Source organism: Glaciecola punicea ACAM 611 (assembly GCF_000252165.1).
Lineage (GTDB): Bacteria > Pseudomonadota > Gammaproteobacteria > Enterobacterales > Alteromonadaceae > Glaciecola > Glaciecola punicea.
Genome location: NZ_BAET01000007.1, coordinates 230,687 through 461,372 on the forward strand (window position 1 = coordinate 230,687; position 230,686 = coordinate 461,372).

Genomic DNA, 230,686 nt, shown 5'->3' on the forward strand with positions numbered 1-230,686 from the left:
AGAAAGGATTTCACTGAGATACCTGCGCAAGAACGCATTGCCTATTGGACACGCGTTATAAAGGAGTCAGACAGACTTGCTGAACATTTTTTAAACGTTGTTGAACACAGTGAGCCTGGCCAGTTCATTAAACCTATAAACTTACAACGCTAATGTAAAAAAGCACTTGCCTATCACGGCCTTGGTAGCTATTATACGCGCCGTTGGCTTGGTTCAGTCAGCGAAGGTGTAAAATCCTCTTTTACACCGCATATAAGCATAAATGTGCGCCTATAGCTCAGTTGGTTAGAGCGCTACCTTGACATGGTAGAGGTCCCCAGTTCGAGTCTGGGTAGACGCACCAATATTTATTAGGCTTGTAGAGATATCTTAAAATTGTTAAACACTAAATTTTTTGCTCTGCAAACGGTATGCAAACAATTAATAGCTAATTTGAAGAAAATTTTGTATGTAGCGTGCAGTCAGCATCCCAACATTGTTTGTTGATGTTATGCCTGTTATTAAATAAAGATTGTAAATCTTTCTAACCGTTAACTTCATTTTGCTTAAGGTGTTGTGCTTGCATTCGTCGAACAGCGATCAAATACCGCTGTTATTTGAAAATTCCTTTAGAAAAATGGCCGCTTGGACTTAAGCAAAACACGCTTCCATGACTATCTGCGCACCCAGTGGCTCTTTTTTTCAGATAGCTGCTAACCACGTAAGCCCTTATTACTAAGTATTTTTTACACAGCTACTGCGCTATTCCTACTCATTATGATTACCAAATGCTTAAATGTTCGCTTATTTATCAGTTGTTCTGTTTTACTGCACTTGGCATTTGATCAAGTAAGTCGCGTTACCTGTGCGCCTAGATAAACAAGGCAAAGCGAAGCTTATTTTGGTTCGTTTTTTGCATTAGTGAAGATACTTTATGACACTTGCAAATTATTTGAGCATTCACCTACAAGAGCTGTCTTATGTCAATTAAAATAAAAGATTCAAAGCAGGAGCCTAGCGAAAATGATCTATCGGTCTTAAATCAGGAATTTCACAAGGGATATAAGTTAGCCAAACAAGCGTCGATTCAACGAATAAAAGACGGCAACGTAATGCTTATAGTGAGAATGGACAGCCGCCTGTTTATTATGAATGGCGAAAAAGTGGATGAACACTTAATTAATAAAGAGCGCTATCATTCCTTAAAGGCGGCGGTACACACAACATTAGCTGCCTTTTACAACCTTACTCAAAACAAGCTGTGTGACGCAATCTCTGATATAAAAAAGTGGACTAAAACACTTAGGCAAGAACTAGCTGACGACACATTTGCGTTAATAGCAGATGCAACAGATGAACTAATAGTAGATACACAGCAGCACGGGGCGGTAAGATACCAAGCGCTTGCAATCTATAGCAAGCAGCTGGAGTCGGTGTTCTCTATCATTATGATGAAAGCAGCAGATGACGAAATTGCCAATATTGTTGAAGCGCTAGACGCAGCGTACGAAAAGTATGATAAGTCCAGCGCGGATATTTTCATGGTGGTGTTTGGCGGTCATCAACCAAGGTATAGGGAATTGGCTAAGTTAGTATTTACGAAATGGTTTAATGAGTTAGATGGACATCTCGTGAATGCAGATCACCACGTCAGATATCTTGAAGGCGGTGAAAGTCTTGATAATGCCGTAAATTTGATTACAACAGCAATGACTGACAGTGAGCTAGCGCTTATTTTTATGGGTTCTAGTGAGACACTCAATCAAGATGCGCTTGGTGTAGTGGCGCAAAAGTCATTAGTGCGTTATTGGTCTAATCGAAACGCGTCGCAAGAAACCCAGCGCAAATAAACGCATGACTATAGAATTGCAGGAGCGCATCAAAGTGAATTGGTAATTTTTATCTTACTGTAAGTTCACCATTTGAGGTGGCGCGTTGGAAGTTCAATATCCATCGGTTTATCAAAGACATCCATTAATCCAAGGCATCGTGACCAATCGGTTTGCAATTTGACATATCGGTTCCGCCTGCGCTATCAATATTTTTAGCAAGGTCGCGCAGTGCGCTACGAACGCCTTCTTCAAGCACGGGGTGATAGAATGGCGCGGCTAGCATGTCAGCGACAGTCATTTCTCCCTCAATAGCAAGAGCCAATTGATGCGCTATATGTTCACCGCTTGGAATACACATTTCGGCGGCGACAAGGCGGCCCGTTTTACTGTCGGCGTGAATGCGCAATATACCAGCAGCAGTTTGCGCCATACTTGCCCTAGCTTGCTGAGAAAAATCAGCGCTGCCAGATGAAATAGATGTTTCGTCAAGCTGTGATAATGGCGGCCCAACTAATGCAAGTTGAGGAGAGCAGAATACAATTGATAGGCCGGTGCGTCGGCATAACCCTGAATCTGAGTGATCAGGCGCAGCAATGCGTCCTGCGATAGAACCTTCGTCAGAGGCTTCGTGTAATAGCGGGCGATGGCCGTTTGCATCACCTACTAAAAAAACAGACAGCTGGTCTATACGTAATGTATGCGGGTTAATCTCGGGCATGCCCTTATCGTTAAGTTTCACACCCAAATTTTCTAAACCTAAATTACTTATATTAGGCTGTCGACCAATGGCAACTAAAACGGCATCGGCCTCGAAACTCCCCCCTGCACCAGTTACCCGTATTGCACCATTTGCTTCTTCCAACTCAGCTTTAGCACCAAGGTGCAGTGGCACTTCTTTTTCAATTAAAGGACGAAATTTTGCTAAAACTTGGCTGTCGTCAATGCCTGCTAGACTTTCACCGGAGCCAAAACCCGCCACATCGATACCAAGTCGTGCAAGTGCTTGCATAATCTCGATGCCTACAGCTCCCAGTCCGACGACGGCAATACGCTTTGGTAAGTCGGTTTGCTCAAAGATGGTGTCAGAGGTCAATATGCGATCTTCAAACTTACGCCACTGCTGAGGGATTATGGGGCTGCTACCTGGCGCGAGAATAATTGTGCGAGCTTCAAACTTTTTACCGTTAACTTCTAAATGCTTAGGTCCCAGTAGTTTCGCGCGGCCTGATATTGCGCGCTTACCCATTTTGTAGGGTGTAGCTTCTAGGTCTTCTACAAAATTATCGCGCATTTTCCTGACTCTTGCGAATACGGCAGGGATGTTTGCATAGACCGACTCCGCTCCCTCAATACCAAATTCGTCAAATGTATGTCGAGTGTGGAATGCGTTTGCAGCCTCAATTAAGGCTTTTGAGGGCATACATCCTACAGCAGCACATGTAGTGCCCCAGTGACCATCATTAATGAGTAAAAAGTCTTCGGTATATTGACGAACTTCCCTTAATGCTGAGCGGCCAGCCGTTCCTGCTCCTATAATGATAGTGTCTACTTTCATAAACTTATTTGCCCTATTGTATTTTAAAACAGCTTGTTTCGATATATGTATTGAAGCGCGTGCACAAATCAAACCAATTCTTAAGTTTATGTTTTTATTGCTTAAACTAAATTTTTTAGCTTAAAAATTTATAATAGGGGGTCAGAATTACAGAGCTAGAGTAGTTTTTTCAGGATTATCAAAGAATACTATGAACAATTTATTTAATGAGGCTGAAAATACTGCGCTTTCTTTTCTACATTATTCAAAGTCGACCTCAATCTGGGCATAAACAAGTTCTATAAGTGCTCAATCTTAGTGGTGTGCGTTACTAGTTCCAGCGTTATTTAAAGTAAATTTGAACCAATGTGTAATGCTAAGTATTTATTTAAATCACTCTGGCACTTATTTTGCTCATTCATAAAATGTTGCACTCGCAGTTCGATAAAAATGTTTATCCTTTTACGATTTACGGACAACGCCTGGCACTATGCTCAATATATGATTCTGGCTAGGTTTATTACATAGCGCTACTGCGAGAAACGCTAAACAGCAAAATAATATTGCAGGATAAGAGAGACAGGTAATTAATAGGAGATTAATATGGCTGGTGGTTGGGCGAAAGATGGCGCAGTACAAGATCAGATTGACGCAAGTGTTATCGATGCAGTGGCCTTTGCTAAAAGCAAAATGCCGCGAGGCGAGAGCGCAAAATACTGTGAGGAGTGCGGTAAATCTATTCCTGAGCTAAGGAGAGTCGCGATACCGGGCGTGCAGTTGTGCATCAGCTGTCAGCGGGAAATGGAAAAGAAGCAAGTTAGTCAGTCGGGTATTAATCGCAGGGGCAGTAAAGATAGTCAACTAAGATAAGCATGGGTCTTCTTTGAATTAGCTATGTCATTTGATATGCTTAGTGCTAATTAAACGACTACAAACGATTGGCTGGCGATATTTGAATGAATCAAACTCAGTCTGCTGCTATTGTTTACTGGACGTGTTTTCACAAAAACTATAATGTTTTAGTTTACACACCTTAGTCAACCCTTTAAAAGAAATCTATGAAAAAAACGCTTATCATTACAGGTGCGTCATCTGGCATTGGTTTAGCTATTGCTAAACGCTTTCATTCGGCTAATTATGCTATACATAACTTAGATATTACCTACGGCGACGTTGGGCATTACCACCGGTGCGACGTCACTAAACATGAACAAGTCAGAGCCTGTGTTGAATCTATCGCCGCTGATTATTCAATAGACGTGGCAATATCAAACGCGGGTATGCACTTTTCTGGCAACATAGAAAAGACCTCTGAATCTGACTTTACTAAGGTAATAAACCTCAATGTAAAGGGCGCATATTTGCTGACACAAGCGGTTTTACCGCATATGAAACAGCGGCAAAATGGTGTAATTTTATATATTGGGTCAGACCAATCGACGATTGGCAAGTCTAATTCTTTTATTTACAATCTTAGCAAGCATGCTTTGGCGTCTATGGCGAAAACCACCGCGTTAGACTATGCATCTTACAATATTAGGGCTAATACCCTGTGCCCGGGCACAATAGAAACGCCGCTTTACCACAATGCCATTGCAGCGTACTGCAAAAAGTCGGGTGCTGACTTAGCCGCGGTTCACGCTCAAGAAGCCGCATTGCAGCCCTTAGGTAGAATAGGGCAGCCAGAAGATGTTGCGGCAATGGCGCTATTTTTAGCATCGGATGACGCCGCGTTTATCACCGGTAGTTTGCAGGCGATAGACGGCGGCTACACTACAGGCTAATTTAACGCACAACTATAGGCTTATGCCATGCACAAAATAATTGATCCACACGTTCATTTTTTTGATTTAGCACAAGGTGAATATGCTTGGCTTTTGCCGCAAAACCAGCCGCATTGGCCTGACAAAGCACTCATTAACAAAAATACAATGCCAGACAGCTTGCAGGTATCAGATCATTGTTTGCTTTTGGGCGCCGTTCATGTTGAAGCGGGTTTTGACAACCTAAATCCAAAAAATGAGCTTGACTGGTTAGAGTCGCAGGTTTATCCACAAGCGCCTCTAACGCAGTTCAGTACGATTGGGTTTATCGATATATGCGCTGATTCAAACATTTTTCAACTGCAGCTTGACGGCATGAAAAGCTATCCAACGCTTTGTGGCTTTCGATATATATTCGATGCCCACACTCCCATGTTTGAACAAAAAGCGCAAATCATGCAAAACTTGTCTCTTATTAGCCAAGCAGGCTTGTTACTCGAGTTTCAGGCAGACTTTACCAACACCGCTCTTATACGAGCAGTAATCAGTCTTTTATATTCACTGCCTGAGCTGAAAATAGTGATTAATCATGCGGGATTACCCCCACAAAATGATTCTGGCAGTTTTGGGTTATGGAAAGAAAATATGCGTTTGTTTGCACATTTGCCTAAATGCTACGTGAAATGCTCAGGCTTTGAAATGACGAGCAGGCAGTATACGGTAGAACATGTTTGTAGTGTGCTAAGTGCAACTGTGGATTTGTTTGGAGAAGATCGAATGATGATAGCCAGTAACTTTCCGCTGACCTCATTAACAATGAGTTACTTTGCCTACTGGGAGCTTATGATTGCGTGCGCACAGCAGATTGGCTTGGAGCTTGATAAGGTCTTAAACACAAATGCAAAAGACCTATATGGGTTTGCCTAAGAAAGACGTCACTTTACCCTTTATCTTATCGAGTAAAGTGAAACGTAAAAAGTTATCTGACCGTGACCATAGGCGAACGTTTCACTATTTTATCATTTAATTCAATACCAATACCGGGCAAATCAGGTACCTTGAACTTCCCGTTTACAGGTTGATAGTCCTGTAAACACAGCTCGCGGTTCCAATGTTTTATGGCGTAGGTATGGTGTTCATGTATAAGGAAGTTAGGAATAGCGGCTTCTAACTGTAGAGCTGCCGCAGTGGCGACAGGACCACCGCACACATGGGCTTGAATGCGAATGTCGTATACGTCGGCGTAGTCACACACTTTCTTTGATTCGGTAAAACCACCGCACAGGCCCACATCGGGCTGGAGTACGTCAATTGACTGGTCTTCAAAATAAGGGCGCACATCCCAGCGGTGATATAAACGTTCACCGCCCGCGATTGGCACCTTAACATTCTCGGCTACTTTTTTATGCACCGCTGAATTTAGGTAACTTACGGGTTCTTCAAACATCATGCAGCCGACTTCTTCTACTATTTTTCCCATTTGAATGGCCGATGCACAGCCCATTAAGGAGTGCGCCTCAAAAATAATATCTACGTTGTCGCCTACCTCTTCTCGGATAGCGCGTAGTCTGTCGCCAAATAGTTTCATTTGCGCGGGGGTAAATAAATTAGTCCTATTGAAGCTTGAGTCGCCGTTTGCGTCATACACAATAGGGTCGACTTTTACCGCGTCGTAACCTTCAGCCATTGCCTTAGCGGCAGCTCTTTTATAGTCATCAGGTGTGAGCATTTTTATACAGTCTTGGCTCCAGTCAAATTGCAACTGGCTGGCATAGGTGCGCAGGTTATCGTTTGTTTTGCCGCCTAGCAGTTGGTATACAGGCACATTTAGGGCTTTGCCTTTTATGTCCCAAAGCGCGATGTCTATTGCGCTCATGGCGGAATATAAAACAGGTCCGCCGCCTAAACCCCAAAAGCTCTCGCGTAACATGCGTGACCATAATAGTTCGGTTTTGAAAGGGTCAAACCCTATTAACACCGCTTCTGCAATTTCTTTAATCATCGCGGCTGCGGCGCTGTGTCCCCAATCATATGCCAAACCAGCCTCACCTACGCCGTGAATGCCTTCGTCGGTAAATATTCGCACAAATATTGGATTCCATGGCGGACGTTCAGGACAGTGAATATCGAAGATTTCTACATGGGTTATTTTCATAAATGCTTCTTATCGTAAAGGGTTAAGCTGAATCGCTGTATTTGTTTGTTGCTATATGAGGTGCCTACTTGTCAAAGTCGGGGTAGGCCCGTTTCACGCGGCGCATCATAGCGGGCCATGCTTTTTGGCCGCCAGTTAGGCCCGTGTGAACAATATTAGCTTGGGCTTTTATGCCTTGAATAACCTTATGGTTTACATTTATAACATCGCCAGCACCATGCTGTAATTTAACTTGAATTTCGCACGCACGCAGTAAATCGTACATGTGCATAAAGGCGTCACCGATGGTTTTCCCCATTGTTAAGGCCCCATGATTTCTGAGTAGCATAAAGTTTGCGCTACCTAAATCTTGCTGCAGACTTATTATTTCGTTGTGATCAACGGCTAAACCTTCGTAGTGATGATAGCTCATGCTAGCTAGCGCAAATGCGGCGTATTGGCTATATGGCAATAAACCTTCTTTTGAGCTGGCCACAGCAGTCGCGTCGCTATGATGCAGGTGCAAAGCGCATTGATCCTCTGGGCGGGCATGGTGAACGGCGCTGTGAATGGTGAAGCCTGCTGGGTTTATTTCAAACGGTGAATCAGGGTCGATTATATTGCCGTCTATGTCAATTTTAACGAGGTTTGAGGCCGTTACCTCTTCAAAACTTAAACCAAATGCGTTTATGAGTAGATCTTCAGTTCCAGGAATACGCGCCGATACGTGGGTGTAAATTAAATCGTCCCAGCCATGCATGACTAATAGTCGATAGCAGGCAGCTAGCTCAACTCTGGTCTGCCATTCAACCTTGGATACTTTTGTGCTTAGGTCTACGTGGGGTATGTCGTACATCATTAGATCATTTATCCTTGTTTGCATCAAAAGCATACCATGCAAGACTAGCTTTGGGCACCAGGCAAAGGCAGCATTTTCCACCAGTTAATCAACTATATTATAGATAATTGGCTTATTGACTGCCTTTTAAGTCACAAACTTGCCTCGAACGCAGCAATATTGTCACAGCGTTCAAATATTTGCTGCCATATTTGAATATGAGACTGCATTGCTTCGGTGTATGCCTCAAAATTTAATGTATTGTGCAACAGCAAGTATTCATTAAATGCGGTCGGCATCTGTGGTGCTTGTGCAAGTTGCTCCACCAAAGGAGACAGCTGGTAATAATAATTGTTTAGCTGCCCCGCAACAGTTTGAATACGCTCTGCAAAGAATATTCTAAAGATATTTCGCATTACCTCAATGCTCTCCTCTTCTTTGCGTGTACTGCAGGTGTTGTTGATTAAATAAGTATTCAGCAGTCGAGAAATGTTATTTAACTCCTGTGCAAGCAACAGCTGTGTGCGCCACTTTTTTGCCATTAATGGCGTGTTATTTAGCTGTTGTAAATGAAGCTCTAAAGCAGATGCATTAACGGGATGTTCGTTTTGACTTTTCAGCAAAAAGTTTAATGCCAGTTTGGTGGCTTGAAAATTATCGTTGCTGGTACCGCTTATATAACCTGTACCCCCAGTGAAATGAGTATCGGTTTCAATAGACTGAGTAATCAAATTCGCCCATACCTGAGGGAGTTGCTGCTGCTTTAATGCAGACCAGTCGGCCAATTTAGCGACAAGTTCAGTCTTACCTTCATTCTCTTGTAAGCTGCGCTGACAGGCTGCAAGTTCATGTACAAGCTCGCTTTCATAGGCATATCGGCTTGAGGGAAGCTGCATCTTACCCAAGGCGGTATTTCGCTGCGCTACAAGCTGATTCAAAGAACAGTCGTTAAAGGCAAAAAGTTCGCGTAAATTGATGCTCGTTCGCTCAATGTCAATTTTTAGGGCTTGCTTGTTGGGCGCATAAAGATTATTTACTTCAGGCAGGGATTCAATCGCTATGCCGGTGTAGCTTTGAAGTCTTTCGCTGTAATCTTCTAAATCGACTGCGATTTTTTTAGTATCGCTGCAGCCGCTTATTATCAGTAGTGCAACTAAGGTCATTGCGGGGTAAGTAAAGTGCTTGGTGACCATGTTTGTAGTCTCGTTATAAACAAAATTTATGTGTAATGTTACCTGTTTAGCCTATGGTTTGGGTCACTATTATGCGCATATTTGTATTAAATAAGCGTAATGTACGTAAATATGCAATAAAGCCCTTAATTTGTAGGTTTGCGTAATTGCATGTTGTGGGTGCATGTCGGTATAATCTGCCTAGTTGTTAAGTATCGTAAACCCCTAGGAATTTGTTTGTCGGTTGTTAACTGACTTGATTGAAATACGAATCGTTCAATTAAACATGTCCTCATCATACAAAATGCAAGTGGCGCTTGGTAGGTGTCACCACTGCTAAAGGAATTCTATGCCCGTAATTACACTCCCCGACGCAAGTCAACGTTCATTTGAAAATGCTGTTTCTGTGTTAGACGTCGCTAACGACATAGGGCCAGGCCTAGCAAAAGCTACTATAGCGGGGCGTGTCGACGGCAAGCTGGTTGACGCCACCGACTTAATCAAAAACGATGCTAGATTACAAATAATTACCGCTAGAGACGACGACGGGCTCGAAATCCTCAGGCATTCTTGCGCACATTTACTCGGACACGCTATTAAACAGCTTTACCCCGACGTGAAAATGGCCATAGGGCCCACTATCGATAACGGTTTTTACTATGATGTAGATTTAGAAGAGCCTCTTAACGAGCAGGCGCTTGTGCAGCTTGAAAAACGCATGCTACAGCTGGCTAAAACTAACTACGATGTGGTTAAAGAAGTGGTTTCATGGCAGCACGCTAAAGAAACTTTTGAAGCTAAGGGTGAGTCCTACAAAATTGAAATTCTGGATAATAATATTGCGCAAACTGATACGCCTGCGCTCTATTATCACCAAGAATATGTTGATATGTGCCGTGGTCCTCACGTGCCGAACATGCGCTTTTGCCAGCATTTCAAATTAATGAAGGTAGCGGGTGCGTATTGGCGAGGAAACAGCGACAATAAAATGCTTCAGCGTGTATATGGCACGGCTTGGCCAGACAAAAAGCAGCTAAAAGCGTATTTAAATCGCTTAGAAGAAGCTGAAAAACGCGATCACCGCAAGCTGGGCAAAGCGCTAAACCTATGGCACTGGCAAGAAGAAGCACCCGGCATGGTGTTTTGGCACAACGATGGTTGGACAATATACACCGAAATAGAAGCTTTTATTCGCAAAAAGCTGCGCCAGTATGGCTATGACGAAGTAAAAGCCCCTTTAATGATGGATCGCACCCTGTGGGAAAAGTCAGGTCATTGGGATAAATACGGTGAAAATATGTTTACCACTATATCTGAAAAACGTGAGTACGCTATTAAACCGATGAACTGTCCAGGGCATGTGCAAATATTCAATCAAGGCTTAAAATCGTATCGTGATTTACCCTTAAAAATGGCTGAGTTTGGCTGCTGCCATCGAAACGAACCCTCTGGCGCACTGCATGGTTTAATGAGAGTACGCGGCTTTACACAAGACGATGCACACATTTTTTGTACCGAAGAACAGGTGCTTGATGAAGTTACGCAGTGCATCAAAATGGTCTACGACACCTATGCCACTTTCGGTTTTGAAAAAATAGTGGTTAAATTATCCACTCGACCTGAAAAGCGCGTGGGTAGCGATGAAGCCTGGGATAAATCTGAAATAGCCTTGGCGGATGCGCTATCTAGAAACGACATTGAGTTTGACTACCTGCCCGGTGAAGGCGCTTTTTATGGGCCCAAAATTGAATTTACACTATATGATTGTTTAGATAGAGCATGGCAGTGCGGTACTATACAGCTAGACTTTTCAATGCCAGGGCGCCTAGGCTCAACCTATGTAGACGAAGACGGGGAACGTAAAACACCCGTTATGATCCATCGCGCTATATTGGGTTCGCTGGAACGCTTCATTGGTATTTTAACCGAAGAGTACACCGGCGCATTTCCAACTTGGTTAGCGCCAACTCAGGTAGTAGTATCTAACATTACTGATTCCCAGTCAGACTACGTCACGCAGGTAGCAGCGCAATTATTTGAACTTGGCTGTAGAGTAAAAGCCGATGTGAGAAACGAAAAGATTGGTTTTAAAATAAGAGAGCACACAATGAAAAAAGTGCCCTACTTGTTAGTTGCAGGCGACAAAGAAAAAGAGTCGGGTCAAGTGTCCGTTAGAACGCGCAAGGGAATAGATCTTGGCGTAATGTCGGTAGCTGAATTTGCTGCATTGTTATCAGATGACGTGAAAACTAAAAAATTAAATAGCACTACAGCATAGAATAGGTATAATGTTAAGCGCGTATGGTACACGAGGGCTAGATCTGTCGGTACACAAAACTTAAAAACAAGTTTTGCCATACATTCGCTACCTATAAAAATTCTTGGAGGAATAACAAATTAAAGGCGTTAGTAATAAATCTCAGGGTGATAAATCCCGCATTAACGAAGACATAACAGTAAATGAAGTTCGCTTAGTACAAGCAGATGGTGAGCCCGCAGGCGTCGTCACGATTGAAGAGGCCATAGCCCAAGCTGCTGCAGCAAATTTGGATTTAGTAGAAGTTAGCCCTAATGCTGCACCTCCGGTCTGTAAAATTATGGACTACGGCAAGTTCTTGTTTGAAAAGAGTAAAGCCCAAAAAGAGCAAAAAAAGAAGCAAAAGCAAATTCAGGTCAAGGAGATTAAATTTCGCCCTGGCACTGATGAAGGCGATTACCAGGTAAAACTGCGCAACCTGCGTCGCTTTTTAGAAGGTGGAGACAAAGCCAAAGTAACAATACGTTTTCGTGGACGTGAAATGGCTCACCAAGAAATTGGCATCGACTTATTGAAACGAGTTAAAGTCGATCTGGAAGATATTGCTATTGTAGAGTCTTTTCCGCATCGGGTAGAAGGTCGTCAAATGATCATGGTACTTGCACCAATCAAGAAGTAGTATAGGTTTACAAGTTTTTTAGTCTGCACAACTAACGACACCTTGCTGCAAATATTAACAGCTCATGTTTAAGGCATCACGTTAACGTATTAACATTGCCGGTGAGTACAACAATGCGGAGTTTTAGCAATGCCTAAAATGAAATCAAACAGCGGTGCTGCAAAACGTTTTAAGAAAACGGGTTCAGGTCGCTTTAAAAGCAAGCAGTCTCATTTACGTCACATTCTGACCAAGAAGAGTACTAAGCGTAAACGTCATCTACGTAGCAAGAAACTCGTTCATAAGAGTGACCACGCTCTTATTCAACGTATGTTACCGTACGTATAAACTTAGCACTTCAGGAGACTTAAAAAATGGCTAGAGTAAAACGCGGCGTAGTAGCTCGCGCACGTCACAAGAAAGTATTAAAACAAGCTAAAGGTTATTACGGTGCACGTTCACGTGTATATCGCGTAGCGTACCAAGCAGTAACTAAAGCTGGGCAGTATGCATACCGCGACCGTCGTAACAAAAAACGTCAATTCCGTCAGCTTTGGATTGCGCGTATAAATGCAGCATCACGTCAAAATGGTCTTTCTTATTCTCGTTTCATCAACGGTTTGAAAAAAGCGTCTGTTGAAATAGATCGTAAGATACTTGCAGACATCGCAGTACACGACAAGTCAGCATTTACTGCTCTTGTTGATGCAGCAAAAGGCGCATTAGCGTAATCTATTAAACCAAGCTATTAAATTAGTAGTTTAAGTTCTTTTTTAAAAAAGCGAGCAGGAAGCTCGCTTTTTTAATTTTCAACCATTCAAAACTTCCCCTGTGCGCTTCTTCTTTCGATAACATCAGCCACAAAATTTTGCGTTAAATCTATTAATTACCTGTTTTAATAACATTTTATGAATAAATGCGATCAAACTTGTGTAAAATACACTACTGAACAATATAATAATCAGCGCTTATATTACAAGCGTAGATAATGCTCGATAAAGAGGTCGTAATGGAGCTAGAAGTAATCATCGAAGAAGCACGCCAGGCCGTTGAAGGGGCAAATACGCCGCCTGAACTTGATGCAGTGCGCGTTGCCTTTATGGGTAAAAAGGGCAAAGTAACCGACTTAATGAAAGGTCTTGGCGCGCTAAGCGCAGAGCAAAGGCCAGTCGCTGGACAAAGGATAAACCTAGCAAAACAAGAAGTTCAAGGCTTAATTAACGCTAAAGTACAAGGCTTAAAAGAAGCTGAATTAAATGCTAAATTAGCTGCTGAGTCTATAGACGTTAGTTTACCGGGCAGAAGTATACGAATGGGTAACTTACACCCGGTGAGTCGCACCATCGCCAGAATCGAACACTTTTTTGGCGAACTAGGCTTTGTGGTAAAAGAAGGCCCTGAAGTTGAAGATGGTTTTCACAATTTTGATGCGCTTAATATTCCCAAAAATCATCCTGCGCGGGCCGATCACGATACGTTCTATTTCAATCCCGACTTAATGCTGCGTACGCAAACCTCAGGCGTGCAAATTCGCACCATGGAGCATGAAAAACCACCGCTTAGAATTATTTCCCCTGGGCGCGTTTACCGTAACGACTACGATCAAACCCACACGCCTATGTTTCATCAGGTGGAAGGTCTAATGGTCGATAAAAACGTCAGCTTTGCTGAGCTTAAAGGGATTATTCATGACTTTCTGCATCACTTTTTTGAAGAAGATTTACAAATTCGCTTTCGTCCGTCGTATTTTCCTTTCACTGAACCATCAGCTGAGGTTGATGTAATGGGAAAAGACGGCAAATGGCTAGAAGTATTAGGCTGCGGCATGGTGCACCCAAACGTATTAAAAGCGGTAAATATTGATCCTCAAGAGTATACCGGTTTTGCATTTGGTATGGGCGTTGAACGCCTCACCATGCTGCGCTACGGCGTAACCGATTTACGTTCATTTTTTGAAAATGACGTACGTTTCTTGAAACAGTTTGCATAGTAAGAGTATTACATGAAATTCAGTGAATCTTGGTTAAGAGAGTGGGTAAATCCCAAAATAGACACCGCAGCACTATGCGAACAACTTAGTATGGCTGGCCTTGAAGTAGATGGTATTGCGCCTGTAGCCGGTGAGTTTACCGGCGTGCTTGTAGGTGAAGTAGTGCAATGCGCCAGACATCCGGATGCCGATAAGCTGCAGGTAACAAAGGTAGATGTAGGTAGCGGTGATCTGCTTGACATCGTGTGCGGAGCACCAAACTGCAGAGCAGGTATAAAAGTAGCCGTTGCGATTGTAGGCGCGGTTTTACCGGGTCCGTTTAAAATTAAAAAGACAAAATTACGGGGTGAACCGTCACACGGTATGTTGTGCAGTTTTTCTGAGTTAGGCATGGGCGATGATCATTCAGGCATAGCCGAGCTGCCCCACGATGCCACTATTGGCCAAGATTTTCGCGAGTACTTAGACTTAAACGACAATATTATTGAAATTGATTTAACGCCTAATAGAGCCGACTGTTTAGGCCTTAAAGGCATTGCTCGAGAAGTAGGCGTTCTCAATCAGCTGGACGTCAAAAATTTAGCTATAAGCCCCAGTGAAATAAGCACACATGTTGTACGCGGCATTAAACTGGCGAGTCCCCAAGAGTGTCCACGTTATTTGGGCCGTATAATTGAAAATGTTGATTTAACGGTAGACTCTCCACTTTGGCTAAAAGAAAAACTGAGACGCAGCGGCGTGCGTTCTATTGACCCTGTTGTAGACGTTACAAACTATATATTGCTAGAGTTAGGTCATCCAATGCATGCTTTTGATAATGCAAAGTTAAGCGGCGATATAATTATTCGTCACGCGGTAAAAGATGAGAAGCTGACATTGCTTGATGGCAACGAAATAACCTTGCTTGAAAATACCCTCGTCATTGCCGATGAACAAAAAGCGTTAGCTATGGCCGGCATATTCGGTGGGGCAGATTCAGGTGTGCAAACGCACACCAAAGATATTTTCTTAGAGTCAGCTTTTTTTAGTCCTGACGCCATACTTGGCAAGGGCAGACAATATGGTTTACATACTGACGCATCGCATCGCTATGAGCGCGGGGTAGATCCACAACTACAAACAGATGCTATGGAAAGAGCCACACAGCTTTTACTTGAGATAGTAGGCGGCAAAGCGGGCCCCATCACAGTAGCGCAGAGTGAGTCGTATTTGCCTGTACGTAATCAAGTAGTGCTAAGAAAAGCGCGTCTAGCACATGTGTTAGGTGCAAATATTGAAAATGACAGAGTAAGCGACATCTTAAATAGGTTGGGTATGAAGGTGGTATTCAACAGTGGCCATTGGGAAGTGCAAGCGCCATCATACCGCTTTGATATTGCCATTGAAGAGGACTTAATAGAAGAAGTTGCTCGTGTTTATGGGTATAACAATATTGCAAACACAGCGCCTTTAGCCCGCTTAAATATGTCGTATCAGCAAGAAAAAGTCATTAATCTTAATAGCTTTAAGCAAATGCTATGTGCCAAAGGCTGCCAAGAAGCGATTACGTATTCCTTTGTTGACCCGAAAAAACAAAGCTTGCTGTTTCCCGAGGCGAAAACGCTTAGTTTGGAACATCCTATTAGTGCCGACATGTCGGTGATGAGAGTGAGTTTACTGCCAGGCTTATTGCAGGCGCTGTCTTATAATCAAAAGCGTCAGCAGCAAAATTTGGCTCTGTTTGAATCGGGCCTTGTCTTTAGCGCTGATGAAAACGCGGAGAACGGCGTATATCAGTGTGTTAAGCTGACAGCGGTTTTATCTGGCAATACTGCGGGAGAACACTGGTCGATCGCGAACAAAGCACGCGACTTTTATGATGCTAAAGCCTTAGTGGAAGAAATATTAAGTATGTCAGCAGGGCACATTGAGGCAGAGTTTGTGCCCAGTCAGCATACTATTTTTCACCCAGGCCAGTGCGCTTCGATTGTGGTAAATAAAAAAGTAATTGGCCTTATTGGCGCAATACACCCGCAGTTTGAGAAGCCATTAGGCTTAAATGGACGCACCTTTGCGTTTGAATTAAATGTGGCTGATATTGAACAAAGAAACCTGCCGTCAGCTCAAGCTATTTCTAAGTTTCCGGCTATTCGACGAGACCTGGCAATTACTGTTTTGGAAAATGTAGACACGGGTAAATTACTAAAAAGTATCGAAAAAATTGGAATATCTGGACTGCTTGGCATAAACTTGTTTGATATGTATACTGGTGAAAGTATAAACAAAGGTGAAAAAAGTCTCGCCTTATCAATATGGTTTCAAAGCGTTGATAAAACATTAGAAGATCAAGAAATTCAAGACACTGTCGATAAAGTAGTTAGACACTTGCGAGACAATTTTAGTGCAGCATTAAGAGATTAATATTTATGGCATTAACCAAAGCAGACATGGCCGAACATTTGTTCGAAAAGCTAGATTTAAACAAGAAAGATGCAAAAGATCTTGTTGAGTTATTCTTTGAAGAAATCAAAAAGTGTTTAGAATCTGGAGAGCAAGTAAAGTTGTCTGGCTTTGGTAACTTTGATTTGCGGACTAAAAATGAGCGGCCGGGTCGAAACCCTAAAACCGGTGAAGATATTCCGATTAAGGCTCGCCGGGTGGTAACATTTAGGCCTGGTCAAAAATTAAAAAGTAGGGTAGAGAATATTCCGCTTAAGTAACAGGGTAAAAATGGGTAAAGGTAACTTCTTTTTTAAGCGCATAGTAGTTGTGTGTGCTTTTTTGATGTCTGGCTGTACAGAAAATAGTGATCCTGATGACCCTAGGACCAGTGAAGAACAAGTAAGCGTATATAACGAGCAGCTTGTTTCACCTCCTGAAACCTCAAACACGCCTTTATTGACCTTAGAAGAGATGCTTGGCGCAATAGACGTGCAGCAAGCCCTTGCTCAAGCAGCAGCAGACGATGACGCTGAGGCTTTAGCACTTTGGCAAGAAGCTTTATTAAGCGCCGCAGACCAAGTTAATTTAGCCCCAAATGAACGTTCCCTAATTACCGGAAGACAAGGTCTAAAGTATTTAGAGTTTCAAGGCATGAAGACTAACTATCAAGCCGCATTTGAACGCGTTTTCTTAGAGTTTGAAGACGTAAGTAAAGTCTATGAAAATTATCCTGCCTTTAAAAATTTGCACGAACGCTCAATGGCATTAGTAAAGCAGCGCGATGAACTGGTAGCCAAAGTAGCTTCCCAACTCAAAGAAGACGGCTATGATGGAGATGAAGTGGCGGAAGCTAGACGACAGTGGCAAAACTTCTTTTTGAGCGAATCATCTACAAACTAACGCCAGACGAAAGCCAAGACAATAGTGTGGGTTGGCACATAACTGCAGGGTTTCGCAATAGCCTTATTTGCCGGCATTATAGTAGGTACGTTTTCATCTATATGTATTGCCGCGACATTGCCTGAGCTAATAGGCTTGAATGCTAAAAATTACGAAGTGACAGTAGATGAAGAAACTCAGGCCTTAATGGATAGGCCATAAGCATAGATTGTGAGGCGTTTGTTTTTCCTAACAACACCTCACTTAATGACATCTTTGAGCTTATCGCGACGGTGTAAAGTTGATTTCATGCTGTATCTTTTGGGGTAAAAGTGGTGTATTTCCTTGCGCAGCATATTCGTTGAATCCTGTTTTGTAATACGGCGACATAAAATGGCCAGACTGACCACCGGGCACGGTTAGTATGGCTTTATCTTCATTTCCTGGGCGTACGATAAGGCGCTGTGACGCCCCAAAAGAACCTGATTGCACCGCGGGTAGAAAACTATCACCATAGCCTGCTACTTCAGGCATATCTACCAGCGTACTTAAAGGCCCTAATGTAGAAGAAAACGGATGTTTCACCTCAAGTGCGTTTACATTGCCCCAGTTCAACTGGCTTAAATCATCGCTTTTTGCGTCATGCTGCTCAATAAGACGCGTTTTTGTATCATCATAAACGCTGAGCATGAGTGCAGGAAAATCATCGCTGTTCTGGGGTAACCAATCTTTCGCGTCTTGTTCTATTATGGCCCATATTGCAGGCTCTATGCTGCGTAAAAGATAAGACGTGGATAAGTCATGTTCTTTTAATATTTCATTTATGGGCACTAAAAGCTGATTAATAACACCACTGCGAAACATACGTACCAAGGTATAGCCCACAGAGTCTGCACACGCACATGCACCCCAATTATTCAGGGCATCAATATCATGTGAATACTGCTGTGGTTTGCGGTTTAGAGTGTTCAGCAGAAGCTCATGCCAAGGTTTTAGGAATAGAGCGTCGTTGTTTAATTGAATATCGTAAAAATCTTGTTCATTAAAACGTGCTTGCTGCATCAATAAATCTTTAATTTGCTGCTGGCGTGCTCCTAGTGCATAGCCACCGTCGCCAAACTGCGCTAAATCTTTTACGCCAATAACTCTGGCGTTGGCGGTCCATAATCTGCCATTTTCCGGGTTAATGTTGTTAGCTGGCATTAATTGCGGTTCATCCCATAGTGGGCTGTACTGTGCTTCGGCAATGGCATAACGAGGGAGTGGCTTTCGCATCGTCATAGCGCCCGTTAATTGCCACGCTATACTGCCCGCGCTGTCGGCAATTAGCATGTTTTGCGCAGGGATGCGTACTTCTTTAGCCAGTTTGAGCCCGCTTTCAATATTGATCACTTTTGCCATATCGGCAATGCGAATGTTTACCGCGTAGTCTTGATGTGCTATCCATTTTAGGGCGTATCTCTGGTCTTTGAATTTACGCACCGGCCCGTATTTGCTCATTTCAAACTCAAGTGTTTCACTGCCGCTTTGCGTTAATATGGTTTCGGTTATTGTTTGGGTAGATGTGGCGTCATCCAATTTTATCCAGTCAACGTTATCAATATTTGAATTGGTAAATCCCCATGCAATATGACCGTTTGAGCCAACTATAATTGCGGGTGTACCTGGCAAAGATACCCCAGTAACGCTTACATTTTGCTCTCCGCTTTTGTAGTTAAGCTGTGCTCTGTACCATATAGCGGGCACGCGTAATCCTAAATGCATGTCGTTACTAAGCATCGCGCTTTGGCTATGGCTCAACTCACCAATAACGGCCCAACTATTGCTGCCGTAGTCGGGTTGCTCTTGCACCGAATCATAGTAATTAAAAGCCACAGGAGGCTTGTCTTTAGTTTGCTTCATTTTTGAGAGTTGTGGCGCTGGCGGCACCTCAACAGGCGGTATATCGATAATACTGAAGTCGATAGCAGCTTGATAATTGCTTGGTAATGTGAAAAAACGATACATCGAGTCGCCAAACAGGTCTTTTATGACGTTAAGCCGAAAGTCTCTTTCGGTTTGCGCTAGCTGTAAGTCAATATACATACTGTAGCTGGCTAGCAAACTGTCAACAGGCACCCAAGGGGCAAATTTGCTGCCGGTTAATAAATACTCAAATGGCTTCATTGAAAGGGATTGTGCGGCTTCGTTTACCCCATTGGTATAGGCCGATAGAATTTGTTGTTCTTGGCTTGAAAGGCCGTCAAAAGCTATTTGTGCACGTTGACGAAATTGATGAACACGATGTTTTTTATCAACGCTTAGCGCTCGTTGCCCTACAATTTCAGTAAGCTCGCCAGCCGCTTGTCTGCGTAGCAAGTCCATTTGAAATAAGCGGTCTTGCGCGTGTGCGTAACCTAGAGCATAGGCAGCGTCGCTTTGCGATTGTGCGCTAATGACCGCGGTGCCAATGCTGTCTCGGCGTAAACTAGCAGGTTCAGCAATAGTAGATGTTGTTATGTTGCCATCTAAACTTGGCAGGCTGGCGGTTAAGCCTATATAAGCAATGAGAATGAGCATTACAGCAGCAGCGCCAAGACCTAAAAAGCCCCATTTAATCGCCTTCATATATGCGTACCTTAGTTCATATCGTGAAATTTAACATAAGACTTATACGTTAATGTCTACAACGCCCGCAGCGTGGTTGCAGTGCCTTGCCAATACAAATAAATAATCAGACAAACGATTAACGTAGGCTAACGATATGTCATTTACCGCATAGTGTTTGGACACGCTAACGAGTCTTCTTTCCGCACGCCGCGCGATTGTTCTTGCCACCTGCAAATGCGAAGCCACCATGCTACCACCTGGTAAAATGAAGCTGGTTTGTGCAGGTAGGTTTGTTTGCAACTCATCAATACTGCTTTCTAAGTGTTCAACGCTGGTAAGTTCTAGTTTGTCGCTGTCTGACAGAGCAAAGCCGATGGCAAAAAGTTGCTGTTGACACAACAGCAACTTTTCTTTTTGCACTTGCATAGATTCTTCATCTAGGTGGCTTGCGCATAAGCCTAAGTACGAGTTTAACTCGTCAAGGGTGCCATAGCAGTCTAGCAATATATCGTCTTTGTCCATTCTAACCACCGTACTGGTGTAAACAGCGGTTGTGCCTTTATCACCTTGTTTGGTATAGATCTTCAAGTATGTATCCTTGGTTTGTTTGGGGTTAATTGTCAACGTTGTCAAGCGTGCGCGTATCGCTTATTGGCGGCGTAAATCTTTCTAAGTGCACAATGACACCAAAAGCTGGATGGTCAAAGTAATGGATTTGCCGACTAATAATGCGCCTTCTTTGCTTTGATGGAAAGGCCGTTAGTTCACTATTACCATTTTCGTCGATGGCGAGTGAAAAATGATTAAACTCACTGTCTATATGCAGGTAGGGCACTTGGCTTACATAGTCTAAGTAGACTTTTATTTTGCCTTCTATCTCATATTGCTGTGCAAGTGAAAACGGTATCTCTTTTTCATCGTCAAGCGCTGGTTCCTCTTCTAGCCACTCGATGGATTTAAGGTTTTGTAGATCATCTTTTAAATTTTTAAAGAAACGTGCGTCGTCGTTTTGAGCTAGTGCAAGATTAGCTTCTTCGTATGCTTGTTGCCACTGCTTAAAGCTTTGGGTGTTTTTGGCTGCGAGCAGTTTCCCAGCGCGAACGCGAATAAACTCTGCGTTTTCAATGCCAAACTCAATCTCTTGTCGCCATGCTGTATGTAAAAGTGGCGTAATATCACGTTGCCTAAATATATTTTTAGCAAAATCTTCCAAAACTAAGTCAGTTTGTGCTAATAATTGTTTACTGCCCCAAAAATAGCTGTCAGTACTGAATAAACGTGGGCCTATTTGAGGCAAAATAAAATAGCTTAACGGGGCTTGCAAAAAGCTGCTCACACAAGACATGGAAAATGACGAGTTTGCAATATTATCCAATTGATTATTTATAAATAGAATATCGTTTGTTAATGCAGACAGTCTTTCTTTTTGATGCTGGCCTACTGGCTGATCATTACCCAAATCACGCTTGCTTGCATCAGCGGAACTGCTTAAATCAAAGGGTGTAAGTAAACTAGCTAATAGGCTTTCATCAAGAATAACAATGTCAGATGTTTGCTGTGGGTTAACATCACATAAGGGCAACGCGGTGCGATATTTATCTTCACTAAACGCTTTTTGTAAGGCTTTTAAGTACAGAAAATTACTGCTGTAAGCTGTTTTTTGCGTACCGTTACTATTATGCGTATCGATGGCCAATGCAGGCCCAAAGTTCTCATTATTATTGGGCAACAGATCGCGCTTAAACACAATGAGTTCAACATTAAACCACCATTGCGTCTCATTATTATTTTGTGCCAGTACTACAACGCTACCTAACATCAATGTTAAAGATATTGTTGCACAGATTATAAGTCGCTTAGTCATTATATTCCATAGTTATCGTTACGCGTAACAGGTTTCAGCGAGTAATTCTATAAGGTTAAGGGTATAGTCTAGTCTTTCCTTATTGGCCGGTGTTTTACACATAAAGCGTATTTTAGTAGGCCCTTCAAACTTAAACTGAGACGATTTCTTTTGCACTAACTGTATTAATGCACCAGGGTTAACTTTTGCGTCTTGCTCAAACTCAATAGTACCACCTTGATCGTTAGCTTCAATTTTATTTATGCCTAAACTAGCCGCCGCTAGTTTTATCGCCGTTTGCTGAACTAAGTTTTGAGCGGCGGGAGGTAGCAAACCGAAACGATCAATCATCTCTATTTGCAAGCTATCAATCTCGTCTAAATCTTCACAATTAGCAAGTTTTTTATACATGGCTAAGCGCATATTTACATCGCCAATATAATCCTCTGGTAGTAGTGCCGCTACGCGTAAATCGACCTCAGTTTGTTTGCCTAAAGTATCTGCTAAGCTAGGTTCTCTGCCGTCTTTGAGTGCTTCTACGGCTTTTTCTAGCATTTCCATGTACAAGTTGAAGCCTATTGCATTTATTTGCCCAGATTGGCCGTCGCCTAATAATTCTCCCGCGCCTCTTATTTCAAGATCGTGCGTCGCAAGAGCAAAGCCCGCGCCTAGTGTTTCAAGTGAAGCAATAGCTTCTAAACGTTTGCTGGCGTCTTTGGTCATTCTTCTTGGGTGTGGCGTTAGTAAATAAGCATAGGCTTGATGGTGCGAGCGGCCCACTCGCCCGCGCAGTTGGTGGAGTTGCGCTAAACCTAAATGGTCGGCTCTGTCGATAATAATCGTGTTAGCACTTGCCACGTCTATGCCGGTTTCGATAATAGTAGAGCATACCAGGACGTTGTAGCGCTGGTGATAAAAGTCGTTCATGACGTTTTCCAACTCTCGCTCGCGCATTTGTCCATGGCCTATCGCAATACGTGCTTCAGGCACTATTTCGGCAATATCAGCGGCTGTTTTTTCAATTGTCTTTACTTCATTATGTAAGAAATATACTTGCCCGCCGCGCAATATTTCTCGCATTATGGCTTCACGAATAATGTCAGTATGGCGTTGTTGAACAAACGTTTTAACGGCGAGACGCCTAGCAGGCGGCGTTGCAATAATGGACAAATCGCGCATACCGCTTAGCGCCATGTTTAAAGTACGGGGAATCGGAGTAGCGGTAAGGGTGAGTATGTCTACGTCAGCACGTAGGGCTTTAAATTTCTCTTTTTGCCTGACGCCAAATCGATGTTCTTCATCTATTATTACCAAGCCTAAATCATTAAATTTAACATCGTTTTGTAAGAGTTTATGCGTGCCAACCACAATATCAACTTGACCATTGGCTAGTTTTTGCATAATTACTTTTTGGTCTTTTTGACTAACAAATCGCGACATCACTCCTATTTCGAAGGGAAATTGAGAAAATCTGTTTTTAAAGTTTTCGTAGTGCTGCTGTGCCAGTAAAGTGGTGGGCACCAGTATTGCCACTTGTTTTCCGTGAATAGCGCTTATGAAGGCGGCCCGCATGGCCACTTCGGTTTTACCAAAGCCCACGTCGCCGCATACTAAGCGGTCCATTGCGTTATTACTGCCCATGTCTTGCAGAACTGCGTTGATAGCCGTTTCTTGATCGGGCGTTTCATCAAATGGGAAGCTGTCAGTAAAACGTCGATATTCTAGCCAATCAATGGGGTAGGCGAAGCCCGGTTTGGCTGCGCGTTTTGCATAAATATCAAGCAACTGTGCCGCGACATCACGTACTTTTTCGGCCGCTTTTTGTCGTGCTTTTGACCATGTGTCGTTGCCCAATAAATGCAGCGGCGCATTTTCAGCTTCGCCACCGCTGTAGCGACTTATTAGATGCAGCGAAGCTACCGGCACATACAGCTTTGCTTTTTTTGCATATTCAATCGTCAAGTATTCGGTAGTAAGGCCACCTACATCAAGCGTCTGCAGGCCTAGAAAACGGCCCACACCATGGTCAATATGTACTACTGGATAACCTTGCGACAGTTCGGCAAGGTTTCGTATAATAGCGCTTTCATCGACCGATGTGGCTCTACTGCGCTGCTTACGCCGACTGACTTTATGACCGAGTAGCTGTTTTTCAGTAATAAGCAGCAAAGGATAGGTTTTGTCGCTGCAGTCAAAACTTTCTTCTACTTGGCCTATTACAATGCTTATGGGGCTTTTATGCGCTAATGCTTGGGTAAATGAATCAGCAGACACGACTTTTATCGCTGCTTTTTTAAGAATGTTGATTAAGCTTTCTTTGTGTCCCGTAGATTCGGCCACGAATATGACTTTTTTGCGTGTTTCAGCGGCGCGTTTAACTTCTGCTTGAATAGCAGAATAAGGATTCGTGGCTAGTGTATCAATGCCAATGTTTGACACCGCTTGGGTTGAAAATGGTGTGTTCGTCGCTGATTTTTTCACTATCTCACTGGTGATTTTGGCGCTGGGCCACTGTTTCAGGTAGCCATTTAGCTCTTGTTCAGTCAAAAATAGTTTTTCGGGTGGCAACAGCGGGCGCGCTAAATTGTATTGATACTGCTCATACCTGTTTTGCAAATCTGTCCAAAAGCGTTCGCTGGCAGCAGGAATATCATGCGCAAAAACAAGTAGTGAATCTTCATGTAAGTAATCAAACAAGCTAGCGGTGTTTTCGAAGAACAAGGGCAGGTAATATTCAATGCCGCCGGGCATGGTGCCCTTACTTACTTGGTACAAAACAGATTCATGATCATTGTTTGCCGACTGGCTAAACTGGTCTAAATAGCGGGTGCGAAAGCCTGAAATGGCCTCTTTGTCTGTGGGAAACTCGCGTGCTGGAAGCAAACGAATGTTGTTTACTTCTTCTAAACTACGTTGTGTAGACGGATCAAAATAGCGAATAGAGTCTATTTCGTCGTCAAACAAATCGATTCTAAAGGGCTTGTCACTGCCCATCGGGAATAAGTCGATAATAGAGCCGCGCACACTAAATTCGCTGTGTGACATCACTTGCCCCACATGCAAATAACCTGATTTCTCAAGGTTGCGTCTAAACTCGGTGGGATCTAAGGTTTGATTTCTCTCTAAATATAATAAGTGCTGTCCAACATAGGTAACAGGAGAGAGTCTTTGTAGCAATGTGCTCACCGGGACTAAATACACGCCGGCTTTTTTCTTGCTTAATAAATAGAGTGATTCAAGTCGTTTTGACACAATGTCTTGATGCGGCGAAAAATGATCGTACGGCAAGGTTTCCCAGTGCGGGAATAAGTTGACACTCAAGTTCTCGTCATTGCTAAAAAATGCTATCTCTTTTTCAAGTTGATAGGCCTGTGCGGTGTCGGTGGTAATAACAATTAAAGGGCCGTTGTGAGCTTGGGCGGCTTTGGCAATCGCAAGTGATTGTGCGCTACCGCTTAAGCCTGTCCACTTAATACGATCGGTAATGTTGCGCTCTTTTTTGGTTTTTGGTAATCGCGGTTCGATAATTGACGACATATTTTTAAAGCATACTCTTAGTGTAAATTGTTTGAAATGAATCTTTAGCAGTGAATTATGCTGCCTGCATTATTATAAGGGTGTTCGACGCGCTGCAATGATTGTTAGCCTATGGCTGTAAAACGCGAAGAATATTATCATAAAGCAGGCTCATAACCTCTATTAAGGCTATTTTTGTTTTTATAAGGGCTTATTGGCAAGTGAGCATAGGCTGAGTTTTACCGACTCAACTGCCTCGCCATAAGCATAGACAACGGCTGGTTCTGTGCTGATGTAAACGTATATACGCTTGAAGGGATCATATACACCCAAGGGTAAATAATAGTAAACTTGCATGCAAACAACACCCATTTTTCGCTAGGTTACTAATTTTAAATGTCAATTTCTGCTTTTGTCGCGTTGAGATATTCCCAATCAGGCACCAAACAAAGTTTTGTTGCGTTTATTAATCGCTTTTCGATTGTCGGAATAAGCCTAGGTATTGCTGCTTTAATCGTGGTTTTATCCGTCATGAACGGCCTAGAAGGACAATTGAAAAAACGTATATTAGGGATATTGCCGCATATAGTCGTGGCAAGTGAAAACCCTGTGCAGCTGCCGCCTAATTTAGAGATTCAAGTATTAGCGCAGGTACCTTACGCTGAACGTGAGGTAATTGTGCAGTCGCGCTCTACAGTGGCCCCTTTATTTTTACAAGGTACGCAAACGCAAGCGGCAAAACCATTTTCTATTGTGGCTAACAACATTATTGATGGTAATTGGGACAGTCTACTATCTGGAAGTTTTAATGTGGGTATTAGCCGAATTTTAGCCGCTAGTTTGGATGTGAGTTTAGGCCAGCAGCTTAGGCTAATTAGCACCGACACTAGTATTTATTCACCGCTTGGTCGCATACCAAGCCAGCGCTTAGTAACGGTTTCGTTTATATTTGATATAAACTCCGAAATGGACGATAAGGTGATGTTTATTCATCTTGATGATCTGGCACGACTTTCACGTAAAAAAACAACGCAAATACAGCAGCAGCGATTATTTTTGCGTGATGCCTTTGAGTATCTTCCCGTGGTTGAGTATTTAACGGCAAATGATTTTTCGCTTAGAAATTGGCGCGAGCGTCAGGGTCCTTTATTCGACGCCGTTAAAATGGAAAAAAACATGATGTCGCTTATGCTGTTACTGGTCATTGCGGTGGCGGCGTTTAACGTGGTGTCGGCCTTGGTTATGGTGGTATCAGAAAAAAAATCAGACATTGCGATTTTACAAACCCAAGGTATGTTGCCTAAGGATATTATGAAAATATTCTTATTCAACGGCATATTTAATGGCTTAAAAGGTATCATTACGGGTATTTCGCTTGGCCTTTTAGGCTGCTGGGGCTTAAACGATATTCTGCAATTATTGGGATCTAATTTAGCCTTTGGCGAAAATGGGCAAGGCTTGCCTATTGATATTCAAGCGAATCAACTGGTGTTTATTGCACTGGGATCAATCATATTATGTGTGTTGGCAAGCTGGTACCCCGCTTACAAAGCGCAGTCAATTACGCCTGCAAATAGCTTGCGTAGCGAATAATTGCTATTATTTATCATCATATAATTTTTAGCTGCTGGCGGATGCTAGCAGCACAACATCTAGGGAATAACAGTGAGTAAAGTATTCATAAGTTCATCGTCGCTACTGCAGGATTCGTTCAAAGTTGCTTCACAAGTGTTTGAAGATGGCTTTAGGCCAGACTTTATAGTGGGAATTTGGCGTGGTGGTGCGCCCATAGGCATCGCGGTACAAGAATTCTTTGAATACAAGGAGGCGCCCACCGACCATATTGCGGTACGCACATCGTCTTACTATGGCATCAATAAGCAGTCTAAAGAGATAAAAGTGCATGGCTTGCACTATCTGGTTGAAAACGCAAATGCCACCGATAAGTTACTCATTGTTGATGACGTATTCGATTCGGGCCGCAGTATTGAAGCCTTAATTAATCAAATAAACAGCTTGATGCGCTTAAATGCACCTAAAGAAATACGTATTGCAACACCTTACTACAAGCCTAAAAATAACAAAACTAAAAGCAATTTAGTGCCTGATTATTATGTGCATGAAAGTACTGATTGGCTAGTATTTCCGCATGAATTATCAGGACTGACAAAAGAAGAGATTATAGCGGGCAAATCTGAACTCAACGATTTACACGACATCCTTTTTAAGTAGCGCTTAGTGCGACTACTTTCCATCAATGTAAAATTTGTCGTGGAAGGTATGCACTAAGTCTGGTTTGTAGATGATTAAGCAGGTAATACTGAAGCCATTAAAAAAGGCTTCAGGAAACATCATCAATATTGTCATGGTAGTATAGTTATCTTTAATAATGTCCCACGAGTAGATGCCTTCGGCCAAATAATATCCGCTGAATGAGAGCATTTTGGCTGCCATGGTAATTGCACCGGGGAAAAACGCACACACAAAAATATAGACAAATAACTGGCGGGGTACACGATGAAACGAAAATGCGAAAATACCGTAAGTGATTAGAATGGGCAAAAGCACCCCAAATAGCCCATTTACCCCTAGCATGCTCCATTGCTCAGTGCCTATAGCTGTCATTATAAGCAGTGCGGTTGTGGCAACTAAGACCGCCCAGCGAAAACCTAGCACGAGTGTAAGCGTGGTTAACCACAAAAAGTGCATAGTTAAGCCATCATAAATGCTGACTCTAAATGACCATAAAAACAAAATGCCCACAATTGAACCGAAAATTATATGCTGCCACTTACGTTCTTTTATAATACGGGTGTAGTCAACTTTGCTCGCTACGTATACAAAGCCAAAGGCGTAAATAAGTATGCTGATTGTTTGAATAGTGGTCACTAGGTACTACCGAATAGGGCCCAAAAAACACATAGGGCATTGAAAGATATGCTTTATGAAAAGCTCAAAGTCTTTTCATATGCTTACTATAGCAGATATGCTTCTTATTAATTTAGGATAAGTGTTTCTAAAAGCACACAGCCTTGAATATAATTAGTAAGCGCCGCTATTACGTTTACACTAGCGACTAATGTATACTACAAAACAATTAGTGCAAACCCTTGCACCGTTTAACAGTATAAGGCCTCTCGTATTTATGTCATTGTTTAAGGCGTTATTCCCATTTTTTGATGCGTCCAATGAAGTTTACTTAGACAGCGCTGCTACCAGTCAGCGTGTCAATGCAAGCCTGCTTGCAATGCAAGAATACTACTGCCAATACAATGCTAATGTGCATCGCGGTGGGTATGTCAGCGCTAGGCTTGCCTCCAATAAATACGAAGATGCTAGAACAGTAGTCGCTGAATTTTTAGGCGCAGCGGATGCCTCGCAAATTATATTTACCAGTGGTACCACCGATGCAATTAACTTAATTGCAAATGGTCTTAATATCGCCGATTTGCAAGGCAGTGAAATACTCTTGTTTGAAAGTGAGCATCATGCCAATTTATTGCCTTGGCAGCATTTTGCCGCAAAGTATAGCCTAAGCTTAACAAGAATAAAATTAGGTGATAACGGTACCTTTAACCAGCAAGAACGCAAAGCCGCTTTAGCCAGTATAACCCGCAATGTTGCTATAGTGGCAATGGCCCATGTTTCTAACGCTTTAGGTAATATTTATCCAGTTACTGAATTGTGTAAAAGAGCTGCTGAAGTAGGCGCATTGAGCGTAATTGATGGCACTCAAGCACCAGCGCACATTACAGTAGATGTATCGGCTATACACTGCGATTTTTATGCGATTAGCGGGCATAAAATGTATGCGGGAACAGGTATTGGTGCGCTGTATGGTAAAAAGCATTGCTTAGAAAAGCTCACTCCCAGCAAACTTGGCGGTGAAATGATATCTCACGTTACTTGGGATGCTTATGTGTTGCAACCTGTGCCTGGTAGATTTGAAGCAGGCACACCCAATATTGCCGGCGCAATAGGCTTGGCCGCAGCAGCAACGTTCATACAAGCTAACCTTCAACGTATCCAAGAAACTGAACTGGCATTAGCCCTATATTTATTGGATAAAATAAATCCCTTAGCGAGGTCTCAAAAACTAGTTATTTTGGGTAATATTGGCACTCCCGAGTACTTTACTAAAGAAAGTTCGGCTATTGCGTTACTTTCATTTTATATTCCAAAGATACATGCAAACGACATAGCCGCTCATTTTGCCAGTCACGGCGTTGCCATTAGGGCAGGCCATCACTGCGCCATGCCGTTAATGCAAAGTCTGTCTATAGAGGGTTGCGCGCGAATATCGGTAGCTTGCTATACCACATATCAAGACATTGACGCTTTTGTGGTGAGCCTTTATCAACTTTTCCAAGAAAGTGCTAACGATGACCGAAAAGCTATCACAAAGCCCAAACAGTTTGCAAAAAGCTTGAGCGCACTGCCAACAAACATTGGAGACGCCGTTTCACAAGCGCCAGATTGGAATGCCAAACATCGCTTGTTACTAATACACAGTAAAAGCCTAGCAACATTGCCAACACACCAGCGCACCGTTGCTACAGAAATAACAGGCTGTGAAGCGAGGGTGTGGATGTCACTTATTCATAGCGACGAAAAGCAAGCTATAAATGCTAGTAAGCGAAAGCTTTATGCATATTCAGAAAGCAAAGTTATTCGCGGCATCCTTGCGTTAATTATTGAAAAAGTAAACCAGCTACCTTATGAAGAAGTGTCTCGCCTTGATATTCATCAATACCTCAACCAAGTAGGTCTGTCACATTATTTTAGCCAAGGCAGACGCGATGGCATTAGCCAAGTTATTCAAGCTATTTGTAAAAAATATACACAGGCTAGTTAGAGGTCATGGACGCTTCACTTACTTTTAGCTTCAATCCACTGGCTCATGTACTTACTCGTTTGAAACTGATGATGACTTAGCATCTTGTGCAAAAAATTGCTTTGTCTGTCGCTTTTTATAGTACTTATTTTGGCATCTATAATATTTATAAAGGAAGCGCGATTGGTTTGCGTGTTGTAATCACTTAGTAATATATCTTGTCCATTTTGATGAGCCTGCTGCCATTTTTGTTGGTCCGTGTACAGTCTTATTGCTGCAACAACAAATTCATCTATACTAGAGGCTATTTCACCTGCCCAAGGTTTATTAGTAATCCCTTCACACCCTATGGGGGTGGTGACCGACGGGGTGTTGCACTGCATTGCATCGAGTAACTTTCCTTTTACACCTGCACCAAATGAAATAGGGGCAAGCATTATTCTTGCTTGTTGTATAACGGTAAACTGATGCTGTGCAAAGCCATGCACAAAAAAGCCGAGTTTTTTATTTTCAAGCTGCTTAGCTTTAGGCGACATATAAGCGCCGTATACATTACAGCTAATATTTGGATAGTCCTTATGCAAGGCTTTATAAATTTTTGGCCAGCACTGCTCTGCGAGTATCTTAACCGCATGATAGTTAGGCGCATGCCTAAAATTTCCAATAAAGACAAAATTCTGCTTATGTTCAGCGCTCATTGATGTGTTTGATAATGCCTCGCATGATCCAGGTAATATGAAAGGAACATGCGCAACCTGATTACTAGGAACGTTGAAATGTTCAATTAATAGGGCTTTTTCAAAGCCTGACAGCACAATCGTAAGATCGGCTTGCAGCACACAGGCAATTTCACGTAGCGCAATATCATTGTGTAACAAAGGTAGGTTGGCGCATTGGGTAATATCGGTTTGCTGCATAAATGTGAGCGGGGCATTTTGCTGTTTTAATAACGCTTGGCGAGCAGCTCTGAGGCAATGTAAGTCTTCAATGTCGAGTATTAACATAGCCTTTGGACATGTTTTTTTTACGCGCCAAGCAAATTGTTCAAAGCTAAGGTAGCGGTCAAAAATAACAATGTCAGGCTGTAACTCTTCTATTTTAACGTTGAAACTATCGCAATTAAGCTGTATTGGAAACATCTTCACATTCATTGATGATAAGTCAAAGGTTTGTGGTGTAGTTTGCGCCGCACTGCAAAAGCTTACCTGCCAGTGATTATGCTGGGCAGCTTTAATATAGCTGATGATATTTTGGCCTGCAGCAGACGATGTTGGTTCAGGCCATACAAAACCTACGAATAACACATGCATTGTATTTTACACCTAGGTATTTAAAGATGTGAGCATTAAAAAATAATCGCGTTACATTATTCATGCAACATTAACACTATGGGCTTGTTAGTTCCCTAAGTATAAGCTAAACAAAGCTTAAGTCGCCATATAGCGCTTAATTAAATAGTTAATCGAAAATAGCAACCGTTTGTCTGCTCAACGCAATAACATCACCTTGGGCATCCCAAATTGTGGCTTCGGTATGTCCGTAACCGTCAGCCGCCTGGCGGGTAATCGCTTTATAAGCAAGCCAGTCGTTTGGCAAAATTTCTTTATGCGGATATACAAATTCTACATTCCAACTGACCGTGCTTGCGGGTGCCGGTAACTTTATCATTTGTAATAATGTGGGCGGCCAAACGTCAATAATACTGACAATGTGAGCATCGCTTATTTCTTTTGGAGGATTCTTATAACGCATCCAGCCATAATAGTGGCTTTTTTTACCGCCCAGAAAAGGAATGCCGCCTTCTTGTATGCAAAGATCAAAATGCCGCAAAAATGAAGGCGTAATTTTTGGTATTTGTGGAATATACTTTGATTTGGTGGGTGTGACCAAATTATGCTTTTCAGTATTGTTTACTACTACCTTAGATTTACGCCCTTGGGCAAAACAAAATTGACTTAATACGCACACCTTCCCGTTTTGAAAGGCACGCGCCTGGATCTGAGACACATTTTTACCACTGCGAACAATTTCGACCGTAATAATGAAGGCTTCTTCTGAAAGTAATGGACCGACAAAATTTGTCGACATAGAGCGTAAAACTCTGTTTGCATCTACATACGATTTTGCGGCGCTAAACAGCATACCTGCTGAAAGTCCACCGTATACGGTGCGTCCTTGTGACCATTGCTTCGAAATAATATAACTTTGTTCTGGAAAGTCACTGTGGTTTTGCGTGGCGTTCAGGTAATAGTCAATATGCATAGTAATGTAAAGCTTGCTTCTCTGGTCGGATTAGTTGCATTGTTTATTAATCTGCTCTGTTAATCAAGCGCTGTGATCATTAAGCTTTATCAGAATATTTTATGTTGCAAATAAGTGTGGTCAGCATGAAGCTTTAGTAAAGAGAATAATAAAGTGATGCCCAATCTATCTAAGTAGATTGGACATGCTTAATATTAGTAAAAATAGGCAATAAGAGGGCGTTGACGTCGCTTGATGTTTTGCTGCTCAATAATGTCTAGTTCTTCTTTATTCGCGAAATGTGAGTCCCAATGCGCAAGTTTTGGTTTCATAAGCGCAAACCAAAGCGGTGGTATAAGAGCAATACCAATGGTCGACACATAGCCGCTTATCATCATGGGCGCTTCTGGCATAGGCTGTAATTTTTCAAAGGGCATAGCGCCATGCTCGTGATGATGAGAATGACGAGGCAGGTTAAACATAGCCCAAGTGCTAATTTTTCTGTTTGAATTCCATGAATGCTTGGGTTTTACCGGCTGACGAGGATCACGCACTAAGCCGTAGTGCTCCATGTAATTCACTATTTCCAATATACATTTGCCAGTAGCTCCAATTAAGCCTAAGAATAAGGCACCTTGCCAACCGGCGATCATACCTGCAGCGAATAAATAAAGGGCCGACATTAACCAGCCACGGATTACTTTATTATGCTGACTAAGCAGTGCTTGTTTTTTGCGTGCTAAGCGCTTTTTCTCAATGTTCCAAGCAGATTTATTCGTCCCAATAATGGCATACACAGTGTGCACGTATACATTTCTGCCTCGCGGCGCGGTGACCGGGTCAGCCTCGGTGGCTACTTTGGCGTGATGATGATAAACATGCTCTATTGAAAAGTTAGCGTCTAAGGTTAAACTCATTAACCATCGGCCAAAACAAACATCGATAGGCTTGGCAATACGATGCACTAATTCGTGACCTACCACGGTGGCGATACCGCTCAACATGAGCCCACAAAATACCACGGCTATCGTTAATTCAAACCCGCTAGTATTTAGCTTTGCCTGCACGAAATCATAGCCAATGAATTCTGAAAACGTCACCATAAAAGCCCAATTGTGCGGTGTTACTAACCACAATGAGCTTATGAGTAACACTACAAGCAATGGCGCAGAGCCATACAACATAGTATTTATCACCACCCTGTTTGCCAAGGTAGGCGTACTGGTATCATCGCCAAATAGAGCGTCGCCAAGCACATATATACTCGCAAACATGGCAAAGCCAATAAGGATGAAGTAGTCAGCAAACAATAAAAATGCGCATCCTAACAGCACGATAGCGTAATAGTGAAAAAACTTTAAATAGTGAAACATATGGCAACTCCTCTTTTAACTATGGTGATAGTGTGGACCAATAATAGTGATTGGGTGAGGATTAGGATTGTCAAAAAGGAGTCTTTAATTGCCAATTGGCGGGAAAAGACGTATATTTGCTTATTTAAGTGAAATAACGGAAGGTGAATTTATGCAATATGTGCCGGTATATTACTTAGGACACCTAATTGATGTGTTGCAAGAGCATGCATTTCCTATACACGAATGGCTTCAGCAGCAGGGTATTAGCAAAGATAAGCTGTACTCGTATGATACTAAATTAGACCCCGCTCAATTTGATCAGCTTTTAAAAAAAGCCTTGGCTCACCCAAGCAGAGAGCATTTAGGCTTAACCGTTGGCAGAAAATTACAAATTGCGCACCACGGCACATTTGGCCTTGCGTTATTAAATTGCGAAACCATCGAAGACATGATTAAGTTCGTACAGCGCTATTTGGTCATCCGTATTCCCTTTATTGAAATTAGCATTGTGTCGTACGACACAGAGGTAGTGGTCTTAGCCAAAGACACACATTGGCAAGGAGAGCTGCATCGTTTTGTAATAGAAGCGGTAACCGGCGCTGTGTTAAATGTATTTGCAGCCCTGCTACAAAGTGTGCCTAGTTTGTCTATATCGCGTTTATTTTTTGACTATGAAAAACCCGCTTACGCTGAGAAATATAATAGTTTGGCAGTGAAAAAAATAGAATTTAATTACGGCTACTGCGGTATTGCGATTGATAAGCGTAGTTTACAAGCTAAAATTCCTAACGTAGATAAATTGAGCTTTATACAGGCACAAAGAGCCTGTGAGCAGGAGCTTGCACGATGGTTGCGATTTGCTAGTTATACAGGTAAAGTTCAACAGTGTTTAATGCAGTATCAGTCTTCAAGGCCTTGTTTAGGTGATGTAGCGACGCAGCTCAATGTGAGCGCGCGTAGTTTACATCGCTACTTAAAAAGCGAAGGGACTAGCTTTAAAACAATTTTAGATATTCATCAGGCTGCAATCTCAAAAGAATGCCTACTCATTTACGGCTACTCTGTTGCGCAAACCGCCGCTACACTTGGATTTGTCGACATGGCGAATTTTCGACGCGCGTTTAAACGCTGGTATAAGGTAACCCCTTCTGCATTTATTGCGGATAATAAAAAATAAGACGCTTATGACAACGAATGAACAGCATACTATAGTGCACTTTGCGCACGCCAATGGTTTCCCGTCGGGGAGCTATCAGAAACTCTTTGACCATTTACCTAAGCAGTATGCCGTAATAGCTTTGGAAAAATTCGCCCACAACCCTTGTTATCCTTTAAACGATAATTGGGAAAATCAAGTAGCAGAAATGATTGACTATATTGAAAAGAACAAGGGAAAACACGAAAAAGTAGTCGCCATAGGTCATTCGTTTGGTGCGGTGGTCAGCTATATGAGCGCATGCCTGCGGCCTGATTTATTTTCTGCCCTAATAATGCTAGATCCACCCTTAATGACGGGCTTAGCCCGATACGTGTTTAGATTTGCCAAGCGCAACAATCTCATAAACAGACTGACGCCTGCGGGCATTACGGTGCTCAGAAGACAAAAGTGGCACATAGAACAAGACTTACACGCATACTTTGCGGCAAAGTCCTTATTCAAAGACTTTGACCCAGATTGTATCAAAGATTATGTATCGTGCGTGGTGCAAGAGAAAGACGACCACCATCATCTTAATTTTGATGTAGAAATAGAGGCCAATATTTTTCGGACTATTCCGCATAACTTGCCGTCTTATTCGGGTAAATTGAAAATACCAGGACGCTTGATTACAGGCAAAAATACGGATGTTTGTGTGCCAGTGTTAAGAAAACCGTTTTTGAAAGCAAACCCAAGTATTACCCACCTTGAATTTAAGAAAGGGAAACATATGTTTCCCTTAGAATATCCGATAGAAGTTGCTGCGCTGATTGAAATAGCGATTGCCGATATGGGCTTAACGGCTCCTAAAGGCAAGCAAATTTGTTGCGCTTAAACGTTATTTGAGCGCCGCTAACATTTCGCGGGTCACCAGCACAACGCCGTTTTCAGACACTCTGAACCCTCTTGCACGGTCGTCATCGTGGTTCACGCCTATATGGGTGTTCTCAGGTATAATGGCACGGCGATCAATAATGGCTTTTTTGATAATGCAGTTTTGCGCAACCTCAACCCCTGGTAATAAAACAGATTCGTGTACGTCTGAATAAGACATGACTTTTACGTTTGAAAAGCAAATGCTGCGCCTTATTGTGGCCCCCGATACTATGCAGCCGCCAGACACTAATGAATTTAAGGCTTCGCCTCGACGATCGTCTTGCTCCCACACGAATTTCGCGGGAGGTAGCTGCTCTTGATAAGTCCAAATAGGCCAGAGTTTGTCGTATAAATTAAGCTCGGGAATAGGGGCTACTAGCTCCATGTTAGCTTCCCAGAAACTGTCAAGTGTTCCCACGTCGCGCCAGTATGAATCGTTTTTAGCGCTCTTTTTAAAGTCAAATGCGCATACTCGATGATTGTCTATAATACTGGGAATAATATCTTTCCCAAAATCATGCGCTGAGTTTTCATTTTGCGCATCTAATTCAAGCTGTTCAAACAAGAAGTCAGTATCAAACACATAGTTTCCCATTGAGGCCAGACAAGAGCCTGGGTCGTCAATTAACGGGGCTGGGTTACTTGGTTTTTCAATAAATCCGGTGACTCGGTTTTGTTCATTAACCGATATTACGCCGAAAGCATCGCGTGCTTGCGCAATGGGCACTGACATGCAGCTAACGGTCATTTTTGCACCAGACTCGACGTGTTGAGCAAGCATGGGGCCGTAATCCATTCTGTATATATGATCCCCCGACAAGATCATGACATATTTGGGCAACTCATCTCTTATAATGTCGATGTTTTGGTACACTGCATCGGCGGTGCCTTGATACCAGTCTTCCGAAAATCGCTGCGAGGCAGGCAATACTTCTACCGACTCGCCTAATTCTTTTTTGAAGTGGCCCCAACCTCTGACCAAGTGGCGAATTAAAGAATGTGATTTGTATTGTGTTAATACGCCTATATTACGAATGCCGGAGTTAATGCAGTTTGACAGAGGGAAATCGATTATTCTGAATTTACCGCCAAAATACAAGGCCGGTTTTGCGCGCCAATTTGTTAGTTCGTAAAGCCTTGAACCTCTGCCACCAGCGAGAATTAAAGCGTATGTGTCGCGAGTAAGATTACTAATATAACGATTGTTGGGCTTTTCCATATTTTTTATTCATTAATTTCATATTAACGTAAATCTATACTAATTTACTTTATTGTACAGAGCAATGCCTGTTTTAGACTGATTTTTTCGCCCTAAGACATCGCTGATCTCTTGGCCAATATGCACCATCTTTTGTAAGTCTACACCGGTTTCAATGCCCATATTATTGAGCATATACACAAGGTCTTCACTGGCTAAATTACCAGACGCACCGGCCGCATAAGGACAGCCGCCCAGTCCACCCACTGACGAGTCGAAGGTATTAATGCCTTGCTGCAAACCAATAAGAACATTGGTAAGGGCTTGTCCATAGGTATCGTGACAGTGCAAAGCAAGTTTGTTTATAGATATCTGCGATATTAATAAATCAGTTAGCTTTTTTGTTTTAAGCGCTGTGCCTACACCAATGGTATCGCCTAAAGACACTTCGTAGCAGCCCAGATCCAGTAGTGCTTTGGTCACATCTAATACTGCTTGAGGTGACACATCACCCTCGTAAGGGCAGCCTAATACGCACGAAACATAGCCTCTTACCGGCCTATTGTCTTTTTTTGCTTGTTCTATAACGGCGGTAAAACGCTCAATACTGGTGGGAATATCACAGTTAATATTTTTCATTGAAAACGAGCTTGATGCACTTGCAAAAACAGCCACCGTATCGGCGTTTGCTGCTGACGCGCCCTCATAGCCTTTAAGATTGGGTGTAAGGGCGCTGTAAATAACGCCTGCTTTTCGCGTAATATTGGCAAATACCTGATCAGAATTAGCCATTTGTGGCACCCACTTAGGCGACACAAAACTGCCTGATTCAATATGCTGAAGGCCAGCTTGGCTTAAAGCATTTATCAAATTAACCTTGTCTGCTATGTGTAACAGGCTTGCTTCGTTTTGTAAGCCATCTCTTGGCCCTACTTCAACAATGTTTGCATGGCTTGGGTAATTCACTTGCATTTTACACGCTCATTTCTTGTTCGTCGGCAGCAGAGCTGTCAGCTAGATCGGCTTTAAGCGATACTAACACTTGGCCGCCGTCGACTAAGTCGCCTTTGTTGCCAAAACATTCGCTTACGGTGCCTGCAAATGGCGCGCGCATGCTGTGCTCCATTTTCATGGCCTCAACCACGGCCAGTAAGTCGTCTTTTTCAACCCGCTGACCCTGTTTTACGTTCATGGCCACCAGCGTGCCGTTCATGGGCGCAAGAACATCACCAGCGTGCAATTTCTCGCCTTCAGTGCCCATATTGATTTTAGGCTTAATAACTTTCAGCTCGCCGGTGTTGTCTAACAACCATGCCACATCGTCATTTTCATAAATAGGGTAGCTTGCGATATGCTCGCGAGCATCCACATTGAGCACATTTTGTGTTTTTGAAGCGCTGTAAACGTGATCTATGTCGTTAATAGTGATAGACCATGTGTTTTTATCGATGTGCTTTTGTGAATAACGGTGATAATTGTCACCATGCGCAAATTCAAGCTCTTGCGCTAGTGTGTGGTTAAGTCTAAATCCTGGATAACTTACGCTGCCTGTATAAGCGTTATGGTTAACATCATTTGTATTGCTAAGGCTCAGCATGGCACTCACTGCTATTATTTGCACTGGGCTTAGGCCTTGCACGCTATCAGGAATCTTCTTATTATTCGTGGCAATTACGTTACCATGTCGTTCAATAAAGTCAGTGGTGAGGATTGCTTTTCGAAACGGCTCGCTGCTAGCAACTTGAATCAGATAAGGAATATTGGTGGTTACCCCACAAATCATATATTGCTGTAAAGATGTAATGAGAAGCGCCAATGCTTGATCACGATTTTCCGCCCATACCACCAGTTTTGCAATCATGGGGTCGTAATAAATAGAAACTTCGTCGCCCGATACCACACCAGAGTCTATTCGTACGTGTTCGTTTTTAGGCGGTTCAAGGAGATATTCGATTAAGCCGGTAGAGGGCAAAAACTCGTTATGTGGGTCTTCCGCATAAATTCGCGCTTCAAAAGCATGGCCTTTGATTGACAATGCGTCTTGTGATTTTGGTAAGGGCAGGTTGTTGGCCACGGCTATTTGCCACTCAACCAGATCTTCGCCTGTGATAAATTCAGTTACGGGGTGCTCTACCTGCAAACGAGTGTTCATTTCCATAAAATAAAATGCGCCGTCGCTGTCGAGTAAAAACTCAACGGTACCTGCATTTGTATAGCCAATAGCATGGGCGGCTTTAAGTGCGGCTTCGCCCATTTGCTGGCGAATGTCGCCTGTCATCCCCGGCGCGGGAGCTTCTTCTATTATCTTTTGGTGACGGCGCTGCACGGAGCAATCTCTTTCAAACAAATATACGCCCTTGCCAAAATTGTCGCAAAATACCTGTATTTCGACATGTCTTGGTTCGGTTAGGTACTTTTCAACCAGCATAATGTCGTCGCCAAAGCCGTTCATTGCTTCACGTTTGGCGGCGTCTAGTGCCTCAAAAAAATCTTTTTCTTGCCATACTTGGCGCATGCCTTTGCCACCGCCACCGGCGGCTGCTTTTAACAAAACGGGGTAGCCCATCGCATTGGCCTGATCACGTAAGAAACTGGGATCTTGATTGTCGCCATGATAGCCGGGAACCAAGGGCACATTCGCGGCTTCCATAATAGTTTTTGCCGCCGACTTTGACCCCATTGCACGTATGGCGGAAGAATTTGGCCCTATGAAAATAATGCCATTTTGCTCACATTTATCGGCAAAATTAGCGTTTTCTGATAAGAATCCGTAGCCGGGGTGAATTGCATCAACACCTAAGGACTTAGCTTTTTGTATAATCAAATCGCCGTTAAGATAACTTTTCGTGGCCGGCGCTTCACCTAAGTAAACCGCTTCATTTGCCATTTTAACATGCTGAGCATTAGTGTCGGCCTGCGAATACACGGCAACCGTTGCGATACCAAGCTTATGTGCACTTTTCATGACTCGGCAGGCTATTTCACCGCGATTAGCAATGAGAATTTTTTTAATCATGAGTGTCTACCCAGTTCGCAGGACGCTTTTCTAAAAAGGCAGCAAGGCCTTCTTGGCCTTCATTTGATACGCGTACTGCGGCAATTTGTTTGCTAGTATATCGCATCATATCAGCATCAATTGGCTTAAAGGCGACGTGATCCACCAAAGCTTTTGCCAGTGATACCGCAACAGGGCCATTTTTGAGCAGTTGGGACGCAATATTAGCGACTTCACTGTCTAATTCATCTTCACTAACCGCTTCACTGATGAGACCTATTCTTCTGGCACGCCTAGATGATATAACCTCCGCGGTCATAAATAAGCGTTTTGCCAGCCTAGGTCCTACCGCCTGAATAACGTAGGGCGAAATGGTTGCCGGTATTAAGCCTAGTTTTACTTCACTTAAGCAAAATTTACTCATACGACTAGCAATGGCAATATCGCAGCATGCTACTAAGCCAACTGCGCCACCAAATGCGCTGCCTTGAACTTTTGCAATAGTGGGTTTTGATAAATGAAACAATTTTGACAGCATCAGTGCTAATTGCTGAGCGTCGGCTAGGTTTTGTTCTTCGCTGTAGGATGCCATCTTTTTCATCCAGTTAAGATCAGCGCCAGCGCTAAATGATTTCCCCGTCGACTGTAAAATCATAACGCGTATATTGTCATCATTTTCTACGCGTTCAAAGCAGTCAATCAAATTGCTTATAACGTGCTCATTAAAGGCGTTATGAACCTCGGGACGGTTTAGCGTAACCGTGGCAACTGCGTTTTCTATATTTAATTCGACATGACTCATTACAATAATCTCACCTTAGATGTTTGATGTTTATTTCACGGTAGCGACATTTTCCATTAGTTTTATCGCGTCAGCTATTGCATTTTACAGCCAATTTGAGCACTTGTTTTCCGCCAATACGGTTCACAGGCGCGAAATATGCCAACACTTACATTCTAAAAATACCATGTTTGGTTTCTGTAATAGCTTTGTTATTAGCCGCACAAAGCGCCAGCGCTAGTACTTTGCGGGTATCGGCTGGGTCGATTACGCCATCATCCCACAAACGCGCCGATGCGTAATAAGGGTGGCCTTGGCGTTCGTAAGTATCAATGACAGGTTGTTTAATCGCGTCTATCACTTCTTTACTTAAACTCAAGCCTTCGCGCTGCGCTTGACCTTCTTTTACCTGTGCTAATACCCCTGCAGCCTGAGCTCCGCCCATAACTGAAATTCTGGCATTAGGCCACATAAATAAGAAACGAGGGTCGTAGGCTCGGCCGCACATACCGTAGTTACCCGCACCAAAGCTACCGCCAATCAGTACCGTGAGTTTAGGTACCTGAGCACAGGCCACTGCGGTGACCATTTTCGCGCCATGTTTGGCAATGCCGTTGGCTTCATACTGCTTGCCTACCATAAAACCAGTAATGTTCTGTAAAAACACGAGCGGAATATTGCGTTGGCAGCATAGTTGGACAAAATGAGCGCCTTTTAATGCACTTTCACCAAACAAAATTCCATTATTGCCTAATATGCCTACTTCAAAGCCTTCTATGCGGGCAAAACCACACACTAGTGTAGTGCCGTAAAGAGCTTTAAATTCATGAAAATCACTGTCATCTACTACGCGCGCAATAATTTCTTTTACGTCATAGGTTTGTTTGCTGTCTTTTGGAATAATGCCGTATATCTCATCCATGGGGTAGCGTGGCGCTATGCTAGAATGTTTTTGCAATGCATTTGGTGTCGGTCTGTTTAGTCTAGCAACTGCATCGCGCGCAATGCTCAATGCGTGATGGTCATTATTGGCAAGATGGTCAACTACGCCTGAAGTTCGACAATGCACGTCGCCTCCGCCTAAGTCTTCAGCCGTGACAATTTCACCTGTAGCGGCCTTTACTAAAGGCGGTCCGCCCAAAAATATAGTGCCTTGTTCTCGCACTATAATAGATTCGTCGGCCATAGCAGGAACATAGGCACCACCTGCGGTGCACGAGCCCATTACTACGGCTATTTGCGGGATATTCTGAGCAGACATGTTGGCTTGATTAAAAAATATTCGCCCAAAATGCTCTTTGTCTGGGAAAACATCGTCTTGTCTGGGTAAATTAGCGCCACCCGAATCGACTAAATAAATACACGGTAGATTATTTTCTTGGGCTATGGTTTGGGCACGCAAATGCTTTTTAACCGTAAGAGGATAGTAACTGCCGCCTTTCACCGTCGCATCGTTAGCCACAATCATGCACTCTATACCATTAACCTTGCCAATGCCCGCAACAACACCTGCGCAGGGCACATAGTCGTCATATACTTCCCATGCAGCGAACTGAGCAATTTCCAGAAAGCTCGCGTTTTTGTCTATTAAAGCCTCAATACGATCTCTTGGCAGTAATTTACCGCGTGAGAGGTGGCGTTCTCGTGAAGATTTTCCGCCTCCCAGCATAATTTGAGCGACTTTCTGCTGCAAATCGTTTACTTGGGCCTGCATATGCAAACGGTTTTCTGCAAAGGCGTCATTTTTTGTATTTATTTTTGATTGAATAATGGGCACTGATGAACCTCGTTATTTTGATTCGTTAAAAAGTTCTCTGCCTATCAGCATGCGTCTTATTTCGGAGGTGCCAGCGCCAATCTCATATAACTTCGCATCTCGCAGTAAACGGCCAGTAGGGTAGTCATTTATGTAGCCGTTGCCGCCTAGTAGTTGAATTGAATCAAGCGCCATCTTGGTGGCTAGCTCTGCCGAATATAAAATAGCCCCAGCGGCATCTTTACGCGTAGTTTCCCCGCGGTCACACGATTTGGCGACCGTGTAAACATATGCTCGCGCAGCGTTCATTTGGGTGTACATATCGGCTACTTTGCCTTGTACTAATTGAAACTCTCCAATGGATTGACCAAATTGCTGGCGGTCGTGAATGTAGGGAATTACCGCGTCCATTGTGGCCTGCATAATACCTAGTGGGCCGCCCGATAGCACTAAGCGCTCATAGTCTAATCCGCTCATTAGCACTCGCACTCCGCCGCCAACTTCGCCCAAAATATTTTCTTGTGGCACTTCTGCATCTACAAACACAAGTTCGCAGGTGTTTGAAGAGCGCATGCCCAGTTTGTCTAGTTTTTGCGCTTGACTGAACCCAGGTGTGTCTTTTTCAACGATAAACGCGGTAATCCCTTTAGAGCCGGCCGCGGTATCAGTTTTAGCGTAAATAATGAAGGTGTGCGCGTCGGGGCCATTGGTTATCCACATTTTATTGCCGTTTAAAATGTATTTGTCGCCTTTTTTATCGGCTCTAAGCTTCATACTCACCACGTCTGAACCAGCATTAGGCTCACTCATTGCCAGTGCACCAATGTGTTCACCAGTCACAAGTTTACCTAAATATTTTTCTTTTTGTGCTTGAGTACCATTTTTGGCGAGCTGGTTTACACACAAGTTTGAATGCGCGCCATAGCTCAAGCCGATGCCGGCAGACGCGCGGCTAATTTCTTCCATGGCAACGGTGTGCGCTAAATAGCCCATGTCGGAACCACCAAATTCTTCACTTACTGTGACGCCTAACAGGCCCATGTCGCCTAATTTTGCCCATAATTCGTTAGGAAATTGGTTATTCTCGTCGGCTTTAGCGGCCAGTGGTGCAATTTCATTTTGGGCGAAGTTATAGACATGTTCTCGTAGCATATCGATGTCTTCACCAAGACCAAAGTTTAGAGTAGGATAGGGCCCAGTTATCATGCAACACCTCGTTTAATATCGTTAAGTTCTTCTTCGCAGCGTGATTCAACATCGTCAAGTTCATTCATTAACATTTGAATGTCATTAAATTGCTGCTCTAAAACTGCACGTTTTGTTTTGGTAAGCTGCAGCATTGTTTCAAGCTGAGCCGCTGAATTAGGATTGGTATCGTAGAGTTCAAAAAGAGTGCTAATTTCGGCCAAAGAAAATCCCAAGCGTTTGCCTCTTAGAATTAATTTTAAGCGGACTTTATCTTTGCCATAGTAAACTCTTGTCTGGCCTTTTCGTTCGGGCACCAACAAATGCTGTTCTTCATAAAATCGGATTGAACGTGGAGTAATGCCGAAAGATTTAGCTAATTCACCAATACTGAAGGTCTGCAATGACATGTGTATGACAACTCGTTAACTATAGTCTCTCAATACTACTTTACGTTTACGTAAAGTCAAGTTAACGTAAACGTAAGCTTGGCTTTTCGCTTGTTAGGGGCATTCGCGGCAACGCAAATTATTTCTGTTTTCGAGTATCATCTGGCATTTGTCATAGTCTTTTTTTTTGCCAAAAAGTGTTTCTTGTTCAATTTTATTGAAACTCCAACGTGCAACAATTTGTCTGGCCTAAGTGTTAATTTTATTCCCTTCATTCCCTTCATAAATACCTTTTTTCAATGCTCTTTTGGTAAAGCCAAGGACTTACATACCGGTTAGTTGTTGAGCATAGCGCTGTAAAGACTGCAATATTTTCATCTTTTCAGGATATTGTTGATATTCTTGACTTAGTTCGTCAATCGATTCAAAGAACTCTTGTAAAGACAGACAGCTCTTTTTGTTACCTTGCGTAAGTCGCTCTTGTACGTGTTGCTGCCAGCGTGTTATTTCATTTTCATCTAAAAGGTTAGGGTAGTTGCGAGCGCGGTATCTGAACAATAGTTTGTTTAATAAGGCGCTTTCAAACTTACCACTAAAGGCTGCAAGCTGTTCTGGAAGCTGTTGCCTTACAAAGTCCTTGAGCCTTGTATCGGCTGGTGATGGAAAATCACTAGTGTATAGTTGTTCATCAATATTATCGGGCACAGGCTTAACGTCAGCTTGTGCATAAACACCTGTGCATAAGTCTTTTAAGTGGGGCAAATTTGCTAAACGTTTATAGTGTTTTATGGCAAGATCTACATCAATTCCTAATTGGGCTGCTCGTTCGCCAGACAGAGTTTTGATAGGCGCAACAAACGGGCATTTATTTATGGCGATATTGTATAGTCTGGGAGTATCTGCAACAGCATCAACCAAGGCGGCAGACGATGACGAGTCTGAAACCGAGGTCTGTGTAAATAAGGCTTGTTTTAACTGCTGTGGTTCATTTTCTTCAAATAAATTGATTGGTTTTAGTAAATCAATGCAGATAACCGCATTTTTATTATGAGGGTGTGAACATACAGGCATGATAATACTGCAACATCCCTGCACACTTGAGATAAAGCCACTTACATGCACAAAAATATTTTTTTGAAACTGCTGCAGCATGTCGTTTACGGTATGTTTATTGCGCAATTGCCAATAGTAGTCATACAGCTTAGGCTGCTTGGTCTTAATAAGTTTTGCAATATTAATGGTGGCATGTACATCAGACAGCGCATTGTGAGCCGCTGTATGTTCTATGCTATTGGCTTGCGTTAACGCTTCTAGTTTAAAGCAGGGCTTACCATCTTCATACAAAGGCCAGGCAATTTGCTGTGGCCGAAGTGCATAGCAAGCTCGCACCAAATCAATAACATCCCATCTGGAATTATTGTGCTTGAACTCGCGTTCGTAAACGGGGAATAAATTTCTAAACAGTAAATGCCGCGTTACTTCCTCGTCAAACTTCATGCTGTTATATCCTGCTACGCAGGTATTTTCTTGGCTAATTTGCTGATAAATTTTTTCAGCAAAGACGGGTTCTGGTAGACCCTTGTGTAAGCTGTAAAAAGGTGTGATACCAGTTACTAAACATGCTTTTGGATGAGGCAGATAGTCAAACGGCATTTTACATAACCAGTCGATACTGGCTTTATCATCAATTATATCTAAATTTAGATCGGTGCGAATAGCGGCAAATTGCACAGGAAAATCTACCTTTGGATTTATGCCGAAAGTTTCATAGTCGTGCCACAAAATGGTTTCTTGTATCTCATTAGTCATTTATGTCTTCTCAATCTCCATTGGCGATGTGTAAGCTTGATTAGTAAGCGCTTGAATTTATTAGCTACTTTACACAACCGTTTTTAAATAGCGCTGCGTGCACCTACTGCTTTATGTATGCAGTTTTCAAAGACAGCTTGTGTGTCCATGATTATAACCTAAAGAAAAGACGAGATAGACTCAATCCTTATTTTTAAAAAAGTTATAAAGGATTATTTTTTATTTATTTTAGGAACAAACATAGAGTGTTTTTTTACTTTATTATGTACATAACGGTCAAAGGAATTTGCAACATGAATGAGTCAATCCTGCCCAATAACGAATACATAGAACAGCACAGCACAAGTGGCAACGATTTTGCGTTGAATAATCGCACCGCGCCTTTCTTTTCGATGCGAAAGTTAAGAGTAATATACAATGAATTAGTGGATAGTACCGGTTTTGAGTATTCTTATTTCGACTCATTTAAGTATCAAGTATTAAACTCGACCGCGCCGCGGTTAGAGCTAAACAGATGGCAGTCAATCGCGGCTCGAAGGTAATCGAAAGCAGATAATGAGATAAATAGATACTTGAGTACGACATTTACACTCTATTCTTAAACTCATTACCTAAAAGCATGTAAGACATTGGACATTTTTAAATAATCCTCTTATTCTGCACTTCTGATTAGAATAAGAGGGATTATCATGCTATTAGCTATTTTGCACCGCTCACCCCAAAAAAATAAGGCGTCGTTAGGCACAAATATTGGTCCTGATAAACATTCAAGCAAAGCTATGAAAAAACCGTCATGGTTAAATTCCTACAAGCCTGCTAATCTTGTTATGTCGCTGTATTTGCTTCAATTTGCCGCAAGCGCGGTAAGTGCTGATTTGATAAAAGATACTCTAGATGCCCCAAAAGTTGCGATTGCCATTCATGGTGGTGCGGGCACTATTTTAAAAACAAACATGACAGCCCAACAGGAAGCCGAATATATAGACATCTTGACCAAAGCGATTAAAAGCGGTCATGAGCAGCTAATGCTAGGCAAAGACGGCACAGAGGCTGTTACTGCTGCAATTATGATCATGGAAGACTCACCGTTATTCAATGCGGGTAAGGGAGCGGTTTACACCTATGAAGGCATACATGAATTAGACGCTTCCATTATGCATGGCGAACAAAAACAAGCGGGCGCCGTAGCCGGTATTAAGACAATCAAAAACCCGATTTTAGCTGCTTTATTAGTCATGCAAAAGTCTGAGCATGTTATGCTTACAGGCACCGGCGCCGAGGCATTTTCAAAGCTGCATAATTTGGAAACGGTGCCAAATAGCTACTTCAATACGCAGCGCCGCTTTGAGTCTTTGCAAAAAGCTAAAAAACGTATTGACACAGCCGCGGCTAACGCGCAAAAGCCTATCCGTAACCAAGATCTAATTGAATATCAAGATCATAAATATGGCACAGTAGGGGCGGTGGTTTTAGACGCCAACGGCAACTTGGTGGCAGGCACCTCAACCGGTGGCATGACCGCTAAACGCTATGGGCGAGTAGGCGATTCTCCCATTATAGGCGCGGGTACCTATGCCAACAATCAATCTTGTGCAGTGTCGGCTACCGGCCACGGCGAGTATTTTATTCGCCACAACGTAGCATCCGATATTTGTGCTCGTGTGCAGTACCAAGGAGTCAGCCTTGATGAGGCCGCCAATACTGTTATGTTTGATGTGCTTAACGAGCAAGCCGGCAGTGGCGGCGTTATAGCGATTGATAACAAAGGCAATATTGCGATGCCTTTTAACACTCCAGGTATGTATCGTGCCAGTATAGACACCAACGGCACGCTAACCGTAAAAATATATAAAGACTAAATGACCATTTCTACAAGCCTTTCAACGCAGCTCGACAAATGTAAACTTCAAGACCAGCTGGCACTTAAGCGCCGCTGGTCAAAATTAAACACTATTAAGGACAGCGAGAAGAAAGAACTCGCTGTTCTAGCATGGCAAGAAAGCCTTGAAGCCGCGCAGCAAAAGTTGAGCGTACGCACCAATGTGAAGGTATTTATTGAATACCCATCACTGCCGGTGTCTGATAAAAAAGAAGATATTAAAGCACTGATTGCCAAACATCAGGTGGTGATAATTGCGGGCGAGACCGGCTCAGGTAAAACCACCCAGCTACCCAAAATGTGTTTAGAACTCGGCCTCGGCCGTAAAGGCATGATTGGGCATACTCAACCACGGCGACTAGCGGCGCGCAGTGTGGCAGCAAGAATTGCTGAAGAGCTTAAGACCAGTGTGGGTCAGGTAGTAGGCTGTAAGGTGCGGTTTTCAGAACAAGTGTCTGACATTAGCCTGATTAAGCTATTAACCGACGGTATGCTGTTAGCCGAAATGCAGCAAGACAAACTTTTGAGTCAGTACGACACCATCATTATTGATGAAGCGCATGAACGCAGCCTTAATATTGACTTTTTGCTGGGATATTTGAAGCGAATTTTGCCTGAAAGACCTGACTTAAAAATTATTATTACCTCGGCCACCATAGATCCTCAGCGCTTTTCTGAGCACTTTAACCACGCGCCAATTGTGGAGGTGAGCGGCCGCAGCTTCGCCGTTGATATTCAATATCGCAATTATGTTGAGCAGCAGCAGGCTGAGGATCAGATTGAGGCGATTAGCCTTGCGGTAGAAGAGCTTTTTGCCCACGGCCGCGGCGATATCTTGGTTTTTTTAAGCAGCGAACGAGAAATTAGAGAAACCCAGCAGGCCCTGCAAAAGAAACAGTATACGCACACTGAGGTTATTCCGCTTTACGCAAGACTCAGCGCCAGTGATCAGCAAAAGATTTTTCACCCACAGGGGCGAAGACGTATTGTCCTATCTACCAACGTGGCGGAAACCTCTTTAACCGTGCCGGGCATAAAATATGTCATAGACACTGGCTTGGTAAGAATGTCACGCTATAGCCATCGTCTTAAAGTACAGCGTTTGCCCATAGAGGCTATTTCACAGGCGTCAGCTAAACAAAGAGCAGGGCGCTGCGGCAGAACCTCTAAAGGTATTTGCATTCGTTTATACAGCGAACAAGACTTTTTATCGCGCCCTGAGTTCACGGATCCTGAAATTACCCGAACCCATTTAAGCAGTGTTATTCTACAAATGCTTAATTTAGGCTTAGGTGAAATTCAACAGTTTGAATTTATTCAGCCGCCACAAGAAAAGTTTATTACTGACGGCGTGCGCTTATTACAAGAACTCCAAGCCGTTGATATTAAAAAAGGCCGCCTATATTTAAATGAGCAAGGCCGAAAAATGGCGCGCTTCCCTCTAGATCCCAAGTACGCGCGTATGCTGCTGGCTGCGGGAGAAACCGATTGTGTGTCTGAGGTAATGGTAATAACGGCAGGTCTTAGCGTACAGGATCCGCGTGAGCGTCCGCACGACAAACAGCAAAAAGCAGATTTGGCGCACGCTGAATTTGCTGACAAAGATTCAGATTTAATTAGTTTGTTGAATTTGTATCAAGCATTCAAAGCTCAGCAAAAAGAATTGACGCAAAATCAGCTCAGAAAATGGTGCTTACAGCATTTTGTGCATTATCAGCGCATGCGAGAATGGCAAGATATTACTCATCAGGTAAAACACATGCTGGTATCGGTAGGCTTGCGTTTAAATAAAGAACAAGCTGATTATCAAAAAATTCACACCGCAATGGCCATTGGCCTGCTGTCGCAGATAGGCTTAAAAGATCTTAATCATGAATATTTAGGCGCGCGTAACAGCAAATTTAAGATATTTCCCGGTTCGGCTTTGTTCAAGTCACAGCCTAAATGGATTATGGCGGGTGAGCTGGTAGAAACTACCAACCTGTATGCTAGGCAAGTCGCCAAAATTGAAACGCAGTGGATTGAAGCTATCGCTCAGCATCTACTGAATAAAAATTATGTGGAAGCGCATTGGAGCAAAAAGCGTGGGGCGGTAATGGCGTATATGAATGCCTTGCTGTTTGGTTTGCCCATTGTATCTAAACGCTTGGTTAACTATTCAAGCGTTGATCATGTGCACACCCGACAGCTCTTCATTCGACACGCGCTCGTGCAAGGCGAGACCAAACTACAGTATGCTTTTTTAAGCAGTAATCAAGCCCTAGTGGAAGACATTCAATTACTTGAAAAAAAGACCCGCCGCAGAGATATTTTAGCAGACGAAGAAGACTTAGTTGCCTTTTATGAGACGCGCGTTGACGAACATGTTTGCAGCGAGCAAAGCTTTACAAAATGGTGGCGCAATGCTAGCCAAAGAACGCCTGACTTACTCAACTTTGAAAAACATGAATTATTAAAACGCGATGCCAGTGATATTACGGAGGCCGCGTTTCCTGACACATGGCACCAAGGCAGTTTGGTGCTGGCGTTGGAGTACCAGTTTGAACCTAACAAAGAGCTTGATGGCATAATTTTGCTCATTCCTATTGAGCTGCTTAACCAAGTTAAAAATATAGGGTTTGACTGGCTAGTGCCAGGCTTACGTCATGAGCTACTGGTGGCTTTAATTAAGTCATTGCCCAAGCGCTTAAGACGTAATTTTGTGCCTGCACCCGACTACGCCAATGCTTGTTTGCATGAACTCCAAGGCACCGATCAGCAAGGCAACGTGCTGTCTATTACCCAAGCTTTTGCACTTAAGCTATTCAAAATGTCTGGGGTTGCGCTAAGCAGTGACGACTTCAGCATTGAAGGGCTCGACTCACACCTCACGATTAATTTTAAGGTGGTTGACAATAAAGGCCAGCAAGTGGCGGTCAATAAATCGCTGCCAGCGCTCAAGCAACAGCTGCATAAGCAGTTAAAGCAGACCATAGACAAAGTCGTTACCAGCGATATTGAAAAGCAAGATATTAGCAGTTTTGAGGCAGAAAACTTGCCAACCGTATATACTCAATCGCAAAGCGGCTTTGAGGTAAAGGCTTATCCAGCCCTAAGTGCAGCGGGTAAACAGGTAGATATTAAACTGTTTACCTCAAAGGCTGAGGCTGAAAACGCACATAAGCTTGGCATGATTATGCTGATTAAAAAAAATGTCCCTTCGCCCATGAAATACTTGCAGGAGAAACTGCCAAATAAAGCAAAACTCAGTCTGTATTTTAATCCCTTTGGTCAAATTCAAAAGCTCATTGACGACATTATTGATGCGTCGGTAGATGATCTACTAAAGGCGTTTGGTGGCCCAAGCAATATTCGTAGTCAGCATGAGTATAAAAAAGCCTTAGAAGTGGTGCGCATCAAGCTAAACGCCAAGGCTTTAGACATTGCAAAACAGGTTGAAACGGGGCTGGCCATAGCAAATCAGATTCAAAAACACTGCAAAGGCTCTATCCCTTTACCCTTAGTTGCCCACGTTGGACATATAAAACAGCATTTATCTGAACTGGTATATAAGGGCTTTGTGTTTGATTTTGGATTAGCACGACTGCCCGATTGGAACCGCTATTTGAAAGGTTTACTGCAAAGGTGCGAAAAATTAAAGGTGGATGCGAGTCGCGACAGGCTAAACCAGCTAGAAATAGATAAAGCGCTTAATTTGTTTGCAAGCACTCAAACGCAGCTAGATAGGCAGTTGCGCAAAAGCAACGAGTTAGCACTGGTAAAAGAAATGGTAGAAGAGTTTCGAATTTCTTTATACGCGCAGCAATTAGGGACAAAATACCCCATTTCGCTTAAACGAATCTCTATAAAACTCCAAGAAATTGCAATCACCAGTTGACAGCGTAAAGGCTAAGCCATATGAATTAACACCAGATTTACAAAGCAAACACTAAGACAGGTTTTTTACTTATATATGCTAATAGCATTTAAGACTCAATCGTTACAGGTTAATACACAAGCTAGGTGAGTTCAGTCCCAACGATGCAATTATTTATAGTGTAATATTTTCGTATGTACACTAGTACACCAGCAAAATAGAGGGAATTATTAGGGTTGAGGAATTAAGTCCTTCAACTTCATTTATAAACTTAAAACCGTTGAGTTTAGCCCAGAAGAATATTATAAATGGGACTATTGAAAGGCGTAATAATTAACGATATCTAGTAACTAAGATAAATTTATGTATTGCTATTTAACAAACCCTATATCGAGGTGTTTTTAACGCACACCAAACCTTTCAGGTAATAACCTTCTGGGAAGTAACTTGCCACCATATGGTCGTAGTCTTGGTGGAGGCGCTGAACAATGCTTAAACTGGTGTTGGCATCTAAGGCGGCATCGGCCACTATTTTTCCGAATAAATCTGCAGGCATTAAGCCAGAGCAGCTAAACGTAATAAGCACACCGCCTTCTTCTAATAACTCGCAGGCTAAGCGGTTAATATCTTTATACCCTCTGGATGCTCTTACAAGGTGTCGTTTATTTTCAATGAACTTAGGTGGGTCCATAATTATTACGTCAAACTTATCGCCGTTTTGGTGATAAGTTCGCAGTTGTTCAAATACATCTGCTTTTACGTCAATGACTCGACTCGGGATGCCGCTGTTATTCTCGCCACCGATATTTGCTTTTGTACCATCGTTAGCGTTAATAGCTGCGTGTGAATTAACGTCATCCTTAGCGCTAGAGTCAGGATTGTCAGCATGCTCAGTGCTTATATTAAGCGATAAGTTACGCTTACCTGTATCAAGGGCGGCTTGTGACACATCAATGTTGGTTACGTGCTTAGCGCCATTAAGCGCTGCGTAAACGCCGAACGTACCAGAATAACTAAAACAATTTAACACTTTTTTGCCAGCGCAGTAACTGCCAGCAATTTCACGATTTAGGCGCTGATCCAAATAAAAACCTGTTTTATGGCCATTTAGCAGATCTACTTCTATTTTGACATTGTTTTCGGTAATGATAACAGTGTCAGGCAGGATGCCTGTATGGGTCTTCACGAGTAATTCTAAGCCTTCTTTTTTACGCACTTCAACGTCAGAGCGCTCATGAATACAGGCCTGTGGGAATAGTGCTTTAAGCGCATACACAATTTTTGATTTGTGTTTTTCACCACCTGCGCTCAACACTTGCATGACAACTACATTGTTGTACACATCAATTGTGATACCGGGCAGTCCGTCAGATTCACCTGCCACTAAGCGAAAAGCATTGGTGCGAGATTTTAGCAGCCACGGTTTGCGCAGATCAAATGCGCGCTGAATTTTATTTTTGAAAAAACTGTTGTCTATAATGGCGTCTTTGTTAAAGCTCCATACGCGCGCTCTAATTTGAGAATGAGGTGAGTAGGCGGCTTTCGCCAGCCATTCACCCTTAGATGACATTATGTCAACGGTGGCGCCTATTCTGGGCATGCCCACTTCTTCTTCTATTGCGCCTTCAAATATCCATGGATGCTTGCGCAATAATGACTTCTCGCGTTCTTCTTTCAGTATTAGCGCTGCGTTCATTGTTCTGTAAATCCTGTATCTTGGGGCAGATTGCTACTACCGGCGGCTATTCTGGCCAAATCGTCTACCAGTTCATTTTGGGGGTGGCCGTTGTGTGCTTTTACCCAATGCCAAGTAACACGCTGTTGTTGGCAGGCTGCGTCAAGCTGTTGCCAAAGGTCGGCATTTTTAACGGGTTTTTTATTACTAGTACGCCAGCCGTTTTTCTTCCAGTTATGGATCCACTGATTAATCCCGTTTTTCACATACTGACTGTCGGTATACAGATTAACTTCGCAGGTTTCTTTTAACTGGTTGAGCGCATTTATGGGCGCGAGTAACTCCATCCTGTTATTTGTAGTGTGAGCAAAGCCTGCGCTTATTTCTTTATTGGCATTGTTAAATTCTAACAGTGCGCCCCAACCCCCCGGGCCTGGGTTACCTAGGCATGAGCCATCAGTATAAATGTTTACTTTTTTCATATTGGAATATGTTCACTTCTTTTTGCTACTAAGACGTGCCTAAATTGATAAGATATTGCTGGCATAGGGCATAAAACACGCTAAATAAAAATTTCACGTTTTGGTATGGGCAGCCGCGATGGCCGATAGTATACTATTGCCACGCATTAAATAGCACCACAAAGTAAGAGAATAATACAACATGCGACAAATTGTACTAGACACCGAGACCACCGGCATTAACCCCAAAGAGGGTCACAGAATAATTGAAATTGGCTGCGTAGAGCTTATTGACCGCAAGTTAACCGGCAACACCTTTCATGTTTACATCAACCCAATGCGCGAAATTGAGCAAGAGGCGATAAACGTGCACGGGATCACGAACGAGTTTTTGACAGATAAACCACTGTTTAAAAACGTGGTTCACGGCTTTGTCGATTTTATAAAAGGGGCTGAACTTATCATTCACAACGCGCCGTTTGACGTGGGTTTTATGGATAATGAGTTTGCGCTTACCGATCGTTCTTTACCCATGACTAACACTTTTTGTACTATATTAGACACGCTAGTCATGGCCAGAAGAATGCGTCCAGGTCAAAAAAATAGCCTTGACGCCCTATGTAAGTTTTATCAGGTAGACAACAGCCGCCGCACCTATCATGGCGCTTTATTAGATTCAGAAATATTAGCAGAAGTATATTTGTATATGACGGGCGGCCAAACCAGTTTGTCGTTAAATGCAAACAGCGAAAACAATAATAGTGATGGTATTGAAAACGTCAAAAAGCTTAGCCAAAAACCAGCCTTGAAGATTATTCGTGCAACTGCCGATGATATAGCCAGAGATGAAGCTATATTTGGCTAGCAATGAAAAATACTTATACTTTACGGACATATATACAGGCGCGTTTTTGCGGCTATCGTGATAAATAGCAGATTCGCGTTTGCTCCTACAATACAATGTTTAATACAGTAGTGTTTCAATAGTGCTGCTCCAGTAGATGCCCAGTACTATACGAAATTTGCTAATACTGTACGAAATTTATCAATGCTGCACGAAAATCACGCAACAGACTAATTGTTTACAAAAACCAGTTGACTCCTTAATGCTGTCACCGTATTATCTGCGCCGCAATGAGGTAGGCGATAGCGTTTATTAAGGTTTAATACGTAATAAACGCACCAAGCACGGAATTGTTGCAATAAAGTGTTAATGTGAAGTAATTGCGGAGTGGTAGTTCAGTTGGTTAGAATACCGGCCTGTCACGCCGGGGGTCGCGGGTTCGAGTCCCGTCCACTCCGCCAATTTTCATATAATTGATACATTTTACATGGGGCTGTAGTGTAGCTTACCAATGTGGAGTGGTAGTTCAGTTGGTTAGAATACCGGCCTGTCACGCCGGGGGTCGCGGGTTCGAGTCCCGTCCACTCCGCCAACCATGTATCAATGATTATAACACTGCTAAAAACCACGTGGAGTGGTAGTTCAGTTGGTTAGAATACCGGCCTGTCACGCCGGGGGTCGCGGGTTCGAGTCCCGTCCACTCCGCCATTTTTAGTTTTATTGCAAATCTTATCTCTCAAATACATCTATCATATTATTACCTTGGGCTTGTTATTTATAACAGGTACACTATTGCCAAATAAATTTAGTGCGATTGGCTTATGAGTTCTCCTTTATTAGTTGGCAAAAATATTGTCAAAAACTTCATTGATGCACAGCGTAGCGTCGATATTCTTCACGGCGTTAATATAAACGTGCATGCTGGCGAAACACTGGCTATTTTAGGCGCCTCCGGATCTGGTAAAAGCACACTCCTCCATATTCTGGGCACCCTCGATTCTCCATGTTCTGGTGATGTTTTATTTAAGGGCGAAAGCCTTTTGTCGCTGTCCAAAAAGCAGCAGGCGTCTTTTCGCAATACGCAGCTAGGCTTTGTATATCAATTCCACCATTTGCTGCCTGAGTTTAACGCCACTGAAAACGTGGCGATGCCAAAGTTAATTGCCGGTGTAGCAAAAAAAGAGGCCTACGCAGGTGCGCATGAGCTGCTAGAAAGGGTAGGTTTGTCGCATAGGCTAAATCATAAGCCGCATCAAATGTCAGGCGGTGAAAGGCAACGCGTGGCAATTGCTCGCGCAATGATTAACAAACCCAGCATAATAATGGCCGACGAGCCTACTGGTAATTTAGACAACGACGCAAGTGATGACATTTTAAAGCTCATTAATGATATTAATAAAGCAGACAATACCTGCTTTATTATTGTGACCCACGATCATGGCTTAGCCAATAAAATGGATCGTACGCTAACCTTAGTGAACGGTAATTTTATGAATGAAGGTGATGTCGGTAAATGAATAGTTTTGTGTTTGAAATTGCCAAACGATTGCGCCAGCCCAACAAGCAAGATTCCTACATTAGCTTTGTGTCTGCCTCATCTACCGCCGGAATTGGCTTAGGTTGCGCGGTGCTTATTTTATTACTCTCAGTCATGAATGGCTTTGAATATGAACTGCGCAATACTCTATTAAGCATTGTGCCTCATGCGGAAATATTCTCCATTAACGATCGTGGCTTATACCCCGAAAAAGAATTTATTGATTTGCTTGAAAACGATCCTAAAGTTGACGCTGTCTTTTTGTTAAACAAAGCCAGTGGACTGTTGCAGACGGGTAAAAAAATGAAAGCGGTGTCTGTAATAGGCATAGATCGTGAGTATTTTATGCAGAAACTTATCAGAATGAATAACGATGAAGCTTTATTTGATCAGCTAAGCCAAGTAGAAAACGGCCTTTTACTGGGTAAAACCATTATACAAGACCAAGGGATTTCCGTAGGCGACCAAATCCAGCTACTGCTGCCTTCAAGTACTCAAAACTTAAGCTTTGCCGCGCCGAAATCGGCGTGGCTTGAGGTGGTCGGTGAATTATCGGCAGGCGGGGAGCTAAACAATCAGTTAGGCGTGGTGAACAATCAATATTTGGCTACCTTGTTGGGGTTTAGTGACAAGGTTACCCATATAGAAATTAAACTAAAAGATCCGTTTGACGCGCATGAACTGGTTCGAAAATACGGCTTTAATTTTTCACAAGCCGCTTTTATGTCTGACTGGACACGCACCAACGGCCATTTATATCAAGATATTCAGCTTATTAGGACCGTCGTGTATATTGTCTTGGCCTTGGTCATCGCCGTTGCCTGCTTTAACATAGTCTCGGCATTGGTAATGTCAGTAAAGGAAAAAAGCAAAGAAATCGCTATTTTGAAAACTATTGGCGCCACGAATACTGACATAGGCTCTATTTTTATCTTAAAAGGCCTATATCATGGCCTTAAAGGTGCGCTAGTAGGCACGGTGGTGGGTGTGTTGCTGGCGCTTTATTTACCTGAAATAATTACGCTTATAGAAGTTGTTTTAGGCACCCAAGTTTTTTCAGGCGATATTTACTTTACTGGCAGCATTCCTTCAAAGTTAGACTGGCTTGACGTTGTCATAACTGTGTCGCTTGTCATCGTCATTTCCACCATTGCTACTTTGTATCCGGCCAAACAGGCTGCAAATGTTGAGCCTACAGCTAATTTACATTAATCCTTACGCAGATAAAATGGCGCTTTGTTCTTGGAACAAGCGCCGTTTTCGTCACACTAAAGGTTTATAAAGACCTGTCGTTATAAACTGATTCATCTAGTTCGTTCTCAGACTTTGCCACTATACAGGCCACTGTACAATCGCCTGTCACGTTCACCACCGTTCGGGTCATATCAAGAAGTCTGTCTATGCCAATAATAAGGGCAATGCCTTCTACTGGCAGTCCAACCTGTTGCAAAACCATGGCCAGCATAATGAGTCCTACACCGGGTACACCGGCCGTACCGATAGAGGCAAGCGTTGCCGTTAACACCACCATAAGTAGCTGTGATGTAGTTAAATCTATGCCATAGGCTTGGGCGATAAACACAGTGGCAACACCTTGCATAATAGCGGTGCCGTCCATGTTTATGGTGGCGCCAAGTGGTATGGTAAAAGAGGCTACCGACTTTTTCACGCCAAGCTTGCTGCGTGCAGTTGCCATGGTGATGGGCAAGGTAGCGGCGCTACTAGAGGAGCTAAACGCGAAAACCGCTAGTTCTCTCATTTTATAAAACAAAATAAAAGGATTTAATCTGGCGAGTGTCGCCAGCAATATAGGGAAGGTAACGACGGCGTGCAAAACAAGCACTGCCAGCACTAAGAAGAAGTACTTTCCAATATACGTTAAGTCACCTAAGTCGATAGTGGCACCTAACCTTGCCATTAAGAAAAACACCCCGTAGGGCGCTAGGTTCATCACAATATTCACAATTTGCATGATCACTTCATTGGCTGCCTCAAATGCATTTTGGATTTTTTTGCCGCTGTCACCTGCTTTAGTAATAGCGATGCCAAACACAATTGAAAAAATAATAATCTGCAACATGTTGCCTTCGGCTAAAGAGGCGATGGGGTTAGAGGTAAACATATTGATAACAACCTCGACCAAACCTGGGGCTTCATTAACGACGTAGCTAATTTCCTCTGGTCTTTGAAAACCAACGCCAGGCTTAATGATGAGAGCCGCAATTAGCGCAATTGTTATTGCAATACCGGTAGTCAGTATATAAAGCAGCACTGATTTGCCGCCTAGTCTGCCCATTTTAGAAGGATCAGATAAGCCACTTACTCCACACACTAAACTAACGAAAACTAGCGGCACCACCAGCATTCTAAGTGAGTTTATGAAAATGGTGCCGCCTAACTCAAATATACCCTCTACAAAAAAACCTTTGAAAGAAAAGCTGATGCCTAAGGCGGTTAATATTAGGTCACCGCTGTCGTCATACGACAATTGTATGCAGTAACCTATAACGATTCCTAAAATCATGCCGATAAATATACGAAGGGTGAGATTTGTTTTTACAAGGTGAAGTAGTTTTTGGGCACTCGTGCTGTTGTTCACTGCGTTTGACATGCATAGACCTATTTTTATTGGTTATTAGTCTTAATACCTAAGATTGATAAGTATAACTCAAAATCGGAAACCTTTTATATACTCTACACCAGTACGGTGAATTGCTTAAGCCAAAAATTTAAAATGGGTATCATTAATGAAAATCGCTAGGTTAATTTTTACATTCTTTACATCGCTTTGCTTAGTTAATCCGATTTAGCTGTTTTTAACAACGACATCGCCACTGGCCTCACAAACTCCCACGGCATTGTCACGATACAAATGTCGGTAGGCACATTACTGGCAGTGGCACTATTACCGCAAGCGTTGAGAGCTTAGCGGCAGTTTCCATAGGGTTTGCTGCTATTGACACCAAATATCAGTAAGGTCATCAACCCGCTGTGGAACCGAAGCGGCCCGCCGTGTAATAATCTTACATAGCGGACTCTTTGCGTTCAGACGTAAACCTTATATTTGCTGAAAAGGGTACACACTGCCTAGTTGCATAATTTGCGTTAAGTCATCAAGCGCGGTTCTCGATTCTATTAATAGCTGTGGATCGGCTAAATCGTTTGCACTTAATACATCACGGTAGTGTTTATTTACCCATTGTGTAAGCTTGGTATACAAGCTGTCGTTCATCAGCGCATGCTGGTTTACGGCTTGGCGTTGTGCGTCTGTTAAGACCACGCGAAGCCTAAGGCAAGCAGGTCCGCCCCCGTTTTGCATACTTTGTTTTACGTCAAAAAAGTGCACCTTGCTGATAGGGTTGTTGGCCGCTATCACGCGGGTTAAGTAATCATTTATAGCGGAATTATTTTGACATTCCATAGGCGCGATAATTACCATGTCACCGCTGGGTAAATTAATAAGCTGGGTGTTAAATAAATAGCTTTTAACGGCACTTTCAACGCTGACCTGTTCGGTGGGGACTTCTATAAAATGAAAGTCGCCATTACCGTATGCAACGCTAATGTGGCGTTTGACCTGTGCGGTGTTTAAAAAGGCCTGCTCATGGTAAAACAAGACATTTTTATTGCCTACCGCAATAACGTCGTTATGAAAAACACCTTGGTCAATAATATCTGGATTTTGTTGTGCGTATACGGTGTGCTTTTTATCTAAGCCATGAAGGCGAGCAACGGCTTTACTGGCCTCAAGAGTTTGTCTGGCTGGGAAGCACTTGGGAGCGACTTGAGAGTCATCAAAAGCATGTTTTCCATATACAAAAAACTCCACGCCCTTATCGCCATAGTCACTGCAAAAGCGGGTGTGATTTGCGGCACCTTCATCCCCAAAATGATCATTGACTGGTAAGTGTTGATGATGCGTGAAATGCGCATCATCGGTAAAGATCGCACGCAGAATACCGCCGGTTACGGCCGGTTCTATTGAGCGATGGAACTTGTTGGTTAGGTTAGCCGGGGTAAAATTAACTTTTTTGTTGCTGCAGTCGGCGCTAGGCGAGACCGTGGCAGCGTTTGCTGTCCACATACTAGAGGCTGAACAGCACGCTAAGAATATAGCTGGTGCATGCTGTGCAGCCTTTGTTAATACCTCAGCGTCGTTGCCGGTAAAGCCAAGACGACGAAGCGTGTAAACATCAGGGCGTTCTTGTGGTGCCAATACGCCTTGGCACATTCCTAAATCTGCAAGGGCTTTCATTTTTTGTAAACCTTGAAGCGCTGCTTGTTTTGGATTGCTGATAGCTTTTGCGTTAGATTTTGAGGCAACGTTGCCAAACGATAGTCCTGCATAATTGTGGGTGGGTCCAACTAAGCCATCAAAATTCGCTTCAAGTGTTTTCATAAATAACCTTATTCTTGCCATGTTGATGATAAGTACTTTAATGTTATCATGCGCGCGATTAGACGCTGAAGTATACGTACTTAAAAATGCTTGCCAATAAATTTTTAAGAAAAGCACTGTGAAAACAACAGCTTTGTGAATTAATTTTAGATATTTATACGGTTCGGCTTGTTTTCTATTCACTTTGCAGATATATCTTAAAAAGAAATCGCACATTATCAATGCCGTTAGTCAGCTTGACTGGCGTAGCAATCATCTAATTTTATAAGGCTTTTAATTATAAATGGGCAAGTCACTCGTTATAGTAGAATCACCCGCGAAGGCGAAAACAATAAATAAATATCTAGGCAAAGATTTTATTGTTAAATCAAGCGTGGGTCACATAAGAGATTTACCAACTAAATCCCTCGGCCTAGTTGAACCTAAAAAACCCGCAAAAGAACTTAAAGAATGGGACGAAGACGCAAAAGCCGATTATTTAAGAACATATGAATACCGTAAGTTAGTAGACAGAATGGGCGTAGATCCTAAGCAAAACTGGAGCGCGCATTACCAAATATTACAAGGTAAAGAGAAAGTCGTTAGCGAGCTTAAAAAGCTGGCTAAACAAGCTGACACAATTTACCTTGCAACGGATTTGGATAGGGAAGGTGAAGCTATTGCGTGGCATCTGCAAGAGCTTCTTGATGGCAAAGGAAAAGAGTTTAAACGTGTGGTCTTTAACGAAATTACCCAAAGTGCTATTCAAGACGCATTCTCTAAACCGAGCACCGTTGACATAAATAGAGTTAACGCTCAGCAGGCTCGCCGCTTCTTAGACAGGGTCGTAGGTTTTATGTTATCGCCACTGCTTTGGAAAAAAGTGGCGCGAGGTTTGTCAGCCGGTCGTGTGCAGTCAGTTGCCGTGCGTTTAGTGGTAGAAAGGGAACGAGAAATAAAGATATTTGTGCCGGAAGAGTTTTGGGACATTCATGCCGATTTAGCCAGCGCTAAATTAGCCAAAGATGCGCCCAATTTACGTATGCTTGTGGCCAAGCAAAATGACAAAGCGTTTAAACCTTTAAACAAAGATCAAGCAACGAGCGCGGTGGTAACGCTTGAAAAAGCTGATTTTGAAGTAGTGAGTAGAGAATCAAAACCGACGCAGAGCAAACCTTCTGCACCATTTATCACATCGACCTTGCAGCAGGCTGCCAGCACGCGTTTAGGGTTTGGCGTGAAAAAAACGATGACCATGGCGCAGCGCCTATACGAAGCTGGGCACATTACCTATATGCGAACCGACTCCACTAATTTAAGCGGTGAAGCGGTCAACACCTGTAGAGAATACATAAGCAAAAAATTTGGGCCTCAGTATATTCCCGAAGATGCAATTAAATACGGCAGTAAGGATGGCGCCCAAGAGGCTCACGAAGCCATCAGGCCTTCGAACGTTGTTGTAACCGCAAACAGTCTTAACGAAATGGAAAGAGACGCACAGCGGCTCTATGAGCTGATTTGGCGTCAGTTCTTAGCATGTCAAATGACTAATGCGAAATATGATGCGACCACCTTGAAAGTAAAAGCGGCTGACTTTGAACTCACGGCCAAAGGTCGTGTGCTGCTGTTTGACGGCTGGACAAGTGTCATGAGTCAGATCAAGAAAAAAGGTGATGCAGAGGCAGACCTGCCTGATTTAAAAGCGGGAGACACGCTCACCTGCAGTGCGGTAGACCCTAAACAACACTTTACTAAACCGGTGGCCCGTTTTAACGAAGCATCGTTGGTTAGAGAGTTAGAAAAAAGAGGAATAGGGCGCCCGTCTACTTACGCCAGTATTATTTCGACTATTCAAGATAGAGGCTACGTTAGGTTAGATACTAAACGTTTCTACGCCGAGAAAATGGGTGAAATAGTCAGTGACCGTTTAGTTGATAACTTTGCTGATCTCATCAGCTATGACTTCACCGCTAACATGGAGCAAAGCCTAGACGATATTGCTCACGGTCAACTACCTTGGAAAAAGGTACTAGATAACTTTTATGCCGATTTCTCTGAAAAGCTAAGCTTAGCCGAGAGAAGTCAAGACGACGGAGGAATGCTGCCTAATCAAGCCGTTCCAGTCGATATTGAGTGTCCTAAATGCGCTCGCCATATGAATTTAAGAACGGCCAGCACTGGGGTATTTTTAGGCTGTTCGGGCTACGCATTACCGCCAAAAGAGAAATGTACGCAAACCTTGAACTTAACCCCTGGCGATGAGGTTATAAAAGTTGATGACGAAGAAGAGTTAGAAACTGAGGCCTTACGCGCTAAAAAACGTTGCCCTATATGCGAAACTGCGATGGACAGCTACCTTGTGGACGAAAATCGCAAACTACATGTATGCGGCAACGTGCCAACCTGCATGGGCTATGAAATTGAAAAAGGTGTCTTTAAAATAAAGGGCTATGATGGCCCTATTATCGAATGCGATAAATGTAAAAGTGATATGGAGCTAAAAACCGGTCGCTTTGGTAAATACTTTGGCTGCACCAGTGAAGAGTGCAAAAACACACGTAAGTTGTTGAGGAATGGCGAAGCAGCGCCGCCTAAAGAAGACCCCGTGTTTATAACCGAGCTTGAATGTGAAAGCTCTGATGCGCATTTTGTGTTGCGTGACGGCGCTTCTGGTATATTCTTAGCAGCCTCTACTTTCCCACGTTCGCGTGAAACACGTGCTCCACTAGTGGCCGAACTAGCTAGGTTCAAAGACAGAATATCGCCTAAATTTTATTACTTAGCCGATGCACCGCTTAAAGATCCTGATGGCAACTTCGCGCTTGTTCGTTATAGTCGTAAAACTAAACAGCAATATGTAATGTCTGAAGATAAAGCTAAGAAGGCGACTGGCTGGGCGGCATGGTATACAGACAAAAACTGGGTGGTTGATGATACACGCAAGCAGTCTGCAGTAGCTAAAAAGCCAGTCAAGAAGACTACTAAAAAGGTCGCTACCAAGTCCCTTAAGAAAGAGTCCCTTAAGAAAGAGGCAGCTAAGAAAACTCCGCCTAAGAAAGAAGCGCTTAACGCCACCAAGTAAGAAACTACAATGTAGACATTAAAAAAGGGACCTGAGGTCCCTTTCTTTATCTCACTACCACCGCCAATTATTTCCCGGGCGCAGTCATAGGAGCGCTGACGCTTGTCTTTGCCTTAGACAGCGCAGAGGTTTTACTTGAAGCCACATATTCGCGTCTATTTTCATCTGCCATTGCCTTTGAGGCCAAGGTCATCTCACCCATATCGACCGATGCTGGGTTTGTACTTGGGTGCGAAGTAAACTTAAGACCGGTTGAAGGCTGAGTTGTTGTCTCATCAGCAACTCCTTTCTTGGATGCAGGTTTTTTGTCTACCGCTGTTGGTTCCTTTTCTTCTTGTTTAGCTTGCACCTTCTGTGTAGCAACCGATCCAAGCGCAGATGCTTGTGTAACGTCCGCCTTTACTTCGCTTTCTGCAACACCCGAGTCAGATTTTGGTGCACTGTATACTTCGGTTTGGGTGACCGTTTCTGGCGTTTCGTTAGCTAAACTATTTTCTATATCAGCGCTTTGCTTAGCATTTTTTGTTTCAGTTGCGTTGGCTACTGCAACGTTAACATCTGCAGGCTTATCATTGTTGACTAGTACAGATGCTTCCTGAGTTATTTGCTTGGCCTTGTTTTTGCTAACTTCAGCGTCAAATATAAGCTCTACCTGCTGAGATTCTTCAGTATTAGACTGTTTACGTTTTTGACCAGCAGCACGAACGTGGCGCGGCGAACGTCGTCTTGTACGCGTTTTCCCATCAGGTTCCTCATCCGATCCTGCGCTGAGCTTTTCGTTAGCGTCGGATTTTGATTCTGCTTTTTCGTCACTGTCTGCAGCTGCTATACTTTCAGCGATTACGCTTTCGCTTTCAGCGTTTACATTCTCGCTTCCAATTTTTACGTTTTCACTATCGAATTTTACGCGCTCACTTACAGCTTTCAAGTCTTCAGAGTTAGCCTCCACCGAAGCTGTTGATGCTTCACTTGCTGACGCGTCGACATTAACATGAGCATTCACTGACGTTTTAGTGACTATTTTGTCCCGCCCTGCAGTGTTTACCGTAGCCGGTTCAGTAGTCTCAACTGCGACTGCCTGCTTCGTATCTTGAGTAACTTCATCACTCACCCTTACACTATTTCGCTCCGGACGACGGTTGCGGCGTTCCTGTGGAATTTTACGAGCTTGCTTAGGCGGTTTAACCTGATTTTCGTCGTTACCATTGTCGAGTACATTTTCAATGTCAACGGCCTTAGTTTCTTGCTTTCGCGCTGGACGGCTGTCTGCCCGTTTGTTGGGCGCTGGTTTTGAAGGCGCTGATGTTTCTTGCGTATCAGCCTTTACTTTATCTGTAGGCTTCTCAGCATTTCTTTCACTTGGTTTTACTCGCTTGTTATTTCGACTCCGAGTACGCTCTGACTTTTCGCCACGGTTATCGTTACGAGTGTCGTTGCGAGGTGTTCTGCGTTTAGCTTGGTTCTCTCTACTGGCCGTAGGCTTTTCAGTTTCTTTGGTTTTAGTCTCAGGTGGACTGAATATATTACTGACCCAAGCACTTAGCTTGGTGAATAAACTGGGCACATCTAGTGCGGTATTGTCGAGTCTTGCCGCTGGGCTAGAACCATGCTGGGCGATAGGCGCTTGTGCTGGTCCTGACATGCCTTGTAAAAGAGGTTCTTCCCGCGTTGAAGTCTTCGCAGCTGGTGTATCAGCTGCGGTTTCTTTTTCTTCTAATAGGTCTACGTTATAGCTTAGTTCTGCAATAACGTCAGCAGCGCGACGACGTAATATTTGGAATTTTGGCGTCTCTAAATTAGGATTTGGGATAACAATAAGATTGACACCATGGCGCGACTCTAGTAGTTGGATAGAAGCGCGCTTTTCATTGAGCAAATAGGTGGCAACAGTAACGGGTAGTTGCGCCTCTATTTGGCCGGTGTTATCTTTTATACATTCTTCTTCCATTATTCGTAAAACAGACAAACCTATAGACTCAATACCTCTAATGTTGCCGTAACCGTCACAGCGAGGACAAACGCTGTGGGCAGATTCGCCTAACGAGGGGCGCAACCGTTGGCGTGACATCTCAAGTAAACCGAAGCGTGAAATCTTACCTAATTGGATCCGCGCGCGGTCATTCGTGACAGCGTCTTTCATGCGATTCTCAACGTCGCGCTGATGTTTAACCGGCGACATATCTATAAAATCAATGACAACAAGGCCGCCGAGATCACGTAAACGCAGTTGGCGGGCAATTTCGTCTGCTGCTTCTAAATTGGTATTGTAAGCGGTCTCTTCAATATCACCGCCTTTGGTTGCTCGGGCACTGTTAATGTCAATCGACGTTAGTGCTTCAGTGGGATCTATAACTATAGAGCCGCCTGATGGTAAGCGAACTTCGCGCTGAAAAGCCGATTCAATTTGGGTTTCAATTTGGTAATGCGAGAATAAAGGAACTTCACCCGTGTATTGCTTTACTTTACTAGCGAAGTCGGGACGCACCAGTTGAATATGTTTCAAAGCCTTGTCAAAAACTTCTTTATCGTCAATAAGGATTTCGCCTACATCACGACGCAAATAATCGCGAATAGCGCGTACAATAACGTTGCTTTCCTGATGTATTAAAAATGGTGCTGGCTTACTTGTGGCGGCTTCAGATACTGCTTCCCAGTGATGGATTAATACGTTTAGATCCCATTTCAATTCTTCTGGTGATTTACCTACGCCCGCAGTTCTAACAATCAACCCCATTCCTTTTGGTACGTCTAATTCACTCAGCGCAGATTTCAGCTCGGTACGCTCGTCGCCTTCTATACGACGAGAAATACCGCCAGCGCGAGGGTTGTTAGGCATAAGTACTAAGTAACTACCGGCTAATGACACAAATGTGGTGAGTGCGGCGCCTTTTTGTCCTCGTTCTTCTTTGTCTATCTGGACAATAACTTCGGTGCCTTCACGAATAACTTGTTTAATATTTGGGCGACCATCGTAGCGATAGTCTTTAGGAAAGTAAGTTTTAGCAATTTCTTTTAAGGGGAGGAATCCGTGGCGATCTGCGCCATAATCGACAAAGGCAGCTTCTAAGCTTGGCTCAACGCGGGTGATTGTTCCTTTGTAGATATTTGCTTTTTTTTGTTCGTGTCCGGGGCTTTCGATGTCAAGGTCGTAGAGTTTTTGGCCATCTACTAAGGCTACGCGCAACTCTTCTTGTTGCGTTGCGTTAATTAACATTCTTTTCATATTTTAATAGCTCTGTGTCTATGCAGATCTATGAGCAAACAAAGGTTAGCGCAGAGGCTTTCGCCTGTGCTATTTCAAAAGTGCCTGATATGTAAGACGAAGATAAACGAAGCGTTGGTTTGCTTCGTAGCACGCTGTTATGAGTGCTAATATAGGGCACACAATTCAAGGGCCTAAGTCATATTATTATTAACAATAAAGTAATGAGTGGATACGCTAGTTGTAATTAAAATTTAGCGTTACCTCACTACTTTATGCTTGTTAAGTGTGACTCTTTCTTTTCCTACAACTCACAAAAAGTAGTAAAAAACTACTGCATGTTCTAAGGCGTGCTAATATCATGTGTTATCACCAAATGCTTTTTCATTCGATGTTGCCTGTTGTCTGCTGTTCAATCTGCATTGTTTCAATGCGTGTTCTACCCTGTTTGTGCATTATCTCGCTGCACATTAGTGGGAAAACACAGTAAATTTATCGTTTGTGCATTCTCGAAACATTAACCGTTGTTATTTTCGGTAATGGCTCATATTTTTAAAATGAAGAAAGAGAATAACTTCCCTTATTTAACGGCGATATACATCACTTTCGTTAATCTTATCTGTTATGAGTGACTCTTAAAAAGTGCGTATGTCATTAATAAATATGCGACTTTTGGTAGAGCGTTTTTACACAAGCCATGATACTATCACACCAAAATTATATGACCTAGACAATTAGCCACTTAATTATGTCACGGCTTCATAAAGCGCAGCGAGATATCATCACAATAGTAACGGATATTAAATGGTAAATAGGATTATTCATGTCTGATGCCTTCGACAAAGTACAATTTGTGACTATTGAAGAAGACAACCACCTTCAACGAATTGATAACTACCTTGTTAGTAAGATGAAAGGGGTCCCTAAAAGTAAAATTTACCGAATTTTACGAAAAGGGGAGGTGCGCGTAAACAAAAAGCGCGCTAAGCCCGATTATAAACTGCAAATTAATGATTACTTGCGAATACCGCCAGTGAAAATAGACGATATGCCAACTCAGCAGCTTAATGTCAACAGTCTTGCGTATATAAAGGACGCTATTATTTACGAAGATGATCGTTTGTTAGTCATCAACAAACCATCTGGTATGGCGGTTCATGGCGGCAGCGGCCTAAGCTACGGCCTTATAGAGGCTTTGCGTGCGCTTAGGCCCAATAGTCCCTATCTAGAATTAGTTCACCGGCTTGATCGTGACACCTCCGGCTGCATAGTACTGGCTAAAAAACGTTCGGCGCTGCGGCATTTGCATGAACAACTGCGCGATAAAAAAATGGACAAAACCTATCATGCACTAGTGGCTGGTCACTGGCCCGAAAAGCGTAGTAAAGTAAGCGCTGGCTTACAAAAGAATCAGATTCAAAGCGGCGAAAGAATGGTATTTGCAGATGAAAACGGTAAACATAGTGAAACACGATTCAGTGTTATTGGATACTACCCGCATGCCAGTTTGCTTGAAGCTAAGCCGATCACCGGCAGAACCCATCAAATACGAGTGCATTGCCAGTTCGCTGGTCACGCTATTGCAAACGACAGTAAATATGGCGACGAAGCGTTTACTAAATACATCAAAAACCTAGGCTGTAAACGCCTATTCTTGCATGCAAAAAGCATCGAGTTTATTCATCCAGCGAGTGAAAAGTTGGTTAAATTTGAAGCCCCTTATGACAAGCATTTGGCGCACTTAATCAAAGCGCTTGAATTAAGCAAATAAGGCCACTTCCCAAATTTTAGTAGGGTGTTATGCGTTTGAGCAGGCGGCACATAAGGATACTTAAAACCAAATGTCACAAGATGTAAGCAATGTTAGCCATATCATATTCGATTGGGATGGCACTATCATGAACTCAGCAGGCAAAATAGTGAGTTGTATGCAAAAAGCTGCAGCACTAGCGAGTTTACCCATTCCCAATAGTAAGCAGGTGGAACATATTATAGGCATTAGCTTACTGCCTGCGGTGCAGCAACTGTTTGACATTGGTGTTAATAAGGCGCAAGAAGTTTGCACCTATTATAAACAAGCTTATCTTGAACAAGATCAGACACCTTGTCCTCTATTTGACGGTGCTCATGAGTTGTTATCTGCATTGTCTAGTCGATATACTTTAGGGGTTGCCACAGGCAAAGCAAGAAGAGGGTTACAGCGTGCTTTTGAACAAACGAATTCGGCTGTATATTTTAGTGACGCTAGATGCGCCGATGAAGCAGACTCGAAACCATCGCCCGATATGCTGATTCAGCTACTCAAGCAGTGGCAAATTGAACCTCATCAAGCGGTCATGATTGGTGATACTACTTATGATATGCAAATGGCTGAGGCTATATCCATGCCCAGAATAGGTGTATCTTATGGCGTGCACGATAAACTTGCAATATTACAACATGGCCCCGCTCACGTTGTCGACGCTTTGCATGAATTACACTGCATTTTTCCGCAGCGTAGTTAATTTTGTAAGCGGTAAAAAACACACAGTTTCATAGAATGAAGGTAAAAAAAGAAGCATGAACAGTAAAGTAAGTCAGTATAAGGAGTTAGTTAGTCAGGTGTCTGCGATAACTGCAGGCGAAACAGACAGTATCGCTAACATGGCCAATATAAGTGCTATTTTGTTTAATGGTATGTCAGGTGTAAATTGGGCTGGTTTTTATATTTACAAAGACGAACAGCTGGTGCTTGGGCCTTTTCAAGGTAATCCTGCATGTATCCGTATACCATTAGATAAAGGTATTTGCGGAAGAGCAGCGACAACGAAAAGCGTTCAGGTGATTGAAAACGTGCACGATTTTGCAGGCCATATTGCCTGTGACGCTGCCTCAAACTCGGAGGTGGTGGTGCCCATCATTAAAAACGGTCAACTTATCGGTGTTTTAGACGTTGATAGTCCCAGTTTTGCTCGTTTTGATAATATTGACGCTGAATATTTATCAAAAGTTGTTGATATTTTAACCAATACTTTGAATTAGGTAAACATGAAACATTTTGTAGATATTCATACTATATTATCAACGGCTGAGGATATGGACGATATTCATGATGAGCCGCAAGCCGCCAGTGATAGGCTAAATGAGGTTTTACATTTAGTATACGATATGAGCAGTGACGATATACCCAGTCAAGAATTAGAGAATATGCTTAGTTTTGTATGGGAGCATTGGCACCCAGACAAGCATTTATCTGATATTGAGGTTGACGATTTGGTCGATTGGGTGGATCATCTAATGAATACTTGGGATAATGACGCTTATAATGGCGAAGAATGAATAGAAGTAACTATATTTAATGGAACAAGAAAAGTTAACAAATCAAAAAGAAACAATTACGTTTTTATGTAATAAGTATCCAAAATGCTTCTTTGCGGATGGTTCGGTAAAGCCACTAAAGATAGGCATATTCCAAGATTTAGCCAGCGAGCTAGAAGGATTAGAAGTCGTTAGCAAACGTTTACTTAGGGTAAGTTTACGCCACTACACCAGTAGTTGGCGTTATTTATTGGCCGTGAAAGCGGGCGTGGCTCGCATTAGTCTAACCGGTGAAGACGGTGAAGCGGTAGAAGAGCAGCATGCCCAGCACGCTGCCGAGCAGCTTAAAGAAAGCAAAGAAAAAGCGGCCAAATACCGCGAAAACAACCCCAAAGCTCCTAAAAACCCGGCTAAGCATAAAGGTTATGTAAAAAGCAAAGGGATTGACCCTTCTGATATCAGTACGCCGCAGACTAAGACTGCTACTGGCAAAACGAAATCGGGTTCTACAAAGCATTCAAGTAAAACAAGCAAACCTGCAGCTACATCTGTTTTAGCAGATAAACCTCAGGTGTCGCTAGCAATAACTGAGTTGCATATAGGCAATCAAGCTTTGGTGAAATTAGGTAAGGACCCAATGCCAGTAACAATTACCGACATTGCAAAGGACGGTATTTCTGTGCAACTTAAATCAGGTATGACGGTCAAAGTTCAGCAAGCACAATTGTTCAGTTCACAAAAGGCTGCTAATAACTAATTACTATTCTCGAGGTTTCTCACTTATGCAAATAAAACAGGTCGATACACTTGGTCTATTGTCATTCGCAAAGAAGGCAGTCTCCTTTGCGCTGTTTGGTATCGTTACCATTTCAACTGCAGTTTACGCACAGACATCTACAGTTGAAATATCGCCATCTGAATCTTTAAACACTGAACCTGAAGAGGTTTTAGTACTGCCTATTCTATCGCAAGAAAAACAGCATGCTAAGTCGGTTCGACGCATATCTGATTTATTTGTGCGTGCACATTACAAGAAGGTAGAAATCGATGATGCGTTGTCAGCCCAGATATTCGCCCGCTATTTAGATTTGCTTGACAACAGTAAACATTTTTTTATCGCCAGCGATATTAGTATGTTTGAGAAATACGCGGATAAATTTGATGAGGCAATAAAGTTAGGAGATTTATCGTTAGCCTATGACATTTATCAATCTAATTTGGAACGCCGTCAGGAGCGTTTCGAATACGCGCTTACCTTACTTAATGAGGAGTTTAATTTTGAGCAAAAAGACGACAAGTTTTTCTACGACAGAGAAGACGCTGCATGGGCAAGTTCCCAAACCGAGTTAAATGAGCTGTGGCGGCAGCGCGTTAAGTATGACGCATTAAATTTAAAGCTTGCCGATAAGACATGGGACGAAACCAAAGATATTTTGGATAAACGCTATAAACGCGCTATTAGGCGCTTAACTCAAACAAACAGTGAAGATGTGTTTCAAACCTTAATGAATGCCTTCGCCCGCAGTATAGAGGCACATACGAGCTATTTATCGCCGCGAAATACAGAGCGCTTCCAAATGAATATGAACTTGGAGCTAGAAGGCATTGGCGCCGTGCTGAGAAGTGAAGACGATCATACGGTTATTATGAGTTTGGTCGCAGGTGGGCCAGCGGATAAGACGGGACAAATTAAACCACAAGATAAAATAATGGGTGTTGCGCAAGAAGATGAAAAGACTTTTATCGACGTGGTAGGATGGCGTTTAGATGAAGTGGTTGACTTAATAAAGGGTCCAAAAGGTTCTATTGTAAGGCTTCAGGTCCAAAAGGGCGGTACTGATACCAAAAACATTGAAGAAATTGTAATCACTCGAGACAAAGTCAAATTAGAGGACAGGCAGGCAAAAGCTGAAGTGCTGATAGCGCCTGATGGACCTAATGCTGGGAAAAAGTTAGGCGTAATTGAAATTCCTTCGTTTTATCACAGGCTGCATGCCGACGTGATTAAGCTAATCAGTGATCTTAAGAAAGAACAAGTGCAGGGAATCATAATCGACTTGCGTGGCAATGGCGGTGGCAGTTTACCCGAAGCGATAGCGCTGAGCGGTTTATTTATCGATGAGGGTCCAGTCGTACAAATTAGGTACGAAAGCGGCAGAGTAGATATTGAAAAGAACAGAGATGGCATTAGTTACTACGATGGCCCGCTAACCGTTATGGTTGATCGTTTTAGTGCATCTGCGAGTGAAATCTTCGCGGCGGCAATGCAAGATTTTGGCCGCGGTGTTATTATTGGTGAGCAAACGTTTGGTAAAGGCACTGTGCAGCAGCATCGTTCATTAGAGCGAGCTTTTGACGTATTCGATAAGCCTATTGGCGCGGTGCAGTTTACAACCGGTAAGTTTTATAGAATAAACGGTGGTAGTACACAGCACCTTGGCGTTAAACCTGACATTCTATATCCGTCTCCAATTGATCCCGCAAACTGGGGTGAGAGCAGTGAAGATACTGCGCTGCCATGGGATAGTATTGAAAAAGCTTCTTATGAAGTATTAGCAGATAACACCTCTATCATAAAGGCGCTAAGATTGAAGCATACGCAACGTACGAAAGCAGATCCTGAGTTTCAATATATATTCTCAGATATTGACGAGTACAATGAAAATAAAGACAAAAACTTTATTTCGTTAGTCGCCTCCCAGCGTATTGCAGAAAGAAAAGAAATTGAAATTAAACGTCTTACCAGAGTTAATGAAAGGCTCATTAGGTTGGGACTGCCGGTTGTTGAATCACTCGAGAACGATCTGCCAGAAGCCTTGGACAAAATAGACCCATTTCTATCTGAGGCAGCTAATATCACCTTTGATATAATAAAATCAGGTAGCTACGCATTAAACAAAGTTGTTGAAGATGCGCTGTAATAAGCGTAAAAAAAAGGCGCCGTTAAGGCGCCTTTTTTGTTAGCATAGAAAAACTAAATAATAAAAATAAAAAGAGGTGGTTATGAGTGCACGGGGCCATTTTTCCTCAAGACTTGGATTTGTGCTAGCGGCCGCTGGCTCTGCGGTTGGCTTAGGTAACATATGGGGTTTCCCCACCAAGGTAGCCGAAAACGGAGGTGCAGCTTTTGTTGTAATGTATCTCGTTATGGCATTTTTATTGGCCTACCCAGTACTTATGGCTGAATTAATCATCGGCCGTGCTAAACAGACCAACATGATTAGTGCACTTCAAAAAATTTCTGGCAATGTCTTTGGCACAGTAACGGGTAGCATTGGTGCAGCGACTGTTATATTAATTTTAGCGTTCTACAGCATTGTAGCTGGCTGGATGATTTCATATTTAATTGACTCTCTCGCCAACGTGTCGACACTCAATATTGCTTGGTTAACCAGCGATTCGGTTTTACGCAACCTGTTCTTTACTGGGTTGTTTTTAGGGCTGACCTGTGTAGTGGTAATTGGGGGCGTTAGCAATGGTATTGAACGTTGGTCGGTAAGGCTGATGCCTACCTTACTAATCTTAATAATACTATTGATAATATATGTAAGCACACTTGAGGGTGCAGCGGACGGTTGGCGTGCATTCTTAGTGCCCGATGTATCACGAGTGCTTGAACCAGCGCTAATGGCCGATGCTATGGGCCAGGCTTTTTTCTCCATGTCGTTGGGTGTGGGTACCATGCTCGTTTACGGTTCATACATTCAAAAGCGCGAGAACCTTCCTCAACTAGGCACCTCTGTTGCCTTAGTGGATATTGGCATTGCGGTACTGGCGGGCATGCTAATTATTCCCGCGATGTATGTAGCATTAGCAAATGGGGTAGAGATATTCGATGATGGAAAGCTAATTTCAGGGCCCAATTTGATCTTCAAAGTGCTGCCTTCTTTGTTTACGTCCATGGGATATGCTGGTGCTTATGTCGCATTCGTGTTCTTTTTACTCATGACAATTGCTGCTCTAACATCATCAATTTCTATGTTAGAGGTGCCCGTTGCCTATTTGGTTGACAGTAAAGGTTTGAAGCGCAAGAAGGCGACTATTTTACTGACCACAATGGTGTTTGGTATAAGCAGTATTATTATATTCAACTTTGACTTATTGTTTGGTTTTGTTGTTACGTTAACGACTGAATATAGCCAGCCCTTGCTGGGCTTAGTGCTTTGTGTTTTTGCAGGATGGATATGGCAGCGTGATCAAATTTTAGATGAGCTTAAGCAAGGTAACAAAGACATTGAAAAAGGGCTGTTTTGGAAAATTTGGCCTGTGTATGTGAAATTTGTGTGTCCTGTTGTCATTGCACTAATGTTTTTGCGTACGGTATTGTAAACTTGCAATATTTTACGGCGCTAAGTCAAATAATAAAAATACAAACACCTAGAATATGGATAATAATATGAGCTCTAGCATTAAGCAGCCGTCTCTTGTAGATGCGTTAATTCCTATATTTACACTTATTGTGTTGATGTTTAGTGCCGTTATGTTATTTGGCGCTGACTCTTCCTACGGACCTAATCAAATAGCATTGTTGATTGGTATGTTTTTGGCCGTAATCATTGGGCTCAAAAACGGACATAAGTGGCAAGACATTGAAGAAGGCATGGTGAAAGGTATTTCGATGTCTTTAGGGGCTTGTTTAATTCTGCTTTCTGTTGGCGCACTTATCGGCACTTGGATGCTAGCAGGTACAGTGCCCACGCTGATATATTATGGTTTGTCATTGCTCAGCCCTAGCTTGTTTTACGCTGCTAGCTGTCTTATTTGTGCGGTTGTGGCTGTGAGTATAGGCAGCAGTTGGACAACAGCTGCCACCATCGGTGTGGCCCTAATTGGGGTGGCCACAGGTATGGAACTTTCGTTGCCAATCACCGCAGGCGCCATCGTTTCAGGTGCATATTTTGGTGATAAACTGTCACCATTGTCTGAAACAACTAATTTAGCACCTGCTATTGCCGGAACTGATTTGTTTGAACACATAAAGTATATGCTGTGGACAACGGTACCAAGCTTTATCATTAGTCTTATCTTGTTTGTTATGTTGGGTTTTAATGCAGAACTTGTTGACTCAGCGCAGCGTATACAGTCTATGCAAGCGCTATTAAACCAAGAGTTTACCATTGGCTGGTTCACACTTATTCCTCTTTTTGTTTTGTTGGGATTAGCCGTGAATAAGATGCCTGCGTTTCCGACTGTCTTTATTGGTGCAATATTAGGTGCGGTGTGGGCACTTATTTTTCAGCAAGATTTAATTGCGGAAATGGTTTTAGCCCAGTCAGATAGCTCAACTAACCAGTTTATTATTAATACCTTAAGTGTAGGGCAGTTTGACGCTATAAAAAGTGTTATGGTTGCTTGGACTGCACTTTTTAGCGGTGTTTCGTTTAACACCCCAGATGAAAATCTGAATAGCTTGCTCTCTAGAGGCGGCATGGCAAGCATGCTAAATACTATTTGGCTGATTATATGCGCCATGTCTTTTGGCGCTGTGCTTGAGCGCGTTGGTTTACTTAAAGCCATAGTCGCAACCTGTTTAAAGGGCGCTACCAGCGCCGGAGACATGGTAACGCGCACTATCTTAACCTGTTTAGGCACTAATTTAGTAACGGCAGATCAATACATTGCGATTGTCATGCCCGGCAGAATGTACAAGAGAGAGTTTGAAAAAAGAGGGCTTCACCAGCTTAATTTATCTAGAAGCTTAGAGGATGGTGGCACCATTACATCGCCTTTAATACCATGGAATACCTGCGGTGCTTATATGCACGGTGTGCTGGGAGTGCACCCTTTCGCTTATATATTTTATGCGTTTTTTAATTTAATAAACCCAGTGCTAGCGATTATTTATGCCTATTTAGGGATCAAGATACTGCGCCTAACGCCACCTAAGGTGGAAGTTAAAGCTCAACGCTAGACCTTGTTGCTTTATGGCCGGTATAAAGACTATTAATTCTCCATATCAACAGTAGTCATCTAATAATATAATTGACTAGTTTTTATTTCTTCACATAGAGTATTTTTAAATGACTATATCATCAACAACATCGCCACTGCTGAGCAAAAAAAGACGCGATTATACGCCGCCAAGCCACACTATTGAGACCGTCGATTTACGTTTTGAACTAAGCCCCCAAGAGACTAAAGTTACGGCCGTTTCAACGATAAAACGAATTGATACGCAGTCGTCTGTTTTATTTTTAGACGGTAAAGATTTGTGTTTGCAGTCGATTAAAATTGATGACCAAATTTTGACAGAAAATGATGATTATAAAATGCTCGATAATGGTCTAGAGCTTTACACCTCGCTTGCGACCTTTACCCTTACCGTTGTGAACACCATAAAACCCATTGAAAATACAAGTTTAGAAGGGCTATATTATTCAAATAACGCATACTGTAGTCAGTGCGAAGCTGAAGGCTTTCGTAAAATTACTTATTTTTTAGACCGCCCCGACGTTCTCGCTATTTTTACAGTAAGCATAGTCAGCACAGCAGAAGCTGACACTTATTTATTAAGCAACGGTAATCTTATTACAGATACTGGTTTTGAAAATGGTGAACGCACTTGCGTATGGGAAGACCCTTTCCCCAAACCAAGCTATTTGTTTGCATTAGTGGCGGGTCATTTTGATAAGCTAGTTGATGAGTTCACTACTCAAAGCGGTAAAAAGATCGCATTAGAGCTTTTTGTAGATGAAGGTCGACTGGGGCAAGGACAACACGCCCTAGACTCTTTGAAAAAGGCAATGAGTTGGGACGAACAAAATTACGGACTCGAATATGATTTAGATATATATATGATAGTGGCCGTTGATTTCTTCAATATGGGCGCGATGGAAAACAAAGGCTTAAATGTATTTAATTCTAAGTTTGTGTTGGCTGATGCGCACACCGCTACAGATGAAGACTATTTTAATGTAGAGGCGGTTATCGCACACGAGTATTTTCATAATTGGACAGGTAATCGCGTCACGTGCCGAGATTGGTTTCAATTAAGTCTAAAAGAGGGTTTGACGGTCTTTCGTGATCAACAGTTTTCGGCTGATATGTACAGTGATTTAGTGACCCGCATTAGCCATGTAAATGTAATGCGCGAAAATCAATTTGCAGAAGACGCGGGCCCCATGAGTCATCCCATTAGACCTGACGAAGTAGTTGAAATGAGTAACTTTTACACAGTAACCGTCTATAATAAAGGCGCAGAAGTAATACGTATGCTGCACACTCTTTTAGGCAAAGCTGGTTTTAGAAAAGGCATGGATGAGTATTTTGCTCGCCATGATGGACAAGCGGTTACCTGCGATGATTTTGTGAATGCAATGCAAGATGCAAACGGCGCAGATTTATCGCACTTTAAGCGTTGGTACTCCCAGTCGGGTACGCCCAGGGTGAGAGTTGAGCAAGCAAGCACAGGTGACAGCCAAACCACCCTAAGCTTCACTCAAATAAATACACCAACGCGCACGCAAGCGCAAAAACAAGATTTGTATGTGCCCATAAAACTCGAATGTTTTGATAAGAATGGCCACAAAGTCGATACTCGTTTAAAAAATGATACATTAGTGATGAATAGTGCAAGCACCGCGCTAGTTTTAGATGTGCCGAACGAACAAATTACGCCGTCTTTGTTACAAGATTTTTCAGCGCCGGTGCTTATTGAATACGACTATACATTGTCGCAACTGCTAATTATTATTGAGTTTGCTGGCAACGACTATGCGAAATGGGAGGCGTCGCACAATGCTTATATAATGTTAATAAAAGAAATATATAATGCAGCAAATGGCGCAAACAATAATGCTGATATGCAACTGAGGCAAGACATTGAAAAACTGGCTACCGCCATTAAAAATTTGACCGTAGCACCTGAGGTGCTCGCGCAAATTCTGTCGGTGCCTAGCGCAGAATCATTATATTCTCAAATAGAAAAAGTAGACCCGATTATGTTATACCATGCTAGACATAAAGTTGTTGTGCAATTATCGAATACTTTACATCATTTTTGTATACGTCATTACCTACGCTTGTCTCAAAACCCAAGGCCATACGCCTATGAAAAACAGCAAGTAAACAATAGATCCTTAAAAAATACCTGTCTTCACTTACTCGCCCATAGCAGTGCCGAGACAGTGGCACCGCTTATTGCCTTACAATATAAAAATGCGCACAATATGTCGGACCGTTTGGGAGCACTAAAAGCTGCACAGGTCACTCAAGATGATACCTTTGACTCTTTAATGATCGCGTTCGAAGAGCAATTTGGAGATGACGCAGTGGTGATGGATAAATGGTTTGCTATGCAGGCAAAATCGAGTAAAACCGATATATTGGCACATTTAGATTTGCTGCAAGCGCATCAACAGTATTCAATTAAAAATCCTAATAAAGTGCGCTCGCTCATTGGTTCGTTTGCGTTTTATAACACCTTGGGTTTTCATCAAATTGATGGGTCTGGATACAAATATTTAACTGATTACCTAATTACTTTAGATAAAGTAAACCCACAAATTGCGTCGCGATTAATGACACCCCTCATGCAGTTTTCACGCTATGCAAGCACGAATCAAGTGCTCATTAAAGCGCAGCTTAACAGGCTCTACGGTGTAAAGGGTTTGAGCAAAGATTTGTTTGAAAAAATTAGTAAAGCGCTCATTATGTAACCTAGTGTTGGCGTGATTGTTGTATGGTAAAGAAAAGCAATCTTCATCAATCGTACTGTTTTTCAGTGAATTTGCACTATGCCCAATGTGAAGATTTGTATCGCCAACAAATTAAATTTCTACTGGTGACAAACAGTAAATTCGAATGCCTAAGTAAAATATGCAAAGATTTATTTCGCCAAGCTGCCTGCAGGGCAATTACGGGCTAATCGTCGATACTAATAACAAAATCGTTAGTGTTAAATGTATTCGTTAACAATTATGCAATGATTAACACCTCATAAGCGGCTTAAAAAACAAGCATGATATTGCAAGCGGGCGATAAAAGTTTATAAATATCACGTTAATGAAGTAACTGGTACGATTTGTTCTTGCGATTACATTAAAATGATGTAATCATTTTGTTAATATCAAACGAAGTGTTGTGTTTTTTTTTAGCACACCCAAACAAGTGTATTTGAAGAAGGTAAACCCATGACAAATAAGCCTAGCGCCTTTAATAAAACTTCTATCGCAATAGGTATTGCATCAATAATAGCGGCAATGTCTAGCAGTGTTTATGCTGCTAACTGGAGTTTTGGCGACGTAGAAGTCAATTTTGATTCTAACTTCACATTAGCGACAAGTATTCGCGTTGAAGACCGTGATTTTGATCTTATTGGCAACAGTAACCACCCTCAGTTCGACTGGTCTGGCTATAATGCTGCAACCAATGTAATTTATCCAAGCGCAGATGTATGGGCACTGTCAGATGGCGCGTATTCTACTAATGGCGATCTAGGCAACTTAAGTTACGATCCAGGCAAAGCGTTTTCAACTCAGTTCGTTGGCTTACATGAACTCGATGTTAATTACGGCGACTATGGCTTTTTCGCACGTGGCTTCTATTTTTATGATTTTGAATTGTCCGACAACGATAGAGACTGGGCTAATCCTATTACCGGAGTAACGGTTGACCCTTGTAGAGATTCAAATGCTAAAGAGGAGCTTTGCAGTGATGTAAGAATGTTAGACTTCTTTGCTTATGCAAATTTATGGGTCGGCGATATGCCGGTTAGCATCCGTGTAGGTGACCAAGTTGTAAGCTGGGGAGAGAGTACGTTTATCCAACATGGTATTAATACAACTAACCCCGTTGATGTGACGCGATCACGAGCGCCTGGCTCCGAACTCAAAGAAGTATTTATTCCCGTTGGGATGGTATATGCATCGATAGGCCTTACCGATGCCGTGAGCGTTGCAGGTTATTATCAATATGAATATGAGCGTTCGTTGCTGCCAGTAGCAGGTAGCTATTTTGCGGGCAACGACTTTGCAGGCGAGGGCGGTTCGTTTAATAATATCCAACTGGGTTTCACCGGAAACCCTGACATTGACGCAGACACCTTAATAACGCAGCTAAATGGCATAGGAGCAGCCTTGGCCTCTGGTACTATTTCTCCACAACAAGCGGGTCAAGCCTATTTAGCGTATCCAACAAAAGTAGCTGTAAGGGCACGCGGTGACGCAGCGCATGATGAGGCCAGTGACTCGGGTCAATATGGCTTGAAACTATCTTGGTTTGCGTCTGAGCTAAACGAAACTGAGTTTGGTTTTTATCATATTAATTATCACTCTACACGACCCTTAGTATCAGGGCGCACATCTGACTTTACGCCGGCTAGCATTGGCAGAGATTTAAATATCCTAGCGTCTGGTGGCGTGACCAGAGATACTATTACAAACTTAGGTGCATTTACGGAAACAAGATTCACCTACCCAGAAGATATTAAATTGTACGGGGTAAGTTTTAACACCACAGTCGGTCAAACAGCGCTCTCTGGAGAATTCGCCTACCGTCAAGATGAGCCCTTGCAAATCGATGACGTAGAACTTTTATATACCGCAATGCCAGAGCAGCTTGCCAATGCAGGTTTACGTCCAGACTTAGCCGGTATATCACAGTTGAATAATATTGATAGAAATGTAGGGCCCGGCGAGACCGCAGAAGGATTCTGGTTGTTAGATACTTGGCAGGTGCAGATGACTGCTTCGCATGTATTTGGCCCAAGATTGGGCGCCGATAATCTGATACTTTTAGGTGAAGCAGGCTACGTACGCGTTCGAGACTTTCCAGACCCCAGCATTATTCGTTTAAATGCACCAGGCACTGCTCGTACTCCTTCATTAGAACCCATTGGAGATAATAACAGGGAAGGTTTGCATACAGGTATTTCCAATGGGCCAGAAACTAATCCATTTGCCACCAGTAGCGCATGGGGATATCGCTTACTCGCGGTAGCCGATTTTAATAATGTGTTTGCGGGTATGAATTTACGCACTCGCGCGACCTTCTCACATGATGTGAATGGCACCACACCCGATCCACTGTTCTTGTTTCTTGAAGATACTAAATCAGCTAACCTAACATTTACGCTAGACTACCTAAGCAAGTGGTCATTTTCGGCGGGCTACAGTGCATTTTGGGGCGGTATAGGCACTACTAATGCGCTATCCGATCGTGATTTTGCCTCATTTAACATTAAATACGATATTTAAGGACCCAACCAATATGAAAAATTTAAGTGTAATTGCAAGCAGTATTGTAATCGCAATTGCCAGCACTCATGCACTTGCGAAAGTGTCTGATGCTGAAATCGCAGAGTTAGGTCAACGTTTAACACCTTTAGGGGCGATACAGGCAGGCAATGCCGACGGTAGCATTCCCGCATGGAATGGGGGCATTACCTCTGCGCCGGAAGGTTACACGGTGGGTGACTTTCACATCGACCCATTTCCAGACGACAAACCGTTGTTCATCATAACCGCCGCTAATTATAAAGAGTACGCTGAGTTTTTATCTGACGGTCAACAAAAGCTTTTTGAAACATATCCTGATACTTACAAAATGCCGGTGTATCAAACAAGAAGAACCGCTTCTAACCCTCAGTTTGTGTATGACGCTACCAAACGAAATGCTAAAACTGCTGAGTTGATACAGGACGGAAACGGCCTGAAAGGCGCTGCGATTGGCATCCCATTTCCGATTCCTCAAAGTGGCGTTGAGGCTATATGGAACCATACGCTTCGCTACAGAGGTCAAGGTGTTCAGCGAAATGGCGGGCAAGCGGCGGTAACCGCAGGCGGCGATTATAACGTTATTGGTTTTGATGAACAGCTAATGATAAAATATGCCGAGACGGGCATGACACCAGAAAGGCTGACCGAAGAAAATATACTGTTTAAATTTAAGCAAAGTGTAACTAAGCCAGCAAGGCTTGCCGGAACCGCTTTACTCGTTCACGAAACGGTTGATCAGGTTAAAGAGCCACGTCAAGCATGGACATATAATACCGGCCAAAGACGTGTTCGTAGAGCGCCTAATATCGCTTACGATGCACCGGGAACCCAAGCCGATGGACTGCGCACAACCGACGATTTTGATATGTTTAACGGCTCGCCCAATCGTTATAACTGGACACTCGTAGGCAAGCAAGAACTTTATGTTGCCTATAACAGCTATGCTATTCACAGTAATAACGTTACCTATGAAGATATTCTGCATGCTGGGCATGTAAATCCAGACCTAACGCGATTCGAAAAGCATAGAGTGTGGGTTGTTGAAGCAAACATAAAAGATGAATTTCGTCATATTTACCAAAAACGTGTGTTCTATATTGATGAAGACAGTTGGCAAATTCAAGTCGCTGATATGTACGACAACAGAGGCGAGCTTTATAGAGTTGGCATTGCGCATGGTGTAAACTATTATGATGTGCCGACTCATTGGTCCACGCTTGATGTATATCATGATCTCAATTCGCGTCGTTATCTCGCCATAGGTTTAGACAACGAAGAATCAATGTATGACTTCACCATAGCGCTTGATGACAGAGAATTCACGCCGCAAGCTTTGCGACGAGAAGGCAAACGTTAATCGCAAAAACGGCTGGCTTTGCCAGCCTTTTTTTATGAAAGTGAGAAAGTGAGAAAGTGAGAGAGTGTGAAAGTAAAAAATATTAGTGTAGCGGCCGTTCTTAGTTTACTTGGGCTTGCAACAGCAAATGCCAACGAGCTATCTTTTATAGCGCCTTTAGTGAAAGAGTCTTTACTGTTGGGTGTAAGCGAAGGCAAGCACAATGTAATTGTAGGTGAGCGTGGCCATATATTGGTTAATCAAACCACGGGTGACGCGTTTGCTGAAAATTTTAGGCAAGTTCTGTCTCCTGCTAACGTCACCTTAACCGATGTATTTAGTCTGAATAACTTTGCATGGGCAGTTGGGCACGATGCCACAATAATTAAATCTTCCGATGCAGGCCTTACATGGACATTAGTGCAAAGCGACCCTGATTTAGATAGGCCGTTGCTGAGCGTCTATTTCTTCGACGAAAAGGAAGGTATTGCTGCTGGTGCATACGGACTCTTCTACCGCTCAACTAACGGTGGTGATTCATGGGTGCAAGAAGGACACCCAGGGATGTTGTCGCCAGATGACAATGATTATTTAGACAGTATTAAAGATGACGAAGCCTTTTATTTAGAAGAGCTGTCGTTTATTTCTCCTCATTTGAACAAAGTTTCTGCAAGTGAAAATACACTTTACGTTGCCGGTGAAGCTGGTTTATTGGCAACTAGCAGCGATAAAGGCAAAAGCTGGAAACGTATTGATATAGGTTATCAAGGGTCTTTCTTTGACGTTGGCATACTACCTAACGAAATATCGTTAGCCGTTGGTTTGCGCGGTCATATGTTTGTATTGGCAACTGATGAACAATTACCTATTGAAACCTGTGTAACGACGTCCTTAAATTCAGTGATTACATCTGAAAACAAAGTGTTTGTGGCGGGCAATAATGGTGTGATATTGAGCATTGACATTCAAAAACTAAACGAAGACTCTGCTAACGCCTACGACACCTTCGATAGAGCCAACATCGCTAATTGCAAAAGGCATCCCTCTGTTTCGCTTGTAAACACTGACTTTTCTGATGCAATTTTAGGCGGTATTATATCCAATGACCGTCTTTTGTTAGTCACCGCAGGTGGTTTAAAAACAATGGTAATAGAAGAATAAGATGAACCCATTCGTTAAAAAAATTGAAAATATGGTGTTTGAGAATCGCATGGCGGTTGTCATCGTCTTTTTAATCGCCACGGTATTCTTAGCCTATCAAGCCTCTTTGCTCAAATTAGATGCTGGCTTTACCAAAAACATTCCACTTAACCATGAGTTCATGCAAACCTACATCAAGCATCAAGAAAATTTTGGTGGTGCAAATAATATATTGGTGTCGGTATGTGATAAAAATCAGACCATTTATAATCAAAACTTTTTTGACACACTTAAAAATGTACATGACCAGCTATTCTTTATAGAAGGCGTCAATCGCTCCCTCGTTGTTTCGTTGTTTGCACCCTCTACTCGCTTCACAGAAATTGTAGAAGGTGGCTTTTCAGGTGGCCCCGTTATACCGGCTGACTTCAACTCCTCTGATCCTGAATCGCTACAGATTGTGCGTAAGAATATTGATAAAGCAGGTATTGTTGGACGTCAAGTCTCTAACGACTCGCGCTGCGCTATGGTAACGGCACAGCTTTTAGATATAAGCCCTGAAACGGGAGAGCCTCTTGACACCTTGCAAATAGCCTCAAAGCTCGAAGATCAGCTGCGCGGCCAATATGAAAATGAACAAACAAGTGTTCATATTATTGGCTTTGCCAAGATGATTGGTGATGTGGCTGATGGTGCTAAAGATGTGCTTATGTTCTTTGCTATTGCCATCGCAATAACGGCTATTATGGTGTACTTTTTCTGTAAGTCACTTGTATTAACGTTTTTACCTTTGGCGTGCTCCATTGTGGCCGTTGTTTGGCAACTAGGTCTGCTTACGGTATTCGGATTTGGCATGGATCCCATGTCTATTCTAGTGCCGTTTTTGGTCTTTGCGATAGGGGTGAGCCATGGCGTGCAGATGATCAACGCCATGGGCAAGAAAGCGGCAAAAGGTATATCGGTTAAAGATTCTGCCCGACATGCGTTCTCATCGTTATTGATACCGGGCGGAGTGGCTTTGCTGTCAGACACGATTGGTTTTATGACGCTCTTAGTGATTGATATCGGCATAATAAAAGAGCTGGCTATTACCGCCAGTATGGGGGTTGCGGTTATTATACTGACTAACCTGTTGCTGTTGCCTGTGCTTATGTCATATGTGAAACTATCAGACTCGCATAAAGAGAAATACGCCAAAGAGCCTAAAGAATCGAAATTTTGGTTAATGGTATCCAACTGTGCGTCGCCTAAAATTGCGATAGGTATTGTGGTCGTTACCGGTGCACTCTTCGCATGGGGAAGTTATCAAGCACAATACCTGAAAATAGGCGACCTACACGCCGGAGCGCCTTCTTTACATGAAGACTCTCGCTACAATCAAGACACCTTCTTGATTACCGACAAGTTTGAAATAACGGTTGACTATATTTCGGTTATCGTTGAGGCAACGCCTGAAGCTTGTACGCGCTTTGAAGTAATGAGCGCAATAGATGAATTCCAATGGAAAATGGAGAATATTCCGGGCGTTCAATCCGGCATATCGCTGTCGTCGGTAGCTAAAAAAGTAAACGCTGGTTACAACGAGGGTAATCCCAAGTGGCAAGCACTACCGCGTAATCAGTCCACCATGGTGCAGGCGGTTTCACAAGTACCTTCTTCGTCTGGATTGTTAAACAGCGATTGCTCGGTTATGCCTGTAATCTTGTTTATGGAGGATCATAAAGCGGAAACAATTGATACCGTGGTGAAGGCTATAAAAGAGATTAGTCAAGAGTATGAAACAGACGAACTCACGTTCAAATTAGCATCGGGCCCTGTTGGCGTGATGGCGGCGACAAACGAAGCGGTTGAGGCTTCCCAAGATCCTATGCTGTATTACGTATTTGGTGCCGTAATCATATTATGCCTTATTAGTTTTCGTTCGATAAGGGCGACGCTGTCAGTGGTAATACCGCTTTACGTGGTGTCGGTCTTGGCACAAGCATTAATGACCTTTTTAGAGATAGGCTTAACGGTGTCTACTTTGCCAGTGATTGCCCTTGGGGTAGGTATAGGCGTTGACTATGGGATTTATATTTTGTCGACTATGTCGCAGCGTTTAAAGGCGGGTGACGATGTACAAACTGCCTATTTAGAAGCTTTAAAAGAGCGCGGTAGTGCCGTATTGTTTACCGGCATCACGCTGGCGATTGGCGTGAGTACATGGGTATTTTCAAGTTTAAAGTTCCAAATGGATATGGGGATACTACTCACGTTTATGTTTTTAGTGAATATGTTAGGCGCAATAATAGTGTTACCTGCTATTGCTTTTCTGCTGTGGTTTAACTCACATAAGAAATAACTCACATAAATTACTAAAAAAGGACCAATAAGGTCCTTTTTTTATACATTTTGAAACGATGGGAAGCAAAATGTAAATATTTAGTTAATATAGCTGGCAAACCACTATTAAATCTAGGAAAATGAAAGGAATTACGTGCATTTACAACTAATTCAAATATTAAAAAGGCGGGTATACGAACATGTCGGTCACGCACCAGCAGCAGTCAGTGTTATTAGAACAAGTTTTTTCGCTTATCAACGATAAAGTCGATGCCTCAGAATCGAATAAAGTCATTCAGTTTGGGAATTTGCTGTTAAAGACAATGTCGTTTGACGATTTGGACGGTCGCAGCGATAGCGATTTATACGGCGCTATTTTGAGCTTGTGGAAGCTACTGCAAAGTAAGAAAAATAGTGAACCATCCATCAAAGTGTTCAATCCTGAAATTGCCAAACACGGCTGGCAGTCGTCGCATACGGTTATCCAAATTATCGTGGATGACATGCCCTTTTTAGTCGACTCCATCAAAATGGCGATTAACAGACTTAATATTACATCACATCTGGTATTGCATTCTCCTATGCACTTTACCCGTGAGCTTAATGGCAACGTAGGCGCGTTTGTCGAAAAATCAGAGCGCGGAACTAAAGGTTGCTCTGAAACCGCATTTTTGATTGAGATAGATCGCCAGTCTCGCCCCGAGTTTGTAAAAGAGCTTACCAGTGAACTGCATTCAGTGGTAAGTGAAGTGTCTCTGTCGGTAGCTGACTGGCAAACAATGCGTGAAACCTTAACTAATATCACTAAAAATTTCGCCCAGTCTAATAGTAATGCCCTAAATGAAGTTAAGTCTCAGAGCAAAACCTTCTTAAACTGGCTAAATGACCATAATTTCACGCTAATGGGATATCGTTACTACGACGTAAAAGCCATTGAAGGCGATCACCGCTGGATACCCGTAGACGAAAGCTCTTTGGGGTTAATGAAAAATTCGGTAAGTGCACGGGAGCGAGTGCTGTCTAATGTGCCTGCTAGCGCGCGCAAGGAAGCTTTAAGCAGCAACCCACTAATGCTGACTAAAACCAGTTCTAAATCGCGCGTTCATCGACCAGCCTATATGGATTATATAGGCATTAAAGATTTTGATGAAAAAGGCAATGTTAGCGGAGAGCATAGATTTTTAGGCTTATACTCTGCCTCTTTCTACAACAGTAGCGCCACCGACTTACCCATGCTGCGAGAAAAAATTGATAGAATGTGCGTTTTCTCAGGCTTCGAGAAAGGCACGCATGCTTATAAAGCGTTCGTTAACATTATAGAAACTTACCCACGCGACGAGTTAATTCAAACACCTGATCAAGAACTTGCGCAAATTATTTTGGGCATTTTTCAGATGCAAGAAAGAGGAATGACCAGAATATTCGTGAGAAAAGAAGCGTACGGACGCTTTATTTCCTGCATGGTATACGCGCCAAGAGAACGCTATAACACTCAGTTAAGACGAGACACTCAGCGTTTATTAAAAAACGCATTTAATGCTAACGGTGATGTTGAATTTAATACGTATTTTTCAGAATCAGTTTACGCAAGAACGCATTATATTGCGCGCGTCAAAAACAACAACATGGAATTCGATGTGAATGAGATTGAAAAGAACCTGATTGAGCTCACCAAAACATGGCAAGACAAATTAAACAGTAAAATTGTCTCTGTTTATGGTGACGAGCAGGGTAAAAGTATCGCCCAGAAATATGATAACGCCTTTACCCGTAGCTATGCCGAACAAAACCTACCGAGTGCCGCGCTTGTCGATATTCAACGAGTAGAATTGCTCAGCGACGAAAAAACATTGGACATATTGTTTTATCAACCCCAAGAGGAAGTATCGGGTAGTAACATTGTAAAACTAAAGCTTTATCATAAAAATGAGCCAATTCACCTGTCAGATGTACTGCCAATTTTAGAGAACTTTGGACTTAGGGTAGTGGATGAAAGACCTTATAAAGTGACCACTGATAAAGGCGAGCTTAGCTTCGTAATGGACTTCACCATGATTTACAAAACGAGTAGCGTTTTTGATATGGAAAAATCCCAAGAGCTTTTCCAAAAAGCGTTTACCGCTACCTGGGATGGCGACTTAGAAGACGACGGCTTCAACCGCTTAATTTTGAGTGCTGGCATTACCGGCAGAAGAGTCACCATTGTGCGCGCATACGCAAAATATATGCGCCAAATTGGGACGTCGTTTAGTATTGATTACATCGCTAATACAATGGCGAGCTACCCAGAGATCGCTAAGCTTGTCATCGACTTGTTTCACCAGAAATTCAGTCCAAGTATCCGCAGAAACAAAAGTAAAGTTGAAAGCATACAAGCCAACGTAATGGCTAAATTGGATACTGTATCTAATTTAGATGATGACAGAATTATTAGGCGTTATTTAGAACTTCTTAATGCGACTCTAAGAACCAACTTTTATCAGAAAACCAAATTAGGCGCGTTTAAACCCTACATTTCATTTAAGTTACTGCCAGAGCTAATTCCTGATATGCCTTTACCTCTGCCTAAATTCGAGATATTTGTATATTCTCCTAGAATTGAGGGTGTTCACCTTCGCGGCGGAAAAGTGGCGCGGGGTGGACTGAGATGGTCTGACCGCATGGAAGACTTTAGAACAGAAGTGCTAGGCCTTGTAAAAGCTCAGCAGGTGAAAAATACCGTAATTGTTCCGGTTGGCGCAAAAGGGGGGTTTGTGTGTAAGAAAATGCCATCGGGAGCCGATCGGAAGACCATTCAGGCAGAAGGGCAAGCCTGCTATAAAATATTTATTAGAAGCCTATTAGATATTACCGACAACATTAAAGACGGACAAATTATCCATCCTAGAGACGTGGTGCGTTTAGATGAAGATGACCCGTATTTGGTGGTAGCAGCTGATAAAGGCACAGCTACCTTTTCTGACATTGCCAACGCGATATCAAATGAGTTTGATTTTTGGTTAGGCGACGCTTTTGCCTCTGGCGGCAGTGTTGGATACGACCATAAGAAAATGGGAATTACTGCACGCGGCGCGTGGGAGTCAGTGAAGCGCCACTTCCGTGAAGTTGGTATAAATTGCCAAACTACGCCTTTTACCTGCGTAGGAATAGGTGACATGGCAGGTGATGTATTCGGCAACGGTATGCTGTTGTCGCAGCAAACTAAGATTGTGTGTGCGTTTAACCATATGCATATTTTCTTTGACCCTGACCCCGATCCTGAATCCAGCTATAAAGAGCGCAAACGTTTGTTTGGTGACCCTAGTTTAAGTTGGGATGATTACGAGCGCTGCCTTATCTCAAAAGGCGGCGGTGTTTTTAAGCGCAGTGACAAATCAATCAAGCTTAGCCCAGAAATGAAAAAATGGTTAAACACGCGCCAGCTCACCATGTCACCCGTTGAGCTTATTTACAATGTATTAAAAATGCCAGTAGATTTGATTTGGAATGGTGGTATTGGTACCTATGTAAAAAGCAAACACGAGTCGCATTCTGAGGTCGGAGACAGGGCTAATGACGCAACGCGCGTAAACGGCGCTGATGTTAAGGCGAAAATTATCGGCGAAGGCGGAAACTTAGGCTGCACTCAGTTAGGTCGTATTGAATATGCAGCATCTGGCGGTCGTATAAATACCGACTTCTTTGACAACGTGGGCGGTGTAGATTGTTCAGACAATGAAGTTAACATCAAGATATTGTTAAACACGGTCGTAAACAAAGGTGATCTAACTGTAAAGCAGCGCAACAAATTGCTCTACGAAATGACTGATGATGTTGCTCAAATAGTGATTCAAGACTGCTACCGTCAAACCCAATCGCTGTCAATTACCCAAATGATGGGGGTAAAACAGCTTAAAGAACAGCTTCGATTTATTCATGGTCTTGAACGAGAAGGTTCACTTAATCGTGAATTGGAATTTATTCCCTCAGACGATGAAATATCTGAAAGAGTAGTGACGGGTCAAGGCTTAACGCGCCCAGAACTTGCAGTACTTATTGCGTACGGCAAGATGGTACTCAAAGAAGAATTTAATATAGAGGCTATTACTACAAACCCTTATTATAATCAGTACTTGTTAAATGCATTTCCAAAAGTGCTAAGAAATCAGTTTGCTGAACAAATGCAGGAGCATCCTCTTCGCGGCGAAATTATTGCGACAAAATTGACCAATGAAATTATTAATGACATGGGCCTTAATTTTGTGCATCGAATTCGTGAAGAAACGGGTGCAAATGTTGTTCAAATTTGTAACGCCTACTCTATAGTAAAAGCCATTTTTAATATGGGTAGTCTATGGGAGTCAGTAGAGGATTTAGATAATGTAATTAGTGCTGGTCTGCAGCTTGAAATTTTAGACGGCATGCGCCGAACATTACGCCGTATTGTGCGCTGGTATATCCGCCATGGCGAGTTTAAACTAGGTATTGACGAAGCGATTAAAAAATATTTGCCTGCGTTTACTGTCATTAGTACGAATTTGACTAGCTTTTTGGTAGACGAAGAAGTGAAAGAGGTAGAAGACCGCTGTGCCTTTTTAGTATCGGAAAATGTGCCTAAAGAAATTGCATATAAAATTGCCAGTTTAAGCAACTTATTCTCGTCGCTTGATTTAGCCCAAATGGCAGAGCTAAAAGACCGGCCAGTGGAAGTGGTTGCAAGGCTTTACTATCAGCTTGGTCATAAATTTGAACTTCACTGGTTTCTTACTCAAATTATTCAACAGAGTGTTAGTAATAATTGGCAAGCACTGGCAAGAGCCTCTTATCGAGAGGAACTTGATTGGCAGCAGCGCGCGATAACCCTGGTTTTACTGCAATGTTCACCCGACAGCGCCGACGCCGACAAAATACTTAGTGACTGGTCAAGCACTAATAGTGTTAAAGTAGCGCGCTGGTTGCACATGATGACTGAGTTTAAAACCTCAGATAATCACGAGTTTGCTAAATTTTCTGTTGCCTTACGTGAATTGATGCTGTTAAGTATCAGCGCAAACCATTAAACTATAACTCGCAAAAAGTACTCAGCCCTGCTTGCAGGGCTTTTTTATATCTAGGATAAAAGTGTATTCAATCGTTCAAAAATTGTTAATGCTGTGTGATGCAGAACGAAGCCATGATTTTTCGATGGCTTTTCTTAAAGGTTCTCAGCACAACCTGTTGAAAAACATTTATGCCCAATCGCTAAGTGGCAAACCCCTTGAGTGTTTGGGCTTGAGTTTTAAAAACCCAATTGGCTTAGCCGCAGGCTTAGATAAAAACGCCGAGTGTATAGACGCGTTTGACGCAATGGGTTTTGGGTTTATTGAGGTAGGCACCACTACGCCTTTAGCGCAGTTTGGCAACGACAAGCCCCGAATGTTTCGCTTGCCACAGCATAAAGCCATTATTAATCGATTGGGCTTTAACAACAAAGGGGTCGATTACCTTGTTGAGCGCGTAAACCAAAGTAATTACCAAGGTGTGTTGGGCATTAATATTGGTAAAAATAAGGATACGCCTGAAGAAAATGCAATAGATGACTATTTAAACTGCATGCGCAAAGTCTATGAGCTAGCGTCTTACATTACCATCAATATTTCGTCTCCTAACACCCCAGGGCTGCGTAATTTACAATACGGTGATTTACTTAAAACCTTGCTCAGTAGCTTAAAAACAGAACAAACTCTTCTGCACAAAGCAACCGGGAAGTACGTACCATTGGCGGTCAAAATAGCCCCTGATAATACACAAGCAGAAGTTCATGATATTGCCACAGCACTCATCGAAACGGGTATGGATGCAGTAATTGCTACTAATACCACACTTGCCCGAGATAGCGTGCTTGGGCATAAACATGCTGATGAAATGGGTGGGTTAAGCGGCGCTGTCTTAACTAAGCAAAGTAACGATATCACGCAAATGCTGAGTAAAGCACTCAACGGTGCAATGCCAATTATTGGTGTAGGCGGCATTAGTAATGCACAAGATGCTGCTCAACGCTATGCTTCTGGCGCTCGTTTACTCCAAGTATACTCCAGTTTTATTTACCAAGGACCACCGCTACTAAAAGAACTGACCAATGTATAAATTTATAGTAACCGCTGCCAAAGGGCTTGACGAATTATTAAAGCTTGAAATAGCAGAAATGTTAAATATTCCTGATGACGAAATTCAATCTTTTGCCCGCGTTCAGCCAGGCCAAGTAAGCTTTGAAGCTGAATTAAAGGACGCCTATAAAATATGCATGAGCTCTCGCCTAGCTAACCGTGTCTTAATCGTCATGAATGAGGGTAAAGCGGGTAATGCTGAAGAGCTATATACGCTTGCCTCTCAGGTCGACTGGCCGCAGCAATTTAGCAGCCATACCTCGTTTGCGGTGCAGTTTGTGGGCGAAAGCAAAACAATCAACAATACCCAGTTTGGTGCCTTAAAAGTAAAAGATGCGATTGTCGATTCTTTTGTAGAAGATGGTCAATCCCGTCCTAATGTTGAAAGACAATTTCCAGAATTTCAGGTGCATGTAAGGCTAAGGCGTGAAAGTGCGGCTATTTGTATCGACTTGTCGGGCACTAGCCTGCATAAGCGAGGGTATCGAGAAGCCACTGGCGATGCCCCTTTAAAAGAACAGCTTGCTGCTGCAATCTTATATAGAAGCGGCTGGCACAAAGACTGCTCAAAAGCCTTGCTAGATCCAATGTGTGGTTCAGGTACCATCGCTATTGAAGGTGCTATGATAGCGGCTAAGATTGCGCCCAACGTTGAGCGTAAGCTATGGGGCTTTAGGCACTGGTTTGGGCATCAGGCCGCTGAATTTGAAAGCGTTAAAGCCGAACTAATAGCTCAGCAGAAAGCACCAGACGGGCCTATTTACGCTTTCGATATTAGTACCACTATTTTAGATTACGCCGTGACCAACGCTGAAAACGCAGGGGTTGTCGACTATATTGATTTTAAACAGTGCGATGCACTGCATGCAAAAGTAAAAGAAACTCAAGGTTACATCGTGTGCAATCCTCCTTATGGAGAAAGACTTGATGATTACGTTGGTCTGCTGCCTTTATACTCTCAACTAGGCAGCCATTTAAAAGCCAATTTTGCTAATTGGAATGTGGCGCTGTTAAGCTCCAATGACCATTTATTAAAAGCGCTTAAACTTCGCACCCATAAACGGTTCAAGTTATTTAACGGAAAGCTAGAGACTCAGCTAGCCTTGTATCAATTGACTCAAGATAACCTAACTGCTTTTCAGGCTAAGCTCAATGAAGACGAGTTTAGCAACAGGCTCAGCAAAAATGTAAAACGCATTGCGACTTGGTTGAAGAAAACTGACACAAATGCGTACAGAGTTTACGACGCCGATTTGCCAAACTATAACTTTGCCATCGACTGCTACGCCGACTACGTTATTGTGCAAGAATATGCACCGCCTAAAACCATTCCTGAAAATGTTGCGCAAGAGCGTTTAGCCCAAGCTTTGCTGCATATTCCGCATATTTTAAAGGTGGATCGTAAACGTATTGTGCTTAAAGTGCGTAAAAAGCAAGAGGGTAAAACGCAATATCAAAGAGTAGATACGAAGCAATCGCGAATCGAAGTTTATGAGAATCAAGCTAAGTTTTTGATCAACCCGACTGACTATTTAGATGTGGGCTTGTTCTTAGATCATCGTATTACCCGTCAGCGCTTTGCTGCGCAGTCGCGAAATAAGCATGTATTAAACTTATTTTGCTACACCGGGAGTGTGTCGGTACATGCAGCGTTACAAGGTGCCAAATCGGTTACGTCGGTAGACATGTCCAACACTTATATTCAATGGGCTAAAGATAACTTTGCCCTAAATAATCTGCAAGGGGCATATGAATTTTTGCAGGCAGACTGTTTAGTGTGGCTTGCTCGACAAAATCCAGCAAATAAATTTGATATGATGTTTGTAGATCCGCCTTCATTTTCCAATTCAAAACGCATGGAAAACAATTGGGATGTGCAGCGCGACCACGTTGCACTTTTAAGCGATGCTAAAAATATGCTGGCCAGTGACGGTAAAATTTATTTCAGTAACAATTTACGTAGTTTTAAAATTGATGCCCAAGCTTTAGAAGCACTTGGTTTTAGCCTCAACAATATAGGCACCCAAACCATTGATGAGGACTTTAAACGCAATCAAAAAATTCATCATTGCTGGATATTAAGCCTATGAAAATAACATTATATAAAGGCCCTCAATGCGAGCTTTGCGATCATGCTATTGCGATTATTAAGCAGTTAGACGAGCCCATTGAACTAGAAAAAGTGAATGTTAGAAACTCAAGTGAGTTGTATCATTTATATGGTGCGCGTATACCGGTAATAAAAAAGAATAATGCTAGCATAGGTGGCAGCGTCAGTAATGCTTCAAATAACCCTCCACATAGCTCAACAAACGAGCTTGGTTGGCCATTTTCTCTCACTCAGCTTAAGGCGTTTCTTGCATGAGTTTACTTCAAATTAAACAGGCCAGCATATTGTTTGGTCAGCCACCTTTATTAGACCAAGCCGAATTTGTGCTGCACGAAAAAGAACGCGTATGCGTAGTGGGTCGCAACGGCAGCGGTAAGTCTACCATGCTGCAGGTACTTAGCGGCGAAGTGAAGCTTGATGAAGGACAGCGCATAGGGGCAAATCATGTGAACATAGCGCGTTTAGCTCAAGATCCGCCGACCAACAATGATATTTCTTTATTTGACTATGTGGCCGAGGGTTTAGCTGAAGACGCCTATGCTATTAAAGCGTATAACGCGCAAATACATAAAATTGCTGAAGACAGCAGCGACACCGCGCTGGCCGAATTACAAAGACTGCAAGAGATACTCGACGCGAATAATGGTTGGCAAACCGAGCAGCGCATAAACAATGTACTTTCCCAGCTAGGTCTGGACGCAGAGATGAGTCTACAGGGCTTATCGGGCGGTTGGCGACGCAAAGCAGCACTGGCAAGAGCCCTGGTGTCGCAACCCGACATATTGCTACTAGATGAGCCAACTAACCACCTAGACATTGATATGGTGAAGTGGTTAGAAAAAACGCTACTGTCTTTTCAAGGGGCCATTGTGTTTATCAGTCACGACCGTGCATTTATTCGCAGCATGGCAACCCGCATTGTTGATATTGATCGTGGCAGCGTGACCTCATATCCCGGCAATTATGAGAAGTACCTTGAACAAAAAGCCATTGATTTAGAAATTCAAGAAACCCACGCGCGCGAATTTGACAAAAAGTTAGCCAAGGAAGAGGTATGGATCCGTCAAGGAATAAAAGCTAGGCGCACACGCAACGAAGGTAGGGTAAGAGCCTTAGAAGCTTTACGGTTGGAGTTTAAAGCTAGGCGCAATCAGTTGGGCAACGCTAATATTGTGAGCTCGGTAGGTGTTAAGTCAGGCAAACGGGTGTTCGAGCTTAAAAACGTCAATTATCAGTATGGCGACAAGCCTGTTATTCAGAACTTAGATGTACTCATAAACAGGGGTGATAAAGTCGCCTTTATTGGCCCGAACGGCTGCGGTAAAACAACCCTTATAAAGTTGCTTATTGGTCAGTTAGAGGCTCAAAGCGGTGAGGTTTTTCAGGGCGCAAACTTAGAAATAGCGTATTTTGATCAGCATCGAAATCAGTTGGATCTAAATAAATCCTTAATAGATGAAATAGCTGACGGTAAAAGAGAAATTGAAGTAAACGGCTCACCTCGACATGTTATTAGTTATTTGCAAGACTATTTGTTTTCACCTGAGCGGGCAAACGCACCAGTATCGACCTTGTCAGGGGGAGAGAAGAACCGCTTGATGTTAGCAAAGCTAATGCTCAAACCTAGTAATCTGCTAATATTAGATGAACCAACCAACGATTTAGATGTCGAAACGCTGGAATTATTAGAGTCTTTGCTAGTGGATTACAAGGGTACTTTGCTGCTAGTCAGCCACGACCGTGAATTTATTGACAATGTCGTAACGTCAAGTTTATTTTTTGAAGGTAATGGCAAGATATCGCAGTTTGTAGGCGGTTATGAAGATGTTCAGCAGTGGTATGCAAGCCAAAGAAGTGCCGCTGAGAAAACGTCTTCGGGGTCAGTAATGAAGCAAAGACTAAATGCACCGCCTAGTGCAGGTAAATCTACAGATTCGGCTACTAAGGTCAGTGCGAAAAAGTTATCATATAAAGAACAGCAAGAGTTACTGGCCTTGCCAAAGCAATTAGAAACATTAGAAGAAACGCTTGAACTTTTGCAACAAGAAGTAAGCCAGACTGATTTTTACAGTCGCGATACTTCCAAAACGCAACCGATAATAGATAAACTAGCTCAGACTGAGCGTAAATTAGATACTACATTTGCGCGTTGGGAAGTGTTGGAATCATTACAGAATAATCAGTAGTTACAGGAAAATTCATGAAATTAAACCGCATAACAGCTTTGTTAATGCTAAGTAGTTTACCTTTACTGGCAAATTCAGCTTCGTATGAAGTGGTCGAACTGCCAGGCGCTAGCATGTCATTAAATCAATTTGGCAGTGCTATAGACGAAACAGGCTTGGTGTTAACGACAGCCGTTCGACCCTTTAATCCGCCTATTGACTTGTCATTAATCGATTTGTCGATTTTTACGATGCTAAATGATCCCCAAGGTGCAGCGCGAGGTGACTTTGAAGAAGAAGACTATAAGCTTATAGCCACTTTTCTTGTTGCTCAAAACGCAAATCAGCAAAACTCCTTATTTGGTCAAAAACTAGCCACAGAGCTTGTCTACTCAAGCGATGGCACCAGCTTGAATTATGTTAGCGGCTTAGATGAAATCGCCGATGCCACGAATGGTTTTACGTTTGCCCAACGCTCGTTAGTCGGAGATTCGGTAAACGGTACACACATTGTTGGCACAATGGCAGGCCCTTTCTCTAAAATACCTTACACAAATAGCGAAGGTGTTGAACAAGTTTATAATTTAAATACGTTTTCATCACGCGGTTTTGTGCAAGTAGGCAATGCTGTCACCCAACTTGTGCCAGAAAATACAGAGGCAGGGGGGGTTAGCACCGCTCAGGCAATAAATGCTGGTCTGCAAATTGCTGGCTCCACCAGTATTGGCCCGGCACCGGTGTTAGTTGATGTAATTGCTAATTGTGCAGATGATGAACTTCGTCCAGACGAACCTATAGAGGCATGCTTATATAAGCTGCGTATTCAATCGGGCAACGTAGACAGTTTTCGTAACGCAACAACGGAGCGTGCAGCAGTATGGCAAGTAGATGTAAACGGCGCGGTAATAAGTAAAACTATTTATGGCTTGGTATTTGAGCCCCAAGAGGAGTCACGACTCGCATTGTCTACATCAGCAATTGCCATTAACGATAATGGCGTTGCGGTAGGTGTGAGCGATGCACCTTTTTTCAACCGTACTGACGATACCGCTGTAATTTTTGAAAAGGGGCAAACTATTCGCATTATTGAAGATGATGCCTTAATGCCTAACGCCGCAACCGGTATCAATAACAACGGGCTTATTGTCGGTTTTCAGCGATATTTAGTGGGCAGAGACGTGCGCACGAAAATGTTTACTTTTGACCGCAAGACCGATGTTTTGACATTTGTTGATGGTTTTTTTGTAAACTCATCCACAATCCCAAGAGCTATCAATAATAATAACCTTGTTGTTGGAGAGGCAGACCGAGACGCTGGCATCGGTTTGAGGCAGAAAAGTGGATTTTTATATGATATTAATACTGATACTTTTTCAGATTTAAACTCGCTTCTAGCCTGCGATGCAAACTTTACTATTGTAGCTGCCGACGATATTAACGACAGCGGTGAAATAATTGCAAGCGCATTGGTAAGAAGACCCGCGCGTAACGTGAAAGGGGAAGAAACAGATGGCCTTGTCGATACAGTCATTGCAGTAAAGTTAATGCCTACTGGTCGGCAGCCAAGTGAATGCGGACCTTCTGAAGACGATATATTTGCTATTGAACGAAAAGGTGCGGGTGTCGGTTTTTTGACTTTATTAGGATTATTCGTAATTAGTGTGTTTAGAAGACGTATTTAAAAAGCTTAGCTTGTAAACATAGAAAATATTAGGATATTTATTCTACTCCTCCCAAAGCCATTCTAGCAGTGGCTTTGCTATTTTTTAATAACTATTTTGCTTATTTATTTCATTTTTTATTGCTAAATAATGTAAGGTGATCCTTCCATATTTTTCAGGCACTTATCATTATTAGCGTTATTTCAAGGGATTACCTTATTGAAAAACTGCTTACATAAGTGTATCAATTAGGGGTAGAGCTTTGATGTTGCCACCCTTAATTATTAAACCGTGGAGGCAACACTTTGACATTGCAGTTAGTGTTCAAAATGTTCATATAAACAAGCGATATTAATTCTCTACTCTATTTATGTAATCTTATTTAATCTAAAGAGGCTATTAATGAAAAGACAAAAAAGAGATAAGTTAATAAGAGCTCATTCAAAAGGCTATCAAGCTGGCATTGTAGGTCGTTCTAAGGAATATTGTCCATTTCAGGCGACCAGCGCAAGATCACATTGGTTAGGCGGGTGGAGAGAAGCATTCTCAGACCGTCAGTTAGGCTTTAGTAGCAGATAATAGCAGTAAGTTCGTAATCAAAGCATTTAGCAAAAAGCCCGTCTTGACGGGCTTTTACATAACATTTACGTAAAGTCCAGAAAATTTAAAAAGCTGATGTATCTTGAAACAAACCGACTTTTAAATCTTTTGCGGTATAAATAACGCGGCCGTCTACAGATACCGAACCGTCAGCCATACCCATGTACAACCTGCGTTTAATAACGCGCTTGAAGTCTATTCTGTACGTGACTTTTTTCGCGGTAGGCAATATCTGACCTGTGAATTTAACCTCACCCACACCTAGTGCTCTGCCTTTTCCTGGACCACCGGTCCAGCCTAAGAAGAAACCAACGAGCTGCCACATAGCGTCGAGTCCTAGGCAGCCCGGCATTACCGGATCTCCTGGGAAGTGGCAATCAAAGAACCAAAGATCAGGTGAAATATCAAGCTCTGCTTCAATAAAACCTTTACCGTTTTCACCGCCTTCTTCACTAATATTGATGATACGGTCCATCATTAGCATGTTAGGTGCAGGCAATTGGCTGTTACCAGGTCCGAATAGTTCACCGCTGCTGCATGACAATAATTCTTCCCGTGTAAAACTGTTTTGATTCATAGGCATAGTCTTTTCTTTTTCAGTTATTATATTATTCTAATTATGCGCTAATTTAGCGAACACTTGTACGCAAAACAACTCTGAGCAGTTAAAAAAAGTAAAATAATTTGATTTTTGTTTTACACTGTAAGTAACCGTTGGTGATTAATACAAATATGAAAAATAAAAAGTTAGTAGCAAACGCTGAAAAACAAAAGCGTTATAGAGATCGACAGAAATCTTTGGGGAAAAAAATGGTGCGCGGTTATGTTACCCCTGAGGCCATGGAAAATTATAAAGAAATGGCCGAAATAACAGGATGGACCGACAACGATATTATCTCTAACTCGTTACGCATAACCTATGCAGCTTATAGGAATAGGCAAATCCGTTTTTTAAATAAGTGGTTGCAAGAAGATGATGTTCGAAAAAAGGCAAAGCAAAATAAAGACTCTAGTTAAGTACTGAATGCTTGCGTAGCACGCGTTTTGCCTCGCGTTTAACGTCGTCACGCTTTCTAAACGCCCATAGCCTGTCGCGCGCTTTTTTGGCTGCAAGGGTCACATCCACAATCGGCAGACAATAGTCGCGCTCTACATTAATATTGTGCATAGCTGCTTCTAAGGGCGGCATAAGTGCAGGTTCATGAATGTAGTGATTAGGCAAACTGGCAATTTCGGGCACCCATTTGCGAATGAATACGCCATCAGGGTCTTTTTCCTGCGACTGTTTGATAGGGCTATATATGCGAATGGTATTGGTGCCCGTAATACCGGCCTGCATTTGAAATTGTGGGTAGTGAATGCCAGGCTCAAAATCAAGAAACAGTTTACCTAAGTAATCAACACCTCGGAGCCAGTCTATATTCAGGTGATGACATAGAAAGCTGACTACCATAGCGCGCATTCTAAAATTTAAATAGCCCGTTGCGATAAGTGCGCGCATGCTGGCATCTACAATAGGAACGCCTGTTTTTCCTTGCTGCCACGCTATTAGTAGTTCGTGACTTAAAGTTGAACTGTCGTATTCAAATTTTCCATAAGCTTTGTTGACTGGCCTAAACTGCATGTGGTGTTCACTTTCAAACTTTTGTATGAAATGACAGTGCCAGCTTAGTCTGGCACAAAACGCCTCTATAGAACGGGCCCAACCATCGCGATGACGGTGCTCTAGGGCTTGTTGAAATACTTGCCTTATTGATATATTGCCCCAGGCTAAGTAGGGTGATAAGCGCGAGCATGTTGTTCTTGCTTCGTCTGGTTTGCCAATGTTGCCAAAATAGCGTTTGCCTCTTGCTTTGAAGAAGTCGTGTAAAGTGTACCAAGCGCGCTTTTCACCTCCTGGTTGAAACAATGAAGCTGGTGTTAGCCATGCTTGCGGCAATTCCTCAAGTAGCACACTAAAGGCGAGGTTTTTTGTATAAGGTTTTATATCGCTAAGGACAGGGTCGACAACCGGCGCCGATATTTGTTGATACCAGTGCTTTCGCCAGGCATATCTATGGTGCAAGGGACGTTTAACCGCGCTATAAGCCGACTCTTGCCATTTAACATGGTGCTGTTTGCACCATTTCTCCAGCTCAATATCGCGTAAGTAACTTGTTTGTAAGCCTATTTCTTGATGGCTAAATATATGGCTCAAGCCTTGATGGGTAAGGGCTTCTACTACGCTAAGCATATCTTTTTGAAAGATGCTCACTGTGATGTTAAAGGGTAATAACTGTTGATTTAGATCAGCGATAGACTCACAAATAAAGCGCCAATGACGCAGGTCCATATGCGGGTCTGCTAATTGTAAGGGTTCAATAACATAAGCAATTACAATGGGCTTGCCCAAGGTAATTGCATCAACAAGTGGCTTATGATCACGCAGCCTCAAATCCCGCTTCAACCATACCAGTGAAAAAGTATCACTCGTGTTTGCGTGTGAACCTTGCATTGTGCTTGCTACTGCCATTTAGAGATGAAAGCTCCTTTCGGATCGTAAATTTCAGTCTGCTTCGCCAGATTAAATTGGCGATGTCCGCGAGGATCGCTGCCTACGCCAGCCAAATACTGCCAATTGCCATAATTGCTGGCAACGTCAAAATCTATTAATACTTCTTCAAAGTAAGCCGCACCGTAGCGCCAATCTAACTGTAGTTCATGCACAAAGCAGCTTGCCACTAGCTGGCGCGAACGGTTCGACATAAAACCGGTAGCGGCAAGCTGTTTCATTGCAGCATTGACAATAGGGTAGGCGGTAGTGCCGTCTTTCCACTGCATAAAAGCAGCGTCGTTATGCATAACGGCGGGCGGTTTGTTTTGTATGCCGCCAAAATTGAAAAATAAGCCAGCTTGTTTTTTTGCCTGCAGATGAAAAAATTCACGCCACAGTAATTCAAAGAATAGCCAATAGGTGGAGTCGTTTTTTACGCGCTGGGCTTCATACTTTGTTAGCTGCTGATTGATGTAGGCGGGTGATACGAAACCTGCGGCGAGGTAGGCTGAAAAGCGACTTGAAAAATCCCAGCCGTCTAAGCCATTTCTGGTTTCTTTATAGCTTGCTATTGAGTCGGTATTAAAGAAATAGTCGTTTATGCGGGCTCTTGCATTTTCTTCACCGCCTGTATATCCATTTTTGCTGCTTGTGTGTTTTGGCTTGTAGCTTACAAGCGGCTCAGTGTTTAATAAGGGCTTGTGTACACTTAGCGTTTGGCTAAGCTTTTGATTAAATTCCTCTTTTAAATATTCTTGCAGATGCTTGCGAACAGTCAGATTCTTTTCTACCTTTCGCCGAAATGGTGAGAAAACATCGGGCATGTCTGCCATATCGAAGGGCAGTGCATCGTGCATAAGTAAATAATGACTTTGCCCATCAATAAGATGGGTTTTAGGGTGCAATTTTCGCAATTGCGCAATTTGCTTTTGTTCATTAAAACCATAGTGATGCTCAAAACTGATGCAGTCTATATTATTGTTATTGATAAGTTCGCTTATATTTCTAACGGGATCGCCGCTAAACATATGCAGATCTATGTTTGCATCGTTTAACGCAGCTTCAAGAGCCAGCAGGCCCTGATCTAAGAATGTATGCCTATGCTTGCCTAAATGGCAGTGTCCATATTTGCTTCGCCTTAGATTTTCTGGGTCAAATATGTAGGCTGCAACCACGTAGTCGCATTCATTAACAAGTTTATGTAAGGCTTCATTATCATCAATTCGTAAGTCGTGTCTGAATAAATGCAGGCCAAATTTATGTGCTTTTGTTTTCATATCGTTTCTTTTCGTTTCATTATTAATTTTTGGACACTGACGTTTAATTACTAACTTAGGCTCCTAAGCGATCTATATTAAAGTGTGTAGAGTAAAAAAGGGTATTATGAAGCGTAGCTAAAACCAAACAAGTTCACTAATAATATGCCCAGTCCGCCAGAAAATAACAACAAAGCGTCTATCATGTGGTTCAGACAAGATTTACGCGTGAAAGACAACCCTGCACTCATCAAGGCTGCTAAACAAAGCAAAGTATTGCCGGTGTATATTTATGATACTAGCGTGCCGCAAAATGCAGTGTTAGGCGGCGCGTCTAAATGGTGGCTACATCACGCGCTTGTGGCTTTGCAGGAATCGCTGGACGGCAATTTGTTGGTATTAAGCGGAGATCCACAAGAGATTTTACTGTCGTTGTGCACTCAGCATAACATTTCTAGTGTGCACTGGAATCGTATGTATGAGCCTTGGGCAATAGCACGCGACACCGCCATTAAAAAAGCACTCAAGGCCAGTGAGTGCGATGCGCTAAGCACAAACGGCAGCTTGCTATGGGAGCCCATGCAAGTGCTGAAAAAAGATGAAACACCCTATAAAGTATTTACCCCTTATTATAAAAACGGCTGCTTAAATGCCCCGGATCCACGTTATCCGCAGCGCAAACCGCCGTTATCATTCATGGATGACATGGACGAAGTGAAGGGATATCAAGGCGTTGACAGCCTAGCCCTTCTTCCGCGTGTTAACTGGGATTTGCATATGCAAGAAATGTGGAATGTCAGTGAGCAGGGCGCGCAGTGCAAGCTAGAGTATTTTATTAAACAGGCCATTGAAGAATATAACGATGACAGAAACGTACCGTCTGTTGCCGGCACATCACAGCTTTCTCCGTATTTTCATTTTGGTTTGATATCGCCAAATCAAGCATGGTATGCAGTGCACGACGCCTTTAATGGCAGTCGCGAAAATAAGGGAGTGTACGTCTACTTAAGTGAGCTTGGCTGGCGAGAATTCTCTTACTATTTGCTATTTCATTTTAACGATATTCAAAATAGAAACTTCAACACAAAATTCGATAACTTTCCGTGGGTGCAAGACAAAGAGGGTTTGCGTGCTTGGCAACAGGGAAAAACCGGCGTGCCTATTGTGGATGCGGGTATGCGAGAACTTTACCAAACCGGCTATATGCATAATAGAGTGCGTATGATAGTCGCGTCATACTTAGTCAAAAACCTGTTAATTGACTGGCGTGAAGGAGAGCGGTGGTTTTGGGACTGTTTGTTAGACGCAGATTCAGCGAGTAATTCAGCCGGTTGGCAATGGGTCGCTGGCTCTGGCGCAGATGCCTCTCCTTACTTTAGAATATTCAATCCTATTTTACAGGGTGAAAAGTTCGATAAAGAAGGCGCTTATGTTAAAAAATATTGCCCGGAACTAAGCAAGCTTGGCAAAAAGTTTCTGCATAAACCTTGGGAAGCCAGTGAACAAGAGCTTTTATCTGCCAATATTGTGTTGGGTAAAGACTATCCAAAACCGATTGTTGACTTAAAAAAATCTCGTGTTAGAGCACTCGATGCGTACAAGACGATTAAGTAAACAGTATTAATTCAATAGCCCATTTGCCGTAATCTTCGGAGCGTAATTATGTCAACCCTTTGCTTGTTATTAGGCGATCACCTTAGCCTAAACATGTCTTCATTAAGCAGCATCAATAAACAAACCGACACGGTATTATTGTGCGAGGTGAAAGCAGAAGCCACCTATGTAAAGCATCACAAAGCCAAAATTGCATTTTTGTTTAGTGCTATGCGTCACTTTGCCATATCCCTGCAAGATAATGGTTATAAAGTCGAGTACGTTCACTACAACGATGAAAACAACCAAGGCTCGCTGTTTGCTCAGGTACAATACATGGTGAAACAGCTCGGCATTGAGAAGGTGGTGCTAGCTAAACCTGGTGAATATAGACTATTTCAAGATGTTGAGACGTGGACTGCAAAGCTTAACATTCCTGTGGTGGTAAGAGATGACAATCGCTTTATGGCCAGTGAACAGGATTTTACTGATTGGGCAGAAGGTAAAAAACAGTACCGTATGGAGTTTTTTTATCGTGAGGTGAGAAGGCGTTTTAATATTCTGATGGATGATAAGCAGCCCGTAGGCGGAAAATGGAACTTTGACGCTGACAACCGAGAAAAGTTACCTAAAAACTTATCACCGCCCGAGCCAACTACGTTCCCCCCAGATGCAATGACTAAAGACGTCATCGCTTTAGTGAAAGAAGAGTTTGGCGATCACTTTGGCGATATTAACGACTTTCATTATGCGGTTACCAGAGAGCAAGCCTTAGAAGTGCTAAAGGTGTTTATAGCCGATAGGCTGCCCAAGTTCGGGACTTACCAAGACGCTATGGTGCAGGATCAAGCGTGGATGTATCACTCACATGTTTCGTTTTACATAAACGCAGGCATGCTGCACCCTGAAGAAGCAATACTGGCGGCGCAGGAGGCTTATTATAGCGGGCATGCGCCCATTAATTCAGTGGAAGGTTTTATTCGGCAAATACTCGGATGGCGTGAGTACATGCGCGGTTTTTATTGGTACTTTATGCCAGGCCTAAAAACGGATAACTATTTGCAGGCGGTAAACGCGCTTCCCGAGTTTTACTGGGACGGTAAAACCGACATGAATTGTTTGAGCCAGTGTGTAAAGCAAACTAAAGAGCATGCCTACGCTCATCATATCCAAAGACTCATGGTACTGGGTAATTTCGCTTTATTGGCAGGGCTTGATCCTGAGCAGGTAAACGAGTGGTATCTGATTGTATATGCCGATGCTTACGAATGGGTAGAATTGCCCAATGTAAGCGGCATGATCTTATACAGCGACGGCGGTCATTTGGCCAGTAAGCCTTATGCGGCAAGTGGTTCATATATTAATAAAATGTCTAATTACTGTAGCCATTGCCACTACAGTGTGAAAGAAAAAACCGGTCCGCAGGCCTGTCCTTTCAACTACTTGTACTGGGGCTTTATTAATAAACATAAAGATAAGTTTGAGAAAAATCCACGAATGGCCATGATATATCGCACTATGGCAAAAATGGACCAAACCAAGCTAGGCCATATGCTAGACGACGCCGACAAGTTCATCATTAAATTAGAACAGAATGAAAAAGTCTGATTTACCCACTAAAACCTGCTTGGTTTGTTCCTTGCCCTTTACGTGGCGTAAGAAGTGGGAGCGAAACTGGGACAGCGTGAAATATTGCTCCCAAAGATGTAGGCGCAATAAGCGGGGATGACTACCTTTCGTTTTTGACAGGAGAATCATGCCAATGAGCAAGATTAAAATAGATTTTTTATACTAAGGCCCACTAACAAGGCAAAACTAAAGCTCAATAAAGTCCCTAGCATAATATACTCAGTTAATTTTCTGTCGTTTTGACGGCGCATATCGCCAAATCTAAAGACACTTTTGGCGGCTAATAAAAAACCTATTGCGGCAAATTGACCCAATAAAACAAAGGTAATAATTAAAAATCGCTCGAGTGCTCCTATGTATTCCCCCGCGGTTTGTAAGCCTGAGTTCTCTTGAGTTGCTGCTTCAAACTGTTGAAGGTAGGGTCTTAATAGCAGTTGAATTAGGATTGACAGTGGCTTGTAAGCGAGCAGATAGCCAATAATGATAGCGAAAACACCGATGGTAAATTGCGTTTGCATGAGGCTTAGTATACTGGCAAACGTTATTCCCGACAGCCACAAGCTGACACCTAGCAAGATGAGTAAATGGCCCGTTTGGTCTAACACAAAATATTTAGTCGTAAAGCCCATATAGGTTTTCCATATGTCAATCATGTAGTGAGTCACAATAATAATGAGCAAAGCTAAGGCCAATTCGCTCGACAGCGCCACACCGCCAACATATAAAGCAGTAAAGGTAAGCAAGGTATGCACGCTCATGTGCTTGAGTAGGCCCACCGATTTTATCTTATATTTTACTTTATCCATTATCCACGAATAAGGCTGTAGATAAAAATCGGCCACAATATGTGCTAGCACTAAGCAGGCAAATAACATCATAAAATCAGCTCCTTTACGTTGTCTTCAAAATAATATATAAATTGTTTGATTAAATCGGCATTACCACGCAGCAGATGCGCGTTAACATTTTGCCGCGACATATCAAGTAAGGAGGCAATTTTTTTTTGTTCAGGAAAATCGTGCTTAATGTACCAGTAAATAACCAGCGCCTGCTTGGCCGATAGCCCAGTAAGAATCCGATTTAAAAAAGCCAAACTCAAATAAGACGCGCGATTAAAGGACTCTACATACACGCCTAGTTCTGCGCTGTTTACGCTGTCTAATTTACGCCCGGACTGCACAAATACATCGTCCATTCTATCATGCAGGCTAGTCACAGGCGTACTAATAAAGCCAAGTGCCAAAGATTGGGTAATATTGACAGGAACGTTAAGAGTCGACAACATAAAGAGTTTTAATAGCAGCGAACTGCGCAGTGAGGAAACGGCATTAGGGTACATAATTTGAAATGCGTCACCTCGGTAGAACTCAATAAGACTGTCTTGTTCTGTTTGAATATTACCTAGACATTTTTTTAAAGAAGCCATTGTTAATGCCAGTTGATCCACTGGTATTGAGGTTGAACCCACCAGATCGCTGGTTTCGACTGCTATAAGGTTTTTCATTCTTGTTACTCTATTTACATTTTACGCTACATATTGAGTATGCAATAAAGCGACACTAGGTGCAAACGAAAATAATTGCTTTACCATACGCAATTGATTTAGATTGCATCACAAGCTAGCTAACTTTTTAGGCTAAGTGCAAGTGGTAAAAGCAAAAATATTGTAATTGTTGAGTGTGCAAACGCGCGTACTTAGTATTCATTTCGCATATTACTGCTTTAACAAGTCATCGCAGCATCATTATTGTATACTTTAACTAAGCCATACCTCTACAACAGTAAAATTTATGAAAATTATCGTTGATGCAGACGCTTGCCCAGTTGTCATTAAAGAAATATTATTTAAAGCAGCGCAGCGCACCGGAATATCGCTACTATTAATCGCCAATCATGCGATGAAAATACCGCCTAGCAGCAATATTCAGTTCATACAGGTGCCTGGAGGATTTGATATTGCCGACGACGAAATAGTTGAAAGAGCCCAAGCAAATGACTTGATAATAACGTCTGATATACCGTTAGCAGCAGACGTTATTGCCAAAGACGGCTTGGTGCTCTCTCCGCGCGGCGAAGTGCTCGATAAAGAAAATATAAAGGGGCGCTTAACCACGCGCGATTTTATGGATACAATGCGCGCAAGCGGCGTGCAAACTGGCGGGCCACCGCCTATGAGCCAACGCGAACGCAAAGAGTTTGCCGGGCATCTTGACCGTTTTTTAGCAAGCATCGCGCGTTAGCGTATTGTGGGTTAAGCAGCAGCCTAGCAAAAGCGATGGGCTGAAACTGCCTGCCAGTATCATAAACATCGGTATTAAAAGCGCAGAAAAAAGCGGTAAAACTGCACAAAGCCAGTTTAGGTAAGCAACCGCGATAGAGCAGTCTAATGTAGTATTGTTGCTTTCTACTTTACAGATGGACAAATTTAATGAATAGTAAAAAGGCCTTAAGGTTACTGATAGATATAAAGATTTTGCCTTCTCTTTTACTGCAGAAAATTCAACGTCCTAACTCGATTTAATTTACGACGTTTATCTCGCTAAATTTAATTCAATCTGCTTTCACCACTTGGTGCCCGGTTCTGTTTTTTCTAAGCAGACTAAGCCATCAGTATAAATGTTTACTTTTTTCAATTGTTAATAATGCGCCAATTACGCATTATTAACGTCATTTCTTTGATACCATCAATAGTATAGAAGACTCACTGAAAGTGTTCATAATTATATTATATCACCACACATATTTTAAGGTAATTTAGCCAATGGAAATGGGTATTTTGGTCATATTGGTTTGCGTAGGCGGTTATTCAATGCTGGCTAAACGCTTATCTTCAACGGTTATTACCGCGCCAATGGTGTTCATCACCCTTGGTTTTTGTGTGTCCTACTTTGGTATTTTGCAAGTAAACGATTTTGACGAAGTGCTATACCTAACAGCCGAAGTCGCGCTTGTTGTGCTTTTATTTTTAGATGCATCACAGGTAAACCTGAGACACTTACAAAAAGAAAATAGCTTACCTCTGCGCATGTTGACAATTGGTTTACCGTTTGCCGTTTTGCTAGGCACTTTGGTCGGTATGTTGTTTTTTCCTACATGGTCAATAGCACTTATAGCACTTTGCGCAGCCATACTTGCACCTACCGATGCCGCCCTTAGTCAGGCGGTTATCACTAACAACATAGTACCTGAAAATGAGCGCCAAACCTTGTCGGTTGAAAGTGGCTTAAACGACGGCCTTGCGCTACCGGTCATTTTATTTTTTGCCAGTTTTTTAACCCTGCATGAAACACAATCAAGCAATTATATTAAGTGGTTGGCCCAAGGCGGAAGCCAAATTCTTATTGGTGTTTGCGTTGGTGCAGCAGTGGGTTACGTTTGCGGACGCGTGTTTTTATTTGGTGAATCGCACAAGTTTTCCTCCAGTATTTATGAAAGTATTGGTGTACTGGCCTTAAGTGGCACCGCTTATTTAAGCGCTACTATGTTGGGTGGCAACGAGTTTATATCTGCTTTTGTGGCTGGCCTTACCTTTGGTCAATTAGTTAAAGGACACTGTCGATTCATTTATAAATTTACTGAATCTGAAGGACAAATATTGGTTTGGGCTGCATTTACGGCCATTGGCATTGGTCTGTTACCGCAAGCTATAGATCAGCTCACGTTACCGGTAGCCGGATTTATTCTTGTGAGCTTGTTTTTTGTGCGTCCCATCGCCATCTACATATCATTATTAGGATCTAAAACCAAACCTGTCACGCGTTTGTTCATGGGCTGGTTTGGCCCAAGAGGCTTAGCCACCGCTTTGTTTGCTTTGTTAGTGTCGCGTGAAATATTACCAGAGCATAGTCAGGCGGTATTGGTTGTTGCCATTAATGCAGTTTGGATGAGTACACTACTGCACGGTATGTCAGCGGTTTTTTTAGCCAAACGCTACGGACAATTTACGGCCAAGAAACGTCGCTAATGTGTTAAAAGGAGCATTTTATGAAAAACCATAGCAGTACTGGCCAAGACCAGTTAGAACATCGTCTTATTGTTGAAGGCGCAAGTTGCGCCAGCTGCGTGAGTAAAATTGAAAAGGCGTTGAGTAATATACAAGGTGTGCAAAGTGCCCAAATGAATTTTGCACAAAGAACCGTCACGGTGGTGTGCAATGTAGCCGATGCTTCATTAATTTCATCTATAGAAATAGCAGGTTATAACGCAAAGATTGACACTAGCGAGTCAGAAGAAGCGATTGATGAAAAAGACAAAGTAGACGCTCAATACTATAAAGAGCTAATGCGTGATATGTCACTGGCACTGCTGCTGGGCGTACCGCTCATGATTTATGGGTTCACTATTGGCGAAATGACCGTCAACACGAATACCGAAAGACTCGCGTGGTTTGTAGTTGGTCTATTAACATTGGCGGTTATGGTATTTCCAGGCCGCCATTTTTATGTGGGAGCCTATCATTCGTTTAAAAATCATTCTGCTAATATGGATACGTTAATCGCGCTTGGCACGGGAATCGCTTGGTTATACTCAATGATGGTGGTTGCCTTGCCTGATTTGCTGCCACTAATGGCGCGCCATGTTTACTTTGAAGTAAGCGCCATGATAATAGGCCTCATTAATCTTGGCTTAGCGGTTGAAGTTAAAGTGCGAGGTAAAACGAGCCCAAAATTCTAAACCGCCTATTGGACGCTTAGCGGATGTTATTTCCGCCTTCTTTGTCCCTACTATCAAGATTATCGCGGTATTAAGCGCAATGGCTTGGCTGAACTTTGGGCCAACACCCAGTATTGCTTTTGCCATGGTTTCGAGTAGGCTCGGAACATTCACTGGCAATGGCAATTGTTGATAGCGCTAAAGAGCAGGGCATAGATCCGCGAATCATTAGCGATTTTATGTCAACTGCAGGGCAAGGCGTATAGGCCACTTTAGATAACAGCTCGCTTTTATTTGGAAGTGAACCTTGGGGAGTTGATTGTTGAGTAGTCGAGTAGTAATGTCAATAATCCACACTTAGGATTAGAAAAACAGCGTTAATTAGGCGGGACTTAAAATGTCTCGCCAAAGAAGCAATTAGTCTATAATGTGCACAATGTCAGTTAATATGCAATTTTTAAAACTCGCACAAAGGAGCAAATCAATATGTTTGATTCATCAACTCTAAAAGATAAAGTGGTTTTTATTGCTGGCGGTACAAGCGGTATAAATCTTGGGATAGCCAAGGGTATGGCAGCAGTAGGTGCGAAGGTGGCCGTACTTGGCCGAAACTCAGACAAGGCGCAGGCAGCCGCGCAAGAGATTACCCAAAGCGTTGAAAATGCTAGTGGGCACAATGCAATAGCCCTGTCTGGTGATGTTAGAGATCCCGAACAAGTAGAGATGGCTTTACAGTCTTGTGTTTCACAACTGGGCAAAATTGACTGTTTAATTTCTGGTGCCGCTGGGAACTTTCCAGCACCGGCTTTGGGGATCTCACCAAAGGGTTTTAAGACGGTTGTCGATATCGATCTGCTTGGCACATATAATGTGTTTCATTTAGGCTTCAAGCATATTAACAAAGGTGCTTCATTAATCGCGATAACGGCTCCACAGGCAGTAACAGCAATGCCGTTTCAGGTTCATGTTTGTGCAGCCAAAGCCGGTATTAATATGATGATTAAATGCTTAGCACTTGAATGGGGTGCATCTGGCATTACGGTCAATGGCATTTCGCCAGGGCCAATCAATGGCACTGAGGGCGCCGAGCGATTAGCACCTACGCCTGAAGCGAAAGCAACAATGGTGGGCCAGATTGCTAGCAAGCGGTTTGGTGAGACCAAAGACATAGCCGATGCCGCAATATATCTTGCCAGTGACATGGGTCGCTATATAAATGGGACTATTATGACAGTAGATGGAGGCACAGAACTTGGAGACGCTAGTGCAGATTGTCTTATTGTTCCATCTCGCTAATATAAGCTTTATTGACGCTAAATATGCTAATTTATCAACTTGATGCAAATTGTGAACATCTATGTTCAAGGAAACTGCAAATGCATCTATACTCATGGCGATGGCACTGTGGTTACTTCAATGATCGGGATTAATAGTTATAAGCGTTTTATGGCGCATATTTGACTTTATCTACCGACGGTTGGAAAGTCGCTAGGACGAGTCTACAAACCCGCAACGAAAACAATAAAGCTGACGCTTGGGAAATACAAACACTGCATGGCTTCAATGCGCTATATCCTAATGATCTTGCAACTGGACATGTATTAGGCGACGTAAGAGGCGCATTGACTTTGAGCAATGGCCTTAAGTAGATTTTGGCTTATTGAGTAAACTAATTAGGCTAGAGGTGTCGTAGCGATTGCCGCCGCGGGCCTGAACCTGCGCATAAAACTGATCTACGAGGGCAGTAACTGGCAGGGCGCTTTTATTTCTTTTAGCCTCGTCTAGCACAATACCTAAGTCTTTGCGCATCCAGTCTACTGCAAAGCCAAAATCAAACTCTCCTTTTATCATGGTGGACCACCTATTCTCCATTTGCCAGCTTTGCGCAGCGCCTTTGCTAATAACGTCTATGACTTTGTCTACTTCTAATTCAGCATTTTGGGCAAAATGAAGGGCTTCAGACAAACCTTGAACCACACCGGCTATGCATATTTGATTGACCATTTTAGTTAACTGGCCTGCGCCAACAGGGCCCATAAGCTGATGCTTTTGGCTATAACAATTTAAAAGCGCAATAATAGCGTCATAATGCCGCTGATCACCGCCCAACATAACCGTCAGTTTACCATTTTGTGCACCGGCTTGACCGCCAGACACGGGTGCGTCTAAAAAGCTTATGCCTTTATCGCCGCAGGCGTGCGCTAATTCGCGCGCAAGCTCGGCAGAAGTGGTGGTATGGTCAACCAAAATACTGTTGCTGGTCATAGAGGCAAGTACACCATCTTTTCCTAGCACAACTTCTTTAACGTCAAAATCGTTGCCAACACACAAAAATACCACTTGGGCGTGTTCACATGCTAATGCGGGAGTCGCCTTGCTATGTCCGCTGTAGCTTGAAAGCCATGATTGAGATTTACTGCTGGTACGGTTATAAACCGTAACGTCATGCCCGGCGCTTGCTAAATGACCTGCGATAGGAAAACCCATCGCGCCTAAACCAATAAACGAAACTTTCATTTAATATCCTTTTTATCGTAAATAACGTGAAATAATAGTTATTCTATATAAGCTACACGACTCCCTGCGCAATCATCGCGTCAGCTACCTTAACGAAGCCAGCTATGTTGGTGCCTTTCACATAGTCAATATATTCGTCATCGCCTTTTCCATATTTGACACACTGTTTATGGATTTCCTTCATTATATTGAGCAAACGTTCTTCTAGTTTTTCAGCCGTCCAACTGTATCCAATTGAGTTTTGGCTCATTTCTAAACCAGATACTGAAACGCCGCCTGCATTAGAGGCTTTGCCTGGAGCAAATGCTATTTTGTGACTATGAAGAAGACGGACAGCATTGGGCGTGCAGGGCATGTTTGCCCCTTCTGCTACTAATATACAGCCGTTATCTATAAGTGCTTGCGCTTCTTCTTTATTTAGCTCGTTTTGAGTAGCGCAGGGAATTGCAATGTCGCAGCTTACTGACCATGGTCGTGCGTTTGCCACGTACTTTGCATCAAAAGTGTCTGTATATTCTTTGATACGTCCACGTTTGTTATTTTTTAAATTCATTATAAAATTGAGCTTTTCGTCATCTATACCATCCTCATCATAAATATAGCCAGAAGAGTCGCTCATTGTGACTACTTTAGCGCCAAGCTCTATCGCTTTTTTGCAGGAAAATTGAGCAACGTTGCCCGATCCTGAAATAACAACCACCTTATCATTGAGCGTTTGCTGCTTAGTCTTTAGCATTTCCACAACAAAGAATATGCATCCATAACCCGTTGCCTCTGGCCTAATTAACGAGCCGCTGTAAGACAAGCTTTTACCAGTTATTACTCCCGTAAACTCATTCTTTATGCGTTTGTACTGACCAAAAAGATAGCCGATCTCGCGTCCGCCAACGCCAATATCGCCCGCAGGAATGTCGGTGTTAGGCCCAATATGACGGAAAAGTTCGGTCATGAAGCTTTGGCAAAAACGCATTACTTCGTTGTCTGACTTTCCTTTTGGATCGAAATTTGATCCGCCTTTAGCACCGCCAAGGGGAAGGGTGGTTAAGCTATTTTTAAAGACTTGCTCAAAGGCTAAAAACTTTAGCACGCTTAAATTAACTGAAGGGTGAAAACGCAAGCCGCCTTTAAAGGGGCCAATTGCGCTGTTCATTTCCACTCTGTAGCCTCGATTAACCTGAACGTTACCGATATCGTCTACCCACGGCACCCTGAAAATAATAATGCGTTCTGCCTCGACCATTCTTTCAAGAATATGATTTCCCCGATATTTTTCATTTGCATGAATGAAGGGAATGATACTGTTGGCTACTTCGTCTACTGCTTGTAAAAACTCGGGTTCGTTAGGGTTACTGTCTTTAACGCGTTGAATAAATGCGTTAATGGTATTTTTTACCGATGGGTTATTTGTCATTATGCCTACTTTATTGCACCTTGAGGTGTTGGTTAAAACAGCGGTCAATTTGCGTGTAATAAATCGATAAAAAGATAATTGAGCGCGCATTATTGTTGGAAAAGATTACTATAGTAGATATTTTGATTACACATTGTATTATTTTAATAAGTTGACACTATGTAAAAAAAATATCAGTTTTCGGTAAATAATGACCTTAGACACGACGCTGATTAAGTAATTAGGCGGTGCGACTATAGTTTTTGTGTTAATCTTTAACCGTAAAATTCATCGCAATTATAACACCATACAAGCAGGAGAACCCATTATGCTAGTCACTTTTTCTAATCGTTCGCACGGTGACATAACAATGTTCGGCGATGTGGCCGTTAACTTACTTAAATTTATGGGGCACAGTGGTAAAGTACCAGGCGCGTTTTATGCGCAAGATGTCCCTGCCGCGCTAGCGAAACTCGAAGCTGAGATTGAATTAGTTAAGGAATCTGCACAATCACAAGAGCAGGAACAAGACAGTGACGACGAAACTTTTGATGTCAGTTTATCCAAGCGTTCTCTGCCATTAATTGATTTGCTGAAAGCGGCAATTCGTGACGAGACTAGCGTAATGTGGGTCGATAAGCACTAAATTCTCATTAAATGTACGTCATAGCAGCAGCACTTTACATCCAAGTAAAACTAGCACAATACCCCCAAAAAGTTCAGCCTTATTACCCAACCAATTAGAAGTTCGTTGGCCTAAGTGTACACCTACATAACTGAATATAAACGCAGTAATGCCTAATAATAAACAGGCGTAAACACCGTTCGCGCTCATTACTGTGAGTGTAAAGCCTGCGGCGAGAGCATCTATACTTGTGGCAACTGCCAGTAGTAACAAGGCATAGTGAGAATATGTGCGCGATGTCGAGCTATTTTTATCTGCAAAAAAGATAGCTTCATAAATCATTTTAAGACCAATAATGACCAGCAATATAAATGCTATCCACTGAGCAAAACTGCCAAGCCAAGCTAATATTGCGATACCGCCAAAGTAAGTAAACAGGGGCATGATCCCTTGAAACGCCCCAAAATATAGAGCTGCAAGCCATGCTAATTTTCGCACGCGAGTGATATCGCGGACGCCTATCGTTAACGAGACTGCAAATGCATCCATACTCAAGGCAACAGCAAGGGTTATGACGTCAATCATGGTGACTATTTGTTATTTTCATGTTGTGATTTTTTAGATGTTAGATTTTATTACACTTTAACAAAGTATAACCGAAACTATGCGTAAATGATGTGGGTATTAATGATGTAATCATCCGTTTGCAGACGGCAACGGTAGAATGGCACAAGCAATATCTGGACACGCTTTATGAATAAATACAAAATGTCTGCAGCTGGCGATTTGCTGCATTTAGAAAAGCTGAATAAAGTATTGTCCTAGCTGGAACATAAATAAAATTTTGCTTTCATGAAAAATTCAAAGGATATGAATTGGTCTGCTTAATGATGTGTAGGCTATTGTTTAATATAACATTACATTTATTCACATGTTATACACGAATAGTTCCAGTTATTATACACAGATATTAAAATGGCGTATAATGTATATTATGTTAAATAATAACTTATCAAGGTTTAATCCACAATTGAGACTGTTGTGAAATTTATCGTATGATTAAGTAAAAGTGCCAGTAATTGCATTGCTCCCCTCTTTTTTACTCATCTATTTTCTATTTTAAATAAAAGTGCCTGTAATTAATCTGAATTAAATAGATAAAATTCAATTGGTTAGGAGCGTTATTAAGTGAAAATGACAGTAATTCTGAGCCTTAGGATTTTAGTATCACAAAATTGTGGGTTTTAAGGGACGCATCTGTTGAAATTAACAAGCGGTAAATCATTTATTACTTGGTCTGAAAGCTCCCGATGTCGGATAATTTTAGGATTTATATTGCTGTCATCTTGTGAGTGACCCTTGGTGGGTTTTATAGTACGTAATAACGGGACGTGATTACTTCAACTAGGTATAAATTGCAACTTCTGCACACTGTCATGTGCCTATTTTTGAGCAGCAGCCTGCGTGAAATGTAAACAACTAATTTACATAGAACAGCCGAAATAGAATATCCAAAGTATGTTGTTCTGGTCAAGTCCAACCAGGCACCCTACTCAATTTTCAACGCTTTTTTAACGATATTCAATTTCATTATCAATGCTTCGATGATGCGTGGCATTTTAAAAATAAAAATATATTAAGAGATTAAAAAAAGCTTACCAACGTCAGTAAATGGTGGTTATACTTTTTTATGCAAAGATTCTTATGTCTCGTATGGCACGTTAGATGAGCTGTTATGCCCGTTTGGTAAAAAACATAATACTAAGTGTATTACCAAGAAACAAATACAGCTGCATCCAATGGACTAGTTTACTTTACATTACGGGATAGATTTGAAAATAAACTAGAAAGTCCATTGATTAAAAATATTTCAGCGCATATAGGGTTAGGCGTTGAATATTTAAGAGAAATATCTATCTGGACAAACACCGGGAATGTCCAACATAGAAATGAACTTAAAATAATGTCTATCTCCTTAAGTGTCGATGAAGGTTTGTTGGTGCTAACATTAGTTAAAAAAAGTGAAATTGACAAACTTGAAGAAAGTAAATCAGACAAAATGAGAAAGGTTTAGGCCTAAAGAGTTTGGCAAAACATAAGCGAATAGTTATACATTCGACTGGTCAAATATTGAGCCTTAGACAAAGTAGTATCGACCAGTAAAAATGGAATAAACCATCTTCATAATTTCACCTTTTCTAATGACCGCAATATATCGATTGCGGCCTTTTTAGCCGGAGCAAGAGTGACAATTTAGTGGCAAAAGCAGTTTGCTTGATGTCGTTATAGGCATTGCAATACTCCTTAATATTATTGCAGTTGCGGTTACAGGTGTAATATTGCCGGTAGTGCTGTCCAAGTTGAAAAATGACCCAGCCCTGTCGGGCCCAGTCATTTTAACTACCGTTACTGACATTGTGGGATTTGTCGCATTTTTAGGCCTAGGCAGTACTTTTCTACTGTAAGATGTGGATGACAATACCCTAATGGCATGAGCTTACCCCGCCACATATGTTCCATGAAAACCTAGAGGCAAGGTGCGTTCCATACTAGCTTGTGCGATGGGTCCGGCCTGCAAATTATTCGCTTCAAACACATTAACACCCGACTTTTTGTGTGAGCCTACATCTAAAAACGTTTGTAAAATATACCCAGCATGGGTTTCACTTGCGCCTGCTATCTGCTGCGCCGTTACCAAAATAGGCTCTTCGACCATAACCCCTTTTGGATAGCGATAACTGTCTACTTCACCATCATATGGGGTAAACGCCATCAGCGTATCGGCATGCTCAAGCGCTTGTTGACTGTGGCTAACGCCATAAATCGTACTATTTTGCATTACTGCTCGATCATCAAAGCCAGGAAACTCAAGTGTAGTTTGGCTTTTCACTAACTTTGCTTGGCCAGTGCGCATATTAGCTACTACGGTTGCAGCAAATGCCCGATCAGCGTTAATCTGATTACCAGAGCGCATCAGCTCGCTCATGCCTTGTTGCATCAAATTGGCATTGTCATACCAACACATGTTGACCTGCAAATTTCCGTTTTCTTCAGTAGCATGTCCAAAATGAAAGACAAACCCGGCCGGCAATTCAAACCACTGCTGTTGACTCAAGTCATCTTTGTTGACCACTAATAGCCTCGCTCCTAGCTGTGGCTGCCACTGAAATTTATCAACAAACGTTTTTCCTTTACCATTAGTGAAGGTATAAGGCGGCACAACAAATACAAGTGATTTTTCAGTTTGTGCAAAATCATGCATGAAACCTCTAAAAGGTAAGTCAATCACTTGGGATTTTTGCAGCCCTTTTTTAGGTTCAATATAGTAAACAATTACTTTACCGCTCTTACCCGCATAGGGCGCAAAGCCGCAATTCCACATATTGCCATTTTGATCTATTAATGGATGAGCAGAAAAAGGCATATTAGCTAATTCGTCATGCCATGTTTTTATGCCTTTCGTTTGTAAGTTTTCGGCGTCTAGACGATATGCTGAGCCTCCTTCCCACAGCGCAAGAAGTTCACTATCCCACATTTGCAATGCGGTATTGGCAGTATTAATAGTGTCGTTATTGCGCCCTGGTAGCGCATTTTCAATGACAGTTCCGGTGCCGTTGTATAGGAACCTTTGTGCTTTTTCTTCTTGTTTATATTTAAATGTATGTACGTATTGACCCGAGTGCGTAATACCGCCATCTTGTATCGAAAATTTTTGTACCATACCATCACCATCAAACCAATGCTGATAACGTACCTTGTCTCTTTGTAGCTTAGCGGGACCGTTACGCAAATAATTTCCGTTAAGCCCATGCGGCAATTTACCCTCGACCTTCATTTTTATGGGCGCAAAACTATCTTGTTCAACCGACTTCCAGCCTAGTTTCCAATCGTAGTTTGTTGCAGCGAAACATTTGCTAGCGCCCATTAATGTGCTGCTAATGCCCGCAACCGCAACGGTACTTAAACTTTGTTTAATAAAATCACGGCGTGGCAAGCTAGCTTGGTTCTTATGGCTGTTAGTAGATATCATTTTGATGCTCCAAAGGCATATTTTGTTATAATAGATAGTACTTAAATTTTGAAGGTCGTTTAAACTGCGCAAATTGACTAGCGCACAATAATTTCTATTGCTGATATGCCATCAACCGCAAACGCGGCATCAATGAAGTCAGGCTCACCGAATTTACCGACATTGTTGCTAAAGCCATATCCTTCTTGTGGTATACCAAACATATTAGTATCCATTTTGCCATTGTTGTTCACATCATGAAAAAGCTTAATAGCATAGGTTCCTTTTTCAAGATCCTTAAATGTATAACTCACTTTTTGCGCGCTAGCAGGCACGCTTGCATATTGAACAGGACTACCTTCACCTTTGTAATTAGCCTTCGAGTTGTATAAGGCAACCATTAAGTTACCCTCATTTTTTTCGATATGTTTAAACGTCACATTGAGTTGACTCGTTTTAGCGCTAACGCATAACGCAGTACTCAATAGTGTTACTGTAAGTAAAGTATTTAGAAGTTTCATTTTATTCATCCTGTTGGTTTAGTTGACAGGTGTAGAATAAGCAAAAAAGCACTTGTGCGAATGTGCCAAAGGTTGTTTTATTTAATGTGACTTTTGGCCTATCAATCTACAAAAGCGAATGCATCTTTACCATAACGAATATTCAAGGCATCGGTTAACTGAGCTTTGAGGACCAAAGCCATCGTTTTCAATTTCGATTAATCCAATAACACTCGCATCAAGAGCAACTAAGGCTTCTACTATTTTCACCAATCGTTCTTCATACTCTTTAAAGGTATCTGCGCCGCGATATAGCATTAGCAAAGTGACTCCACTAAGCGCGATAGAGCGACAAATAGCCACCTTCAAAAAACTTAGGATCAAGCCAAATAAAATAATTAAAAAACAAAAAGGCAAAGGCATTAGCCAAATGCTAATTAACTTTTTGAGGATGAATCCGACTTCTATATTTTACCTTTATTAGTTTTTATTATATCGCGGTATCTGATGTCAGCACCACGGGACTAAAACTACTGTATGCTTGCTTACCCTTATATGTTTTTACCCGCTGGACATTTAGCGTCGGGTACAACGTCGGATTATCTAAGACATAATTAATGCTCTCGTGCTGCTGAATATTTGCGTCTAGCCATACCTTTAAGAATTCATCATCTGTAGGTAAAAAACACGGAAAAGCTTTATCATGATAAGGCGCCATTTTTGGGTGTGTATCACGGGTAATAACCGCGCAACTGTACTTACCGTTGCTATGTTTTTGATACAGCACCCCTAATATAAACACAGCCCCACTAGACATATAATATTGGTGCTTGGTCTTGCCCACTTTTTTTGATTCACCAAGGCCAGTCGCAAGTAAAATAGCCCTTTTACATCGAAGACTATGCGACCAGTAAGGACTCAATAAGTTACGCGCATTGAAAGTTGTTCGAGGACCCACTATTAAAAAATCATCTTTAACGCTGCAGTCAAACCACCAGGTAGCGCTAACTTGCTTTAGAGTACCTTCTTCTTCAATGATGATATCAACCGTCTTATTGGGCTCTTGACCAAACGCAGGATAAAACGATTTATAAGAATCTGACAAGAAAGGACGCAACACAGCGCTGGTCATTAAGTATTGATCTTTACTTATTCCGGCGCCATCAATCTCAACAAATCCACACATTTATTTTCCTATAAAATCAAGACCCCTTGATTTCTTTTTTACCTACTGGTCCGGTATCGAGGGGCATTGAACAACCCAAACATTCAGCAACGGCTCGTAGCACTTCATGTTCTTGTGGCGAGTATTCGTTATCTTGCGTGACTGCAAACACACATAATTGTATTACCTTTTCTTTTACATCAAAAGCCAATACCCTTAAAACACTCACTGCGCCGGCAAAATCTTCGATTGATACCTGAGCTTGCTCTCTTAACTGTAAATTACGAAGATAAAGTAAGTGTTCAGCTTTATTTAAAATAATAGGATGCTGACTCGGCTCGCAAAACTCATTGACCAGTACACTTAGCATCGTTTCAATATGCTTTCTAAGCGCGTCAATAGAAAGATATTTGACTTGTCTAGTGTCGGCTGTTTCAAATTCTGTTTTTAAATATTGCGCAACAATATTGGTAATAGACCATTCAAAAATACTCAAGGTATTATTAAAAAAGACTAAATAGCGCATTTGTTCAAGCATGCCTTCATAACGCAGACTGGGTATTTGACGAAGTTGCGGTAACGCGATTTCGAGCAAAGGAAGTCTATATTCTATTGGTAGGTCATATACCAAGTCACCAATATCGCGGGTGGTACAATATACTTCAGTTGGCAAGTAAGTTGACAAATATTGCCATTGTTTACCGATAACAGCATCATCTTGCATGCCCTCTTTTTTGTCATGCGGCTTATCTGTTAGCAATAATGCATACACATATGCTTGCGCGCCAGTAGGTGTGCGTACCGCGGCTATCAAAGATTCAGGTATTGCTTGTAAATAGGCTTTAGCAAGATCTAGTTGAGATTGATCAATCTGTCCAATGCCTGCGGTGAAGGCCAAATGGCTTTTCACGCCTTTACTGATATTTTGCTTAGGCACTTGCTGCTCGGCTTTGTGACTCCTCGAACTGCCTATAAGCTGACTAATACCAGCAGCGTTCGCGGATATTTGTGCATTATCTAAAACCCGCGTATTTTCAAATTTACCTGACCAGTTAGGCTGAAGCTGCTTGATACGTTTACCTAAGGGAGGATGTGTAGAAAATAAAGACGTAACCTTGTTAGTTAGTGCGTTTGAAAAAAACGCATGACTCATACTTTGTGCTTCAGCCGCATCAAGTTTCGAGCCTGGCTTATAACCACCGATCTTTTTAAGCGCATTCGCAATACCTTGGTTATCGCGGGTAAATTGCACCGCCGAGGCATCGGCTAAATATTCTCGCTGTCGTGATACAGATGCCTTAATAGCGTTCCCAAAAAATGTACCGCCATAGCCAATAACGATTAAGCCTAAGCCTAAAAACACCAGTTTACTGCCATCTTTAGAGCGACCTTTAAACGCCGATGCGCGCATAATGAAATAGCCAAGCAGGCCTATTAATAAAATTCCGTGCAAAATGCCCATTAAACGCATATTCAAGCGCATATCACCGTGCACAACATGACTAAATTCATGCGCGATTACGCCTTGTAATTCTTCGCGATTAAAACAATCTAATGCCCCCTGGGTAACCCCAATAACGGCGTCGTCAGTGCTAAACCCGGCAGCAAAAGCGTTAATTGCAGCTTCTTTTTGAAGCACATATACTTGTGGTACCGGCGTACCTGAAGCAATCGCCATTTCTTCTACTACGTTCAGCAGTATTTTGTATTGCAGATTATCGCTTGAATGCGTCACTAAGGTGCCCCCAAGAGATTCGGCCACTACTTTACCACCACTCGAAATCGCCACAGTTTTATATACGCTCCCGACTAATATAAAAACAAAAACAAGTGCCCCAATCACGCCAAAAACTTGCCAATCAAACTGGTTTTTAATGTAATCAACCGTGAACGGCTGGCCTTCAAGGTTCAGATATCCATTTAGACCCATAAAAAGAAAGTTGGTCAGCACAATTAGTGAAAAAACCGCCAAAGCAAAGAGTAAAATCAACTTTTTGGTTTGGCTACGCGCTTTGGCCTGAGATTGAAAAAAATTCATTAAGTCACCTAGCTACATTGCTTGAAAAACAAAACCTGTAAAGCCTTTAACTAATGGCCTTAAAATGACACTTTAGGCGCAGCTTGGATAGCCGCGCTGTCTTCAAATTCGAGTAAACTGGCATCTTGTGCATGACCGAACATGCCTGCAAAAACAGTCTGCGGAAAGCTTTGTTTGTAGGTGTTGTAGGCTAGTACTTGGTCATTATAGGCCTGGCGTGCAAAACCTACTTTGTTTTCAGTGGATGTAAGCTCTTCAGACACTTGCATCATATTTTGATTGGCTTTTAAATCAGGATAGGCTTCCATAACTACGTTCAACTTACCCATTGCCGAGCCTAATATTGCTTCAGCACCCATTAGCTCTTGCATTGCGCCGGCATCGCCTGGCGCGTTTGCGGCACTAGAAAGTCCTTTTTGCGCTTGATTACGAGCAGCAATAACGTCTTCAAGCGTTTCTCTTTCATGACTCATATAGGCTTTAGCTGTTTCAACTAAATTGGGAATAAGATCATAGCGACGTTTTAGCTGCACTTCAATTTGCGCAAAACCATTTTTGAACTGGTTTTTTAGCGCAACCAGTTTGTTAAAAATAGTAATAACATACAGCACTATTAAAACGGCAATTACGATAATAACAATAGTACTAATACTCATGTAAGTTTCCTCATATAAAATTTATGTGCACATAATAGATCATCGAATTGTAGAATAAACGCTTATTCATCTATGTACAACACGCCAAAATTGCAAAAGTACTCGTTTACCGACGTCAATTAATTACACTAGCTATGTTCAGCCAACAATTCACTTTTTACACGGCATTCAGCCATGGTGTCTTGGTTCTCATGGTATTGGCTAATCGTAATTGATGCCGCAAAGTAGTTAATAAAAAAGGCGCAAAGTTGCCTTGCCCCAGCATCTCCTTTGAAAGAACACAACGTAGCCTCAAGCACACGAGAAAAGCCCGAGTCATTTTGCTTATTGGTTACATTGTTCATAAACGCATTAATAAATATAAATTAAGAGGATTGCTGTCTGCTTACAGTCTTCCGTACACAAAATGGCATTGTCAACTTTCCGAATTTAGATGATGAGAATAAGTTTTCAGAAGCTTATGCTAAATCCTGAGCGCAACTTAACCATAAGAATAAAAGCAGCCAATCAAATCGAGTGCACCAGGCAAACTGATATCGCCGTGCTTTATATATGCTATTAGAATATTTTCAAGCACATACCAATTCTGCTCTTCGAGATGAAACTTACCGGCGGGCACCTGCTGATACAAATATGTGCGGCTGGTTTTATTGTGTACGGCATGTTTGCGCTGCACTTGCTACCACAAAGGCCTGGTTTTTTAGTACTATTAGTGTCGGCCCCTCATCTTTTAATGGGCCTTGCATATGCATTGTCATCGCCTGAAGCGTCGGCGTTTTTGTATCCATTGTGGTCTATAGAACTTATGCTAATCGCCTGTTTATATGCGTATTTAGGCATTAAAACAAACAATATATTGTTCAAAATGACTTACCTTATGTTAGCAAATGGCGCACTAACACTTACTTTTCGTCACTACCGAAACAAGCTTCTTTAAAAGTGAAAGTTATCCAAATCTGTTTGACTTGAATTACTATGAGGCGATTTTACTCAGTATGAATTGGCTAATATTAGACGCGGTATATTTGTGGCGCAAGCAGTATACCAATAAGCCAGGTTTGCACTGGGTATACGGCACAATATTAATTACGAGCAGCGCACTACTTCATAGTTACCTTAGTGTGCGCAGTAATCCATTCATCGTTTATCAAGAAACCGGATCAGGTATATTTTCTGTGTTGTATATTAATGGCTTTATTCGAGGCTTATACCACCTTGCACTTTCTTTTGTTGCATTTGATATTGGCCAACAAGAACACTACGTCTATTCAATCGTGTGGTTAGTTATTGCCGCTGGCCTTATTGTGTTCGCGCAGTCCTCTAATAAAACGCTTATTAATAAAGTAGGAACTAGTTTTCATTGCAATGACTGGGAGCAAAATTTCGACTTAGGTAATAAAACGGTCGCGATTATCGGCAGTTTTGCTAGCGCAGTTCAAATAATTTCGGCAATAGTAAACAAGGTTAAAAAGCTTCATTTAGTGCAAAGAATACCTCACTGGATATTGCCTAGGCCGGATTGGACCATTCCTATACTTTTGCGTAAGCTTTTCGCCTTAGGGCCTATTTACACTCTTATTAGAGGGCTCACTTATTGGCTTTTAGAGTTACGCGTAATCGCTTTTAATTGGCTGTAAGCGTATCTTAATATCGAACACTTATTATCCTGCCTTACAACAAGCTAACTGCACACTGCATGATCCCCACGACCATATAGTTGAATTTACTGCAAAGGGTATTCGCTTTGAAAAGTCAGGTGAAACAAACCTTGATGTTGTCATATTTGCAACAGGGTATAATGCGGTTGACGCGATGATTTCTTATTCTGTAATTGGTAAGAACGGACGAAAGTTATCATGCCAATGGCAGGAATACCCGCGGGCTTATTTAAACACCAGTATGCCGAATTTCCCCAATCACTTTGTGGTAACAGGGCCAAATACTGGCATTGGACATACCAGCGCAATATTTGTGATAGTATTTCAACTTATCTATATAATGCACTGCATACATGAAATTATTGGTAATAAAGCGCTGGCAATAGAACCCAGTGAAATAGCAGAAAGCGAATATACCACTATGATCCATCGTGAAATGTCAAAAACAGTATTGTCTTATGAACAATGCACAAGCTGGTATCAAAATGCGCAAGGTAAGGTTATTGCCATGTTTCCGGGTTTCACGTTTACGTTTCTTCGTATGTGCAAAGCATTTAAACCACATCATCACATAATTAAAAGGTAGCCTATGTTTCTTTTATTTTTAACAATTGCGTTTATCGTTTGGTGTCTTTTTTATACCAAACATCATGGTATAGGTAAGTTTATATATGAATCTAGCAATTCGCTGGAAACAAAAGCAGCTAAATTAATTCATGTAGCGCAAACCAAAAACGGCGAAGCGTTTTCGTACCTGACGAATCATCAGCCATCAAAACCTCCTATGCTGCTGCTTCACGGCTTTAGCGCTGACAAAACCATTTGGCTTAAATATGCCAAGCTAGCGAGTAAAGATTATAATCTATTCATTCCCGACTTAATGGCCCACGGTGATATTCAATATAATGAGCAGCAAAATTATAGCGCTTATGAGCAGGCCAAATACGTAAGGCGTTTTTTGGATATCATTAATTTAAAAGAGCCAATTAATATTGTGGGTAATTCCATGGGAGGTATGATTGCGGCTATTCTGGCCAAAGTCGACACTGCCAACAATGACGATGATCATAAAGCCATTGCGATAAATAAGCTTGTACTGCTAGACCCAGCTGGCGCTAAAACAGAATTGGCCTTGCAGCGCAAACAAGAAGAACACAATCCTTTTGCACATGACAGCGTAGATGAGTCTATTGCATTTTTTGACCTCACCATGCACAAGCCCCCTTTTGTGCCGCCTGCGGTGAAAGCTTATCTTGCGCACACTAATTTTCTATCAAGAAAAGAGCAGTTAACGCATATGCTCACTGATTTTTTTAATCCTGACGAATTTTTCGATGTGCCATTCACGACTCGCGCTAATCACATAATTTTAATATGGGGCAAAGAAGATCAGCTTCTGCCTGTATCTGATGCTCAGCACTGGGAAAACCTGCTTGGCTGTAAAGCGTCAGTACTTTGCGGCATTGGCCATATGCCCATGGTGGAGTGTCCAAAACAAACCTATTCATTCATACACTGATTTACACCTATATGCATTAGGTTTTGATAGAGTAGCCTGCAAATACATGTATGCTTAATACATAGCGTTAGGTCTATTTAACTGATTACATTATTAACGAGCCGGTAATCTTAGCTATGGAATTTATACTTTTACTGATTGCTTTTATATTCGGTTTTGCCTGCAAAATAATTAAGATGCCTCCCCTAATAGGTTTTTTGGCAGCTGGTTTTGTGCTAAACGCGATGGGCTACACGCTAGGTGCAGGCTTAAGTACTATAGCCAATTTAGGCATTACCGTAATGTTGTTCACTATTGGGCTTAAACTCAATATAAAAGACCTAGGAAAGACCGAAATTTGGTTTACCAGCCTCGCCCATGCTTTAGTTTGGGTACTAATTGTGTGTCTAATTATACTGCTGTTTATTAACTTGTCGTTGCCCCTCATTAGTGACCTAACTATTCAACAAGCTGCATTAATCGGCTTTGCTTTTAGCTTTAGTTCTACTGTGTGTGTTGTCAAAACTTTAGAGGAGTCGGGTGAAAGTAAAACACGTCATGGCAAAGTGGCTATCGGGATATTAATTATACAAGATATCTTGGCGGTGCTTTTTTTAGTTGCGGCTACTGGAAAACTGCCCTCTATTTATGCACTGGGACTATTTTTATTAATTCCGGCAACGCCCATTTTACGAAAACTACTAGAAGAGGCTGGTCACGGCGAACTGCTACCGCTAAGCGGATTGGTATTTGCATTAGGCGGATATTTCTTGTTTGAGCTAGTGGGCGTTAAGGGTGATTTAGGCGCATTAATAATAGGTATATTGTTGGCTCGCAGCACTAAAGCCGCTGAATTATCCAAATCGCTATTAAGCTTTAAAGATTTGTTTCTAATTGGATTTTTCTTATCTATAGGATTAACCGCGATGCCTACCCTGAACATGGTATTAATAGCGCTATTATTTAGCTTGTTACTGCCAATAAAGTACCTTTTATTTTTTAGCTTGTTCGCCGGCGCTGGCTTACGGTCTCGTACTTCCTATTTGACCAGTTTAGTAATGTCGAACTACAGCGAATTTGGCCTTATTGTGATTGCCGTGGCAGCAAGTGCAGGCATGTTGGGTAACGATTGGCTGGTGGTAATGGCAATGAGCGTTTCGTTTTCGTTCGTCATATCAAGTGTTTTGTATAAACGCTCACATAAGCTTTATATCAAGATAAAAGATAGCTTAAAGCGATTTCAGTTATCAAAAGTGCTGGCAGAGGATCAATACCCTAGCATGAGCGAGGCTGAGGTCTTAGTTATTGGCATGGGACGTGTTGGTAAAGGCGCGTTTAAAGCTCTTAACAATACTTTAGGCAATGTAGTATGGGGCATGGACGCGGATAGCGATCGCGTAAAGAGTTTAAAAAAACGCGGACAAAATACCATTGTAGGCGACGGTGAAAATATTGACCTTTGGGAAAATTTAGACATCTCCAATATAAAATTAGTGCTGTTAGCCTTACCATCAATTGACGACTCATCAAGCATCACTGCACAACTGCGTCAGGTCAACTACAAGGGGCGTATAGCCGCTATAGCCCGATATGAAGATGAAGTAGAATTCTTACTTGGAGAAGGCGTAGATCGCGTGTTTAACTTTTTCAACGACGCTGGTCTGGGTTTTGCTGAAGAAAGTATTTCGCTTCTGGATGAAATGGAAGTCGCCCAACCAAGTAACGCTAAGGATATGTAAAGATAGTAAATATGCTTTGTGGGACTGTCTGGATTGTGGCTGTTATCTTATTAATAATAGTCTAAATGAGAATGATTATATTTCATATCTATATGAAATATATACAGAAATTTTTCTAATCATTGGCGAGTGCGTTCTTTCGTGTTAGTATATCACTATCACCTTGGCCAAAGGATTATCTTATGAAAGGTTCCGCATCAGTTATTAAAGCATTAAATGAGATGCTCACCATAGAGTTGACATCTATTAATCAATATTTTTTACATGCGCGTATGCATAAAAATTGGGGGTTAGAGGGCTTAAACACCGCCGCTTACAAAAAATCGATTAAAGATATGAAGCAAGCAGACAAGCTAATCGAGCGTATTTTGTTCTTAGAAGGCCTGCCAAATTTACAGCAGCTAGGTAAGCTTTTCATCGGTGAGAACACACAAGAATCCTTAGCCTGCGATGCTAAATTCCAGCAATTACAAATTCCAAAACTGAAAGTTGCCATGGCGGTGTGTGAGAAAGAACGCGATTATGTTAGCCGTGATATTTTAAATCACATTCTTGCCTACGAAGAGGAATATTTTGATTGGTTGGAAACCCAAGAATATCAAATTACTAAAATGGGTATTGAAAACTACCTGCAGTCACAAATTGACGCTTAATCCATGAAGGAGAATATTATGAAAGGCAATCAAAAGGTTATCGATGGTTTAAACAGCCTACTTGGTTACGAGCTAGCCGCTATGGACCAATATTTTATTCATTCACAGCTTTATGACGATTGGGGGTTTACCAAATTGTTTGAGCGTATCAGCCACGAATCTGAAGACGAAAAAGGACATGCAACCAAACTTATTGAGCGTATGATATTTCTAGGTGGCAGTCCTGACATGGTGACACGTACGGGGCTACAAATTGGTAATGAAGTCATCGACATGTTAGAAAGTGATTTGCGTATAGAATATGATGTGGCGGCTAGACTAAAAGAAGTGATGGCTTTGTGTGAGACAGAACAAGACTATGTGACGCGTGACATGCTACTTGTTTTGCTAGACGACACTGAAATGGATCATGCACGTTGGTTAGAGCAGCAACTAGGGCTTATTAAGCGCTTAGGTCTACCCAACTACTTGCAAGCTCAGCTATAGCATTTAACATGTGAAAGAGCCTATTCAGGCTCAGTTATAAATAATACAGAGTAGACTATGGTTTGCTCTGTGTTCTCGTTTTGTAGCTCAACAAAAAGTTGCCACTGCATTTTGGGTTCACTGCAACTTCCCAAAAAGGTTATGCCTGAAGTATTATCAAGATGTGTACTGCTTTGCATAATAACGGGGGTTTTACCCATATACATATTATTGCCCTGTATCCACGCAGACTTAATAATAAAACCTGATGAATACGTGAAGTCGATAGTTAGTTCCTCTTCGATAACGGGCGTGTTGGTAAATTCGACGCTTAACTCGAGTGTCTCATTACTAAAAAAACAGGCGTTATTTTGTAATTGGCATTGTGTGGTTTTCGTTAACGGTTTGTTTACATTAGCCATATATATGCCAAAAAATACTATAATTACAAGGCTTGCGAAGACTATCATTTTTAGTGCCGTAGGTTTTTTATTCACAATAAATTTACCGTAAAGATTCCTTTATTGACCAAGATCAAAGCTTAGGCAACTAAAGTATCTTTTTGTATTTAAAAATATTAATATTATACCCAGACGAGTGCTTAGTTTACTGGTTTTTATACTATTCAAGCAGTGTAAGATACTATACAAGCTAATTATCACAAGTTAAGTTTTCTACTATTTCTCGACGCGGAAGTTTCAAAAAATGAGTCAAACAAGCCAGGTTCACCCTGATTACAATTACAAGGTAGTTAGGCAGTTCACGATCATGACGGTTGTATGGGGTATTGTCGGAATGACAATTGGGGTTTTGCTGGCTGCACAGCTTTTTGCACCAGCGTTAAACTTTGACATTCCCTATTTAACATACTCTCGGTTACGTCCACTGCACACTAATTCGGTAATATTTGCTTTTGGTGGGTGCGCTCTATTCGCCACCAGTTATTATATTGTCCAGCGAACTTGCCAAACAAGGCTTTTCAGTGACAAGTTAGCAGCTTTCACCTTCTGGGGTTGGCAAGCGGTAATTGTGTCTGCGGTTATTACCTTGCCTTTAGGATTAACCTCTAGCAAAGAGTATGCAGAACTAGAATGGCCAATTGATATTCTACTTGCAATAGTCTGGATAGCCTACTGTATCAATTTCTTTGGTACATTAGTGATTAGAAAGACCTCGCATATCTATGTTGCAAACTGGTTCTTAGGCGCATTCATGCTTACGGTAGCAGTACTTCACATTGGTAACAGTATGGCGGTTCCTGTGTCAATGTTTAAGTCTTACTCCCTTTACGCCGGCGCAGTAGACGCAATGATGCAGTGGTGGTATGGACATAACGCCGTAGGTTTCTTCTTAACCGCTGGTTTCTTAGGCATGATGTACTACTTCGTACCCAAGCAGGCTGGGCGCCCAGTTTACTCATATCGCTTGTCAATAGTACATTTCTGGGCACTTATTTCTTTATATATATGGGCCGGCCCGCATCACTTGCATTACACAGCACTGCCTGATTGGACTCAATCTTTAGGCATGGTTATGTCAATCATATTATTTGTACCTTCTTGGGGCGGTATGATAAACGGCATAATGACCCTCTCGGGCGCTTGGCATAAGCTTCGTACTGACCCCATACTACGCTTTTTAATTGTATCTTTGTCGTTCTATGGAATGTCTACGTTTGAAGGTCCAATGATGGCGATAAAAACAGTAAATGCGCTGTCACACTATACCGATTGGACAATTGGTCACGTTCATTCTGGTGCACTAGGATGGGTAGCGATGATTACTATAGGCTCGGTTTATCACTTAGTGCCTATTTTGTACGGCCAGCCTAAAATGTATAGCACTAAACTGATAAACGTGCATTTCTGGTTAGCCACAATTGGCGTCGTCTTATATATCGTAGCCATGTGGATGAGTGGAGTACTTCAAGGTATGATGTGGCGTGCTGTCAACTCAGACGGTACCTTAACCTACTCGTTTGTAGAATCGTTAGAAGCCTCTAAACCTTTTTACGTAGTTCGTTTTATTGGTGGTTTATTTGTAGTCACGGGGATGCTTATTATGGCTTACAACTGTTACAAGACAATTGCTGCACCAAAGGTACAAGAAGATACAATAGACGCCAGTCTTGCTATAGGGGGTGCTAAGTGAAGAATCCACATGAGTTGATTGAAAAAAATGTCGGCTTACTGACCATTTTAGTGCTAATCGCCATTAGCTTTGGCGCTATGGCGCAAATACTGCCGCTGATGTTTCAGCAGCAGGTACTTGAACCTGTAAAGGGCCTGCGTCCTTACACAGCTCTTGAAATGGAAGGCCGTGACATTTATATACGCGAAGGCTGCGTTGGCTGTCACAGCCAAATGATCCGCCCTTTCAGATCAGAAACAGAACGCTACGGCCACTACTCAGTAGCCGGTGAGTCAGTATGGGAACGCCCTTTCTTATGGGGTTCTAAGCGAACTGGCCCTGATCTGGCGCGTGTAGGTGAACGTTATAGTGATGAGTGGCACAGAGTACATCTAATTAATCCACGTAACGTGGTACCAGAGTCAAACATGCCTGGTTACCCATGGTTAGCGGAGAATATTCTCACTGGTAAACATACCGCGAGAAAATTAGAAGTAAACAAAATGCTAGGGGTTCCTTACACAGAAGAAGATATTGCAGGAGCAAAAGCGGCTGTTGAAGGTAAAACCGAAATGGAAGCGTTGATTGCTTATCTTCAGTCCCTTGGTACACACTTACAATAAGGAGTGATGAAATGGACCAGGGTATTATAGGAAGTATATATACTGTTATCGTGTTTGTTGCCTTCATCGGTGCTATTTGGTGGGCCTTCAACTCAAGAAATAAAGATAAGTTTGATGACGCCGCGAACATCATTTTTGAAGAAGAGAAGCAAGAGAAGCAAGAGAAGCAAGAGAAGCAAGAGAAGCAAGATAACAATCAGTCAAGCAAAAAAGATCAGGAGTCATAATTAAATGACTATGTTTTGGACAATATGGATCAGTGTAATTAGCCTAGGCACAATTGTAGGCTGCTGGGCCCTTTTGGCATGGACTCTATCGAATAATACCGGTGTTGCTGAAGGTGAAGAAATGGGCCATGAGTTCGATGGCATTACCGAGATAAATAATCAACTCCCTAAATGGTGGACTAATATGTTTTATCTCACCATGATTTGGGGCGTGCTTTATTTAATCGCCTATCCTGGCTTGGGCGCCTACAAGGGTCTTTTAGGCTGGGAAAGTTCGAATCAAGGTATATTAACGCTGGCCCAATCCCAAGAAGAACTCTTGCTAGATATCGCTGAAGATAACCTTAATGAATATGCAATTACGATTAAAAGAGCACAAGAAAGATTTGATCCTATTTTTGAAGAGTATGCAAGAACACCTGTTGAAGAGCTTTCGTTAAATGAAGAGGCTATTCAGGTAGGTAAACGTTTATTCCTACAGAATTGTGCACAGTGTCACGGTTCAGACGGTGCTGGTCAGCGTGGTGGCTTCCCTAACTTACGCGACAATGACTGGCTATATGGCGGTTCTGGTGACAAAATAAAAGAAACCTTAATACTCGGCCGTAAAGGGGCCATGCCTGGCTGGTTAGCACCTTTTGGTGAACAAGGAATTAAAGAGATTGTTGCTTACACATTAAGCCTTAGTGGAAGAGTCGTAGACCAAGGACTTGCCACAGCAGGCAAAGCACGATTCATTACGTGTGCGGCCTGTCACGGAATGGATGGTAAAGGCAATCAAATGATTGGTTCTCCTAATCTTACCGACAACATATGGTTATATGGCGGCAGTGAGCGTGCGGTAACTGAAACGCTAAACTACGGTCGTAACGGTGTTATGCCAGCGTTTGACAAAACGTTGGGTGAAAATAAGATCCACGTTGTATCTGCCTACGTTTATAGTTTGTCTAAATAAGCGAACTATTTAATCGGCTTATCCGTTGAAAAATGATACAAAAAGCCTCGTTTATCGAGGCTTTTTTAATTAAAATAAAGAAAGTGCGCTGCGCATTCTACGCAGCGCACATCACCAATAATATCACCTATCTTAATGGGCGATATTTTATAGGATATTTATGCAAGAAAGAGACACAAAACCTTGGTATAAGCACTTTTGGCCGTGGTTTCTAATGGCTATCCCGCTTTCCTCCATGATGGTGGGATCACAAGTAATTCGCCTTGCATATGATGGCACTAATTCCCTTGTTGCAGATGATTACTACAAAGAAGGCAGAGCAATTAACGCAAGACTCGATAAAATCGAAAATGCGATTGCCCTAAATATACAAACTACTTTAGATGTGCAAGATGGTAGCATTACACTGGAATTCATCAGCGGAGCGCCTCCCACAGGCGAAGCCTTAGTACTAGATTTTTTTCACGTTACACAAGACTTTAAGGATTTTACTGTCCTGTTAACACGTGATGCTGCTGGTATATATAGAAATAATGAAGAGTTTCCAATTCAAGGCAAATGGCGTTTACGTCTGCACCCTATAGATGACGTTTGGAAAGTTCAGAAAAAACTGAGTCTACCGCAGCGTCAGGCATTTAAATTTAATCCCTAATTAAACGGCCGCTTTTTACAAGCGGCACAAGGTATATTAAGAGTCGTTAATGAGCATCGTAATAACATCTGGTCACTGCTTTCACTGCGGTTTGCCCAATACCGAAGGCAACGCGTTCCCTACTACAATTCAATCTATTCTTCACCATATGTGCTGCCCTGGCTGTCAAGCGGTTTCCCAAGCCATTGTTGAAAACGGTTTGGAAAGTTATTACGAGTTTCGTACAGAGCCTGCTGCTCGAGGCGACGCAGCGCTTGACAATACTATGTCAAAATTGGCGGTTTACGACGAACCTGAGCTGCAAGAAGAATTTGTGTTTGAGGAAGGTAAATATAAATCTATTCAGCTAACAGTTGAAGGTATAACCTGCGCTGCTTGTGGTTGGTTAATTGAAAAACAGTTGGCTAAATTAGACGGTATAAAGCAGGTATCGGTAAACGTGTCATCTCGCAGAGCGATGATTAGTTGGGATGAAAGCTTATTAAAGCTGTCGGGTGTGCTGTCTAGGCTAAAGTCGGTTGGATACGAGTCTTTACCTTTTCAGCCTGATCGACATGAGGCTTCTTATAAAAAAGAACAAAAAGCGTTTATTAAAAAGTTAGGTCTTGCAGGCATAATGACTATGCAAGTTATGATGTTGGCTATGGGGCAATATTTCGATGTACTAGGCAGTCTTGAAGATGAAACGGTGTCTTTTTTCAACGCGGTAAGTTTACTGCTGACGACGCCAGTCGTGTTATATTCAGGCAGTATTTTTTATGTGAGTGCATTTAAAGCGCTGATGGCGCGCACGGTTAATATGGATGTACCTGTAACAATTGCTATCGTAGCCACTTATATAGCCGGCATACGAGTGGTAAATAAAAACACGGGTGAAGTATATTTTGAATCCATCTGTATGTTCATATTTTTCTTGTTAATAGGACGCTACTTAGAACATCGAGCACGCCATAAAGCATCGCTTACTTCTGCCAATATGCTAAAACTTATCCCCGTTACTGCGCAAAAGCAAACAGCAGATGGCTTTGTGTCAGTATTGGCAAAACAGCTCGTTAAAGACGATATAGTGTTAGTGAAAGCAGGTGAAACAGTGCCAGTAGACGGTCAGATTACTGAAGGCAGAAGTTATTTTGATGAATCTATGTTGACTGGTGAATTTGAACCTGTGATAAAAACGGTCGGTCAGCGAATCTATGCAGGCTCGCTTAACCAACAAGACTCTATTGTAATGGAGGTAGAAGCCTCTGTTAAATATGCAATGATGAACCAAATACTGCGCTTGCAAGAATTGGCAATGGCGAATAAACCCAAAGTAGCTGCAATTGCTGACAAACTATCCCGCTATTTTGTGGTGGTGGTGCTTGTTATAGCAGCTTTAACTTATTCGTACTGGACGATGCAAAACGATCCGCATGCGTTTTGGATTGCTATTTCAATCTTAATTGCTACCTGTCCTTGCGCACTCAGCTTGGCCACGCCTTCAGCGTTAACGTGCGCCATGGCGAAACTTAACGAACTGGGAATATTGCTCAAAAGAGCTGATGCTTTAGAGCAATTGACACAAACCACCGACATTGTGTTTGATAAAACCGGCACACTGACTCGCGGAGAATTTGCAATTGCACGCACGTGGATAAACCCAATCAGTGAAACTCACTTTGATATCCAAAAAGACACTGTTAAACCCTATGTAATGGCATTAACTAACTGCATAGAGTCTCGCTCAGAGCATCCTATTTCGAAAGCTTTCGAGCGTTATATACACGACAATAATGATACTGAATTTTCAAGTAACGATTTCTCAATAAGTGATTATACCGTGAGTATTGGCGAAGGGGTCAAGACTGCCGTAAATCAACAGCATTATCTGTTAGGCAGTCAATCAATGATATTATCTTCACTAAATGCGCCACTAAGCCGTGAAATTGGTGAGGCAATTAAAGGTGCAAATGTACTGCTGTCGTCGGGTGGCGTTGTATTAGCCGCTTTTTGGGTAACGGATACAGTGCATCCAGACGCCTTAGATATTGTGCGCCAGCTGTCGCAGCATGAGCTCACCATCTTAAGCGGTGACACACAGGTAAATGTAAACAGCATTGCCATCGAATTAGGTATCAAAAATGCGGTGGGTAATAGCACCCCAAAAGACAAACTCGACTATATTGGCAAGTTACAGGCAGATAAAAAGCGCGTAGTAATGTTAGGCGACGGCATAAACGATGCACCTGTATTGGCGGCGGCGGATGTCTCAATAGCGGTTGGCAATGCCTCTGATTTGGCCAAGAACGCTGCTGATGTCATACTGCTTAATCCAAAGCTACAGTCGGTGGTAGATGTGCTTACGATGGCTAAACGGACAAAACGCAAAATCAAACAAAATATAGCTTGGTCTTTAGGCTATAACATTTCGGTGTTACCATTTGCCGTCGTGGGTTGGTTAACACCATGGCAGGCAGCGCTTGGCATGTCGTTAAGCTCTATAATTGTGGTTTATAACTCAACCCGGCTGATGCGTTAAATGTCTAATGAATACTGTTTAATAAGGGCAATGCGATGAGAACTAAGTAATGAGCATAATTTATGTATTAATACCGCTGGCAATTATTATAGTAGCTATAGCCATTGCTATATTCTTTTGGGCGGTAAAATCTAATCAGTTCGATGATTTAGAACGTCAGGGCTACAGTATTTTGTTTGATGACGACATACAGCCAAATAACACAAATAGCGCGAAATCAAGCACTAACAAAAGTGTTGAAAATGACGACGCTGATTTAGACAAAGCTTCTTCAACAGGTGAAGCCAACAGTAAAAGCAAAACGCCCATCAATAAAAGCAAGTCATAGTGTCAGAGTATATTTATTTATCGGCTTTTCTGATTGGCTTGGCAGGAGGTGTTCATTGTATTGGAATGTGCGGTGGTATTGCAGGTGCCTTTACCTTTGCTATTCCTAAAAATAAATCCCATACCCCTTATATAGCATGCTATAACGCAGGCAGAGTATTTTCGTATACTATTGCAGGCGCGGTAACTGGGTGGCTCGGCAGCTTGTTTACTTCCTCTGTTGTGACCGGGTTGTTAATACTACAAAGCCTAAGTATTGTTTTTTTATTGCTGTTGGCACTTTATATTAGTGACTTGTATAAAGGCTTAATACACTTTGAAAAAGCAGGTGCTCGTTTATGGCGACGCTTAGCCCCTGTCGCTAAAAAACTAATCCCATTTAAGAGCCCTGCCCATACCTTCCTATATGGCATGGTATGGGGTTGGCTACCCTGTGGTTTAGTATACTCCGCGCTCACCTGGTCTTTAGCTAGCGGTAGCTTTTTACAAGGCGGACTGTTTATGCTTTGTTTCGGGATAGGGACACTACCAGCGCTGGTAGCGTCTAGTATGGGAGCGAGTTTTTTAATCCCAATTCTGCAGCACAAAGCAACACGATTAGGTATTGCCGGCATATTGTTCTTGTTTGCGCTATATTTGATTGTCGATTTATTCAAGGGTGTGGCATTATAATGAATAATAAACCGTAAAAAGGAATTAGCATTTATGTCTAACACTGAAGTCGCTATTAACTGTCAAAGCTGTAGCTTTAGCCATTTATGCCTGCCTGTTAGCCTGAACGAACAAGAACTTGAATCTTTAGATGATATTATTGAACGCAAAAGGCCTTTGCATAAAAATGACAAACTCGTTAATGCAGGCGATAAATTCCACTCCTTATATGCAGTCCGTTCTGGTTCATTTAAATCCTACATTAGCGATAAAAATGGTGTTGAACAGCTCACAAGCTTTCATTTTCCAGGTGATATCATAGGTTTCGATGCGCTTCAAAATGACATCCATCAGAGTAATACACAGGCGCTAGAAACGGCTATGGTATGCGAGCTACATTATGAAACACTTGATCAAGTGGCCAGCCAGTACCCAAAGCTTAGGAAACAAATTATGCGTTTTATGAGTTCTGAAATAAAACACGACCAAGAGTTTATGATGCTGCTCAGTAAGCGAAGCGCTGAAGAGAAACTGCTGTATTTTATTAATCACTTATCGCAGCGTTTTAATGAGCGAGGGTACTCAGCCAAGCAATTTAATCTACCAATGACCAGAAGTGAAATTGGTAATTATTTAGGTTTAACGGTTGAAACAATTTCGAGATTATTAACGCGTTTTCAAAAAGACGGATTAATTCAAGTTAACGGCAAGTTAATCACCATTACCAACTTTGATGGTGTGCAGCAGCATATTCGCTAATGCAGCAGCATATTTGCTATGAACGATATCAAAATTAGCGAAAGAAAACCGTTAACTGCGCGACCAACATAGAGACAACATGAAAATAGGATTAGCATTAGGCGCAGGTGCAGCCAGAGGTTGGGCCCACATTGGCATCATCAAAGCCCTGCAAGATCTCGGCGTGAAGATTGACGTGGTAGCCGGCTGTTCCATAGGCGCATACGTGGGGGCAGCATTCGCTAGCGGTAAACTAGACGAACTGGAAGAATGGGCTTTCACGCTGTCTGAATGGCAGGTATTTAGCCTATTGGGAATAGGCTTTAAGCGCGGCGGCCTAGCCAGTGGTCAAAAAGTTTTTATTAAGCATAAAGAAGAATTTTGTGCGCCTACATTTGAAGAAATGAACATTCCGTTTACAGCCGTTGCTACCGATTTATATTCGGGTAAAGAAGTGGTCTTTAATCAAGGCGAAGTGAACGATGCTATTAAAGCATCCTGCGCTATTCCTGCTCTTTTTCCGCCTGTAGAACATGAAGGTCGTTGGCTTGTAGATGGCGCGGTAGTAAATCCCGTACCAGTGAATCAATGCAGGCAATTAGGCGCTGATTTTGTCATTGCGATTAATTTAAGCGCTGACTTTAGACCACAGCTAATTGAAAAGTTTGAAAAGGAACACCAAGCGAATCAGCTCAAAACCGACAAACTCTTGGGTAATGCCAGCGGTGGCCTCGTGAAGCAGTGGTTCTCTCCTGATCCTAAGCCAAATAAACTGCAGGCACCGGGAATTGTGAGTGTAATGAGTAGCTCACTGGAAATTTTACAGGCTAGGGTAACCCGTTCTCGTTTGGCAGGCGATCCGCCTGACCTTCTTATTGAGCCTCAGTTAAGGGATGTGAGCTTGTTGGAGTTTCACCGCGCCCAAGAGCTATCTCAAAAAGGCCGAGACGCAGTCAACAGATTAGCGCAGCAAATAGAGTTTCAATTAAATTTAGTAGGAAAGTCGGACAGAACAGAAGGCACCGATAAGAAAGCCCTACTAATACAGTAAAGCCATTATAAAATAGGCTTAACGACTTGTTTTAGCCGTAATACGTAAAGGGACGCTTGGTAATATCACGTTGTTTAATATTGGTAGTTCGTTAGAACTCAATATTAGCTTGCCATCCTTTATTTGCATGCCATTAGACAGCGCTGCCGTTAAGTTTTTGTCTTTAAATTGAATCGTTAAACCGTCAACTTCGGGCATCATAAACGACATAAAACCACCGATATCATCAAAAAATGTGGCGAACTGGTCATACAATAAATCTAACTCTTGGCTCGTATAACTAGATTTTACATGCTCTGGTTTTGTCTCTAACTGTACCGATATATCACAAATGTTAGAGGGCTCTGTTAAATCGAGGATGACAACGGCGTCTGCGAGCCTAAGTGCCCTTTCAGATGGCAATGTAAATCGATATTCCGGCGTAATTTCTATAGGGATTTGCTGTTTTTCAGTGCTGATTCTTGCACTGTTTATTTGGCATAATGATTTGGTCCGAATATTCATAAATCCAAATGCGAACTGCAGCGCATTCGTTTCTTGTGAATCCAATTTTTTAACATGGCTGTAAAACGTTTTGTAAGCAACTTGTAATTCTTCAGATTTTGCCGTTTTTGACGCACTTAGCGACATTATTACTATTGTTAAGCTTATCGCAAAGGTCTTGCCTATTCTTACAATCATGGATTAATTAATTCCTCGTTTATTCTCATCATATGGTGTAGTTCATCAATATATTCTTCACCGCGCTCAGAATATCTGATCAAACCTTCGGCCATTGCGTGCGCGGTAATTGGTTTTTGATTCATGCGTGATTTTTCGCGTATTCTACGCATGTCTTTGTATGCAGGATGACTATTTAAATTTCTCATGTAGGCATACATGGCACTGGAGAGGTCATCGAACTTGGCCACTTCGTGAGCTGCACCGTCGGGGCGTCTGCTCGGCACGAAGCCGCAGCCTTCTCTGAAACACCATAAACCAAAAAAGTTGTACCCTTTTGTGGCAAAACGTGAGGTGCCCCAGCCTGATTCATTTGCGGTTTGCACAAGTACTAATTCGACTGGTATTATATCAATTTTGCGAAATAGCTCTGTAAAAATAGCGTCAAATGATTGACTTGTGTCAACGCGGTACTCGTTTAATAACCAATCGAACTCCGCTTGCTGCTTGCGTGAAAAGTCTTCCCCTGCTAGCTGTTTCGCCTGCAAGCCCTGCACATAGAGTCTTACATTGCGTATATAGTCATTTTGCGCTTCGGCAACGGGTTTTAGATAGCTAAAAAAAGCCTCTTTTTTATCTCTGACTTGCGTAAATTGGGTAAAGTCAGGTACAGGTTTATAAGCATGCTCAATAGTGGCAACTTCTTTAACGCTAGGAATATCGTTAAACTCATCAGGTTGAGGTTGAAAGTACATCAAACCAATAATTAATAGAAGTACAAAGCCAAGTGCAATCGATATTATTTTAAACTTATGCATTGAATAATCCTTCATTTTTAATTGATGACTCATCAGACTCTGAAGATTGATCTATACAAAATAAGTCTTGATATAAAACAGCCTTAGCGTTGAAATACAAAGGCCCAATCCACAAATACGCAATTCCAAAACTAATAAACACAACAACTAGCATAGCTAAAAATATCAAATATAGTTGTAACATTTTCCAAATATACACATTGCTCATTTTAATGGAACACATAATTGCTTTAAGTGGTCGTATTTTTTTGTCTGCAATCAAAGGCAAGGTAAAAGTGGTTACTGCAAATATATAAAAACCAGGAATAAAAAACAACGTAAAGCCAAAAGTAAACAAAATATCGACACAAATAGACGCAAGTGCAAGAGCGGGCAGTAAACGAAAGTATTGAAATATACTAAAAACGGGTACCGATTTGTCTCGCATAGTGTTTATTGCTAGCATATTCACGCCTGTCCATAAAGGGGCTAAGGCGAACGTTAAGGTTAGCTCTATCATGACTTGCTGTGTTTGTGTTAACGGCGATTCTGGCGTAATAAGTAAGGCTATGTCAGTAATGCCAAAAGCGTCGATGTATACTAAATAGATAGCTAAAGTGGTAGCCCAAATGCAGGCTAAGGCTAGTACCAAGGTCCAATTATTTTGTGAAGAAAGCGTGTGGGCTCGTTTGAGGATGCTTTTTATATCAAAATCGTAGCCGCCATTAAATCCATTGAAGCGACCATTTTCAGCAGCAGGCTCATTGGGTGAAGAGTGATTGTTTTCAGGTGGTGGCGTATTATTTTCTGACATATCGCTCTTTAGTTACGTTAAGCTTATAAGAATATATGCACTAATTATAGCAAACTATTGTGATTAGGTGCTATGCCCATAGCAGTATTATTGCCATGACTATCAATACTAGTCCCATCGCTCGATCAAACCAGTGCCCATGTGACTGATAGCTGTCGCGTATTTGTTTGAAATTGGTGATATAAGACACAAAACAGAACCAGGCACCTGTTGCTAGGGCTAAATAAACACCGTAAAAAGTTTTGGTGGCTAAATTTGTGTCAATGGGAATGGCAGCGGTAAAAAGAGCTAAAAAGAATAATGTGGCTTTAGGATTTAGGCCATTGGTAAGAAAACCAATGCCAAAAGCTTTGTACCAAATAGACTTAGTGCGCTGCTCAGGCGATTCATCTTTGAGACTGCTAGGCTTACTGCGCAATGCTGACACTCCTAGCCATATGAAATAGGCTGCGGCTAAATATAGTAAGGTTTGGTAGAGCCAAGGTGTAGTGGCGATGACCAAGCTTACTCCAAAAATAGAGTATGCAACGTGTAGTAAAATACCCGACCCAATACCTAAACTTGTCCATAATGCAGGACGCAGTCCTTTTTGCAGTGACTGCTTTAGCACTATCGCAAAATCGGGACCTGGACTAATAACCGCAACAAAATGCATCAGGGCGATTGCAGCCCAAACGCCTGCATCAATATTCATGTATTGCCTGTTGATAAAGGTAAGCTGCTATCGGCACCCCATTGCGACCAAGAACCGTCATATACCTTTATTTCATTTATGCCAGCTATATATGCTGCTTGGGCCAGAATGCAGGCCGTAACGCCACTTCCGCAGGTAAATGCTAGTGGCGCGCCCTTATAAGGATCAAACACTTCTTTTAATGCTTGCAGTGGTAAAAAGTGGCCGTGTTCATCCTGTATATTGACGTAATGAATGCTGTTTGAATTAGGAATGTGCCCTGCTCTCACATTTGGTTTTGTCTCAGGACTTAGCCCTAAAAAGCGTTCTTCGCTTCTTGCATCTAATACCGTTGTGGTTTTAGCTTGTAAATTATTGTTTATAAAGTCTTTGCCGACAAAACTAAATGCAGGATCTAATACGCAGGTGTATGTCGACTTTAGGTTTGCCACGGGCGTATGTAGCGCATCTTGAGTGGGTAAACCCGCACGCAAATAGCCAGGTAGGCCGCCATCGAGTACGCGTACATCTTTATGGCCCATCGATTTGAACATAAACCAAACTCTTGACGCGCAGAAGTTGCCATAGTCATCATAAATTATAAGGGTGTCTGTATTTTGGATACCAAGTGAGTCGGCTTCATTCGCAAACTTATGAATATCGACCATAGTATTTGACAACTCACTTTGGGGATCGGCAAACTGTACTTGAAAATCAAATAAAATTGATTTTGGAATATAGCTATTGGAATGTGACCGCACAATATCGGGTTTAAGACCTGGGCCGTCGCGCATAGTAGTGTACAATATTTTGACGTGTGTGCCTTTACTGCTATTTGCTTTAGCATAAAACAAATTGAAATCACTAAGGGATATTAGAGTATTTGTAGGGGGCATATAAATCCATAATTGATGTGGTTTTACATGATGTTGTATGTAAACTGTGTGCTTGTCAAATAGGCCTATTTGGCATGTCTATCTGAATTACAGTTTACACATGAGTTGGAGGTAGAATGGTGCCCGGGGCCGGACTTGAACCGGCACACTATTGCTAGCGAGGGATTTTAAGTCCCTTGTGTCTACCAATTTCACCACCCGGGCAACGCATATTTCACTCATTATGTCTTGCACAAAATCTGGAGGCGGAACCCGGAGTCGAACCGAGATCCACGGATTTGCAATCCGCTGCATAGCCATTCTGCCATTCCGCCGCAAAACAATGCAAACACTTAGCAGACCAAGCGTTATTCATTTCAGAAAATCTCCTTGTGCAGATTCTTTTGCAAGAATCTATAAAAAGAGATTGGAGCGGGAAACGAGATTCGAACTCGCGACCTCGACCTTGGCAAGGTCGCGCTCTACCAACTGAGCTATTCCCGCCCTGAAACGAGCCGTGCATTCTACATGCAAATTAAAGGGTGTCAACTACAAATCTTACTAAAAAACACTGTTCAATCAAATTTTGAACAATTACCCGCAAAAGTGTGATTAGGCTGCTATTTTTGCGCCAGCAACGTTTTCCAAGCGGGTATTGTATACACTACCATTGACCATATAGACAGTACTGCTGCTGCGTATAAAAGTAGTTTGCCGAGTATGACCCAGTAAAACTGAAAGTTTATGAATTCATGCAGTCCTGGACCTGCTAATAAACCAATAAGCGCTAGCATTTGGATTAACGTTTTAGCCTTGCCTATAAAACTTACTGCAACTAAATCAGAAGCCCCTAATTGTGACATCCATTCTCGCAGCGCCGATATGTATACTTCGCGCATTAATAATATAATGGCAGGAATCGTGATCCATACAGAGGCGTACTGGTGGGTAATCATAAGTAAAGCGGCCGATACAATAAGCTTGTCGGCAACGGGATCAAGAAAGGCCCCAAACGGGCTAGACTGTTCTAATTTACGAGCAAGATAACCGTCAACCCAGTCGGTAATAGCCGCTAGCCAAAATATAAATGCGCCGACCGCAAATGCCCATTTCCAGTCAAGAAAATAGACTGATACAAAGACAGGAATTAATAAAACTCTCAATAGCGTAATTAAATTGGGAATAGTCCATATCACAGCGGCTGTATTTCTCTTATCAATTGCGTAATGATTAGGATAATAACAGATGTTGACACCTTACGAGTGTAAATAATCGTAAATGATATCGGCGAGGTCTTGGCCTATTCCCGGGACTTTCGCAATTTCAGCTTTACTCGCTTTTTTAAGGCCGTGTAAACCGCCCGTATACTTGTACAGCATTTGACGTTTCTTAGGACCAATTCCGGGAATATCTTGCAAAGGTGACGTAGTTTTTACTTTATGGCGCCTTGCTCTGTGCCCGGTAATGGCGAACCGGTGCGACTCGTCCCGAATATGCTGAACCAAGTGTAATCCGGGTGAATCAAAATCGACTGCAATGGTTTCGTGGGAATAGGCATAAATTAATGTTTCTAGGCCCGGTTTTCGGCTAGTACCTTTTGCCACGCCAATAATGAGCGGTTTCTTATCTTCAGGCCAGTCTTTGAAATGAGATTCAGCCTGAGATAGCTGCCCTTTTCCGCCGTCTATAATGAGTAAGTCTGGCAGCTTGGCATCGTTGGTAGGCGATTTGTAGCGCCTCTTAATAGCCTGTGCCATTGCAGCGTAATCGTCGCCTGGGGTGATGCCGTCAATATTAAAGGTTCGATAGTCTGATTTAAGTGGACCGTTGCGATCAAATACCACGCAAGACGCAACCGTTTGTTCGCCTGATGTATGCGAAATATCGAAGCATTCCATTCTTTTAATAGGTGAATCTAACTCAAGTATTTTTTCCAGATGAGTAAACCTGGCAAAAATAGACTTTTGTTGATTTTGCTGAGTTTCAAGCGAATTTTCAGCATTATTATTAGCTATTTGAAGATATTTGCGTTTTTCATCGCGTACGCCTTCATAAAACTTAACTTTACGTTTTGCTTCTTGGCTTAGTACCACCTCCACCGTGTGCATTTCATCAAACTTAATAGGGATGACTATTTGCTGGGGTATTAATTTGTTCCCGGCTAAATAAAATTGTAGTAAAAACGATTCAAAAACTTCTTTGTCGATACTGCCTTTAGGTATTTTGGGAAAGAATGATTTACTGCCCAAGACTTGATTGTCACGGATAAATATCCCAAAAATACAGGCAATACCATTTCGAAAGGCAAAGCCAAAAACATCCAGTTCTTGCTGGGTACCAGAGACAAATTGTTGTTCCTGTACTTTTCTAAGTGCACTAATTTGGTCCCGATAGCGCGCCGCGGCTTCAAAATTCAAATTCACGCTGGCATCTTCCATTCTGCCTACTAAAGTTGATATAACTTGCGTATTTTTACCCCGTAAAAACATTGCTGCAAGTTTAACTTGCTCGTTATAATCCTCGTCGCTTACAAATCCTTTAACGCATGGAGCACTGCAGCGTTTCATTTGATATTGCAAGCAAGGTCTTGAGCGGGCTCGGTAATAACTATCCTCACATTGGCGAATAGGAAATATTTTTTGCATAGAACGTAGGCTTTCTCTGACCGACCAAGCACTTGGATAGGGCCCAAAATATTCGCCTTTCTTTTTTTTAGGGCCACGATGAAAGCTCAGTCTTGGGTGTTCGTGTTCGGATATAAAAATAAACGGATAAGACTTATCATCGCGAAGAACAACGTTGTAGCGGGGTCGATACTTTTTAATATAGTTGTTTTCTAACAAAAACGCCTCGGTTTCACTCGATACTATAGTGACATCCATATCGACTATATTGTTGACCAAGGTCTGCGTTTTTACGTTGTCTACTGTTTTGCGAAAGTAGCTGGCGACGCGTTTTTTGAGGTTTTTTGCTTTACCAACATAAATTACGTCGCCTCTAACATCATACATTCTATAAACACCGGGCTCGCCTGTGAGGTATTTTAAGAAATGTTCATGGTTGAAGGCGGGTGATGAATTTTCTAGCATTTAAGCAATTGATTGAATGATTTTATGGCGCAGTGCCAAATGTGTTAATCCAACGTCGGAAGTAACGCAGAGCTTGTCAAACATACGGTAGCGGTAGGTATTCACTGTTTTAGCGCTTATGTGTAGATACTTAGCAATTTCGGTCACTTTTTCACCGCGGGTAATCATTATTGCAATCTCTAATTCACGATCTGACAAATCGCTAAAAGGATTGTCGCTCGTGTTATCAAGTTGCCCTAGGGCTATTAGCTGTGCTATTTCAGGCGAAATGTACTTTTGCCCTGAATGCACTTTATAAATAGCTGTGATCATCTCATTGTGCTCAGCGTCTTTAGTAATGAATCCATAGGCGCCTGCCTGCATCACTTTGGTTGGGAAAGGATTATCTTTATGCATTGATATACAAATAACTTTTGCGTCATCGCATATACGGGTAACCTTGCGGGTAGCCTCAAGACCACCTATACCAGGCATACTAATATCCATTAGCACTATATCAGGGCTTTGTTTTCGGCAATATTCCACTGCCTCTTCGCCTGAACCAAGTTCAGCCACAACCTTGAAATCCTTTACGTCTTTCAAAATGCGAACTATCCCTGTTCTTACAAGGTCGTGGTCATCTACTACTAAAATTTTGATCACGTTGTAACAACCTTTTTGGTGTTAGACCATACGGGCTTCTTGTCTAGGCTTATAATATACGATGAGTTTATTAATAACACTATAACTTTGTCTTTTCTAGGGCGTTTAGCAAAACTTATGTGAACAGTAATGTCTGTGAGCATAGCCATGTGTAGCAAAGCAAATTAAGACATTGCTACAAGCGGTAAATAAAATTACAGGTATAAAAAAACCGCTGTTAGGCGGTTTTTTTAAATGTGGCGGATAGCGAGAACGCCACATAGTGATTCTTATCGTATTATACGGTCCACAAAAATTGTTAAATTCATGAAATATAACAATTAATGATTACATAGTGTTCCATTGCGTATTATACTATCAACTTAGTTTGACGGTCTTTATGACGGTCTTTACGAAAGTACTTCGTTACCTTCGTATAATAACAGGTGGTTAATATGTCTCTAACTGATACAGCGATAAGAAATGCAAAACCCAAAGAAAAAGCATGGAAGTTATCTGATGGTGGTGGTTTGTATTTACTAATTAAAACTTCAGGGTACAAGAGTTGGAAGTATGATTTTAGACTAGACAACACCAGAGGAAGCTACACTATTGGTAATTACCCTGATATTGGATTAAAACTAGCGAGACGAGAACACAGAGATGCACGCGAACTAGTTGCGATGGGAATTAATCCTAAGCAGATTAAAATTCAGCGCAAAGTAAAAGACGTGCTTAAAAACAAGCGTTTCAGTTTTTACATGAACCAGTGGCTAGATAAGCAAGTTCTTGCTAACGCAACTTATTCAGATTTGAAGCAGCGTATTGATAAGAATCTAATTCCCTATTTAGATGTTAAATACATCAACGAATTCACAACCGCTGATTTACTAAATGTCATGCTGCGTATGAGCAATAGAGGCGCCAAGGAAACGGCAGTTCGCTTAGCTAACGTTCTAAGACGAGTTTTCAACGAGATATTAATTTTAGGTATCATTGACAGTAACCCTGCACAAGGATTGGCTGAGTTATTACCTAAACCCGATAAACGCATACACAATAACTTCAGTCATATCACATCGACATCTGACCTAAGGGTGCTATTGAAGCAAATTGACTCCCCTACTGTTAGGCAAGATTTTGCTGTTACCCAAGCATTGAAGTTAATGCCTCTAGTATTTCTTCGCCCTTATAACATCAGATTTTTAAAGTGGGAATATATTAACTTCAAAGATAGCATCATCAACATTCCTGCAACAGAACTTAAAAACAACAAACCACTTGATATACCATTAGCGTATCAAGCAATCGAAATTTTGAGAGAAATGCAGGCAGTAACAGGTGATAAAGAGTTTGTATTTGTTACAAGCCGAGGCAACAACACGCCCTTAAGCGAGAACACAACAACAGCTGCACTGAAGCGTTTAATTAACCCTGTAACTAATAAACCATATGGTACAGGCTTCATGACCTCTCACGGCTTTAGACATACTGCTAGTACAATGCTAAATGAATTAGGTTATCACTCTGATATTATTGAATTACAGTTAGCTCACACGAATAAAGATAGAATTAGAGCTACGTACAACAAAGCTCAATGGATGGAAAAGCGTATTAAGATGATGCAAGCTTGGGCTGATTATCTTGACGGACTAAAAACCAATGGACATTAAATCGATATCCTTCAAAGACCTAGTTTCCTTCTCAGTTATTTTAGAGAAACATGCTAACCCCTCCTCTAGGCTTAAGGATTATTTTTTTGCGGGAATTAGAAAGAAGATCCTTTTCTATGCAGTTAATCAATCTGAGAAATATGTTCACATGATTCGTTGGGGCGAAATTGATCACCCCACATATAAGGCAAGAATTTACGAAAGGGAAAAAAAGACCTTCGTCGATAAGGGAGAAATGCTCCCACTGTTTAAAATTCATCAATTCGACAAGCTTTTCAAAGGCGCCTTAAACGAAATTGATCTTTTTGAAGATATCGGAGATTACCATGAACTTGTGGAACCTCAGCAAAGCTTAAGACTTTTCAATATGCATCTACGTGATAGTGATCTAACCCCTCCAACAGAGTTCAAGAACATCGAATATAAGCATATATTTATTCATGCTAAAAACATTGAAGCGATTGAAAAACTATTAAAAACTCAAAGCTCCCCTAAAGCCAACAAACAGACTCGAAGGGAAATCGTTTTCATCAAATGGCTAAAAAATAAAGAGGAACTAGCTGTAAGCAACATGAAGAAAGACGATGTTTGGGAAGAGTTGAGAAAATTAGACCCTCACCTCTTTGCTTCAGAACATAAAAATTTCTTCAGAATTCAAAAAATAATTACCTTTAAACCTGGTCGAAAATTAAATAAGTAAGATTAACCATATTAGTTAAAGCCTAAAGAATACGCGGTATTTAACTTGATCATAATTATGTAAAAAACTTTGACCAAGTTGACCAATTTTGCACCGTCAAAACTTCTTTTAGTATGCCCTGTAGCTCATGCAATACCGCATTATAACAATAGAGCTATTATAGGAAAAACAATATGACAAGTACAAGATTACTTCGGATTAAAGAAGTTCAACAACTCACTTCGCTTTCAAAGAGTTATATATATGATCTTTGCAAACGTAACATCTTCCCGCAAAGTTTACCTCTTGTAAAAGGTGGCACTTCAGTAGCTTGGATCGAAAGCGAAATATTAGATTGGATCGACTCTCGCATAAAAGCACGTGATGAAGGAGTTAAATAATAATGGCTAATTCAAACGTTGACTATAAAAAAGAACTACTTGATAAACAGAGCAGCAAGACCGGTTTAAGAGGGAAAATTAATGCTAATTGCATTGACTGTGTCTATGACCCTATTGAAGCAGGTTCATGGCGAAAACAGGTCGAAAACTGCCATGGTTTCTCATGTTTTTTGTACTCAGTGCGTCCAACACCATTAAAAAATACAAAATAAAAAGCCCGTCACTGAATAAACAGAAACGGGCTTAATAGATTCTTCACACGATTACTATAGCAAATTTTTGTTACTCAGTGGTGGCTTTCTTTTACTTAAGGAAACTATCATGCATAATTTTAACATCCAGAATAATATTTTAACCGCTATTGAAACTATTACTTTAAAGCTTCAACCAAAAGAAGCCATTGCAGTTGAATTATTAATAACGCATCTAAACCAAGAATTAAGCACTTTTGATTTAAGCATCAATAAAATCGATAGCCCAGCACAATGTGTGTGGAGGCTAAAGCAAAAAGGCGCTCTCATTAAATCTGTTAGACGGACAGTGAATGATGCTTTTGACAAAGAACATAAAGGTATTGCTTGTTATACATTACAGGGGTGGAAACAATAATGCCCTATACATTAACCCCTATAAGTCTGCTGACAGCAAAGCAACCGAAAAACACTTGGTTAATAAAAGATATTGTTGAACAAGCTACAACGGGAATGCTCTTCGGTTCACCTGCAAGTGGCAAGTCATTTATCGCTATGGAGATGGCATTTTGCATAGCAATTGGTCATGACTTTGCGGATAGACCTGTTTGCCAAGGACAAGTAGTTTATTTAGCAGGTGAAGGCTTTAATGGTCTTACAAAGCGTTTTAAAGCACTAGAAGAAAAATACCAAACACAAACTAGTGATGTTTTTATTTCTAACATGCCAGCCGCTTTAATATGTGAAAAAAGTAAGGTTGAAGTTCTTGAGGAAATAAATAATATTTGTCCTAATCCTTCATTGATCATTGTTGACACCCTTCATCGTAACTTTGGTGGTGGAGATGAAAATAGTGCTAAAGATGTTGGTAAGCTGATGGAAGTGATAACAGCGATCATAAATGATACTAATGCCGCTGTTCTTCTAGTACATCATTCTGGTCATAGCTCAGGTGATAGAGCTAGAGGTTCAAGCGCACTAAAAGCGGCTTTAGATGTTGAATATAAAATATCTAAAAAAGGTGACGTGGTTACAATGAAAAATACCAAGGTTAAGGATTTTGACGAACCTAAGCCCATTTCATTTAACCTCGTACCCCAACCTATTTCTGGGTGGTTAGATGATGCAGGAAAGCCAGTTAAATCTGCTATCTTAGAGTTATATAACGATACAGTCCCCAAAGGAAAGGTTTTCCTTAACAAGCGTGAAAGTAGCATTTTAAATGCTCTAGAAGCATTGATAGATGACAAAGGTATATCGCTACCACAATCAGCAATAAAAGCTAACCCCATGCTTTCAGGGAAAAGGTATATTCATGTTGATGATTGGCGTACAGAAGTATATCAATTACTTGACGCTGATAAGTTAGACCAACAAGCAAAACAAAAAGCATTCAAACGGGCTAGAGAAAAGCTTGAAAAAGAAAAGCAGGTAATAGTTACTGCCGAGTTGTATTGTTTAAGTTAATTGTTTTCTGTGGTTTATTAGCCAGACAATCAAGTACTCCCCTTTAGGGGGGTGTACTTGTATGTCCGGCATAACCTGAAAACGGTAAATCATTGCAGAAACACTGAATACTTAAAACGGTAGGGTTACAAAATAGCTAGAATGCAAAACATTACTATGATTTACTATATAGACTTCTCTGTGTCAGTGCTATCTTGACTGTGACACCGCTTTTGGTAAAAATTGCACTATATTAAAGGAACTATAATGGACAGCAACAGAAACTTTTTTTCTATTTTATTAATCTTTATGACCGCTGGATGTACAAGCACTGGCATTGCCCCAACAAAAGAAGTAATGGATAACATTTCTCTTGAAAATGGTGAAACAACTTACTATGTAATACGAGAAGACGCATTTGGTGGTGCGGCTGCGACAGTGGCAGTTCATTGCAACAATTCGCAATATCGTTTGAAAGCTGGTGAGTTCGTGAAATGTCCTACCAATGAGAAAGTTAATTATTTATCTGCATACGTTGGTGATGGATTATTTTTTACTGAGGTTTTAGAAAATAACGAAAACATCCCCCCCACAGAGTTTAACAAATTTTATTTAGATAAAAACGACGGCAATAAATTTATATTCTTGTCAACTTCTTTGTTTAGTGATGCTGGCTTCAACATCAACAACCTAATCAGTCAAGAAAATGCTTTAGCAATCATACAGGATGGCTACGATGTGGTTGGACAACCTAGCTCAACAAGCTCCGTCTTGAGGAACACTGCTATAATGAATCCGTTTACAAAATGGAGCCCCAAATTTGTATCTTATGATGTTGAACTCCCGACTCAAATGAAAATTATGGATAAAAAAGATCTTGACCGTATTAGAAAAAAACGAGGGGTAATTGTTTTTCAAAACTCAGGTAATTTATTCTCTTTTGGCCTGTGGTCAGATAATGGATACCATGGAAGTTTATTTAGAAGTTCTTTTATATTTATTGAATCTTCAAAAGCAGAGGAAACCATACACACATACTATGGCGGTAAATATGTAAATTTAACAGTTCCTGTTAATGATGATGGTATAACCTTTGTTTATGCTGACACATCTATAGGGTGGGCTGCTCACAATAGACAATTTACCATTTCTACGGAAAAGTTTTTTGACAAGTTTTTGCCAAAATTAGAGTATTTATCATATGATAAAAATGCTGTAACTGAGATCCCCATGGAATTAGTTGAAGAAGAGGGTCTAAAGTTAATGAAATCGTTAAGAAATTAGAACTAATCTAGGCTACGACCATTCATTAAGCGGCATTTACTGGTAGTTCATATTACCACTTCACAGCGAGTTGATGTGTTTGTCTATTTTGCGTTACCAATTCGTAGCTCAAAATTACTTTTGACTTACCACTTGTACTGGTCTATTTTCGAATTCATATATAGGAATACAGAATAATCCAAACTAAAGAGTTAAACTCTAGAAAGTCCAACCTGTTTAGCTTTTTTCTGTTACTTAGTAGTTATGTGTAGATGTATGTATTTTAAAAACTAGTAGATATAATATTGAATTGTATTTATTCCCTATTTTATTAGCAGCGTAATATGTAACTAGGGGGGGGGGGTGCAGTAAATCGCCTGAAAGGCGCATAAAAAGTACTTGCCTGATAAAAATGCAGACATATTTTCACATAGCGGACTGTGTATGTTTATGTATTTGTTGGCTTAAGAGTACTTAGGCGTTATCTGTATGGGGTGAATTTTAACCCTGATATAAGAAGTATGAGCATGTTTCTTATTCACGCAGGCTCCTTTCTGGATTATGACTTAAATAAAAACCCACAATTAGAACACTTGTATGTTGGTTTGAGAAAAAGTAACAAAAGGCCGATAGGAAACAAAATAATAACAAAAAACCAAATTGCGCACCCTCTCTCACCATTTGAAATACTAGAACATTTTGGACAAGACAACTGCGCCATAAATTAAACTCTCTCTAAATGAAATAAATAAAATTAAGTTTATTAACCAAATTAAACTGAGCCGACGTTAATTACCTGCAAGTTGCATTAAACTAAAGGACTTGGTGCCCCCCGAACCATCAGAATACTTTTCTAAAATACTCATTTGGGTATCATTTATTGAAAACGTTTTTTTTGAGTCGTATTCACCATTGCGCCAGCGTCCTGCATCACTACCCCAGACTGCCTTATTTCCCTTAAGTCCAGACCGATATTTCTATAGTTTTCTGTCCCCCTGCCTTACATAGGACCTTGTGTGTCATGATACTCCCATACCATAACAATTTAAATTTATTCTTCTTCAGCAATAGCTAATAGAGACGCTCTAGTCAACTTCCACAATTTTTATAATTACTTTCAAGACATCGTTTCGAAAGCGCCTGTGCTTTTGATATATCATTCATCGACATTTCATTTTCTAAAAAGTCAAAAAGCGGTTTTGCATCATAGCCGTTATACCTAGAAATGTTAGCCCAGCTATATGATGTAATAAAATCTTGAAGAACACCCTCGCCCATAGCATACATATTCCCTAGGTTAAACTGTGCAACAGCATTGCCTTGCTCCGCTGCCAACCTATAATTCTTCGCTGCCTCTTTAAAATCTTTAAGAACGCCATGACCGCTATAGTACATAAACCCTAGGTTAGACTGTGCAAAGGCATTGCCTTGCTCCGCTGACAACTTATACCACTTCTCTGCCTCTTTAAAATCTTTAAGAACACCCTCGCCTATAGCATACATAAACCCTAGGTTAGACTGTGCAAAGGCATTGCCTTGCTCCACTGACAACTTAAACCACTTTACTGCCTCTTTAGAATCTTTAAGAACACCCTCGCCGCGGGCGTACATATTCCCTAGGTTATACTGCGCACTAGCATCGCCTTGCTCCGCTGACAACTTAAACCACTTTACTGCCTCTTTAGAATCTTTAAGAACACCCTCGCCGCGGTCGAACATATTCCCTAGGTCATACTGCGCACTAGCATCGCCTTGCTCCGCTGACAACTTAAACCACTTTACTGCCTCTTTAGAATCTTTAAGAACACCGTCGCCGCTGCTGTACATACGCCCTAGGACATACTGAATTTCAGCAAAGCCTTGCTCCGCTGACAACAGATACCACTTCATTGCCTCTTCAGAACTTTGAGGCACACCGTCACCGGCATGGTGCATAAGCCCTAGTAATTGCTGCGCTTTAGCATCGCCTTGCTCCGCTGCCAACCTATACCACTTCGCTGCCTCTTTAAAATCTTTAAGAACGCCATCGCCGCTATGGTACATGACCCCTAGTTCGAGCTGCGCTTCAGCATCGCCATCCTGCGCTAATTGTTGAATAACTTCGATTTTTGAAATTTCTTTTTCCGCAGTAGCACTCACATGTATTTGAAAAAATAACAACGCGCTGATAAAAAGTAGTTTAAGCATATTTAAGGTCCAAAGAAATCTACCATGGTATGTGTTAAATAGTGTATTACAGGCTCTTAGTTGAGTAAACCATAGTTCAAAACAACGAAATAAATAATCATTTTATGGCATGAATGTCAGGTTTTGTGGGGTTCTCAAGGGTTGAATGCGTTCTGCATATTCCAGCATTCGCGTTTAAGGTTCAGTAGTATATTACGCTTTGCTTCAAACGTATCCCATCTTATATAAACGGGTATTTCCCAATGGCTTATATCAACAAGTAAATTATTAATGTCAGGACGAGCACAACCATATAGTGCTTTTCTTAATTTGCGTATACGTCTTATGCGCCTGTGCTTTAGCCATTCAGACTGGCAAGAGTAATTCAAACCGATACACTCGCGGTAATAGTAGCCCTATTTGATCGCGTAAAGGCTCTGGCGTTACTTTGAGCATTTAGGCCAAGTGATATATAGCTTATTGCTTGCGCTGCTGTCATCAAGCGTTAAGCCGATAAGGTGAGGCTTGTCGTTAATTGTGAATTGAGCGAAACGCTGGAACCTTTCCCATTAGCAAAAACGGCTAAATCATCTTCGCAAAAACCATCTAACGACTCTAAAAGCCAGCTGTAACGAAGGGTAGCATATAGCCTTACTTCCACTTACACTCAACTTGCAGCTCGCATGCCTGCCTTTAGACCTTCTCTGAAATCAGTTGAGCCAATTGGTGTGACAGGTGCTACAGGACAGATTGGTACAATTACCATATCGCCTTTAATACTTTTATATCCTTCTTCAAAGCCAGAGCAAAATTCTGCTTGCCCTGCAAAAGCTAGTGTACTTGCAATAATTGCTGTAGAAGCGAATAAGCCTTTTAGTAAATTCTTCATAAATAATCCTTTTATTATTTTCTAGCTAATAATGTATAACATTGTGAAAATAAAAATCAAATTAATACTTTATGTTTTTTTATGTTGATTAAATTATTAAGCGACAATCAACTTGACCGGCCATATTGCCCCTAAAACCGGCCTTGGTTGAACGAAAGCTGGTAAAAGCGAAGCTTATGAGCGCACCCGCCTGAGTTGTCGTGCAGACGCATCATGCCCAAGCATTTCTTTCATCGCAATGCGACCCTATTTGGCTGGCAGCTTTATTAAAAGGTTTAGCCGCATGAGAATGTTTGTCGCTCAATAGTTACAATCGTGCACAAATCGACAACTATACCAAGATACAGGTTCGCCCTATTACACTTTTTGCTATTGTTGCTACTTACCAACAAGGAGCAGCACCATTGAAGCTAACCACAGTTCAAACAGAAGTATTAAGCAATAATATTAATCTAGTCACAGAGCTTGCAGAGACGCTCTGCCAAGAGAGTTTACACGAAGGTCAAGGGCATATTCCACTAAACAAGAGACAAGACCAACTAGAACGTTTAGCAACTAGCCTTGATGATATTAGAGGCGCATTATTAGCCGGACATTAATAGGCTGCCTATAAACGTAGTTAATCTCATCGCCAATAGCTGATATCAAAAGTTAATGGTCAACATAACTACGGGTAGTTTGGTTTATGAATTACCAGTCGCATATCTACTGGGTATATGAGGTAACAACTTATACTTCAAGCTTTAGTACCATATGTACCCGTAGATATAAGAACCGGTGAGCAGTAATATTAACGTTGGTAGTTGCATATCTGATTTTTTCTTTAATTTAGTGCTCTTACAAAAATAGTGAAAGCCGACGCCCCTGCCAAATGCGTTTTAGTTTATTTCCCGGATATAACTCTACCTAACGCTATCAAGTTCTAACTTTCTCATCCATGGACCTGTTCCAACAGTCAGTACGATGATCCTGAACTCAGCAAAAGTAGCACCTGTTGACTAGTTCAGATATATTGTTTATTCTAATTTGCCAAAATATGAGGGCTTCCTAGAATGACAATAGCTAGTGATTACAATGCAGTCTTTATAGTCAGTTGTTATATGCAATGGAGAAACTGATGCGTTTTTCGATTATTCTGATTGTTACTCTTTTTTTTGGCTCAGTGCACGCTTCAGACAAAGCTTTTGAAAAATATTCCCCACCAAATTGTAAAATGATAGCTGAGTGGGTTGATGTTCAAGGGCAAAGTAAAACCAGTGTAAATATAAAGCAATCAGATTATCCTAACCTGCATCTGTATGATGTTGCTATTGCCATATATATCAGCCGTAATATGCCTTTATCTAAAAGTAATACTTATGCTTCTGCTTATCTAAATTGTAGAGCTATTATTGCAGGGAACGTTGTTGTAAAGTCTGAAGATTAATTGCATATAACAAGCCATTCAAAAGGACAAAAAACAGCTTGCTGTTTTCGTTCCTCAACATTTTAGCCAACTAAATTTTGTCTCTTAATAGGGCATTAGGCATTGAATCATGCGAGAACATATATGCATAAGAAATCCAGAATATGTTGCAGGTACTAACAGCAAGCCAGAAGTTGGAGTTTTTACGCAAGCCAGAAAAAATCAACGACCTTCCCCCTGGGGTAAAATTAGCGAAGGCGAAACTGTATGGATGAAATGGTCTGGTGGGCCTGTTGTAGCGAAGGCAAAAGTTTCTGGTTATAGGCAAATAATGAACTGTACAGCCTCCCAACTAAAATCTGCAGTAGCTGGCTTTGCTCTTCATGACCTTGATGATTATTGGTCTAGCCTGAGTAATGAATTTAATGCCCTTGTTATATATTTAGATAACGAAGAGTGGTTAGCGTCACCCATTGATTTGGTTGGTAGATCTTATGGATCTAGTTGGGTTGTGCTTCCTGATTCTGATTCTGTAAAAAGATGGATGACAGAATCCAAGGCACCTGAAAAAGTTGTTAAAGATCCACGCGGGCTTAGAACAGCGCGACCAAAGTTGAGATTCGAAGTTTTTCGAAGAGACTCATACAAATGCCAATATTGTGGGAGGGCTGCGCCCGAGTATCCGTTACATGTAGATCATATATTGCCTTGGTCTAAAGGTGGGGAAACTGTTATTAAAAACTTAGTAACAGCATGCAGTGAGTGTAATCTTGGCAAAAGTAATAGACCAGCCTAACAAGGCGCTGCTGTCGAACAAATTCTCTGCTGCACTCTCGTTGCAAGGTCGTAAAGTATTCGAACACATTAATGCCCGCTTGACTTGCCGTGGCAATCAAGGATGTAATGACATCATCGGCAATGTAAAACTAACCCACTTACAAAAAAGTGCAATTGACATACCAAAGGCAATATAGCTGCTGATTATAAAAATGAAAAGACATGCGAACTTAGTAATGGTTATTGAACCAAGTTGAATGGCATTACCTTTCACACCTACCAGGTCATTAAAACACGTATAGAGCGATGTGTTGAACACTCCAGCCATTTGCATAACTTCGTCAACATTTAGCAAAAAGCTTACCTTCTTCTGGTTTAGCCGCAAATATATCTATAATCAATATAACGTTAATGGACGTGCATGGCTTTCCATCCTATGTTCTTTGGCACTCACTTACTGGTCAGTTATTATGTGCTTACATCGCCCTACTGCTTACCTAAACTGTATATTATTGAATTTGGCGGCCGCCTCGAGAAGCATATTAACTAACGGCAGTTACACAGATTTTGTTACAGCCTCCCATTAGCCCAAGTGAATCTGCCTTTGCCTGTTCGCATGCCATCGAGGTAGTTACCCTCATACACCTTACCACTAGCCCAAGTGAATCTACCTTCGCCTGTCAGCCTCCCATCTACGTAGTCACCGTCATACATATCACCATTAGCCCAAGTGAATCTGCCTTCGCCTGTTCGCATGCCATCGAGGTAATCACCCTCGTACACATTACCACTAGCCCAAGTGTATTTCCCTTTACCTGATTTCATGTCATCTACGTAGTCACCCTCGTACACATTACCATCAGCCCAAGTGTATTTCCCTCTGCCTGTCAGCCTTCCATCGACAAAGTCACCCTCATACACATCACCATTAGCCCAAGTGAATCTACCTTTGCCTGTCAGCCGCCAATCGATGATGTCACCCTCATACATATTACCATTAGCACAAGTGAATCTACCTTTGCCTGTCAGCCTCCCACCTACGAAGTCACCCTCATACACATCACCACTAGCCCAAGTGAATCTACCTTTGCCTGTTTGCTTGCCATTGACGAAGTCACCCTCACAGACATTACCATTAGCATAAGTGTATTTCCCTTTGCCTGTCAGTCTCCAATCGACGAAGTCACCCTCATACACCTTACCACTAGCCCAAGTGAATCTACCTTTGCCTGTTTGCTTGCCATCGACGAAGTCACCTTCATACACATCGCCATTAGCATAAGTGTATTTCCCTTTGCCTGTCAGCCTCCAATCGACGAAGTCACCCTCGTACACATTGCCTCTAGCCAAAGTGTATTTCCCTTTGCCTGTTCGCATGCCATCTACGTAGTGACCCTCGTACACATTACCATCAGCCCAAGTGAATCTACCTTCGCCTGTTTGCTTACCATCGACGAAGTCACCTTCATACACATCGCCATTAGCATAAGTGTATATCCCTTTGCCTGATTGCATGTCATCGAGGTAGTCACCTTCATACACATCACCATTAGCATAAGTGCATTTCCCTTTGCCTGTTCGCATGTCATCGAGGTAGTCACCTTCATACACATCACCATTAGCATAAGTGCATTTCCCTTTGCCTGATTGCATGTCATCGAGGCAGTCACCTTCATACACATCGCCATTAGCATAAGTGTATTTCCCTTTGCCTGTAAGCCTCCCACCTATGAAGTCACCCTCATACACACTACCACTAACCCAAGTGTATTTCCCTTTGCCTGTCAGCCTCCCATCTACGTAGTCACCCTCATAAACATTACCACTAGCATAAGTGTATTTCCCTTTGCCTGTCGGCCTCCCACCTACGAAGTCACCCTCATACACATCACCACTAGCCCAAGTGTATTTCCCTTTGCCTGTCAGCCTCCCACCTACGAAGTCACCCTCATACACATCACCACTAGCCCAAGTGTATTTCCCTTTGCCTGTTTTCTTGGCATCTACGTAGTCACCCTCATAAACATTACCGCTAGCATAAGTGCATTTCCCTTTGCCTGTTCTTGTGATTTTATCTCCTATAAACCAGTCCCATCCAGTTTCAGAAGCTCTGACGACTGGCTTCTCGCCAAACTTGCTGTTAAGTTCTATGATCTTCTTTGGCAATGAAACATGGTGAGCGATAGGGTCAATGGTATCTAGCTTTTCGTTAAATCGGCAATCTTTCTTCACTCCCATAACATTAGTCTTACTGCTCCTTACAGATCTTTTTTCTTTCCTATTATGATTGTCAATCAACCAAATAAAAAAGACTAGTAGCAGGAGTATTAATTGCAATTCCCAAATAAAAGCTGTGAGGGCGACAATTACAAAAAAAAAGATAACACCTAGTACTGCAAAAATATTGAATAACGCCTTACTTTTACTATCTAACCAACCACCAATTTTCTCAAACAAAATTAATATTGTTATGCCAGCGAAAATCAACCGAAGAATTGTAAAAAATGATAGGTTCCCAGGAAAAGAATCAAAGGCACCATAGTCCGTGGGGTTGAAGCGCTCTTGCCCAGAAACTTCTAATCCTAATAAACTTAATATTAGAATCAAAACAAATTTAAACGCTACAATATACAATTTTATCACCTTTTCTACGATGGACTATTTACCTAGTATCTGAAGCATCTCTGCATAGACCAATCATTTGAATTTCATCGGAATAATCTTGATCAATTTATCAACAATACTAACAATCAATTTTTAGACACATTTTCAATAATTCTTATCAAGCCCATATCGCCTTATTCAAAACGCCGCTATGCAAGTTGCAATCTGACCTGAAAGACAGCTGTAACGATAGGTAGTGCACAGCGTTACTCTGTCCTTTACCCACCTTGTGTGGTTTTTATAGCTCATCTTCACATAGAGCTTTTAATAAATTTGGAGAGATGGATGACATTATGCTTTTATTTGCCGTGAGGTATCCAATATCTTTACCGCCTTTAATTATCATTGGCGGGGTACTGGTGTATTCATTGAAAGGTGTATGTGAACTGTATTTACTTCCAAACGTCGTATACTCATTCCAGATAGAATTTGCACTGTATTCACTTCCATAAGTAGCGTATTCGTTAAATAGTAAGCGCCTAACCAACCTGCGGTGTAGTTAATATCTTATTCTCTTTAACATGCCAAGGCAACAACGCTTCTATGTCTTCAACCGTCTCAGCATAAGGCAGCTTTTTGAACACGTAGTTGAGATAAGCATAAGGCTCAAGTCCATTTAACTTGGCTGTTTGGATAAGGCTATAATGTACTGCGTTAACGTATGCATCGGCAGGTTTATATGCGAATAGCCACGCTTTGCGATTAAGTTGAGCTCAACATAAGAGAAAAAATTGGTTATTTAGCCAAACCGCGACCGGCCCAAACGCCAGTGCGTTGCTTGATAGCGTTATCGAGACCGCTGAGGCTAACGGAAAAATTCCCTTCGATTATCTTATGCATGTGCTAGAAAAATCTATCGAGCCGGATTGCAAAGTAGAAAGTCTAATGCCATGGAATGTTACGCTAGACTAGGTGTAATTGGTCGGACGCTTACGATATTCCATGTAGTTACCTACTATCCTAATTTATTAAACGTAAGCTATTTGCTTTTTGCGTTAAATGAAAAAAAGGAAATATTGTCCTTTTATTGAGTTTGCGAAGAGAAACTGTTAATTTCAAAAGGTATGTAAATTAATGTTTTTTCAAGGGGCGTTTAACGAACAAACAAAGACGTTTTACTGGAGGTATGGTTTGTTTGAAATATATGTTTTTGGAGTTTTTGCTTCATTTTTAATGGCAATTTGTAATAAGGTTTTAGTGGATGTTGTGAATAGACTATTTGGAGTCTATACATATTTTCAGAATCTTCGAAAAATATTGCCATATATTTTTGATGGTAGTCCATTTATTATCAGGCAGTTAAAAATGGTTTCGTTAGCAATTCTCATATCATTGACGTCATGGATTGGTTTTTTATTTTTCCTATATACGACAATTGACGGCTGTTTTGGTGCTTTAACAGAAAAAAAACAGTTTTTGACAGAAGATTCAAAAAAGTATGCAATGCCTTTATTCAACAACCCACACCTTAGTAGAGAAAAGACTTTTGCTTACAAATGTATGTTAGACATATCCAATGGCTATGACCATAGCTTATTAGGTGAGGCTATCTATGAACGGGAAGAAGAAATTAATAATCAATTTAAACGCAAAAAAAAGAACTGTAATAGAAAAGAATTCTCTGACTTAATTAAGGAATTCTCTGGCTTAATAGCAATTTCGGAATTAGAAAAACTTGACTTTTTTGTAGATGAAACTATAAAAGTAATCCGAAAAGACTATCAATCTTTTAAAGAGCAAGATTTAAAAGATTAGCAGTGCTCTATCTTTTTTAGCTTCCCAAGTTTTTTTAATGAGAAACGCTGTGCAATCACTTTCTCTTGTGAAAATTCATCTGTGACTTTAATATCGATTGATTCAGTAAACATTATTCATTACTCCAATTTGGCTCACCAAGGAATAATGCCAACTCAACTGACCAGCGGTGCAATCTATTTTCATGAGGCTGCTAAAGATGAAATTGCGCAAATCTTCTGCGCTTTATATAAGCAATCACCTGAAAATAGTCGAGTAATAGCGCCTACAAAGGCTCTAGTGGCAGAAATAAACAAACTAACACAAGCCGCTGTTAATGAAGGTAGCGGCAGGCTTGAATTTGAGATGCATGGCCAGAAATTTTTTCAAGATTTAAGGCAGAATGATGTAATTCTATTCACTCAGAACCACTATGAAAAAGGCATTCAAAATGGTTCACTTGGTATTCTTTCTAGCCTTAAATCGACTGGCGATAGTTTTGGCGAAGTAACCCTCGATACGGGTGAAAAGGTTAAAGTTACACCAACAGTGCTAGATTGCATGGAGTTGGGTTGCGCTATAACCCTGCATAAAGCTCAAGGTTCGCAGTTTCCGCGTATCATTGTGGCTCTGCAAAGCGGAAGAATAGTAGAGCGAGCATGGCTGTACACGGCAATGTCGGGAGCTGAGAGCGAAATTCATATCGTTGGTAGTCTAGTTGATTTTAAATATGTAAAAAAGACAGACAGTAACGCAAGTAACCGCAAAAGTTATCTATTAGGATTGCTCATTTAAGAGTTGATTGCTATTTATTTTGTTCTTATGTAACTTAAAGGACACGACCGCTAGCTATCCTTTTTAGCCCTTACATCAGACCAGACTATCAATGGACTACATATGAAATTAAAGTGTATTTATAAAAAAACAATATCATGCCTCACTTTAATATTTCTCCTTGTCGGTATTACAGGATGTGTCAGCCACCCTGTTTTTATGGTCAATACAAATGATGTAACCCGGTTGAAAAATCTAGACCCCTCAAAAGTCGACGAATTGGCTCCTTTCGGCGGACAATATACAGCAATTTTTCAAGCAGCATCTGATGGAAAAACAGAATTTGTAAAAGTCCTGCTGGATAAAGGTGCAAACCCTAATGTTGTAGGCTCAAATGGTTCATCACCTTTATTGGAGGCTGCGAACGGGAGGCATGAGGATATATTGCGACTGCTATTGGATGCAGGAGCAGATCCTAATTTTAGAAATGTTATGGGTGCTACTCCATTGCTATTTGCGATAGGCACGCAAGTTGATATCAGTATTATTGAGGAAATGTTAAATAAGGGTGCTAACCCTAACCTCATGTCAAAAGATGCAGTTAATGCGCACTCCGCGTTAAAGATTGCAGTTGAAAATAGACGTTATGATGTGGTTGATTTATTAATCGACAGAGATGTTGATATTACTTTGCCAAGGGAGCACCCACCGGTTGTAGTAGCCGCTCAAACTGGAGAGTTACCGCTTTTAAAAAAATTCCTTGCACTAGGAGCAGATATAAATCAAATCGCAACTAACGATGGAAGCAGTATTATGCAGTATGCGCTCGGCGCTCAACAATGGCAGATAGCTGAGTATTTAAATGCGCAAGGAGCTGATCCTAGCAATAAGAACTACTCCGGAGAGAACGCATTACACCTCGGCGTAGCATTTGGAATGCCATTATCGTTGATTGACGACTTTATCCTTCAGGGGATTCCAGTTGATGACAGAGCTCCTAACCGAAGTACAGCTTTGATAATTGCTTCTCGTTATAATCAGACTGACGCGGCATTGCGCTTAATTAAAAGAAGTGCTGATGTTCGCGCAACTAATAATGTCGGGGATACTGCATTGCATTGGGCTGTGGTAAATAATAATTTTGAATTAATACGAATGCTTGTTTCTGGCGGCGCAAACATCAATGCTATAAGCAGTAATGGTGTTTCACCAGTTTCTTTAGCAAATAACAATTCTGCGATAATTTCGATACTGCGGAATAATAATAATATTAGATATTCTGAGCCGCCTCAAAAAACTAACTTGCCTAAAGAAAAAAATGTACCGAAGCTACATGCAACTGGAAGCGGTTTCTTTATTAATGAAAACGGGCAACTACTTACGAATTATCATGTTATTGAAGGTTGTGACACTTTCAAGGTCGTGGGCGAGCTTCAATCCACTATCGCAGAAGTATTAGCTTTTGATGCCCGAAATGACATTGCACTTTTAAAAACGAACCTAAAACCAGACACCTTTATTAACTTAAATAACAATCGCAATATTCCTCTTGGCGAGGAAGTTACGGTGTTGGGTTACCCATTGACAAGAATACTCGGAAATACTCTGAAAATAACCACTGGCAATATTAGCTCGCACGCTGGCATTGGCGGTGATACCTCACGCTATCAAATAAGCGCACCTATTCAGGCAGGTAATTCGGGCGGCCCGGTTTTTGATGAGAAGGGTTTTTTAGCAGGAATAGCTGTTGCCACCTTATCTCTACCAATAGATGTTCGATCCGGCTCATTACCTCAGAACGTTAATTATGCTATAAAATCTACAGCAGTTATTGAGTTCCTAGATGCTAATAATGTCAAGTTTTCAAGTGGTAACGGCCTGAAACAGATGACTCCTAAAGAGATTGTCGAGACAAACGAACAAGCAGTATTGATGGTACAGTGCTTTAGATAATACGATATTTATTTTCCTTTGAAATCTTAAAGTTCGTAGCCTAAGCAAGTGTAAATTTAAGGTGAGAAATAGCCCATTTTTTTCGTTTTATTTACGATTTTATCAAAGCTGAAATTTTAAATTGTGTTTTTATAAGTGTTAAATAAAGCTAAATACATGAAATTAAATCATTTTATCTGACTTTTTCACTCACTCACCTGGTGGGAAGATTGAATTATACGTATACTACCGTTCTAAGATAGATAATTTATTCCATAACATACTTAAGCACCTAGGTTCTTTACCAAGAAGACCAGGTTATTGGTATTTAACAGATGAAATTCTCGACCAATGTGCATTTTCCAAAACAGGTGATAAGAAAGATTTATTGACTGCACTTGCCAATCTTAGGAACTCACTACATGGTAATGGAATTCATTAAACTAATTCATTAAAAACTCAAGCTAATGGCATTTCTTTTGATTTCACCAAAGGGAAACGCGTTGAATGCGCCTCGTGGGAGCATATAGTGGTTTTATTAGAATCAAACGTAGAAATACTCCAAGATATTTTATTATCACCAACGGTTGTAAATATTAAAACCGAAATAAATGATGACTTCGCTTCCGGTACTTAAATTTAAACTAAAAGCACATAACAATCACAGTCAAAGTAACGCAAAAAAACGCGCGCTTGCTGTCAGCGTTAGGTGGTCTACCTCAGCTAAATGGAATCAGATACAAGTCAAAAAGTTATGGTTGTAGTAAATATTGGGAATTATTATGAAAAAGTTAATTGCAGCATTTTTATTGAGTTCAACTCTAGCTTCTTACGCAAATGCAGAAAGTGAATTACTTTTTTTTGGCGGCGATGGGCATGACGAATACTTAGGGTGCCTAACTTGTAGCGAAAATAGTTCCGAATCTATTTGTAATGGTTACGGCACTTATGGAAATGAATTTTCATCAAATGGAATGTTCAATGAATATGCAGGATTTGGTAATGAGTATAGCTCAGAAAGCCCGTGGAACGAATACAGTTCAAGTGATTCTGTACCAGTATTAGTAGATCGTGATGGTAATTTTTATGGTTACTTCACGATCAATGAGTACCGCAGTAACGCAGTTGAATTCTCAAGTGGCCTGAAAGAAATGTTTGAGGTAGCCAATGGTGATCTTGAAAAAGTAAGAGTTATGTTATGCGAATCATTCGGTTTTAGCGGGTAAACATGTTCACCTAACAAGCGCATGTTGTCAGACTGGTTTTCCGCTGCGCTCCAAACCAACAGCAGATGCGGGCGTGATGTACGTAATAATTGGAGGGCTAAACAGTTGTGGACGAACTATTTTTACTTTTAAAAAATATCGTATTGCTACCATTTCGCGCTTTATGGAATTTGCTCGTTACAATTTTTTTGGTAACTGCTTTTATATTATGGTTTGGCTTTATCTTTGGTTCAGTAATTGCGGTAATATTAATATTGATCTTTGCTCCAGACCTATTTCTTTTACCTTTAGTAATAGTCGCAATGTATACCAAAATTTGGGAGTAGGTCCCTATGTGTCATGATACTCCCATACCATAACAATTTATGTTTATTCTTCTTCAGCAACAGCTAATAGAGGCGCTCTAATCAACTTCCACAATTTTTATAATTACTTTCAAGACATCGTTTCGAAAGCGCCTGTGCTTTTGATATATCATTCATCGACATTTTATTTTCTAAAAAGTCAAAAATCAGTTTTGCATCATTGCCGTTATACCTAGAAATATTAGCCCAGCTATATGATGAAATAAAGCTTTGAGGCACACCTTCGGCTGAGTAGTACATAAACCCTAGGTGAAGCTGTGGAACAGCAATGCCTTGCTCTGCTGCCAACCTATGCCACTTTACTGCCTCTTTAAAATCTTTAAGAACACCTTTACCGGAATGGTACATAATCCCTAGGTTATACTGTGCTTTAGCATCGCCATCCTGCGCTAATTGTTGTATAACTTCGATTTTTGAAATTTCTTTTTCCGCAGTAGCACTCACATGTATTTGAAAAAATAACAACGCGCTGATAAAATTTACTATTTGCTTAATTTAGGCAGCCGTTGGTTTACCTACTGCTGTCATCAGTTTGTCGTAATCCGTCACGACATCGTATTTCACTTTTTCGCCTGAACCAGCCTCTTCAAGTTTTTTGAAGAACTTTCTGGCGCAATCGATTTTTGTAACTTCAATACCACGCAAATCTAAGCTAGACATAGAACCTTTCGTTTCCGCAATGAAATACACATGCTTAACAGAACCTTCTTTAAAAGAAATGGCCCAATCTGGGTTGTAATCGCCTACTGGTGTTGGGATAAAGAAGCCACCAGGAAGTTTCGCATAAACAATCACCTCGTCGCTTACATCAAGCTTTTCAACGAACTCTTTTTCAACTTTGGAGTCCGTAATTACATAATCGTAGATATGTCGCTTAAGCGGCTCAGTGGCTTTACTAAAGTCTTGCTTACTTTGTGATGCCGTGAATATATTGGAATCAAATGTTTGGTCGGTTTCATCGTAGCTGAGCTTATTAATAATGATGCTAGCCTTTTGCTCCTTAATAAGGCGCGACACTTCTGAAATAAATTGCTCAGGGTTCTTTTTAAATAAACCAAATTTATAATCTTCAATACCAGTTAAAATAGTCGCTACCGTTTTACGAGTTAAAACCGTGGCCTCGCCTATTTTACCCAGCAGGTCATATTCTACCCTTGAATGGACACTACCAGTGGTTTTGTCATCGTAGCTTTCTTTAATGGCAAAACCCTTACCATCTCTCAAGGCTACATCGGTCAGGCCGCCGCTCATTTCGCCCGTTTCAATACGGTAGGTTAACTCAGTGACCTTTAACTCTTTATTAATAGCAAAAATAGCATTATCAATCAGCTCTTGAGAATCAAAGTCGACTTTATAGACTGCTTTCTTGTTAATTCGATCCCAAAGCTCTTTGAACTCTTTCTTATTAAAGTTCGCGTTGAGAGGATTGGTTTTTGGCTTGCGTCCGTCACCAAGCTCGGGCATTTGATTAACATCGAATACGCCATCTACCAGTTTAAAAATGGCGTCAGTATAAGGTTGTAACTCAGCAGGCAAATCGGGCAACTTACCTTCTGCTTTGGCCACATGATATTCGGGCGTAATTTCATCAGAATCGTTAGTGAAATCGTTCTTCATCAAATAGCGATAGATTTGATTCGCCATTATCTCCGTGACAGCTATCTCGCCCGAATCGGTTTTTATGGTCTTGCCATTAAAGTATTCTTTATTTGCCTTACGCGGTCTTGCGGCTAGGGTATCTGCAATCTCAACTTGCAGATTAGTCACGAAGTCTTGATAGCTTTCGCTGGCGACCACTGTCAGCACGTTTATATCGTGAACTGTTGACGGTTGGTCTTGGCGTTCTCCATTTTGATTCACAGAGATACGCAAGCCACGACCGACCTCTTGTCGACGCGAAATAGTGTTGTCGCTGTTTTTAAGCATGCATATGGTAAATACGTTAGGGTTATCCCAACCTTCACGCAGGGCTGAGTGCGAGAATATGAAGCGCAGGCTTTTCTTAGCAAGTGCTTCTTCACCGTCGGTCGGCTTAGGTAACGATAATAGAGCCTCTTTATCTCTCAGGATTAGATCATAAGCATCAACATCGGTGCTTTCTGTGCTTTCTGATTTAGCTGATTTAACGCTATCAACCATCTTGCCTTTTTTATCAATAGAGAAGTAACCCTGATGCGTAGCCTCAACCTGAATGCTGTTTAGATAAGCATGATACTCAGGGTTAAGCTCCAATTGATCTAACTTATAGGCAATTTGCTCTTTGTATTCTTCCTCAAATATCTTCGCATATTGACCTTTATTATCTGAGGCACCGTAATCACGATATTTGGCTACTTCATCAATAAAGAACAGCGATAACACCTTAATGCCTTGCTTAAACAACTGCTCTTCTTTTTCTAGGTGGGCCTTAATGGTTTCACGGATCTGAATACGGCGGCGCACAGCCTCATCTACATCACCAAAGGCATCGCCAGCCGTTAATATCACGCCATTGGTAAACTCAACGGTATCGGTATTGGCGTTAATATCCGCGACAACATAGCCCTTGTATTGGTCAAGCTCACCACTTTTAATATAGAGATCATCGCCTTTGCCTATGAGTTTTCGTTTCTTTTTGATCACGCCCGTCTTTAATTTTTCTTCAATCTCTACCCAAGCTTTAGGTGCTTGCTTGGATATTTCAATATTTTCTAAATACAAATAAGATGCCGTTCCACCTTGGCCTTTTACACTGATCCCGCGCACAGCAATCTTTTTAACCAGTTTCTGGTTATAGGCGTCTAACGCATCTAATCGATGAATTTTTAAATGGTTGGTTTTATGGGTGGCCGAATAACGAATCACCATTAATGGCTTAAATTTAGCAAGTGCCTCAAGGGTTTTATCACCCTCCATCTTTTGAGGTTCATCTAAGAATAAGATGGGGCGGTTCTTACATATTACATCGATGGGGCGGCGCGACTGAAAGTCATCTAGCTCTTCGTAAATACGCCGATTATCTTGGCCCGTCGCATTAAATGCTTGAATGTTGATTATCATCACATTAATGCCATTGTCTGATGAGAAGCTCTCTAGCTCGTGCAGCTGCTTGGAGTTATAAGTGAAGAAGCGAACCTTCTTACCATAACTATCAGTAAAGTGGTCAGCAGTAATTTGCAGCGATTTAGTTACGCCTTCACGAATCGCAATGCTCGGCACTACAATGATGAATTTGCTCCAACCGTATTTTTGGTTCATCTCGAACATAGTTTTGATGTAGCAGTAAGTTTTACCCGTACCTGTTTCCATTTCAATATCTAAGTGCAAGGGTGCGATGGCGCGAGCATTTTTCAAATAGGCTATTTTCACAGGTTCAATCGTTTTTTTCTCATCGTTTTTTAGGGTAAATTCAGTCAGCGATGAACTCACCGGCAAGTTTTGGCGGCTTTGCACTTGTTGTATATTGCGTAACAATTCAGACTCATTCAATTTGATATCTGGGTTACGAAAACCTTCATCACTGTCGATAGCAAGGTTTAGTTGCGGGCCACCAGTCTTAGAAACACCTTTATCTAAACGATAATTGAGTGGGTTGATTTTTGGCTGCCCCTGAAAGCAATCGACCACTGCATCAACCGCTGCGGTTTGGTAGGCTTGGCTTTTAAATTTAATCTTCACTGATTACGCTCCCCTATATCGCTTTGATATCGGTGGCCGGAGCCAGTTGTTTGAAGATTTGCTCAACATTGATTTTTACACTGTCAGATACAAAACCATCATCACGGAACACCATGCGCAATGGTTGTTTTGCTGCCAGGGCTTTAATTAGTGACTCATCGATATCTTTGTCGAAACAGGCAGCCAAGTCATCGTCGTTTATGAAATAGACTTCTTTATTTTCGATGGTTTCCTTGCGAATGGGCAACGATAAATCCACACCCCAGTCGAGCATAACTTGGAATAATAGATCCTCGCTGCTACGGTCTTTTTTGATGTGCTCTACTTGATTGAATAGATCGGCTTTGGATACCGTATCTGGCGTGTAGTGGACATCGTTCATATTGCTTGAGTCTATTTTTAGAACGCGGAAGCCTGTGTCTAACCCAGATAGTTCTGAGTTTTCTTCTTTTATTTTTTTCCCGGCGCGGCGAATACGTTCTTTGCTGATTTCGGCAATGGTTTTATAACCGGCTTTGAAAGCTTCGGATTTTTCATCACAAGTTTCAGGGAGCTGTACCATAATGAATTTTCTTCGACCTGAATCCCCTGCATTTAGTTTAATGCTCGAATGTGCCGTTGTAGCTGAACCAGCAAAGAAGTCCATGATTATTGCATCCTTATCTAATCTTGTTGCTGACAATAAAAGTTTAGCTATGAATTTGGATGGTTTTGGAAAACTCATTATCGACTGAGAACCAAATAACTCATGAATTTCGTCAAATCCATCTTCATTAGTGCCCCAGCCATCTGCGAACAAATTATCAGAGTACTGAAATTCGAAACCTGTTCCTTCAGCGCCTCTCATAGGCAATAAATCTTTTAACATTTTTGTGCGAGGTTCACTCACTATTCTTCTAAAATAGAGTTCCTGGGTTATATAGATGGTCTTCTTCTCTGCATATTCATCTAGCAACTGTTGGGAATATATCCAGTTGCTTTCCACAGTAACATCTTTTACTAATATTCCATTTTTAATATGCAAATCTGTACGTAATATCATTTCCATATTACCAGAGCTTATCCTGCTACCAGACGGGAGGAAGTGATCCGCTTCTTTGTACTTGCTAGGAATACCTTTTTTAATGACACGTTGGGCCCGTGCATTCGTAGTCTTAATGACTGGGTAAGTTTCCTCACCTCTTGCGATTTCACCAATCAAGCCTGGAAACACTTTTCGACATTTTGCGAAAACAAAAACATACTCCTTTACGTTGGTAACAGATCCAGATAGAAAAGCGCCTTTCTTCTTCTTTTCCCATGTCAGTTGAACTATAAAATTGTCATCGCCAAATATTTCATCTCCTAATTTTCTGATATTTGAAGATTCATTGTCGTCAATGCTGATAAAAATAACCCCATCATCTTTTAGGAGGTTTCTTGCTAGTTTCAATCTCGAGTACATCATACTCAACCAGTCAGAATGAAAGCGACCATTGGAGTCGGTGTTGGCTACAAGGCGGTTACCATCATCATCTTTTTGCCCAGACTCCTGTAAATACTCATCCGTTGACTCCGCAAAGTTATCCGCATAGATAAAGTCTTTACCTGTATTATAAGGCGGATCAATATAAATCATCTTCACCTTACCCAAGTAGGTCTCTTGCAGTAGCTTTAATGCATCAAGATTATCGCCTTCAATAAACAGATTTTCAGTAGTATCAAAATTTACCGACTCTTCACGACAAGGGCGTAATGCTTTAGCTATCGGTGCATTAGCGGTTAATAGAGCTTCTTTTTTACCCGGCCAATTTAATTGGTAACGCTCTTGCGGCCCTTCAACAATATTTTTGGACAGCTCTTGCTTCAGCAGGTCAAAATCTATCCCCGTGCTCAGTTCTCCATCATCATCTTGCTTTTCTATTTTACAATTAGGAAATAGTGCTAAGAGCTTATCTATATTCTGTTGCGTGATATCAGGGCTGTGCATTTTTAACTTATCCATATTAGTCTCTAATTTTATAAATTTTGTTTACTGTAGGGTTTATAGCTTAAGTAGGGATTTAATTATTCGCTATCTTAAACGCCATAAAGCGCTGCCAGCTGTTTTTTTAAGGTTTTAAACTGGTCATTCAGTTCACGCTTAAGGTTAAACTGCTTTTCGTTATCACGCTTGGCTTTAGTTTTTTTTATTTGTTTATTCAGTGCTTCTATAGCGGCTAGGTCGGCGAGCTTATCCTCTAGGCTGCGCTTTTTTTGTTGTGACTTAGTATGCACATAGGCGCTTTTCGGTTCTTGTAAATCGTGTACACCTTGTAAACCCAAAGGAATGAGCGCTTCAAGTAGCTGGTTGTATAGACTCTCTAAACTGGTTGCAGCGGGCAAAAGTGCTGCATGCTGGCTGCTTGGCACTAACCACTGGCTTTTTAGGTACGCGCTTTGCTGCCACTTTTCTTTATTGCTTTGCGTGGTGGTTTTAAGTTTGTGGGCAGCTTGATAGGCGATTTCTTGCTCTGATGTGTTTGCCTCTTTTGCAACTTCTCCCTTATTACCCTCTATGATATCACCATATTTGACATCACGAGTCAGCATAAATAAGGTAGGGTGCGGAATGGCTTTGTCGATGGCTATTAATATTTTTTCATCAAGGGTTTGCGCTTTCAGTTTTATGTGGATCACTTCTAACTCATGTACTTGCTCGGTTTTGGTTAGGTTGATGGTGCCTTCAGCCAGTTTATACGCCCACTTAATTTGGGCGACTTGCTCTACGAATAACTGTTTTAACTCGGCGTTAGCGCCCGCTTGGCTGTAGAGCTTTTCTTTGGGGATAACACGGCCAAACTTGGCAGCTTCTGGAAACTTCCAATGGAGTCGGGGTTGATTTTGTTTGTTAGCGTCATCCATCACGTTATTGATGCTCGCCTTGTATGACTATAAAAGCCAATAGCTCGAAGTCGTCTAAACCTTGAATACTGTTCACTAGCGCGGTGGTTTCGCCACTGCTGAATAAGCTGTCTAGGTCTTTCTCTTCTTTAACATCTACCATGCTGCGTATCGCATCGCTAAGCAGGTTTGAGTAAGGCTCCATATTGCGGCCATCTTGAGTGACTGAGTTAAACAGGGCACAGACATTGGCAATGGGGCTAGTTTGGTTTTTACAGCAGCTTCTTGTTAAATCCAGGAGCCGCTTCACTTCGGTATGGTCTGCAACTATCTCACCGTCATTACTGATGTATACGAGGTAATAAGGGTGCAGCCGGTTTTGCTGGTCAATATTTACGGTGTCGTTAATATTCTTAAGCGCAAAGATTACTCCGGGTGTTAAGCCTTTTTCAAGATTGGCTGGCACCACAGCATGCATGCCATTGGGAACGGTTGTGGGCTCGCCATATTTTTCGACCATGCCCATGAGATCCATGCGAAAGTCGTTTAAGCCAAGGTCGGTTATGGATACACCCGTTTTCAAGTCCTCTAGTTCAACCACCTCTTCTTGTAGGCGTTTAAGCTGTTCTTTTCGGTAGCTTAGGTCATTTGCTTTGGCGCTTAGTACATTGTCGTCACCGGTTGCTGTGACATCTACAATGGTCATGCGGCTTTCCACGCGGTCTTTTAGATTAATGTATTCATCAAGCGAAATATCAGGCCAGTAGTTGACCAACTGTATGGACTCGTTCAGTGAGCCAATACGGTCAACACGACCAAAGCGTTGAATAATACGCACGGGGTTCCAATGGATATCGTAGTTAATGAGGTAGTCACAATCTTGTAGGTTTTGTCCTTCTGAAATACAGTCAGTGGCAATCAGTACATCTATCTCCGACGGTTCTTGCGGAAGAATGGCCGCCTTTGACTTTGATATGGGAGAGAAGAGTGTGAGTACTTCTTGTATGTCGTAGCCACGTTTTGCGCTTTTAAGGGTGCTTTTAGGAGGACTAGAGCCTGTTACCATCGCGGTGTGTAGTTGCTGGGTTGACCATAACTGGGGCGCTAATTGCTCGTAAAGATATTGAGCGGTATCGGCAAATGCGGTGAAGATGATAACCTTTTTATTGGCCTTACCCTTTATTGTGTTGATTGGATTCTCAATCTTGTCATCAACATGCTTTATAAGGTGTTGCAGCTTAGCGTCATCTTTAGGCGCAATTTTGGAGACAGACACCAGTAAGGCATCAATCATTTCTAAGTCAGCACTTAAATCTTGCTGCCAAGAAGGTAAATCCATATCCATTAGCTGGATTTGTACTTTTTTGCCGATGCTCATTTCTTGAAAGGCTTCGCCATCATCGTCATCCAGTAGGCCCATTGCCTCTTCTAAATCGCTTATTTCTGTTACGCCGCCCTTACTATGAAATTTATCGATTAATGCTAAGACGCGATTGTGATTATCTGAGAGTGACTGCAAGGTTTTACGAAACGAATAAACCGAACTCTCTAAGCGCTTTAGCAAGTTAGTGGTCATAAGCGCCACTAGGCTTTTTTCACGGTCAACTTGCCTAAACTTTCCTTTACCGCCATCTACTTCGGTATCGTATAGCTCTTCGTATTTTTTTAATCGGCTTGGTAAAATATAAGTAATGGGCGCATAGACTGAGAGTTTGAGTAGCTTAAGGTGATCGAATATGTCATTTAGGCTGACTACATCGTCGCGCGTGGTCAAGGGGCAACGATAAGACAAAGGCGCTCTTCGCTTGGGGAATTGACCAATATCTGTGGTGTCATAAAAAGTTTGAATGTGTTTACGTGAACGGGCAATGGTGACGCTATCTAGCAATTCAAAAAAGTCCATATCTAACGCGTCTAAAATAGCTTTTGGGGTACGCTGCTCTGGTGCTAGTTTTGACCAATCGTTGAAAGCTCTTTGCGCATTTTTAAAGATAGCTTCTACGGTATTCCTTGTTTTTAAGTTTTTGGTGAGGTTGCTTGATTCACCCTCGTAAGCCAGTGCAAGCTGATTCCGCAGATCAGTAAACTTGTTGTTTACTGGGGTCGCCGACAACATTAGTACTTTTGTTTTAACGCCACTTTTGATGACTTTATTCATTAGCTTTTGATAGCGGGTTTCACGATCGTTAACGGCTAGGTCATTTCTAAAGTTGTGGGATTCGTCAATCACGACCAGATCATAATTACCCCAGTTCACTTGATTAAGTTTGGTGCCAAATGATTCCCCTGAAACCCTACTTAAATCAGTGTGGCAAAGCACATCATAATTGAAGCGATCTTTTGCCAGTATATTCGTGGTGACATTGCGGTTATAAGTGAGCCAGTTGTCTGCTAATTTTTTGGGGCAAAGCAACAATACAGACTTGTTACGCAGCTCGTAATACTTCATTACGGCTAAAGCGGTAAAGGTTTTACCTAGGCCAACAGAGTCAGCCAGAATGCAGCCATTATGCATTTCAAGTTTGTTAATTATACCGGTGGCACCATCTTTTTGGTAATTGAATAGTGTTTGCCAAATTACAGTGTCCTGATAGCCCGTCCGGTCGTTGGCAAGCACATCCTCATTCATCTCATCTAAAAATTCTTGGAAGATGTTATATAGCATGATGAAGTAAATGCGCTCCGGCGAGTTTTCGTGATAAACCGACTCTATGTGTTGAACAACTTGCGTGGTTACGTCTTCGAGTTTTTCTGGGTCATTCCAAATTTGATCAAAAAGCTGTAAATATTGCGCAGTGAATGGCATCTGATCAAATTTATGAACAAAATTTGATACTGCACTGCCTTTTTGATATCCAAGGTCTACCGCAGTAAAGCCATTAATCGGTGCAAAAACTGTGTGGTTGTCTTTTCCTTGTGTTGCAGCAAACGACTGCATCTGCGCATTACTCGTATTGGATTTAAAGGTGACTTTATTTTTAATCCAGTCGGCACATTCTTTAGCTATTGCCTTTTGGTTAAGCTCATTTTTTAAGTGTATCTCAAACTCTGAACCAAATACGCTGCGCTCTCGGTTGATTTTTGGAATATAGAATTCTCGATGTTCTTTTTTAATTTTATCGGTGGCTTTCTCTGGGACGAATGTAGGCGAGGTAAAGATAAATTCGAGCGAGTCTATTTTTGATAATTCTTTTTTAAGGGCGAAGAAGGCATACATAGAAAAGCATGATGCGGCAACCTTAAGCTTTGAGTTAGCGGTCAACGATGACTTTAACTCTTCACCAAATAACGTGTTTATATTGTCGATTACCTGCATATTAAAACGTCCATTTTCTATAAAATCTTAAGCTAAACTATCAAAATTAATCAGACGCTTGACCAGACCTGACCCAGTCATCAACTTCATCTTTTTTAAATTTCCATAACCTTCCAATTTTGTGGGCTGGCATCCCTTTTTTCTCGATCCATTTGTAAACGGTGTCACTAGATATCCCCAAATGCTTACAAATGTCGGTTATCGACAGCCAGCGGTCTTCTATCTCGACCATCTATTCCCTGTTCCGAAGCCCAATCAGCATATAGCCAAACATTGGAATATAAATCTTTATAAGTTGGTTCATTTTTAAAGTAGATAACAATGAGTTCTTCGAAGTAATTTCCTTTTTCTCGTTCCGTTTTTGAAGTTTGACGATAATTTTCTAGTAACTTTCTTAATACATTCATTATTTGTCCATAAATTAAATTATTATTCATATAAAAATTTATTGCTCTTAGATTCAACGAGCAAGTGAAATGGTTTGTTCAGCAAACAACATTTATAACAGAGAAGTATACAACTCAAAATATTTTTTTGCGTATAAATTTGTATCCTCGCTACTCAGCAATATACGTAAATGAATTTGTCTAATATGATGCGCTCTGACGTCGGCATCATATACAAAGTTATCTAATCAGTGATCAACCCTGTGTAATGTGATGTGCAGATTGTTGAAACAATGTATTAATTTTCGATTGGGAGATATTTAGAAGGAATTTAGATTGACGGTCTTATTGACGGCTTGCAAAGTAATCGATGTAAAAAAGCCCCTGAAAAACAGAGGCTTATCTATGAAGTATGGCGGATAGCGAGGGATTCGAACCCCCGGAACGTTTGACCGTTCGTCTGATTTCAAGTCAGGTGCATTAAACCGAGCTCTGCCAGCTATCCAAGAGGGGCGCATATTAAATTTGAATGAGGTAATTGTAAAGGCCTAATAAGAAAAAAAAGTTAAAATTTCTTTAATCGCAGGTTTTTTAGTCGTTAATTACATTATTTTGTAACTTTCGTTCGAAAAAACCTTGAAAAAGTGAACCAAACACCTAACATAGTTACTAATAATAACTGAGTATTGTACTCAACAAATAATAGTAATTACTGGAGAAAGAAATGGATAGACGTACTTTGTATTCTAGTGCTGGCGAAAGCTCCGCAATAGAAGTCAATAAGGTGCTTCGCAATACCTATATGTTATTGTCGTTAACGTTAGCTTTTAGTGCTATCACGGCAACTGTAACCGCGATGCTGAATATTGGCATGGTTGGATACTGGGCGATGTTCATTGGCGCAATCATATCTATGTTTATCGTAAACAAGAAAGCAGATACCGCAGCCGGTCTTTTTTGGGTATTTGTATTCACAGGCCTAATGGGTGGTGCACTTGGTCCGATTTTAAGCATGTATGTCGCTAACGGGATGGGCCATTTAATTGGCCAGGCACTTGGTGCTACCGCAGTAGTTTTCTTAACGCTGTCTGGTTATGCACTTGTATCTAAGAAAGACTTTAGTTTCATGGGCGGGTTTTTAATGGTGGGAATGGTAGTTGCACTTCTCGCAATCATTGGAAACTTCTTTTTTGCAATGCCTGCGCTTGGTTTGGCTATTAACGCACTTATTATTCTGGTTATGTCAGGCTTTATATTGTTTGACACTAGTCGAATTATACACGGCGGAGAAACCAACTATATACGCGCAACCGTTGGACTATATCTAAGTATATATAATATCTTTTTATCTATATTGTCTTTACTGGGTGCTAATAACGACTAAGCTTTAATGATAGTTAATTGATGAAAAAAACGCCCCATGTTAGGGGCGTTTTTGTTTATAATGTCCTTAATGGTAAAGACAAACTTAGCACAGCGATAATAAATGACTAACACAATACCCACTCGTTTTACTCTAATGGTGACAAAGAGCCCTTTCGATGCCCGAAATGCTCACAGCGCACTATCTTTTTGTGCAGCGGCAATTGAGCAAGGCCATTCAATCACGCAGGTTTTTTTCTATCAAAAAGGTGTACACAATGCGTCCTCACTACTACAGCCTAACGCAGATGAGCTCGACGTATATAGTAAGTGGTGTGATTTAGCCAAAAAGCATGCTATCAATCTCAACGTATGTGTAACGGCAGCTTCTCGCAGGGGCGTTGTAGACGCGCAGCTAGCACCAGAGCCAAATTACGCCAACTTAGTTTGGCCATTTACACAAGTTGGCTTAACGGCCTATTTTGAAGCACTTAACAACAATAGTGTTAATATCCAGCTATGAGTGATTTACCTGTATTACAAAATCCTTACATAGTCATTCAAACGACTCAAGCTCCCTATTCTACTAGCGACGCCACAGACTCTTTAGAAGCAGCCCTTGCTGCTACGAACATAGGTATGCAAGTGGTGTACATATTTGTCGGCGATGGCGTGTATCAGTTACTCAAGGCACAGCAAAGTACACTCATTTCACATAAATCAATCTATAAAAAACTAAGTGCCCTGCCGATGTTTGACGTAGAGCTTATATTTGCACAAACCTCAGCACTTACAACGTATCATATTTCCCTAAACGACATTAGCTTTGCTGTGTCGCCTATAAGCGATGCACAACTAGTCCAGATATGTGCAAAAGCAACGCAGGTCTTAGTCTTTTAATGATTATACAATTGCTATCTAACACCCCATCTAAAGTTGCAGCCTATTGTGAGCGGGGACTGAGTGTAATATTATTGCAAAATGGCGTATACGCGGCGTTGAGTCTTATCGCTGACTATCCTAAATGCACGTTTTATGCAGTAAAAAATGATTATTTTGCCAGTGGTTTACCCAGGCTCGAGAATCTTATTTTAGTGTCAGATATGCAATGGGTAGATTTATGTGCCCAGCAGCATCCTGTTATTACTATTCAACAATGAGTGTCGTTATGAATACTTTCTCAATAATCGTTAATGGTGTGGAGATAGAAACCGATAAAGAAGGCTATTTACGCAAAAGTGAACAGTGGAACAATGAAGTCGCCCAGCATATTGCTTATTTAGAAAATATAGAAATGACAGGCGAAAGATGGCAAATTGTGCATTTTGTTCGTGATTTTTATACTACCTACGATACTAGTCCGGCAATGAGAGCGCTGGTAAAAGCCTTACAGCGGACGCATGGGCCAGACAAAGGAAATAGTCGATACTTGTATCGTTTATTTCCTAAAGGCCCTGCAAAGATACCCACCAAGCTAGCTGGGCTGCCTAAGCCCGCTAAATGTTTATAGCGGGCTTAGGGTTATGCGTAACAGCTTATTGCGGGCTAATGCTCGTAACACCGTTCATGTATGGTACTAAAGCTTGTGGAACGGTAACGCTTCCATCAGCTTGCTGATAGTTTTCTAACACGGCGACTAAGGTTCTGCCTACCGCAAGGCCGGATCCGTTTAGTGTGTGTAATAATTCTGGTTTTTTCATATCTGCAGACTTGTATCTGGCCTGCATTCTTCTGGCTTGAAAGTCGCCCATGCTTGAGCAAGAAGATATTTCGCGATACGTTTTCTGGGCTGGTAGCCATACTTCTAAATCATAGGTTTTACATGAACCAAAGCCCATATCGCCAGTGCACAATAACATTTTACGATAGGGTAAATTGAGCTTGCGTAAAATAACTTCAGCATGGCCTGTTAGATCTTCTAAAGCTTGCATACTCTCACCAGGTAACACCATTTGAACGAGTTCTACTTTGTCAAACTGATGCTGTCTAATTAGGCCGCGAGTATCGCGGCCGTAAGAGCCTGCTTCACTTCTAAAGCAAGGCGTGTGTGCGGTCATTTTAAGGGGCAGTTCGCTGGCATCAAAAATGCGATCACGGGCAATATTGGTCAATGGCACTTCTGCCGTGGGAATAAGCGACAGGCCATGACCTTCTTCGGTTGCTGGTTTAGTATGAAACAAATCTTCTCCAAACTTAGGCAGCTGGCCGGTACCGTATAAACTGTCTGAATTTACAAGCAAAGGAACATACACTTCGTGGTAACCATGTTCCTGGGTGTGCAGATCTAGCATAAACTGGCCAATAGCACGGTGCAGGCGCGCGATTTGTCCATTCATCACTACGAAGCGGCTCCCGGTAAGCTTCGCAGCTGTTTCAAAATCTAAGCCCTTGTTAAGATGAACGCCAATATCTGCATGATCACGCACTTTAAAATCAAACGTGCGTGGCTCGCCCCAGACTGACACCTGCTGATTGTCATTTTCATTTTCTCCAAACGGCACTTCGCTTTCTGGAATGTTTGGCATTTCTTGGTAAAATTCATTTAGTGCGTTTTGCACGTCAACTAGCGCTATTTTGGCATTTTCTAAGTCAGATGCTAATTGAGACACCACCGCTAGCAAAGGTGCAATGTCTTGTCCTGATGCTTTTGCCTTACCAATAGCTTTTGAGCGAACAGTACGTTCATTTTGAAATGACTCTGTCGATATTTGTAGCTGTTTGCGTTTGGCTTCAAGCTCACTGTATGCTTGTATATCTAATGCATAACCGCGCTTAGCAAGCTGTTGGGCAACTTCGTTGATGTTATTTCGTAGCAATCGTGGGTCTAACATGAATCATCCTATCCTTTTACAAATAATACCGCCAGCCATACACCAACTATGCATAGGCCGACGTTCAACAATATATTTAATAGAGCTTTGATGTACTCACTTTGCTGAAGTAATAGCAAAGTATCGTACGAAAATGTTGAGAAAGTGGTTAGGGCACTTAATAAACCTACGCCTAGAAACAAACGTAAACTATCTGATATTTCTCGTTGTTCTTGCTCAATCCACATGTATAAACACCCCAATGCGAATGAACCGATGACATTGACCGCAAGAGTACCAAACGGAAAGCCTTTCCCCAATAGCTTTATGCTTTCTTGGGTGAGAAAATAGCGTAAGCATGCGCCAATAGCACCGCCGCAAGCAATAATAAGGTAAGTATTTATGGCAGACATGAATTAACTCTTAGTTGTACCTGTAGTTAACGATGCTAAAAACGCAATCTTTTGTGCTAACTGCTTTTCAAATCCACGGTCACTTGGCTGATAGAGATTAGTCATCTCTACCTCATCAGGTAAATAAGTTTGCTGTGGTGTGAAGGCATATTCGTAGTTATGGGCATACTGATAGGCCTTGCCGTGCCCTAAATCTTTGGTAATGCTGCTGGTTGAATTTCTTAGATGAAACGGCACTGGGGCATCGGCGTGTTGCTTGGCTAATAATTTGGCTTGTGTAAATGCAGCATATACCGCATTACTTTTCGGCGCTAAAGCGCAATATATTACCGCTTGTGCCACCGCGCGTTCTCCTTCACTTTTGCCTACACGGTGGTAAACGTCCCATGCGTTAAGACATACCTGCAGTGCTTTAGGATCAGCATTGCCAATGTCTTCACTTGCAATAGCCAATAGTCTGCGGCATATAGGTACAATATCGGTAGAGGCTAATAGCAAACGAGCAAACCAGAATAAGCTACCGTCAACTGAAGAACCTCTTACTGACTTATGAAAAGCCGATAGAGTATCGTAATAGGCGTCACCTTGTTTGTCAAAACTACCCACTTGTTCACCACAAGCAGTTTCTGCGATGCTTTTACTGAGCACGATTTTAGTTTGCTCTAAGCCCGTCTCATTAGCACTGTTTGGCAATAAGCTTAGCGCTACCTCAATGTTGCTCAATAAACGGCGGGCATCGCCACCGCTTGCATTTATAAGTAATTGCTTTGCTGGCTCATCAATAGCAACTTCGGAGTTATTTGTTCGCTCGCGTTGTTCGTTTAAAAAGCTTAAGGCTCTATCCATCAGCTCTGCTAAGTCATCCTTTGTTAAAGCGCGTAAAGTAAATACGCGCATTCTTGACAGTAATGCTGAATTAATAGAAAAAGCAGGGTTTTCGGTGGAGGCCCCGATAAGCACTATATCGCCATTTTCAACATACGGTAAAAATGCGTCTTGCTGGGCCTTATTAAAGCGATGAATTTCGTCTACAAACACAATTTTTTGCTGCTTAAATAAATCATTTTCGGTAGTTGACACCAGCGCTTTAATATCCTTAATACCACTGCTTATCGCCGACAAATACAGCACAGGTAGTTGCCAATATTCTTTTAATAAATTAACTAGAGATGTTTTGCCACAGCCAGGCGGTCCCCACAATATCATTGAGCATAGTTGCTGGCGTTCGCACAGATGCCTTATTGGCCCACTTTCACCCAGTAAGTGAGTTTGCCCAACGTAATCTTTCAAGCTAGCTGGACGCAGTAAATCAGCTAGAGGACGTTTATTATTCATTTACTTTGCGGTTGCTCACGCTGATCATCTATTATCCAGCCTTCATTGGTACTAAACCTAAAGTCGTCATTTGAAACATGTTGATTTAACACTACATCGCTAAAATCAAGAAGATTAGCCTGTTGCTGACGATCGTAAGACACTAATGATGTAAGCTTATTTTGTGCATCAAAACGTAAAATAAGCTTATTAATAGGGGAGTTGTCGGTTAGCGACACAATCGTATAGGTATTTTCTTGCTTCACTACCGAGACTTGATCCCACTGCTGCTGCTCATCACTAATTAATAACATGAGGGGGTTGCTTTGGGTGAATGCCGCTTGATCCACAATTGTGACTTGTTCTAGGAAAGGATCTAGGTTGTACACCGATTTGCCATCAGCGATAATTAAAGACTCGTCTGGGGCTTGCACCGACCACCTAAGTTTTTGCGGTTTTTGCAGAAATAGTTCACCGCTAGCGCTTTGTAGTTCTTCGCCTTGCATGTCTACTATGGTTTGACTAAACGTGCCCTTAAGCGTCGAAAATTGACTTAATAAACTGCGTAAACTTGCCTTATCCTCTTTACTGCCTTGCTCACTCGCCATTTTGAGTATCGGGGAATTAGTGGGCAAACTTACGCTATTCTCAGACTGAGCCCTTTGCGCCACAAGAATATTGTTCACACTTAACTGTTGAGAATGCAGCGAAAAACTGATGCCGCTCAGTAGTATAAGCGAATAAGCTAAGGGACGTTTTATCATATTAATCCTTACGTGGCGGAGGTGCTAAGACCTCTCGATTGCCATTGTGGCCAGCTGTACTTACGACGCCATTTTGCTCTAATTGTTCAACAATTCTGGCGGCTCTATTGTAACCAATTCTAAATTTTCGCTGAATACTGGAGATTGAGACCTTTCTGGTTTCAGTCACAAACTCAAGCGCATGGTCATAAACAGCGTCGTATTCTTCATCTGTGTTTTTTTCGGCCAGTTCGCCTGGCAATAATATATCGCCCGTAGCATCACCGTTTAAAATCTCATCTATATAGTTAGGCGCGCCGCGTGCTTTCCAATCGGCTACTACAGCATGTACTTCATGATCATCAACAAAAGCACCATGAACCCGCGTGGTAATGCTGCTGCCCGGCGGATTATAAAGCATGTCGCCCATACCCAGCAGTGATTCAGCACCCTGCTGGTCTAAAATGGTACGAGAGTCAATTTTGCTTGAGACTTGAAAAGCAATGCGTGTAGGAATGTTCGCTTTTATTAAGCCGGTGATAACGTCAACAGAGGGGCGCTGAGTCGCTAATATTAAATGAATGCCTGCTGCACGGGCTTTTTGCGCTATTCTGGCGATGAGCTCTTCTACTTTCTTGCCCACTATCATCATCATGTCGGCAAATTCATCTATGATGACCACAATAGAGGGTAACTTTTCAAGCTCTGGCGCCCGCGTTTCCATACTTTCTTCAAACTTCCATAAAGGGTCAAGAATAGGCTGTCCAGCTTCTTTAGCCAGTTTTACTTTACGATTGTATCCTTTTAAGTTGCGCACGCCAAGGGCTGACATAAGTCTATACCTGCGCTCCATTTCACCCACACACCAACGTAGCGCGTTTGACGCTTCTTTCATGTCGGTAACGACTCCGGTTAATAAATGTGGAATTCCCTCATATACCGATAGTTCAAGCATTTTAGGATCGATCATGATTAAACGAACATCTTCTGGTGTCGATTTATACAATAGGCTTAAAATCATGACGTTTACGCCGACAGATTTACCCGAACCTGTTGTACCTGCTACAAGCAAATGCGGCATGCTTGCTAAATCAACTATAACAGGTTCTCCGCTAATATCCGCGCCTAAAACCATAGTTAAAGGTGATGGATTATCTTGAAACGCAGCGCAGCCAATGACTTCACTCAGTCTCACCATTTCTCGATGTGTATTGGGTAACTCTAGTCCAATAACCGATTTCCCCGGTATTACTTCCACTACTCGCACCGAAATAGCCGACATTGCGCGCGCTAAGTCTTTGGCTAAGGTTGTAATTTTACTTACCTTAATTCCTGGGGCTAAATCAAGTTCAAACCTTGTAATTACTGGTCCAGGAAGTACATCTACTACGGTTGCCTGAATATTAAAGTCGGCTAGTTTTGCTTCCAACAGGCGCGCAATTCCCTGAAGTTCTTCTGGTGTTATAGGATTTTCAACTTTGTCTGCCCGCTGCAGTAAATCAAACGATGGTAGCAGTGCTTTTGGAGTATCAACTGGCAAAGATTCGCTGCTGGCTAACGGTGGTTCTGCATGCACTGGGGCCTTTGCATTGGCAGAAAGATCTTCACAGCCTAAAGGAACATTAGCAGTTGAAGACTCATCATCTAACAAGGATTCTCTGGGCGCTAGAGCATCTACCCTGCCCTGTTGTGTTGAATCGCTATTCGCTGCTGCAGTCCTTGCTGCGTTGGCTTGAGTGACGTTAGCTTTAATATTGCTTTTGGTAAAGAGAGTCGAAGTGGGTTCAGCAAGATCATCAAAGATTTCTGCAGGGATAGTAAACGTAGGTGCTTTCTTCTCAGGTGCAGGCGGCTCGGCGCGCAGGCTTGTAATGTGTATATCTTGATTGGGTGAGTCATAGAAGTCGTCATCCTTGGGCTTACCGATGCTTTTTCGTAAATCGGGCAACGACAAGGTTGACAGTTTTGATGGTAAAGTAATTAACATTTTGCCCGTATAGATGACACTAGCGCCAATGGAATCAATAAATTGAAACCAAGAAATGCCAGTTGCTAAAGTACAACCCGTTAAGAAAAAACACAGAAGAAGAAGAACAGTCCCCACGAAACTAAAATAAGGCAGTAAAGCATCACTAATAATATCGCCCATTGCGCCACCTGCTGACACTCGATAAAAATCATCAAAATTGATGCTGGCAATGCCGGTAAAACCAAACACAAGCAAAATGATCCCTACTAACCTTAGCGTGATAGTAAGGTAGTCAAGTTCAACAACGCTTTTAATGTGTAAGAATATGAACCATCCTACAAAGGCAAGAGCAAAAGGCACAAGATAGGCGGTAACGCCAAAAGTAAAAAGTAAAATATCTGCGAGGTAAGCGCCTACAGGGCCCATTAAGTTTTGTACGTCTATCTGCATGCCAGCTTGGCTCCACCCCGGGTCACTGGGATGAAAATAAGCGAGCGACAGTAACAAGAAAAATGAAAATGCACATGAAATCATCATGCCAACTTCCATTACTCGCTGAATTCCTGATAAGCGTGCCATATTTAGTATTCTATTCTCAACGTGATATTTATTCTTTTTTGCAGGTACTTATATAAAATACTCCCAAAAAAATTAAGCTTAAGGTTAGCATAATCACCTACGCTAAACAGCCAAAACCTATTTTAAATTAACTTTTATATTTGAGGTATGCTTTACCTCATTCATCATTACTTAGGTTCTTGACTTACTTACCTTAAGCAGACGCAACGAGGGTTCATCAAGGGGCTTCGGTAGTTTGACATATCTGCCACGAGAGCTTTGAGTAACCCGCTGATCGTAGCTTAAACCATGTGATAAGCTTGATATCTTAGTACTTCTATATCGTTACCGAAAATTACTCAAATATATCAACAGAAGTTTTGATGTTTTATTATCTACAGTTATATTACAATTCAACTCTGTTGAACATATTGGGAAATTTAATGATTGTAGGTGTACCAAAAGAGATTAAAAATCACGAATACAGGGTGGGTTTAACTACCGCGGCCGTAAAAGAGTTTATTAGCCATGGGCACAGTGTATTAATAGAAACCGGCGCGGGCAGCGCAATAGGTTTTACTGATGAGCTTTATGAAAGCGCTGGTGCCACTATTATGAGCAGCGCTGAGGCTGTTTTTACAAAAGCTGAAATGATTGTTAAGGTAAAAGAGCCCCAGCCAAATGAATGCAACATGCTGCGCGAGGGACAAATACTATACACATATCTGCATCTAGCGCCCGATCCAGTGCAGACTCAACTGCTCGTTGATTCAAAAGCCAGTTGCATAGCCTACGAGACCGTCACTGACAGATTTGGCGGACTGCCGCTGCTGGCACCAATGAGTGAAGTGGCCGGCCGCATGTCGGTTCAGGCGGGCGCGCATTATTTAGAAAAGTCCCACGGGGGTAGCGGTACGTTGTTAGGCGGAGTGCCCGGAGTTGCCTCTGGTAAAGTACTCATTATCGGCGGTGGCGTAGTAGGCACAAACGCCGCTAAAATGGCTGTAGGCTTAGGTGCCGATGTCACTGTTCTTGACCGCTCACTGCCTAGACTACGTGAACTTGATGACATATTTAGCTCACAAATAAGAACAGTATACTCTACAGAAGATGCCATAGACTATTATTCATCCAGAGCGGACCTCATTATAGGCGCGGTGTTAGTACCTGGAGCAACAGCGCCTAAATTATTAAACGCGCAGCATATTAAAAAAATGAAACCGGGTTCGGTGCTAGTAGATGTGGCTATTGACCAAGGTGGGTGTTTTGAGACATCCAAAGCAACTACTCATCAAGACCCCGTCTATATTATTGATGACGTTGTTCATTATTGCGTTGCCAATATGCCAGGTGGAGTAGCGCGCACGTCTACTATTGCCCTGAACAATGCAACCCTGCCTTTTGGTTTAGCATTGGCTAACAAAGGCCTGAAGCAAGCCATGTTAGATGATCAGCATCTGCTTAATGGGCTTAACGTGCATAAGGGCTTAGTCACGTATAAAGCAGTCGTTGATGCTTTGGGGAGCCAGCTAAATCTAACGTACTGCCCGGCACTACAAGCTATTGCGATGTAAATAACTAGCTACTTTATTGAGGCATTTATCTCAGCTAAAGTTAATGCTGGCTCAAGTGCCTTAGTGATTGGTCTGCCTATTACTAGATAATCAACGCCTGCACTCATTGCCTGAGCTGGTGTCATTATGCGATTTTGATCATCCTTGCTACTGCCCATAGGCCTTATGCCTGGGGTAACTAAGCGAAAATCTTTGCTCAGCCTACTGCGAAGAATATTAGCCTCTATAGCCGAGCATACAACGCCATCCGCCCCAGCATGTTGTGCCAGACTCGCTAGAGAAAGCACTTTACCTGTGATATCAGAGCCATCATAAACTTCAGAGAATTGACGTTCATCCATACTGGTGAGTACGGTTACCGCCGTTAACAGCGGCGGCCTATTCGATTTTAGAGCCGCTTCTTTTGCCGCTTCAATCATGTCTTTACCGCCGCTCGCATGCACATTCACCATCCATACACCCATCTGCCCTGCTGCTTTAACTGCTTTTGCAACGGTACTAGGAATATCGTGAAATTTTAAGTCTAAAAATATATCAAACCCTTGACCGTTCAAATATTTAACCCAGTCAGGACCAAACATAGTAAACATTTCTTTCCCAACTTTTAAACGACAGTGCTCTGGGGATAACTGTTTAACAAGCAATTTTGCAGAATCAATATTATCAAAATCTAAGGCAACAATAACAGAGGAAGTACAGTTTGACATTCTATTCTCCATCGAGTCCTTTAATGGGTTTAATGACCGACCATTTTTTACATGACGGGCAAAGCCAATATAAGCGACGTCCAGCAAAGCCACAGCTTTGACAGCGATACTTGGGTCGCTGAGCAATTTGTTTATCAATAAGCTCGTTTAAGTGATCGATGCTGGTGCGAGTTCGTTCATCACTCAACATTTTACGGTAAAGCGACAACAATGTTTTAAAACCACGCATAGTAGGGTGGTTTTTTAACTGTTTTAATAAAGTATCAACAGCTGGTTCTATTTCGCCTTTGCGAGCGATAATATTTACTTTCGCTATATAGGAAGATGCGCATTTTTGCCAGTATGGCTCAAGTAATTTCTCTAGCTTATCCCAACCTTCTGTTTTACTGGCACTAATTTCAAGCAGTGGAATGGCTTCGCTTAACCAGTCGAGATCGCGTTTTGGGATCTCAGATAAATAATCCATGGCTTGATTGTAATCTTCTCTTTTTATTGCCAATTTGCCAAGTTCAAGCCATGCCCGAACCTGCTTGCCTTCAACCATAACCGCTTTTTTAAGCGTGTTTTGCGCATCGTCAAGAAGACCGTCTTCAACCTGACTTAATGCTTGTTCACAGTAAAAATGTGAAAGAAGTAGATAAAGATGTTCATCATTGGGCGTAATTTTTAAGCTTCTGCTAGCCAGTTCAACCGCTTTATTCCACTCTTTTGTTACCTGATAAATACTGAATAATTTTTGCTGAGCAACCCCAAAATGTCGGTCGTTTTCCAATAGCTGAATAAACACGCCTTCGGCACGCTCTAAAAAACCAGCGAGCAAGTAATCTGTCCCTAGTTCAACCAAGGCTAAAGCTTCTTGTTTTTTAGAAATCTCATCTCGACTAATAAGATTTTGATGCACTCTTATCGCCCGATCTAGCTCTCCTCTGTGCCGGAAAAAATTGCCCATGGCGATATGAGTTTCAATAGTGTCATTATTAACACTTATCATTTTCATTAAGGTGTCGACTGCTTTGTCAGGTTCATCTGATAATAAGAAGTTTAAGCCTTTGTAGTAGTGATTAGACATGATAGAAGATTGCTTGCGCTGTGCACTGCGCAGACTATTTCTACCCATTACCCAACCATAAGCGGCTGCGACGGGCAGTAGTAAGAATAACCACTCAATCATTTTATGGGCATCTTATAAGGAATATCATTTAGGCACGTCACTTACGCTGATTTGTCGATAGCTAACTTTTCCAAGCGACGTTTCATTGTCGCAAAGCGCACATTCAATGCTAAGTATTTAGTTAAAATCGTAGAAAAACCCAAGAAAAAACCAATACCAATACACACCAGCATAAGTATTGATATGCGCATGTTTATTTGCGCAATTAAATAATTAATCGTGACTATTTCTGAGTTTTGAAAGCCTACAAGCACGGCAATCATAGTAAAAATAATTGCAATAATAAGAAGGATAATTCCTTTCATAAATTTCCTATGTTATTTTTAACGACTTGTTTTATATGGGGCTTATAGCCAATTCTATTACTAAAGATCGACTCTATCGCGTAGCTCTTTACCTGCTTTGAAATGAGGTACATGCTTACCTGACAACTTCACGTTTTCGCCTGTTTTTGGATTACGTCCTACTCTTGGTGCGCGATAATGTAAGGAAAAGCTGCCAAACCCGCGGATCTCAATGCGCTCTCCCCTCTGTAAAGTTTGTGCCATTTGCTCTAAAAGTTCTTTTACCGAGTCTTCAAGCTCTTTGCCTTGTAGATCTTTGGTGTGTATAGATAAACGCTCAATTAGTTCCGATTTGGTCACTAGTAATACTCCAGTAATGATATGACTATTTGTGTAATGAGTATTGGGAACATAGAGGAAAGTAGTATTAGAAGTAATAATGGAGCGGCTAAGATGCCGCTCCAAACAGAGCAATTATTCGCCTTTAGCGGCTTTAAATGCTTCAGCCATTGCACTTGCAAAGCCTGCATCTTCAGGTTGGTTATTCACTTTATCAAGAGCATCTTTCTCATCCGCTTGATCTTTCGCTTTAACCGACAAAGTAATTACACGATTCTTACGATCAACGCCTGTATATTTCGCTTCAATGGTATCACCCACTTTTACGATTTCACTAGCATCTTCCACTCTTTCACGAGCCAGGTCACCAATTCTAATAAAGCCGTCAACTTCTTCTGCTAAGTTAACCGTTACACCTTTAGCGTCGGCTTCAATTACAATTCCATTAACAATAGCACCTTTCTTTATATCTGTCAGATACTTATTGAACGGATCTTCATCAATTTGCTTAACGCCTAAAGATATACGTTCGCGCTCTGGGTCAACCTGCAGTACAACCGCACTGATTTCGTCGCCTTTCTTATATTCACGAACTGCTTCTTCACCTTGTTTCTGCCACGATATGTCAGATAAGTGAACAAGACCGTCGATACCGCCGTCAAGACCAATGAATATACCGAAGTCGGTAATTGATTTAATCTTACCTGATACTTTATCGCCTTTTTCGTGCGACTTAGCAAAGGTTTCCCAAGGATTGTCGATGCACTGCTTAAGGCCTAATGAAATACGACGACGTTCTTCGTCTATCTCAAGTACCATTACATTCACAACGTCGCCTAGGTTAACGACTTTAGATGGGTGAATGTTCTTATTTGTCCAATCCATTTCAGATACGTGAACAAGACCTTCAACACCGTCTTCAATCTCTACGAAACAACCATAATCAGTAAGATTAGTTACTGCACCACTAAGTTTCGCGCCTTCTGGATAACGATGTGCAATTTCTTGCCATGGGTCGCTGCCCATTTGCTTCATACCTAATGAAACTCTAGACTTATCTTTGTCAAACTTAAGTACTTTAACGTTGATTTCGTCACCAACATTGACGATTTCACTCGGGTGCTTAACACGTTTCCAAGCCATATCGGTAATGTGAAGTAGTCCGTCTACACCGCCTAGGTCTACGAATGCGCCGTAGTCTGTTAAGTTCTTAACGATACCTTTAACTTCATCACCTTCTTCCAAGTTAGACAATAATTGATCGCGTTCTGCACTGCTTTCCGCTTCAATTACAGCACGGCGTGAAACAACCACGTTGTTACGCTTAGCATCTAACTTGATTACTTTAAATTCTAACTCTTTACCTTCAAGGTGCGTAGTTTCACGTACAGGGCGTACATCAACTAAAGAACCCGGTAAGAATGCACGAACAGTGTTAACTTCAACTGTAAAGCCGCCTTTAACTTTTCCGTTAATAACGCCTTTGATAGTTGCTTTCTCGTCGTATGCTTTTTCAAGCTCAACCCACGCTTCATGGCGTTTGGCTTTTTCACGAGATAGGATAGTTTCACCGAAACCGTCTTCTACTGCATCTAGAGCAACGTCTATAGTATCGCCAACAGCAACTTCTAATGAACCATCAGCTGCTTTAAATTGTTCGATAGGAATGGCGCTTTCTGACTTAAGGCCAGCGTCTACAAGCACTATGTCTTTATCGATTGATACTACGGTACCTCTAACAATCGCGCCTGGGCGCGTTTCTATTTGCTGTAGGCTTTCTTCAAAAAGGTCTGCAAAATTTTCAGTCATATTCACATTCTAAGTTAAACCGACCATTCAATCCTGAAATGACGGGGTTATTAAATATACTGAATTCATCCTAAATTCAGTTAATTAAATGCATTTATTCGCTCTCACTAAATATTTTAGAATCTATAAAAGCTTTAGCTATTTCAAATACTTGCGCTATACCTAATGCGGTAGAATCTATTTCTAGCGCATATTTTGCGGCAACCAAGGGCGCGGTAGCTCTGTTTAAATCGCGCTCATCTCTTGCTTGTATATCCATCAAAAGGCACGCTATTTTAACATCTTGGCCCATTGCTTTCAACTGTTCATATCGACGTTGTGCTCTACTTTGTGCACTAGCGGTTAAGAATATCTTGGCCACGGCCTCAGGAAACACCACTGTGCCCATATCTCTGCCGTCTGCCACTAGGCCAGGCAACTGCGCAAACGCGCGCTGCCTTTTTAATAAGGCTTCTCGAATCATAGGGATTGACGCTATTTGTGAGGCTGTACTACCCACTTCTTCTGAACGAATATCATCTGATACGTCCTCACCCTCTAAAATAACCCTATTACCTTTGTCGGTTACGCTAAAAGTAACATCAAGACCATTGGCTAATGGTTGTAAGCCATGTATATCATCCAGCGCTATTTTATGGTGAATAGCAGCAATTGCCAACACACGATAAATTGCTCCGCTGTCAAGAAAGTGCCATTTATATGCATCGGCTAACATATTGCTTAAAGTCCCTTTGCCAGCCCCACTTGGGCCATCAACGGTCACTACATAGGCTTTTCGCACGGGCTGCAATCCTCTTAATTGAAAACGGGGCGATTATACGCCCCTTTTATCATTGTGCAAATACGATTATTTTTATGGTAGATACGCGTTTAATTATCGCTCGCAGACTTTTGCATATTGCAAAAAGTAATCAGGAAACGTTTTGGCGGTACATTTGGGGTTGTTAATGGTTACGCCACATTTATCATCTAGTGCCACTAACGAAAAACACATTGCAATGCGATGATCATCATAGGTGTCTATACTGGCATGTTCGATTACCGCAGGCGGTGTAATTTCAATAAAATCGTCACCTTCTGTTACCACTGCCCCTACTTTTCGCAGCTCTGTGGCCATAGCAAATAAGCGGTCGGTTTCTTTTACTCGCCAGTTATGGATATTGCGAATGGCGGTCGTACCTTTTGCAAACAGCGCCGTGGTGGCAATAGTCATGGCAGCATCTGGAATATGGTTCATGTCCATATCTACCGCTAATAATGCTTTAGGTCCTTTGGAAACAGTAATGCTGTCGTCTTCCCAGACAACAGTTGCACCCATTTTTTCAAGCACGTCGGCAAAACCTATATCGCCTTGAACACTGGCTCTACCAATACCAGATACTTTTATTTCACCGCCTTTTATGGCCCCTGCCGCTAAGAAATAAGAGGCTGAAGAAGCATCTCCTTCTACTAAAAAATATGCGGGCGCTATATATTGATGTTGGCCTGAAATAGTAAAGGTTTGATAATTTTGATTGTGCACCACTACACCGAATTTAGCCATACAGTCTAGCGTAATATCGATGTATGGTTTAGACACTAATGTGCCTTTAATATGTATAGTGACTTTATTAGATGCAACGCTGCCCGCTAGTAATGGTGCTGCCATTAACAGTGCGGTTAAAAACTGGCTGGACACACTGCCGTCTATTTCAAATGTGTCTTGGTCTATTTGTGCGCTTTTGATGGCGACAGGCGGATAACCTTCGTTTTTCAAATAGCTAATATTAGCGCCTGCTCGAATAAGCTCATTCGCTAGATCACCAATGGGTCTTTCTTCCATGCGAGGCTCACCGGTAAGAATTACGTCCACGTCAGAAAATGCTAAGGCTGCACAAAGCGGCCGCATAGCAGTGCCTGCATTACCTAGAAACAAGGAAAGCTGTGAATGTCGAGAAAATTTACCAGCAATTCCTTGTACTACGCATTCGGTGTTGTTGTTACTTAAAGTAAACTCTACACCTAATGCTTTTAATGCATTCAGCATGTGGCGAATATCGTCGCTATCAAGTAAGTTATATAAACGCGTTTGACCTTCGCTTAATGCGGCTAATAGTAGTGCGCGGTTAGATAAACTTTTACTGCCGGGCAAATGAATGTGCCCCGACACTTTTTTAACAGGGGAAAGGGTTAGCTGCTCCATAGAATCACATATTTCCTTACACTATCTTCAAATTAGCCGTGCGTGCGTTCAAATTCTTGCATAAACTCTACCAGCGCTGTCACGCCTTCAAGTGGCATCGCATTGTAAATACTGGCGCGCATACCGCCTACCGCTCTGTGGCCTTTAAGCGCCTGTAGACCAGATAGTTCAGCCTGCTTTAAAAATTCAGAGTCGAGCGAACCGTCGCCTAGCTGAAACACAACGTTCATTTTAGAGCGATTATCATTGCTGACCTGGTTGCGATATAAGTCACTATTATCGATGCATCTATACAAGGTTTGAGCCTTCACGAGATTAGCAGCCTCTATTGGTGCAATGCCGCCGTTATCTAATAGCCATTCAAACACTAATCCGGCCAAATACCATGAAAATGTAGGCGGTGTATTATACATACTGCCCGCAGCAGACTGTTCTTTATAGCTAAATATAGCCGGGGTATCGTTACGCTCGAGGCCAATCAGATCTTCTCGCACTATTACTACGGCTAAACCTGAAGGCCCTATATTCTTTTGAGCGCTCGCATAAATTATGCCGTAGTCAGACACGTCAATCTTTTTTGACAAAATATTTGACGACATGTCAGCAACAAGCGGTACGTTACCTGTTTTAGGTACCCAATTAATCTCGACACCTTCTATTGTTTCATTCGGACAGTAGTGAAAGTAAGCCGCTTGCTTGTTTATGTCCCATGAGGATTGCAAAGGCACGCACACCCTACCACCAACATTAGCGGACTGTGCTACCACTTCACTTTGCATATATTTAGCCGCTTCTTTTACCGCAATGTCAGACCACTGACCGGTAACGAGGTGTTGTGCAAGGTTGCCTCTTTTGGCTAAATTTAAAGGCACTGAAAAAAACTGTCCGCGTCCACCACCGTGCATAAACAACACTTTATAGTTACTTGGCACATTTAGCAGCGTGCGTAAATCAGCCTCTGCCTTTTCAGCCACCGCCATAAAAGGTTTTCCTCTGTGGCTAACTTCCATTACTGAAGTGCCTTGGCCATTCCAATTGAGCAGTTCCGCTTGCGCGCGTTTGAGCACAGCAGCAGGCAGCATTGCCGGACCAGCACAAAAATTGAATATTGTCATTGTTACCCCTACATGAAAAAGCAGCAAACATTAATGTGTCCGCTGCTTTGTTAAATACCAGGCTATTTGCTCAGGGCTTTATTTAGCAGTACTCATTAGCTACATAAGGCTCTATGGCATCCTTTCTTATAATGCTAATTATTCACAAACGTCTTAACGTCGCACTATTTTTCATCTTCACTACTTTCGCCATTGTCGTTTTCAAAATTATCATTGTCTGCCGCATCAGCGCCAGTGGCACCAACTTGAACATCAACGTCACTTGCAATTGCCTCAATAACATTGCCGTCCTCGTCAGTCTCTATAACAGTAGAATCTACTTCAATAACTTCATCAATTCTTTGTAAACCGACTACGTGCTCACCATCAACGGTTCGAATTAAGGTGACACCTTGAGTATTGCGTCCTACTCTAGAAACCTCAGATACGCGGGTTCTAACTAGCGTACCGCGATCGCTAATTAGCATTATTTCATCTGTTTGGCTCACTTGCACCGCACCCACTACCTGGCCGTTACGCTCAGACACTTTTATAGAGACAACGCCTTTAGTGGCACGATTTTTAGCGGGATACTCAGATACTGCTGTACATTTTCCGTAGCCGTTCTGGGTGGCGGTTAATATGTCACCGTCAGCGTTTGGAATAATGAGAGATACTACACGCTCAGTATCGGCAATACGGATGCCCCTCACACCGGTTGCTGTTCTGCCCATAGGACGCACTTGGTCCTCAGAGAAACGCACAACTTTACCTGCGTTGGAAAATAGCATTATTTCGCAAGTACCGTCGGTTAAGTCGACGCCAATTAGCTCGTCACCGTCATTTAAATTAACGGCTATTATGCCGTTAGCGCGAGGGCGTGAGTAATGAATAAGCTCTGTTTTCTTGACAGAACCATTAGCGGTAGCCATAAAGACATACTTGCCTGCTTCAAACTCTTTAATGGGTAAAATGGCAGTGATACGTTCGTTTTCTTCTAAAGGAAGAATGTTCACAATGGGACGACCGCGCGCATTTCTGCTCGCCAATGGTAACTGATACACTTTTAACCAGTATAAGCGTCCTCTCGTGGAAAAGCATAATATGTGATCGTGAGTATTGGCCACAAGCAGCTTTTCTATAAAATCTTGGTCTTTCATTTTCGTGGCAGATTTGCCTTTACCGCCGCGCCGCTGTGCTTCGTAATCAGATAGCTTCTGATACTTTACATAGCCTTCGTGCGACAAGGTAACCACGACTTCTTCACGTTCAATTAGATCTTCAATGTCAATATCGTGACTAGCTGCGGTAATTTCGGTTCTACGTTCATCACCAAACTCATCTCTTATTGCCTCAAGTTCTTCCGTAATTATTTCCATTAAGCGTTCAGAGCTGCCTAAAATTTTCAATAATTCAGCAATAACTTCAATAAGATTACGATATTCCTCAAGAATTTTGTCATGTTCTAAACCGGTGAGTTTGTTCAAGCGTAGGTCAAGTATGGCTTGTGCTTGTTCTTCGGTTAAATAGTATTTGCCGTCTTTAATTCCGTATTCGTCGGCCAACCAATCAGGGCGAGCAGCATCGTTACCTGCTCTTTCAAGCATTTGCGCTACATCACCTAAATCCCAGCCTGAAACAATTAAAGATTTCTTCGCCTCAGCCGGGCTACCAGATGCCTTTATTAGCGCTATGATTGGGTCGATGTTTACTAGTGCAATGGCTAGGCCTTCTAATATGTGAGCACGGTCGCGGGCTTTTTTTAACTCATAAACGGTGCGGCGAGTAACCACCTCACGTCGATGTAATACAAATAGCTCTAAAATTTCTTTTAAGTTGAAAATTTTAGGCTGGGTTTTATCAAGGGCAACCATGTTGATGCCAAACACAGTTTGCAATTGAGTCTGAGAATACAAATGGTTCAGCAATACCTCTGCCGATTCGTTACGCTTTACTTCAATGACAATGCGCATACCGTCTTTGTCAGACTCATCACGCAGCGCAGATATTCCCTCCACTTTCTTCTCTTTAACCAACTCGGCCATTTTTTCAATTAGACGAGCTTTGTTAACCTGATAAGGAATTTCATGCACAATAATGGTTTCTTTACCATTTTCTTCTTGTTCAATATTGGCCTTTGCGCGCAGATATATCTTACCGCGACCAGTTTTATAAGCGCTTATAATGCCAGCGCGACCACTTATTATTGCGGCAGTTGGAAAGTCAGGCCCTGGAATAAATTCGATAAGCTCTTCAATACTTATGTCGGGATTTTTGATTAGTTCAATACAGCCGTTTACCACTTCTGTTAAATTGTGCGGCGGTATATTCGTTGCCATGCCTACCGCAATACCCGATGACCCATTCACTAACAAATTAGGTACGCGAGTGGGTAAAACCTCTGGTATGTGTTCTTGACCATCGTAGTTAGGCACGAAATTAACCGTTTCTTTGTCTAAGTCAGCCAGTAATTCATGCGCTATTTTCGACATACGTATTTCTGTATATCGCATTGCTGCAGCTGAATCGCCGTCAACCGACCCAAAATTACCTTGACCGTCAACTAGCATGTAACGCAGTGAAAAAGTCTGGGCCATTCTAACAATAGTGTCATAAACAGCGCTGTCGCCGTGGGGATGATACTTACCGATTACATCGCCAACTACTCTAGCTGATTTTTTATAGGGTTTATTAAAATCGTTTTTTAATTCGCTCATGGCAAACAATACACGACGATGAACGGGCTTTAGGCCATCACGGACGTCGGGAAGTGCACGACCTACAATTACACTCATGGCATAATCTAAATACGAATTTTTTAACTCTTCTTCAATATTAATGGGGGAAATTGCATTGGCATTGTCAGTCATAAACGGCATGATCCTTTTTTATGTATATCGAGTTGTGCCAGATAGTACCTATATAGTGTCTATTTTCGTAAACAACTATGTATCTAAGAGTTTCGATTACTTTGTTATTATTAACGTATTAGGGGGCTAATAGTATCATTAGTTTAGCCAAAACTGTAGCATGATGATTACTAGATATAAGCTTATATAGCGCATAATTGCGAATACTCTAGAATATTCCTGTATTCACACTATTTTAAGATATTTTATGGTGATACATTTTATTGATTATCGGTACTTTAACCATTGTTGTGCATTTCGAGGAAGTTTGATTATGAGTAATGTAGATGTAGATGAATTAGCCAAGTTCTCAGAGTTGGCCAATAGCTGGTGGGATCGCAACGGCGAATTTAAGTCACTGCACGACATTAATCCACTGCGAGTAGACCTGATAGAGCAGCAGTCCGGTGGACTGTTTGATAAGCGTATTCTAGACGTTGGCTGCGGTGGCGGCATATTGTCTGAAGCATTAGCACAGCGAGGAGGCGTAGTGACCGGCCTAGATATGGCAAAAGCATCGTTAGATGTGGCTAATTTACATCGATTAGAAAGCGGTATAAAGGTAGATTATGTGTTATCAACCGCAGAAGACTGGGCGCTTGAAAATGCTGGGCAATATGACATAGTTGCTTGTTTAGAAATGTTAGAGCATGTACCTAACCCTGCTTCGGTCGTAAAGGCTTGTGCCACGCTGGTCAAACCAGGAGGTGTTGTTGTATTTTCAACCATTAATAGAAATGTGAAGTCGTACGTAATGGCGATAGCAGCTGCAGAGTACCTGTTCAATATGGTGCCAAAAGGGACCCATGAACACAGCAAATTCATAAAACCGAGTGAACTGGTGAGTATGATTGAAAAAACATCGCTGCACGTAGACATGATGACTGGGCTGCACTTCAATCCATTAACGCAAGGTTATTATTTTTCGGATAGTAACGTTGATGTTAACTATTTTATTGTATGTAAAAACTAGCATAATTAGCCACGACTTATACAGCAAGAAAATAGCGCACTTGTGAACTGGCAATGAGTGCGCCTAAGCCCACATTAAGTATAAAAGACAGTCATATTTCAAATAATAATAAAAAGCTCTATCGATATAACAAAATATTCCAACTATAAAAATAATTTACACAAAGCACTTGAAAGTATAAAAGCCATTGCTGCATTGACCGTTTTAGGTTAGCCAATACTAACTTTTTTGACCTTCCTATTATTTAATGCAAAACACTACATATAGTGATTGCAAACCAAGCTTTAACACATTATCTTGTGTTACGTGAGCAACGGCTTAATTTTTCATAGCTAAAATAAATGGCTTATTTGTCGCAATTAGATATGAAAAAAAATGCGTGTATTAATCGGTTTTTCACACGTCGTTATCTAGTATATCTTTAAACAAAACCGCGTTAAAATATAGAGTATAAAAATGAAGAACACTTTATTAGTCACCAAACGAGACGGGGCACAAGAACCAATCGATCTTGAAAAAATTCACAAAGTCGTTACTTGGGCCGCAAGAGGATTAGAGGATGTATCCGTTTCTCAAGTAGAAATAAAAGCGCAAATTCAATTTTATAACGGCATTAAAACCGCTGAAATACATGAGACATTGATCAAGTCGGCCGCTGATTTAATCAGTCCTGAAACGCCTGACTACCAATATTTATCCGCGCGCTTAGCCATTTTTCACTTGCGAAAAAAGGCTTATGGACAATATGAGCCTCCACACCTTTTCAAACAAGTTAAATCAATGGTTGAAAAAGGCAAATATGATAAGCATTTGCTAGAAGACTATACCGAACAAGAATTCAATGACATGAATGATTTCATTGAGCATTCTCGAGACCTAAACTTCAGCTATGCCGCTGTAAAACAGCTTGAAGGTAAATATCTTGTTCAGAATCGCGTAAATGGCGAAATCTATGAAAGTGCGCAGTTTTTATACCTACTGGTAGCGGCTTGCTTGTTTGCAAAATATGACAAATCCGAGCGCCTAGGTTATGTTAAGCGCTTTTATGACGCCTCTTCTATGTTTAAGCTCTCGTTGCCCACGCCCATTATGGCTGGCGTAAGAACACCGACTAGGCAGTTCAGTTCGTGTGTGCTTATTGAAGCAGGTGACAGCCTGGATTCTATTAATGCAACGGCTAGTGCCATCGTAAAGTATGTTAGTCAGCGTGCTGGCATTGGTATCAACGCCGGTCGCATAAGAGCACTTGGCAGTCCTATACGCGGCGGAGAAGCATTTCATACTGGCTGTATTCCGTTTTACAAGCATTTTCAAACTGCCGTAAAGAGTTGTTCACAAGGCGGCGTTCGCGGCGGTGCAGCCACCCTATTCTATCCCATTTGGCATTTAGAAGTTGAATCGTTGTTGGTGTTAAAGAACAACCGCGGTGTTGAAGAAAACCGCGTTAGGCATCTTGATTACGGTGTACAGTGTAATAAACTTATGTACACGCGTATGTTGAAAGGTGGTGACATTACCTTATTTAGCCCATCAGACACGCCGGGTTTATATGATGCTTTTTTTGCTGATCAAGAAGAGTTTGAGCGCCTGTATGTGCAATATGAAAATGACGACAGTATCCGTAAGAAACGCGTCAAGGCGATAGATTTATTTAGTCAGTTTATGCAAGAGCGTGCAAACACTGGGCGCATTTATTTACAAAACGTCGACCACTGTAATACACACAGCCCGTTTAATCCAAAGTTAGCGCCGGTAAGACAAAGTAACCTGTGTTTGGAGATTGCACTGCCCACTAAGCCGCTGCAGCATATAAATGATCCTGAGGGTGAAATAGCGCTGTGTACGTTATCTGCGTTCAATTTAGGGGAGATTAAAAGCCTTGACGACCTTGAAGAATTAGCCGATTTATCAGTGCGTGCATTAGATAGCCTTCTCGATTATCAAGACTATCCTGTTCCCGCAGCCTTGAATGCAACGATTGGCCGTCGTACTTTAGGCATAGGCGTAATTAACTTTGCTTACTATTTGGCCAAAAATGGGGTCAAGTATTCAGATTCAAGCGCTAACGGCCTAGTACATAGAACATTTGAGGCAATTCAATATTATTTACTCAAAGCCTCTAATAACTTAGCAAAAGAGAAAGGCGCTTGCCCTAAGTTCAATGAAACCACCTATTCACAAGGCTTAATGCCAATTGATACCTACAAGAAAGATGTAGATAAAATTTGCGATGAGCCTTTGCACTACGACTGGGATACGTTGCGCGCTGATATAGTCAAGCACGGATTACGTAACAGTACCTTGTCTGCATTAATGCCATCAGAGACATCTTCACAAATCTCTAACGCCACCAATGGAATTGAGCCACCGCGTGGTTTTATTAGCGTTAAGCAAAGCAAAGACGGCATACTTAAGCAGGTAGTACCTGAATTTAAACGTTTGCGTAATGACTACGAACTCATGTGGGACCTTCCCTCAAATGATGGATACTTACAGCTTGTGGCCATAATGCAGAAGTTTATTGATCAAACAATCTCTGCTAACACTAGTTATGATCCAGGTAAGTTTGAAGGCGGCATGGTGCCGATGAAGGTCTTATTAAAAGACTTACTAACCACCTATAAGCTTGGCATAAAGACCCTTTACTATCACAATACCAGGGACGGAGCCTCAGATAAGTCTGACGCTGAGATGGAAATAGACGAACAAAATGCCAAAGATTTAGAGGTTATTATTGAAGATGATGATGACTGCGAAGGCGGGGCTTGTAAAATATAGGGAACTTTTAAAGCCGCTTATTTAAGTTGCTTTAATCGAAATAAAAACACCTTACGTAAACACCATTAAATTCGATATAAATTTAATGTTTAACTACTAGGCATCATTGAGACTATTATGAGATATACTACTTTTAATCAAAAAACCATCGACACCATGATAGAGCCGATGTTTTTCGGTAATTCAGTTAACGTGGCTAGATATGACCAACAAAAACACCCTATTTTCGAAAAATTAATAGAAAAACAGATTTCATTTTTTTGGCGTCCTGAAGAAGTCGACGTCAGTAAAGATAGAGTCGATTTTGGTAAGCTAAGCGATGCCGAAAAGCATATCTTTATTTCGAACCTGAAATACCAAACTTTGTTGGACTCAATACAAGGTAGATCGCCTAACATTGCATTTTTGCCTATCATTTCTTTACCTGAGTTAGAAACGTGGGTCGAGACCTGGTCTTTTTTCGAGACTATCCACTCTCGTTCCTACACACACATATTGCGTAACTTATTCTCTGACCCCAGTGAAATTTTTGATGACATTGTTGTGAACGAAGAAATAAAACGCAGAGCTACCGATATTTCAAAGTATTATGATGATTTAATATTTGCCACGCAGCTATTTCAAACAAGAGGCGAAGGCACGTACGAAGTAGAAGGTGAAAATCACGTTATTACTATGCGAGAGCTGAAGAAAAAACTGTTTTTGTGTATGAACTCAGTTAACGCCTTAGAAGCGATACGTTTTTATGTGTCATTTGCGTGTACTTTCGCCTTTGCTGAGCGCGAATTAATGGAAGGCAATTCGAAAATTATTCGCTTAATTGCGCGCGACGAAAATATTCACTTAACCAGCACTCAGCATATATTAAATCTATGGGCAAAAGGTAAAGACGATCCTGAAATGGCAGAGATAGCACTTGAGTGCAAAGATCAGGCAAGAGAAATATTTTTAACGGCCGTTCATCAAGAAAAAGAATGGGCTAAATATCTATTCAAAGACGGCTCTATGCTAGGCTTAAACGAAGAGATCTTAAGTAGTTATGTAGAGTTTATTGCTAATCAGAGAATGGCTGCCATTGGTCTTAAACCTGAGTTTGAAATCAAAAGTAACCCACTACCTTGGATGAACAACTATTTAAGTTCAGACAACGTGCAGGTTGCACCACAAGAGGTTGAAGTGAGTTCTTATTTGGTATCGCAAATTAATGCCGAAGTAAGCTCAGACGACTTTACGGATTTTGACCTGTAATTAATTGCTACATCTTCTAATCGTTATAAGTCTAATAAGCTCATATAAATATGGGCTTATTAGACCGTTTAACTGTTTCAGGATAGTTTAAAAATTTGAAGAATTCTCTCACCATAACAGACACTACGCGCATTAAATCAATCAGCATTGGTGGAAAGGTAATTGAAACGCACGAAGGTGAATCTGTATTAGAAACCTTAGAGCGTCAGAATATTGAAGTTAACTATAACTGTAGGGAAGGATTTTGCGGCGTTTGCAGGACAAAACTGCTAAGCGGATCAGTCGATTATCGTATTGAGCCTTTAGCGTTTATAGACGATGACGAAATATTAAGCTGTTGCACGGTCCCTACTTCCGACATTAGCATAAAATTTGAATACTAGCCTATATCCAAACCTATTCTAGCGGCTACTTCAATGTAAGACTCTACAACGGATCCTAAGCCTTGTCTGAAACGGTCCTTATCAAGCTTTTTCTTAGTTTCTTTGTCCCATAATCGACAGCCATCGGGAGTGAATTCATCACCTAGAATAATATCGCCATTCTCATCCGTGCCGAATTCTAATTTAAAATCTACTAATAACATTCCGCCCGCTTCAAATATCGGCGATAGCACTTCGTTAACGGCAAATGTAAGTGATTTCATTTGAGAAATTTGTTCAGGTGTTGCCCAACCAAAAGAGGCGCAGTGTGATTCGTTTATCATTGGATCATGCAAAGCGTCATTTTTTAAGAAAAACTCGAAGGTAGGCGGCGACAGTGCAAGACCTTCTTCAACGCCCAATCTTTTGCAAAGTGAGCCTGCAGCGTAATTTCTAATGACACACTCTACAGGGATCATATTTAGCTTCTTGACCACGCTTTGAGTATCATCAATAAGTGATTCAAGCTGTGTCTTTATACCTTTATTCTCTAGAGTTTGCATGATGAAGTTATTAAATTTATTGTTTACTTCTCCTTTTCGGCTAAGCTGCTCAATTTTTTCACCATCAAAGGCAGATGTATCGTCCCTAAACTCGAGTATGAGTTTGTTAGCATCCTCAGTCACAAAAACCGTTTTAGCTTTTCCACGATACAGTTCAGATACTTTGCGCATGTCTACTCCACTAATATGTTGTTGTTTAGTATTATATATCTAAGTTGTTAGACGCCATGTATTCTTGAAATACAGGAAAAATATCGCTTGTTTGTTTTGCATCAAAATTTACGTTTTCATCGCTTTTAAACGTGATACTCGTATTTGAACCGGCGCGTTTTACAAAAATACGGTAGTTGTCCTTTTCAAGAGGCAATGTTTCTTTACTGAAAAGACCCGACCAGAAGCCATCCTCAACACCACCGTAGAGCACAAACATTATCCCTGACGATTGATCTAAATCAATAACATCAAAGCCCATTTTACGTAATACCAACAATAAACGAGGCCATGCGTCGTTGTATTCTGCATTTATAATCACAGCCGGATCGCCGTCGGCGTTGACACCAAGCTCAGAACCAAAGCCGTCTCTTATTTTTTCAATTCGCTCAGACATCGCTAAACGTGCGCCAAAATCGTATTCTTCAATGATATAGTTTAAAAAATCGACTTCGTTGGTACGCTGCGTAATAGGATCCATCTTGGAAATTATGGAACTACCATTTTCATCAACGTAATCGACTATTTCATTCGTGAGTGATGCCGTTCTGCCGTGTGGTGCAACATTAAGCGATAATTTAAATTTTTTGGCTTGTTCAATAAAGTCACTCGAGAAGGTATACCAGCTACTGTCTAATTCGGTAACCGAAATGACCCAGTCAGTCGTGAGGGTGTTGTTGTCTCTGTCAAAACTCTCTACACCGATATTATTCTGCTCTAAATATGATAACACTTTATCCCATATGGTTTTATCGAGGGAGCGATTGTCATCAACCTGATCAAACATTACCGTAGCGCCTTCATTACCCTCTTCCACGTGCGAACCAGCTACTAAGGGTAAAACCAAACGAGGCGAACTAATTCTTACATCTCTCCCTAATAGCGCTTTAGCGCTTGTGGAGGATGCTAGCGTAGGTAAGTCGTAACGGTTTGAGCGCTGAGGCCTTTCAAGTTCCTCTGGAATTTTCAATTCAGCGCTTTGCTGTTTCACCTTCATATATTCAAAATCACCAGAAGTACGCTCTCTTGAACCTGGACTTGAGCAGGCGCTAAGCGCTAAAGCAGCGAAGATAGTAACTATAAAGTTATTTTTCATGTGGTTTTATATTAATCCTAGTTCTTTTAATTCTTGTTCGATACTCAATTGATGATTTAGTTCAGGCAAAATCATCGGTAAACGTAAAAATGGAGACGACATTTTGTTCATTTTATACAATGCCCATTTGGGTAAAACGGGGTTTGGTTCTAAAAACAACGCGTGATGCAGTTGCTGTAACGTTGCATCAATTGCGCTGGCCTGTGCATACTTTTTGGATAAAGCATATTCACACATTGCAGACATTTGTTTTGGTACGATATTTGCGGTCACTGATATAACACCGTGACCACCATTATTTAAAAATTCGCAGCCCGTGGCGTCATCTCCACTGAATAAAAGAAAGTCGCTTGGTACTGCTGCCTGTAATTGGGCTAAACGACTCAGGTCACCCGTAGCGTCTTTAATGCCGACTATGTTGGCGTGAGAGGCTAAAATAGCCACCGTAGAAGTATGCATGTCGAGTACTGTTCTTGAAGGCACGTTATAAAGAATAAGGGGTAAATCAGACGCGCTTGCAACAGCTTTAAAATGCGCAACTAAGCCCGCTTGCTGCGGTTTATTATAGTATGGAACAACACTTAAAAAACCGTCTACGCCTACTTTCTCAATTTGTTTAGTTAAAAATACAGCTTCGTTAGTAGCGTTTGCACCACTACCCGCTATTACTGGTATTTTTCCTGTGGCACATTCAACAATAAATTGTATAACCTTAATATGTTCTTCAAAAGGAAGCGTCGCGGATTCACCGGTGGTGCCAACGGCCACGATGCCATGAGTATTATTTTGTATATGAAATTCGACTAGTGTTGCCAAACTTGCATAATCGACATCGCCTGAATCAAACATAGGCGTAACTAGTGCTACAAAACTACCACGAAACATCTTAACTCCTCATTTTTTTGTAGCGCAATAGTAGTGTGCCCAAGACCTAAAAACAAGCGTTGCAAACCTTTATAATCAATAAATTACCGAAAAAAGCAATTCATCAAATATTTTATATCGCAAATTTCATCAATCTTTAGATACCTGATATCATATGGCAATAGACAACGATTATTTGGCTTTGTTAAATTATGGAACAACGCGCTGCACACGAACAACTCATCGTGAATATCTTAGGCAAGAGTTCACTGCTTGCACTTAGCAACATAACGGCCTGTATAAGCAAACATAATTGTAATATTTTAGACAGCCGCCATGCGCAATACGGTACTGACTTTTCCTTAACCATGATTGTCAGCGGCGCTCAGGCGGGCGTTACTATGCTTGAAATGGATTTGTCGACACTGTGTGTGCTTGATGATCTTCTGTGTATGATGAAACGTACCACAGGCCATCAAAAGCAAAACATTGAACAAGTGATTAACCTCGCCTTTTCAGGGGCCGATGCCAGCGGTGTTATGCACAAAGTCACGCAAGGTTTAGCCTTTTGCGGGGTATCTGTTAGCGCGGTCCGGCAAAAAACATACCGTAAAGAAGATCAAAATATTCTTGAATGTAAAATGATTTTAACTGCACCAAAAAATACTGACTTAATTGCTTTTGACACAAACATTAAGTCGCTTCTCCACGGAATGGGACTTCATGGTAAATTAAGCCATAAACCAATAGAGGAAAATGATGAATACACTGAAAGCTGGTGACAATGCGCCACAGTTTACCCTTCAAAATCAGCGTGGTCAAAGCGTTGACATATCGTCTTTACAAGGCTCAAAAGTGCTGGTGTACTTTTATCCAAAGGCTTCGACACCGGGTTGCACCGTGCAGGCAAAAGGCCTACGTGACAGCATAAAAAAACTAAACGCTAAGGATGTAACCGTACTGGGGATTAGTCCCGATCCAGTGAGCAAATTAGCTAAATTTGCTGAAAAAGAGATGCTCAATTTTGATTTATTGTCTGACGAAGATCATAGCGTCGCTGATACTTTCGGCGTATGGGGTTTGAAGAAATTTATGGGTAAAGAATATGACGGTATTCATAGACTGAGCTTTCTAATAGATGAAACAGGCAAGATTACTCATGTATTTGATAAGTTCAAGACAAAAGACCATCATGAAGTTGTTCTGGCAGCTTTATAGTAAAAGTGATCTTAGTCGCATTAAAAAAGCCTGCATGCTGCAGGCTTTTTTAATGCACGTAAATCGATAATCAAGTGCCCCTTTACGCCAATGTTTCTGACGTATTCTTGGGTGAAGACCAAGCGGTAATGAGTGCTTTGACCAAGGTGGCTAAAGGAATAGCAAAGAATACACCCCAAAATCCCCATATACCGCCAAATAAGAGCACCGCCACAATAATGTAGAGCGGATGCAAACTCACCGCCTCTGAAAACAAAATAGGCACTAACAAATTGCCGTCAAGCGCCTGAATAACAAAATAAACAATCATTAAATATCCGAACGAAGAGCTTAACCCAAACTGAAACAGCCCCACCACGGCAACCGGTATGGTAATTACTGCAGCCCCAATGTAAGGAATAAGCACTGAGAATCCCACTAGCACACCAAGTAATACAGCAAATCTTAAATCAAGAATCGTAAAAGCAACACTGCTCACGGAGCCAACAATCGCTATTTCAATAACCTTGCCACGAATATAGTTCGCGATTTGCAAATTCATTTCCTCACCCACTTGCGTGATTAAACGTCTTTCCTTCGGTAAAATAGAAGAGATGCTTTGCATAAACGCTTTTTTATCGTTAAGCATAAAAAAGACCATCAACGGCACCAGTACAATATAAATTAATACTGCGACAATATTACCTATAGAACTGAACGAGGCTGACAATACTTGTTCACCAAACGAAACCAATCTTTCATTCATGCCTTGCATAGTTGATTGAATGTACTCTACTTCGATAAGTGATGGGTATTTGGCAGGTAAACTGACAAGCCACGTTTGTGCAGAGTCCCAAATAAGAGGAATGTCCCTAACTAGGTTAATACCTTGTTTTGTTATGATCGGAATTAAACTTATAGCTAATAAAAATGTGATGATAAAAAATACAATTAATGTGGCGCTTGTGGCTAACCATCTTTTAACGCCTAGTTTTTCCATTTTTGTGACAGGCACATCTAGCAAGTATGCAATAACGATAGCTACCAGCACCGGCATCAATATTCCGCCAAACACGTAGAATACAACCGCAACTATAAGAAGAAATAATAAAAGCATAAGCGCATTTGGGTCAGAAAATTTGCGTCTATACCAGCTTCCGAAAACACCGAGCATGTTGCCTACCTTTAAATGGGTCGTGATACTTTATATTGTTTAAGATGGTGAAGCGTTGTTATTCACGATATATTGTTCGCTTACAATCAATAACGCTGTTTGCTGAAACTTAGCTGAGCGTTATTGGTCTATGCATAGTATAAGTTATATAGACCAATATGGAAGCAACGAATATAGATGAAGTTATTGTGGAATGAATTAATCGCTTATAATAAATGCATTCTTGTGATGTGCCTATGCGTGTTCTCCCAGCTTTGTATAGCACAAAGTGTATTGGGTTTAGGCGATAATAACCGTAATCAATTGCCTGAAATTGGCGTGGTAGCTTCTGACGCAATTACCATAGACAAAGAGAAAATAGTGGGCGACATTATTATGCGTCAGCTAAGAGGACAAGCCCCTTTAGTGCAAGACCCCGTTTTGCAAGAATATATTCAAGGTATTGGTAACAGGTTGGTTATTCACGCTGATAACACGAAATTCCCCTTCCAATTTTTTATGATCAACAATCCCGTTCTAAATGCGTTTGCATTTTACGGTGGCCATATTGGTATTCATACCGGTTTGTTAGCTGCATCATCTACCGAAAGCGAGTTGGCGTCGGTATTAGCGCATGAAGTTGCACACGTTACCCAAAGGCATTTAGCCCGGCGCGTACAAATGCAAAAACGGAATTCGCCGCTTCAAATTGCTAGTTTAATAGGCGGAATATTGCTGGCCATGGCAGACCCAGAAGCGGGTATAGCTGCGGTGCAAGCCAGCTCTGCGGCTGGACAGCAGGCAAACATTAATTTTACGCGAACTAATGAAATAGAAGCCGACAATATTGGCATTAATATTTTGTATCGCGCTGGTTTTGATCCCCAAGGCGCCCCCGGTTTTTTTGAAAAGTTACTGGCACAATCGCGTGGTCGTTCGACCCAGTTATCTTTTTTGCAAACGCATCCACTGCCCGCTGACAGAGTTGCACAAACGACCACGCGTGCACGCAGCTTTGGCGTTCGTAATGTGCCGCCTAGTCTCGATTTTCATTTGGCAAAGGCTCGAATACAGGGGCGTTACATGAGCTCGCCCAAGCGCAATATTAACCTTTTTTCGAGCCAGTTAGCCAGCAGCAATAATGCTAAACAAAAAGGCGCTCAATATGGCTTAGCCATTAGCTTATTTGAACTACAAAGATATGATGAAGCAAAAAACATACTCGATAAACTGATGCTTAACGACAAAGAGAATTTATTTTACTTAGATCTAATGACCGACATTTACATTAAGCAAGACGCGCCTAGCAGCGCTATATCGTTGCTGACTCCACTATGGCTTAATAAACCCCAAAATTCTGTGCTAACACTTAATTTAGCTAATGCTTATATAAGTGCCCAAAATTTTGAGCCAGCTATTCAGATGCTACGAGATTTGCTGTTAGTAAACAAAGAGAACTTCTTAGCCTATCAACTACTTAATGACGCCTACAGCCGCAGCCAGATGAAAAAAGAAGCACATATGACTAAAGCTGAAATTTATGCGCTTATTTTAGCATATCCATTGGCCATAGATGAGCTGCAGTTTGCCTATAATCAGGTCGACTCTGACACTTTAGAAAAACTAAGAATTAAAGGTCGTATTGAACAATTTCGCGAAGCGCAGGCCTCAATGATGAGCTTGAATATTTAATTATGCTAGCACATCGTTCACTTCGGTTTACGATACCCAAGTAATGTGCGTTGTTTGCATTGCTTGCATTAAAGCGCAGACACAACATCATTTAATGCGGTTTTCGTTTGTTCGCCTAATAGCTGGCCTGCTAACGTTCCGTCTGCCTTTATAATGAACGTAGCGGGCAAATATTGTGGCTTCTCGAATGGAAAATTAGTTACAATTTCAGAGATTAATGGAAACTGTATATTATATTTATATCGGATAGCACTTAACTTTTCGTTGCTGAGGTCATCAAAACTTACCGCAAAGAGTTTCACATTATTGGGAGCTTGATGATAAAATTCATTCAGATGTGGGATTTCACGTAAGCAAGGCGCGCACCATTCTGCAAAATAATTAATAACAACAACAGAGCCCCTTAAGTCAGAATGTTTGTAAGTGTTTTCATTTAAGGTTTTAAAATCATAAGACGCTAGACTATAGGCATATAATCCCGCCGCAAAAGCAGCAACCGCTATGCTAGACCACGCAAGCGCACTGTGTAATTTATTAGTCACCTTTTGCACCGATATTTTTTTATAATTAAGGATAATCAATAATGCCTAAACCTAGGTCATATCACAAGCTTAGATATTTTGAAATTCGTCAAGGACTTACTTTTTTGAGAAAAAACGAGTTAGCTACCTTTAGCAGTATATTAAATAACAAAAAGGAGATGTTTAATGACTAAAGTATTAGTACTTTACTATTCAAAAAATGGCCGAACAAAAAAATTGGCGACAAAAATTGCCGCAGGCATTGAGCAAGCAGGTGCAAGTGCTGTGCTTAGGACGGTGCCTAGCATTACCACTAAAACGAACATAAATAACGAGCCATCAGTGCCAAATGAAGGCGATATTTACGTGAGTAAAAGAGATCTGGTAGAGTGCGATGGCTTAGCGCTTGGCAGTCCGACTCACTTTGGCAATATGGCCGCTCCTTTGAAACATTTTATAGATTCTTTAACCGATGTATGGTTAAAAGGCACACTGGTCGGCAAGCCCGCCTGTGTTTTTACTGCAAGCTCCAGCATGCATGGAGGACAAGAAACAACGCTTATATCTATGATGTTACCTTTGTTCCATCACGGTATGTGTATCGTAGGCTTGCCATATTCTGAACCGGAGTTGCATGCAACCGCCTCAGGCTGCAGTCCATATGGCGTGTCGAGTGTACAAATAGGAAGTAGTGACGAACTTAGCAATGACGAAGCAATATTAAGTGTTAAAATGGGCATCAGATTAGCGCAGCACGCAATAAAATTAGCCACATAAATGTATATAAAATAAGAGATGACCACATGGTTCAAAGTAAAAAGCCCCACACGCTAGGCGCCAGTAACGAGCTAAGTGATGATGACAACATGATCGAAGATGCGCAAAAAAAATTGCCGCCCCATCTTGTGCCTATGTCGCCTAAGGTAAAGCGATATCGATATTTGGCGCTTGTAGGCCACCTCGGTCTGTTAGCGTGGATGTCTATATGGTATCTAGTGTTAACAGGCGCACGCGATTATTCTTTCCTCTTTATTTTTATTATGTATTTGTTACCGCTGCTATTCCCACTTCACGGTATTATCAAGGCTAAACCTTACACACATGCTTGGTCGTGCTTTGTGGTGCTTTGGTATTTTATGCATAGCGCGACTACCATGTATGTTGAGCCTAGCTATTTTTTACATGCGTCTATTGAAATGATTTTTGTAATAATGATGTTTACAGGCTGCGCAATGTTTGCACGTTTACGTGGCCAAGAATTGGGCACTGGCCTGCCTAAATTGAGTAAGGTAATGGAGGACGAAAAAAAGTTTTTCGAGAAATAAGTTTGGATAGGCTCATGCCTGCCTTACCCGCTAATGAAATATTCCGACAAAACCGCCTTATAAATTTAAGGTGGTTTTAATAAATGGAATAGTTATTTTGCGCTTACTTTCAAACGAGGCCTTGTCTAAAGTATTTACCAGCAGCATAAGATCGTGCATGTCGCGCGAGGTTCGACTAAGTAAAAATCCTATCGCATCTTGTGTATAGGCGATACCAATTGCTTTAAGATGATTCTCCAACGCTCTATATTTATCGTCATCATTGAGCTGTTGTAGCGTAAAATTAGTGCCCCAAGATAGGCGCGTGCGCAGATCAACAAGGGCATATTCTATTTGATCAATTGGTTCACTTGTGGCAATTAATAACAGTGCACCCTGAGCTTCAGTGAATTGGTTTATGATGTCAAAAACCGCCGTTTGCCAATTTGCTACACCGCTAACGGCTTGAAGATTGTCTATACACACCACATCTTTACTGATAAGTCCTAGCAGCATTTCAGGTGGCATATTTATAGTGTGAACGAGATCAATATACTGCTGCGTTAACCCGCTCAAAGCAGCTTGTTCGCAAGTAGCAAGCAGCAAATGCGATTTACCGGCCCCGGGTCCACCTGTTAATACACAAATTCTTTGAGAGGCTTGAGGATAATCAACTTTATTATTAAGTACGTTCTGCAAATGGCAAATAAGCTGACTGTTTTTACCTTCCACAAAATTGTGTAAGCTATCTTGCTTGCGAAATGATACTGGGAGAACTAGCTGCATCTATTCGCCCTGCCACCTAAACGATATCTCAGCCTGCTGAAACGTCGTATCTAAGCTGAGACGTTTGTCTAGCAGCAGTATAGACTTGAGTTGCGCTATTGATGTTTTTTGATCAATTTCGACTAAGGCTATATCGTTTTTCTGTTTAATTAGTTTAATATTTTTAACTGAGGGCACAGACTTTATCAAGGCCAACATATTGACGTAGTCGGCTAAAGAATCAATGCCGCTAATAGCAGCCCTAATAGATTGACTGCCTGTTTCTGACTGCGTGTTTAAGGTAAATTGTTCAGCCAATACATTGGCGTAGATATCAACTAGTTCTATTACTACAGCCTCTTCACTGCGGCCAAACACACGGCCGGTTTCAACACTTTTGGGACGCCTGAAATCTGCACTAGTAATCACATAGTCGAGTTTATGTGTTGCGTCTCTAGGAATTTTTTCAGTGGCCAGTGACTCACTGATTTGTTCCACGGTTGCACTAATCAGATAGTCAGTATTGTAACGCACACTTTGGTCCTGCAGCTTTGAAATAAACTGATTCCACACATCATATACCGATACGTTCATTGCATCATTTAAGTCTCCTAATGGAATAACGACTTCAACACCCCTAGCAAAGGCTTTTGAGTCAATATTCTGGGCCATGTCATTGAATGAGCTCCGATACACTATATTTTTTTGATTTTCACTATTTTCTATAGCCAGCCAAATAACGGCGGACGGACGTAAACTCGCCCACACGTTACGACCACTAGCGACCAATAAACTTTGCACTTTGGCTTGATTGAAGCTAGCTTCAAACACCAAATTCTGACCTTGTTGAATAAAGCTGCTGGCAATAAGAAACTGTTCGTAATTGTCAATTGCTTTAGATATTTCATTCTCATTTACGACATCAATATTACCGCTTAACTTTATAAAAACCTGTTTAAGCGCTAATTTCCCCGCTTTTTGTTGGCTGTTTGTAGACTGATCATTTACTGCTATACGACCAATATTGACATGTTCAATATTACCTGCGGCACTAACAAAACTCATCAAAATAAGTAAAGCGCAAAGGTGCTTCAGGCTGATGAAAGTATGGTTTTTAGCGTTATTTTGACTATTTCTGCGTGTATTTAGTCGTTTATATAAGCACACAAGCAAAAGGCTTTTAAGCGATTTTAACAAACCAACCTCTTATAATAGTTTTCGTATAAACACTATTGTCGAACATTTATGCGTGTTTTGCATTAAAATTTTAGTTTAGTTTTTAATACCCTTTAATTCCTCATACTGGTAATATATGTCGCGATTTATAAAGCCAAATTAAGTAAGGATGACAAATGACTGATTCAAGCCAATCATTGAGTTATAAAGATGCCGGTGTCGACATAGACGCGGGCAATGAATTAGTTGAACGTATTAAGTCTGTTTCAAAAGCTACCCACCGACCCGAAGTTAAGGGTGGCTTGGGCGGTTTCGGCGCTCTTTGCTCACTGCCTCAAAAATATAAAAATCCACTTTTGGTATCGGGCACAGATGGCGTTGGTACAAAATTGCGCCTAGCTATGGACAATAATAGACACGACGGCATTGGCATTGATTTGGTCGCAATGTGTGTAAATGACCTCATTGTGCAAGGTGCAGAGCCTCTGTTTTTTTTAGATTATTACGCAACTGGAAAACTCGATGTCGATACCGCTGTCTCCGTTGTTACGGGCATTGGCAAAGGCTGTGAGTTAGCCAACTGTGCGCTGGTCGGTGGTGAAACTGCTGAAATGCCGGGTATGTATCACGGCAACGACTACGATATAGCAGGCTTTTGTGTCGGCGTTGTAGAAGCAAGCGAAGTAATTGACGGCACCAAAGTCAAGGCAGGCGATTGCTTAATTGCATTAGGCTCTTCTGGCCCTCACTCAAATGGTTATTCCTTAATTAGAAAAATCATTGAAGTTGCCAAGGTTGATGTCAATGAAGCCTTGCACGGCAAGCCTATTATCGATCACTTATTAGAGCCTACCCGAATATATGTTAAAAATACGCTGGCGCTACTTGAAAAATATAAGGTCAATGCAATTTCTCACATTACCGGCGGTGGTTTTTGGGAGAACATTCCTAGAGTTCTGCCTGATAACGTAGCGGCAAAAATAGACGCAGCTTCTTGGGAATGGCCAGTAATTTTTACTTATCTACAAGAAAAAGGGAATGTAAACACTCATGAGATGTATCGCACGTTTAACTGCGGTGTAGGCTTGTTATTGGCAGTCGATAATGACGATGCTCGTGACATTGTCGATTTTTTGTCAGCCGCGGGTGAGAATGCGTGGATTATAGGTAGGCTAGAAGAAAAAACGAGTGATGAAGCGGTTATTATTGAGTAATGGTATTGCCCGTAGCATGTTTCCCTAAACGTATTGTTGTCTTAGTATCCGGCTCAGGCAGCAACTTGCAAGCTATTATAAACGAATGCTCTGGCGGATTTATAAATGGCAAAGTGGTTGCTGTTATTTCTAATGTACACAACGTATATGCCCTAGAACGAGCTAAATTTCATAGCATTCAAAGCCTCGTTCTTGACCATACAGCATACGACAGCCGTCATAAATTTGATGAAGAGTTAGCTGCCCATCTTACTAAATTAGCACCTGATTTAGTGGTATTAGCAGGATTTATGCGCATATTAAGTAAAGCATTTGTAAGTCAATTTCACGGAAAAATGTTAAATATTCACCCTTCATTATTGCCAAAATACCCAGGTTTATATACGCATAAAAAAGTAATTGATAATAAAGATAAACAGCATGGCGCTTCAGTTCATTTTGTTACTGCTGAGCTAGACGGCGGGCCGGTAGTCTTACAGTCAGTGATTGCTGTCTGTGATAACGATTCGATGCCCAGTTTACGCTCGAAATTGGCAAGTACTGAGTGGCTTATTTACGCTTTAGCCGTTAAGTGGTTTTGCCAAGGCACTTTACGATTGCAGCAAGACAAAGTATGGTTCGATGATGACCTAGACTTCTCACTGTCTCCAGACAATACATCAGCAGGCTGTACAATAAGAATAAATAATAATAAGGGCTTAAAAAATGACGAGGAAAAACACTAGCGCTTTCATTAAAATGCTATTTTTAATAGTATTTTATACTTTTTCCGCTTCACCAGCATATGCATTCGCTGAAATAAATATAGAGGCAAATCCACCAGCAGCGACACAAGAATCCACTGCGCCAAGCATAAATTTAAAACCTTTTAGTGCAAAGTATGTCGCGTTTCGTTCAGGTAATGATGTGGGTATTGCGCTACTTGAGCTAAAATCACTAACCGGCAAGCATTACGAGTTAACTTATGAGTCCATTGTTTCGCGTTTCTTTTTAACCGATGAGCGCTTTGAAAAAACTACTTTCTCTAACGAACTAGGAAATTTGGTGCCACTTGAATATTACTATAAGCGTTCCGGCACAGGCCCAAACAAAACACTTTTGCTGAATTTCGATCAGTTAAATCAAAAAATTCATGTGGATGAAAGTGCATCGCTTCCTTGGGATGATGAGCTTGACAATCAGCTATTCAGAATAGATTTCCCACAGCAACTAGCCAATGGCAACACCAATAAGGTTTACAATTTCATCAACTACAGAGGTGAAAAGCGCCAGTATCAACTTGAGGTGATGGCGACTGAGAATTTAAGCCTCCCCTATGGGAATATTAACGCGATTAAAGTACTGATTGGTCGTGAGTCACCTAGAAGAGTAACGTATGCTTGGTTTGCGCCAAGTCTCAATTATAACCTGGTACGCATACAGCAGTTTAAAGATGAAAGCGAGCAAGGTGACGTCCAGTTAAAAACATTTAAATATTTATAACAATTAGTGCTTATAGTGCGCCTATATAACACACGAAAAGCGGTATCAACCGATCGATGCCGAGCGAAAACACCATGAATTCACGAAGATAGTTAGCACATTATTAGTATCATTAACTTGATTTATTAGATAATTATGGTTACATTTTGAACGTCTGGTCTGACCTTTGGAGAGAATATGTTCGATATAGTATGGTTTTTAATTTTTATAGCAGTGTTTGGAGTAGTCGCCTATCAGCGATATTCACTTATCACATGCGTTAGCGTATTAGCTTTAACAATGGTTATCGGCACCATTGCCGGCGGTATTGGCATACTTGGATGGATTTTGTTCATTTTAGTCGCTTTGCCTATTGCCTATAGCCCCATCCGCGTGAGCATCCTTTCGACAAAACTTTTGTCGTTTTATAAGTCAGTTACGCCTGAGTTATCTGACACTGAGAAAGAGGCAATAGACGCAGGCACCGTCTGGTGGGACGGCGATCTATTTACGGGAAAGCCCGACTGGCAGAAACTGCACGCTATATCTCGTCCACATTTAACGAGTGAAGAGCAGGCATTCTTAGATGGTCCTTGTGAAGAAGTGTGCACAATGGTCAATGAGTGGGAGATAAACCATGTCGATGCCGATTTACCCGACGAAATTTGGGCATTTCTAAAAGAACACAAATTCTTTGCCATGATCATAGAAAAAAAATATGGAGGGCTGGCATATTCTGCCTTTGCGCAGTCTCGCGTTTTACAAAAATTAGCAGGTGTAAGTGCAGTGTTATCGTCTACCGTTGGTGTTCCTAATTCTCTTGGTCCCGGTGAACTCTTACAGCACTACGGCACCAAAGAACAACAAGATTATTACTTGCCCCGCTTAGCCGTTGGTAAAGACGTTCCATGTTTTGCGTTGACAGGCCCTGAAGCCGGATCAGATGCAGGTTCAATCCCCGATGTTGGTATTGTATGTAAAGGTGAATTTGAAGGTAAGGAAGTGTTAGGTATGAGCCTTACCTTTTCGAAGCGCTACATTACACTAGCACCCATTGCAACTGTAATTGGACTAGCATTTAAACTCGAAGATCCAGAAGGTCTGTTAGGCGAGAAAAAGCATTTAGGCATTACGTGTGCGCTTATCCCTCGCAAAACTAAAGGTTTAGAGATTGGACGTAGACACTTCCCGCTTAACGTTCCGTTTCACAACGGTCCCGTTAAGGGTACCAATATGTTTGTGCCCTTAAGTTACATTATTGGTGGTGAAAAAATGGCCGGTAAAGGCTGGCGTATGTTAATGGAGTGTTTGTCGGTAGGACGCTGCATTACGTTACCCTCCTCAGCAGCGGGTGGCGCCAAGCAATTAGCCCTCAGCACAGGTGCATATTCACGCATTCGCCGTCAATTCCGCTTGCCTATTGGTCAAATGGAAGGCGTTGAAGAAATGCTGGCAAGAATAGGCGGAAACGCGTATTTAATGGACGCTGTTACCTCATTTTCTACCGCTGGTGTAGACTTAGGCCAGAAACCATCGGTTATTTCAGCCATTTGCAAGTATCACTTAACCGAAAGAATGCGCCAAGTTGTAAACGACTCAATGGATGTGCATGGAGGTAAAGGTATTTGTTTAGGCCCCACAAACTATTTGGGACGAGCTTATCAAGGTGTGCCTATTTCTATTACCGTTGAAGGTGCAAATATTCTTACGCGTAATATGATGATATTTGGTCAAGGCGCAATGCGCTGCCATCCTTATGTATTAAAAGAACTATATGCGGCCCAGATTAACGACGAGCATGAGCAGCTAACGACATTTGATGAGGCTGTGTTCGGTCACATTGGCTTTGCGGTTAGTAATACCGTGCGCTCACTTTGGTTCTCACTATCACGTAATCGTCTTAGTAGTGCACCATTTAAGGATGAGACCGCTGGATACTACAGAAGCCTACAGGGATACTCCTCAAATCTTGCCATACTGACCGACGTTTCTATGGGCGTACTGGGAGGATCCTTGAAGAGAAGAGAGCGTTTGTCAGCGCGTTTAGGTGATGTACTTAGCCATTTGTACTTAGCTTCAGCAACACTCAAACGCTACGATGAACAGGGACGAATTAAAGAAGACCTTCCCTTTTTAGAATGGGCAATGCAAGACTGTTTACATAACATAGACGTGGCAATTGACGATTTCATTCGTAACTTTCCCTCTGTCCCAGTGGGTCTCTTGTTACGCACAATTGTGCAGCCTTATGGCAAAGTTAATGATAAGCCAAGCGATAAGGTCGAACATAAAATTGCGGATATATTGCAAAAGCCAGGGCCAGCAAGGGATCGTTTAGGCAATGGCCAATACCTAACGCGTATAGAAGGTAGTTTGTTTGGTGACCTAGAACAAACATTGGAGAACATGGTAAAAGTAGAGCCTATTTTTGACCGAATTTGTGCTTCAATGGGAAAGAAACTGCCGATGACACAGCTTGATGACTTGGCTATACAAGCTTTAGCAGCCGACATTATTAGTGAAGAAGAGGCCGAACTGCTAACGGCTACTGAAGCGGGACGTTTGCGTACTATAAATGTGGATGATTTTGACCCACAGGAATTGCTCGCATCAAATAGCAAAAAAGTAGCTAAGCCCGCGCGTAAACGTGCTGTAAAAGCGGCGACGCCGGATACGGCTAAATCTGTAGACAAGGACACGTCCGCGGCTGCAGCAAAGAGCACTGCTAAAGACACAAACAGTGTGACATAGATGCAGATTTAATTAGGATAGGCCGAGCGCTTTTATTTAGTAGTAAAATTTAAACGCCATTAAATGTACATTTAATGGCGTTTTTTTCTGCGCTACTCAAAAAGGCCTGCGACATGGCATTCATTTTTAAGCGTCTGATTGCCTCATCGTCTAAATTAACAATCGTTTTAGCAAGGGAATATTCATCAGCCAAGGTATTATTTGAAACACCTGGATCGTCTGTGTTCAAAAAAACTTCAATATCATGTGATAAAAACGACTTAACAGGATGTGTCGCCATATCCAGCCAAGTGCCGGTTTGATAATTTGAAAGGATGCAGCTTTCAATTCCAATTTTATGCATAGCCATGTATGACAACAGGCGATTGTCGTTTATAGCAGCAACACCATGCCCTATTCTGCTGGCCCCAAGCAGGTTAATGGCATCCCAAATACTATTAGCACCGCCCGCCTCTCCTGCATGAACAGTGATATTCAGACCTTGCTCGCGGGCTATCTTAAAATGATTTATGAAAAGCGCAGGGGGGAAGTTGTGCTCATCACCAGCTAAGTCAAGCGCTACAATTTGTGATTTTGCACTTAAAATTGCATCTAACTCTTTAAAGCAATTTTCAACACCAAAGGTTCGGCTAAGTATGCCAATTAATTTAGCTTTGTAATTCTTTTCTTTGTTAGCACGTGCTACTCCTGCAACTACTGCTTCAACTACGCCTATTAAAGGTAAGTTATAGGCTCTTGCCATATAATTAGGTGAGAACCTCAGTTCAACGTGAGCTAGCCCTTCATTTACAGCGTCAATTACATTTTCATAAGCGATTTTTTCACAATCTTCTACGTGAGCAAGTACTGAAACACCTATATCAAGCTTTTGTAAAAAAGCCATTAAATCGGTGGTTTTGTCTTGAATAAACACGTGCTTGGAGAGCGCTTGCTCGTCGGTGTATGGTAAGTCAATACCGTTTTTTACTGCAAGATTTAATATGCTAGAAACTCGTATATTACCGTCTAAATGACGATGTAGGTCGATTAGGGGAAGGTTTGATTCAGTCATAATTTTTCACTAAGCGCTTAGCAAAGGGCTAGCATTAAAGATATTAGTCTCCAATACAACAAGCATCAATCGAGTTTAAGTTTTTCAATCGCAACTAAAATTTGCGTGCGTGATTTTACCTCAAGTCTTCTAAACAAGGCACTTACATGCGCTTTTACCGTTGCTTCAGTTACATTCAGCCGTTGCGCAATATCTTTATTCATTAAGCCCTGTTTTACTAACCTTAGCACCGTAAATTGCTTGGGTGTAAGTTCACGTACTTTTTCCGCAATTTGTACTTTGTCGCTGCTGACTCTTTGTAGTTGACCATCAACCGATGGGGGAACCCAAGTTCCGCCCGACAAGGCTAATTTTAGGGCGGCAACCATTTGGGTTGTGGCTGTCGTTTTTGGAATAAATGCGTTTGCACCAAATTCCATTGCTTGTGCAATGGTGTCAATGTCTTCTGTGCCTGACACAATGGCAATGGGTAGGTCTGGAAAGTTTTGGCGGATCCTCAACAAGCCATAAAAATTATCGCAACCAGGCATGTTAAGGTCTAATAATAATAGGCTTACGTTACGCTGACGCCGCAAGGTATTGAGAGTAGTAGAAAACGAATCAGATTCTAAATAGTTGACGCCTGTAAAGTGGCTTTGCATAGCGGCCTTTAGAGCCTCGCGAAACAGTGGGTGATCATCTGCAATTAAAAATTTAAGCATACGCAATAATTTCCATTCTTTTTTTTTATAATTTATACACTATGCCATTATCAAATATTAATACGCCAGTAGCAAAATAACGGTTTGACACACCAGCCTTGAACTAAAGTGTTCACATAACGCACTTTATTAAGATACCATAGACAAGTGATACTTATGCGTGTGTTGAAATACTGTTATAAAACTCAAGCCTGAGTAATTTGCTATAAAAAACTCACGTTTTACCCTTGTATATATCAATATTTGCCTGACAATATTTAGCAAGGATTACATCAACTACAACTGAAGTTTATTTTTTAACATGACTAAAAGCAAGAAACCATTTTCACATGACACTTTATACGCCACTGAAAAACCAAAAGTTGAAAAGTTTAGTTTTAATCAACAGGTGGTAGACGTATTTCCCGATATGATAAATCGTTCGGTCCCGAGTTATCAAAATATTATTGATTGCGTGGGTAAAATGGCTAATTTGTTATGCAACAGCAATCCTATTATTTACGATTTAGGGTGTTCTTTAGGGAATGTAAGCCTGTCTATAGCAAAACACGCACAGTCCAAAAACCCTAAGATAAAGGGGATAGACAATTCCAGCGCGATGATTGAACGTTGTCAGCAACATATCGATGCCTTTAGTTTTGGCAATAGTATTAGTCTTAAACAAGCTGATTTAGTGTCGGTTGCCTTATCGCCCTGCAACATGGTTGTGATCAACTTTACACTTCAGTTTATTGAGCCAACAAAGCGTCAAAATATTATTAACAAGGTTTATCGTGCCCTTGAGCCGAAGGGTGTTTTTGTCTTGAGCGAAAAAATAGAACTCTCAAATGCGGTTTTAAATAATGTATTAGTTGATCTACACCATGAGTTTAAACGGGAAAATGGATATTCTGACTTAGAAATTAGCCAAAAACGCTCTGCACTTGAAGAGGTGATGAGATTAGACACCGTCAAAATACATCAAGAAAGGCTGTGTGAGGCTGGATTTTCAAATGTCTGTGTGTGGTACCAACATTTTAATTTCGTGTCCATTTTGGCCATCAAATAATAGAAGGATTCACATGCAATCTATGTCTTGGCGCAGCGCGTTTTATAACAGTATTGTAAACACCAAGCTTGAATTATATATAGCTGAATTTGCTATCATTCTTAAAGACTTCGAAGCCAGTGTGCCTGCGAAGGACCTTAATCGATGGCAGCGACAGCTTGGTCAGCTTCCTAAGGTTGAGAACATAGAATTAATAGTTGGCGATAGTGTCAGCCTAAACGCAAACAATGCTTTGACTGCGGGTGATATTGCAAAGACAATATCTGTGCTTAAAAACTTTATGCCCTGGCGAAAGGGTCCTTTTAACTTCATGTCTATTAACATAGACACTGAGTGGCGTTCCGATTGGAAATGGAATCGAGTGTTGCCACATTTACAGAATCTTGCCGGTAAAAAAGTGTTAGATGTAGGTTGCGGCAGTGGCTATCATTTATTTAGAATGCATGATGCGCAGGCTTCACAAATTATTGGTGTTGATCCTACCGCCCTTTTCTTTTTTCAATTTCACTGCTTTAAACAATATTTACCGTCATTAAATGTACACTATTTGCCAATTGGCATTGAGGCGATGCCCACAACGAACTACTTCGATACAGTTTTTTCCATGGGCGTGTTATATCACCGTCAAGATCCCATAAAGTTTTTGCGTGAGCTCAAGGACCAGCTATGCTCAGGGGGGCAATTAGTGCTTGAAACACTGGTGATAGATGGAGATGAAAACACGGTGTTAATGCCAAAAGGCCGTTATGCACAAATGCGTAATGTATGGTTTTTGCCATCGGTAGATGCACTCATAATTTGGCTACAGCGTGTAGGCTTTAAAAATGTTAAGTGCGTTGATATAGATTGTACCAGCATAGAAGAACAGCGCGCTACGCCATGGATGGAGACTCACTCCTTAATAGATTTTCTGGACAGCGAAAATATGACTAAGACGATAGAAGGCTATCCTGCTCCTAAAAGAGCGGTACTTACTGCATCGGTGAGTTAGCAGGCATTGCGATATAGTTTACCTGTTGGCATTAAAGTTGAATAGCTTCAGTCACCGCTGAACCATTATTTCTAGATTTACGCGTTTATTTATCAATACCTTATTCGCTGTGTACCTAGTTCAAGGCCTTATTTGAGGTAGATGTGACAAGTTCTGACATTCAAATCGAAAAATCACATGCAGTGCTGAAACACTTCATAAGTGAGCAAAAGTTACCCAGTGAGTATGCCTGTATTGCACAAACATGGTTCATTCCTTTAGCCTTAACATTAATAAAGCACCAAAATAGTGCAAACCGCCCAATTTTAGTCGGTATAAATGGCTGCCAGGGTTCAGGGAAGTCAACGTTAACATGCTTTCTAAGCACCTTGCTAAACGAAGTATTTAAGGTCGCCAGCGTTAGCTTGTCAATAGACGACTTCTATTTATCTAAGCATTCACGGCAATTGCTAGCGTCCACTATTAACCCACTTCTTGCTACTCGCGGCGTACCAGGTACTCATGACATTGTATTGTTAGAAAGCACACTGTGGTCCTTGCGCCAAGGTCAGCCGGTGAGTCTTCCTGCGTTTGATAAGTCAATGGATGATGTAAAGCCACAAGAGCAGTGGGAGCACGCTGAGCACAAATACAAAATTATAATACTTGAAGGTTGGTGTGTTGGTCTAGACAGCCAGCACCCGGCGCAGCTCTTGTCGCCTGTGAATGAATTAGAAGCCAAAGAAGATGCGAGTGGCCAGTGGCGACAGTATGTAAATGATGTGCTGTCAGTCGATTATAAACGCGTGTTTGCTTCAATTGACTATCTGGTTATGCTGCAAGCACCCTCTTTTGAGCATGTTTATGCATGGCGCTGTGAACAAGAGCATAAACTGAAAACGTCACTTGCTAGCCATAGAACAGATTCACAATTACCTAATGAAACCATGAGCGATAGTGAAATATTACGCTTCATTCAATTTTACCAGCGCCTAACACAACACGCGCTAAGTACTATTCCAGCAAAATGTGATCGCTTGTTTGTGCTAAATGAAACACGCGGAATTACACAATGTCAACAACATTGAGTCCTGTCAAAAAATGGCTGGTATTTACCGATTTCGACGGCACCCTTTTAGATCATTATACCTATAGCTTTGACGCAGCTATTGACTGCCTTAAGCAATTAGCTGAGCAAGGTGTTCCGGTAATACCTAATTCCAGTAAAACGTTTGCAGAAGTAAGGTATTTACAAGAAAAAATGTTGTTAAAGACACCGCTAATTGTTGAGAACGGGGCGGCGGTTTATATACCCAAAGACTTTTTACCACAAAAACCCAAAGGCGCAGTATTTAAGCATGGCTATTGGCTGAAGTCATTTGCGCAAAAAAGACAGTTTTGGCAAGGTATAGTACAAAGCATGAAAACTGATTATCCCCGCCAGTTTGAGACATTTGGGGAGATGAACATTGGCCGTATTTGTGAGCTAACAGGGTTAAATGAGAAAAGTGCGCGATTGGCCTCGCAGCGAGAATTTGGAGAACCTGTGCTATGGCTTGGCAGCGGCGAACAGCGCAGAAACTTTATTGAAAGAATACGAAAACTCGGCGCCTTCCCGCTGTTAGGTGGCCGCTTTTTACATGTATCTGGTAATAGCAACAAAGGTAAGGCTTTAACGTGGCTACTTAAAGAGTGTGTAAGGCAATATCCGAAATTCACGTTCTTAAGTATTGCTCTAGGCGACACTAATAATGACATAGACATGTTGGAAGTGGCCGACATCGCCGTTCGTATAGCGTCTCCGGTGCATACATTACCAGAACTTCAACGTACGCACGAAGTATATACAAGCGTGGCAACTGGACCCCAAGGCTGGCGCGAAATAATCGATCAACTAATTATGACAACACTGCATGAGGATGACTAATGGCTGACTTTTACCAAAATGGCATAGTGACCACCCTTCATAATTTAGAAAATAGACCCATTGAGGCCTTAGAAAAGGAATTAGTTGGTTTTTCTAAACGTAGACCAATGGGTCTTATTTTACCCAGTTTATACTCGGAGTTAGAAGGTAAGGCCCTTCTTGGTACTATTGAGCATATAAAAAAGGTGCCGTATTTGCAGCAAATTGTCATTGGACTGGATCAGGCAGACCAGTCGCAGTTTGAGCATGCCTTAGCCTTTTTCTCAGGTTTACCGCAAAACCATCGCATATTGTGGAACGATGGTCCTCGATTAAAAGCGCTAGATGAAGAGCTTCAAAAGCTCGGTTTAGCGCCTAAGGAAATGGGCAAGGGTCGAAATGTTTGGTACTGCATGGGATTTATTTTGGCGTCTAACAAAGTTGAAAGTGTCGCCTTACACGACTGCGATATCCTGACATATGACAGGTCCTTACTCGCCAGACTTATATACCCCGTGGCTAATCCACAGTTTAACTATGAGTTTTGTAAGGGCTACTATGCGCGTGTTGCTGACGGTAAAATAAATGGAAGAGTATCACGATTACTGGTAACGCCTCTTCTAAGAGCCTTGAAAAACACCCTAGGCCAGAATGACTACCTAGATTTTATGGACAGTTTTAGATATCCACTGGCAGGAGAGTTTTCGTTCAGACGAGATGTATTGAACGACTTACGCATTCCAAGCGACTGGGGCTTAGAAATAGGCGTGTTGTCCGAAATGCATAGGAACTACTCACGCAATAGACTTTGCCAGGCAGACATCGCCCATACCTATGATCATAAGCATCAGGATTTATCTTTGCATAATGACCAAGGTGGCTTATCTAAAATGTCGATTGATATTACCAAGGCCCTGTTTAGAAAACTGGCCACGCAAGGCACTGTTTTTAGCAATGAAACTTTTCGAACGATCAAAGCGACATATTTTAGAATTGCCTTAGACTTTGTGGAAACATATCATAATGACGCCATTATGAACGGCTTAAAATTGGATATTCATTCCGAAGAAAAGGCGGTTGAACTGTTTGCACAAAATATTATGAAAGCCGGCAGTAGCTTTTTAGACAATCCTATGGAAACTCCGTTTATTCCCAGTTGGAACAGAGTGGTAAGCGCAAAACCTAATGTATTGGCTTGTTTAAAAACCGCAGTAGAAGAAGACTATGCAGAATATTCGAGGCAATAAATGGATAAAGTAAACTTACTTAATGAAAAAGTACGTCATCACCTAGACACTATTTACCAAGGAATTTTCCCATCAGACAAGCTAGATGATATTGCCCTTGAGCTACTTAAACGAATGCGTATTAGCCATGAACACGATATTCTTATTCCGCAGGTCCACACGAATTTATGGAATGAAAAAGATGTTGTGCTAATAACTTACGGCGACTCCATCATTGAGCCAAGCGCAGATCTGTCACAGGGAATGCATAAGCCACCGCTGCAAACTCTGTACACATTCCTAGATAAATATTGCGCACATGCTGTAAACCACGTGCATATTCTGCCTTTTTTCCCCTACAGCTCTGACGATGGTTTTTCAGTAATTGACTACTCTAGCGTGAACCAAGCGCTGGGCAGTTGGGATGATGTTACTCGTATTGCCAATGAGTTTGGCCTAATGGTCGACTTAGTGATTAACCACTGCAGTGCCCGCAGCCTGTGGTTTGACAACTTCATTAAACAAGAGTCACCTGGCAAAGACTTCTTTTTTACCATTGATAAGGACACCGACACATCACTTGTCACTAGGCCTCGCACTAGCGATTTACTTCGCAAAACCTCAACCACTGACGGAACAAAGTATGTGTGGTGTACGTTCAGTCATGACCAAGTAGACTTTGATTTTAGAAATCCAGAGGTGTTGTTGGCTTTTGTCGATATTATTCGCTTATATTTAGACAAAGGTACGCGCATTTTTAGGCTCGATGCCATTGCTTTCTTGTGGAAGGAATTTGGCACAAACTGTATTAATCTGCCACAAACTCATGAAGTTGTGAGGACAATGAGAACTTTAATTGAGCACGCCTCTCCAAACTCCATTATTATCACCGAGACGAATATCCCCAACCGAGAAAATTTGACTTATTTGGGTAATGCTAATGAAGCCCATGCTATTTATAACTTTTCATTACCTCCGCTGTTACTAAACACATTAATAACCGGTGATTGCGGATATTTAAAAAGCTGGCTAATGAGTATGCCGCCCGCCCAAAATGGTACGTTTTATTTTAACTTCATAGCATCACATGACGGCATCGGTTTACGCCCGGTTGAAGGCTTGCTAAGCGACGAAGAAATAGCCAATTTAGCCGACTGCATGCAAAAATTTGGCGGCAAGGTGTCGTGGCGAACGGGCTTACTCGGACAACAAAAGCCTTACGAGCTTAATATTGCCCTAATTGACGCCCTGCAGGGCGATATGCACGGGCCTGATGAATTCCAGATCCAAAGATTTTTGTGCGCCCATGCCATTATGCTTGGGCTTGAGGGTTTGCCTGGTATATATATTCATTCTTTATTAGGCACCACAAACGATTATGAAAAGGCCAGCAATACCGGTCAAAGCCGTTCAATTAATCGTCATCGTTGGCATTTCGATTCATTGAGTCGAGAGTTAGACGACGCTTATTCTCTGCACCACCAAGTGCTCACCCAAATGACGCAGTTAATATCCATTCGTACAGCGCAAAGTGCATTTCATCCTAATGCCACCCAATTTACACTACATTTAGGCACTAAGATATTTGGATATTGGCGTCAAAGTATTGATAGAACGCAAAGTATTTTCTGCTTGTCTAATATATCCAAAGAGCCGCAAACGATTAAACTTTGCGACATCAATTTGATTGGCACCGACGAATGGGTAGATTTACTGACTCAAACACCGCTGCATTCTCAAATGCAAAACATTACCCTTGCACCTTATAAAAGTGCATGGATTACCAATCGATTTCATAAGGGCTGATTAGGCGATAGCGAAGAATATGCTATCGTAAATATCTAAAATCTTAAAAAAATAAACGTTTGTTGCATACATAGCACTTGCATTTTGTTTTACTTATCCTCTATGTCTGACTTTTAAAGAGTCACGCTAAGCCTGAGTCACCATTAAAATAGGAAGAGTAGATATTTGTTTAGTGACAATGCGCCTTATTTCAAATTGCGAAGTGCCCATTTTTCCGAAATGCAGACACTAGGCAATAGTTGAATGTAAAGAAAAGTTTGAAACGCTGTTAATGGGCTTTTTAGTCTTAAACGAACCATCACTTAGCATTACCAATTAAATATATAAGTCTAGGCCACAGCATGGTTTCGATCAAAAAAGGGCGCTATTACAGCGCCCTTTTTGTAAACTACACTATTTATACAAATTTGCGTTCGCGTTTAGTTTCAATAGTTTCTATATATCCATGCCACGTTGCATAACCTAACACTGGCATAATCACAATAAAGGCAACAAAGAATGTCACAAAGCCTAAGAATACAGAAAAACCAATAACACATGCCCATATTAACATAGGTATCTTGTTACGCCATACGGCATTCATACTCGTGAGTACTGCGGTTGCTAAATCTACTTTGCGTTCTAACAGTATTGGTTGCGTAAAAGCACTTATAAAAAACACCAAGGTAACAAAGCCTGCGCCTACAATGGTGCCCAGCGTAAGGAATGGCCAAATATTGAAAAACGTAGGGTCAAGGTAGCTTGGGTAAAGCGCATGAATTATGCTGGCCACTCGTAGCCAAAATATCATAAGTAGCATTAACACAAGACCAAAGCCCCATTCGTTGACAGCATTTCTGGACATTGCTTTTAAGGAATGGCGCAAAGAAGGTTTACGCTTTTTTTCAAACTGCCATGCTACATCGTATAAACCGGCTGCCAGATAGGGTCCTATAAGCATAAAACAAATCATAGCTGGGAAAATCACAAGGTAAAAATCTGAAGCTTGCACTAATAAAAATATCCCAATGGGGATAAGCGTAAAAATAACGCCGTAAAAAGTACTTACAAACTTGGCTTTTTTAAAGTCCTCTACGCCAAGTGCAAGCCACTTAAAACAGGCAAACTTGTCCAGTGTGGCGCTGGGAATAACACGTGCAATGCCGCTACTTTCAATAGCGTTTTCTTCTTCTTGTTTTTTTTTGGTTTCGGAAGCTTGTTCAACGTTCTGAGACATGCTTATCTCCCTAAGGGTAACTCACAGCAATATTCGATAGGTAATGGATAAAACAAATCACTTTAATTATTTACATCACCGCTTGGCAAGCGAAATAAGCAAGCCTGCCGGATTAGTATACTATGCAACTTATCTAGTCAGGTCAAAAGATTATCAACGAAAGTTGATTTGGGTCAAATTCCAACGGATTACTGAGTTAAAGAAAATATTTAAAAAGCTGTTTAAATCACTAAAGCTTGTAATATCAACATGTTGACCTTCGGATAAGACCTCTGCCACAAATTTATGGCAGTTTTGACTAAGCAAATGATAGTCGAGGGTCGAAAACAATAAACTTTGCGCTGTTTTTGCGGCCTGCATGTTAAACAAGGCATTATTAGACGGATCGCAGACAATATAAATGTGATTTCCCGTTCTTTCTCCTAAAAAACGTTCAGGAGATACACATCGCACCAAACCTCTGCCAGATAATTCGTAAATATTGCCATCAACCCATATGCCAGTGTGGTCAAGTACATCGTATACACCGCAGGTCACAATACTACCATTTACAGGCGTGGTATATTGATGGCTTTCTCCCGGCATAGCGTCAACAATTTTCTTTCGCTTTAAATACGCAGTGTTGGCAGTGTTAGCCGTGTATGCGCCTAATACTGCGGCGCCTAACCATATGAGAGGAACAGGCATTTTCTATCCTTGCGTTATGTTTAATAGTACAATAACGTCAAGCATCCTAAAATCGCTAAATTGTTTCAAAAGTTTACTTAACACAGCATAATTATTGCTTTATTCTTAGTATCTTAATCCATTAGCGCGATATTAAAGTCTGGCATAGATTGCTTCAGCAAAGCAGACGCTAGATTATGAAATATAGCAATAACAAGGCACTATCACCACCCATGCATAGAATCATGCAATCCAAAAAACTAGAAAATGTTTGTTACGACATTCGTGGCCCTATTTTGGCACAAGCCGAGAAAATGGAGGAGGCAGGAGATCGTATTCTTAAGTTGAATATTGGTAACCCAGCTCCGTTTGGATTTGAAGCTCCTGACGATATTTTAAAAGACGTAATACGCCAACTCCCCAACGCACAAGGCTATTCAGACTCGCAAGGTATTTACAGTGCGCGCGTAGCGGTTATGCAGTATTATCAGCAAAAAGGAATCGAAAATATTAACATAAAAGATGTTTATTTAGGCAACGGTGTCAGCGAAATGATCACTATGTCTATGCAAGCTCTTTTAGATTCTGGTGATGAAGTGCTAATTCCTGCACCCGACTATCCGCTGTGGACAGCCGCAGTTAATTTGTCATCGGGAAGTGCGGTTCACTATCGCTGCGACGAACAAGCCAACTGGTTTCCAGATATTAGCGATATATTGTCAAAAATAAGTCCTCGCACCAAAGCGATTGTAATAATTAATCCTAATAATCCAACTGGCGCTGTATATTCAAAAGCGCTGCTTGAGCAAATAGTAGCAGTGGCGCGCAAGCATAAACT

At 41.7% G+C, this 230,686-nt stretch carries 199 protein-coding genes, 8 tRNA genes and 4 pseudogenes (2 of these 211 cut by a window edge); 122 read left to right on the forward strand and 89 right to left on the reverse strand.

The annotated features are described in order from the left end of the window. From GPUN_RS03425 to GPUN_RS03435, 3 genes are all read left to right on the forward strand, one after another. A protein-coding gene (locus GPUN_RS03425) for a patatin-like phospholipase domain-containing protein (RefSeq protein WP_006003419.1) crosses the window boundary here: on the forward strand, positions 1-153 show its 3' end. 915 nt of this gene lie to the left of the window's left edge; the window shows 153 of its 1,068 coding nt (coding positions 916-1,068); the start codon falls outside the window, past its left edge; it ends in the stop codon at positions 151-153. A gap of 113 nt (positions 154-266) precedes the next feature. After that, positions 267-343, forward strand: a tRNA-Val gene (locus GPUN_RS03430). Positions 344-959: 616 nt separating this feature from the next. Further along, positions 960-1,829, forward strand: a complete 870-nt coding sequence (locus tag GPUN_RS03435) for a hypothetical protein (protein ID WP_006003420.1) — start codon at positions 960-962, stop codon at positions 1,827-1,829. 124 nt (positions 1,830-1,953) lie between these two features. On the opposite strand, the gene GPUN_RS03440 is transcribed toward GPUN_RS03435, so the two are convergent. Next, entirely contained in the window at positions 1,954-3,366 is a 1,413-nt protein-coding gene (locus GPUN_RS03440; protein ID WP_006003421.1) for a dihydrolipoyl dehydrogenase, read from the reverse strand. Between the two features lie 582 nt (positions 3,367-3,948). Here GPUN_RS03440 and GPUN_RS03445 point away from each other — a divergent pair. The 3 genes from GPUN_RS03445 (at position 3,949) to GPUN_RS03455 (ending at position 6,035) form a co-directional block, all read left to right on the forward strand. Continuing rightward, entirely contained in the window at positions 3,949-4,215 is a 267-nt protein-coding gene (locus GPUN_RS03445) for a DksA/TraR family C4-type zinc finger protein (RefSeq protein ID WP_006003423.1), read from the forward strand. 188 nt (positions 4,216-4,403) lie between these two features. Beyond that, on the forward strand, positions 4,404-5,129 hold the full coding sequence (locus GPUN_RS03450) for an SDR family NAD(P)-dependent oxidoreductase (protein ID WP_006003425.1): 726 nt from the start codon (positions 4,404-4,406) through the stop codon (positions 5,127-5,129). A gap of 27 nt (positions 5,130-5,156) precedes the next feature. Continuing rightward, a complete protein-coding gene (locus GPUN_RS03455) occupies positions 5,157-6,035 on the forward strand; it encodes an amidohydrolase family protein (RefSeq protein WP_006003427.1) in 879 nt (292 codons plus the stop codon). Between the two features lie 52 nt (positions 6,036-6,087). On the opposite strand, the gene GPUN_RS03460 is transcribed toward GPUN_RS03455, so the two are convergent. The 3 genes from GPUN_RS03460 to GPUN_RS03470 all read right to left on the reverse strand — a co-directional run bounded on the left by GPUN_RS03460 (position 6,088) and on the right by GPUN_RS03470 (position 9,273). Beyond that, positions 6,088-7,263 carry a mandelate racemase/muconate lactonizing enzyme family protein gene (locus tag GPUN_RS03460; protein ID WP_006003429.1) on the reverse strand — a complete coding sequence of 392 codons (1,176 nt, stop codon included), beginning with the start codon at positions 7,261-7,263 and terminating at the stop codon, positions 6,088-6,090. Positions 7,264-7,327: 64 nt separating this feature from the next. Beyond that, on the reverse strand, positions 7,328-8,098 hold the full coding sequence (locus GPUN_RS03465) for a class II aldolase/adducin family protein (protein ID WP_040520229.1): 771 nt from the start codon (positions 8,096-8,098) through the stop codon (positions 7,328-7,330). A 134-nt stretch (positions 8,099-8,232) separates the two neighbouring features. Continuing rightward, positions 8,233-9,273: a DUF3080 family protein gene (locus tag GPUN_RS03470; RefSeq protein ID WP_006003431.1), complete on the reverse strand. Its 1,041-nt coding sequence runs from the start codon at positions 9,271-9,273 to the stop codon at positions 8,233-8,235. Positions 9,274-9,601: 328 nt separating this feature from the next. Here GPUN_RS03470 and thrS point away from each other — a divergent pair, with 328 nt between their 5' ends. The 9 genes and pseudogenes from thrS to GPUN_RS14580 all read left to right on the forward strand — a co-directional run. Next, a complete protein-coding gene (thrS, locus tag GPUN_RS03475) occupies positions 9,602-11,530 on the forward strand; it encodes a threonine--tRNA ligase (protein WP_006003432.1) in 1,929 nt (642 codons plus the stop codon). A 118-nt stretch (positions 11,531-11,648) separates the two neighbouring features. After that, entirely contained in the window at positions 11,649-12,188 is a 540-nt protein-coding gene (infC, locus tag GPUN_RS03480; protein ID WP_081483887.1) for a translation initiation factor IF-3, read from the forward strand. A gap of 129 nt (positions 12,189-12,317) precedes the next feature. Then, positions 12,318-12,515 carry a 50S ribosomal protein L35 gene (rpmI, locus tag GPUN_RS13845; protein WP_081483888.1) on the forward strand — a complete coding sequence of 66 codons (198 nt, stop codon included), beginning with the start codon at positions 12,318-12,320 and terminating at the stop codon, positions 12,513-12,515. A gap of 26 nt (positions 12,516-12,541) precedes the next feature. Beyond that, the gene (gene rplT, locus GPUN_RS03485) at positions 12,542-12,898 is read left to right on the forward strand and encodes a 50S ribosomal protein L20 (protein ID WP_006003434.1); all 357 of its coding nucleotides are present in this window, start codon (positions 12,542-12,544) and stop codon (positions 12,896-12,898) included. Between the two features lie 278 nt (positions 12,899-13,176). After that, complete coding sequence (gene pheS / locus GPUN_RS03490) at positions 13,177-14,157, forward strand: phenylalanine--tRNA ligase subunit alpha (RefSeq protein WP_006003435.1); 981 nt, start codon at positions 13,177-13,179, stop codon at positions 14,155-14,157. Between the two features lie 12 nt (positions 14,158-14,169). Continuing rightward, positions 14,170-16,557 carry a phenylalanine--tRNA ligase subunit beta gene (gene pheT / locus GPUN_RS03495; protein WP_006003436.1) on the forward strand — a complete coding sequence of 796 codons (2,388 nt, stop codon included), beginning with the start codon at positions 14,170-14,172 and terminating at the stop codon, positions 16,555-16,557. 5 nt (positions 16,558-16,562) lie between these two features. After that, positions 16,563-16,856, forward strand: coding sequence for an integration host factor subunit alpha (locus GPUN_RS03500; protein ID WP_006003437.1), 294 nt, complete (start codon positions 16,563-16,565; stop codon positions 16,854-16,856). A 10-nt stretch (positions 16,857-16,866) separates the two neighbouring features. After that, a complete protein-coding gene (locus GPUN_RS03505; protein ID WP_006003438.1) occupies positions 16,867-17,478 on the forward strand; it encodes a hypothetical protein in 612 nt (203 codons plus the stop codon). 42 nt (positions 17,479-17,520) lie between these two features. Continuing rightward, positions 17,521-17,679 (forward strand): annotated as a pseudogene (locus GPUN_RS14580) (protein translocase subunit SecF); the annotation flags it as partial. Positions 17,680-17,739: 60 nt separating this feature from the next. On the opposite strand, the gene GPUN_RS03510 reads toward GPUN_RS14580, so the two are convergent. The 4 genes from GPUN_RS03510 to mfd are packed head-to-tail and all read right to left on the reverse strand — an operon-like array spanning position 17,740 to position 25,426. Next, positions 17,740-20,064 carry a penicillin acylase family protein gene (locus tag GPUN_RS03510; RefSeq protein WP_006003439.1) on the reverse strand — a complete coding sequence of 775 codons (2,325 nt, stop codon included), beginning with the start codon at positions 20,062-20,064 and terminating at the stop codon, positions 17,740-17,742. Positions 20,065-20,106: 42 nt separating this feature from the next. Then, a complete protein-coding gene (locus GPUN_RS03515; protein ID WP_006003440.1) occupies positions 20,107-20,634 on the reverse strand; it encodes a cob(I)yrinic acid a,c-diamide adenosyltransferase in 528 nt (175 codons plus the stop codon). Positions 20,635-20,659: 25 nt separating this feature from the next. Continuing rightward, a complete protein-coding gene (locus GPUN_RS03520; protein ID WP_006003441.1) occupies positions 20,660-21,910 on the reverse strand; it encodes a CsiV family protein in 1,251 nt (416 codons plus the stop codon). Positions 21,911-21,928: 18 nt separating this feature from the next. Next, entirely contained in the window at positions 21,929-25,426 is a 3,498-nt protein-coding gene (mfd, locus tag GPUN_RS03525; protein WP_006003442.1) for a transcription-repair coupling factor, read from the reverse strand. A gap of 375 nt (positions 25,427-25,801) precedes the next feature. Here mfd and GPUN_RS03530 point away from each other — a divergent pair, with 375 nt between their 5' ends. Together GPUN_RS03530 and GPUN_RS03535 are read left to right on the forward strand one after the other, a co-directional pair. Then, entirely contained in the window at positions 25,802-26,998 is a 1,197-nt protein-coding gene (locus GPUN_RS03530) for a lipoprotein-releasing ABC transporter permease subunit (RefSeq protein WP_040520116.1), read from the forward strand. 72 nt (positions 26,999-27,070) lie between these two features. Then, positions 27,071-27,637, forward strand: a complete 567-nt coding sequence (locus GPUN_RS03535) for a phosphoribosyltransferase (protein WP_006003451.1) — start codon at positions 27,071-27,073, stop codon at positions 27,635-27,637. Between the two features lie 12 nt (positions 27,638-27,649). Here the strand turns inward: GPUN_RS03535 and GPUN_RS03540 are convergent, their stop codons facing one another. After that, positions 27,650-28,294, reverse strand: a complete 645-nt coding sequence (locus GPUN_RS03540; RefSeq protein WP_006003453.1) for an energy-coupling factor ABC transporter permease — start codon at positions 28,292-28,294, stop codon at positions 27,650-27,652. A gap of 256 nt (positions 28,295-28,550) precedes the next feature. Here GPUN_RS03540 and GPUN_RS03545 point away from each other — a divergent pair, with 256 nt between their 5' ends. Then, positions 28,551-30,260 (forward strand): aminotransferase class V-fold PLP-dependent enzyme, encoded by a 1,710-nt coding sequence (locus GPUN_RS03545; RefSeq protein ID WP_006003455.1) that lies wholly within the window; start codon positions 28,551-28,553, stop codon positions 30,258-30,260. Positions 30,261-30,274: 14 nt separating this feature from the next. On the opposite strand, the gene GPUN_RS03550 is transcribed toward GPUN_RS03545, so the two are convergent. The 3 genes from GPUN_RS03550 to GPUN_RS03560 all read right to left on the reverse strand — a co-directional run bounded on the left by GPUN_RS03550 (position 30,275) and on the right by GPUN_RS03560 (position 33,853). Continuing rightward, positions 30,275-31,549 (reverse strand): glycosyltransferase, encoded by a 1,275-nt coding sequence (locus tag GPUN_RS03550; protein WP_006003457.1) that lies wholly within the window; start codon positions 31,547-31,549, stop codon positions 30,275-30,277. A 148-nt stretch (positions 31,550-31,697) separates the two neighbouring features. After that, a complete protein-coding gene (locus GPUN_RS03555) occupies positions 31,698-32,501 on the reverse strand; it encodes an acyl-CoA thioesterase (protein ID WP_006003460.1) in 804 nt (267 codons plus the stop codon). 194 nt (positions 32,502-32,695) lie between these two features. Then, positions 32,696-33,853 (reverse strand): alkane 1-monooxygenase, encoded by a 1,158-nt coding sequence (locus GPUN_RS03560; protein WP_006003462.1) that lies wholly within the window; start codon positions 33,851-33,853, stop codon positions 32,696-32,698. Between the two features lie 88 nt (positions 33,854-33,941). Between GPUN_RS03560 and GPUN_RS03565 the strand changes: the two genes are divergently transcribed. Together GPUN_RS03565 and GPUN_RS03570 are read left to right on the forward strand one after the other, a co-directional pair. Continuing rightward, the gene (locus GPUN_RS03565) at positions 33,942-35,012 is read left to right on the forward strand and encodes an AraC family transcriptional regulator (RefSeq protein WP_006003465.1); all 1,071 of its coding nucleotides are present in this window, start codon (positions 33,942-33,944) and stop codon (positions 35,010-35,012) included. 7 nt (positions 35,013-35,019) lie between these two features. After that, positions 35,020-35,868, forward strand: coding sequence for an alpha/beta fold hydrolase (locus tag GPUN_RS03570; protein ID WP_006003467.1), 849 nt, complete (start codon positions 35,020-35,022; stop codon positions 35,866-35,868). 3 nt (positions 35,869-35,871) lie between these two features. Here the strand turns inward: GPUN_RS03570 and glgC are convergent, their stop codons facing one another. From glgC to sbcB, 8 genes are all read right to left on the reverse strand, one after another. Then, positions 35,872-37,128, reverse strand: a complete 1,257-nt coding sequence (glgC, locus tag GPUN_RS03575; RefSeq protein ID WP_006003470.1) for a glucose-1-phosphate adenylyltransferase — start codon at positions 37,126-37,128, stop codon at positions 35,872-35,874. 39 nt (positions 37,129-37,167) lie between these two features. Then, positions 37,168-38,079, reverse strand: coding sequence for a hydroxymethylglutaryl-CoA lyase (locus GPUN_RS03580; protein WP_006003471.1), 912 nt, complete (start codon positions 38,077-38,079; stop codon positions 37,168-37,170). 1 nt (position 38,080) lies between these two features. Beyond that, a complete protein-coding gene (locus GPUN_RS03585; RefSeq protein ID WP_006003474.1) occupies positions 38,081-40,123 on the reverse strand; it encodes an acetyl/propionyl/methylcrotonyl-CoA carboxylase subunit alpha in 2,043 nt (680 codons plus the stop codon). After that, the gene (locus GPUN_RS03590) at positions 40,116-40,904 is read right to left on the reverse strand and encodes an enoyl-CoA hydratase/isomerase family protein (RefSeq protein WP_006003477.1); all 789 of its coding nucleotides are present in this window, start codon (positions 40,902-40,904) and stop codon (positions 40,116-40,118) included. The genes GPUN_RS03585 and GPUN_RS03590 overlap by 8 nt, the downstream gene beginning before the upstream one ends. A 148-nt stretch (positions 40,905-41,052) precedes the next feature. After that, positions 41,053-42,660, reverse strand: coding sequence for a carboxyl transferase domain-containing protein (locus GPUN_RS03595; RefSeq protein ID WP_006003479.1), 1,608 nt, complete (start codon positions 42,658-42,660; stop codon positions 41,053-41,055). A gap of 12 nt (positions 42,661-42,672) precedes the next feature. Beyond that, positions 42,673-43,845, reverse strand: coding sequence for an isovaleryl-CoA dehydrogenase (locus GPUN_RS03600; RefSeq protein WP_006003481.1), 1,173 nt, complete (start codon positions 43,843-43,845; stop codon positions 42,673-42,675). Continuing rightward, positions 43,842-44,234, reverse strand: coding sequence for a MerR family transcriptional regulator (locus tag GPUN_RS03605; RefSeq protein WP_006003483.1), 393 nt, complete (start codon positions 44,232-44,234; stop codon positions 43,842-43,844). The genes GPUN_RS03600 and GPUN_RS03605 overlap by 4 nt, the downstream gene beginning before the upstream one ends. A 303-nt stretch (positions 44,235-44,537) precedes the next feature. Then, a complete protein-coding gene (sbcB, locus tag GPUN_RS03610) occupies positions 44,538-46,022 on the reverse strand; it encodes an exodeoxyribonuclease I (protein WP_006003485.1) in 1,485 nt (494 codons plus the stop codon). 293 nt (positions 46,023-46,315) lie between these two features. On the opposite strand from sbcB, the gene GPUN_RS03615 reads away from it, so the two are divergent. The 3 genes from GPUN_RS03615 (at position 46,316) to hrpA (ending at position 51,778) form a co-directional block, all read left to right on the forward strand. Further along, complete coding sequence (locus GPUN_RS03615) at positions 46,316-46,564, forward strand: hypothetical protein (RefSeq protein ID WP_006003487.1); 249 nt, start codon at positions 46,316-46,318, stop codon at positions 46,562-46,564. Positions 46,565-46,849: 285 nt separating this feature from the next. Continuing rightward, a complete protein-coding gene (locus GPUN_RS03620) occupies positions 46,850-47,881 on the forward strand; it encodes an isoaspartyl peptidase/L-asparaginase family protein (RefSeq protein ID WP_040520234.1) in 1,032 nt (343 codons plus the stop codon). Beyond that, positions 47,882-51,778, forward strand: a complete 3,897-nt coding sequence (gene hrpA, locus GPUN_RS03625) for an ATP-dependent RNA helicase HrpA (RefSeq protein ID WP_006003490.1) — start codon at positions 47,882-47,884, stop codon at positions 51,776-51,778. A 364-nt stretch (positions 51,779-52,142) separates the two neighbouring features. Here hrpA and GPUN_RS03630 read toward each other — a convergent pair whose 3' ends face one another. Continuing rightward, the gene (locus tag GPUN_RS03630; protein WP_006003492.1) at positions 52,143-53,453 is read right to left on the reverse strand and encodes a class I SAM-dependent rRNA methyltransferase; all 1,311 of its coding nucleotides are present in this window, start codon (positions 53,451-53,453) and stop codon (positions 52,143-52,145) included. Beyond that, the gene (gene rnhA, locus GPUN_RS03635) at positions 53,450-53,914 is read right to left on the reverse strand and encodes a ribonuclease HI (protein WP_006003495.1); all 465 of its coding nucleotides are present in this window, start codon (positions 53,912-53,914) and stop codon (positions 53,450-53,452) included. Before rnhA ends, GPUN_RS03630 begins: the two co-directional genes overlap by 4 nt. A gap of 181 nt (positions 53,915-54,095) precedes the next feature. On the opposite strand from rnhA, the gene dnaQ reads away from it, so the two are divergent. From dnaQ to GPUN_RS03665, 6 genes are all read left to right on the forward strand, one after another. After that, positions 54,096-54,758: a DNA polymerase III subunit epsilon gene (gene dnaQ, locus GPUN_RS03640; protein ID WP_006003497.1), complete on the forward strand. Its 663-nt coding sequence runs from the start codon at positions 54,096-54,098 to the stop codon at positions 54,756-54,758. Positions 54,759-55,121: 363 nt separating this feature from the next. Next, positions 55,122-55,198 (forward strand) — tRNA-Asp (locus GPUN_RS03645). Between the two features lie 54 nt (positions 55,199-55,252). After that, a tRNA-Asp gene (locus tag GPUN_RS03650) sits at positions 55,253-55,329 on the forward strand. Positions 55,330-55,368: 39 nt separating this feature from the next. Continuing rightward, a tRNA-Asp gene (locus tag GPUN_RS03655) sits at positions 55,369-55,445 on the forward strand. Positions 55,446-55,558: 113 nt separating this feature from the next. Further along, the gene (lolD, locus tag GPUN_RS03660) at positions 55,559-56,254 is read left to right on the forward strand and encodes a lipoprotein-releasing ABC transporter ATP-binding protein LolD (protein WP_006003499.1); all 696 of its coding nucleotides are present in this window, start codon (positions 55,559-55,561) and stop codon (positions 56,252-56,254) included. Beyond that, positions 56,251-57,486 carry a lipoprotein-releasing ABC transporter permease subunit gene (locus tag GPUN_RS03665; RefSeq protein ID WP_006003501.1) on the forward strand — a complete coding sequence of 412 codons (1,236 nt, stop codon included), beginning with the start codon at positions 56,251-56,253 and terminating at the stop codon, positions 57,484-57,486. The genes lolD and GPUN_RS03665 overlap by 4 nt, the downstream gene beginning before the upstream one ends. 64 nt (positions 57,487-57,550) lie before the next feature. Here the strand turns inward: GPUN_RS03665 and GPUN_RS03670 are convergent, their stop codons facing one another. Further along, a complete protein-coding gene (locus GPUN_RS03670) occupies positions 57,551-58,885 on the reverse strand; it encodes a dicarboxylate/amino acid:cation symporter (protein WP_051987272.1) in 1,335 nt (444 codons plus the stop codon). A gap of 447 nt (positions 58,886-59,332) precedes the next feature. Continuing rightward, positions 59,333-60,673 carry an N-succinylarginine dihydrolase gene (astB, locus tag GPUN_RS03675; RefSeq protein ID WP_006003505.1) on the reverse strand — a complete coding sequence of 447 codons (1,341 nt, stop codon included), beginning with the start codon at positions 60,671-60,673 and terminating at the stop codon, positions 59,333-59,335. A 283-nt stretch (positions 60,674-60,956) separates the two neighbouring features. On the opposite strand from astB, the gene topA reads away from it, so the two are divergent. Then, a complete protein-coding gene (gene topA / locus GPUN_RS03680; protein WP_006003507.1) occupies positions 60,957-63,734 on the forward strand; it encodes a type I DNA topoisomerase in 2,778 nt (925 codons plus the stop codon). Positions 63,735-63,801: 67 nt separating this feature from the next. Here topA and rne read toward each other — a convergent pair whose 3' ends face one another. Then, positions 63,802-66,948, reverse strand: coding sequence for a ribonuclease E (rne, locus tag GPUN_RS03685; protein WP_006003509.1), 3,147 nt, complete (start codon positions 66,946-66,948; stop codon positions 63,802-63,804). A gap of 811 nt (positions 66,949-67,759) precedes the next feature. Here rne and rluC point away from each other — a divergent pair. The 20 genes from rluC (at position 67,760) to rmf (ending at position 98,887) form a co-directional block, all read left to right on the forward strand. After that, positions 67,760-68,707: a 23S rRNA pseudouridine(955/2504/2580) synthase RluC gene (gene rluC, locus GPUN_RS03690; RefSeq protein ID WP_006003514.1), complete on the forward strand. Its 948-nt coding sequence runs from the start codon at positions 67,760-67,762 to the stop codon at positions 68,705-68,707. Between the two features lie 70 nt (positions 68,708-68,777). After that, complete coding sequence (locus tag GPUN_RS03695; RefSeq protein WP_006003516.1) at positions 68,778-69,440, forward strand: HAD family hydrolase; 663 nt, start codon at positions 68,778-68,780, stop codon at positions 69,438-69,440. A gap of 55 nt (positions 69,441-69,495) precedes the next feature. Beyond that, entirely contained in the window at positions 69,496-69,957 is a 462-nt protein-coding gene (locus GPUN_RS03700; RefSeq protein WP_006003518.1) for a free L-methionine (R)-S-oxide reductase MsrC, read from the forward strand. A gap of 6 nt (positions 69,958-69,963) precedes the next feature. Next, positions 69,964-70,254: a hypothetical protein gene (locus GPUN_RS03705; RefSeq protein ID WP_006003520.1), complete on the forward strand. Its 291-nt coding sequence runs from the start codon at positions 69,964-69,966 to the stop codon at positions 70,252-70,254. A gap of 19 nt (positions 70,255-70,273) precedes the next feature. Next, positions 70,274-70,990 (forward strand): RNA chaperone ProQ, encoded by a 717-nt coding sequence (proQ, locus tag GPUN_RS03710; protein ID WP_006003522.1) that lies wholly within the window; start codon positions 70,274-70,276, stop codon positions 70,988-70,990. A gap of 25 nt (positions 70,991-71,015) precedes the next feature. Continuing rightward, positions 71,016-73,154, forward strand: coding sequence for a carboxy terminal-processing peptidase (gene prc, locus GPUN_RS03715; RefSeq protein WP_006003523.1), 2,139 nt, complete (start codon positions 71,016-71,018; stop codon positions 73,152-73,154). Positions 73,155-73,236: 82 nt separating this feature from the next. Next, positions 73,237-74,562, forward strand: a complete 1,326-nt coding sequence (locus GPUN_RS03720) for a sodium-dependent transporter (RefSeq protein WP_006003525.1) — start codon at positions 73,237-73,239, stop codon at positions 74,560-74,562. Between the two features lie 67 nt (positions 74,563-74,629). After that, a complete protein-coding gene (gene nhaC, locus GPUN_RS03725; RefSeq protein ID WP_006003527.1) occupies positions 74,630-76,144 on the forward strand; it encodes a Na+/H+ antiporter NhaC in 1,515 nt (504 codons plus the stop codon). A 109-nt stretch (positions 76,145-76,253) separates the two neighbouring features. Continuing rightward, complete coding sequence (pepN, locus tag GPUN_RS03730) at positions 76,254-78,890, forward strand: aminopeptidase N (RefSeq protein ID WP_006003529.1); 2,637 nt, start codon at positions 76,254-76,256, stop codon at positions 78,888-78,890. A 474-nt stretch (positions 78,891-79,364) separates the two neighbouring features. Continuing rightward, the gene (locus tag GPUN_RS03735; RefSeq protein ID WP_006003534.1) at positions 79,365-81,428 is read left to right on the forward strand and encodes a DUF1302 domain-containing protein; all 2,064 of its coding nucleotides are present in this window, start codon (positions 79,365-79,367) and stop codon (positions 81,426-81,428) included. Between the two features lie 13 nt (positions 81,429-81,441). Continuing rightward, entirely contained in the window at positions 81,442-82,806 is a 1,365-nt protein-coding gene (locus tag GPUN_RS03740; protein WP_006003536.1) for a DUF1329 domain-containing protein, read from the forward strand. Positions 82,807-82,872: 66 nt separating this feature from the next. Further along, positions 82,873-83,946, forward strand: coding sequence for a YCF48-related protein (locus GPUN_RS03745; protein ID WP_006003537.1), 1,074 nt, complete (start codon positions 82,873-82,875; stop codon positions 83,944-83,946). A 1-nt stretch (position 83,947) separates the two neighbouring features. After that, positions 83,948-86,266, forward strand: a complete 2,319-nt coding sequence (locus tag GPUN_RS03750) for an efflux RND transporter permease subunit (protein ID WP_006003539.1) — start codon at positions 83,948-83,950, stop codon at positions 86,264-86,266. Between the two features lie 181 nt (positions 86,267-86,447). Beyond that, positions 86,448-91,286 (forward strand): NAD-glutamate dehydrogenase, encoded by a 4,839-nt coding sequence (locus tag GPUN_RS03755; protein WP_006003540.1) that lies wholly within the window; start codon positions 86,448-86,450, stop codon positions 91,284-91,286. A 61-nt stretch (positions 91,287-91,347) separates the two neighbouring features. Next, a complete protein-coding gene (pyrD, locus tag GPUN_RS03760; RefSeq protein ID WP_006003542.1) occupies positions 91,348-92,352 on the forward strand; it encodes a quinone-dependent dihydroorotate dehydrogenase in 1,005 nt (334 codons plus the stop codon). After that, entirely contained in the window at positions 92,345-94,462 is a 2,118-nt protein-coding gene (gene rlmKL / locus GPUN_RS03765) for a bifunctional 23S rRNA (guanine(2069)-N(7))-methyltransferase RlmK/23S rRNA (guanine(2445)-N(2))-methyltransferase RlmL (protein WP_006003544.1), read from the forward strand. Before pyrD ends, rlmKL begins: the two co-directional genes overlap by 8 nt. Beyond that, on the forward strand, positions 94,459-94,737 hold the full coding sequence (locus GPUN_RS13855; protein ID WP_006003545.1) for a glutaredoxin family protein: 279 nt from the start codon (positions 94,459-94,461) through the stop codon (positions 94,735-94,737). Before rlmKL ends, GPUN_RS13855 begins: the two co-directional genes overlap by 4 nt. Further along, positions 94,734-96,668 (forward strand): ATP-binding cassette ATPase Uup, encoded by a 1,935-nt coding sequence (gene uup, locus GPUN_RS03775; protein ID WP_006003547.1) that lies wholly within the window; start codon positions 94,734-94,736, stop codon positions 96,666-96,668. The genes GPUN_RS13855 and uup overlap by 4 nt, the downstream gene beginning before the upstream one ends. 14 nt (positions 96,669-96,682) lie before the next feature. Next, entirely contained in the window at positions 96,683-98,329 is a 1,647-nt protein-coding gene (locus GPUN_RS03780) for a DUF3466 family protein (protein ID WP_006003549.1), read from the forward strand. Between the two features lie 381 nt (positions 98,330-98,710). Continuing rightward, positions 98,711-98,887 carry a ribosome modulation factor gene (rmf, locus tag GPUN_RS03785; RefSeq protein ID WP_006003551.1) on the forward strand — a complete coding sequence of 59 codons (177 nt, stop codon included), beginning with the start codon at positions 98,711-98,713 and terminating at the stop codon, positions 98,885-98,887. A gap of 85 nt (positions 98,888-98,972) precedes the next feature. Here the strand turns inward: rmf and fabA are convergent, their stop codons facing one another. After that, positions 98,973-99,491 (reverse strand): 3-hydroxyacyl-[acyl-carrier-protein] dehydratase FabA, encoded by a 519-nt coding sequence (gene fabA / locus GPUN_RS03790; protein WP_006003553.1) that lies wholly within the window; start codon positions 99,489-99,491, stop codon positions 98,973-98,975. A gap of 149 nt (positions 99,492-99,640) precedes the next feature. Here fabA and GPUN_RS03795 point away from each other — a divergent pair, with 149 nt between their 5' ends. Next, on the forward strand, positions 99,641-99,925 hold the full coding sequence (locus GPUN_RS03795; RefSeq protein ID WP_006003554.1) for a RepB family protein: 285 nt from the start codon (positions 99,641-99,643) through the stop codon (positions 99,923-99,925). On the opposite strand, the gene GPUN_RS03800 is transcribed toward GPUN_RS03795, so the two are convergent. Beyond that, positions 99,918-101,420: a cryptochrome/deoxyribodipyrimidine photo-lyase family protein gene (locus GPUN_RS03800; RefSeq protein ID WP_006003556.1), complete on the reverse strand. Its 1,503-nt coding sequence runs from the start codon at positions 101,418-101,420 to the stop codon at positions 99,918-99,920. The genes GPUN_RS03795 and GPUN_RS03800 overlap by 8 nt on opposite strands. Further along, positions 101,411-102,718, reverse strand: a complete 1,308-nt coding sequence (locus GPUN_RS03805) for a DASH family cryptochrome (RefSeq protein WP_006003557.1) — start codon at positions 102,716-102,718, stop codon at positions 101,411-101,413. The genes GPUN_RS03800 and GPUN_RS03805 overlap by 10 nt, the downstream gene beginning before the upstream one ends. Positions 102,719-102,862: 144 nt before the next feature. Between GPUN_RS03805 and GPUN_RS03810 the strand changes: the two genes are divergently transcribed. Genes GPUN_RS03810 through GPUN_RS13860 form a run of 3 tightly spaced genes read left to right on the forward strand, consistent with a single transcriptional unit; the run spans position 102,863 to position 106,019 of the window. Further along, the gene (locus tag GPUN_RS03810) at positions 102,863-104,311 is read left to right on the forward strand and encodes a cryptochrome/photolyase family protein (RefSeq protein ID WP_238528935.1); all 1,449 of its coding nucleotides are present in this window, start codon (positions 102,863-102,865) and stop codon (positions 104,309-104,311) included. A 48-nt stretch (positions 104,312-104,359) separates the two neighbouring features. Then, complete coding sequence (locus GPUN_RS03815; RefSeq protein WP_006003561.1) at positions 104,360-105,898, forward strand: cryptochrome/photolyase family protein; 1,539 nt, start codon at positions 104,360-104,362, stop codon at positions 105,896-105,898. Beyond that, the gene (locus GPUN_RS13860) at positions 105,885-106,019 is read left to right on the forward strand and encodes a DUF2256 domain-containing protein (protein WP_081483890.1); all 135 of its coding nucleotides are present in this window, start codon (positions 105,885-105,887) and stop codon (positions 106,017-106,019) included. Before GPUN_RS03815 ends, GPUN_RS13860 begins: the two co-directional genes overlap by 14 nt. A gap of 43 nt (positions 106,020-106,062) precedes the next feature. Here the strand turns inward: GPUN_RS13860 and GPUN_RS03820 are convergent, their stop codons facing one another. Continuing rightward, positions 106,063-106,797 carry a DUF3307 domain-containing protein gene (locus tag GPUN_RS03820; RefSeq protein ID WP_006003563.1) on the reverse strand — a complete coding sequence of 245 codons (735 nt, stop codon included), beginning with the start codon at positions 106,795-106,797 and terminating at the stop codon, positions 106,063-106,065. Beyond that, the gene (locus GPUN_RS03825) at positions 106,794-107,423 is read right to left on the reverse strand and encodes a sigma-70 RNA polymerase sigma factor region 4 domain-containing protein (protein ID WP_006003565.1); all 630 of its coding nucleotides are present in this window, start codon (positions 107,421-107,423) and stop codon (positions 106,794-106,796) included. Before GPUN_RS03825 ends, GPUN_RS03820 begins: the two co-directional genes overlap by 4 nt. Positions 107,424-107,709: 286 nt before the next feature. Between GPUN_RS03825 and GPUN_RS03830 the strand changes: the two genes are divergently transcribed. The 6 genes and pseudogenes from GPUN_RS03830 to GPUN_RS03850 all read left to right on the forward strand — a co-directional run bounded on the left by GPUN_RS03830 (position 107,710) and on the right by GPUN_RS03850 (position 112,221). Continuing rightward, entirely contained in the window at positions 107,710-108,159 is a 450-nt protein-coding gene (locus GPUN_RS03830; RefSeq protein ID WP_006003567.1) for a YaiI/YqxD family protein, read from the forward strand. A gap of 521 nt (positions 108,160-108,680) precedes the next feature. Beyond that, positions 108,681-109,883, forward strand: a complete 1,203-nt coding sequence (locus tag GPUN_RS03835) for a cation:proton antiporter (protein ID WP_006003570.1) — start codon at positions 108,681-108,683, stop codon at positions 109,881-109,883. Between the two features lie 20 nt (positions 109,884-109,903). Next, positions 109,904-110,729 (forward strand): annotated as a pseudogene (locus GPUN_RS03840) (cation transporter); the annotation flags it as partial. Next, positions 110,713-110,838, forward strand: coding sequence for a hypothetical protein (locus GPUN_RS14825; protein ID WP_439644180.1), 126 nt, complete (start codon positions 110,713-110,715; stop codon positions 110,836-110,838). The pseudogene GPUN_RS03840 and the gene GPUN_RS14825, both read left to right, overlap by 17 nt. 220 nt (positions 110,839-111,058) lie before the next feature. Continuing rightward, positions 111,059-111,868 carry an SDR family oxidoreductase gene (locus tag GPUN_RS03845; protein ID WP_006003578.1) on the forward strand — a complete coding sequence of 270 codons (810 nt, stop codon included), beginning with the start codon at positions 111,059-111,061 and terminating at the stop codon, positions 111,866-111,868. 161 nt (positions 111,869-112,029) lie between these two features. Beyond that, entirely contained in the window at positions 112,030-112,221 is a 192-nt protein-coding gene (locus GPUN_RS03850) for a hypothetical protein (RefSeq protein WP_006003581.1), read from the forward strand. Here GPUN_RS03850 and GPUN_RS03855 read toward each other — a convergent pair. Both GPUN_RS03855 and gdhA read right to left on the reverse strand, forming a co-directional pair. Further along, positions 112,214-113,089 (reverse strand): NAD(P)-dependent oxidoreductase, encoded by an 876-nt coding sequence (locus GPUN_RS03855; RefSeq protein ID WP_006003583.1) that lies wholly within the window; start codon positions 113,087-113,089, stop codon positions 112,214-112,216. The genes GPUN_RS03850 and GPUN_RS03855 overlap by 8 nt on opposite strands. A 52-nt stretch (positions 113,090-113,141) precedes the next feature. After that, on the reverse strand, positions 113,142-114,500 hold the full coding sequence (gene gdhA / locus GPUN_RS03860) for an NADP-specific glutamate dehydrogenase (RefSeq protein ID WP_141567200.1): 1,359 nt from the start codon (positions 114,498-114,500) through the stop codon (positions 113,142-113,144). Positions 114,501-114,807: 307 nt separating this feature from the next. On the opposite strand from gdhA, the gene GPUN_RS03865 reads away from it, so the two are divergent. Further along, positions 114,808-115,125 (forward strand): DUF1840 domain-containing protein, encoded by a 318-nt coding sequence (locus tag GPUN_RS03865; RefSeq protein ID WP_006003588.1) that lies wholly within the window; start codon positions 114,808-114,810, stop codon positions 115,123-115,125. An 18-nt stretch (positions 115,126-115,143) separates the two neighbouring features. On the opposite strand, the gene GPUN_RS03870 is transcribed toward GPUN_RS03865, so the two are convergent. Beyond that, entirely contained in the window at positions 115,144-115,689 is a 546-nt protein-coding gene (locus tag GPUN_RS03870; protein WP_006003590.1) for a manganese efflux pump MntP, read from the reverse strand. A 106-nt stretch (positions 115,690-115,795) separates the two neighbouring features. Between GPUN_RS03870 and GPUN_RS14750 the strand changes: the two are divergent. The 3 genes and pseudogenes from GPUN_RS14750 to GPUN_RS03880 all read left to right on the forward strand — a co-directional run. Further along, positions 115,796-115,861: pseudogene (locus GPUN_RS14750) on the forward strand (Fic family protein); the annotation flags it as partial. A gap of 1,008 nt (positions 115,862-116,869) precedes the next feature. Beyond that, positions 116,870-117,178: a hypothetical protein gene (locus GPUN_RS03875; protein WP_141567201.1), complete on the forward strand. Its 309-nt coding sequence runs from the start codon at positions 116,870-116,872 to the stop codon at positions 117,176-117,178. A 193-nt stretch (positions 117,179-117,371) separates the two neighbouring features. Further along, positions 117,372-117,569 (forward strand): annotated as a pseudogene (locus GPUN_RS03880) (magnesium transporter); the annotation flags it as partial. A gap of 32 nt (positions 117,570-117,601) precedes the next feature. On the opposite strand, the gene GPUN_RS03885 reads toward GPUN_RS03880, so the two are convergent. The 7 genes from GPUN_RS03885 to GPUN_RS03915 all read right to left on the reverse strand — a co-directional run bounded on the left by GPUN_RS03885 (position 117,602) and on the right by GPUN_RS03915 (position 123,816). Continuing rightward, positions 117,602-119,134, reverse strand: coding sequence for a carotenoid oxygenase family protein (locus tag GPUN_RS03885; protein WP_006003599.1), 1,533 nt, complete (start codon positions 119,132-119,134; stop codon positions 117,602-117,604). Positions 119,135-119,211: 77 nt separating this feature from the next. Further along, complete coding sequence (locus tag GPUN_RS03890; RefSeq protein ID WP_006003601.1) at positions 119,212-119,634, reverse strand: DUF2141 domain-containing protein; 423 nt, start codon at positions 119,632-119,634, stop codon at positions 119,212-119,214. A gap of 126 nt (positions 119,635-119,760) precedes the next feature. Further along, positions 119,761-120,036: a hypothetical protein gene (locus GPUN_RS03895; RefSeq protein ID WP_040520123.1), complete on the reverse strand. Its 276-nt coding sequence runs from the start codon at positions 120,034-120,036 to the stop codon at positions 119,761-119,763. 67 nt (positions 120,037-120,103) lie between these two features. After that, positions 120,104-120,799, reverse strand: coding sequence for an SOS response-associated peptidase family protein (locus tag GPUN_RS03900; RefSeq protein WP_006003607.1), 696 nt, complete (start codon positions 120,797-120,799; stop codon positions 120,104-120,106). A gap of 16 nt (positions 120,800-120,815) precedes the next feature. Continuing rightward, positions 120,816-122,816 (reverse strand): M48 family metallopeptidase, encoded by a 2,001-nt coding sequence (locus tag GPUN_RS03905; RefSeq protein ID WP_006003609.1) that lies wholly within the window; start codon positions 122,814-122,816, stop codon positions 120,816-120,818. A gap of 59 nt (positions 122,817-122,875) precedes the next feature. Then, entirely contained in the window at positions 122,876-123,472 is a 597-nt protein-coding gene (locus GPUN_RS03910) for a LemA family protein (RefSeq protein ID WP_006003611.1), read from the reverse strand. 128 nt (positions 123,473-123,600) lie between these two features. Then, positions 123,601-123,816 carry a hypothetical protein gene (locus GPUN_RS03915; protein WP_006003613.1) on the reverse strand — a complete coding sequence of 72 codons (216 nt, stop codon included), beginning with the start codon at positions 123,814-123,816 and terminating at the stop codon, positions 123,601-123,603. Between the two features lie 254 nt (positions 123,817-124,070). Between GPUN_RS03915 and GPUN_RS03920 the strand changes: the two genes are divergently transcribed. From GPUN_RS03920 to bfr (GPUN_RS03945), 7 genes are all read left to right on the forward strand, one after another. After that, on the forward strand, positions 124,071-124,409 hold the full coding sequence (locus GPUN_RS03920) for a hypothetical protein (protein WP_040520124.1): 339 nt from the start codon (positions 124,071-124,073) through the stop codon (positions 124,407-124,409). A gap of 58 nt (positions 124,410-124,467) precedes the next feature. Beyond that, positions 124,468-125,109 carry an NAD(P)/FAD-dependent oxidoreductase gene (locus GPUN_RS13620; RefSeq protein WP_051987273.1) on the forward strand — a complete coding sequence of 214 codons (642 nt, stop codon included), beginning with the start codon at positions 124,468-124,470 and terminating at the stop codon, positions 125,107-125,109. Positions 125,110-125,284: 175 nt separating this feature from the next. Next, entirely contained in the window at positions 125,285-125,716 is a 432-nt protein-coding gene (locus tag GPUN_RS13625; RefSeq protein ID WP_141567202.1) for an NAD(P)/FAD-dependent oxidoreductase, read from the forward strand. Positions 125,717-125,719: 3 nt separating this feature from the next. Next, positions 125,720-126,649, forward strand: a complete 930-nt coding sequence (locus tag GPUN_RS03930; protein WP_006003619.1) for an alpha/beta fold hydrolase — start codon at positions 125,720-125,722, stop codon at positions 126,647-126,649. 116 nt (positions 126,650-126,765) lie between these two features. Beyond that, a complete protein-coding gene (locus GPUN_RS03935; RefSeq protein WP_006003621.1) occupies positions 126,766-128,367 on the forward strand; it encodes a cation:proton antiporter domain-containing protein in 1,602 nt (533 codons plus the stop codon). Between the two features lie 182 nt (positions 128,368-128,549). Then, positions 128,550-129,020 carry a bacterioferritin gene (gene bfr / locus GPUN_RS03940; protein WP_006003623.1) on the forward strand — a complete coding sequence of 157 codons (471 nt, stop codon included), beginning with the start codon at positions 128,550-128,552 and terminating at the stop codon, positions 129,018-129,020. 18 nt (positions 129,021-129,038) lie between these two features. After that, entirely contained in the window at positions 129,039-129,506 is a 468-nt protein-coding gene (bfr, locus tag GPUN_RS03945; RefSeq protein ID WP_006003625.1) for a bacterioferritin, read from the forward strand. 20 nt (positions 129,507-129,526) lie between these two features. Here bfr (GPUN_RS03945) and GPUN_RS03950 read toward each other — a convergent pair whose 3' ends face one another. After that, positions 129,527-129,907 carry a hypothetical protein gene (locus tag GPUN_RS03950; RefSeq protein WP_006003627.1) on the reverse strand — a complete coding sequence of 127 codons (381 nt, stop codon included), beginning with the start codon at positions 129,905-129,907 and terminating at the stop codon, positions 129,527-129,529. Positions 129,908-130,190: 283 nt separating this feature from the next. Between GPUN_RS03950 and ccoN the strand changes: the two genes are divergently transcribed. From ccoN to rssA, 10 genes are all read left to right on the forward strand, one after another. Then, entirely contained in the window at positions 130,191-131,636 is a 1,446-nt protein-coding gene (ccoN, locus tag GPUN_RS03955) for a cytochrome-c oxidase, cbb3-type subunit I (RefSeq protein ID WP_040520128.1), read from the forward strand. Then, the gene (gene ccoO, locus GPUN_RS03960) at positions 131,633-132,238 is read left to right on the forward strand and encodes a cytochrome-c oxidase, cbb3-type subunit II (RefSeq protein WP_040520130.1); all 606 of its coding nucleotides are present in this window, start codon (positions 131,633-131,635) and stop codon (positions 132,236-132,238) included. The genes ccoN and ccoO overlap by 4 nt, the downstream gene beginning before the upstream one ends. An 11-nt stretch (positions 132,239-132,249) precedes the next feature. Next, complete coding sequence (locus tag GPUN_RS03965; RefSeq protein WP_006003633.1) at positions 132,250-132,465, forward strand: cbb3-type cytochrome oxidase subunit 3; 216 nt, start codon at positions 132,250-132,252, stop codon at positions 132,463-132,465. A gap of 4 nt (positions 132,466-132,469) precedes the next feature. Further along, on the forward strand, positions 132,470-133,420 hold the full coding sequence (gene ccoP / locus GPUN_RS03970) for a cytochrome-c oxidase, cbb3-type subunit III (RefSeq protein WP_006003635.1): 951 nt from the start codon (positions 132,470-132,472) through the stop codon (positions 133,418-133,420). A gap of 160 nt (positions 133,421-133,580) precedes the next feature. Next, positions 133,581-134,072 (forward strand): FixH family protein, encoded by a 492-nt coding sequence (locus GPUN_RS03975; RefSeq protein WP_040520132.1) that lies wholly within the window; start codon positions 133,581-133,583, stop codon positions 134,070-134,072. A gap of 49 nt (positions 134,073-134,121) precedes the next feature. Continuing rightward, positions 134,122-136,590, forward strand: a complete 2,469-nt coding sequence (locus GPUN_RS03980; protein WP_006003640.1) for a heavy metal translocating P-type ATPase — start codon at positions 134,122-134,124, stop codon at positions 136,588-136,590. A 49-nt stretch (positions 136,591-136,639) separates the two neighbouring features. Next, on the forward strand, positions 136,640-136,918 hold the full coding sequence (gene ccoS, locus GPUN_RS03985; protein ID WP_006003642.1) for a cbb3-type cytochrome oxidase assembly protein CcoS: 279 nt from the start codon (positions 136,640-136,642) through the stop codon (positions 136,916-136,918). After that, entirely contained in the window at positions 136,918-137,589 is a 672-nt protein-coding gene (locus GPUN_RS03990) for a sulfite exporter TauE/SafE family protein (RefSeq protein ID WP_006003644.1), read from the forward strand. Before ccoS ends, GPUN_RS03990 begins: the two co-directional genes overlap by 1 nt. Positions 137,590-137,595: 6 nt before the next feature. Beyond that, positions 137,596-138,327: a fumarate/nitrate reduction transcriptional regulator Fnr gene (gene fnr / locus GPUN_RS03995; RefSeq protein ID WP_274378074.1), complete on the forward strand. Its 732-nt coding sequence runs from the start codon at positions 137,596-137,598 to the stop codon at positions 138,325-138,327. Between the two features lie 79 nt (positions 138,328-138,406). After that, a complete protein-coding gene (gene rssA / locus GPUN_RS04000) occupies positions 138,407-139,357 on the forward strand; it encodes a patatin-like phospholipase RssA (RefSeq protein ID WP_006003648.1) in 951 nt (316 codons plus the stop codon). 18 nt (positions 139,358-139,375) lie between these two features. Here rssA and GPUN_RS04005 read toward each other — a convergent pair whose 3' ends face one another. The 11 genes from GPUN_RS04005 to uvrY form a co-directional block, all read right to left on the reverse strand. Further along, positions 139,376-140,038 (reverse strand): DUF2987 domain-containing protein, encoded by a 663-nt coding sequence (locus GPUN_RS04005; RefSeq protein ID WP_006003651.1) that lies wholly within the window; start codon positions 140,036-140,038, stop codon positions 139,376-139,378. Then, positions 140,035-140,835, reverse strand: a complete 801-nt coding sequence (locus GPUN_RS04010) for a glucosaminidase domain-containing protein (protein ID WP_006003653.1) — start codon at positions 140,833-140,835, stop codon at positions 140,035-140,037. The genes GPUN_RS04005 and GPUN_RS04010 overlap by 4 nt, the downstream gene beginning before the upstream one ends. After that, on the reverse strand, positions 140,828-141,628 hold the full coding sequence (locus tag GPUN_RS04015; protein WP_006003655.1) for a DUF975 family protein: 801 nt from the start codon (positions 141,626-141,628) through the stop codon (positions 140,828-140,830). The genes GPUN_RS04010 and GPUN_RS04015 overlap by 8 nt, the downstream gene beginning before the upstream one ends. 70 nt (positions 141,629-141,698) lie before the next feature. Beyond that, a complete protein-coding gene (locus GPUN_RS04020; protein ID WP_006003657.1) occupies positions 141,699-142,322 on the reverse strand; it encodes a LysE family translocator in 624 nt (207 codons plus the stop codon). After that, positions 142,319-143,197: a sulfurtransferase gene (locus GPUN_RS04025; protein WP_006003660.1), complete on the reverse strand. Its 879-nt coding sequence runs from the start codon at positions 143,195-143,197 to the stop codon at positions 142,319-142,321. The genes GPUN_RS04020 and GPUN_RS04025 overlap by 4 nt, the downstream gene beginning before the upstream one ends. A gap of 117 nt (positions 143,198-143,314) precedes the next feature. Beyond that, a tRNA-Leu gene (locus GPUN_RS04030) sits at positions 143,315-143,401 on the reverse strand. A 36-nt stretch (positions 143,402-143,437) separates the two neighbouring features. After that, a tRNA-Cys gene (locus GPUN_RS04035) sits at positions 143,438-143,511 on the reverse strand. A gap of 93 nt (positions 143,512-143,604) precedes the next feature. Then, positions 143,605-143,680: transfer RNA gene (locus tag GPUN_RS04040), tRNA-Gly, on the reverse strand. A 116-nt stretch (positions 143,681-143,796) separates the two neighbouring features. Next, positions 143,797-144,369 carry a CDP-diacylglycerol--glycerol-3-phosphate 3-phosphatidyltransferase gene (gene pgsA / locus GPUN_RS04045; protein ID WP_040520270.1) on the reverse strand — a complete coding sequence of 191 codons (573 nt, stop codon included), beginning with the start codon at positions 144,367-144,369 and terminating at the stop codon, positions 143,797-143,799. Positions 144,370-144,432: 63 nt separating this feature from the next. Further along, positions 144,433-146,265, reverse strand: coding sequence for an excinuclease ABC subunit UvrC (gene uvrC / locus GPUN_RS04050; RefSeq protein ID WP_006003663.1), 1,833 nt, complete (start codon positions 146,263-146,265; stop codon positions 144,433-144,435). Continuing rightward, the gene (uvrY, locus tag GPUN_RS04055) at positions 146,266-146,907 is read right to left on the reverse strand and encodes a UvrY/SirA/GacA family response regulator transcription factor (RefSeq protein ID WP_040520134.1); all 642 of its coding nucleotides are present in this window, start codon (positions 146,905-146,907) and stop codon (positions 146,266-146,268) included. A 434-nt stretch (positions 146,908-147,341) separates the two neighbouring features. Here uvrY and GPUN_RS04060 point away from each other — a divergent pair, with 434 nt between their 5' ends. The 7 genes from GPUN_RS04060 to GPUN_RS04090 all read left to right on the forward strand — a co-directional run bounded on the left by GPUN_RS04060 (position 147,342) and on the right by GPUN_RS04090 (position 152,560). Next, positions 147,342-148,559 carry a tyrosine-type recombinase/integrase gene (locus GPUN_RS04060; RefSeq protein ID WP_006003666.1) on the forward strand — a complete coding sequence of 406 codons (1,218 nt, stop codon included), beginning with the start codon at positions 147,342-147,344 and terminating at the stop codon, positions 148,557-148,559. Continuing rightward, on the forward strand, positions 148,549-149,259 hold the full coding sequence (locus tag GPUN_RS04065) for a hypothetical protein (protein ID WP_006003668.1): 711 nt from the start codon (positions 148,549-148,551) through the stop codon (positions 149,257-149,259). The genes GPUN_RS04060 and GPUN_RS04065 overlap by 11 nt, the downstream gene beginning before the upstream one ends. Positions 149,260-149,432: 173 nt before the next feature. After that, positions 149,433-149,639, forward strand: a complete 207-nt coding sequence (locus tag GPUN_RS04070; RefSeq protein ID WP_040520135.1) for a helix-turn-helix transcriptional regulator — start codon at positions 149,433-149,435, stop codon at positions 149,637-149,639. 2 nt (positions 149,640-149,641) lie between these two features. Next, complete coding sequence (locus tag GPUN_RS04075) at positions 149,642-149,851, forward strand: hypothetical protein (RefSeq protein ID WP_006003671.1); 210 nt, start codon at positions 149,642-149,644, stop codon at positions 149,849-149,851. 109 nt (positions 149,852-149,960) lie between these two features. Further along, on the forward strand, positions 149,961-150,248 hold the full coding sequence (locus GPUN_RS04080) for a hypothetical protein (RefSeq protein ID WP_006003672.1): 288 nt from the start codon (positions 149,961-149,963) through the stop codon (positions 150,246-150,248). Continuing rightward, a complete protein-coding gene (locus tag GPUN_RS04085) occupies positions 150,248-151,297 on the forward strand; it encodes a helicase RepA family protein (protein ID WP_006003674.1) in 1,050 nt (349 codons plus the stop codon). The genes GPUN_RS04080 and GPUN_RS04085 overlap by 1 nt, the downstream gene beginning before the upstream one ends. Positions 151,298-151,543: 246 nt before the next feature. After that, complete coding sequence (locus GPUN_RS04090; RefSeq protein ID WP_006003676.1) at positions 151,544-152,560, forward strand: hypothetical protein; 1,017 nt, start codon at positions 151,544-151,546, stop codon at positions 152,558-152,560. A 1,068-nt stretch (positions 152,561-153,628) separates the two neighbouring features. Here GPUN_RS04090 and GPUN_RS04100 read toward each other — a convergent pair. Together GPUN_RS04100 and GPUN_RS04105 are read right to left on the reverse strand one after the other, a co-directional pair. Then, complete coding sequence (locus GPUN_RS04100; RefSeq protein WP_006003681.1) at positions 153,629-154,726, reverse strand: tetratricopeptide repeat protein; 1,098 nt, start codon at positions 154,724-154,726, stop codon at positions 153,629-153,631. 646 nt (positions 154,727-155,372) lie between these two features. Beyond that, the gene (locus GPUN_RS04105; protein ID WP_006003687.1) at positions 155,373-155,594 is read right to left on the reverse strand and encodes a hypothetical protein; all 222 of its coding nucleotides are present in this window, start codon (positions 155,592-155,594) and stop codon (positions 155,373-155,375) included. A gap of 404 nt (positions 155,595-155,998) precedes the next feature. On the opposite strand from GPUN_RS04105, the gene GPUN_RS14140 reads away from it, so the two are divergent. The 3 genes from GPUN_RS14140 (at position 155,999) to GPUN_RS14505 (ending at position 157,795) form a co-directional block, all read left to right on the forward strand. Continuing rightward, positions 155,999-156,193: a hypothetical protein gene (locus tag GPUN_RS14140; RefSeq protein ID WP_006003689.1), complete on the forward strand. Its 195-nt coding sequence runs from the start codon at positions 155,999-156,001 to the stop codon at positions 156,191-156,193. Between the two features lie 518 nt (positions 156,194-156,711). Next, positions 156,712-157,020: a hypothetical protein gene (locus GPUN_RS04115; protein ID WP_006003691.1), complete on the forward strand. Its 309-nt coding sequence runs from the start codon at positions 156,712-156,714 to the stop codon at positions 157,018-157,020. A 109-nt stretch (positions 157,021-157,129) separates the two neighbouring features. Then, positions 157,130-157,795 (forward strand): HNH endonuclease, encoded by a 666-nt coding sequence (locus GPUN_RS14505; RefSeq protein WP_006003693.1) that lies wholly within the window; start codon positions 157,130-157,132, stop codon positions 157,793-157,795. Positions 157,796-158,346: 551 nt separating this feature from the next. Here GPUN_RS14505 and GPUN_RS13630 read toward each other — a convergent pair. Beyond that, complete coding sequence (locus GPUN_RS13630; RefSeq protein WP_141567204.1) at positions 158,347-160,014, reverse strand: MORN repeat-containing protein; 1,668 nt, start codon at positions 160,012-160,014, stop codon at positions 158,347-158,349. Between the two features lie 905 nt (positions 160,015-160,919). Continuing rightward, positions 160,920-161,075, reverse strand: coding sequence for a transposase domain-containing protein (locus GPUN_RS14755; RefSeq protein ID WP_081483892.1), 156 nt, complete (start codon positions 161,073-161,075; stop codon positions 160,920-160,922). A gap of 139 nt (positions 161,076-161,214) precedes the next feature. Here GPUN_RS14755 and GPUN_RS14710 point away from each other — a divergent pair, with 139 nt between their 5' ends. The 5 genes from GPUN_RS14710 to GPUN_RS04150 all read left to right on the forward strand — a co-directional run bounded on the left by GPUN_RS14710 (position 161,215) and on the right by GPUN_RS04150 (position 166,106). Then, on the forward strand, positions 161,215-161,352 hold the full coding sequence (locus GPUN_RS14710) for a transposase domain-containing protein (RefSeq protein WP_081483893.1): 138 nt from the start codon (positions 161,215-161,217) through the stop codon (positions 161,350-161,352). Between the two features lie 162 nt (positions 161,353-161,514). After that, on the forward strand, positions 161,515-162,195 hold the full coding sequence (locus GPUN_RS04135; protein ID WP_006003705.1) for a hypothetical protein: 681 nt from the start codon (positions 161,515-161,517) through the stop codon (positions 162,193-162,195). Positions 162,196-162,342: 147 nt separating this feature from the next. Beyond that, positions 162,343-162,969: an ATP-dependent DNA helicase gene (locus tag GPUN_RS04140; RefSeq protein WP_006003710.1), complete on the forward strand. Its 627-nt coding sequence runs from the start codon at positions 162,343-162,345 to the stop codon at positions 162,967-162,969. Positions 162,970-163,071: 102 nt separating this feature from the next. Further along, positions 163,072-164,901, forward strand: coding sequence for an ankyrin repeat domain-containing protein (locus GPUN_RS13635; RefSeq protein WP_006003712.1), 1,830 nt, complete (start codon positions 163,072-163,074; stop codon positions 164,899-164,901). Positions 164,902-165,662: 761 nt separating this feature from the next. Beyond that, entirely contained in the window at positions 165,663-166,106 is a 444-nt protein-coding gene (locus GPUN_RS04150) for a hypothetical protein (protein WP_006003714.1), read from the forward strand. Positions 166,107-166,513: 407 nt separating this feature from the next. Here the strand turns inward: GPUN_RS04150 and GPUN_RS14455 are convergent, their stop codons facing one another. The 8 genes from GPUN_RS14455 to GPUN_RS04190 form a co-directional block, all read right to left on the reverse strand. Continuing rightward, the gene (locus GPUN_RS14455; protein WP_006003718.1) at positions 166,514-166,915 is read right to left on the reverse strand and encodes a tetratricopeptide repeat protein; all 402 of its coding nucleotides are present in this window, start codon (positions 166,913-166,915) and stop codon (positions 166,514-166,516) included. 51 nt (positions 166,916-166,966) lie between these two features. Further along, positions 166,967-170,128: a type III restriction-modification system endonuclease gene (locus tag GPUN_RS04165; protein WP_006003721.1), complete on the reverse strand. Its 3,162-nt coding sequence runs from the start codon at positions 170,126-170,128 to the stop codon at positions 166,967-166,969. A 13-nt stretch (positions 170,129-170,141) separates the two neighbouring features. Continuing rightward, complete coding sequence (locus tag GPUN_RS04170) at positions 170,142-172,112, reverse strand: site-specific DNA-methyltransferase (protein WP_040520137.1); 1,971 nt, start codon at positions 172,110-172,112, stop codon at positions 170,142-170,144. Between the two features lie 74 nt (positions 172,113-172,186). Continuing rightward, on the reverse strand, positions 172,187-173,011 hold the full coding sequence (locus tag GPUN_RS13640; RefSeq protein WP_051987276.1) for a DUF4391 domain-containing protein: 825 nt from the start codon (positions 173,009-173,011) through the stop codon (positions 172,187-172,189). 4 nt (positions 173,012-173,015) lie between these two features. After that, positions 173,016-176,306 carry a helicase-related protein gene (locus GPUN_RS04180; protein ID WP_006003728.1) on the reverse strand — a complete coding sequence of 1,097 codons (3,291 nt, stop codon included), beginning with the start codon at positions 176,304-176,306 and terminating at the stop codon, positions 173,016-173,018. 46 nt (positions 176,307-176,352) lie between these two features. Then, positions 176,353-176,538 carry a methylation-associated defense system helix-turn-helix domain-containing protein MAD1 gene (gene mads1 / locus GPUN_RS04185; RefSeq protein WP_006003730.1) on the reverse strand — a complete coding sequence of 62 codons (186 nt, stop codon included), beginning with the start codon at positions 176,536-176,538 and terminating at the stop codon, positions 176,353-176,355. Then, positions 176,492-176,743, reverse strand: coding sequence for a hypothetical protein (locus GPUN_RS14445; protein WP_141567205.1), 252 nt, complete (start codon positions 176,741-176,743; stop codon positions 176,492-176,494). The genes mads1 and GPUN_RS14445 overlap by 47 nt, the downstream gene beginning before the upstream one ends. A gap of 362 nt (positions 176,744-177,105) precedes the next feature. Then, positions 177,106-177,197, reverse strand: a tRNA-Ser gene (locus GPUN_RS04190). Between the two features lie 219 nt (positions 177,198-177,416). On the opposite strand from GPUN_RS04190, the gene GPUN_RS04195 reads away from it, so the two are divergent. The 5 genes from GPUN_RS04195 (at position 177,417) to GPUN_RS04215 (ending at position 179,564) form a co-directional block, all read left to right on the forward strand. Then, positions 177,417-178,076 carry a Bax inhibitor-1/YccA family protein gene (locus tag GPUN_RS04195; protein WP_040520138.1) on the forward strand — a complete coding sequence of 220 codons (660 nt, stop codon included), beginning with the start codon at positions 177,417-177,419 and terminating at the stop codon, positions 178,074-178,076. 102 nt (positions 178,077-178,178) lie between these two features. Beyond that, a complete protein-coding gene (tusD, locus tag GPUN_RS04200; protein WP_040520139.1) occupies positions 178,179-178,577 on the forward strand; it encodes a sulfurtransferase complex subunit TusD in 399 nt (132 codons plus the stop codon). Then, a complete protein-coding gene (locus GPUN_RS04205) occupies positions 178,574-178,954 on the forward strand; it encodes a DsrE family protein (protein ID WP_006003739.1) in 381 nt (126 codons plus the stop codon). The genes tusD and GPUN_RS04205 overlap by 4 nt, the downstream gene beginning before the upstream one ends. After that, a complete protein-coding gene (locus GPUN_RS04210) occupies positions 178,954-179,214 on the forward strand; it encodes a DsrH/TusB family sulfur metabolism protein (RefSeq protein WP_040520140.1) in 261 nt (86 codons plus the stop codon). The genes GPUN_RS04205 and GPUN_RS04210 overlap by 1 nt, the downstream gene beginning before the upstream one ends. Before the next feature lie 8 nt (positions 179,215-179,222). Further along, a complete protein-coding gene (locus tag GPUN_RS04215; RefSeq protein WP_006003743.1) occupies positions 179,223-179,564 on the forward strand; it encodes a TusE/DsrC/DsvC family sulfur relay protein in 342 nt (113 codons plus the stop codon). A 25-nt stretch (positions 179,565-179,589) separates the two neighbouring features. On the opposite strand, the gene serS is transcribed toward GPUN_RS04215, so the two are convergent. From serS to GPUN_RS04240, 5 genes are read right to left on the reverse strand one after another with little or no spacing between them, the layout of a single operon-like run. Further along, complete coding sequence (serS, locus tag GPUN_RS04220) at positions 179,590-180,885, reverse strand: serine--tRNA ligase (RefSeq protein WP_006003744.1); 1,296 nt, start codon at positions 180,883-180,885, stop codon at positions 179,590-179,592. An 8-nt stretch (positions 180,886-180,893) separates the two neighbouring features. After that, complete coding sequence (crcB, locus tag GPUN_RS04225) at positions 180,894-181,277, reverse strand: fluoride efflux transporter CrcB (RefSeq protein ID WP_006003746.1); 384 nt, start codon at positions 181,275-181,277, stop codon at positions 180,894-180,896. A 3-nt stretch (positions 181,278-181,280) separates the two neighbouring features. Further along, positions 181,281-182,612, reverse strand: coding sequence for a replication-associated recombination protein A (locus GPUN_RS04230; RefSeq protein WP_006003748.1), 1,332 nt, complete (start codon positions 182,610-182,612; stop codon positions 181,281-181,283). After that, entirely contained in the window at positions 182,609-183,355 is a 747-nt protein-coding gene (lolA, locus tag GPUN_RS04235; RefSeq protein ID WP_006003750.1) for an outer membrane lipoprotein periplasmic chaperone LolA, read from the reverse strand. The genes GPUN_RS04230 and lolA overlap by 4 nt, the downstream gene beginning before the upstream one ends. Before the next feature lies 1 nt (position 183,356). Next, positions 183,357-185,882 (reverse strand): DNA translocase FtsK, encoded by a 2,526-nt coding sequence (locus tag GPUN_RS04240; protein WP_006003752.1) that lies wholly within the window; start codon positions 185,880-185,882, stop codon positions 183,357-183,359. 422 nt (positions 185,883-186,304) lie between these two features. Here GPUN_RS04240 and ald point away from each other — a divergent pair, with 422 nt between their 5' ends. After that, positions 186,305-187,435, forward strand: a complete 1,131-nt coding sequence (gene ald, locus GPUN_RS04245) for an alanine dehydrogenase (protein ID WP_006003754.1) — start codon at positions 186,305-186,307, stop codon at positions 187,433-187,435. Between the two features lie 8 nt (positions 187,436-187,443). On the opposite strand, the gene pyrF is transcribed toward ald, so the two are convergent. The 9 genes from pyrF to gyrA form a co-directional block, all read right to left on the reverse strand. Beyond that, the gene (pyrF, locus tag GPUN_RS04250; protein ID WP_006003757.1) at positions 187,444-188,142 is read right to left on the reverse strand and encodes an orotidine-5'-phosphate decarboxylase; all 699 of its coding nucleotides are present in this window, start codon (positions 188,140-188,142) and stop codon (positions 187,444-187,446) included. A gap of 1 nt (position 188,143) precedes the next feature. After that, positions 188,144-189,313: a lipopolysaccharide assembly protein LapB gene (gene lapB, locus GPUN_RS04255; RefSeq protein WP_006003759.1), complete on the reverse strand. Its 1,170-nt coding sequence runs from the start codon at positions 189,311-189,313 to the stop codon at positions 188,144-188,146. Positions 189,314-189,354: 41 nt separating this feature from the next. Continuing rightward, a complete protein-coding gene (locus GPUN_RS04260) occupies positions 189,355-189,618 on the reverse strand; it encodes a lipopolysaccharide assembly protein LapA domain-containing protein (RefSeq protein WP_006003761.1) in 264 nt (87 codons plus the stop codon). A gap of 60 nt (positions 189,619-189,678) precedes the next feature. Beyond that, the gene (gene ihfB / locus GPUN_RS04265) at positions 189,679-189,957 is read right to left on the reverse strand and encodes an integration host factor subunit beta (RefSeq protein ID WP_006003763.1); all 279 of its coding nucleotides are present in this window, start codon (positions 189,955-189,957) and stop codon (positions 189,679-189,681) included. Between the two features lie 114 nt (positions 189,958-190,071). Beyond that, positions 190,072-191,745 carry a 30S ribosomal protein S1 gene (rpsA, locus tag GPUN_RS04270; RefSeq protein ID WP_006003765.1) on the reverse strand — a complete coding sequence of 558 codons (1,674 nt, stop codon included), beginning with the start codon at positions 191,743-191,745 and terminating at the stop codon, positions 190,072-190,074. A gap of 94 nt (positions 191,746-191,839) precedes the next feature. After that, positions 191,840-192,526 (reverse strand): (d)CMP kinase, encoded by a 687-nt coding sequence (gene cmk / locus GPUN_RS04275; RefSeq protein WP_006003766.1) that lies wholly within the window; start codon positions 192,524-192,526, stop codon positions 191,840-191,842. A gap of 93 nt (positions 192,527-192,619) precedes the next feature. Further along, a complete protein-coding gene (gene aroA / locus GPUN_RS04280; RefSeq protein WP_006003768.1) occupies positions 192,620-193,927 on the reverse strand; it encodes a 3-phosphoshikimate 1-carboxyvinyltransferase in 1,308 nt (435 codons plus the stop codon). Between the two features lie 32 nt (positions 193,928-193,959). Continuing rightward, positions 193,960-195,042: a 3-phosphoserine/phosphohydroxythreonine transaminase gene (gene serC, locus GPUN_RS04285; RefSeq protein ID WP_006003771.1), complete on the reverse strand. Its 1,083-nt coding sequence runs from the start codon at positions 195,040-195,042 to the stop codon at positions 193,960-193,962. A gap of 164 nt (positions 195,043-195,206) precedes the next feature. Beyond that, a complete protein-coding gene (gene gyrA, locus GPUN_RS04290) occupies positions 195,207-197,891 on the reverse strand; it encodes a DNA topoisomerase (ATP-hydrolyzing) subunit A (RefSeq protein ID WP_006003773.1) in 2,685 nt (894 codons plus the stop codon). 313 nt (positions 197,892-198,204) lie between these two features. On the opposite strand from gyrA, the gene ubiG reads away from it, so the two are divergent. The 4 genes from ubiG to yfaE all read left to right on the forward strand — a co-directional run bounded on the left by ubiG (position 198,205) and on the right by yfaE (position 203,312). Next, positions 198,205-198,903 carry a bifunctional 2-polyprenyl-6-hydroxyphenol methylase/3-demethylubiquinol 3-O-methyltransferase UbiG gene (gene ubiG / locus GPUN_RS04295; RefSeq protein ID WP_006003777.1) on the forward strand — a complete coding sequence of 233 codons (699 nt, stop codon included), beginning with the start codon at positions 198,205-198,207 and terminating at the stop codon, positions 198,901-198,903. A gap of 456 nt (positions 198,904-199,359) precedes the next feature. After that, a complete protein-coding gene (gene nrdA / locus GPUN_RS04300) occupies positions 199,360-201,681 on the forward strand; it encodes a class 1a ribonucleoside-diphosphate reductase subunit alpha (protein ID WP_006003778.1) in 2,322 nt (773 codons plus the stop codon). Positions 201,682-201,798: 117 nt separating this feature from the next. Then, a complete protein-coding gene (gene nrdB / locus GPUN_RS04305) occupies positions 201,799-202,929 on the forward strand; it encodes a class Ia ribonucleoside-diphosphate reductase subunit beta (RefSeq protein WP_006003779.1) in 1,131 nt (376 codons plus the stop codon). Between the two features lie 95 nt (positions 202,930-203,024). Further along, complete coding sequence (gene yfaE, locus GPUN_RS04310) at positions 203,025-203,312, forward strand: class I ribonucleotide reductase maintenance protein YfaE (protein WP_006003781.1); 288 nt, start codon at positions 203,025-203,027, stop codon at positions 203,310-203,312. Here the strand turns inward: yfaE and purC are convergent. The 3 genes from purC to dapA are packed head-to-tail and all read right to left on the reverse strand — an operon-like array spanning position 203,309 to position 206,045. After that, positions 203,309-204,025 (reverse strand): phosphoribosylaminoimidazolesuccinocarboxamide synthase, encoded by a 717-nt coding sequence (gene purC / locus GPUN_RS04315; RefSeq protein WP_006003783.1) that lies wholly within the window; start codon positions 204,023-204,025, stop codon positions 203,309-203,311. The genes yfaE and purC overlap by 4 nt on opposite strands. A gap of 31 nt (positions 204,026-204,056) precedes the next feature. Further along, on the reverse strand, positions 204,057-205,160 hold the full coding sequence (gene bamC / locus GPUN_RS04320; protein WP_006003785.1) for an NlpB/DapX family lipoprotein: 1,104 nt from the start codon (positions 205,158-205,160) through the stop codon (positions 204,057-204,059). A gap of 6 nt (positions 205,161-205,166) precedes the next feature. Further along, a complete protein-coding gene (dapA, locus tag GPUN_RS04325) occupies positions 205,167-206,045 on the reverse strand; it encodes a 4-hydroxy-tetrahydrodipicolinate synthase (RefSeq protein WP_006003787.1) in 879 nt (292 codons plus the stop codon). Between the two features lie 191 nt (positions 206,046-206,236). On the opposite strand from dapA, the gene GPUN_RS04330 reads away from it, so the two are divergent. Next, positions 206,237-206,806, forward strand: coding sequence for a glycine cleavage system transcriptional repressor (locus GPUN_RS04330; RefSeq protein ID WP_006003789.1), 570 nt, complete (start codon positions 206,237-206,239; stop codon positions 206,804-206,806). Continuing rightward, on the forward strand, positions 206,784-207,242 hold the full coding sequence (gene bcp / locus GPUN_RS04335; protein WP_006003793.1) for a thioredoxin-dependent thiol peroxidase: 459 nt from the start codon (positions 206,784-206,786) through the stop codon (positions 207,240-207,242). The genes GPUN_RS04330 and bcp overlap by 23 nt, the downstream gene beginning before the upstream one ends. A gap of 82 nt (positions 207,243-207,324) precedes the next feature. Here bcp and GPUN_RS04340 read toward each other — a convergent pair whose 3' ends face one another. Then, a complete protein-coding gene (locus GPUN_RS04340; RefSeq protein WP_006003794.1) occupies positions 207,325-208,395 on the reverse strand; it encodes an AI-2E family transporter in 1,071 nt (356 codons plus the stop codon). A 177-nt stretch (positions 208,396-208,572) separates the two neighbouring features. Between GPUN_RS04340 and bepA the strand changes: the two genes are divergently transcribed. After that, positions 208,573-210,066, forward strand: coding sequence for a beta-barrel assembly-enhancing protease (bepA, locus tag GPUN_RS04345; RefSeq protein ID WP_238528936.1), 1,494 nt, complete (start codon positions 208,573-208,575; stop codon positions 210,064-210,066). Between the two features lie 68 nt (positions 210,067-210,134). On the opposite strand, the gene GPUN_RS04350 is transcribed toward bepA, so the two are convergent. After that, on the reverse strand, positions 210,135-210,608 hold the full coding sequence (locus tag GPUN_RS04350; RefSeq protein ID WP_040520281.1) for a TlpA family protein disulfide reductase: 474 nt from the start codon (positions 210,606-210,608) through the stop codon (positions 210,135-210,137). A gap of 165 nt (positions 210,609-210,773) precedes the next feature. Between GPUN_RS04350 and wrbA the strand changes: the two genes are divergently transcribed. Next, the gene (gene wrbA / locus GPUN_RS04355) at positions 210,774-211,364 is read left to right on the forward strand and encodes an NAD(P)H:quinone oxidoreductase (protein ID WP_006003797.1); all 591 of its coding nucleotides are present in this window, start codon (positions 210,774-210,776) and stop codon (positions 211,362-211,364) included. Positions 211,365-211,390: 26 nt separating this feature from the next. Continuing rightward, positions 211,391-211,912 carry a DUF2069 domain-containing protein gene (locus tag GPUN_RS04360; protein WP_006003798.1) on the forward strand — a complete coding sequence of 174 codons (522 nt, stop codon included), beginning with the start codon at positions 211,391-211,393 and terminating at the stop codon, positions 211,910-211,912. Between the two features lie 57 nt (positions 211,913-211,969). On the opposite strand, the gene hda is transcribed toward GPUN_RS04360, so the two are convergent. Both hda and GPUN_RS04370 read right to left on the reverse strand, forming a co-directional pair. Then, the gene (hda, locus tag GPUN_RS04365; protein WP_006003799.1) at positions 211,970-212,677 is read right to left on the reverse strand and encodes a DnaA regulatory inactivator Hda; all 708 of its coding nucleotides are present in this window, start codon (positions 212,675-212,677) and stop codon (positions 211,970-211,972) included. Continuing rightward, positions 212,678-213,721 carry a DUF2066 domain-containing protein gene (locus tag GPUN_RS04370; RefSeq protein WP_141567207.1) on the reverse strand — a complete coding sequence of 348 codons (1,044 nt, stop codon included), beginning with the start codon at positions 213,719-213,721 and terminating at the stop codon, positions 212,678-212,680. 287 nt (positions 213,722-214,008) lie between these two features. Between GPUN_RS04370 and purM the strand changes: the two genes are divergently transcribed. The 4 genes from purM to fadE all read left to right on the forward strand — a co-directional run bounded on the left by purM (position 214,009) and on the right by fadE (position 219,258). Beyond that, positions 214,009-215,046 (forward strand): phosphoribosylformylglycinamidine cyclo-ligase, encoded by a 1,038-nt coding sequence (purM, locus tag GPUN_RS04375; protein WP_006003803.1) that lies wholly within the window; start codon positions 214,009-214,011, stop codon positions 215,044-215,046. Continuing rightward, the gene (gene purN / locus GPUN_RS04380; protein ID WP_006003806.1) at positions 215,046-215,771 is read left to right on the forward strand and encodes a phosphoribosylglycinamide formyltransferase; all 726 of its coding nucleotides are present in this window, start codon (positions 215,046-215,048) and stop codon (positions 215,769-215,771) included. Before purM ends, purN begins: the two co-directional genes overlap by 1 nt. After that, positions 215,752-216,528, forward strand: a complete 777-nt coding sequence (locus GPUN_RS04385) for a DUF3108 domain-containing protein (RefSeq protein WP_006003809.1) — start codon at positions 215,752-215,754, stop codon at positions 216,526-216,528. The genes purN and GPUN_RS04385 overlap by 20 nt, the downstream gene beginning before the upstream one ends. Before the next feature lie 177 nt (positions 216,529-216,705). After that, entirely contained in the window at positions 216,706-219,258 is a 2,553-nt protein-coding gene (gene fadE / locus GPUN_RS04390) for an acyl-CoA dehydrogenase FadE (RefSeq protein ID WP_081483894.1), read from the forward strand. Between the two features lie 49 nt (positions 219,259-219,307). Here fadE and add read toward each other — a convergent pair whose 3' ends face one another. Then, complete coding sequence (gene add, locus GPUN_RS04395) at positions 219,308-220,309, reverse strand: adenosine deaminase (RefSeq protein ID WP_006003813.1); 1,002 nt, start codon at positions 220,307-220,309, stop codon at positions 219,308-219,310. A gap of 65 nt (positions 220,310-220,374) precedes the next feature. After that, positions 220,375-221,010, reverse strand: a complete 636-nt coding sequence (locus tag GPUN_RS04400) for a response regulator (RefSeq protein ID WP_006003815.1) — start codon at positions 221,008-221,010, stop codon at positions 220,375-220,377. Between the two features lie 301 nt (positions 221,011-221,311). On the opposite strand from GPUN_RS04400, the gene cmoA reads away from it, so the two are divergent. The 6 genes from cmoA (at position 221,312) to GPUN_RS04430 (ending at position 227,966) form a co-directional block, all read left to right on the forward strand. Continuing rightward, complete coding sequence (gene cmoA / locus GPUN_RS04405) at positions 221,312-222,058, forward strand: carboxy-S-adenosyl-L-methionine synthase CmoA (protein ID WP_006003817.1); 747 nt, start codon at positions 221,312-221,314, stop codon at positions 222,056-222,058. Positions 222,059-222,071: 13 nt separating this feature from the next. Next, the gene (gene cmoB, locus GPUN_RS04410; protein ID WP_006003819.1) at positions 222,072-223,049 is read left to right on the forward strand and encodes a tRNA 5-methoxyuridine(34)/uridine 5-oxyacetic acid(34) synthase CmoB; all 978 of its coding nucleotides are present in this window, start codon (positions 222,072-222,074) and stop codon (positions 223,047-223,049) included. 143 nt (positions 223,050-223,192) lie between these two features. Then, on the forward strand, positions 223,193-224,116 hold the full coding sequence (locus tag GPUN_RS04415) for a hypothetical protein (protein WP_006003821.1): 924 nt from the start codon (positions 223,193-223,195) through the stop codon (positions 224,114-224,116). Then, the gene (locus GPUN_RS04420) at positions 224,101-224,955 is read left to right on the forward strand and encodes an HAD-IIB family hydrolase (protein WP_006003823.1); all 855 of its coding nucleotides are present in this window, start codon (positions 224,101-224,103) and stop codon (positions 224,953-224,955) included. The genes GPUN_RS04415 and GPUN_RS04420 overlap by 16 nt, the downstream gene beginning before the upstream one ends. Beyond that, positions 224,955-226,181 carry a glycosyltransferase family protein gene (locus GPUN_RS04425; RefSeq protein ID WP_006003825.1) on the forward strand — a complete coding sequence of 409 codons (1,227 nt, stop codon included), beginning with the start codon at positions 224,955-224,957 and terminating at the stop codon, positions 226,179-226,181. Before GPUN_RS04420 ends, GPUN_RS04425 begins: the two co-directional genes overlap by 1 nt. Then, entirely contained in the window at positions 226,182-227,966 is a 1,785-nt protein-coding gene (locus GPUN_RS04430; protein ID WP_006003829.1) for an alpha-amylase family glycosyl hydrolase, read from the forward strand. A gap of 397 nt (positions 227,967-228,363) precedes the next feature. Here GPUN_RS04430 and GPUN_RS04435 read toward each other — a convergent pair whose 3' ends face one another. Together GPUN_RS04435 and GPUN_RS04440 are read right to left on the reverse strand one after the other, a co-directional pair. Beyond that, on the reverse strand, positions 228,364-229,182 hold the full coding sequence (locus tag GPUN_RS04435) for a DUF2189 domain-containing protein (RefSeq protein ID WP_006003830.1): 819 nt from the start codon (positions 229,180-229,182) through the stop codon (positions 228,364-228,366). 153 nt (positions 229,183-229,335) lie between these two features. Continuing rightward, positions 229,336-229,869, reverse strand: a complete 534-nt coding sequence (locus GPUN_RS04440) for a hypothetical protein (RefSeq protein WP_006003832.1) — start codon at positions 229,867-229,869, stop codon at positions 229,336-229,338. A gap of 212 nt (positions 229,870-230,081) precedes the next feature. On the opposite strand from GPUN_RS04440, the gene GPUN_RS04445 reads away from it, so the two are divergent. Then, positions 230,082-230,686, forward strand: partial view of a pyridoxal phosphate-dependent aminotransferase gene (locus tag GPUN_RS04445; protein ID WP_006003834.1) — the 5' portion only. 613 nt of this gene lie beyond the right edge of the window; the window shows 605 of its 1,218 coding nt (coding positions 1-605); it begins with the start codon at positions 230,082-230,084; the stop codon falls past the right edge of the window.

Excerpts from the sequence above, each read along its gene's own strand:
- GPUN_RS03435 (WP_006003420.1), top strand. The coding sequence starts at position 960 with ATGTCAATTAAAATAAAAGATTCAAAGCAGGAGCCTAGCGAAAATGAT.
- GPUN_RS03440 (WP_006003421.1), bottom strand. The coding sequence starts at position 3,366 with ATGAAAGTAGACACTATCATTATAGGAGCAGGAACGGCTGGCCGCTCA.
- GPUN_RS03445 (WP_006003423.1), top strand. The coding sequence starts at position 3,949 with ATGGCTGGTGGTTGGGCGAAAGATGGCGCAGTACAAGATCAGATTGAC.
- GPUN_RS03450 (WP_006003425.1), top strand. The coding sequence starts at position 4,404 with ATGAAAAAAACGCTTATCATTACAGGTGCGTCATCTGGCATTGGTTTA.
- GPUN_RS03455 (WP_006003427.1), top strand. The coding sequence starts at position 5,157 with ATGCACAAAATAATTGATCCACACGTTCATTTTTTTGATTTAGCACAA.
- GPUN_RS03460 (WP_006003429.1), bottom strand. The coding sequence starts at position 7,263 with ATGAAAATAACCCATGTAGAAATCTTCGATATTCACTGTCCTGAACGT.
- GPUN_RS03465 (WP_040520229.1), bottom strand. The coding sequence starts at position 8,098 with ATGTACGACATACCCCACGTAGACCTAAGCACAAAAGTATCCAAGGTT.
- GPUN_RS03470 (WP_006003431.1), bottom strand. The coding sequence starts at position 9,273 with ATGGTCACCAAGCACTTTACTTACCCCGCAATGACCTTAGTTGCACTA.
- thrS (WP_006003432.1), top strand. The coding sequence starts at position 9,602 with ATGCCCGTAATTACACTCCCCGACGCAAGTCAACGTTCATTTGAAAAT.
- rpmI (WP_081483888.1), top strand. The coding sequence starts at position 12,318 with ATGCCTAAAATGAAATCAAACAGCGGTGCTGCAAAACGTTTTAAGAAA.
- rplT (WP_006003434.1), top strand. The coding sequence starts at position 12,542 with ATGGCTAGAGTAAAACGCGGCGTAGTAGCTCGCGCACGTCACAAGAAA.
- pheS (WP_006003435.1), top strand. The coding sequence starts at position 13,177 with ATGGAGCTAGAAGTAATCATCGAAGAAGCACGCCAGGCCGTTGAAGGG.
- pheT (WP_006003436.1), top strand. The coding sequence starts at position 14,170 with ATGAAATTCAGTGAATCTTGGTTAAGAGAGTGGGTAAATCCCAAAATA.
- GPUN_RS03500 (WP_006003437.1), top strand. The coding sequence starts at position 16,563 with ATGGCATTAACCAAAGCAGACATGGCCGAACATTTGTTCGAAAAGCTA.
- GPUN_RS03505 (WP_006003438.1), top strand. The coding sequence starts at position 16,867 with ATGGGTAAAGGTAACTTCTTTTTTAAGCGCATAGTAGTTGTGTGTGCT.
- GPUN_RS03510 (WP_006003439.1), bottom strand. The coding sequence starts at position 20,064 with ATGAAGGCGATTAAATGGGGCTTTTTAGGTCTTGGCGCTGCTGCTGTA.
- GPUN_RS03520 (WP_006003441.1), bottom strand. The coding sequence starts at position 21,910 with ATGACTAAGCGACTTATAATCTGTGCAACAATATCTTTAACATTGATG.
- mfd (WP_006003442.1), bottom strand. The coding sequence starts at position 25,426 with ATGTCGTCAATTATCGAACCGCGATTACCAAAAACCAAAAAAGAGCGC.
- GPUN_RS03530 (WP_040520116.1), top strand. The coding sequence starts at position 25,802 with ATGTCAATTTCTGCTTTTGTCGCGTTGAGATATTCCCAATCAGGCACC.
- GPUN_RS03545 (WP_006003455.1), top strand. The coding sequence starts at position 28,551 with ATGTCATTGTTTAAGGCGTTATTCCCATTTTTTGATGCGTCCAATGAA.
- GPUN_RS03550 (WP_006003457.1), bottom strand. The coding sequence starts at position 31,549 with ATGCATGTGTTATTCGTAGGTTTTGTATGGCCTGAACCAACATCGTCT.
- GPUN_RS03555 (WP_006003460.1), bottom strand. The coding sequence starts at position 32,501 with ATGCATATTGACTATTACCTGAACGCCACGCAAAACCACAGTGACTTT.
- GPUN_RS03560 (WP_006003462.1), bottom strand. The coding sequence starts at position 33,853 with ATGTTTCACTATTTAAAGTTTTTTCACTATTACGCTATCGTGCTGTTA.
- GPUN_RS03570 (WP_006003467.1), top strand. The coding sequence starts at position 35,020 with ATGACAACGAATGAACAGCATACTATAGTGCACTTTGCGCACGCCAAT.
- glgC (WP_006003470.1), bottom strand. The coding sequence starts at position 37,128 with ATGGAAAAGCCCAACAATCGTTATATTAGTAATCTTACTCGCGACACA.
- GPUN_RS03580 (WP_006003471.1), bottom strand. The coding sequence starts at position 38,079 with ATGCAAGTGAATTACCCAAGCCATGCAAACATTGTTGAAGTAGGGCCA.
- GPUN_RS03585 (WP_006003474.1), bottom strand. The coding sequence starts at position 40,123 with ATGATTAAAAAAATTCTCATTGCTAATCGCGGTGAAATAGCCTGCCGA.
- GPUN_RS03590 (WP_006003477.1), bottom strand. The coding sequence starts at position 40,904 with ATGAGTCATGTCGAATTAAATATAGAAAACGCAGTTGCCACGGTTACG.
- GPUN_RS03600 (WP_006003481.1), bottom strand. The coding sequence starts at position 43,845 with ATGATAACTGGGCCCTATCCTACTCTAAACTTTGGTCTTGGTGAAGAC.
- GPUN_RS03605 (WP_006003483.1), bottom strand. The coding sequence starts at position 44,234 with ATGTCATTGCAGACCTTCAGTATTGGTGAATTAGCTAAATCTTTCGGC.
- sbcB (WP_006003485.1), bottom strand. The coding sequence starts at position 46,022 with ATGACTAATGAGATACAAGAAACCATTTTGTGGCACGACTATGAAACT.
- GPUN_RS03615 (WP_006003487.1), top strand. The coding sequence starts at position 46,316 with ATGAATGAGTCAATCCTGCCCAATAACGAATACATAGAACAGCACAGC.
- GPUN_RS03620 (WP_040520234.1), top strand. The coding sequence starts at position 46,850 with ATGTCGCTGTATTTGCTTCAATTTGCCGCAAGCGCGGTAAGTGCTGAT.
- hrpA (WP_006003490.1), top strand. The coding sequence starts at position 47,882 with ATGACCATTTCTACAAGCCTTTCAACGCAGCTCGACAAATGTAAACTT.
- GPUN_RS03630 (WP_006003492.1), bottom strand. The coding sequence starts at position 53,453 with ATGAACGCAGCGCTAATACTGAAAGAAGAACGCGAGAAGTCATTATTG.
- rnhA (WP_006003495.1), bottom strand. The coding sequence starts at position 53,914 with ATGAAAAAAGTAAACATTTATACTGATGGCTCATGCCTAGGTAACCCA.
- dnaQ (WP_006003497.1), top strand. The coding sequence starts at position 54,096 with ATGCGACAAATTGTACTAGACACCGAGACCACCGGCATTAACCCCAAA.
- lolD (WP_006003499.1), top strand. The coding sequence starts at position 55,559 with ATGAGTTCTCCTTTATTAGTTGGCAAAAATATTGTCAAAAACTTCATT.
- GPUN_RS03665 (WP_006003501.1), top strand. The coding sequence starts at position 56,251 with ATGAATAGTTTTGTGTTTGAAATTGCCAAACGATTGCGCCAGCCCAAC.
- GPUN_RS03670 (WP_051987272.1), bottom strand. The coding sequence starts at position 58,885 with ATGTCAAACGCAGTGAACAACAGCACGAGTGCCCAAAAACTACTTCAC.
- astB (WP_006003505.1), bottom strand. The coding sequence starts at position 60,673 with ATGAAAACACTTGAAGCGAATTTTGATGGCTTAGTTGGACCCACCCAC.
- topA (WP_006003507.1), top strand. The coding sequence starts at position 60,957 with ATGGGCAAGTCACTCGTTATAGTAGAATCACCCGCGAAGGCGAAAACA.
- rne (WP_006003509.1), bottom strand. The coding sequence starts at position 66,948 with ATGTTAATTAACGCAACGCAACAAGAAGAGTTGCGCGTAGCCTTAGTA.
- rluC (WP_006003514.1), top strand. The coding sequence starts at position 67,760 with ATGTCTGATGCCTTCGACAAAGTACAATTTGTGACTATTGAAGAAGAC.
- GPUN_RS03695 (WP_006003516.1), top strand. The coding sequence starts at position 68,778 with ATGTCACAAGATGTAAGCAATGTTAGCCATATCATATTCGATTGGGAT.
- GPUN_RS03700 (WP_006003518.1), top strand. The coding sequence starts at position 69,496 with ATGAACAGTAAAGTAAGTCAGTATAAGGAGTTAGTTAGTCAGGTGTCT.
- GPUN_RS03705 (WP_006003520.1), top strand. The coding sequence starts at position 69,964 with ATGAAACATTTTGTAGATATTCATACTATATTATCAACGGCTGAGGAT.
- proQ (WP_006003522.1), top strand. The coding sequence starts at position 70,274 with ATGGAACAAGAAAAGTTAACAAATCAAAAAGAAACAATTACGTTTTTA.
- prc (WP_006003523.1), top strand. The coding sequence starts at position 71,016 with ATGCAAATAAAACAGGTCGATACACTTGGTCTATTGTCATTCGCAAAG.
- GPUN_RS03720 (WP_006003525.1), top strand. The coding sequence starts at position 73,237 with ATGAGTGCACGGGGCCATTTTTCCTCAAGACTTGGATTTGTGCTAGCG.
- nhaC (WP_006003527.1), top strand. The coding sequence starts at position 74,630 with ATGAGCTCTAGCATTAAGCAGCCGTCTCTTGTAGATGCGTTAATTCCT.
- pepN (WP_006003529.1), top strand. The coding sequence starts at position 76,254 with ATGACTATATCATCAACAACATCGCCACTGCTGAGCAAAAAAAGACGC.
- GPUN_RS03735 (WP_006003534.1), top strand. The coding sequence starts at position 79,365 with ATGACAAATAAGCCTAGCGCCTTTAATAAAACTTCTATCGCAATAGGT.
- GPUN_RS03740 (WP_006003536.1), top strand. The coding sequence starts at position 81,442 with ATGAAAAATTTAAGTGTAATTGCAAGCAGTATTGTAATCGCAATTGCC.
- GPUN_RS03750 (WP_006003539.1), top strand. The coding sequence starts at position 83,948 with ATGAACCCATTCGTTAAAAAAATTGAAAATATGGTGTTTGAGAATCGC.
- GPUN_RS03755 (WP_006003540.1), top strand. The coding sequence starts at position 86,448 with ATGTCGGTCACGCACCAGCAGCAGTCAGTGTTATTAGAACAAGTTTTT.
- rlmKL (WP_006003544.1), top strand. The coding sequence starts at position 92,345 with ATGTATAAATTTATAGTAACCGCTGCCAAAGGGCTTGACGAATTATTA.
- GPUN_RS13855 (WP_006003545.1), top strand. The coding sequence starts at position 94,459 with ATGAAAATAACATTATATAAAGGCCCTCAATGCGAGCTTTGCGATCAT.
- uup (WP_006003547.1), top strand. The coding sequence starts at position 94,734 with ATGAGTTTACTTCAAATTAAACAGGCCAGCATATTGTTTGGTCAGCCA.
- GPUN_RS03780 (WP_006003549.1), top strand. The coding sequence starts at position 96,683 with ATGAAATTAAACCGCATAACAGCTTTGTTAATGCTAAGTAGTTTACCT.
- rmf (WP_006003551.1), top strand. The coding sequence starts at position 98,711 with ATGAAAAGACAAAAAAGAGATAAGTTAATAAGAGCTCATTCAAAAGGC.
- fabA (WP_006003553.1), bottom strand. The coding sequence starts at position 99,491 with ATGCCTATGAATCAAAACAGTTTTACACGGGAAGAATTATTGTCATGC.
- GPUN_RS03795 (WP_006003554.1), top strand. The coding sequence starts at position 99,641 with ATGAAAAATAAAAAGTTAGTAGCAAACGCTGAAAAACAAAAGCGTTAT.
- GPUN_RS03800 (WP_006003556.1), bottom strand. The coding sequence starts at position 101,420 with ATGGCAGTAGCAAGCACAATGCAAGGTTCACACGCAAACACGAGTGAT.
- GPUN_RS03805 (WP_006003557.1), bottom strand. The coding sequence starts at position 102,718 with ATGAAAACAAAAGCACATAAATTTGGCCTGCATTTATTCAGACACGAC.
- GPUN_RS03810 (WP_238528935.1), top strand. The coding sequence starts at position 102,863 with ATGCCCAGTCCGCCAGAAAATAACAACAAAGCGTCTATCATGTGGTTC.
- GPUN_RS03815 (WP_006003561.1), top strand. The coding sequence starts at position 104,360 with ATGTCAACCCTTTGCTTGTTATTAGGCGATCACCTTAGCCTAAACATG.
- GPUN_RS13860 (WP_081483890.1), top strand. The coding sequence starts at position 105,885 with ATGAAAAAGTCTGATTTACCCACTAAAACCTGCTTGGTTTGTTCCTTG.
- GPUN_RS03820 (WP_006003563.1), bottom strand. The coding sequence starts at position 106,797 with ATGATGTTATTTGCCTGCTTAGTGCTAGCACATATTGTGGCCGATTTT.
- GPUN_RS03825 (WP_006003565.1), bottom strand. The coding sequence starts at position 107,423 with ATGAAAAACCTTATAGCAGTCGAAACCAGCGATCTGGTGGGTTCAACC.
- GPUN_RS03830 (WP_006003567.1), top strand. The coding sequence starts at position 107,710 with ATGAAAATTATCGTTGATGCAGACGCTTGCCCAGTTGTCATTAAAGAA.
- GPUN_RS03835 (WP_006003570.1), top strand. The coding sequence starts at position 108,681 with ATGGAAATGGGTATTTTGGTCATATTGGTTTGCGTAGGCGGTTATTCA.
- GPUN_RS03845 (WP_006003578.1), top strand. The coding sequence starts at position 111,059 with ATGTTTGATTCATCAACTCTAAAAGATAAAGTGGTTTTTATTGCTGGC.
- GPUN_RS03855 (WP_006003583.1), bottom strand. The coding sequence starts at position 113,089 with ATGAAAGTTTCGTTTATTGGTTTAGGCGCGATGGGTTTTCCTATCGCA.
- gdhA (WP_141567200.1), bottom strand. The coding sequence starts at position 114,500 with ATGACAAATAACCCATCGGTAAAAAATACCATTAACGCATTTATTCAA.
- GPUN_RS03865 (WP_006003588.1), top strand. The coding sequence starts at position 114,808 with ATGCTAGTCACTTTTTCTAATCGTTCGCACGGTGACATAACAATGTTC.
- GPUN_RS03870 (WP_006003590.1), bottom strand. The coding sequence starts at position 115,689 with ATGATTGACGTCATAACCCTTGCTGTTGCCTTGAGTATGGATGCATTT.
- GPUN_RS03885 (WP_006003599.1), bottom strand. The coding sequence starts at position 119,134 with ATGATATCTACTAACAGCCATAAGAACCAAGCTAGCTTGCCACGCCGT.
- GPUN_RS03890 (WP_006003601.1), bottom strand. The coding sequence starts at position 119,634 with ATGAAACTTCTAAATACTTTACTTACAGTAACACTATTGAGTACTGCG.
- GPUN_RS03895 (WP_040520123.1), bottom strand. The coding sequence starts at position 120,036 with ATGCCTTTGCCTTTTTGTTTTTTAATTATTTTATTTGGCTTGATCCTA.
- GPUN_RS03900 (WP_006003607.1), bottom strand. The coding sequence starts at position 120,799 with ATGTGTGGATTTGTTGAGATTGATGGCGCCGGAATAAGTAAAGATCAA.
- GPUN_RS03905 (WP_006003609.1), bottom strand. The coding sequence starts at position 122,816 with ATGAATTTTTTTCAATCTCAGGCCAAAGCGCGTAGCCAAACCAAAAAG.
- GPUN_RS03910 (WP_006003611.1), bottom strand. The coding sequence starts at position 123,472 with ATGAGTATTAGTACTATTGTTATTATCGTAATTGCCGTTTTAATAGTG.
- GPUN_RS03915 (WP_006003613.1), bottom strand. The coding sequence starts at position 123,816 with ATGAACAATGTAACCAATAAGCAAAATGACTCGGGCTTTTCTCGTGTG.
- GPUN_RS03920 (WP_040520124.1), top strand. The coding sequence starts at position 124,071 with ATGAAACTTACCGGCGGGCACCTGCTGATACAAATATGTGCGGCTGGT.
- GPUN_RS13620 (WP_051987273.1), top strand. The coding sequence starts at position 124,468 with ATGAATTGGCTAATATTAGACGCGGTATATTTGTGGCGCAAGCAGTAT.
- GPUN_RS13625 (WP_141567202.1), top strand. The coding sequence starts at position 125,285 with ATGATTTCTTATTCTGTAATTGGTAAGAACGGACGAAAGTTATCATGC.
- GPUN_RS03930 (WP_006003619.1), top strand. The coding sequence starts at position 125,720 with ATGTTTCTTTTATTTTTAACAATTGCGTTTATCGTTTGGTGTCTTTTT.
- GPUN_RS03935 (WP_006003621.1), top strand. The coding sequence starts at position 126,766 with ATGGAATTTATACTTTTACTGATTGCTTTTATATTCGGTTTTGCCTGC.
- bfr (WP_006003623.1), top strand. The coding sequence starts at position 128,550 with ATGAAAGGTTCCGCATCAGTTATTAAAGCATTAAATGAGATGCTCACC.
- bfr (WP_006003625.1), top strand. The coding sequence starts at position 129,039 with ATGAAAGGCAATCAAAAGGTTATCGATGGTTTAAACAGCCTACTTGGT.
- GPUN_RS03950 (WP_006003627.1), bottom strand. The coding sequence starts at position 129,907 with ATGGCTAATGTAAACAAACCGTTAACGAAAACCACACAATGCCAATTA.
- ccoN (WP_040520128.1), top strand. The coding sequence starts at position 130,191 with ATGAGTCAAACAAGCCAGGTTCACCCTGATTACAATTACAAGGTAGTT.
- GPUN_RS03965 (WP_006003633.1), top strand. The coding sequence starts at position 132,250 with ATGGACCAGGGTATTATAGGAAGTATATATACTGTTATCGTGTTTGTT.
- ccoP (WP_006003635.1), top strand. The coding sequence starts at position 132,470 with ATGACTATGTTTTGGACAATATGGATCAGTGTAATTAGCCTAGGCACA.
- GPUN_RS03975 (WP_040520132.1), top strand. The coding sequence starts at position 133,581 with ATGCAAGAAAGAGACACAAAACCTTGGTATAAGCACTTTTGGCCGTGG.
- GPUN_RS03980 (WP_006003640.1), top strand. The coding sequence starts at position 134,122 with ATGAGCATCGTAATAACATCTGGTCACTGCTTTCACTGCGGTTTGCCC.
- ccoS (WP_006003642.1), top strand. The coding sequence starts at position 136,640 with ATGAGCATAATTTATGTATTAATACCGCTGGCAATTATTATAGTAGCT.
- rssA (WP_006003648.1), top strand. The coding sequence starts at position 138,407 with ATGAAAATAGGATTAGCATTAGGCGCAGGTGCAGCCAGAGGTTGGGCC.
- GPUN_RS04005 (WP_006003651.1), bottom strand. The coding sequence starts at position 140,038 with ATGATTGTAAGAATAGGCAAGACCTTTGCGATAAGCTTAACAATAGTA.
- GPUN_RS04010 (WP_006003653.1), bottom strand. The coding sequence starts at position 140,835 with ATGCATAAGTTTAAAATAATATCGATTGCACTTGGCTTTGTACTTCTA.
- GPUN_RS04015 (WP_006003655.1), bottom strand. The coding sequence starts at position 141,628 with ATGTCAGAAAATAATACGCCACCACCTGAAAACAATCACTCTTCACCC.
- GPUN_RS04020 (WP_006003657.1), bottom strand. The coding sequence starts at position 142,322 with ATGAATATTGATGCAGGCGTTTGGGCTGCAATCGCCCTGATGCATTTT.
- GPUN_RS04025 (WP_006003660.1), bottom strand. The coding sequence starts at position 143,197 with ATGCCCCCTACAAATACTCTAATATCCCTTAGTGATTTCAATTTGTTT.
- uvrC (WP_006003663.1), bottom strand. The coding sequence starts at position 146,265 with ATGCTAGAAAATTCATCACCCGCCTTCAACCATGAACATTTCTTAAAA.
- GPUN_RS04060 (WP_006003666.1), top strand. The coding sequence starts at position 147,342 with ATGTCTCTAACTGATACAGCGATAAGAAATGCAAAACCCAAAGAAAAA.
- GPUN_RS04065 (WP_006003668.1), top strand. The coding sequence starts at position 148,549 with ATGGACATTAAATCGATATCCTTCAAAGACCTAGTTTCCTTCTCAGTT.
- GPUN_RS04070 (WP_040520135.1), top strand. The coding sequence starts at position 149,433 with ATGACAAGTACAAGATTACTTCGGATTAAAGAAGTTCAACAACTCACT.
- GPUN_RS04075 (WP_006003671.1), top strand. The coding sequence starts at position 149,642 with ATGGCTAATTCAAACGTTGACTATAAAAAAGAACTACTTGATAAACAG.
- GPUN_RS04080 (WP_006003672.1), top strand. The coding sequence starts at position 149,961 with ATGCATAATTTTAACATCCAGAATAATATTTTAACCGCTATTGAAACT.
- GPUN_RS04085 (WP_006003674.1), top strand. The coding sequence starts at position 150,248 with ATGCCCTATACATTAACCCCTATAAGTCTGCTGACAGCAAAGCAACCG.
- GPUN_RS04090 (WP_006003676.1), top strand. The coding sequence starts at position 151,544 with ATGGACAGCAACAGAAACTTTTTTTCTATTTTATTAATCTTTATGACC.
- GPUN_RS04100 (WP_006003681.1), bottom strand. The coding sequence starts at position 154,726 with ATGCTTAAACTACTTTTTATCAGCGCGTTGTTATTTTTTCAAATACAT.
- GPUN_RS04105 (WP_006003687.1), bottom strand. The coding sequence starts at position 155,594 with ATGAAGAATTTACTAAAAGGCTTATTCGCTTCTACAGCAATTATTGCA.
- GPUN_RS04115 (WP_006003691.1), top strand. The coding sequence starts at position 156,712 with ATGCGTTTTTCGATTATTCTGATTGTTACTCTTTTTTTTGGCTCAGTG.
- GPUN_RS14505 (WP_006003693.1), top strand. The coding sequence starts at position 157,130 with ATGCGAGAACATATATGCATAAGAAATCCAGAATATGTTGCAGGTACT.
- GPUN_RS13630 (WP_141567204.1), bottom strand. The coding sequence starts at position 160,014 with ATGGGAGTGAAGAAAGATTGCCGATTTAACGAAAAGCTAGATACCATT.
- GPUN_RS04135 (WP_006003705.1), top strand. The coding sequence starts at position 161,515 with ATGTTTTTTCAAGGGGCGTTTAACGAACAAACAAAGACGTTTTACTGG.
- GPUN_RS04140 (WP_006003710.1), top strand. The coding sequence starts at position 162,343 with ATGCCAACTCAACTGACCAGCGGTGCAATCTATTTTCATGAGGCTGCT.
- GPUN_RS13635 (WP_006003712.1), top strand. The coding sequence starts at position 163,072 with ATGAAATTAAAGTGTATTTATAAAAAAACAATATCATGCCTCACTTTA.
- GPUN_RS04150 (WP_006003714.1), top strand. The coding sequence starts at position 165,663 with ATGAAAAAGTTAATTGCAGCATTTTTATTGAGTTCAACTCTAGCTTCT.
- GPUN_RS04170 (WP_040520137.1), bottom strand. The coding sequence starts at position 172,112 with ATGGATAAGTTAAAAATGCACAGCCCTGATATCACGCAACAGAATATA.
- GPUN_RS13640 (WP_051987276.1), bottom strand. The coding sequence starts at position 173,011 with ATGGATGACGCTAACAAACAAAATCAACCCCGACTCCATTGGAAGTTT.
- GPUN_RS04180 (WP_006003728.1), bottom strand. The coding sequence starts at position 176,306 with ATGCAGGTAATCGACAATATAAACACGTTATTTGGTGAAGAGTTAAAG.
- mads1 (WP_006003730.1), bottom strand. The coding sequence starts at position 176,538 with ATGGTCGAGATAGAAGACCGCTGGCTGTCGATAACCGACATTTGTAAG.
- GPUN_RS14445 (WP_141567205.1), bottom strand. The coding sequence starts at position 176,743 with ATGAATAATAATTTAATTTATGGACAAATAATGAATGTATTAAGAAAG.
- GPUN_RS04195 (WP_040520138.1), top strand. The coding sequence starts at position 177,417 with ATGGATAGACGTACTTTGTATTCTAGTGCTGGCGAAAGCTCCGCAATA.
- tusD (WP_040520139.1), top strand. The coding sequence starts at position 178,179 with ATGACTAACACAATACCCACTCGTTTTACTCTAATGGTGACAAAGAGC.
- GPUN_RS04205 (WP_006003739.1), top strand. The coding sequence starts at position 178,574 with ATGAGTGATTTACCTGTATTACAAAATCCTTACATAGTCATTCAAACG.
- GPUN_RS04210 (WP_040520140.1), top strand. The coding sequence starts at position 178,954 with ATGATTATACAATTGCTATCTAACACCCCATCTAAAGTTGCAGCCTAT.
- GPUN_RS04215 (WP_006003743.1), top strand. The coding sequence starts at position 179,223 with ATGAATACTTTCTCAATAATCGTTAATGGTGTGGAGATAGAAACCGAT.
- serS (WP_006003744.1), bottom strand. The coding sequence starts at position 180,885 with ATGTTAGACCCACGATTGCTACGAAATAACATCAACGAAGTTGCCCAA.
- crcB (WP_006003746.1), bottom strand. The coding sequence starts at position 181,277 with ATGTCTGCCATAAATACTTACCTTATTATTGCTTGCGGCGGTGCTATT.
- GPUN_RS04230 (WP_006003748.1), bottom strand. The coding sequence starts at position 182,612 with ATGAATAATAAACGTCCTCTAGCTGATTTACTGCGTCCAGCTAGCTTG.
- lolA (WP_006003750.1), bottom strand. The coding sequence starts at position 183,355 with ATGATAAAACGTCCCTTAGCTTATTCGCTTATACTACTGAGCGGCATC.
- GPUN_RS04240 (WP_006003752.1), bottom strand. The coding sequence starts at position 185,882 with ATGGCACGCTTATCAGGAATTCAGCGAGTAATGGAAGTTGGCATGATG.
- ald (WP_006003754.1), top strand. The coding sequence starts at position 186,305 with ATGATTGTAGGTGTACCAAAAGAGATTAAAAATCACGAATACAGGGTG.
- pyrF (WP_006003757.1), bottom strand. The coding sequence starts at position 188,142 with ATGTCAAACTGTACTTCCTCTGTTATTGTTGCCTTAGATTTTGATAAT.
- lapB (WP_006003759.1), bottom strand. The coding sequence starts at position 189,313 with ATGATTGAGTGGTTATTCTTACTACTGCCCGTCGCAGCCGCTTATGGT.
- GPUN_RS04260 (WP_006003761.1), bottom strand. The coding sequence starts at position 189,618 with ATGAAAGGAATTATCCTTCTTATTATTGCAATTATTTTTACTATGATT.
- rpsA (WP_006003765.1), bottom strand. The coding sequence starts at position 191,745 with ATGACTGAAAATTTTGCAGACCTTTTTGAAGAAAGCCTACAGCAAATA.
- aroA (WP_006003768.1), bottom strand. The coding sequence starts at position 193,927 with ATGGAGCAGCTAACCCTTTCCCCTGTTAAAAAAGTGTCGGGGCACATT.
- serC (WP_006003771.1), bottom strand. The coding sequence starts at position 195,042 with ATGACAATATTCAATTTTTGTGCTGGTCCGGCAATGCTGCCTGCTGCT.
- gyrA (WP_006003773.1), bottom strand. The coding sequence starts at position 197,891 with ATGACTGACAATGCCAATGCAATTTCCCCCATTAATATTGAAGAAGAG.
- ubiG (WP_006003777.1), top strand. The coding sequence starts at position 198,205 with ATGAGTAATGTAGATGTAGATGAATTAGCCAAGTTCTCAGAGTTGGCC.
- nrdA (WP_006003778.1), top strand. The coding sequence starts at position 199,360 with ATGAAGAACACTTTATTAGTCACCAAACGAGACGGGGCACAAGAACCA.
- nrdB (WP_006003779.1), top strand. The coding sequence starts at position 201,799 with ATGAGATATACTACTTTTAATCAAAAAACCATCGACACCATGATAGAG.
- purC (WP_006003783.1), bottom strand. The coding sequence starts at position 204,025 with ATGCGCAAAGTATCTGAACTGTATCGTGGAAAAGCTAAAACGGTTTTT.
- bamC (WP_006003785.1), bottom strand. The coding sequence starts at position 205,160 with ATGAAAAATAACTTTATAGTTACTATCTTCGCTGCTTTAGCGCTTAGC.
- dapA (WP_006003787.1), bottom strand. The coding sequence starts at position 206,045 with ATGTTTCGTGGTAGTTTTGTAGCACTAGTTACGCCTATGTTTGATTCA.
- GPUN_RS04330 (WP_006003789.1), top strand. The coding sequence starts at position 206,237 with ATGGAACAACGCGCTGCACACGAACAACTCATCGTGAATATCTTAGGC.
- bcp (WP_006003793.1), top strand. The coding sequence starts at position 206,784 with ATGAATACACTGAAAGCTGGTGACAATGCGCCACAGTTTACCCTTCAA.
- GPUN_RS04340 (WP_006003794.1), bottom strand. The coding sequence starts at position 208,395 with ATGCTCGGTGTTTTCGGAAGCTGGTATAGACGCAAATTTTCTGACCCA.
- bepA (WP_238528936.1), top strand. The coding sequence starts at position 208,573 with ATGAAGTTATTGTGGAATGAATTAATCGCTTATAATAAATGCATTCTT.
- wrbA (WP_006003797.1), top strand. The coding sequence starts at position 210,774 with ATGACTAAAGTATTAGTACTTTACTATTCAAAAAATGGCCGAACAAAA.
- GPUN_RS04360 (WP_006003798.1), top strand. The coding sequence starts at position 211,391 with ATGGTTCAAAGTAAAAAGCCCCACACGCTAGGCGCCAGTAACGAGCTA.
- hda (WP_006003799.1), bottom strand. The coding sequence starts at position 212,677 with ATGCAGCTAGTTCTCCCAGTATCATTTCGCAAGCAAGATAGCTTACAC.
- GPUN_RS04370 (WP_141567207.1), bottom strand. The coding sequence starts at position 213,721 with ATGAGTTTTGTTAGTGCCGCAGGTAATATTGAACATGTCAATATTGGT.
- purM (WP_006003803.1), top strand. The coding sequence starts at position 214,009 with ATGACTGATTCAAGCCAATCATTGAGTTATAAAGATGCCGGTGTCGAC.
- purN (WP_006003806.1), top strand. The coding sequence starts at position 215,046 with ATGGTATTGCCCGTAGCATGTTTCCCTAAACGTATTGTTGTCTTAGTA.
- GPUN_RS04385 (WP_006003809.1), top strand. The coding sequence starts at position 215,752 with ATGACGAGGAAAAACACTAGCGCTTTCATTAAAATGCTATTTTTAATA.
- fadE (WP_081483894.1), top strand. The coding sequence starts at position 216,706 with ATGTTCGATATAGTATGGTTTTTAATTTTTATAGCAGTGTTTGGAGTA.
- add (WP_006003813.1), bottom strand. The coding sequence starts at position 220,309 with ATGACTGAATCAAACCTTCCCCTAATCGACCTACATCGTCATTTAGAC.
- GPUN_RS04400 (WP_006003815.1), bottom strand. The coding sequence starts at position 221,010 with ATGCTTAAATTTTTAATTGCAGATGATCACCCACTGTTTCGCGAGGCT.
- cmoA (WP_006003817.1), top strand. The coding sequence starts at position 221,312 with ATGACTAAAAGCAAGAAACCATTTTCACATGACACTTTATACGCCACT.
- cmoB (WP_006003819.1), top strand. The coding sequence starts at position 222,072 with ATGCAATCTATGTCTTGGCGCAGCGCGTTTTATAACAGTATTGTAAAC.
- GPUN_RS04420 (WP_006003823.1), top strand. The coding sequence starts at position 224,101 with ATGTCAACAACATTGAGTCCTGTCAAAAAATGGCTGGTATTTACCGAT.
- GPUN_RS04425 (WP_006003825.1), top strand. The coding sequence starts at position 224,955 with ATGGCTGACTTTTACCAAAATGGCATAGTGACCACCCTTCATAATTTA.
- GPUN_RS04430 (WP_006003829.1), top strand. The coding sequence starts at position 226,182 with ATGGATAAAGTAAACTTACTTAATGAAAAAGTACGTCATCACCTAGAC.
- GPUN_RS04435 (WP_006003830.1), bottom strand. The coding sequence starts at position 229,182 with ATGTCTCAGAACGTTGAACAAGCTTCCGAAACCAAAAAAAAACAAGAA.
- GPUN_RS04440 (WP_006003832.1), bottom strand. The coding sequence starts at position 229,869 with ATGCCTGTTCCTCTCATATGGTTAGGCGCCGCAGTATTAGGCGCATAC.